The 227,650-nt window shown below is 63.8% G+C and carries 214 protein-coding genes, 2 tRNA genes, 2 other RNA genes and 1 pseudogene (2 of these 219 running past the window's edge); 128 read left to right on the top strand and 91 right to left on the bottom strand.

Annotated elements, in window-relative coordinates; all coding sequences use genetic code 11:
- The 8 genes from JXQ94_RS09500 to JXQ94_RS09465 all read left to right on the top strand — a co-directional run.
- Positions 1–311, top strand: the 3' portion of a protein-coding gene (locus JXQ94_RS09500) for a cell wall hydrolase (protein ID WP_421923532.1). 457 nt of this gene lie to the left of the window's left edge; only the last 311 of its 768 coding nucleotides appear in the window; its start codon lies off the left edge, out of view; its stop codon occupies positions 309–311.
- A 200-nt stretch (positions 312–511) separates the two neighbouring features.
- Positions 512–1,360, top strand: a complete 849-nt coding sequence (locus JXQ94_RS09495; protein ID WP_421923531.1) for a hypothetical protein — start codon at positions 512–514, stop codon at positions 1,358–1,360.
- 108 nt (positions 1,361–1,468) lie between these two features.
- A complete protein-coding gene (locus tag JXQ94_RS09490) occupies positions 1,469–2,137 on the top strand; it encodes a hypothetical protein (protein WP_421923530.1) in 669 nt (222 codons plus the stop codon).
- A gap of 215 nt (positions 2,138–2,352) precedes the next feature.
- On the top strand, positions 2,353–2,865 hold the full coding sequence (locus JXQ94_RS09485; RefSeq protein WP_421923529.1) for a curlin-associated protein: 513 nt from the start codon (positions 2,353–2,355) through the stop codon (positions 2,863–2,865).
- A 70-nt stretch (positions 2,866–2,935) separates the two neighbouring features.
- Positions 2,936–3,325, top strand: a complete 390-nt coding sequence (gene csgH / locus JXQ94_RS09480; protein ID WP_295696146.1) for a curli-like amyloid fiber formation chaperone CsgH — start codon at positions 2,936–2,938, stop codon at positions 3,323–3,325.
- Positions 3,326–3,507: 182 nt separating this feature from the next.
- Positions 3,508–4,020 carry a DUF1993 domain-containing protein gene (locus JXQ94_RS09475; protein WP_421923528.1) on the top strand — a complete coding sequence of 171 codons (513 nt, stop codon included), beginning with the start codon at positions 3,508–3,510 and terminating at the stop codon, positions 4,018–4,020.
- Positions 4,021–4,072: 52 nt separating this feature from the next.
- Positions 4,073–4,648 (top strand): SRPBCC domain-containing protein, encoded by a 576-nt coding sequence (locus JXQ94_RS09470; protein ID WP_421923527.1) that lies wholly within the window; start codon positions 4,073–4,075, stop codon positions 4,646–4,648.
- Positions 4,649–4,685: 37 nt separating this feature from the next.
- Positions 4,686–5,321: an LON peptidase substrate-binding domain-containing protein gene (locus JXQ94_RS09465; RefSeq protein ID WP_421923526.1), complete on the top strand. Its 636-nt coding sequence runs from the start codon at positions 4,686–4,688 to the stop codon at positions 5,319–5,321.
- Positions 5,322–5,324: 3 nt separating this feature from the next.
- Here JXQ94_RS09465 and JXQ94_RS09460 read toward each other — a convergent pair whose 3' ends face one another.
- From JXQ94_RS09460 to JXQ94_RS09445, 4 genes and pseudogenes are all read right to left on the bottom strand, one after another.
- Entirely contained in the window at positions 5,325–5,708 is a 384-nt protein-coding gene (locus JXQ94_RS09460; RefSeq protein ID WP_421923525.1) for a hypothetical protein, read from the bottom strand.
- 38 nt (positions 5,709–5,746) lie between these two features.
- The gene (locus JXQ94_RS09455) at positions 5,747–6,190 is read right to left on the bottom strand and encodes a hypothetical protein (protein ID WP_421923524.1); all 444 of its coding nucleotides are present in this window, start codon (positions 6,188–6,190) and stop codon (positions 5,747–5,749) included.
- Between the two features lie 59 nt (positions 6,191–6,249).
- Complete coding sequence (locus JXQ94_RS09450) at positions 6,250–6,798, bottom strand: hypothetical protein (protein ID WP_421923523.1); 549 nt, start codon at positions 6,796–6,798, stop codon at positions 6,250–6,252.
- 335 nt (positions 6,799–7,133) lie between these two features.
- Positions 7,134–7,757 (bottom strand): annotated as a pseudogene (locus JXQ94_RS09445) (AAA family ATPase); the annotation flags it as partial.
- A 162-nt stretch (positions 7,758–7,919) separates the two neighbouring features.
- Here JXQ94_RS09445 and JXQ94_RS09440 point away from each other — a divergent pair.
- Both JXQ94_RS09440 and JXQ94_RS09435 read left to right on the top strand, forming a co-directional pair.
- Positions 7,920–8,102: a YqaE/Pmp3 family membrane protein gene (locus JXQ94_RS09440; protein WP_421923522.1), complete on the top strand. Its 183-nt coding sequence runs from the start codon at positions 7,920–7,922 to the stop codon at positions 8,100–8,102.
- 114 nt (positions 8,103–8,216) lie between these two features.
- Complete coding sequence (locus JXQ94_RS09435) at positions 8,217–9,200, top strand: hypothetical protein (RefSeq protein WP_421923521.1); 984 nt, start codon at positions 8,217–8,219, stop codon at positions 9,198–9,200.
- On the opposite strand, the gene JXQ94_RS09430 is transcribed toward JXQ94_RS09435, so the two are convergent.
- Positions 9,197–9,625: a DUF6691 family protein gene (locus JXQ94_RS09430; protein WP_421923520.1), complete on the bottom strand. Its 429-nt coding sequence runs from the start codon at positions 9,623–9,625 to the stop codon at positions 9,197–9,199. The two genes, JXQ94_RS09435 and JXQ94_RS09430, sit on opposite strands and share 4 nt — an antisense overlap.
- On the bottom strand, positions 9,622–10,077 hold the full coding sequence (locus JXQ94_RS09425) for a YeeE/YedE family protein (RefSeq protein ID WP_421923519.1): 456 nt from the start codon (positions 10,075–10,077) through the stop codon (positions 9,622–9,624). The genes JXQ94_RS09430 and JXQ94_RS09425 overlap by 4 nt, the downstream gene beginning before the upstream one ends.
- A gap of 270 nt (positions 10,078–10,347) precedes the next feature.
- Here JXQ94_RS09425 and JXQ94_RS09420 point away from each other — a divergent pair, with 270 nt between their 5' ends.
- A complete protein-coding gene (locus tag JXQ94_RS09420) occupies positions 10,348–10,908 on the top strand; it encodes a hypothetical protein (RefSeq protein WP_421923518.1) in 561 nt (186 codons plus the stop codon).
- Between the two features lie 722 nt (positions 10,909–11,630).
- Here the strand turns inward: JXQ94_RS09420 and uvrB are convergent.
- Positions 11,631–13,796, bottom strand: a complete 2,166-nt coding sequence (gene uvrB, locus JXQ94_RS09415) for an excinuclease ABC subunit UvrB (protein WP_421923517.1) — start codon at positions 13,794–13,796, stop codon at positions 11,631–11,633.
- Between the two features lie 149 nt (positions 13,797–13,945).
- On the opposite strand from uvrB, the gene JXQ94_RS09410 reads away from it, so the two are divergent.
- Positions 13,946–14,386, top strand: a complete 441-nt coding sequence (locus JXQ94_RS09410; RefSeq protein WP_421923516.1) for a response regulator — start codon at positions 13,946–13,948, stop codon at positions 14,384–14,386.
- 20 nt (positions 14,387–14,406) lie between these two features.
- Positions 14,407–14,856 (top strand): response regulator, encoded by a 450-nt coding sequence (locus JXQ94_RS09405; protein WP_421923515.1) that lies wholly within the window; start codon positions 14,407–14,409, stop codon positions 14,854–14,856.
- Here the strand turns inward: JXQ94_RS09405 and JXQ94_RS09400 are convergent, their stop codons facing one another.
- Positions 14,857–15,444, bottom strand: a complete 588-nt coding sequence (locus tag JXQ94_RS09400; RefSeq protein WP_421923514.1) for a lipocalin family protein — start codon at positions 15,442–15,444, stop codon at positions 14,857–14,859.
- Positions 15,445–15,581: 137 nt separating this feature from the next.
- Between JXQ94_RS09400 and JXQ94_RS09395 the strand changes: the two genes are divergently transcribed.
- Both JXQ94_RS09395 and JXQ94_RS09390 read left to right on the top strand, forming a co-directional pair.
- Complete coding sequence (locus JXQ94_RS09395; protein WP_421923513.1) at positions 15,582–15,896, top strand: hypothetical protein; 315 nt, start codon at positions 15,582–15,584, stop codon at positions 15,894–15,896.
- 29 nt (positions 15,897–15,925) lie between these two features.
- Positions 15,926–16,606 (top strand): hypothetical protein, encoded by a 681-nt coding sequence (locus tag JXQ94_RS09390; RefSeq protein WP_421923512.1) that lies wholly within the window; start codon positions 15,926–15,928, stop codon positions 16,604–16,606.
- A 62-nt stretch (positions 16,607–16,668) separates the two neighbouring features.
- Here JXQ94_RS09390 and JXQ94_RS09385 read toward each other — a convergent pair whose 3' ends face one another.
- Positions 16,669–17,061 carry a DUF3775 domain-containing protein gene (locus tag JXQ94_RS09385; RefSeq protein WP_421923511.1) on the bottom strand — a complete coding sequence of 131 codons (393 nt, stop codon included), beginning with the start codon at positions 17,059–17,061 and terminating at the stop codon, positions 16,669–16,671.
- Between the two features lie 205 nt (positions 17,062–17,266).
- Between JXQ94_RS09385 and JXQ94_RS09380 the strand changes: the two genes are divergently transcribed.
- Entirely contained in the window at positions 17,267–17,776 is a 510-nt protein-coding gene (locus JXQ94_RS09380) for a response regulator (protein WP_291844917.1), read from the top strand.
- 21 nt (positions 17,777–17,797) lie between these two features.
- On the opposite strand, the gene JXQ94_RS09375 is transcribed toward JXQ94_RS09380, so the two are convergent.
- The 6 genes from JXQ94_RS09375 to JXQ94_RS09350 all read right to left on the bottom strand — a co-directional run bounded on the left by JXQ94_RS09375 (position 17,798) and on the right by JXQ94_RS09350 (position 23,576).
- Entirely contained in the window at positions 17,798–18,274 is a 477-nt protein-coding gene (locus tag JXQ94_RS09375) for a hypothetical protein (RefSeq protein ID WP_421923510.1), read from the bottom strand.
- A gap of 90 nt (positions 18,275–18,364) precedes the next feature.
- Entirely contained in the window at positions 18,365–18,709 is a 345-nt protein-coding gene (locus JXQ94_RS09370; protein ID WP_421923509.1) for a hypothetical protein, read from the bottom strand.
- Positions 18,710–18,782: 73 nt separating this feature from the next.
- A complete protein-coding gene (locus JXQ94_RS09365) occupies positions 18,783–19,799 on the bottom strand; it encodes a threonine aldolase family protein (RefSeq protein ID WP_421923508.1) in 1,017 nt (338 codons plus the stop codon).
- A gap of 31 nt (positions 19,800–19,830) precedes the next feature.
- Positions 19,831–20,652, bottom strand: coding sequence for a hypothetical protein (locus tag JXQ94_RS09360; RefSeq protein ID WP_421923507.1), 822 nt, complete (start codon positions 20,650–20,652; stop codon positions 19,831–19,833).
- Between the two features lie 99 nt (positions 20,653–20,751).
- Entirely contained in the window at positions 20,752–21,357 is a 606-nt protein-coding gene (locus JXQ94_RS09355) for a class GN sortase (protein ID WP_421923506.1), read from the bottom strand.
- Complete coding sequence (locus JXQ94_RS09350; protein ID WP_421923505.1) at positions 21,354–23,576, bottom strand: marine proteobacterial sortase target protein; 2,223 nt, start codon at positions 23,574–23,576, stop codon at positions 21,354–21,356. Before JXQ94_RS09350 ends, JXQ94_RS09355 begins: the two co-directional genes overlap by 4 nt.
- 293 nt (positions 23,577–23,869) lie before the next feature.
- On the opposite strand from JXQ94_RS09350, the gene JXQ94_RS09345 reads away from it, so the two are divergent.
- The 3 genes from JXQ94_RS09345 to JXQ94_RS09335 all read left to right on the top strand — a co-directional run bounded on the left by JXQ94_RS09345 (position 23,870) and on the right by JXQ94_RS09335 (position 27,533).
- Positions 23,870–25,075 carry a pyridoxal phosphate-dependent aminotransferase gene (locus tag JXQ94_RS09345; protein ID WP_421923504.1) on the top strand — a complete coding sequence of 402 codons (1,206 nt, stop codon included), beginning with the start codon at positions 23,870–23,872 and terminating at the stop codon, positions 25,073–25,075.
- Positions 25,076–25,191: 116 nt separating this feature from the next.
- Positions 25,192–25,662 (top strand): Dps family protein, encoded by a 471-nt coding sequence (locus JXQ94_RS09340; protein ID WP_421923734.1) that lies wholly within the window; start codon positions 25,192–25,194, stop codon positions 25,660–25,662.
- Between the two features lie 470 nt (positions 25,663–26,132).
- Positions 26,133–27,533, top strand: a complete 1,401-nt coding sequence (locus JXQ94_RS09335) for a methyl-accepting chemotaxis protein (protein WP_421923503.1) — start codon at positions 26,133–26,135, stop codon at positions 27,531–27,533.
- Between the two features lie 4 nt (positions 27,534–27,537).
- Here JXQ94_RS09335 and JXQ94_RS09330 read toward each other — a convergent pair whose 3' ends face one another.
- The 5 genes from JXQ94_RS09330 to JXQ94_RS09310 all read right to left on the bottom strand — a co-directional run bounded on the left by JXQ94_RS09330 (position 27,538) and on the right by JXQ94_RS09310 (position 32,506).
- Positions 27,538–28,431, bottom strand: coding sequence for a LysR family transcriptional regulator (locus JXQ94_RS09330; protein ID WP_421923502.1), 894 nt, complete (start codon positions 28,429–28,431; stop codon positions 27,538–27,540).
- A 69-nt stretch (positions 28,432–28,500) separates the two neighbouring features.
- Positions 28,501–29,697 (bottom strand): DUF547 domain-containing protein, encoded by a 1,197-nt coding sequence (locus tag JXQ94_RS09325; RefSeq protein ID WP_421923501.1) that lies wholly within the window; start codon positions 29,695–29,697, stop codon positions 28,501–28,503.
- Between the two features lie 322 nt (positions 29,698–30,019).
- Complete coding sequence (gene trxB / locus JXQ94_RS09320) at positions 30,020–30,964, bottom strand: thioredoxin-disulfide reductase (protein ID WP_421923500.1); 945 nt, start codon at positions 30,962–30,964, stop codon at positions 30,020–30,022.
- 109 nt (positions 30,965–31,073) lie between these two features.
- Positions 31,074–31,553 (bottom strand): beta-lactamase hydrolase domain-containing protein, encoded by a 480-nt coding sequence (locus tag JXQ94_RS09315; protein ID WP_421923499.1) that lies wholly within the window; start codon positions 31,551–31,553, stop codon positions 31,074–31,076.
- A complete protein-coding gene (locus JXQ94_RS09310) occupies positions 31,550–32,506 on the bottom strand; it encodes a mitochondrial fission ELM1 family protein (RefSeq protein WP_421923498.1) in 957 nt (318 codons plus the stop codon). Before JXQ94_RS09310 ends, JXQ94_RS09315 begins: the two co-directional genes overlap by 4 nt.
- A 149-nt stretch (positions 32,507–32,655) precedes the next feature.
- On the opposite strand from JXQ94_RS09310, the gene JXQ94_RS09305 reads away from it, so the two are divergent.
- From JXQ94_RS09305 to JXQ94_RS09295, 3 genes are all read left to right on the top strand, one after another.
- Positions 32,656–33,048, top strand: coding sequence for a BlaI/MecI/CopY family transcriptional regulator (locus JXQ94_RS09305; RefSeq protein WP_421923497.1), 393 nt, complete (start codon positions 32,656–32,658; stop codon positions 33,046–33,048).
- The gene (locus JXQ94_RS09300) at positions 33,045–35,006 is read left to right on the top strand and encodes a peptidoglycan DD-metalloendopeptidase family protein (RefSeq protein WP_421923496.1); all 1,962 of its coding nucleotides are present in this window, start codon (positions 33,045–33,047) and stop codon (positions 35,004–35,006) included. The genes JXQ94_RS09305 and JXQ94_RS09300 overlap by 4 nt, the downstream gene beginning before the upstream one ends.
- A 155-nt stretch (positions 35,007–35,161) precedes the next feature.
- The gene (locus JXQ94_RS09295) at positions 35,162–36,331 is read left to right on the top strand and encodes a saccharopine dehydrogenase family protein (RefSeq protein WP_421923495.1); all 1,170 of its coding nucleotides are present in this window, start codon (positions 35,162–35,164) and stop codon (positions 36,329–36,331) included.
- Positions 36,332–36,396: 65 nt separating this feature from the next.
- Here the strand turns inward: JXQ94_RS09295 and greA are convergent, their stop codons facing one another.
- Together greA and carB are read right to left on the bottom strand one after the other, a co-directional pair.
- Entirely contained in the window at positions 36,397–36,870 is a 474-nt protein-coding gene (gene greA / locus JXQ94_RS09290; RefSeq protein ID WP_421923494.1) for a transcription elongation factor GreA, read from the bottom strand.
- A gap of 55 nt (positions 36,871–36,925) precedes the next feature.
- Positions 36,926–40,183 (bottom strand): carbamoyl-phosphate synthase large subunit, encoded by a 3,258-nt coding sequence (gene carB, locus JXQ94_RS09285; protein ID WP_421923492.1) that lies wholly within the window; start codon positions 40,181–40,183, stop codon positions 36,926–36,928.
- A 428-nt stretch (positions 40,184–40,611) separates the two neighbouring features.
- On the opposite strand from carB, the gene JXQ94_RS09280 reads away from it, so the two are divergent.
- Entirely contained in the window at positions 40,612–41,181 is a 570-nt protein-coding gene (locus tag JXQ94_RS09280; RefSeq protein ID WP_421923491.1) for a DUF2975 domain-containing protein, read from the top strand.
- Positions 41,178–41,426, top strand: coding sequence for a helix-turn-helix domain-containing protein (locus JXQ94_RS09275; RefSeq protein WP_421923490.1), 249 nt, complete (start codon positions 41,178–41,180; stop codon positions 41,424–41,426). Before JXQ94_RS09280 ends, JXQ94_RS09275 begins: the two co-directional genes overlap by 4 nt.
- On the opposite strand, the gene JXQ94_RS09270 is transcribed toward JXQ94_RS09275, so the two are convergent.
- From JXQ94_RS09270 to carA, 3 genes are all read right to left on the bottom strand, one after another.
- Positions 41,423–42,064: a hypothetical protein gene (locus JXQ94_RS09270; protein ID WP_421923489.1), complete on the bottom strand. Its 642-nt coding sequence runs from the start codon at positions 42,062–42,064 to the stop codon at positions 41,423–41,425. The genes JXQ94_RS09275 and JXQ94_RS09270 overlap by 4 nt on opposite strands.
- Positions 42,057–43,562 (bottom strand): peptide ABC transporter substrate-binding protein, encoded by a 1,506-nt coding sequence (locus tag JXQ94_RS09265; RefSeq protein ID WP_421923488.1) that lies wholly within the window; start codon positions 43,560–43,562, stop codon positions 42,057–42,059. The genes JXQ94_RS09270 and JXQ94_RS09265 overlap by 8 nt, the downstream gene beginning before the upstream one ends.
- Positions 43,563–43,747: 185 nt before the next feature.
- Positions 43,748–44,920, bottom strand: a complete 1,173-nt coding sequence (gene carA, locus JXQ94_RS09260; protein ID WP_421923487.1) for a glutamine-hydrolyzing carbamoyl-phosphate synthase small subunit — start codon at positions 44,918–44,920, stop codon at positions 43,748–43,750.
- Between the two features lie 220 nt (positions 44,921–45,140).
- On the opposite strand from carA, the gene JXQ94_RS09255 reads away from it, so the two are divergent.
- The 7 genes from JXQ94_RS09255 to JXQ94_RS09225 all read left to right on the top strand — a co-directional run bounded on the left by JXQ94_RS09255 (position 45,141) and on the right by JXQ94_RS09225 (position 54,976).
- Positions 45,141–47,330 carry a sulfotransferase gene (locus JXQ94_RS09255; protein ID WP_421923486.1) on the top strand — a complete coding sequence of 730 codons (2,190 nt, stop codon included), beginning with the start codon at positions 45,141–45,143 and terminating at the stop codon, positions 47,328–47,330.
- A gap of 257 nt (positions 47,331–47,587) precedes the next feature.
- Positions 47,588–48,052: a GatB/YqeY domain-containing protein gene (locus JXQ94_RS09250; RefSeq protein WP_295690679.1), complete on the top strand. Its 465-nt coding sequence runs from the start codon at positions 47,588–47,590 to the stop codon at positions 48,050–48,052.
- Positions 48,053–48,157: 105 nt separating this feature from the next.
- Positions 48,158–50,071 (top strand): beta-propeller domain-containing protein, encoded by a 1,914-nt coding sequence (locus JXQ94_RS09245; RefSeq protein WP_421923485.1) that lies wholly within the window; start codon positions 48,158–48,160, stop codon positions 50,069–50,071.
- A gap of 86 nt (positions 50,072–50,157) precedes the next feature.
- A complete protein-coding gene (dnaG, locus tag JXQ94_RS09240; RefSeq protein WP_421923484.1) occupies positions 50,158–51,999 on the top strand; it encodes a DNA primase in 1,842 nt (613 codons plus the stop codon).
- A 52-nt stretch (positions 52,000–52,051) separates the two neighbouring features.
- The gene (gene rpoD, locus JXQ94_RS09235; RefSeq protein WP_421923483.1) at positions 52,052–54,157 is read left to right on the top strand and encodes an RNA polymerase sigma factor RpoD; all 2,106 of its coding nucleotides are present in this window, start codon (positions 52,052–52,054) and stop codon (positions 54,155–54,157) included.
- A gap of 142 nt (positions 54,158–54,299) precedes the next feature.
- Complete coding sequence (locus JXQ94_RS09230) at positions 54,300–54,554, top strand: hypothetical protein (protein WP_421923482.1); 255 nt, start codon at positions 54,300–54,302, stop codon at positions 54,552–54,554.
- Positions 54,554–54,976, top strand: coding sequence for a secondary thiamine-phosphate synthase enzyme YjbQ (locus JXQ94_RS09225; RefSeq protein ID WP_421923481.1), 423 nt, complete (start codon positions 54,554–54,556; stop codon positions 54,974–54,976). Before JXQ94_RS09230 ends, JXQ94_RS09225 begins: the two co-directional genes overlap by 1 nt.
- Positions 54,977–55,017: 41 nt before the next feature.
- On the opposite strand, the gene JXQ94_RS09220 is transcribed toward JXQ94_RS09225, so the two are convergent.
- The 4 genes from JXQ94_RS09220 to JXQ94_RS09205 all read right to left on the bottom strand — a co-directional run bounded on the left by JXQ94_RS09220 (position 55,018) and on the right by JXQ94_RS09205 (position 60,235).
- Positions 55,018–57,462, bottom strand: a complete 2,445-nt coding sequence (locus tag JXQ94_RS09220; RefSeq protein ID WP_421923480.1) for an ATP-binding protein — start codon at positions 57,460–57,462, stop codon at positions 55,018–55,020.
- A 93-nt stretch (positions 57,463–57,555) separates the two neighbouring features.
- Positions 57,556–58,506: a DUF4349 domain-containing protein gene (locus JXQ94_RS09215; protein WP_421923479.1), complete on the bottom strand. Its 951-nt coding sequence runs from the start codon at positions 58,504–58,506 to the stop codon at positions 57,556–57,558.
- Between the two features lie 98 nt (positions 58,507–58,604).
- Positions 58,605–59,477 (bottom strand): M23 family metallopeptidase, encoded by an 873-nt coding sequence (locus JXQ94_RS09210; RefSeq protein ID WP_421923478.1) that lies wholly within the window; start codon positions 59,475–59,477, stop codon positions 58,605–58,607.
- Positions 59,477–60,235 (bottom strand): hypothetical protein, encoded by a 759-nt coding sequence (locus JXQ94_RS09205; RefSeq protein WP_421923477.1) that lies wholly within the window; start codon positions 60,233–60,235, stop codon positions 59,477–59,479. The genes JXQ94_RS09210 and JXQ94_RS09205 overlap by 1 nt, the downstream gene beginning before the upstream one ends.
- Before the next feature lie 228 nt (positions 60,236–60,463).
- Here JXQ94_RS09205 and panD point away from each other — a divergent pair, with 228 nt between their 5' ends.
- Positions 60,464–60,829: an aspartate 1-decarboxylase gene (gene panD, locus JXQ94_RS09200; protein ID WP_421923476.1), complete on the top strand. Its 366-nt coding sequence runs from the start codon at positions 60,464–60,466 to the stop codon at positions 60,827–60,829.
- Between the two features lie 12 nt (positions 60,830–60,841).
- Here the strand turns inward: panD and JXQ94_RS09195 are convergent, their stop codons facing one another.
- Positions 60,842–61,552 carry an SIMPL domain-containing protein gene (locus JXQ94_RS09195; RefSeq protein ID WP_421923474.1) on the bottom strand — a complete coding sequence of 237 codons (711 nt, stop codon included), beginning with the start codon at positions 61,550–61,552 and terminating at the stop codon, positions 60,842–60,844.
- 180 nt (positions 61,553–61,732) lie between these two features.
- On the opposite strand from JXQ94_RS09195, the gene JXQ94_RS09190 reads away from it, so the two are divergent.
- The 6 genes from JXQ94_RS09190 (at position 61,733) to JXQ94_RS09165 (ending at position 68,771) form a co-directional block, all read left to right on the top strand.
- A tRNA-Ile gene (locus JXQ94_RS09190) sits at positions 61,733–61,809 on the top strand.
- A 265-nt stretch (positions 61,810–62,074) separates the two neighbouring features.
- Positions 62,075–62,689, top strand: coding sequence for a hypothetical protein (locus JXQ94_RS09185; protein WP_421923473.1), 615 nt, complete (start codon positions 62,075–62,077; stop codon positions 62,687–62,689).
- A gap of 336 nt (positions 62,690–63,025) precedes the next feature.
- Positions 63,026–63,418, top strand: a complete 393-nt coding sequence (locus JXQ94_RS09180; RefSeq protein WP_421923472.1) for a hypothetical protein — start codon at positions 63,026–63,028, stop codon at positions 63,416–63,418.
- A gap of 95 nt (positions 63,419–63,513) precedes the next feature.
- Entirely contained in the window at positions 63,514–64,728 is a 1,215-nt protein-coding gene (locus JXQ94_RS09175; protein WP_421923471.1) for a cupin domain-containing protein, read from the top strand.
- Between the two features lie 351 nt (positions 64,729–65,079).
- Positions 65,080–66,630 carry a porin gene (locus JXQ94_RS09170; RefSeq protein WP_421923470.1) on the top strand — a complete coding sequence of 517 codons (1,551 nt, stop codon included), beginning with the start codon at positions 65,080–65,082 and terminating at the stop codon, positions 66,628–66,630.
- 317 nt (positions 66,631–66,947) lie between these two features.
- Positions 66,948–68,771, top strand: coding sequence for an ATP-binding protein (locus JXQ94_RS09165; protein ID WP_421923469.1), 1,824 nt, complete (start codon positions 66,948–66,950; stop codon positions 68,769–68,771).
- A gap of 3 nt (positions 68,772–68,774) precedes the next feature.
- Here the strand turns inward: JXQ94_RS09165 and JXQ94_RS09160 are convergent, their stop codons facing one another.
- From JXQ94_RS09160 to JXQ94_RS09140, 5 genes are read right to left on the bottom strand one after another with little or no spacing between them, the layout of a single operon-like run.
- Entirely contained in the window at positions 68,775–70,328 is a 1,554-nt protein-coding gene (locus JXQ94_RS09160) for an acetolactate synthase large subunit (protein WP_421923468.1), read from the bottom strand.
- Positions 70,329–70,369: 41 nt separating this feature from the next.
- The gene (locus JXQ94_RS09155) at positions 70,370–71,515 is read right to left on the bottom strand and encodes an alpha-hydroxy acid oxidase (RefSeq protein WP_421923467.1); all 1,146 of its coding nucleotides are present in this window, start codon (positions 71,513–71,515) and stop codon (positions 70,370–70,372) included.
- A 33-nt stretch (positions 71,516–71,548) separates the two neighbouring features.
- A complete protein-coding gene (locus tag JXQ94_RS09150) occupies positions 71,549–74,665 on the bottom strand; it encodes an efflux RND transporter permease subunit (protein WP_421923466.1) in 3,117 nt (1,038 codons plus the stop codon).
- Positions 74,662–75,738 carry an efflux RND transporter periplasmic adaptor subunit gene (locus tag JXQ94_RS09145; RefSeq protein ID WP_421923465.1) on the bottom strand — a complete coding sequence of 359 codons (1,077 nt, stop codon included), beginning with the start codon at positions 75,736–75,738 and terminating at the stop codon, positions 74,662–74,664. Before JXQ94_RS09145 ends, JXQ94_RS09150 begins: the two co-directional genes overlap by 4 nt.
- Positions 75,735–76,424, bottom strand: coding sequence for a TetR/AcrR family transcriptional regulator (locus JXQ94_RS09140; protein WP_421923464.1), 690 nt, complete (start codon positions 76,422–76,424; stop codon positions 75,735–75,737). The genes JXQ94_RS09145 and JXQ94_RS09140 overlap by 4 nt, the downstream gene beginning before the upstream one ends.
- A 132-nt stretch (positions 76,425–76,556) precedes the next feature.
- Between JXQ94_RS09140 and JXQ94_RS09135 the strand changes: the two genes are divergently transcribed.
- Complete coding sequence (locus tag JXQ94_RS09135; protein ID WP_421923463.1) at positions 76,557–77,459, top strand: S1/P1 nuclease; 903 nt, start codon at positions 76,557–76,559, stop codon at positions 77,457–77,459.
- A 2-nt stretch (positions 77,460–77,461) separates the two neighbouring features.
- On the opposite strand, the gene JXQ94_RS09130 is transcribed toward JXQ94_RS09135, so the two are convergent.
- Positions 77,462–78,394, bottom strand: coding sequence for an SIMPL domain-containing protein (locus JXQ94_RS09130; RefSeq protein ID WP_421923462.1), 933 nt, complete (start codon positions 78,392–78,394; stop codon positions 77,462–77,464).
- Positions 78,395–78,582: 188 nt separating this feature from the next.
- Between JXQ94_RS09130 and JXQ94_RS09125 the strand changes: the two genes are divergently transcribed.
- Positions 78,583–79,617 (top strand): SDH family Clp fold serine proteinase, encoded by a 1,035-nt coding sequence (locus JXQ94_RS09125; RefSeq protein ID WP_421923461.1) that lies wholly within the window; start codon positions 78,583–78,585, stop codon positions 79,615–79,617.
- A gap of 78 nt (positions 79,618–79,695) precedes the next feature.
- Positions 79,696–80,169 carry a GAF domain-containing protein gene (locus JXQ94_RS09120; protein ID WP_421923460.1) on the top strand — a complete coding sequence of 158 codons (474 nt, stop codon included), beginning with the start codon at positions 79,696–79,698 and terminating at the stop codon, positions 80,167–80,169.
- Positions 80,170–80,288: 119 nt separating this feature from the next.
- Here the strand turns inward: JXQ94_RS09120 and JXQ94_RS09115 are convergent, their stop codons facing one another.
- Together JXQ94_RS09115 and JXQ94_RS09110 are read right to left on the bottom strand one after the other, a co-directional pair.
- Complete coding sequence (locus JXQ94_RS09115; protein ID WP_421923459.1) at positions 80,289–81,203, bottom strand: OmpA family protein; 915 nt, start codon at positions 81,201–81,203, stop codon at positions 80,289–80,291.
- A 2-nt stretch (positions 81,204–81,205) separates the two neighbouring features.
- Entirely contained in the window at positions 81,206–82,348 is a 1,143-nt protein-coding gene (locus tag JXQ94_RS09110; protein WP_421923458.1) for a hypothetical protein, read from the bottom strand.
- A 99-nt stretch (positions 82,349–82,447) separates the two neighbouring features.
- Here JXQ94_RS09110 and JXQ94_RS09105 point away from each other — a divergent pair, with 99 nt between their 5' ends.
- Positions 82,448–83,053, top strand: coding sequence for a TetR/AcrR family transcriptional regulator (locus tag JXQ94_RS09105; protein WP_421923457.1), 606 nt, complete (start codon positions 82,448–82,450; stop codon positions 83,051–83,053).
- Positions 83,050–83,772, top strand: a complete 723-nt coding sequence (locus JXQ94_RS09100; protein WP_421923456.1) for a M48 family metallopeptidase — start codon at positions 83,050–83,052, stop codon at positions 83,770–83,772. The genes JXQ94_RS09105 and JXQ94_RS09100 overlap by 4 nt, the downstream gene beginning before the upstream one ends.
- Positions 83,773–83,777: 5 nt before the next feature.
- On the opposite strand, the gene JXQ94_RS09095 is transcribed toward JXQ94_RS09100, so the two are convergent.
- Both JXQ94_RS09095 and JXQ94_RS09090 read right to left on the bottom strand, forming a co-directional pair.
- A complete protein-coding gene (locus tag JXQ94_RS09095) occupies positions 83,778–86,033 on the bottom strand; it encodes a DPP IV N-terminal domain-containing protein (protein WP_421923455.1) in 2,256 nt (751 codons plus the stop codon).
- Positions 86,034–87,024: 991 nt separating this feature from the next.
- Positions 87,025–88,473, bottom strand: coding sequence for a M1 family aminopeptidase (locus JXQ94_RS09090; protein WP_421923454.1), 1,449 nt, complete (start codon positions 88,471–88,473; stop codon positions 87,025–87,027).
- A 218-nt stretch (positions 88,474–88,691) separates the two neighbouring features.
- On the opposite strand from JXQ94_RS09090, the gene ettA reads away from it, so the two are divergent.
- A complete protein-coding gene (ettA, locus tag JXQ94_RS09085; protein ID WP_421923452.1) occupies positions 88,692–90,359 on the top strand; it encodes an energy-dependent translational throttle protein EttA in 1,668 nt (555 codons plus the stop codon).
- A 57-nt stretch (positions 90,360–90,416) separates the two neighbouring features.
- Here ettA and JXQ94_RS09080 read toward each other — a convergent pair whose 3' ends face one another.
- Positions 90,417–91,751, bottom strand: a complete 1,335-nt coding sequence (locus JXQ94_RS09080) for a S41 family peptidase (RefSeq protein WP_421923451.1) — start codon at positions 91,749–91,751, stop codon at positions 90,417–90,419.
- 71 nt (positions 91,752–91,822) lie between these two features.
- Between JXQ94_RS09080 and JXQ94_RS09075 the strand changes: the two genes are divergently transcribed.
- On the top strand, positions 91,823–92,338 hold the full coding sequence (locus JXQ94_RS09075; RefSeq protein WP_421923450.1) for a MarR family transcriptional regulator: 516 nt from the start codon (positions 91,823–91,825) through the stop codon (positions 92,336–92,338).
- A gap of 56 nt (positions 92,339–92,394) precedes the next feature.
- Here JXQ94_RS09075 and JXQ94_RS09070 read toward each other — a convergent pair whose 3' ends face one another.
- The 3 genes from JXQ94_RS09070 to JXQ94_RS09060 all read right to left on the bottom strand — a co-directional run bounded on the left by JXQ94_RS09070 (position 92,395) and on the right by JXQ94_RS09060 (position 95,121).
- A complete protein-coding gene (locus JXQ94_RS09070; RefSeq protein WP_421923449.1) occupies positions 92,395–93,036 on the bottom strand; it encodes a hypothetical protein in 642 nt (213 codons plus the stop codon).
- Positions 93,033–93,734 (bottom strand): hypothetical protein, encoded by a 702-nt coding sequence (locus JXQ94_RS09065; RefSeq protein WP_421923448.1) that lies wholly within the window; start codon positions 93,732–93,734, stop codon positions 93,033–93,035. The genes JXQ94_RS09070 and JXQ94_RS09065 overlap by 4 nt, the downstream gene beginning before the upstream one ends.
- A gap of 118 nt (positions 93,735–93,852) precedes the next feature.
- Positions 93,853–95,121 (bottom strand): D-amino acid dehydrogenase, encoded by a 1,269-nt coding sequence (locus JXQ94_RS09060; protein WP_421923447.1) that lies wholly within the window; start codon positions 95,119–95,121, stop codon positions 93,853–93,855.
- A 99-nt stretch (positions 95,122–95,220) separates the two neighbouring features.
- Here JXQ94_RS09060 and JXQ94_RS09055 point away from each other — a divergent pair, with 99 nt between their 5' ends.
- The 5 genes from JXQ94_RS09055 to JXQ94_RS09035 all read left to right on the top strand — a co-directional run bounded on the left by JXQ94_RS09055 (position 95,221) and on the right by JXQ94_RS09035 (position 99,595).
- The gene (locus JXQ94_RS09055) at positions 95,221–96,174 is read left to right on the top strand and encodes an ArsR/SmtB family transcription factor (protein ID WP_421923446.1); all 954 of its coding nucleotides are present in this window, start codon (positions 95,221–95,223) and stop codon (positions 96,172–96,174) included.
- Between the two features lie 66 nt (positions 96,175–96,240).
- Positions 96,241–96,918: a hypothetical protein gene (locus tag JXQ94_RS09050; RefSeq protein WP_421923445.1), complete on the top strand. Its 678-nt coding sequence runs from the start codon at positions 96,241–96,243 to the stop codon at positions 96,916–96,918.
- A 204-nt stretch (positions 96,919–97,122) separates the two neighbouring features.
- The gene (locus JXQ94_RS09045; RefSeq protein ID WP_421923444.1) at positions 97,123–97,596 is read left to right on the top strand and encodes an ATP-dependent zinc protease; all 474 of its coding nucleotides are present in this window, start codon (positions 97,123–97,125) and stop codon (positions 97,594–97,596) included.
- Between the two features lie 59 nt (positions 97,597–97,655).
- Positions 97,656–98,561: a 30S ribosomal protein S6--L-glutamate ligase gene (gene rimK / locus JXQ94_RS09040; RefSeq protein WP_421923443.1), complete on the top strand. Its 906-nt coding sequence runs from the start codon at positions 97,656–97,658 to the stop codon at positions 98,559–98,561.
- Positions 98,558–99,595 (top strand): succinylglutamate desuccinylase/aspartoacylase family protein, encoded by a 1,038-nt coding sequence (locus JXQ94_RS09035; RefSeq protein ID WP_421923442.1) that lies wholly within the window; start codon positions 98,558–98,560, stop codon positions 99,593–99,595. Before rimK ends, JXQ94_RS09035 begins: the two co-directional genes overlap by 4 nt.
- Here the strand turns inward: JXQ94_RS09035 and JXQ94_RS09030 are convergent.
- Complete coding sequence (locus JXQ94_RS09030; RefSeq protein WP_421923441.1) at positions 99,592–100,368, bottom strand: helix-turn-helix domain-containing protein; 777 nt, start codon at positions 100,366–100,368, stop codon at positions 99,592–99,594. The two genes, JXQ94_RS09035 and JXQ94_RS09030, sit on opposite strands and share 4 nt — an antisense overlap.
- A 108-nt stretch (positions 100,369–100,476) precedes the next feature.
- Between JXQ94_RS09030 and JXQ94_RS09025 the strand changes: the two genes are divergently transcribed.
- Positions 100,477–100,860: an excinuclease ABC subunit A gene (locus JXQ94_RS09025; protein ID WP_421923440.1), complete on the top strand. Its 384-nt coding sequence runs from the start codon at positions 100,477–100,479 to the stop codon at positions 100,858–100,860.
- A 114-nt stretch (positions 100,861–100,974) separates the two neighbouring features.
- On the opposite strand, the gene JXQ94_RS09020 is transcribed toward JXQ94_RS09025, so the two are convergent.
- A complete protein-coding gene (locus JXQ94_RS09020; RefSeq protein ID WP_421923439.1) occupies positions 100,975–101,511 on the bottom strand; it encodes a fasciclin domain-containing protein in 537 nt (178 codons plus the stop codon).
- 176 nt (positions 101,512–101,687) lie between these two features.
- On the bottom strand, positions 101,688–102,602 hold the full coding sequence (locus tag JXQ94_RS09015; protein ID WP_421923438.1) for a LysR substrate-binding domain-containing protein: 915 nt from the start codon (positions 102,600–102,602) through the stop codon (positions 101,688–101,690).
- A 116-nt stretch (positions 102,603–102,718) separates the two neighbouring features.
- On the opposite strand from JXQ94_RS09015, the gene JXQ94_RS09010 reads away from it, so the two are divergent.
- The 3 genes from JXQ94_RS09010 (at position 102,719) to JXQ94_RS09000 (ending at position 104,465) form a co-directional block, all read left to right on the top strand.
- Complete coding sequence (locus JXQ94_RS09010; protein WP_421923437.1) at positions 102,719–103,585, top strand: pirin family protein; 867 nt, start codon at positions 102,719–102,721, stop codon at positions 103,583–103,585.
- 93 nt (positions 103,586–103,678) lie between these two features.
- Positions 103,679–104,218 carry an NADPH-dependent FMN reductase gene (locus tag JXQ94_RS09005; protein ID WP_421923436.1) on the top strand — a complete coding sequence of 180 codons (540 nt, stop codon included), beginning with the start codon at positions 103,679–103,681 and terminating at the stop codon, positions 104,216–104,218.
- Between the two features lies 1 nt (position 104,219).
- The gene (locus JXQ94_RS09000) at positions 104,220–104,465 is read left to right on the top strand and encodes a DUF2798 domain-containing protein (RefSeq protein WP_421923435.1); all 246 of its coding nucleotides are present in this window, start codon (positions 104,220–104,222) and stop codon (positions 104,463–104,465) included.
- Positions 104,466–104,488: 23 nt separating this feature from the next.
- Here JXQ94_RS09000 and JXQ94_RS08995 read toward each other — a convergent pair whose 3' ends face one another.
- Positions 104,489–108,061, bottom strand: coding sequence for a hydantoinase B/oxoprolinase family protein (locus tag JXQ94_RS08995; protein ID WP_421923434.1), 3,573 nt, complete (start codon positions 108,059–108,061; stop codon positions 104,489–104,491).
- A gap of 152 nt (positions 108,062–108,213) precedes the next feature.
- Here JXQ94_RS08995 and JXQ94_RS08990 point away from each other — a divergent pair, with 152 nt between their 5' ends.
- From JXQ94_RS08990 to ligA, 27 genes are all read left to right on the top strand, one after another.
- Entirely contained in the window at positions 108,214–108,915 is a 702-nt protein-coding gene (locus tag JXQ94_RS08990) for a TerB family tellurite resistance protein (RefSeq protein WP_421923433.1), read from the top strand.
- A gap of 58 nt (positions 108,916–108,973) precedes the next feature.
- The gene (locus JXQ94_RS08985) at positions 108,974–109,297 is read left to right on the top strand and encodes a hypothetical protein (protein WP_421923432.1); all 324 of its coding nucleotides are present in this window, start codon (positions 108,974–108,976) and stop codon (positions 109,295–109,297) included.
- 93 nt (positions 109,298–109,390) lie between these two features.
- Positions 109,391–110,626, top strand: a complete 1,236-nt coding sequence (locus JXQ94_RS08980) for a hypothetical protein (protein ID WP_421923431.1) — start codon at positions 109,391–109,393, stop codon at positions 110,624–110,626.
- Between the two features lie 39 nt (positions 110,627–110,665).
- Complete coding sequence (locus JXQ94_RS08975) at positions 110,666–111,580, top strand: DMT family transporter (protein WP_421923430.1); 915 nt, start codon at positions 110,666–110,668, stop codon at positions 111,578–111,580.
- Positions 111,577–112,269 carry an N-acetylmuramoyl-L-alanine amidase gene (locus JXQ94_RS08970; RefSeq protein ID WP_421923429.1) on the top strand — a complete coding sequence of 231 codons (693 nt, stop codon included), beginning with the start codon at positions 111,577–111,579 and terminating at the stop codon, positions 112,267–112,269. The genes JXQ94_RS08975 and JXQ94_RS08970 overlap by 4 nt, the downstream gene beginning before the upstream one ends.
- 33 nt (positions 112,270–112,302) lie before the next feature.
- An RNA gene (gene rnpB / locus JXQ94_RS08965) (RNase P RNA component class A) lies at positions 112,303–112,691 on the top strand.
- Between the two features lie 432 nt (positions 112,692–113,123).
- The gene (locus JXQ94_RS08960) at positions 113,124–113,582 is read left to right on the top strand and encodes a division/cell wall cluster transcriptional repressor MraZ (RefSeq protein WP_295690517.1); all 459 of its coding nucleotides are present in this window, start codon (positions 113,124–113,126) and stop codon (positions 113,580–113,582) included.
- On the top strand, positions 113,582–114,586 hold the full coding sequence (rsmH, locus tag JXQ94_RS08955) for a 16S rRNA (cytosine(1402)-N(4))-methyltransferase RsmH (RefSeq protein WP_421923428.1): 1,005 nt from the start codon (positions 113,582–113,584) through the stop codon (positions 114,584–114,586). Before JXQ94_RS08960 ends, rsmH begins: the two co-directional genes overlap by 1 nt.
- Positions 114,583–114,966, top strand: coding sequence for a cell division protein FtsL (ftsL, locus tag JXQ94_RS08950; protein WP_421923427.1), 384 nt, complete (start codon positions 114,583–114,585; stop codon positions 114,964–114,966). Before rsmH ends, ftsL begins: the two co-directional genes overlap by 4 nt.
- Positions 114,966–116,723 carry a peptidoglycan D,D-transpeptidase FtsI family protein gene (locus JXQ94_RS08945; RefSeq protein WP_421923426.1) on the top strand — a complete coding sequence of 586 codons (1,758 nt, stop codon included), beginning with the start codon at positions 114,966–114,968 and terminating at the stop codon, positions 116,721–116,723. Before ftsL ends, JXQ94_RS08945 begins: the two co-directional genes overlap by 1 nt.
- Positions 116,720–118,171 (top strand): UDP-N-acetylmuramoyl-L-alanyl-D-glutamate--2,6-diaminopimelate ligase, encoded by a 1,452-nt coding sequence (locus JXQ94_RS08940; RefSeq protein ID WP_421923425.1) that lies wholly within the window; start codon positions 116,720–116,722, stop codon positions 118,169–118,171. Before JXQ94_RS08945 ends, JXQ94_RS08940 begins: the two co-directional genes overlap by 4 nt.
- A complete protein-coding gene (locus JXQ94_RS08935; RefSeq protein ID WP_421923424.1) occupies positions 118,164–119,588 on the top strand; it encodes a UDP-N-acetylmuramoyl-tripeptide--D-alanyl-D-alanine ligase in 1,425 nt (474 codons plus the stop codon). Before JXQ94_RS08940 ends, JXQ94_RS08935 begins: the two co-directional genes overlap by 8 nt.
- A gap of 7 nt (positions 119,589–119,595) precedes the next feature.
- Complete coding sequence (gene mraY, locus JXQ94_RS08930) at positions 119,596–120,699, top strand: phospho-N-acetylmuramoyl-pentapeptide-transferase (RefSeq protein ID WP_421923423.1); 1,104 nt, start codon at positions 119,596–119,598, stop codon at positions 120,697–120,699.
- An 11-nt stretch (positions 120,700–120,710) separates the two neighbouring features.
- The gene (murD, locus tag JXQ94_RS08925; protein WP_421923422.1) at positions 120,711–122,135 is read left to right on the top strand and encodes a UDP-N-acetylmuramoyl-L-alanine--D-glutamate ligase; all 1,425 of its coding nucleotides are present in this window, start codon (positions 120,711–120,713) and stop codon (positions 122,133–122,135) included.
- Complete coding sequence (gene ftsW / locus JXQ94_RS08920) at positions 122,132–123,259, top strand: putative lipid II flippase FtsW (RefSeq protein ID WP_421923421.1); 1,128 nt, start codon at positions 122,132–122,134, stop codon at positions 123,257–123,259. Before murD ends, ftsW begins: the two co-directional genes overlap by 4 nt.
- A complete protein-coding gene (gene murG / locus JXQ94_RS08915) occupies positions 123,256–124,362 on the top strand; it encodes an undecaprenyldiphospho-muramoylpentapeptide beta-N-acetylglucosaminyltransferase (protein ID WP_421923420.1) in 1,107 nt (368 codons plus the stop codon). The genes ftsW and murG overlap by 4 nt, the downstream gene beginning before the upstream one ends.
- Complete coding sequence (gene murC, locus JXQ94_RS08910; protein WP_421923419.1) at positions 124,359–125,765, top strand: UDP-N-acetylmuramate--L-alanine ligase; 1,407 nt, start codon at positions 124,359–124,361, stop codon at positions 125,763–125,765. The genes murG and murC overlap by 4 nt, the downstream gene beginning before the upstream one ends.
- A complete protein-coding gene (gene murB, locus JXQ94_RS08905) occupies positions 125,762–126,685 on the top strand; it encodes a UDP-N-acetylmuramate dehydrogenase (RefSeq protein ID WP_421923418.1) in 924 nt (307 codons plus the stop codon). Before murC ends, murB begins: the two co-directional genes overlap by 4 nt.
- Positions 126,686–126,705: 20 nt before the next feature.
- Positions 126,706–127,305 carry a hypothetical protein gene (locus JXQ94_RS08900; protein WP_421923417.1) on the top strand — a complete coding sequence of 200 codons (600 nt, stop codon included), beginning with the start codon at positions 126,706–126,708 and terminating at the stop codon, positions 127,303–127,305.
- Positions 127,306–127,354: 49 nt separating this feature from the next.
- Positions 127,355–128,269 carry a D-alanine--D-alanine ligase gene (locus JXQ94_RS08895; RefSeq protein ID WP_421923416.1) on the top strand — a complete coding sequence of 305 codons (915 nt, stop codon included), beginning with the start codon at positions 127,355–127,357 and terminating at the stop codon, positions 128,267–128,269.
- Positions 128,257–129,165: a cell division protein FtsQ/DivIB gene (locus tag JXQ94_RS08890; protein WP_421923415.1), complete on the top strand. Its 909-nt coding sequence runs from the start codon at positions 128,257–128,259 to the stop codon at positions 129,163–129,165. The genes JXQ94_RS08895 and JXQ94_RS08890 overlap by 13 nt, the downstream gene beginning before the upstream one ends.
- Positions 129,162–130,493, top strand: coding sequence for a cell division protein FtsA (gene ftsA, locus JXQ94_RS08885; RefSeq protein ID WP_421923414.1), 1,332 nt, complete (start codon positions 129,162–129,164; stop codon positions 130,491–130,493). The genes JXQ94_RS08890 and ftsA overlap by 4 nt, the downstream gene beginning before the upstream one ends.
- A gap of 310 nt (positions 130,494–130,803) precedes the next feature.
- Positions 130,804–132,444 (top strand): cell division protein FtsZ, encoded by a 1,641-nt coding sequence (gene ftsZ, locus JXQ94_RS08880; RefSeq protein ID WP_421923413.1) that lies wholly within the window; start codon positions 130,804–130,806, stop codon positions 132,442–132,444.
- A 193-nt stretch (positions 132,445–132,637) separates the two neighbouring features.
- The gene (gene lpxC, locus JXQ94_RS08875; RefSeq protein ID WP_421923412.1) at positions 132,638–133,534 is read left to right on the top strand and encodes a UDP-3-O-acyl-N-acetylglucosamine deacetylase; all 897 of its coding nucleotides are present in this window, start codon (positions 132,638–132,640) and stop codon (positions 133,532–133,534) included.
- A gap of 235 nt (positions 133,535–133,769) precedes the next feature.
- Positions 133,770–134,600 carry an outer membrane protein assembly factor BamD gene (locus JXQ94_RS08870; RefSeq protein ID WP_421923411.1) on the top strand — a complete coding sequence of 277 codons (831 nt, stop codon included), beginning with the start codon at positions 133,770–133,772 and terminating at the stop codon, positions 134,598–134,600.
- Positions 134,601–134,627: 27 nt separating this feature from the next.
- On the top strand, positions 134,628–136,325 hold the full coding sequence (gene recN, locus JXQ94_RS08865; protein WP_421923410.1) for a DNA repair protein RecN: 1,698 nt from the start codon (positions 134,628–134,630) through the stop codon (positions 136,323–136,325).
- A 36-nt stretch (positions 136,326–136,361) separates the two neighbouring features.
- On the top strand, positions 136,362–138,467 hold the full coding sequence (gene ligA, locus JXQ94_RS08860) for an NAD-dependent DNA ligase LigA (RefSeq protein ID WP_421923409.1): 2,106 nt from the start codon (positions 136,362–136,364) through the stop codon (positions 138,465–138,467).
- 14 nt (positions 138,468–138,481) lie between these two features.
- Here ligA and JXQ94_RS08855 read toward each other — a convergent pair whose 3' ends face one another.
- From JXQ94_RS08855 to JXQ94_RS08845, 3 genes are read right to left on the bottom strand one after another with little or no spacing between them, the layout of a single operon-like run.
- Positions 138,482–140,287: an ATP-binding protein gene (locus tag JXQ94_RS08855; protein WP_421923408.1), complete on the bottom strand. Its 1,806-nt coding sequence runs from the start codon at positions 140,285–140,287 to the stop codon at positions 138,482–138,484.
- A gap of 47 nt (positions 140,288–140,334) precedes the next feature.
- A complete protein-coding gene (locus tag JXQ94_RS08850; protein ID WP_421923407.1) occupies positions 140,335–140,841 on the bottom strand; it encodes a hypothetical protein in 507 nt (168 codons plus the stop codon).
- A gap of 23 nt (positions 140,842–140,864) precedes the next feature.
- Positions 140,865–142,703 carry an aminopeptidase P family protein gene (locus tag JXQ94_RS08845; protein WP_421923406.1) on the bottom strand — a complete coding sequence of 613 codons (1,839 nt, stop codon included), beginning with the start codon at positions 142,701–142,703 and terminating at the stop codon, positions 140,865–140,867.
- Positions 142,704–142,894: 191 nt separating this feature from the next.
- On the opposite strand from JXQ94_RS08845, the gene JXQ94_RS08840 reads away from it, so the two are divergent.
- The gene (locus JXQ94_RS08840) at positions 142,895–143,056 is read left to right on the top strand and encodes a hypothetical protein (RefSeq protein WP_295690458.1); all 162 of its coding nucleotides are present in this window, start codon (positions 142,895–142,897) and stop codon (positions 143,054–143,056) included.
- On the opposite strand, the gene JXQ94_RS08835 is transcribed toward JXQ94_RS08840, so the two are convergent.
- Positions 143,057–144,406 carry a LytTR family DNA-binding domain-containing protein gene (locus tag JXQ94_RS08835; protein WP_421923405.1) on the bottom strand — a complete coding sequence of 450 codons (1,350 nt, stop codon included), beginning with the start codon at positions 144,404–144,406 and terminating at the stop codon, positions 143,057–143,059.
- Positions 144,407–144,617: 211 nt separating this feature from the next.
- On the opposite strand from JXQ94_RS08835, the gene JXQ94_RS08830 reads away from it, so the two are divergent.
- Positions 144,618–145,658: a serine hydrolase domain-containing protein gene (locus JXQ94_RS08830; protein ID WP_421923404.1), complete on the top strand. Its 1,041-nt coding sequence runs from the start codon at positions 144,618–144,620 to the stop codon at positions 145,656–145,658.
- 4 nt (positions 145,659–145,662) lie between these two features.
- On the opposite strand, the gene JXQ94_RS08825 is transcribed toward JXQ94_RS08830, so the two are convergent.
- From JXQ94_RS08825 to JXQ94_RS08800, 6 genes are all read right to left on the bottom strand, one after another.
- Entirely contained in the window at positions 145,663–146,523 is an 861-nt protein-coding gene (locus tag JXQ94_RS08825) for a 50S ribosomal protein L11 methyltransferase (RefSeq protein WP_421923403.1), read from the bottom strand.
- Between the two features lie 146 nt (positions 146,524–146,669).
- Entirely contained in the window at positions 146,670–147,596 is a 927-nt protein-coding gene (locus JXQ94_RS08820) for an alpha/beta hydrolase family protein (RefSeq protein ID WP_421923402.1), read from the bottom strand.
- Between the two features lie 334 nt (positions 147,597–147,930).
- Entirely contained in the window at positions 147,931–150,222 is a 2,292-nt protein-coding gene (locus tag JXQ94_RS08815) for an ATP-dependent helicase (RefSeq protein ID WP_421923401.1), read from the bottom strand.
- Positions 150,223–151,072: 850 nt separating this feature from the next.
- Complete coding sequence (locus JXQ94_RS08810; RefSeq protein ID WP_421923400.1) at positions 151,073–151,414, bottom strand: GIY-YIG nuclease family protein; 342 nt, start codon at positions 151,412–151,414, stop codon at positions 151,073–151,075.
- 250 nt (positions 151,415–151,664) lie between these two features.
- The gene (locus JXQ94_RS08805; RefSeq protein ID WP_421923399.1) at positions 151,665–152,195 is read right to left on the bottom strand and encodes a hypothetical protein; all 531 of its coding nucleotides are present in this window, start codon (positions 152,193–152,195) and stop codon (positions 151,665–151,667) included.
- Between the two features lie 63 nt (positions 152,196–152,258).
- Positions 152,259–153,866, bottom strand: coding sequence for a chloride channel protein (locus JXQ94_RS08800; RefSeq protein ID WP_421923398.1), 1,608 nt, complete (start codon positions 153,864–153,866; stop codon positions 152,259–152,261).
- Between the two features lie 146 nt (positions 153,867–154,012).
- Between JXQ94_RS08800 and JXQ94_RS08795 the strand changes: the two genes are divergently transcribed.
- Entirely contained in the window at positions 154,013–154,330 is a 318-nt protein-coding gene (locus tag JXQ94_RS08795; protein WP_421923397.1) for an ArsR/SmtB family transcription factor, read from the top strand.
- On the top strand, positions 154,323–154,760 hold the full coding sequence (locus tag JXQ94_RS08790) for an SRPBCC family protein (RefSeq protein WP_421923396.1): 438 nt from the start codon (positions 154,323–154,325) through the stop codon (positions 154,758–154,760). The genes JXQ94_RS08795 and JXQ94_RS08790 overlap by 8 nt, the downstream gene beginning before the upstream one ends.
- Positions 154,761–154,819: 59 nt before the next feature.
- Here the strand turns inward: JXQ94_RS08790 and JXQ94_RS08785 are convergent, their stop codons facing one another.
- Entirely contained in the window at positions 154,820–155,032 is a 213-nt protein-coding gene (locus JXQ94_RS08785) for a ribbon-helix-helix domain-containing protein (protein WP_421923395.1), read from the bottom strand.
- A gap of 58 nt (positions 155,033–155,090) precedes the next feature.
- Entirely contained in the window at positions 155,091–155,882 is a 792-nt protein-coding gene (locus JXQ94_RS08780; protein WP_421923394.1) for a glycoside hydrolase family 19 protein, read from the bottom strand.
- A 127-nt stretch (positions 155,883–156,009) separates the two neighbouring features.
- Here JXQ94_RS08780 and JXQ94_RS08775 point away from each other — a divergent pair, with 127 nt between their 5' ends.
- Together JXQ94_RS08775 and JXQ94_RS08770 are read left to right on the top strand one after the other, a co-directional pair.
- On the top strand, positions 156,010–156,678 hold the full coding sequence (locus JXQ94_RS08775; protein WP_421923393.1) for a DNA-3-methyladenine glycosylase I: 669 nt from the start codon (positions 156,010–156,012) through the stop codon (positions 156,676–156,678).
- A 90-nt stretch (positions 156,679–156,768) separates the two neighbouring features.
- Positions 156,769–157,074, top strand: a complete 306-nt coding sequence (locus tag JXQ94_RS08770) for a hypothetical protein (RefSeq protein WP_421923392.1) — start codon at positions 156,769–156,771, stop codon at positions 157,072–157,074.
- Between the two features lie 47 nt (positions 157,075–157,121).
- Here the strand turns inward: JXQ94_RS08770 and JXQ94_RS08765 are convergent, their stop codons facing one another.
- A complete protein-coding gene (locus tag JXQ94_RS08765; RefSeq protein ID WP_421923391.1) occupies positions 157,122–157,295 on the bottom strand; it encodes a DUF4169 family protein in 174 nt (57 codons plus the stop codon).
- A 95-nt stretch (positions 157,296–157,390) separates the two neighbouring features.
- On the opposite strand from JXQ94_RS08765, the gene JXQ94_RS08760 reads away from it, so the two are divergent.
- On the top strand, positions 157,391–158,827 hold the full coding sequence (locus JXQ94_RS08760) for a hypothetical protein (RefSeq protein ID WP_421923389.1): 1,437 nt from the start codon (positions 157,391–157,393) through the stop codon (positions 158,825–158,827).
- Positions 158,820–160,214 (top strand): serine hydrolase domain-containing protein, encoded by a 1,395-nt coding sequence (locus tag JXQ94_RS08755; RefSeq protein ID WP_421923387.1) that lies wholly within the window; start codon positions 158,820–158,822, stop codon positions 160,212–160,214. The genes JXQ94_RS08760 and JXQ94_RS08755 overlap by 8 nt, the downstream gene beginning before the upstream one ends.
- Before the next feature lie 72 nt (positions 160,215–160,286).
- On the opposite strand, the gene fumC is transcribed toward JXQ94_RS08755, so the two are convergent.
- A complete protein-coding gene (gene fumC, locus JXQ94_RS08750) occupies positions 160,287–161,681 on the bottom strand; it encodes a class II fumarate hydratase (protein WP_421923386.1) in 1,395 nt (464 codons plus the stop codon).
- 172 nt (positions 161,682–161,853) lie between these two features.
- Here fumC and JXQ94_RS08745 point away from each other — a divergent pair, with 172 nt between their 5' ends.
- Both JXQ94_RS08745 and JXQ94_RS08740 read left to right on the top strand, forming a co-directional pair.
- A complete protein-coding gene (locus tag JXQ94_RS08745) occupies positions 161,854–162,192 on the top strand; it encodes a RusA family crossover junction endodeoxyribonuclease (RefSeq protein ID WP_421923385.1) in 339 nt (112 codons plus the stop codon).
- A gap of 51 nt (positions 162,193–162,243) precedes the next feature.
- Positions 162,244–162,933 carry a hypothetical protein gene (locus JXQ94_RS08740; RefSeq protein WP_421923384.1) on the top strand — a complete coding sequence of 230 codons (690 nt, stop codon included), beginning with the start codon at positions 162,244–162,246 and terminating at the stop codon, positions 162,931–162,933.
- On the opposite strand, the gene JXQ94_RS08735 is transcribed toward JXQ94_RS08740, so the two are convergent.
- The 4 genes from JXQ94_RS08735 to ssrA form a co-directional block, all read right to left on the bottom strand.
- Positions 162,934–164,151 carry an MFS transporter gene (locus tag JXQ94_RS08735; protein ID WP_421923383.1) on the bottom strand — a complete coding sequence of 406 codons (1,218 nt, stop codon included), beginning with the start codon at positions 164,149–164,151 and terminating at the stop codon, positions 162,934–162,936.
- Complete coding sequence (locus JXQ94_RS08730; protein WP_421923382.1) at positions 164,148–164,645, bottom strand: PaaI family thioesterase; 498 nt, start codon at positions 164,643–164,645, stop codon at positions 164,148–164,150. The genes JXQ94_RS08735 and JXQ94_RS08730 overlap by 4 nt, the downstream gene beginning before the upstream one ends.
- Positions 164,642–165,133, bottom strand: coding sequence for an SspB family protein (locus JXQ94_RS08725; protein ID WP_295693771.1), 492 nt, complete (start codon positions 165,131–165,133; stop codon positions 164,642–164,644). Before JXQ94_RS08725 ends, JXQ94_RS08730 begins: the two co-directional genes overlap by 4 nt.
- A gap of 334 nt (positions 165,134–165,467) precedes the next feature.
- Positions 165,468–165,825: a transfer-messenger RNA gene (gene ssrA, locus JXQ94_RS08720) on the bottom strand.
- A gap of 279 nt (positions 165,826–166,104) precedes the next feature.
- Between ssrA and JXQ94_RS08715 the strand changes: the two genes are divergently transcribed.
- On the top strand, positions 166,105–167,592 hold the full coding sequence (locus tag JXQ94_RS08715; protein WP_421923381.1) for a methyl-accepting chemotaxis protein: 1,488 nt from the start codon (positions 166,105–166,107) through the stop codon (positions 167,590–167,592).
- Between the two features lie 4 nt (positions 167,593–167,596).
- Here JXQ94_RS08715 and JXQ94_RS08710 read toward each other — a convergent pair whose 3' ends face one another.
- Positions 167,597–168,655 carry a DUF3667 domain-containing protein gene (locus JXQ94_RS08710; RefSeq protein WP_421923380.1) on the bottom strand — a complete coding sequence of 353 codons (1,059 nt, stop codon included), beginning with the start codon at positions 168,653–168,655 and terminating at the stop codon, positions 167,597–167,599.
- Between the two features lie 131 nt (positions 168,656–168,786).
- On the opposite strand from JXQ94_RS08710, the gene JXQ94_RS08705 reads away from it, so the two are divergent.
- A complete protein-coding gene (locus JXQ94_RS08705) occupies positions 168,787–169,371 on the top strand; it encodes a thymidine kinase (protein ID WP_421923379.1) in 585 nt (194 codons plus the stop codon).
- 381 nt (positions 169,372–169,752) lie between these two features.
- Positions 169,753–170,067: a helix-turn-helix domain-containing protein gene (locus JXQ94_RS08700; RefSeq protein WP_421923378.1), complete on the top strand. Its 315-nt coding sequence runs from the start codon at positions 169,753–169,755 to the stop codon at positions 170,065–170,067.
- Positions 170,068–170,342: 275 nt separating this feature from the next.
- Here the strand turns inward: JXQ94_RS08700 and JXQ94_RS08695 are convergent, their stop codons facing one another.
- From JXQ94_RS08695 to JXQ94_RS08685, 3 genes are all read right to left on the bottom strand, one after another.
- The gene (locus tag JXQ94_RS08695) at positions 170,343–170,762 is read right to left on the bottom strand and encodes a hypothetical protein (RefSeq protein ID WP_421923377.1); all 420 of its coding nucleotides are present in this window, start codon (positions 170,760–170,762) and stop codon (positions 170,343–170,345) included.
- A 342-nt stretch (positions 170,763–171,104) separates the two neighbouring features.
- Complete coding sequence (locus JXQ94_RS08690) at positions 171,105–171,338, bottom strand: hypothetical protein (RefSeq protein WP_421923376.1); 234 nt, start codon at positions 171,336–171,338, stop codon at positions 171,105–171,107.
- A 443-nt stretch (positions 171,339–171,781) separates the two neighbouring features.
- Positions 171,782–172,153: a VOC family protein gene (locus tag JXQ94_RS08685; RefSeq protein ID WP_421923375.1), complete on the bottom strand. Its 372-nt coding sequence runs from the start codon at positions 172,151–172,153 to the stop codon at positions 171,782–171,784.
- 385 nt (positions 172,154–172,538) lie between these two features.
- On the opposite strand from JXQ94_RS08685, the gene JXQ94_RS08680 reads away from it, so the two are divergent.
- From JXQ94_RS08680 to JXQ94_RS08600, 17 genes are all read left to right on the top strand, one after another.
- Entirely contained in the window at positions 172,539–173,396 is an 858-nt protein-coding gene (locus tag JXQ94_RS08680) for a thymidylate synthase (protein WP_421923374.1), read from the top strand.
- A 10-nt stretch (positions 173,397–173,406) separates the two neighbouring features.
- Positions 173,407–173,781: a phosphoribosyl-ATP pyrophosphohydrolase gene (locus tag JXQ94_RS08675; protein ID WP_421923373.1), complete on the top strand. Its 375-nt coding sequence runs from the start codon at positions 173,407–173,409 to the stop codon at positions 173,779–173,781.
- Between the two features lie 3 nt (positions 173,782–173,784).
- Positions 173,785–174,306, top strand: a complete 522-nt coding sequence (locus JXQ94_RS08670) for a dihydrofolate reductase (RefSeq protein ID WP_421923371.1) — start codon at positions 173,785–173,787, stop codon at positions 174,304–174,306.
- 124 nt (positions 174,307–174,430) lie between these two features.
- Positions 174,431–175,579, top strand: a complete 1,149-nt coding sequence (gene hflK, locus JXQ94_RS08665) for an FtsH protease activity modulator HflK (protein ID WP_421923370.1) — start codon at positions 174,431–174,433, stop codon at positions 175,577–175,579.
- Positions 175,576–176,454 (top strand): protease modulator HflC, encoded by an 879-nt coding sequence (hflC, locus tag JXQ94_RS08660; protein WP_421923369.1) that lies wholly within the window; start codon positions 175,576–175,578, stop codon positions 176,452–176,454. The genes hflK and hflC overlap by 4 nt, the downstream gene beginning before the upstream one ends.
- Before the next feature lie 249 nt (positions 176,455–176,703).
- Positions 176,704–178,104, top strand: coding sequence for a Do family serine endopeptidase (locus tag JXQ94_RS08655; RefSeq protein ID WP_421923368.1), 1,401 nt, complete (start codon positions 176,704–176,706; stop codon positions 178,102–178,104).
- Positions 178,101–179,027 (top strand): tRNA (adenosine(37)-N6)-dimethylallyltransferase MiaA, encoded by a 927-nt coding sequence (miaA, locus tag JXQ94_RS08650; protein WP_421923367.1) that lies wholly within the window; start codon positions 178,101–178,103, stop codon positions 179,025–179,027. The genes JXQ94_RS08655 and miaA overlap by 4 nt, the downstream gene beginning before the upstream one ends.
- Positions 179,024–179,539, top strand: a complete 516-nt coding sequence (locus tag JXQ94_RS08645) for a hypothetical protein (RefSeq protein ID WP_421923366.1) — start codon at positions 179,024–179,026, stop codon at positions 179,537–179,539. The genes miaA and JXQ94_RS08645 overlap by 4 nt, the downstream gene beginning before the upstream one ends.
- Complete coding sequence (gene ilvC / locus JXQ94_RS08640; protein ID WP_421923365.1) at positions 179,520–180,524, top strand: ketol-acid reductoisomerase; 1,005 nt, start codon at positions 179,520–179,522, stop codon at positions 180,522–180,524. Before JXQ94_RS08645 ends, ilvC begins: the two co-directional genes overlap by 20 nt.
- 63 nt (positions 180,525–180,587) lie before the next feature.
- The gene (locus tag JXQ94_RS08635) at positions 180,588–181,112 is read left to right on the top strand and encodes a hypothetical protein (RefSeq protein ID WP_421923364.1); all 525 of its coding nucleotides are present in this window, start codon (positions 180,588–180,590) and stop codon (positions 181,110–181,112) included.
- Positions 181,113–181,175: 63 nt separating this feature from the next.
- A complete protein-coding gene (locus tag JXQ94_RS08630; RefSeq protein WP_421923363.1) occupies positions 181,176–181,913 on the top strand; it encodes a TVP38/TMEM64 family protein in 738 nt (245 codons plus the stop codon).
- Positions 181,914–182,085: 172 nt separating this feature from the next.
- Positions 182,086–183,126: a rod shape-determining protein gene (locus JXQ94_RS08625; protein ID WP_291889023.1), complete on the top strand. Its 1,041-nt coding sequence runs from the start codon at positions 182,086–182,088 to the stop codon at positions 183,124–183,126.
- Positions 183,127–183,160: 34 nt separating this feature from the next.
- Positions 183,161–184,198, top strand: a complete 1,038-nt coding sequence (locus JXQ94_RS08620) for a rod shape-determining protein MreC (protein ID WP_421923362.1) — start codon at positions 183,161–183,163, stop codon at positions 184,196–184,198.
- Positions 184,195–184,716: a rod shape-determining protein MreD gene (gene mreD, locus JXQ94_RS08615; RefSeq protein WP_295692182.1), complete on the top strand. Its 522-nt coding sequence runs from the start codon at positions 184,195–184,197 to the stop codon at positions 184,714–184,716. Before JXQ94_RS08620 ends, mreD begins: the two co-directional genes overlap by 4 nt.
- Before the next feature lie 12 nt (positions 184,717–184,728).
- Positions 184,729–186,603: a penicillin-binding protein 2 gene (gene mrdA / locus JXQ94_RS08610; RefSeq protein ID WP_421923361.1), complete on the top strand. Its 1,875-nt coding sequence runs from the start codon at positions 184,729–184,731 to the stop codon at positions 186,601–186,603.
- The gene (gene rodA, locus JXQ94_RS08605) at positions 186,603–187,760 is read left to right on the top strand and encodes a rod shape-determining protein RodA (RefSeq protein ID WP_421923360.1); all 1,158 of its coding nucleotides are present in this window, start codon (positions 186,603–186,605) and stop codon (positions 187,758–187,760) included. The genes mrdA and rodA overlap by 1 nt, the downstream gene beginning before the upstream one ends.
- A 119-nt stretch (positions 187,761–187,879) precedes the next feature.
- On the top strand, positions 187,880–189,232 hold the full coding sequence (locus tag JXQ94_RS08600; RefSeq protein ID WP_421923359.1) for a sodium-dependent transporter: 1,353 nt from the start codon (positions 187,880–187,882) through the stop codon (positions 189,230–189,232).
- Here JXQ94_RS08600 and pip read toward each other — a convergent pair.
- Positions 189,229–190,194, bottom strand: coding sequence for a prolyl aminopeptidase (pip, locus tag JXQ94_RS08595; protein ID WP_421923358.1), 966 nt, complete (start codon positions 190,192–190,194; stop codon positions 189,229–189,231). The genes JXQ94_RS08600 and pip overlap by 4 nt on opposite strands.
- 118 nt (positions 190,195–190,312) lie before the next feature.
- Between pip and JXQ94_RS08590 the strand changes: the two genes are divergently transcribed.
- Positions 190,313–190,969, top strand: a complete 657-nt coding sequence (locus JXQ94_RS08590; protein ID WP_421923357.1) for a hypothetical protein — start codon at positions 190,313–190,315, stop codon at positions 190,967–190,969.
- Positions 190,969–191,571, top strand: coding sequence for a class I SAM-dependent methyltransferase (locus tag JXQ94_RS08585; RefSeq protein ID WP_421923356.1), 603 nt, complete (start codon positions 190,969–190,971; stop codon positions 191,569–191,571). Before JXQ94_RS08590 ends, JXQ94_RS08585 begins: the two co-directional genes overlap by 1 nt.
- Here the strand turns inward: JXQ94_RS08585 and JXQ94_RS08580 are convergent.
- From JXQ94_RS08580 to JXQ94_RS08570, 3 genes are read right to left on the bottom strand one after another with little or no spacing between them, the layout of a single operon-like run.
- Entirely contained in the window at positions 191,531–192,628 is a 1,098-nt protein-coding gene (locus tag JXQ94_RS08580; protein ID WP_421923355.1) for a hypothetical protein, read from the bottom strand. The genes JXQ94_RS08585 and JXQ94_RS08580 overlap by 41 nt on opposite strands.
- Complete coding sequence (locus JXQ94_RS08575) at positions 192,628–193,347, bottom strand: class I SAM-dependent methyltransferase (RefSeq protein WP_421923354.1); 720 nt, start codon at positions 193,345–193,347, stop codon at positions 192,628–192,630. The genes JXQ94_RS08580 and JXQ94_RS08575 overlap by 1 nt, the downstream gene beginning before the upstream one ends.
- Positions 193,348–193,351: 4 nt before the next feature.
- Positions 193,352–194,617, bottom strand: a complete 1,266-nt coding sequence (locus tag JXQ94_RS08570; RefSeq protein ID WP_421923353.1) for a glycosyltransferase family 4 protein — start codon at positions 194,615–194,617, stop codon at positions 193,352–193,354.
- Between the two features lie 149 nt (positions 194,618–194,766).
- Between JXQ94_RS08570 and JXQ94_RS08565 the strand changes: the two genes are divergently transcribed.
- The 5 genes from JXQ94_RS08565 to JXQ94_RS08545 are packed head-to-tail and all read left to right on the top strand — an operon-like array spanning position 194,767 to position 199,454.
- Positions 194,767–195,939, top strand: coding sequence for an MFS transporter (locus tag JXQ94_RS08565; RefSeq protein ID WP_421923352.1), 1,173 nt, complete (start codon positions 194,767–194,769; stop codon positions 195,937–195,939).
- 19 nt (positions 195,940–195,958) lie between these two features.
- Positions 195,959–197,104, top strand: coding sequence for an MlaE family lipid ABC transporter permease subunit (locus JXQ94_RS08560; RefSeq protein ID WP_421923351.1), 1,146 nt, complete (start codon positions 195,959–195,961; stop codon positions 197,102–197,104).
- Positions 197,101–197,874: an ABC transporter ATP-binding protein gene (locus JXQ94_RS08555; RefSeq protein ID WP_421923350.1), complete on the top strand. Its 774-nt coding sequence runs from the start codon at positions 197,101–197,103 to the stop codon at positions 197,872–197,874. The genes JXQ94_RS08560 and JXQ94_RS08555 overlap by 4 nt, the downstream gene beginning before the upstream one ends.
- A gap of 3 nt (positions 197,875–197,877) precedes the next feature.
- Positions 197,878–198,828, top strand: coding sequence for an MlaD family protein (locus tag JXQ94_RS08550; protein WP_421923349.1), 951 nt, complete (start codon positions 197,878–197,880; stop codon positions 198,826–198,828).
- Positions 198,825–199,454, top strand: a complete 630-nt coding sequence (locus tag JXQ94_RS08545; RefSeq protein WP_421923348.1) for an ABC-type transport auxiliary lipoprotein family protein — start codon at positions 198,825–198,827, stop codon at positions 199,452–199,454. The genes JXQ94_RS08550 and JXQ94_RS08545 overlap by 4 nt, the downstream gene beginning before the upstream one ends.
- Positions 199,455–199,484: 30 nt before the next feature.
- Here the strand turns inward: JXQ94_RS08545 and JXQ94_RS08540 are convergent, their stop codons facing one another.
- Positions 199,485–201,530, bottom strand: a complete 2,046-nt coding sequence (locus JXQ94_RS08540; protein WP_421923347.1) for a hypothetical protein — start codon at positions 201,528–201,530, stop codon at positions 199,485–199,487.
- Between the two features lie 173 nt (positions 201,531–201,703).
- Complete coding sequence (locus JXQ94_RS08535; protein ID WP_421923346.1) at positions 201,704–201,970, bottom strand: hypothetical protein; 267 nt, start codon at positions 201,968–201,970, stop codon at positions 201,704–201,706.
- A 142-nt stretch (positions 201,971–202,112) separates the two neighbouring features.
- Between JXQ94_RS08535 and JXQ94_RS08530 the strand changes: the two genes are divergently transcribed.
- Positions 202,113–203,282 carry a DUF418 domain-containing protein gene (locus JXQ94_RS08530; protein ID WP_421923345.1) on the top strand — a complete coding sequence of 390 codons (1,170 nt, stop codon included), beginning with the start codon at positions 202,113–202,115 and terminating at the stop codon, positions 203,280–203,282.
- A gap of 100 nt (positions 203,283–203,382) precedes the next feature.
- Positions 203,383–204,207 carry a hypothetical protein gene (locus tag JXQ94_RS08525; RefSeq protein ID WP_421923344.1) on the top strand — a complete coding sequence of 275 codons (825 nt, stop codon included), beginning with the start codon at positions 203,383–203,385 and terminating at the stop codon, positions 204,205–204,207.
- Here the strand turns inward: JXQ94_RS08525 and maiA are convergent.
- Together maiA and JXQ94_RS08515 are read right to left on the bottom strand one after the other, a co-directional pair.
- Positions 204,204–204,851: a maleylacetoacetate isomerase gene (gene maiA, locus JXQ94_RS08520; protein ID WP_421923343.1), complete on the bottom strand. Its 648-nt coding sequence runs from the start codon at positions 204,849–204,851 to the stop codon at positions 204,204–204,206. The two genes, JXQ94_RS08525 and maiA, sit on opposite strands and share 4 nt — an antisense overlap.
- A gap of 3 nt (positions 204,852–204,854) precedes the next feature.
- A complete protein-coding gene (locus JXQ94_RS08515; protein WP_421923341.1) occupies positions 204,855–205,499 on the bottom strand; it encodes a fumarylacetoacetate hydrolase family protein in 645 nt (214 codons plus the stop codon).
- A gap of 84 nt (positions 205,500–205,583) precedes the next feature.
- On the opposite strand from JXQ94_RS08515, the gene JXQ94_RS08510 reads away from it, so the two are divergent.
- Complete coding sequence (locus tag JXQ94_RS08510; protein WP_421923339.1) at positions 205,584–206,057, top strand: MarR family winged helix-turn-helix transcriptional regulator; 474 nt, start codon at positions 205,584–205,586, stop codon at positions 206,055–206,057.
- Positions 206,058–206,060: 3 nt separating this feature from the next.
- Here JXQ94_RS08510 and JXQ94_RS08505 read toward each other — a convergent pair whose 3' ends face one another.
- The gene (locus JXQ94_RS08505) at positions 206,061–206,555 is read right to left on the bottom strand and encodes a paraquat-inducible protein A (RefSeq protein WP_421923338.1); all 495 of its coding nucleotides are present in this window, start codon (positions 206,553–206,555) and stop codon (positions 206,061–206,063) included.
- 287 nt (positions 206,556–206,842) lie between these two features.
- On the opposite strand from JXQ94_RS08505, the gene JXQ94_RS08500 reads away from it, so the two are divergent.
- From JXQ94_RS08500 to JXQ94_RS08490, 3 genes are all read left to right on the top strand, one after another.
- On the top strand, positions 206,843–207,352 hold the full coding sequence (locus JXQ94_RS08500) for a hypothetical protein (RefSeq protein ID WP_295695100.1): 510 nt from the start codon (positions 206,843–206,845) through the stop codon (positions 207,350–207,352).
- A 30-nt stretch (positions 207,353–207,382) separates the two neighbouring features.
- Positions 207,383–209,392, top strand: coding sequence for a TonB-dependent receptor plug domain-containing protein (locus JXQ94_RS08495; RefSeq protein WP_421923337.1), 2,010 nt, complete (start codon positions 207,383–207,385; stop codon positions 209,390–209,392).
- A gap of 121 nt (positions 209,393–209,513) precedes the next feature.
- The gene (locus JXQ94_RS08490) at positions 209,514–211,217 is read left to right on the top strand and encodes a methyl-accepting chemotaxis protein (protein ID WP_421923336.1); all 1,704 of its coding nucleotides are present in this window, start codon (positions 209,514–209,516) and stop codon (positions 211,215–211,217) included.
- A 90-nt stretch (positions 211,218–211,307) separates the two neighbouring features.
- Here JXQ94_RS08490 and JXQ94_RS08485 read toward each other — a convergent pair whose 3' ends face one another.
- The 4 genes from JXQ94_RS08485 to JXQ94_RS08470 form a co-directional block, all read right to left on the bottom strand.
- Positions 211,308–212,432: an alpha/beta hydrolase gene (locus JXQ94_RS08485; protein WP_421923335.1), complete on the bottom strand. Its 1,125-nt coding sequence runs from the start codon at positions 212,430–212,432 to the stop codon at positions 211,308–211,310.
- A 778-nt stretch (positions 212,433–213,210) separates the two neighbouring features.
- A tRNA-Lys gene (locus JXQ94_RS08480) sits at positions 213,211–213,286 on the bottom strand.
- 115 nt (positions 213,287–213,401) lie between these two features.
- A complete protein-coding gene (locus tag JXQ94_RS08475) occupies positions 213,402–214,502 on the bottom strand; it encodes a virginiamycin B lyase family protein (protein WP_421923334.1) in 1,101 nt (366 codons plus the stop codon).
- Between the two features lie 67 nt (positions 214,503–214,569).
- Positions 214,570–214,968: a hypothetical protein gene (locus JXQ94_RS08470; protein WP_421923333.1), complete on the bottom strand. Its 399-nt coding sequence runs from the start codon at positions 214,966–214,968 to the stop codon at positions 214,570–214,572.
- Between the two features lie 155 nt (positions 214,969–215,123).
- On the opposite strand from JXQ94_RS08470, the gene JXQ94_RS08465 reads away from it, so the two are divergent.
- Positions 215,124–215,450 (top strand): Hpt domain-containing protein, encoded by a 327-nt coding sequence (locus JXQ94_RS08465; RefSeq protein WP_421923332.1) that lies wholly within the window; start codon positions 215,124–215,126, stop codon positions 215,448–215,450.
- A gap of 6 nt (positions 215,451–215,456) precedes the next feature.
- Here JXQ94_RS08465 and JXQ94_RS08460 read toward each other — a convergent pair whose 3' ends face one another.
- Positions 215,457–215,783: a chorismate mutase gene (locus JXQ94_RS08460; RefSeq protein WP_421923331.1), complete on the bottom strand. Its 327-nt coding sequence runs from the start codon at positions 215,781–215,783 to the stop codon at positions 215,457–215,459.
- Between the two features lie 170 nt (positions 215,784–215,953).
- On the opposite strand from JXQ94_RS08460, the gene JXQ94_RS08455 reads away from it, so the two are divergent.
- Positions 215,954–216,577, top strand: a complete 624-nt coding sequence (locus JXQ94_RS08455) for a glutathione S-transferase family protein (protein WP_421923330.1) — start codon at positions 215,954–215,956, stop codon at positions 216,575–216,577.
- On the opposite strand, the gene JXQ94_RS08450 is transcribed toward JXQ94_RS08455, so the two are convergent.
- Both JXQ94_RS08450 and JXQ94_RS08445 read right to left on the bottom strand, forming a co-directional pair.
- Entirely contained in the window at positions 216,574–217,749 is a 1,176-nt protein-coding gene (locus JXQ94_RS08450; protein ID WP_421923329.1) for a vWA domain-containing protein, read from the bottom strand. The genes JXQ94_RS08455 and JXQ94_RS08450 overlap by 4 nt on opposite strands.
- A 119-nt stretch (positions 217,750–217,868) precedes the next feature.
- The gene (locus tag JXQ94_RS08445) at positions 217,869–220,298 is read right to left on the bottom strand and encodes a TonB-dependent receptor (protein WP_421923328.1); all 2,430 of its coding nucleotides are present in this window, start codon (positions 220,296–220,298) and stop codon (positions 217,869–217,871) included.
- Positions 220,299–220,537: 239 nt separating this feature from the next.
- Between JXQ94_RS08445 and JXQ94_RS08440 the strand changes: the two genes are divergently transcribed.
- Positions 220,538–221,179 carry a TetR/AcrR family transcriptional regulator gene (locus tag JXQ94_RS08440; protein ID WP_421923327.1) on the top strand — a complete coding sequence of 214 codons (642 nt, stop codon included), beginning with the start codon at positions 220,538–220,540 and terminating at the stop codon, positions 221,177–221,179.
- On the opposite strand, the gene JXQ94_RS08435 is transcribed toward JXQ94_RS08440, so the two are convergent.
- The 5 genes from JXQ94_RS08435 to JXQ94_RS08415 all read right to left on the bottom strand — a co-directional run bounded on the left by JXQ94_RS08435 (position 221,180) and on the right by JXQ94_RS08415 (position 226,945).
- The gene (locus JXQ94_RS08435; protein WP_421923326.1) at positions 221,180–222,298 is read right to left on the bottom strand and encodes an SO2930 family diheme c-type cytochrome; all 1,119 of its coding nucleotides are present in this window, start codon (positions 222,296–222,298) and stop codon (positions 221,180–221,182) included.
- Between the two features lie 14 nt (positions 222,299–222,312).
- Positions 222,313–223,551, bottom strand: coding sequence for a parallel beta-helix domain-containing protein (locus JXQ94_RS08430; protein WP_421923325.1), 1,239 nt, complete (start codon positions 223,549–223,551; stop codon positions 222,313–222,315).
- Positions 223,552–223,752: 201 nt separating this feature from the next.
- Complete coding sequence (locus JXQ94_RS08425) at positions 223,753–224,355, bottom strand: CatB-related O-acetyltransferase (protein WP_421923733.1); 603 nt, start codon at positions 224,353–224,355, stop codon at positions 223,753–223,755.
- A 194-nt stretch (positions 224,356–224,549) separates the two neighbouring features.
- Positions 224,550–225,980, bottom strand: a complete 1,431-nt coding sequence (locus tag JXQ94_RS08420; protein WP_421923324.1) for a tetratricopeptide repeat protein — start codon at positions 225,978–225,980, stop codon at positions 224,550–224,552.
- An 86-nt stretch (positions 225,981–226,066) separates the two neighbouring features.
- The gene (locus JXQ94_RS08415; RefSeq protein WP_421923323.1) at positions 226,067–226,945 is read right to left on the bottom strand and encodes an AAA family ATPase; all 879 of its coding nucleotides are present in this window, start codon (positions 226,943–226,945) and stop codon (positions 226,067–226,069) included.
- 144 nt (positions 226,946–227,089) lie between these two features.
- Here JXQ94_RS08415 and JXQ94_RS08410 point away from each other — a divergent pair, with 144 nt between their 5' ends.
- Positions 227,090–227,650, top strand: partial view of a cupin domain-containing protein gene (locus JXQ94_RS08410; protein WP_421923322.1) — the 5' portion only. 153 nt of this gene lie beyond the right edge of the window; the window shows 561 of its 714 coding nt (coding positions 1–561); the start codon lies at positions 227,090–227,092; the stop codon falls past the right edge of the window.

The raw sequence follows: 227,650 nt of genomic DNA, 5'->3' as shown, positions 1-227,650 counted from the left end.
CGATCTGTGGCGTGGTCTATCAGGGGTCTGAACGCCGGACGGGGTGCCAGTTCACCTTTACCTGTGACGGGTCCATGGTCCGTGAGCCGCGCGGTCGCTCCTGGCGCCGGTCGCAGCTGGTCTCCCAGCATGCCTTCATGGGTTTTGGCCGGGATGTGACCCGCCGCGCGACGCATTACCATACGGTGGCCGTTGACCCGTATTGGAATGATGGCCTCGTGCGCACGCGCCGGATCGGGACACATATCTTCTACCGTTTCCCGACCCGTCGCGAACGCGTCGCGGGTATTGTGCGCGAGCGCGACGCCTAGTCGGGCCCGGATTTTCCTCGGTCTTGCCCTGTTCTGTCCTGTCGCAAACATGATGCGATGAAACGCGCTTGGCGGCGTCAAATTCATTGTTAATGTGTTGTTTCTAGTGTGCGTGTTCCGACCCAGTCCTGCTTCAGTTCCCTGGAGACCGCATGGCAATCGCCCAAACCGGCAAGACCCCTGACAGGCTTTGGCTCTGCATGAGCGACAGCAACCGCACACGCGTGTTGTCGCGAGCGCTGGCCAAGGGCTTGGGCATGACCGTCTATCTGGGTCCGACCATGGACCAGGAGGGGCCGGTTGCGCTTGTCGTGGCAGATGACGCCCATGCCGCGCGAATCGCCGACGCTCGCAAGAATGCCGCGCCGAAACAGTGCTCCTTGCTGGTCACCGGCAATGCCCGGCGCAGCGGCGCCGATATCTTTCTCGATCATGATGCGGATGCGGGCACCCTCGCCAATGCGATTGACGGGCTGCGCGCCTACCGAGCCCAGGAACTTGCCATTCCGGCCGATTCCGAGATCGGACTCGGGGCGACCCAGTCGCTCGCGGCGGGCGAATTCTCGATCCAGACCCGTGAACAGGCCAGCGATGTCGCCATCCTGCTGGGCCGCGCCACGCCACGCCCCTGCGCGACGGCAGTGGGTCTTTACGTCCTGCTCGCCAATGCGATCGAACACGGCAATCTGGGCTTCGATCCCGCTGAAAAGGCCAAGGGCCTGGCGGAAGGCAATTGGGAGCGCAAACTGTCCAAGCGCATGGCCGAAAGCCTGTATGAGGACCGCCGTGTGAAGCTGCGCTTCCAGCGCGGCGGGCGCATCCTCTCCTTCATCATCCAGGATGATGGGGAAGGGATTGACGCCGAGACCGCCGAGATGGCGGACCCGTCACGGGCGGGCTATCGCGGCAAGGGTATCAAACTGGCCAAGTCGATGGGCTTTGGTCAGGTCAATTATCTCGGCGTTGGCAATACCGTTGAGGCTGCGGTGCTCCTGCCGCAGTCTGTCGAGACGACCGGCTCGGCACCCCGCGCGGCCATCGCGCGCTGACGCTCATTCTTACATGAACGCCGTCTGAACCGGGCGCTCAGCCAAGCCTCATATCGATATCGCTAGTGTCAGCTCAAGCACGGAGATTCATCCGCAAGGGAGCTGCACATGTCTCGTCTCAAAGCCTTCACCAGCGCCATCGCCCTGGGGGCGACCCTGTTCGCCGCTGTCCCGTCGGCCGCGCAAGCGCAGACCCGAAATGGCATTGACCTGCATCCGAGCCGCGATTGCGGCATTCAGGTCTATCTGTCGAATTCGAGCGGTGTCGCTGTTCCGAAGGCAGATGTGCGCCTGAGCGGGTCCTATGTCTTTCGTCTCTATCAGGCGATCCCGACCAGCGATCTCAACCTGCGTCTCGACGGTCGCTTCGCCAGCAATGGCTCGCGTGACACCGCCCTGGCTCGCAGCCATTTCACGCTCGGCTATGTCGTGCCGGGTGGCTATCGCGGGATGGACGAGCTTCGCGATGCCGAGCTGGGTCAGGACGCAATGTTGCGCGGTTCCCTGGCTGTCTATGACCAGGCTGGTCGGCTGACCTGTTCCACGCAGCAGGTCGACATCATGCCGATGGGCTTGCTGAATGGCGTCCGACCGGCGCCGCGCGCACGCACCACGTCCATCCCGGTGACCGGCCCAACGCGTGCCGAGCAGGCCCGGGCCCGCATTGCCGCCACCAATGCGGCACGCCCGTCCTCCGCGACCAGTCAGCAACGGCTGACGCCTGCCCAATGCGCCCGGCTTCGTGCCGCGCGGCCAGCCCAGTGCCGCTACGACTGAATCTGATTGTCTCCGACCCCAAACTGGCCCGCCCTGACCTCAGGCGCGGGCCTTTTTCTTATCTGGATCAACAAGATGAACAAGTTTCGCCGGTCTGTTCATCTACCTGTTGTGACTATGAATGGAGCTCTCAGCATTCGCTCATCATGGCCTCCTTAAAACGGGTGACAGGCTTCGATGCATCGGGCGTCGGCCAGCAAAACGGAGTAGTCAAAATGAAAACCCGCTTTCTCATCGCCAGCGCCCTCGCGGCAGTTTCCATCCTCGGCACGGTCGGTGCGGCTGAAGCCCAATCGCGCAACCGCGTCTCGATCGCCCAGGAAGGCTATCGGAATGACATCGCCGGTCGCCAGCAGGGCCACCGCCAGAGCATGGTGATCAACCAGCGCGGCGAGCGTCAGTACGTCACGGTTATCCAGGACGGCGCCCGCAACGGTACCACGGTTGGTCAGCGCGGCCGCTATAACGAGGCGCATGTCGACCAGTACGGCCGCAACAATGACGCCGTGGTCGGTCAGCAGGGCTACAACAACTACGCCCGCAGCGTTCAGACCGGCAATCGCAACATCTCCGGTGTCGCCCAGATTGGCCGCAACAACACCGCCGTGACCAATCAGTATGGCTACAACAACGCCGCCGGTGTCATTCAGGTTGGAAATGGCCAGTCGGCCAATGTCCGCCAGTCGGGCTCTGGCAATGTGACCCTGGTTATCCAGGGCGACCACTAAGACGACCCCGCCGGGCGCAGCGGCATGATGCCGCTGCGCCGACCGGGCCGCCCCAGCCAAGGAGGCTGACATGGGTATTAAACTGATTTCCTTGAGTTCGCTGGCGGCTATGGCCAGCATCTGGTTCGCCGTTGAAGTTGATGAGGCGCCGGCTGAAGCGCGCCTCGCCATGCTGGAGAATGGTCCGGCCTGCGGCATTGATCTGACAGAAACCGTCGATGGCCTCGTCGTGACAGCGTGGAGTGCGCCGGATGCCGGGTCCAGCTGGGACATGATCATTACCCAGCGCACCGGTGGAGGGTCCTTCGATCTCTACCAGGGCGGCGATATCGAGCCCTATGGTGAAGGTGCGGTGATCCTGTCCGACATCACACTGGATATGGAAACCGATTTCAGCGCCCGGCTCTCAACCTGGAGTCCGCAGGGGGACCTGCTCTGCCGCTGGGGTGACGCCGTCTGAGGCGGGGGCGGGATTTCCCCGCCGCCGGCAATCGACCGACATGCCTGACCGGGATGCCTGACGGGATCCCGGTCTGCCTGTGTCTGGGCCTCTCGCTGGCAAAGCCAACCACATGAACACGCCTTGTCGATCCTGGTTCGGCCCCCCATCTGAGGTTTTCACCAAACGGGGAGAACGCCGAAATGAGTATCACCTTGTCGTCCGTCGCACGGACTCAACTCGATCAGGTCTATCGCGCGGTCGACATCATCCTGGCCAAGGGCGAAGCCCATGCGAAGGAAAAGGGGGTCGAGGACAGTGTCTGGCTCAATTGGCGGCTTTCGCCGGACATGTTCGCCTTCACCCGTCAGGTTCAGCTGGTCTCCGATTTCACCGTACGCGGCATGTCGCGCCTTGCCGGTGTGGAACCGGCTTCCCTGCCGGACACCGAAACCAGTTTCGCCGAGCTTCGCGCCCGTGTCGCCAAGGCCCGCGAAGCGGTCTGGGCGCTCGATACCGACGCGATCGATGCCAATCCGCAGGCCGATATCACTTTCCCGGCCGGGCGCGATCGGGAGATGACGCTGCCGCGCCAGATGTATCTGCAGAGCTTTGTCATCACCAATGCCATCTTCCATGCCGCCACGGCTTACAACATCCTGCGCCAGCTTGGCGTCCCGCTTGGCAAGGCCGACATGATGGGCATGAGTGGCTAGCTGGATTTCCATGGCAGGGCTAGTCTGGTGTTCCACACTCCGGAGCCTTGCCATGATCAGTCTTGCAGCCCTGTTACTGGTGGCCGCCCAGCCGGCCACCGGCTCTGCCGCCGAAACCGCCATTCAGGCCTTCGAGCCGCAGGGGTTTACAACCCGCTTCACCATCGAGATCGAGGCGCCCGTCACCGAGGTGTTCGAGGCCGCAACAGGCGATGTGACAGGTTGGTGGGACCATAGTTTCTGGCCCGACCCGGCCGAGATGGTGATCGAGCCCCGCTTTGACGGGCGCTTCTATGAGCGTTTCGAGGCGGGCTCGGATAATGGGACGCTGCACGCGCGGGTCATCTTTGTTCGCGCGCCTTATGAGCTGCGCCTGCATGGACCGCTTGGCCTGTCAGGCCGGGCCTTCGACATGGTCACCAGCTGGTCGCTCGAGGACGCCGGAGAGGGCGACAGGACGGCCTTCACGGTCGAGCTCCACATGGCCGGGGAAATAGACGCGGAGATGGCCGCAATCGTCCGATCGGTCTGGGTGCATTTCATCGATGCGCGCCTTCGCCCCTGGGTCGAAGCCGATTGCCATCTCGCGCCTGACGAAGCCTGTTCTGCCTTTGTCACTCAGCCCTGACCTTGGCAGGCCCCGAGCTCAGCCCTATCTCAACCGAATGACGGATTTCGAAGACCTTCCCGAACACCTGCCGCTCTTTCCATTGGGGGGCGCCATCCTCCTGCCCGGAGAGATATTGCCGCTGAATGTCTTTGAGCCGCGCTATCTCAACATGCTGGACGATGTCCGGCATGGCGACGGACATGTCGGCATCATTCAGTGCCGCTCCGGCAGAAATCCGGAAAAGCCGGAGCTCGCACCGATCGGAGGCGCCGGTCGGTTGAAGCAATGGCAGGAAACCGATGATGGCCGTTATCTGATCACGCTTGTCGGCGTGAGCCGCTTCCGCTTGTGCCAGGAAATCGAGGTCGGCAAGCCTTATCGTGTTGGCGCGGCTGATTATTCCGGTTTTGCCGATGACCTTTTGCCGCGGCAAGTGCCGAGCGTGGATCGTGACCGGCTTCTTGGATTGCTGCAGGCGTGGTTTGAAGCGGAACAGCTCGCTGCCGACTGGCGGACGCTTCGGGACGCGCCCTTGCCGGTCCTGGTCGATCAACTGGCCATGTCGGCACCCTTCGCGTCGGCTGACCGCCAGGCCTTGCTGGAAGCGCAGGACACGACCGCGCGACTGGATCTGATGCAGGACCTTCTGGCGGCGCGGATTGCCGGAAATGCCGGCGGCTCGATGCAGTAAGCGTCAGCGGATCAGCCAGTCCCTGGCGACGCCTTTCGACGTGAAAGCCCGGGCCTTGTCGCCATTTCGAGCATGTGCCTTGCACGCGCGGCTTGCGGCCGTTTTCTGGTCGGCGCGGATGATGTAGGCCGTGCGATATCCGCTGAACAGGCGGGCGACAAAGCGCAACCGCTCATCCCATTCCAGCTCGGACAAGCGATAATTCGCGTCGCGCACGTCGTAGAGGATCAGTTGGGAGTCGAGCTTTGCCGCGATCGAGGTGAAGGCGGCGGCGGGAGCTCGCTCATCGCCAGCCAGTCTCTCACCCTGGGCGCGGAGCTCGATAACGCCGTTCCTGAGCTGCAGGTCGAAGCCTTGCATGGAAAAGCTGGAACGCAACCGGTTCACCCCTCTGACGTCAATTGACGCTCACGCCTTGTCCAAGGCTAGCGCGAGCCGGGGTGGTCGGTCACCCCACCCAGCCATAATCGGGCGGCTTGGCGCGAACGGCAGGACAGGCCCCGACCCCCGCGGGATTCCAGATGGTGCAAGACCCGGGCGACCTGGGTGTCCTGGTCCTGGCGGTTGACGAAGGCGGTCGGATGGCCCTGGCAAACGCGGGCGATCAGCCGCGCCCGTTCCTCCCACTCGATCTCGTCCAGCTCATAGACCGCACCGCGGACATCGAACAGGATCCCGGTGACATGGGTGTTGGCCAGAAAGGATTCGAAGGAGCGTCCGGGATCGCGACCCATGGCAGCCGTGCGTGTGCCGTCGGTCCGCATTTCCAGCACCTGGCCGTCAATACGAATCTCGAAGCCCTGCATGGAATAGGCCTGGACCACACGCTTTCCCTTTCGTCGCGAAGGGGCGGTTATGGCGTCAATCATGCCGAGAATGTGACGCTTTGGCCAATCAGGGCGGGCAACGGCCATGCGTTTGCGGGTAGCTAGCCGGGCTTTCGCGCCTGCAGACAGGCGCAATTGCTCATCTCGTTCGCGCACAATCGATCCAGCCAATCGTCCAGGGCAATTGCGAGAATGCGTTGTTGCGACCAGTTCATCTGAACTGACACCGTGCCCAGTCGACGCTTCTGCTCGGCGGTCAGGCGCACGGTGGCACGATGCGCCAGCGGGCCGTCAGGTCCGGGCAGCGGTGGCGGACTGGGGGTCGCGCCCTCGCTGCAACATCCGCCCTGCGGCGAGGCGGAAGCGGATGTTTTCGGGCGCCGCCTCAAGGACGGGCCGGAACCGGAGTCAGACGCCGGGTGTGCGACCGGCGCAGGCTTGCCCGCTGGAGACGCCGTCTTGCGGGCAATCAGGGATTGGCTGGTTTCGCGAGTCTGGGAGGTCAGGTTTTCCGGCCGCGCCGGCTCGATGTCGCGGCGTTGCGGCAGGTCGGTATAGGAGACCTGGCCGAGCGGTGAGGGGATGGCGGGCGAGGCTTCGCCCTTGCGGGCCAGGAGACCGGCATGAAGGCTGGCATATTTGGCGCTCATCGGGATGTCCTTCCTGTCGGGGCTCAGGCCGTGAAACGACGGCCGAAGGGTTGATGGGCCGCGCGGCGACGGTCCGGCTTGCCGGGGGGCGGACCGCTATCGGCCTTGCGGCGGTCTATGCCGTCCCAGTTGGAATTGGCGGAGGGTGCCGGATCGGGCGGCGGTGCGGCCGTGCCGGCGAGGGCATAACCCGGCTGGTTTTCCAGCGCGTCCTCGTCCTCATCCACCTCCTGGCCTGACATGCCGGCGGTGGCCGGCGACAGGATGTCGGCCTCGAAGGTGGAGCGTGGTGGCCGATCCAGCATGTCGCGCGGATCGCTGGCCCGCATGCGCATGAGCCGGTCATCGAGATAGGCCCAGAGATTGGCAACCTCACTGGCCGAGCGGCTGGTTTCGGAGACCTCTCCGACGGTGCGGCCATCAATCATGGAGGCCGCGAAGTCGACGCGGTGATGCAGTGTGACCGGCGCGACCGTCCCGTGCTGGGAGAGGGCGACGGCCGTCTCGCCGGTGATCCTGGCCCGGGCGGTCGCCGAGTTGATCACGAAGACCAGCGGCTTGTCCTGCATCTGCACGATATCGACCGTCGGACCCACGGCGCGCAGATCGTGCGGGCTGGGCCGGGTTGGCAGCACGACCAGGTCGGCATGGGTGATCACCTCGGCAATGGTCGAGGTTACGGCTGGCGGCGTGTCGATGATGATCAGGCGATAGCCGGCATCCTCCAGCAGCTTGATGTCACGCCCCAGATCCGGCACCGATATGCGGGCGAAGGCGGGCGCGGCGCTGGCTCGCGCATTCCACCATTTTGCCATCGAGCCTTGCGGATCGGTATCGATCAGCGCGACCGGCCCGGCGCCGGACAATTCCGCCTGCACCGCCATGTGCGCCGACACGGTGGTCTTGCCGGATCCGCCTTTCTGCGACGCGAAGACCACGACTTGAGCCTTGCCTGTCATTTCAGCACCTCTCCCGTCCGACCGTGTGCAAACGGCCTCATGGAGGGCCATGAGAACAGGCATGTCTTGCGCGAGGTCTAAGCCGGGTGCCGGGATTTAAGTCGAAATTTCGCCGTATTGTCTGAGTCTGTTCGCAGGTCCGAGCAGCGAGGAGCCCGACCCATGGCCGAGAAGACCGTCACATCCGGCGATATCATCCGCATCATCGCCGCGGTCCTGTTACCGCCGCTCGGCGTCTTCCTGCAGGTCGGGATCGGTATCCAGTTCTGGATCAATATCGTCCTGACCATCCTTGGCTATGTCCCGGGTATTGTGCACGCGGTCTGGATCATCGCCCGGCGCTGACCGCGCCCGTCCAAGCGGGACGCGCAAGGGGGCAGGGGACGCGCTCACAGCCAGTCCCGCCCGGCGCTGACCCCACCTCATGCTAGGCTGAACGCCAGCTGAGGAGAATCTGCCATGCCGGAAACGACCGGAACCGAGACCGCCCTGAACCGCTATATCGCGTTTCATGAGGCGCTGGGCCGTGCGCGCCCCAGGCCGGATGGTGATGCCCGTCCCTTTGCCGCCTCGGCCCTGGTCCGGTCGCCACGCGGCGAGGCTGCCCGGGATAGCCGCTCGCTTGTCCAGCGGACCCGCGAGAATTTCCGGACCTTGAAGGAAGAATCCGGTGGCTGGCGTGCGCCCAGCGGCGCGGTGCGCTGGATCTATGCCGCGATGATGGCGGCCCAGTCGATCGACATGAACCGCTATTTCGCCCTGCGCGACGCCCTCAAGGCCGGCCGCAAGGTGTCCGGGACCGGTACGCTCTATGCCGGTGGGTCGCGCGCCGCCCTGGTCCTGTCCCTGTCGGATGAGGCCATCGACACGCTGGTCCCGCGCTTCTTCGCCATCAAGGCTGCGATCAAGCCGCCCTGGTGGCGCCGTGACATGTCGATCACCGACATGTTCTCCGCCGCTCATGCCGCCGAGGGCGCGAGCCCGGCCGATGTCGCCGCGCGTCGCGAACAGGCCGAGGCGATCTTTGCCGCCGACCGTGTCCTGCGGGGTCACAAGCGGGAAGGCGCGCGCCTGTGCGCCCTGATGGGCACCAGTCCGCACCAGGTGATCGCCGGTTTTGCCGATTTGCGTGACGCTGTGCGGGCCGATCGCAAGCTGCGCTCGGATCATGACAAATCGATGCTGGTGTCCTGGGCCTGTGAGGGCCTCACCGCTGCGGACATTCCGGCCCTGTCCGAGGTCCGCGAAGGCCTGCCGCGTCAGTGCCGCGGCGCCGGCCATGCCCGTACCCGCCTGGCGCACCAGGTCCTGGTGGCCGATCGACCTGCGCCTCCGGGCAGCAGTATTTCGGCGCTCACCGCGGTGATCGCCGCCCAGGCAGCGATGATGGCCGGCGTGATTGCCGCCAGTTCGGCCGCGACCACGACAGCCGCGACCAGCTAGGCCGGTTTCGCACCGATGACGGGCAGGAAGCGGAAGGCGACCATGCCCGCCAGCATGGCGGCACCGAAGACCCAGACCGGCGGACCGCCGATGGTCAGCACGGTCAGGGCCGGGCCCGGGCACAGTCCGACCAGTCCCCAGCCCGCGCCGAACATCACCGCCCCGGCGGCCAGCCGGACATCGATCTGGCTGGCGGAGGGCAGGGCGAACTCGCCGCCCAGCACCGGTTCACTGCGGCGCCAGGCAAGGCGATAGCCGATCGCGGTGACGGCCAGGGCGCTGCCCATGACCAGCGCCAGAGACGGGTCCCACGCGCCGAAAATGTCGAGAAAGGCGAGCACTTTGGCAGGATTGGTCATCTGCGCGATGACGAGGCCCAGGCCGAAGATGAGACCGGCCAGGCCGGCGGCGAGATTGCGCATCATGATGCCCCTCCCGCGAACAGGCCGGCGAGGCTGCCGCGCATCAGCGTCACCGTGACCATGCCGACCGCCATGAAGACCAGGACCGAGATCAGGGATCGGGCCGACAGGCGCGACAGGCCGCATACGCCATGCCCGCTGGTGCAACCCGATCCCAGACGCGTGCCGAAGCCGACCAGAAGTCCGCCGATCACCAGCAGTGGCCAGCTCTGCGTGATGTCGACCGCCAGCGAGGGACGCACCCCGCCGGGCAGCAGCATCATGACCAGCGGCGCGACTACCATCCCGCCGAGAAAGAAGAGCCGCCAGGCGCGGTCGCCCGGGGCGCCGAACAGGGCCGTGCCCAACAGGCCGCTAATCCCGGCAATGCGCCCGTTCAAGGCCATCAACAGGACGGCGGACAATCCGATCAGGGTGCCGCCGATCAGTGCCGACACCGGTGTGAAGTTTTCCATGCGAGCCTCCCATGCTGCCCCAATTACACGCCGGGTTGCGCCCAATTGGAAGGGGCAAGCGGACAGGGCTGTGGCGCCGCACGCGCGAGGCGCCGGAGGGATGGGAGGAAAACCGGAGCGGCCTGCTGGCTGACAAGCGATGTATGGCCCAAATCGCGCGGCGCGCACGCTTGTGCGACGGCGCCGGCGCAGCGACGGCGCGTCACCCATTCGGCTCATTGTGCAGTCATCTTCGCCTCGCTAGCCTGACCCGACAGTCAGGGGACCCACATGATATCGACACCGCGCACGCTTCTCGCCAGCCTCATCGCTCTTGCCGCCATCGCCGCGCCGGCCGCCGCGCTCCAGAAAGGCCCCTCACCGGCGGCCCCGCCCAGCGCGTCTGCCGATTGCGACCTCGTCGCGGCGGCACCCTGGGGCGACGACGCGGACAGCGGTCTGGTCGCCGAAGCGGTCACGATCTGCGGCGAGGATGGCCGGATCCGGGCCACGCTCAGCCTGGTTGATGACAAGGGCGAGACCCGCTTCCAGCGCGTTTTCCCGACCGACGAGGTCATGCTCCTGGCCTGGGCCGAACCGGGCCAGATGGACGCAGCCCTTACCGACTGGCTCGGCGCCTTCACCCATCTCGACACCACCGCCAACATCCCCGGCCCCGACGCCGAATTCCCCTTCTACGCCGCCGAAGGCGTCACCGACGCCGAGATCGACACCCTTCGCGAAGAGGCCCGCGAGATGGCCTGCATCGTCCAGGGCCTGGAAAGCGCGCTCTGCCTGGTGCGCGAAGGCGAGGGCGTGCGCGAAGTCGGGGTGTGGCTGTTCCCGGGTTGACCCGCCTCTCCCCTGCCCGGGAGAGGTCCCGGAGCGCGTCAGCGCGCAGGGGGGCGAGCGTAGCGAGGAGGGGGCCAGGTCCTTCCCCTTGATGGGGAAGGTGCCCCGGATTTAATCCGGGCCGGAAGGGGTGAACCGCCCCAGCGTACTGTCACCGAGCGCTGATCACCCACTCCGTCTGGCCGCTGACGCGCCCAGCCACCTCGCCCATCAAGGGCGAGGACCTCGGTGCTTCCTGCCCCTGCAATGCGGAATCTCCCACAACCCCCACCGTCATCCCCCGGTTGCGGCAAAGCCGCGATCCGGGGGACCTCAGCTCCCCCGTCAGCCGGTTGGCCAAGGTCCCCCGGATGCCCGCTGCGCGGTCACCGTGGGATGACGGGGGTAATGATGTCGGAGCGATTTTCTGCCCTCGCAAGGCGGGGGACGTGGCCCGGTGCGGAGCACCGGGACGAAGGGGGCCAAGCGTAGCGAGGAGGGGGCGGGACCCAGGTCCTTCCCCAGACAAGGGAAGGTGCCCCGGATTTAATCCGGGGCGGAAGGGGTGAAACGCGCCAGCGTTCTGGCCCCGACCGCCCATCACCCACTCCGTCTGGCCGCTGCGCTTCCAGCCATCTTGTCTATCAAGGGCGAGGACTGGCGGCGTATTTCTAGGGAAGCGCCCTCTGGTTCCGGCAATTGGTGTGCGCCCCCATTTTGCTCAAAGTGAGTCCGGGGAGACTCTATTCCCCCCGCAACTTCAGCACCTCATCCCGCAACCTCGCCGCCTCCTCAAACTCCAGATCCGCCGCAGCTTCCCGCATCCGCTTCTCCAGATCCGCAATCACCGCCACCACATTATCCCCGGCCACAAACGCAGCCTGATCGGCCTCGCGCATCCCCTTCGGTTTCCCATCACCCTTCTTGCGGCCCTTCGCGGCGACGCCGCGCCCTTTCGCCTGGGACTCCATCACCTCTTCCAGGATGTCGCTGATGCCTCTGGTGATCGTTGTCGGGGTGATACCGTGTTCTTCGTTGTGGGCGATCTGTTTGGTGCGGCGGCGGTTGGTTTCGTCCATGGCGCGTTGCATCGAGCCGGTGATGCGGTCGGCATAGAGGATGACTTTCGAGTCGGCATTTCTGGCGGCGCGGCCGATGGTCTGGACCAAGCTGGTCTCTGATCTGAGGAAGCCTTCCTTGTCGGCGTCGAGGATGGCGACGAGGCCGCATTCGGGAATGTCCAGACCTTCCCGCAAGAGGTTGATGCCGATCAGCACGTCATAGACGCCCAGGCGCAGATCGCGGATCAGCTCGATGCGTTCGACCGTGTCGACATCGGAATGCATGTAGCGGACCTTCAGGCCCTGCTCGTGCATGTATTCCGACAGGTCCTCGGCCATGCGCTTGGTCAGGGTGGTGACCAGGGTGCGAAAACCCTTCTCCGTGGTGGCGCGGGCCTCGTCGATGACATCGTCGACCTGGGAGGCGCCATCGGCGGCGACCGGGCGGACTTCGACCGGCGGGTCGATCAGGCCGGTCGGGCGGATCACCTGTTCGGTGAAGACGCCGCCGGTCTGGTTCAGCTCCCACTGGCCCGGCGTCGCCGAGACCGAAATGGTCTGCGGCCGCATGGCATCCCATTCCTCGAATTTGAGCGGGCGGTTGTCGAGGCAGGAGGGCAGGCGGAAGCCGTGATCGGCGAGCGTCTTCTTGCGGGAATAGTCGCCCTTGTACATGGCGCCCAGCTGCGGGATGGAGACATGGCTCTCATCGGCAAAGACAAGGGCGTCCTCCGGAATGTATTCGAACAGGGTGGGCGGCGGCTCGCCCGGCTTGCGGCCGGTGAGATAGCGGGAATAATTCTCGATCCCGGCGCAGGAGCCGGTGGCGCCGAGCATTTCCAGGTCGAACTCGGTGCGCTGCTGCAGGCGCTGGGCCTCGAGCAGCTGGCCATTGGCCTCCATCCAGGCGAGGCGTTCCTTGAGCTCGGCCTTGATCTTGACCACGGCCTGGTTGAGCGTCGGGCGCGGCGTGACGTAGTGGGAATTGGCGTAGAACTTGACCGATTTCAGCTCGGTCATGGTCTTGCCGGTGAGCGGATCGAACTCGGTGATCTGCTCGACCTCGTCGCCGAAAAAGCCGATCCGCCAGGCGCGGTCGTCATAATGGGCCGGGAAGACCTCCAGATTGTCGCCGCGAATGCGGAAGGTGCCGCGGATGAAGGCGGCGTCATTGCGGGTGTATTGCAGGTCGACCAGCTGGCGCGTGATGGCGCGGGGATCGGCGATATCGCCGGGCTTCAGCTCGAACGTCATCGCGGTATAGGTCTCGACCGAGCCGATGCCGTAAATGCACGAGACCGAGGCAACGATGATCACGTCATCGCGTTCCAGGATGGAGCGCGTGGCGGCGTGGCGCATCCTGTCAATCGCCTCATTGATCGAAGATTCCTTCTCGATATACGTGTCGGTACGCGGCACATAGGATTCCGGCATGTAGTAGTCGTAGTAGGAGACGAAATACTCGACCGCATTGTCCGGGAAAAAGCTCTTGAACTCGCCATAGAGCTGGGCGGCAAGCGTCTTGTTCGGGGCCAGGATCAGGGCCGGGCGCTGCACCGCCTCGATGATCTTGGCCATGGTGAAAGTCTTGCCGGTGCCGGTGGCGCCGAGCAGGACCTGGTCGCGCTCCTCGCCCGTCAGTCCGGCGACCAGCTCCTCGATCGCCTGCGGCTGGTCACCCTTGGGCGAGTATTCCGAGACACAGCGGAAGCGCTGCCCGCCCTCGGACTTGTCCGGCCGGTCGGGCCGGTGCGGCGTCCATTCGCCCGCCGTCGTCACGCTGGTCAGCGTGTCGAGCACGAAGTCTTCCGGGGCGGTTAGGGTGTCGTCGAGGGTCAGCTTGGCCATGGAGGGACTATGTGACGCCGCGCGGGCGAGGGCCAGTGCCTGGCTGCGACCTCCCTGCCACCGTGCTGTCAGGAGCACGCATAGCGTATGAGCCGCCGTTAGGGCCGTGTTCAGCGCAGCAGGGTTAATGTGCGGACAGGAGATCAAGCATGCCTGCCGCCGACCTGCCCGTGCCAAACCGTCTCAGCGTGCTGCTGGTCGATGACAGCCGCCCGGTTCGCGCCGTTGTCCGGACCCTGCTCACCGGTATCGGTTTTGCCCGTGTATTCGAGGCGGCCGACAGCGATGAGGCGCTGGTTCTCGCCCGCACCTGTGGTCCCGATTTCGCGCTGATCGACTATGATCTCGGGATGAGTTCCGGGCTCGACCTGGCCCGCCGCTTCCGCGATCCGGTCCAAGCCCTGCGCCCGGACCTGCCGCTTATCCTGCTCGCGGCTGACGGCTTTGCCCATCTTGTCCGTGGCGCCGCCTCGGCCGGCATCGCCGCGGTCCTGCCAAAACCGGTCAATCCGGTGCGCCTGCGGGAGACACTATTGGGCGTCGCTCAAGCCGAAAGCATTGCCGAAACGGCCGCCCGTGCTAGATTCTGATCCTCTAACGGAGGTGATTCATGCCGAACGAGCCACTGGCCGGATTGCGCATTCTGGTGGTCGAAGACACCGCGTCCATCCGCACCCTGGTAATCAAGCTGCTGGAGCGGCTCGGCTGTGCGGATGTGTTCGAGGCAGCCGACAGCGAGACGGCCTGGCACCATCTCAGGCGCCAGACGCTGGACGCGGTCCTGCTCGACTATGAGCTGCAATCCGATGATGGCGTGTCGATCGCCTGGCAGGTGCGCGGTGACGAGACCCTGGCGAACAAGGATGTGGCGATCATCCTGCTGACCTCGCATGACGAAGTTCGCATTGTCGACGCGGCCCGCAAGGCCGATATCGATGCCTATCTGGTCAAGCCGGTCATGCCGGACCGGCTCGGCAAGCGAATTCTTGATGCCGTCAATCACCGCAAGGGCATCACCCACAAGCCACCGCGCAGCACCGAAGTGTCCTGGACGGACTGATCAGTCCGCGGGCGGAACGGCCGCGATGCCCGGCCATTGTTCGGGGTAGATGAGGCCCTCCGTGTCAAAGCCGCGTGCGCGCAGATCGGTGAGGCGGGCGTCCACGAAGTCCGCGCCCGGCTGCGGATTGCGGGCCAGGATCCACAGATAGCGGCCCTCGGCCTCGGAAATCACGGCCCAGCTGTAATCCTCGGCCAGATCGATGATCCAGTAATCACCGAAGAAGGGGCCGAAAAAGCTCACTTCAAGGCGGGCATTGCTGTCCGGATCCGCAATGCGGGCGCGGCCCTCGGCCGTGTTGCCGGCGCCATCCAGTCCATCCTTCCAGCATCGATTGAGGACGGCGATCATGCCGTCCTCGCGTCGCGCATACTCCGCAATTACGCCGTCACAGCCACGCTCGAAGCCGTGATCGGCGCGAGCGATCTCGAACCAGCGGCCGAGATAGCGATCCAGATCAACCGAGGCGACGGTCCGCGGCGGTGTGTCGCCGGCCAGGCGGTCCCGCGGCGGTGAGCTGCAGGCGGCCAGCGGCAGCAGGAGCAGAACAAGTGGCAGGGCGAGGGCGTGTCGTAACTGGCGTGGCATCGTCCATATCTCCGGTCTGAACCCGAGGAGATAGCGGCAAGCCGGCTCGAGTCCAGCCGCAAGGCCCCGATTGGTCCGAAACTGGACGGAACCATGAATTGTATATATAAGTATCGCCCGTTCAGGTGGGGGTCAAAATGACAGAAGGCGGGACCGACACGGATACTCCCGGACTTGCCCGGGAGGACGAGGCGGCGATCGGAGAGAGGCTCGAACGGGCAGTCCCCTCCAGTCTGTCAGCGCAAGTCTTGCTGCGCGAATTGCTCGCGGAAATCCGCTCCATGGAGCGTTTCGCCCGGTCGCGCGGGATCGCGCTTCCGGACTCTGTCCAGGCCAACCTGCCGGTCTTGTTCGAGCGCCTCGGTGCCGTGCCGAGCGATGAGTTGTCGATTTATGCCGACGATGTCGAGCCGCCCGACGAGGACATGCGGCGGACCGTGACGCTGTCATGAATAGGGATACGGAGACCCTTCGCCTGGCAATGAGAATTCACCAGGATCTGTCCGTGGCGATCGCGCCGGCCACGCCAGGAACGATCAGGGCCAGTGAGCTGCGCCATAACCGGGTCTTGCTGTCCATTGGCGCGATCGGGCTGACCGCGCTCCTTCTCCTGGTCGTCATGACTGCCATCCCCGGTTTCTGGGCGCCCGGAGGAGATACCGCGCCCATCGGTGACGGGCTTTCAGGTGAGCAGATAAGCCAGAAGCTGACGCGACTTTGTGGCGCCGTGCTCGGCGCAACGCTCTTCGCCTTCTGGACGGCACGGAACTATCTCCGCGATGGCACATTCCGTCCGCAATACTATCAGCTCTACCTGTTGCGTTTCGTCCTCGGGATTTTCACCGGCTTCATACTGGGTGAGATCGCAGGCGGCAATTCCAGCCTGAATGGCATCGCGGACGAGTACGGCCCGCTGGCGATCGCGGTTGTCGGTGGTTTCTCGGCCGAGGCTGTTGTCCAGATATTGCAGCGAATTGCCGACATCCTCGTCGCGGCTGTGCGCGGGAATGAGCGGGAGCAGGCTCAATCGGAAGCCCAGGCCGAAACGCGCCGTCGGCTGAGCGAGGCCTCGGCTCGAATGCAGGATGCGCTCGCCGAAAGCGATCCGGATGTGCGCGCCGCAGCCTTGCGTGAGGTGGCCGCGCAGTTACGCGAACGCTGAAGGCCTGGTCTGGCCTCCAACCCGGTCCCGGTCTTTCTTCCCTCAGCGGCGCAGGGCGTCGCTCAGGCGTCGTCATAGACCTCGGCTTCGATGACGGCGTCCAGGCCCAGTTCGAGATAGTCGCCGAGCATGGGGGCGCCGAGCAGATAGTCCTCGGTCGGTCCGCTGCGACGGCTACGGGCTTCCCGGAGGGCCCGACGAAAGTCGCGACCCTCGAAATCGCCGCGTCCTATCCAGTAGAGCGCGACCAGGTCGGCCTGGGCTTCCTCGTCAAGTGAACCCAGCCAGTCTTCGATTTCCCTGCGGATCGGATCGATATCGCCGGTCAGCAGGCTCTCGACCGCATCGGTCTCGCCACTGTCCGGGTCTTTCTCGTAATCGTCGATCTGTTCCTTGCTGTCATAGGCGCGAGCCCGATCGATCAGGGAGCGCACCATTTTTTCTGCGATGTTCATGACCTTGCCTTTCCAAGCCTGCCAAACTGAACGCAACGCAACGGGGGCAGACTAGCACAGGACGGGGCTCTTGTGGCGGGCAATCCGTTCTGCCAGCGGGTTTCGGGTGGCGGCTCGGGCGCGCCAGCCCGGTCAAGACTTGGTTAAGGCCGCGGGTGCACACTCTGGGCGATTATTGATTCCCTTTTCGCCATTGCGAGAGTCCATGTCCGGCAGTTTCGACCGCATCCGTGTCCTGATCGTTGAGGATAACGCGCACATGTCGACCATCCTGCGAACCATCCTGCAGGGGTTTGGCGTGCGCACGATCGTGGAAGTGCGCGACGCCGCGGACGCTTTCGAGACGATGCGCGATGTGAATCCGGACTTCGCCCTTGTCGACTATATGCTGGGCGATCTGAACGGGCTGGAATTCACCCGTCTTGTGCGCACCGCGTCGGACAGTGCGAACAAGTATCTGCCCATCGTCATGGTCACCGGTCACACCGACCGGTCCAAGGTGATCGAGGCGATCAATGCCGGGGTAAACGAGTATCTTGCCAAGCCGGTGCGCCCGGTCGACCTCTTCCATCGGATCAGCGCGCTGATCGAGCGGCCACGCCGCTTCATCAAGGCGCCGACCTATTTCGGTCCTGACCGACGTCGGCGCCAGGACCCGCGCTATGCCGGTCCGTGGCGTCGCGAGGGTGATGACGAGAACTCAGCCGCCAGCTGACGGCCGGCGAGATGCCGGCGGCTAATCGGCCCGACGATCGGTGATGGTCACGGCACAAGTCGGTTCATCGCTCAGCGTGTTGATCAGCTCGACATTCACGGCCACCGTCTCGAGGTTCGCTGGTTCCGCCGTACATGCGACCGAACCGCCAACGGCCCAGCCAAACTCGATTGCGAACGTGGCCCCGGTTGGCAGCGAGAGTGAGATCATGCCGCCCAACGCGTCGTATGCACTGACGACCCCGTTGACATAGGTGATCGAGTCGCCCGGCTCGAGGGTCGAACCTGGCGTGGGTATCCGGTCCCATTCGCCGCCCGTCAGGGAGCCGTAGGTCAAAACCAGCGGGTTCGCCGAGGCGGCCTGGATTTCGATCGTGAGGCTGTGCGAAAATTCATTCTGCATGGCCTTGCCCAAGGCAGGTTTGGGCGCGGACTCGCCAACAGCCACACCGAGCGGAGCCGTGGAGAGAGCGGAGGCAAGTGCAATCATGGATAACATGAGCGTCTCTACAGTTGATCGCGGAAAGGCTTGCACGGCTGGCGCTAAGACTTCCTGAACCGGGGCCGGCTTCCCGCCCGTCGCCGGCGGTCAGGACGCTTCAAGCGCCGACAGTGTGACCTCGGCCCGGCGATAGACCGAAAACACGATCACGGCCTCGTCTGCCCCGACCGCCTTGCGCTTTCGGATGATGGTCGAGAACTCGGCATTATTGACCAGCAGGTCCGGCCCCAGGCTGGTCAATTCCTCGCGCAGGATCAGGGCGGTGTCGCAGCTGAGCGGGGCCCCGCAACCGGAGCGGCAGGCGATGGCATCGGCCTGGTTCAACAAGCCCTGCAGGCGCTGCGCGGCAGCAGCATCCCTGATCAAGGCCCGTCCGTAGGCGTCAAAGCGAATATCATCGAGATGAAAGAGAATTCCCCACTCGCTCTGCATGTGGCTCTCCGTGCGACACGCATTAGATGTACACGTTTTGTTCCGCATCTTCAAGCTGTGGGTCGCGACCCTGTCAGAGCGCGTCGAGGGCGTCGCTGATCTCGGTCTCGGTCGTGCACCAGCTCGTCACGAAGCGCGCCGATCCGTCCGGCCATTGGTAGAACTGGGCGCCAGCCTCGCGGAGCTGCGCGGCACGCGGCTCTGACAGCCGGACGAAGATCTCATTGCCATCGACCGGGTGCAGGACATCCGCGCCCTCCTTGCTCGCCAAGCCATCCGCCAGGGCCCGGGCGCGCGCATTCGCCGTTCGGGCAAGGTCAAGCCAGAGATCATTCTTCAGCCAGGCTTCGAACTGGGCTGCCATGAAGCGCATTTTCGGCGCCATGTGGCCGGCCCGCTTCTGACGGGCCTGGAGTTCCTCGAACCGGCCCATCACCGAGGGAAAAAGGATAACGGCTTCGGCACCCAGGGCGCCATTCTTGGTGGCGCCGAAACAGAGCGCGTCGACGCCGGCCTTCCAGGTCAGCTCGGCCGGGCTGCAGCCGAGCGTGACGAGGGCATTGGCGAAGCGGGCGCCATCCATGTGCACAAAGGCCGGGCGCGCCTTTACCCGGCGGGCGCGCTCGTTAACGTCGGACGGTGTGTAGGCGGTCCCGCTCTCACTCAGATTGGACAGGGAGAGAACCCGAACCGGGCTGGTATGGACAAAGCCTTCGGGGATTTCTCCGAGCGCCTGGTCAAGCGCGCCCAGGCTGATCCTGGCATGATCGCCCGTGAGCGGGATCAGCTTTCCGCCACCGGTGAAGAATTCGGGCGCGCCGCGCTCGTCACGATGAATATGCGCCTCGTCATGGCAGAGGATCGCGCCATGAGGCGGGCACAGCACGGACAGAGCCAGTGCGTTCGAAGCCGTGCCCGAAACCGCAAACAGGACTTTCAGATCGGTTTCGAAAATCGCCTTCAACCGCGCCTCAACCCGGGCCGAAATCGGATCGGCTCCATAGGACGGGGCAAAGTCCCGGTTCGCTGCCGCGAGGGCGTCGATCAGATCCGGATGGGCGGGGGCAGTGGTGTCGGAAAGGAAATTCATGACTGCAATGGACAGATCAAGGCGGGCCGCGTCAATCGCCGAAGGCGGGGTCGGGGACAAGCGGGGGCAGGGTATCGCGCATCTGGTCGGCCGAAGAGGTCGGTCGCGAAGACGGATCGGCCAGCGTCGACTGGCCGCCCAGGTCGCGCCCGGGAAAGCCGTTTCGGGCAAAAAGGGCCTGGATCTGGTCCGCCGTCATCTGCGCCATGGCAGCCTGGCCGCGGGCGATATTCTCCTCACTCGCGAACTGCAGCATGGGCAGACCCTCACTGCCGTCGGACAGGGGGCAGGCGAGCGCTTCGCGATTGGCATTGGAGGTCGAAAGGCAAAAGATCGAGCGCACTGCGTATTCGGTGCTGCCATTGCCGCCGGGGAAGGGCAGGGCCGTCCGCGTGTCGTTGAACGGATTGGTATCGCTGAGGATGTTCGGCGCTTCAACGCCGCCGGCAGGAATTGGCCTGTCACCGGCGGGCGGGTCTGCGTCGGGTGGCGGTGTCGCTGACGGCGCCGCCGCAATCTGTGTTGCAGGGTCTGGCGCATCTTCGATCGCCGCTTCCGGTTCCGGGGGCGGGGCAGGCTCAGCCTCGGGGATCAGCTCAGGCTCCGGCTCAGCGACTGGCTCCGGCTCAGCTTCAGGTTCAGTTTCAGGTTCAGGGATGGGCTCAGGAAGGGGATCCGGCTCGATGGACATTTCCGAGACGAAGATCACGTCGAGTATGTCGGGATCGGGATGCACCGTGTCGGGCCGCGGCATGAAGAGGAGGCCGCTGACGATCAGTGCGTTGATGGCAACCGCCGTCGCGCCGGCGGTCAGACGGCGACGCAAGGCTTCGGAAAGGGGCGTCAAAAACACCACGCCCGATCGTTCCTCTCACTCGGCCCCCGCCGTCACCCGACCTGCTTAGACCAGTGCGCGATGCGTGACCAGACGGTGGTGTGAGAAAGCGTCCGCTCAGAGCCGCGCGGCCGGCTCGGCCCAGACGACATAGCGATCAGGGCCGGGCACCAGACTGTCGAATGGCCAGCAGGTTACCAGGGCGAGCCGGGTCGGGCCGATGCCCGGTTCGATCCCGGACCGTTCGGCGTCCACCACATCCATTCCGGTGACGCGATAGCGCAGGGGCGCTTCACCGGCCTGTTCCAGGACAATCAGGTCGCCGGGTCGAACCGCTTCGAGAAAGGCAAAATGCGTGTCCCGATGCGCGGCGATGACACTGACCCCCGGCTCGCCCGGTCGCGCAGAGGCGTCGAGCAGGGCCGGTCCGAAAGCCAGCGCTTCGCCGCCGCCGTCGGAGAGGATGATGGCGTGTTCGCCAAGAGACGGGACGGAGAGCCGCGCCACGGGCCGAAAATCGGCCCAGGGCCATGGTGTGGACGCGGACTCCCCGTCGATTGCGCGGGTCCAGGACTGTGCGAGGAGGACCTGCGCAATATCGGCCTTCACCCCCAGCCAGGCGCCCTGCGCAAACAGGACGAGGCCGGTGGCCATGAGGCCCAGCGCGACAAGGCGCGGGCCCGGAAGGCGAAAGCGGGAAAACTGGCGGGGCAAGGCGATCACCACAGGCGTTCCTCACGCCGGGTCATCAGCCAGATCAGGGCGAAGAGCATGAGCAACCCGCCCAGCCCCATCAGAAGTTCACGAGGCGTCGCGGTTGCCGGCAGGGCCAGGCCATTGCTGGCCGCGGCCTGCCCGCCGGAGGCCGGGGCTGAGCGGAAGGCCAGGTGGTTGGCTGCGATGTCGGCCCGCTGAACCGGCGCGGCTTCGCTTTCGCGAACGCGGCCGAAGTCCCATCCGTCCGGAGGCATGGCCGGGACATCGCGCGAGGCGAGCGGGGTTCCGTCCGGACGGGCCGGTGTGACGTCGACCGCGACCAGGCTGGTCAGGCGCGAGACCAGGTCGAAATCGAGCGCGGTTTCCAGAATGGCGGCGTCGATATCAACCTGGCGGGCACCTTGAAAGCGGGCTTCCTCGAGGGCGCGAATCCGGTTGCGGGCAAACAGGGCGGCAATGCCGCGACCCGGCCGGGCCTCGGTGAGCGACAAGGTCTCGCGCCAGGCCTCGTCGGCCATCTCGCCCTCGATGATCATGACGCCGTCCCTGCCGGAGAGGCGCGCGGTCAGGGTGACCGGTTCGCCGTGATAGAGGTCGGGCAGGGGCGCCGGCCAGATCTCGCTGAGCGCGCCCTCCGGGAAGAGGGCATCAAGATTGGTCATGACCGGGCGTTCGAGCGCGGTGAAGAGCGCGTCCATCCGTTCCTCGACTTCGCTGACCTGGCCAATCCCGGTAAAGGTGCCGCGTCCCAGGCGGGCCGCGCGGTTCATGAAATACGTGTTGGGGGCGGACCCTATTCCGACCGGAAAGAGGCGCGAGCGGCCCAGATTGCGCTCGATGGCCGCGAAGAGCTCGGCCTCATTGCCGATCGCGCCATCGGTCAGGAAAACCACCTGGCGAACGCGCGCCGCGTCTTGCGGATTGGTATCGCGCAGCGCGGCGTTGAGCGCGGGCAGCATGACCGTGCCGCCATCCGCATCCAGCCGGCGGGTGAAGGCGAGGGCGCGCGCGACGGCTTGCGGTGTCGCGTCAACAGCGGTGGGGAAGACCTGTTCCATCGTGTTGTCGAAGCGGATGACATTGAAGCGGTCTTCCGGCTCCAGGCGCTGCAGGGCCGTGATCAGCGCGGCGCGGGCCTGGCGCATCGACGCGCCGGCCATCGAGCCGGAATTATCGATCACGAAAATCGTCTCCCGAGCCCGGCGCGGTGTGTCTGCGCCCATCTCGGCCGGTGGCAGGACCTGGGCCAGGAGATAGGTCTCGCCTTCCCATTCCTCGACAAAGAGGGCCGCGCTGGGCGTGTCGGGGTCAACCGGCCGCCAGGTCAGCACGAAGTCCCGATTGGCCGGAACAGGGCCGTCCGCGAGCGTGATATGCGCTGTGCCATCGGCCCGGCGCTCGACCAGGGTGGCGTGATAGAGGCTGGCGATCTCGCCCAGGGCGAAACCGGCATCCAGGCGAGCCGTGATGGCGACTGGCAGGCGTAGCTGGTCGGTCGGCTCGGCGGAGGGGTGGAGCAGGGGCGGGGTGATGCGGTGTGCGTCCGGCACGGGGTGACCGCTGCGCGCGCCGGTGGCGGCCAGTTGATCGTCGCTTCCCTGCGGGACATAGCGTGGTGTCAGGCCAAGGGGCTGGCGGAATTGGAAGCGGCCATCGGCGAAGCGCGCCACGTCCTGGTATTCAATCTGGATGATGATGGTCTCGCCGGGGCCGATATTGGCGACCGAGGTGGTGAACATGTTGGGGCGTTCCTGCTCGACCAGGCTGGCACGCTGGCCATTGCGGCGCGCGGTTTCATAGGTGCGCCGGGCTTGCTGGCGCTCCTGGATCTCGCCTTCGATGAAACGATCCCCGACCTGCATGCGCAGCCGGTCGACGCCACTGTCCTCGGGCATGGGGAAGACGTAGGTGGCCTCGACCCAGGCGTCAGTCGGGTTTTCGAAACGCTGGGTGACCGTCGCGCGGATGACCGGGCCGTTGATCGTGAAATCCAGCTCGGTTGCGACCATTGGCGCCGGCAGGTACTGGCCGGGTTCGACCGTCCGGATCAGCAGAGCGCCCTCATTGATCTCGGAGAGGCGGACGAGTTCGAGGCCGTCATGGGGGGCGTCGTCGGCGGCGGCCTCGGACCACAACAGCAGGGCGGCGGCGAGCGCCGCGAGAGCAAGGGTTAGTCCGAACCAGGCCTGTGACCCGACTGTTGCGTGTGTGCGTGCGGCCGCCATGCGAACCTCCCCGATATGTGCCGGCCGCTCCGTTCTGCGAGGGCGTTTGCGGAGCGACCGGCTTCCCTGTCCGAGGTCACGCTGATCCCGGATCACGAAGGTGACAGGGCGGTAATGCGGCGATTGCGGGGAAAATTGCGGCCATGTCTGGGCGGGTCGGACCGGTCGGACCCGGCCCGTGTCATGCAGAATTGCCTGCGCGGCAGGGCGATCTTGCATAGCTGGGGGATTGGCGCGCGCGCCGAGCGGGACTAGGCTTTTTGCTTCCAGCCGAGCTCTACCGGGACATCATCATGACCTTTACACCGTCCTCCGCGCTTCAGCGCGTGAAACCTTCCGCCACGCTTGCCGTCACCCAGAAGGCGCGAGAGCTCAAGGCGAAGGGCATTGATGTCATTTCGCTCGGCGCCGGCGAGCCGGATTTCGACACACCTGATCACATCAAGGATGCGGCGATCGCCGCGATCCGTCGCGGTGAGACGAAATACACCAATGTGGATGGTATTCCGGAACTCAAGGATGCGATCATCAAGAAGTTCCGGCGTGACAATAATCTCGAATACCAGGCCAACCAGATCCATGTCTCCACCGGCGGCAAGCCGGTCATCTACAATGCCTTGCTGGCAAGCCTGAATGAGGGTGATGAAGTCATTATTCCGGCGCCCTACTGGGTGAGCTATCCGGAGATGGTCAATCTGGTCGGCGGAACGCCGGTGACCGTGAAGGCCGGGATCGAGAACCGGTTCAAGATCAGCCCCGATCAATTGGCGGCCGCGATCACACCAAAAACGCGCTGGCTCATCCTCAACTCACCGTCCAATCCGACAGGTATGGGCTATACCCGGGACGAGCTGCGGGCCCTGGCCGATGTGCTGCTGGCGCATCCGCATGTCTGGGTGATGACCGACGATATGTATGAGCACATCGTCTATGAAGGCTTTGAGTTCGCGACCATCGCCGAGGTCGAACCGAAACTCTATGACCGCACGCTGACCATGAATGGTGTGTCCAAGGCCTATGCCATGACCGGGTGGCGGATCGGCTATGCCGGCGGGCCGGCCGCCTTGATCAAGGAGATGGGCAAGGTCGCCTCTCAGACCACGTCCAATCCCTGTTCGATCTCGCAATGGGCGTCGGTCGAGGCGCTCAATGGCAATCATGATTTCCTGGCCGCGCGCAATGCGGCTTTCCTGCGTCGCCGGGACCTGGTGCTGGCCGATATCAATGCTGCAGAGGGGCTCGTCGCGCCGACACCGGAAGGGGCTTTCTATGTCTTCGCGGACTGTTCCGGCACGATCGGCAAGACGGCACCGGACGGCCGCGTGATCGAGACCGACACGGATTTCTGTGCGGCCCTGCTGGAGGCCGAGGCTGTTGCGGCCGTGCCGGGCGTAGCCTTCGGGCTCGAGCCGGGCTTTCGCATCTCCTACGCCACCTCGGATGAAGCCCTGACGGAAGCGGGAATGCGGATTCGCCGTTTCTGTGCAGCGTTGCGCTAGCCATAGACATCATCGATACCAAAGCCAATTAATCCTGATTTGAATTATGGGATTGGGGTGTCTATCTCTTGCAGGACGCCGCGGCGATGCCGCAAGCCAATGCCAATAAGGAGACTGTGATGAGCATCAATATGGGTCTGTCCGACACGCAACGTGAAGCCATGGCCAGCGCTGTGACCGCCGTCCTGGCAGACACGTATGCGCTCTACTTCAAGACGCACGTCTATCACTGGAATGTCACGGGGCCGCGCTTCCACGACCTGCACGCCCTGTTCGAGACGCAGTATAACGAGCTCTGGATGGCAACCGACATGATTGCCGAGCGAATCCGCGCCCTCGATGTCCTCGCCCCGCGCTCCTATGACGAAATGTCTGGTGCGGCCGCCATCAAGTCCGGTGGTGAAGCCAAGGACGCCAATGACATGTTGCGGGACCTGCTGAAGGGACATGAGACAGTTGTCGCCACAATCCGCAAGGCCCTCGAGCTGGCCGCCGAGCACGGTGATGAGGCGACGGCGGATGTGTTGACGCCGCGCCTGACCGAGCACGAGAAATCTGCCTGGATGTTGCGGTCCACTATCGGCTGATCTGCATGATCGGTTCGTTGACGAGAGCCCCGGTGCCTGGCACCGGGGCTTTTGTTTGCGGCACAGGCAAAAAAATGCCCCGGCTCTGGGGAGAGCCGGGGCAGGTATTGTGAAGCGGGCTTGGGGAAGCCCGAAAGAGATGGCGCCGGGTCCTATAGGGGAGGAGAGGGACCCGGCGCGATGTTGCGCGCCCGAATGGGGAGGAGGGGCGCACAAAACTCAGATGGGGAGATCTGAGGAGCGGCTTGGTCGCCGCGTCGGGTGTGTGTATCGGCGATTATGCCGCTTGGCAGAAGAGCCATGGCGGCATGTCAGATATGCATAATTGCGACGGCATACCGGTTTTCGCCATGCATTGCTGCATTGTCGCCACAATTGCTCTGCGGCTCTCTGGTCTCTTCGGTGGGCGGAAGTCTCTTGTTAACCAAGCATTCGGAAACTCGCCGCCGAAATTTACCTCGGAGAGCCGAATGCTAGCTGCCTTTGCCCGCGAAAAAACCAAGGCAGGTCACCGCCATGGCGTGCCCCACGCCCAGGCCGACAAGGGCGGCGCGGACCCTGTGAGTGCAATTGTGGCGGCGATTGAGCAGGTTGCCGATGGTGGCGATATTCCGGACCACCTCCCCGACCCGGTCAGACGGGCCTTGGCGCGCCTGGCGGATCAGGCGGAGCATCGTGACCGGGCGGAGCTGGCGCGGGCGACCGGGTTTTCCATGCAGGCGAGTGACGCAATGGCGGCAGTTTCGCGCGCGACCGGTGAAATCCGCGAAGTGGATGACCGCAGCCAGGCGATGGCGGCGGCGATCGAACAGCTGGACGCCTCCATTCAGCAGATTACGCTCCATGCGGACGGCGCGAACGCAAAACTGTCGGAATGTGTGCGCGCGACGGATGAAGGCCTCTCGGAAGTCGATCGCACGGCGGCCGAGATGAAATCGATCGATGACAGCTATAGCGGTATCGAGACCCGGGTTGGCGCACTCGAAGCGGCCTCAGGCCAGATCACGGAGATCGTTGATACGATCGCGGCGATCGCCGGACAGACAAATCTTCTCGCACTCAACGCCACGATTGAAGCCGCCCGGGCCGGCGAGGCAGGTCGTGGATTTTCGGTCGTTGCCCAGGAGGTGAAAGCGCTTTCCGAGCAGACCGAGAAAGCGACCGGCGACATCCGGCGCCGGATCGAGAATTTGCAGGGCGAGGTGCTTGGCATCACCGAGGCTGTGGAAACTGCGGCGGCGGCGATTTCTTCGGGCATGACCGCGTCGCGCAGTGCCCATTCCCGGGTTCGCAGCGGCGTGTCCTTCGTGAATGAGGGCGAGCAGCTGGTCGCCGAGATCGCGCGCCTGATGAAGGAACAGCAAGCCGCCACGAGCGAGTTGTCGGGTGGCGTCGCCGGGGTTGCCGGCAATGCCCGACGCGCGCGGGACCGGGCCGAGCAGGTCATTGATTCCGTCGCCCGGTCAGAAGCGCTGGTGGAGGAATCCTTTGTCGACCTCGACCAACGCGACATCCGGAATTACGTGCTCTACCGCGCCAAATCCGACCACTTCCTGTGGAAGAAACATTTGTCCGAAATGCTGGTGGGGCGCCGGGATGTGTCGGAAGACACGCTGGTTGATCACCACCTTTGCCGCCTTGGAAAATGGTATGATCAGGTCGAGGATCCGGAGATGCGCAACCGGGCCTCGTTCAAGGCGCTCGAACCGCCCCATGCCCGTGTTCACGAGGCAGGGCGCGAAGCTGCTCGCTGTTTCGCGCTCGGTGACAAGGCCGGCGCGGAAGCGGCCGTTGACCGCCTCGAATCCGAGTCGGTGCAGGTTGTGAAACTGCTCGATCAGTTGATCGCGGAGCTCAATAGCCAAGGCTGATGCGTCAGCTCTGCCAGCGGCGGGCCTGTTCGATGAGGAAGTCGCGGAAGGCGACGATCCGGCGCGATCCGCGCAGCTCGCTCGGATAGACGAAATAGACCTCGAAATCCGGGCCATCCACCTCTGGCAGAACGCGGCTGAGCTTCTGGTTTTCGCGGGCGACATAGTCGGGCAGGGCAGCAATCCCCATGCCGGCTTCCACCGCTTTCATCACCCCGTAGATCGTATTGACCTCGATCACGGCCGGGCGTGGCGCTGCACCGTCCTCACGACCGGCCTTCGCCGCCCAATCGAGCCCGGGGATCGGTGCCAATTGTGGTGGCCCGTAGTAGATGATGGCGTGATCATCGAGCGCCTCCACGGAGGCCGGGGAGCCCTTGCGCTCAATGTAGTCGTGACTGGCATAGAGGTGCTGGCGCACAGAGAGCAGTTTGCGTTGCACCAGATCATTCTGGGTCGAAGGCCAGGGCCGGATCCCGACCTCGGCTTCCAGCCCGGCGAGGTCAAGCTCGTGATCGTCCAGCATCAGGCGGATGCGGATATTGGGGTATTCATCGTTGAACTCGGCGAGGCGCGGGGCGAGCCAGATCGCTCCGAGCGCCGTGGGCGCCGTGACTTTCAGCTCGCCTGACGGTTCATCGCGGGCATCATGAACATGCGCCTCCGCGATCGCGACCTTGGACGCGATCTCATGAGCGGCTCCGTAGAGGAGATTGCCCGGCTCGGTGGGAATCAGCCCGCGGGCGTGGCGATGAAAGAGGGTGACGCCGAGATCATCTTCAAGTGCGGCAATCTGCCGGCTCACGGCGGATTGCGACAATCCCAGCATCTCCGCGGCCTTGGTCAAGGACCCCGCCTGCGCCGCGGCGTGAAAGGTTTTCAGCTTGTCCCAGTCCATGCCCGCTCATCTCCCCGTACGGATTCGATTTGGGGCAGTCTAACGGGAACGGGACGAATCGCGACCCTGCTACTCCGTCCCGCTGTCGTCGTCCGTCTCGGGTGCCGCATCCGCAGCTGGCTCGGTGGTGTCGATGGTCGGCAGGTCGACCGTGTAGACCTCGCCATAGCGACCCTCGCGGAAGAGTTCGATGCGGCGGTTCTGGACAGCGGTCATCAGGATGGCGGCATTGGTCGGCATTGTCGCGCAATTGGCGACCACGCCTGTTTGCTGCGTCTGTTCGGCATTGCCGAAGGCAAATGATGTCATCGTCGACGGGCCGGCCACACCGGTGCAGCGGCGCGAGCCATTGATCATGTCGGCGACCTGCCAGTCGGAAACACGGGCTGAGACGGGGCGATCCGCATGCAGCTGTTCCGCCGTCTCTTCATTGGCATAGCGAGCGAGGTGGGCGCGCAGGTCCGTCTCGAAATCCGGGAACAGGACACGGGCCTCATCATAAGCCACGGAGACGCGGAGTTCGCGCTCATTGACTTCCACGCCCCGCAGCGCGTTGACGAATTCGACGGCGGTCCGGTCAAGCTGACCCCAGACACCGGCGCCTGTATAGGCCGAGCGGCGCAGTTCCGGGCTGCCGACAGATCCGTTGAAGAAACCGTACATGACGCGCGGATCGTCCCAGTTCGCATAGACGATGTTGTGGCGGATATCATTCAGGCTCAGGCGCTGGCCTTCGACTTCCAGAATCTTGGCGTCGAAGACATTCTCGTCCGAACCATGCGCTTCCATATTATTGATCCAGCGCACCGGATAATTGAGCATGGTCTGCTCGATGATCGTGACGTTGTAGAGGTTGAACCAATAGGCCAGCTGCTCGTTGCTGCTCAGGCGCGACAGGCCGCCAATCTGGTCCGGAAGTGCTTCAAGATCTTCGCGCTGGAAGGTAATGGCTTCCCGGTATTCATCATTCAGCACGTGATAGACGACCCGGTTGCCCTCATGGCGATAGCGCGTCGTATTCGCCGTATTGATACGGGTTCCGGTCTGGATCGGGCGGGTCCGCTCGGGTTCGCGGTCCATCGGAGGCACATTGAGCACTATGCCCCGCAGGATGACAGACCAACCCTCGTGATCGATCACCATGTTGGAGTTGTCATTGGCTTCGGCGAAGACCGAGAAATCGGCCATGGGCTGTGACTGGGCGTGGCTCGCCGGGATCGACGCAATGGCAATCAGGGCGATGCCGGCAAGGAAGTAACGACGCATGGGAAAGCTCCACTCACAGCCTGCGCCCTTTGGCGCGTGATCGGACGCGAAACTAGCGGGGGCGAGCGTCAAGGCAAGGGGGACTGGCGTTAAATAAATTCCACGTCTTCACGATGCCCGGACCCGGTCAGCAAGCCCCGCATGACGCCAGCCGGACCGGACCGGTCAATATTCGAGACACCGGGCCAGGGCAGGTCCGGGAGGGGCAAGGCGATCGAGCCGCCGGGCGTCCGGGCCGGTCTTGGCTCCGAACCCCTTCCGGATAGCCGGCTCGAGCCGACGGCAGGTTCCTGCCCGGCGCTCAGCCTTGCGGGCGGGAAGTCTAGTCCTGGGCGGCCAGGAAACGTTCCGCGTCCAGCGCGGCCATACAGCCCATGCCGGCCGCCGTCACGGCCTGCCGATAGACATCATCGGTGACGTCGCCGGCGGCGAAGACGCCGGGGATTGAGGTCTTGGGTGTGCCCGGCTCGACGACCAGATATCCGCCGTCCTTGGTTTCGAGCTGGTCGATGAAGAGCTCGGTCGCCGGGGCGTGGCCGATGGCCACAAAGAAGCCATGGGCCGGAATGTCCGTGGTGACGCCCGTCTTCACATTCTTGATTCGCACAGCGGTCACGCCAGCCGGGTCGCTGTCACCCAGCACTTCTTCGACTTCGCTGTCCCAGACGATCTCGATCTTCTCATGTTTGAACAGGCGGTCCTGCATGACCTTCTCGGCCCGCAGCGTATCGCGACGGTGAACCAGAGTGACCTTGGAGGCAAAATTGGTCAGGAACAGCGCTTCCTCGACGGCGGTATTGCCGCCGCCGACAACCACGACTTCCTTGCCGCGGTAGAAGAAGCCGTCGCAGGTTGCGCAGGCGGAAACGCCGAAGCCCTGGAATTTCTGTTCGCTCTCGAGGCCCAGCCATTTGGCCTGGGCGCCAGTGGCGATGATCACGCTGTCGGCGGTATAGACCGTGCCGCTATCGCCCTTGAGGACGAAGGGGCGTGAGGTCAGGTCCGCTTCGACGATGATGTCGGACACCATGTCCGTCCCCACCTTCTCGGCCTGCTCGCGCATCTGGTCCATCAGCCAGGGGCCCTGAATGACATCCGCGAAGCCGGGATAATTCTCGACATCGGTGGTGATGGTCAGCTGACCGCCCGGCTGGAGCCCGGCAATCAGGGTCGGCTCAAGCATGGCGCGAGCGGCGTAGATGGCGGCGGTATAACCGGCAGCGCCGGAACCAATAATGATCAGGCGCGAGTGACGCGTCTCGGACATGGTCGAACCTCAAAGTCTGGCAGGGGCAGGGCCCCGAGTCGGGATTGGCCTTCTATATAGGCGCTCGGGCGGCAATTGCCTGCCCACCAATGCAGCGCGCCTGATCTGCCTATTGGGGCGTGAGCGCGCGCACCATTCCCCGGTCCCGGCCGCCGGGCCAGTTCATGGTGTCAAACGGGTCGTCTCCTGCCTGATCGGTGGCGATCAGATGGGCTGCATACAGATGGGCCGAGCGCGTCCCGGAGCGACAATGCATCACAACCGGGCCGTCGCTTTCCGCCAACAGGGCCGCGAGTTGCGTGGTCAGCGCCGGATCTGCGCCATGTGCGCCGCCAATCGGCATTTCGACATAACGCATGCCACGCGCTTCTACCGCTGCGGACAGGTCAAAGGGCAGGCTGGCCGTTTCCTCCGGTGTTCGCGAATTGATCACCATCCGGGCACCCGACGCCGCCCAGGCATCAAGGTCGGCTTCGCTTGGCTGGCTGGCCAGCCAGACCGTGTCATGGCGCGCTACGATGGCGCCATCATCCTGAAGGGTCATGGTCACTCCCAAGAGACTGAGAAAGGCGACGAGCAAGGTCATCATGCGGCCTTGCCAGTCGAAAAGGATTGCTCGCGACGGTAACGCGCGAGGAGCTGTTCCGCGACGCGCTGCGTTTCCTGCAGCGGCTCATAGTGCCAGCGGTCGCACGCGCCGAGATAGGGGCGTACCGCGCCATGAGCTTCAAGATCGGCATGAAGCCGCGCAAACTTGCCCGGCGTGCCGCTCAACGGCAGGACATAGACCGGTGCACCCGTGGCGCAGGCTTCGACCAGCATGTTGGTGGATTCCTCGGTCACGAATATCCAGTCGGCGGCGGCCAGGAAGGCGAAATAGGGATTGGGGCCCTCACCGTCAAAATACCAGATCCGGTCCCGATTTGCGAAATGCCGCCGGAAACGGTCACGGACAGGTTCGGGCGTGCGGCGGGACACCGTGATCATCAAGGAAAGGTCCTGAGCGTGCAGGGCGTCCAGGCGGGCTTCCAGATAGTCTGCGGCAGGCGTATCGAGCTTGAAGCGCTTTGAATCGCCTCCGATCAGGACCGTGGCGCGCGGCGAGGGGAGCGCCTCGATCTGCCGGGTGAAACCGGCTTGCCCGTGGCTCAGTGTGGCGCCTGTCACCCGGTTGGGCGAGCCGATCATGGGAATGACATTGGCGCCCGCCAGCCGGTCATGGCGGGGTGCGACGATGAGGTCGAAATCGCTGTGACGGGACCGCGGATCCTGCACATAGACGAAGAAACAGTCCGGGAAAATGCGCCGCTGACGACCGGCCAGCGGAATGGCGGCCCGGCCACAGCCGATCCAGATGTCCGGCGTCGAATTGGCAGGCAGGGTGACGAAGCCATCCTTGCGCACGACGACCCGCTCGATTTGCACCGGGCCATCGAGACGGGGCTCAAGCGCCTCTGCCAGGCCAAGCGCCTGGTTCTCGATGCCGCGGCGACCGTCGGAGACGACCCAGATGGTCGTGCCTGTATTTGCGTCAACACTCATTCCCCCACTTAGAATGCGCCCCTCTTCCAGCGTCAAGCGTGCACGCGCTTGACACTCGGTGTTACGCGTGTCACATCATGTGACAAGTGTAGCGCACAAGTCGGCGAGGCTTGGCGCCAGAGCAGGAAGACAGAGCAGGAAGACAGAGCATGACCGCCACCGCTCCATCCCAGGCTGAACTGGCCATTCTCAAGCATTTGTGGACTGCAGGTCCGCAATCCGCGCGGGAGGTCCAGGACCGTATCGCCGGGCCAACCGGCTGGTCCTATTCAACGACGCGCACCTTGCTGGCGCGGATGACGGAGAAGGGTCTGGTCGAGCGCCAGGACGTGCATGGCCTGTCCGTCTTCAACGCCCGGGTCGAGAAGGTCACCCTGATGGGGCGCCTGATCCGGGACTTCGCCGCCAATGTCCTCGATATGGAGGGTCCGTTGCCGGCCACGACCTTCGCCAATAGCCGCCTGTTTTCCGACGAGGAGGCCGAGGCCCTGACCCGCTTGCTGGAAACCAGCGGTGACGGTGAGGCAGGAGATCGCTCATGACCGGATTGATGGAAGCGCTTTTCGTCGGCGCCGGCCTGTCGCTGTTGTCGGGGCTCCTGGCACTGGGTTTCGCGTCATGGCAGACGGCCCGGGGCCGGACAGGAACCGGCCTGTGGCGTGCGGCCCGCTGGGCAGCCCTGGCCCCGCTGGCCCTGGCACCGATCATTTATTGCATTCCGGAAACCACCATTGTGGCCATGCATGCGCCTTTGCCTGATGGCCCGGCGCTGGTCGGGCCGGCCCTGCCGGCAGCCGAGACCGGCTTTGATTGGTTGGAAGCCCTGATGGGCATTGACTGGGCGTTGGCGCTCATCGCGCTCTATGGTTTCGGCCTGGCGCTCGCGATCGGCGGTGCCGCCTTGCGTCATCTGCGACGCACGGCCCTCCTTGCCGGCAGCCGGCCAGCGCCGGACATGGCCCAGGATTATCTGTCCATTCTCGCGTCGAGAGTCGGGGTCGAGACGCCGGATTTTCGCCTGCGTGACGGATTGGCATCGCCCATCCTGACGGGGTGGTCGCCGGTCATACTCGCCGATCCCGCCCTGCTTGATGATACGGCAGCCAGCCGCTACGCGCTGACCCATGAACTGGTTCACCATCGCCGCGGCGATGAGCAGGACCGGCTGCTCGGGGCGGCCCTGATGGTGGCGCTCTGGTTCCACTGGCCGTTGCGCCGGATCGAGCGTGAATTGCATGAAGCCCGCGAGATTGATTGTGACGCGGAAAGTCTGGAAGCGCTGGGGGGCGCAGAGCGGAAGCCCTATGCGGCGACGCTGATCACCATGATGCGGAGCCCGGCCCAGCTGGTGTCGGCCTTCGGTCCCGATGACAGGAGACATCGAGAAATGCGTATCAAAGCCATCCTTTCAGGCCGTTCGGCCCGTCCGTCCCCCCGCCTTCTGGCCGTGATGCTGGCCGGCGTGTCAGTCCTGCCCGTCGCCTGCGCCCAGGCGGCCCTGACAGATCGCACCCAGCTGGCGGTCGACCTCAACAGTCCGGGCGACAACCAGGTTGTCCGCTTCCACGCCGCACCGAATGGCGACGCCAATGCCGACGGCGACCACGCGCTGCATGAGCTTGATGATGTGGAGGCCCGGATGGTCTTCCGGACCGAGGATGGTCGCACGATTATCTTCGATGAGGTCGAGCCGGGTGAGGACGGCAATCTGGAACTGGCATTCGGCGGCGATGATCAGAATGTGATGATCATCCCCGAGGGCACCGAAGGCGAATTCACCTTCTTCGCTGAGGGGGAGTTTGAAGCGCGCGAAATCGCTTTTACCGACGACGCCGGCAACACGGTTCGCTTGTCCGTTGACGTGGAGACGGAGTGGCGCGCCGAGGATGGCAATTTTCTCGTGCTTGAGCTTTCTGAGACCCCGGCCGCCCCGGAGATGGTTGAGCCGACCGCGGAGCCGGCGCCGCGCGCCGATGTCAGCCCGCCGGCACCCACGGCATCACCGGCACCGGCAGTCGAACCCGTTGCGGGTAGCGAGCCCAAGCCAGCGGACGCGCCGCGCGCGCTGCGCCGGGTCGAGCCGCCGGCATCGCCTGCCTTCAGCCATCCTGTCACCGCGGGTCGCGTGACGTCGCACTTCGGCAATCGACCCTCCCGCCCGGCAGGCGCTCCGGTCTTCCACGGCGGCACCGACATCGCGGCTGCAAGCGGGACGCCGGTCTGGGCGCCCCGGGACGGCGCGGTAATCCACGCCGAGATGGGCTTCAACGGTTCGGCGCGCTGGGGCAATACGGTCGTGATCCAGCATGCTGATGGCTGGCAGAGCGTTTATGCCCATCTTGACCAGATCGATGTCGAGGTCGGCGACACGCTTGTCGCCGGAAGCCAGCTCGGAACGGTTGGAACGACGGGCGCCTCGACCGGTTCGCATGTCCATGTTGAACTCCGGCACAATGGCCAGCGTGTGGATCCGGCGACGCGGCTGACCGGGCTCCGCTAGGCGCATCCTGCCTGCAGCTTTCCAGAGGGGTGGCCAGTTGGTCGCCCCTTTTTTGCGTCAGCGACTGGCGCTTCGACTTGCGGGTATGGCCCTGATCATCCAATTATCCTCGCCATCAAGAACACAAGTCAGAATTTCAATGGTCGGGGATGACAATGGCAGAACGTGAATTCGATATCGTGGTGTATGGCGCGACGGGCTTTACCGGGCGTCTGGTGGCCGAGTATCTCGCTGCAGAGCATGCGGCGATCCGTTGGGCCATGGCCGGCCGGTCCGAGGCCAAGCTGGCTGAGGTGCGCGACCTGATTGGCGCGCCGTCCGATACGCCGCTCCTTGTTGCGGACAGCTCCGACCCGGCCTCACTGGACGCGCTGGCGTCAAAAACCCGCGCCGTGATCACCACGGTTGGCCCCTATCAGCTTTTTGGCGAACCGCTCGTTGCTGCCTGTGTGAAAGCGGGCACGGATTATGTCGATCTGTGCGGTGAGCCGGCCTGGATGCACGACATCATTGCGGACTATGACAAGCCGGCGCGTGAGAGCGGGGCCCGGATTGTCCTTTCCTGCGGCTTTGATTCCATTCCTTTCGATCTCGGCGTCTATCACCTGCAACAGGCCGCCATCGCCAGGACCGGCGCGCCGATCAGCCGTGTGAAGGGCCGCGTCCGCAAAATGAAGGGCACCTTCTCGGGCGGTACGGCAGCGAGCTTCGCCGAGACCATGAAGCGCGCAGCCAAGCAGCCGGAAATCATCGACTGGCTGAAAGACCCCTTCTCACTCGTCCCGGGCTTTGATGGCCCGGAGCAGCCCTCAGGCGCCAGGGTCGTTTTCGAGGAAGACCTCAATTCCTGGTCGGCACCTTTCATCATGGCGACCATCAATACCAAGAATATCCATCGCTCCAACGCTTTGCTCGACCATCGTTACGGCAAGGATTTCACCTATGACGAGATGTTCCTGACCGGGCCGGGCGAGCAGGGCGAGGGCTTCGCCAAGATGATCGCCAATGACAAGTCGATGTCCGAGAATCCCCCCAAGCCGGGTGAGGGGCCATCAAAGGAAGAGCGCGAAACCGGTTTTTACGACGTCATGTTCACTGGTCTCAACACGGATGGTGAACGGATGACGTCAAGTGTCTCCGGCCAGCGTGATCCCGGCTATGGTTCGACCTCCCGCATGATCGCCGAAGCCGGTCTGTGTCTGGCGTTCGATATTGACCGGGATGCCACGCCGGGTGGTGTCTACACCACCGCCCCCGCGCTCGGCGACGCCCTGATTGCCCGCCTGCAAAAGCATGCGGGCCTGACATTCGCGATCGAGGGGTAAGGTCCAAAACAAAACGGCCGGAGCGTGGGCCCCGGCCGTTTTGTGTCTGGCATGAGCTGGAAAGCCTACTGCCAGGTCACCGACATGATCTCATAGCTCTTGAGGCCGCCCGGTGCGTTGACCTCGGCGACATCGCCGACTTCCTTGTTGATCAGGGAGCGTGCAATCGGTGAGGAGATGGAAATCTTGCCGGACTTCACATCGGACTCGTCATCGCCGACGATCTGATAGGTGGATTCCTGCTCGGTATCCTCGTCCAGAACCGTCACCGTCGCGCCGAATTTGACGGTATCACCGGACATTTTCGAGATGTCGATGACCTGGGCGCGAGCCAGCTTGTCCTCAAGGTCCTGTACCCGGCCTTCAATCCAGCCCTGACGCTCCTTGGCAGCATGGTATTCGGCGTTCTCGGAAAGATCGCCATGCTCACGCGCCTCCGAAATCGCCGCGATCACTGCCGGGCGTTCGATGGTTTTCAGACGTTTCAGCTCTTCGTCGAGGGCAATCTGCCCGGCGACGGTCATCGGGATCTTGTTCATGCGACCACTTATCTTCGGGAAAGAGGAGACAGGCTAGCCTCCGCTTTATTGGCCATCAAGAGTAGGTCTGCAGCGCCTGCGGTTCAAGCGCCCCCTCATCAATACGGCGCAGTGAGGCAATGGCGGCCCGCGCGGCCGAAGCCGTGGTGTAGCAGGGGATGCGCGATTCAAGCGCAGATCGGCGGATGGAATAGCTGTCCAGATGGGACTGACGGCCTTCCGTTGTATTGAAGATCAACTGCACTTCGCCATTCTTCATCGCGTCAACAATATGCGGGCGCCCCTCGAAAACCTTGTTCACGCGGGTCACCGGAATGCCGGCATCCTCGAATGTCCTGGCGGTCCCGCCGGTGGCAAGGATGGTGAAGCCGAGCATTTTGAGGACGCGGACGGGCTCGATCATTGCCGCCTTGTCGCCTTCCTTCAGCGAGATGAAAACACCGCCCTTGCGGGGCAGGGCAATGCCGGCCCCAAGTTCGGCCTTGGCGAAAGCGGCTTCGAAACTCGTATCAATGCCCATGACTTCGCCGGTCGAGCGCATTTCCGGTCCGAGAACCGGATCGACGCCCGGGAAGCGCGCCCAGGGCATGACAGCCTCCTTGACCGAGATATGCTTGGGCGCCGGGTCCTTGAGGCCGAAATCCTTCAACTTGGCACCCGCCATCACCTTCGCAGCGATCTTGGCGACGGGCTGACCGATGGCCTTGGCCACGAAGGGGACGGTCCGCGAGGCGCGCGGATTGACTTCCAGCACGTAGATCTCGCCATCCTTGACGGCGAACTGGACATTCATCAGGCCGCGAACGCCAATCGCCTTGGCCATGGCAACTGCCTCGGCCTTCAGCTCGGCAATCATCTCGTCGGAGAGATTGTAGGGCGGCAGTGAACAGGCACTGTCGCCGGAGTGCACGCCGGCTTCCTCGATATGCTGCATGACACCGGCCACCCAGACGTCCTCACCATCGCAGATCGCATCAACATCGATCTCGTCGGCATCGGTCAGATAGCGGTCGAGCAGCAGGGGGGACTTGCCGGACACGTGGACGGCTTCGCGGATATAGCGCTCGAAACTGTCCATCTCGCGAATGATTTCCATCGCCCGGCCGCCCAGCACATAGGAGGGGCGAAGAACCAGCGGGAAACCCAGCTTCTCCGCCTCGGCGCGGGCTTCGGTGTCCGAAGAGGCGATGGCATTGGGCGGCTGCTTCAGGCCGAGATTGTCGAGCAGGTCCTTGAAGCGGCGGCGGTCTTCGGCCAGGTCGATCGCGTCCGGCGCGGTCCCGAGGATGGGCACGCCTTCCGCTTCCAGCTCACCGGCCAGCTTGAGCGGGGTCTGGCCGCCATACTGGACGACGACACCCAGCAGTGTGCCCTTTTCCCGTTCGGTCTCGATCAGCTCGAGCGTGTCCTCAATGGTCAGGGGCTCGAAATAGAGACGGTCGGCGGTGTCGTAATCCGTGGAGACCGTCTCCGGATTGCAGTTCACCATGATCGACTCGATGCCCATATCGCCAAAGGCGAAGGCGGCATGACAGCAGCAATAATCGAATTCGATTCCCTGGCCGATACGGTTCGGGCCGCCACCCAGAATGATCGCTTTCTTCGCATCCGAAGGATCGCTCTCGCATTCCGCCCCGACACCGAAGGCCGGCAATTCATAGGTGGAATACATATAGGGCGTGGCGGCAAAGAATTCGGCGGCGCAGGTGTCGACCCGCTTGAAGACGGGACGCACGCCCAGGGCGCGGCGGGCCTTGCGGATCTCGACTTCCTCAACCTTCACCAGTTGGGCGAGACGGGCATCCGAGAAGCCCATCGCCTTGAGGTCGCGGAAGGCCTCGGCGGTATCCGGCAGGCCGAGCGTGGCGATATCCTCTTCCGTCGTGACGATCTCCTCGATCTGGCGCAGGAACCAGGGTTCGTAGAGCGAGGCACGCTCGACTTCGCCTACATCCAGCCCTTCACGGAAAGCCTGCGCGATTACGCGCAGACGGTCCGGCGTTGCCAGGGCGAGAGCGGCGCGGACGGCCTGTTTGCGGGCGTCCAGGTCGATGGCTTCGTCAACGCCCGGGATCTCGACTTCGTCAAAGCCGGACAGGCCGGTTTCCATCGAGCGCAACGCCTTTTGCATGCTCTCCTGGAAACTGCGACCGATGGCCATGACTTCGCCGACCGATTTCATCGAGGTCGACAGTTTGGCTTCCGCACCTGGATACTTCTCGAAGGCAAAGCGCGGAATCTTGGTGACGACATAGTCGATGGTCGGCTCGAAGGAGGCCGGTGTCGCGCCATCGGTGATGTCATTGGCAATCTCGTCGAGCGTATAACCGACGGCCAGTTTGGCAGCGACCTTGGCGATCGGGAATCCGGTTGCCTTCGAGGCCAGCGCCGAAGAGCGCGACACGCGGGGATTCATCTCGATCACGACCATGCGGCCATCGGCTGGATTGACCGCGAACTGCACGTTCGAGCCGCCAGTCTCGACGCCGATCTCGCGCAGCACGGCCAGCGAGGCCGAGCGCATGATCTGGTATTCCTTGTCAGTCAGGGTGAGGGCCGGGGCGACGGTGATCGAGTCACCCGTATGCACGCCCATCGGGTCCACATTCTCGATCGAGCAGATGATGATGCAATTGTCCGCCCGGTCGCGGACAACCTCCATCTCGAACTCTTTCCAGCCGACAATCGATTCCTCGACCAGGATTTCATCAACCGGGGAGGCGTCGAGGCCGGTCCCGCAAATCTCGCGATATTCCTCGACATTATAGGCAATGCCGCCGCCGGTGCCGCCGAGGGTGAAGGAGGGGCGAATAATGGCAGGAAGGCCGATCTCGCTCATCACCGCGTCGGCTTCGCTCAGGGAATGCACGGTGCGTGAGCGCGGGCTTTCCAGGCCGATCTTGTCCATGGCGTCGCGGAAGCGTTCGCGATTCTCGGCCTTGTCGATGACGTCTGCCTTGGCGCCGATCATCTCCACGCCGAAGAGATCAAGCACACCGCGCTTGTCGAGCTCCAGGGCGCAGTTCAGCGCCGTCTGGCCTCCCATGGTCGGCAGAAGCGCGTCCGGGCGTTCCTTCTCGATGACCTTGGCCACCATCTCCGGCGTGATCGGCTCGATATAGGTCGCGTCAGCCAGCTCCGGATCGGTCATGATCGTTGCCGGATTGGAGTTCACCAGGATGACCCGGTAGCCCTCGGCCTTCAGCGCCTTGACCGCCTGCACTCCCGAATAGTCGAACTCGCAGGCCTGTCCGATGACAATGGGGCCGGCGCCGATGATCAGGATGGACTGGATGTCTGTGCGTTTGGGCATGGCGTGGCCTTCTTTTCCCTGTCGCGTGTCAAGCGCGCGCGCTCATCGCGACCCTCCGGGGACGGAGTGCCGTTCGAGCGATCAGTTTTGGTGCTGAAGCGGGTACCTATCGCGGAATCGGCGCCATGGCGAGGGGTAAACTGTGTGAATCGGTGAATTCTCGCCAAGTCACTGAAGTTGCTAGCCTTCAATGGCTCATATTTCATCGCCACCGTGAAGGGGCCGGGCCTGGTCGGGTGTCGGCAATCGGGATTGTGCGCTTTCGCCCGTTCCGGCGTGAGGGTGGGACGGGCATGAGCGCCAAACGTCAGTTTCCGCGACGGCTGGGGGTTGGGTTGATCACGGTGACGCATCCGATTGCCGACATCCGACGATTCAACTAATATCAGAAAAAATTCAAGTTAAACTTTAATTCAGGAACGGAAATAGTGTCCGAAACCAGCCCCGACCTCACCCGATCCGACCGTCACATCCGACGCTTGAGCCTGTCCATGATGTGGGCGGTGACCGTATTGACCGGTCTCCTGCCCATATTGGTTTGGGGCATGTGGCTCCTGCCCGAGACGTCGGGAATCGCTGATCAAAGATCACCGGGTGGCGGTTTCGGTGGGGGTGATCTGGGCTGGTATGTCTGGCCAGTCCGGCTGGGCGCTGCCGGGTTGGCGACGATCGGCTTGGCCATCTCGGTCTATGGCCTGATCAATCTGCGCACCCTGTTCCAGGAGACCGCACGCGGGGCCTACTTCTCGGCCGATGCCGTTGTCAGTTTCCGCCAGTTCGCCCTGGCCAGCCTGGTCGGCGCCCTGTGGCAGCCGGTCGAGCATACGCTGCTGGGCGTCTATCTAACCGTCAGCAATCCGCATGCCCCCAACGCGCTGGAGATCTCGCTCGGTTCGGGCAATCTGGAAGCGATCGGCGCGGCACTCCTGTTCTTCGTGATCGCCTTCATCCTCGCCGAGGGCCGCAAGCGGCATGAGGAGCTGGAGCTGATCCTGTGAGCACTGACCCCGACCTTCCCCCCGGGCTTCCTGGAGACATCATCGTCCATCTCGACGTGCTGCTGGCGAAGCGCAAGGTGCGTTCGAAAGCGCTGGCGGACCGGATCGGCGTGTCCGAACAGGCCCTGTCGATGATCAAGACCGGCAAGATCAAGGGTATCCGCTTTTCCACCCTGATCGCGATCTGCGACGCGCTGGACTGCCAGCCGGGCGAGCTGTTCGAGTTTCGGCGGTTGCCGGGTTAGGGCTTGCCGCCCAGTGCCAGGAATTCACGCCGCATATTGGCGCGGGCTTTCTCGCCGAGTTCTGTTTCGAACTGATCGGTCAGGAAGGTCCGCTCCGCCGCCTGCGCGTCCTTCAGGAAGGCACGACGGCCCTGGCGGTAGAGCAGACCGGGAGCCCAGCCATATTCGTCCCGAACGCCCTTGGCATAGCGGTCATAGACATCGTCCGGGGCACCGAGAATGGAGTAATCGACATCGAGAAACAGCGCGTCGTCCCTGTCCTGCCCACCATCCTGATGGCTGGCAGTGGCCCGGATCAACGCATCCACCCGCCTGACCAGGTCAGGGTCGGCTCCAAGGCCGGGCAGTTCGGCATTCGCGCGGTCGGCGCTCTTCGCCTCATTGTCCTTGCGATGCGTGTCGTACAGGATGTCGTGATACCAGGCAGCCATCCATACCCGCGCCGGCTCGGTCAGCCAGTCGTGCAGCCTGTCGAGCCGGTCGAAGATAGAGATGAGATGCGACAGGCCGTGATAGCGCCGATGGGGTTCGCTGTAGGCGGACAGGATGCCGGCGATTTCCGTATCGCCCGGCGCCCAGCCGAGTTCCTTCATTTGCGCGTGCCAGCGCGCCTTGAGCGCGTGTGACAGGTCAGGCATCGATCAACTCCAGATCCCGCCACAGCACCGGTTGGACTTCCGCCCGTGTGCCCGCAACCCGGTCCCCGACCAGCCAGTGGGCGCGTTCGTGCAGCAGGGGGATGACGGCCATCTGGTCGTGGATGCGCTCCATCGCTGCCAGGTAGAGCTGACGACGCGCCGTGGCGGCATTCTGCCGCCTTGCGGCTGCGACAAGCTCGGCGAAGGTCTCGTCCTGCCAATTGAAATTGGCAGCAAATCCGCCGGGCGCGAATGGGTCGAGCATGAAAAACGGATCGGATTTCAGGCCGCGATTGAAGCTGGCAATGGCGATGTCGAAATCGCCCGCATCAACGGCCTGATAGAGATCAGTGGGATAGCTGACCAGCAACGTGGTCTCGACACCGAGGCGACCCCAGTCATCGGCGATGGCTACAGCCAGACGTTCACCCTCACCGGTCGTGGTACGAATTTGCAATGGCCGCGCAACGCCGCCGGCCTGGGGGGCCATCTCGGAATCGGTGAGCAGACTGCCCGGAATGACGAGGTCTGTCGGCGAGGCCGTCCCGGCATAAAACTCCCGGGCCAGGAAGTCCCGGTCAATCGCCCGAGAAAGCAGACGCCGGACGCGGGCATCGTCAAGCGGCGCGCGCGCATGATTGACTTTCAGATAGCGCAGGATTGGCGCGTCGAAGCTCCGGAACTGCTCGCCCAGCCGTTCACGCCAATAGGCGATCTGGTTGGCGGGTGGCCGGTCGGCGAGGTCGTAATCGCCGGCGCGGAAGAGGCGCATGCGGGTTGCATCCTCGCGCACGCCATCGATGCGGATGGCCGGGATCGAAACCGTATTGGCGGCGTAGTAGGTCGGATTTTTCTCCAGCTCCAGGCTCATCTGGCTCTCGGCCGTCACCGTGTAGGCGCCCGCTGTGACAATGTATTCCGGTCGCACCCAGTCCAGTCCGACCCGCTCGATGACATGGCGCGGGAAAGGGTAGAATTCGCGCATCAGGGTCGGTAGCAGGCCCAGCGGCGTGTCGAGGCGGAATTCCACCGTTCGATCATCGCGCGCGGTCACGCCCAGCTGGACCGGTGCCATTTCGCCGGCATGGATCGCCCGCGCATTCGTGACCGCATAAAAATCGCCCAGCACGGCAAAGCTCTGGGCCGGATCGACAATGCGCCGGGCCGACCAGGCCACGTCTTCAGCCGTCAGCGGGTGGCCGTCCGACCAGGTGAGGCCTTCGCGCAGCCGGAAGGTCCAGACCAGCCCGCTCTCGTCGACCGACCAGCTTTCTGCCAGGCCCGGACCGACCGATCCGTCCGGCGCATACTCGGTCAGACCGGCATGGATCTGCTTGTAGACCAGCGCCGCAGCCGCAAACTCCCCGCGCGCGGGATCGAGGCTGTCCGGCAGGCCGCTGGTGGCGACACGCAGAAGGTCCGGCGGCGGGCCGGAGCGACCGCAGGCGGCGAGCGTTGTGGCGGCCGATGCGGCGAGCAGGGTGCGTCGGTTCAGCATCCCGCCATGATGGCGTGATTTGTGGCGGATGTGTCCAGTGAAATCGCCCTGAGCGGCACGCCGTAGCCTTGCGCGGCCTGCCGCAGACCGAGCCATAGACCACTTGTCAGCCAGCGCGCCGTATCGGCAGCTCAGCGCGGTGCGCGCACCTCTCACTGATCCAGAGGGAGCGGTGAGTTCGGCCCCTAAGCGCCGACCTTACCCTTCAACGCGCCCACAAACCGGTCGAACACGCCGAAACTGTCCTGCGGGCCGGGGCTGGCTTCCGGGTGGTGCTGGACAGCCCAGACGGGCTTGTCGGTCAGCTTGAAGCCGGAATTGGAGCCGTCGAAGAGCGAGACATGGGTTTCTTCGGCATTGGCGGGCAGGGTGGCGCCGTCGACGGCGAAACCGTGATTCATCGAGACGATCTCGACCTGGCCAGTCTCGTGATTCTTGACCGGATGATTGGCGCCGTGATGGCCCTGGGGCATTTTTGTGGTCTTGGCACCGATGGCGCGCGCCAGCATCTGATGGCCGAGGCAGATGCCCAGCGTCGGGATATTGGCGTCGAGGACGGCCTTGATGGTCGGCAGGGCGTATTTGCCGGTCTCGGCCGGATCGCCCGGACCGTTGGAAACCACGACACCATCGGGGTTGAGGGCCTTGATCTCGTCGATCGAGGCCTTGCCCGGCAGAACCGCGACGCGGGCGCCGGCACCGGTCAGGAGGCGCAGGATATTGGCCTTCACGCCGTAGTCGAGCACGACCACGCGGGGACCGTCTTCCGGGCCGACTGCATAGCCTTCGCCAAGCGTCCAATTGCCTTCATTCCACTCATCGGTCGTCGTGCGGGCGACATCGGCGGCCAGCTCGCGACCTTCCATGGTCGGGGCGCCGGCGGCGGCGGCCTTGAGCGCGTCAATGTCGATATTGCCGGCCGGATCATGGGCGATGGCGCACATCTGCATGCCGCCCTCACGGATCTTGCGGGTCAGGGCACGCGTATCGACGCGGGTCAGGGCGACAATGCCCCGTGCACACAGCCATTCCTCGAAGGTCTGCTCGGCGCGCCAGCTCGCCGGCGGCGTGATCTTCGCGCGGCTGATCATGCCGACCGCGGCCTTGCGCGCGGTTTCGGACGCGGCTTCCTCGTCTTCGGCATTGGCGCCGACATTGCCGACATGCGGGAAGGTGAAGCAGACGACCTGTCCGGCATAGGACGGATCGGCCAGGATTTCCTGGTGCCCCGTCATCGCCGTGTTGAAGCAGACCTCGCCCAGCGCGGTGCCGGTTGCGCCCGTGCCATGGCCAAGGAAAACGGAACCGTCGGCAAGCGCCAGCGCGCCGGTTGGAGTTTGGGTCGGCGTGGACGTCATGACTATGTCTCCAAGGGTCTCGCGGGGCGCCGTCACCGCCACCAGAATCGGCCAGCGGCAAGGGGCGGGTAAACGGGCGCTCTGCTAGACCCTGCGGCGGGCCGGGTCAATAGCCAAGCGATGACTGAACCGGGCACCGGACGGCCTCTGCGCGCCCGACTTGCCGGCTGACCGACCCGCTCGCGATACTGGCGCGCAGTACAGGGGATGAGCCGTCATCATGAGCGAAGCCGTCAAAGCCTTCATCGCAGAGGGAAATACCTGTCTGAAGACGGGGGATCGTAACGGCGCGGCGCTCGCCTGGTGCCGGGCGCTCGATCTCGATCCGCATCTGGCCAGCGCCCACAATAATCTCGGTGCCGTCAGCCTGATGGCGGGCCAGCCCTGGCTGGCATTGCCGTGTTGTCTCACCTCAACACGCTTGCGGCCGGACCAGGCCGACTTCTGGATTGGTCTGGTGCGAACGCTGGTGGACCTCGGTGAGACGGCCCGGGCGGCCGCCTGTCTCGATCAGGCTTGCCGACGCCTGCCCGATGATGCGTCCCTGAAGGCCGCCGCCGCGCACTATCCCGCCGATGACGCCATCAGGGCCCGTTTCGATGGCATGGCGGACCGTTCCGGGCAGACCGCCGCGGCAGACCAATTGGCGTCGCTCGCAGCGTCTGCGGCTGGGGGGGATCCGGCACAGGCTCTTGAGACCGCCCAGGCACTGGTCTGGGTTCTGCCCGAGCGTCCCGGCCTCTGGGTCACGCTTTCGCGCCTGGCCATGGCCTGTGGCCATTGGCAGCAGGCGGAATTCAATGCCCGACGCGCGATAGCGCTGGCGCCGGATGAGACGGATGGCTGGCATGCGCTGGCGACCGTCCTCAGCGAGGCCGAAACCCGTCGCGATGATGTGGAACGCGTTCTGCTTCGCGCTCTGGACCTTTGCGGGCCGCGCCTGCGTCTCGCCGACGCCTATTGCAATCACTGTCTCGCCCACGGGCGGCCGGATGACGCAAGAGCGCTCCTCGAGCGCATTCCGGGCGCCCGGATCGGGGACGCGGCGCACTGGCATCTGCTCGAAGCGCGGGTCCTGGACGCGTGCGGGGACGGCGAGGCCGCCGCTGAAATCTTCCGCTCGGCACTCGCGCGAGGGGAAGCGCCCGCCCCGCTGCTGATCGCCGCCGCGATCTATCATGAGCGTGATCTCGATCCGGAGGCCTGGCTGAGCCTCCATGCAGGCGCGGTCCGGCTTGGCGCTGATCTGGACCAGGCCGACCTCCATCACGCCCATGCCCGCGCCCTGCTGCGGTCCGGTGCGATCGAACAGGCTGATCAAGCCATCAAGGCGGCGCTGGCGGGCGGGCTTGCCGATGAGGCCCGGCGCGGCGCGCGCTTCACAGCGGGCCGGATTGCGGACCGGCTCGGTCGCCATGACGAGGCCTGGCGTCATTTCGAGGCCGGCAATCGACTGTTGGAGACCGGCTGGGAGATCGCCGGGCCTTGCGACCACACCCGCCCGCTGGCGCGCCTGGCGAGCCTGTCGCGGCGTCTGGATGCCGAGATTGCGTCGGGGGTGAGGGCAGCGGTTACACCGCAAGACGCGCCGAGTATGGAGGCGGGTCACGACCTGGCCTTCCTGATAGGCTTTCCACGCTCGGGCACGACGCTGCTGGACAGCGTGCTGCGATCCCACAGCGCGATCCGCGTGGTCGAGGAATGCCCGGTCCTGATCGAGGCCTTGAGGGCCGTGGTGCCCGGCATGGCTGGCGACGAGACCGAATTCAGCGAGGACTGGCTCGACGGCGTTGACGCCGCCGATGTGGGTGAGTTGCGCGCGGCCTACCGGCGCCGTCTGGCCTGTCACGCCGGCACGCTGGCACCGGGCGTCAGCGTCGTCGACAAGCTGCCGCTCAATCTGAACTGGGTCGCCGTGATCCATCGCATCTTTCCGGCTGCCGGTTTCATTCTCGCGCGGCGTCATCCGCTGGACGTTGCGGTCAGCAATTTTGCCCAGGATTTCGCGCCCAATAATGCGATGATGGTGATGACTCGGCTGGAGCGGATCGCGGCCCTCCATGCGGGTAGTTTCGATCTGTGGGACCGGTTTGTGGATTGGCGTCGGCCGCGCTGGGCCGATGTGGTCTATGAGCGGCTGATCGATGATCCGGAAGCCGCCATCGCGCCGGTCATGGCGATGCTTGGGCGGGACTGGGAATCGCAGCAGGCGCGCTTCTTCGAAACCGCGCGGGCCCGGCGTCGCATCTCGACCCCGAGCGCCCATCAAGTCACCCAGCCGCTGTACACCGGCTCCCGGGGCCGCTGGCGCGATTATGCCGAATTCCTCGACGTGCCGGCCTGCGCGCCCTTGAGGGAGCGGGCGCAAGTCTGGGAATTTGCAACGGAAACTGACGGCGCGCTTGACTGAGCGCGGGAGGGTCACGGCGAATTCGCAGACCGGACATTCGATCACATTTTACGTTCGGGCTTGATTCTTCGCCGTCCACGGAATAACTCCCGGCCTCTCGTTTCGAAGACACGGGCCTCAGGCTTGTGTTGCCAGGAAAAAGGCCCCGGAGTATTCGAAACAATCGGCACCGGATTGCGTGCCCAGGAAAGTTCTTCACACCGGAGATCTCGTCAGGACGCGCCACGCAAGGCGCCCGGATAGGTTTGGTTGCTAAAATGTCGCTTCGTGAACGCATCACCACGGATATGAAAACGGCCATGAAGGCCCAGGACAAGGCGCGTCTGTCGACGCTTCGCCTGATCTCGGCTGCCATCAAGGACCGCGATATCGCGGCGCGCGCGGAAGACCGCTGCTCTGGCTGCGGGGACACCGAAATCCTGACCCTGCTGACCAAGCTCGTGAAGCAACGCGAGGAAAGCGCCGAGACCTATGAAAAGGCCGGTCGTCTCGATCTTGCCGAAGCGGAGCGCTCGGAAGCCGAGATCGTTCGCGAATTCCTGCCCAAGCCGATGGATGATGGCGAGATCGCCGACGCCGCCGAGTCGGTCGTCAGCGAACTCGATGCCAGCGGTCTGAAGGATATGGGCCGGTGCATGGGCGAGCTGAAGTCGCGCTATGCCGGACGCATGGACTTCGCCAAGGCCGGCGCCAAGGTCAAGGACCTGCTCGCCTCGGCCTGAGGACGACCGCAGTCGATCCGACACGCTGAAAACTGATCCGCGCCATGATCTTCGATTGCGGTGGGGTCATCCCTCTGCTTTGCTCCCTGAAACAGGGGAGTGGGCATGATCATCACCAGGTTGACTGCAGCCATCCGGCACGCGTTTGGCATTTTGCTCTTTTGCCCCTTGGTCGCGTGGGGCGGACCGGCGGCGGCCCAGACCCTGCCCAGTTTCGAAGATGATGAGGAGCTGCGCGCCTTTCTTGCGGAGGTCGACGCGGCCGGTGAGGTCGAGGATTGGCTGGTCTCCAACGCTTTCCCGCCGCCGCCACCGCCGCCCCCACCACCGTCGCCGCCATCGCCCGGCAGTGCCAGCGCACCGGTCGTGCAGGCGGCAGCCGTCAGCGACACATTCTCGGCAAGCCAGGTCGACAATCCGGACATTACGAATGCGCAGGTGGCCGGGGTTGATGAGGGTGGAATCGTCAAGGTCGCCGGGGATTACCTGATCGTTCTGCGGCGCGGGCGATTGTTCACGATCTCGACCGCGAATGACGATCTGGTCGCGATCGACCGGATTGATGCCTTTCCGCCGGGTGTCGACGGCTCGAACAGCTGGTATGACGAGATGATCGTTTCCGGCGATCTGATCGTGATCATCGGCTACAGCTACCTCTATGAATCGACAGAGATAAGTCGCTTCCGGATTGCGCTCGACGGGCAATTGTCGCATGTCGACACCCATCATTTGCGCTCGGACGACTATTACAGTTCCCGCAATTATGCCTCGCGCCTGATCGGCGACCAGCTGATCACTTATGCGCCGCTGGCCTTTGATGTTTATTGGGGCGAAGACCCGCTGGACAGCCTGCCCGGACTCAGTCGCTGGATCCCGGGCCAGGAGGCGCCCGATTATCGGCGGCTGGCGCAGGCCAGTGATGTCTATATCCCGGCTCCGATGAGGGCGCGTGGAGCGGGTGCCGTCTCCAGCATGCATGTTGTCACCCGGTGTGACCTCACCTCGGACGACCTCGCTTGCGAGGTCAGTGTGGTGCTCGGGCCAGCGGGGCGAAGCTTCTTTGTGTCCCGCAATGCGACCTATGTCTGGGTCACCCCGGGTTGGTATGACCGCGAAGGTGAAAGCTATCTTTATCGCATTCCCCTCAATGGCAACGCGCCGAGCGTTGCCCGGGTCGAGGGCGCACCGCTTGATCAATTCTCCTTTCACGCCAATGAGGCGGCGACCCGGCTCGATATCCTCGTCCTGCCGGACGGCGCCGGTGACGGCATGTGGGCAGCCGAGGGCGCGGTGGGGCGACCGGCATTGTTGCGGCTGCCGACCTCGCGCTTCGGGGATGGCAGCCAGCCGCCCTTGCTTTCGGACTATCAATTCCTGCCTGTCGCGGAGCAGTCGCGTGTCGACCGCAACCGGTATGTCGGGGACACGCTTCTGGTTGGCCTTGTCGAACGCGATACCGATGAGGTTCGCAATCTGGCGCTGACGGTTGCGCTGGAGGGCGGTGATGTCACGCAGCTGGCGCTCGAGGCCCCGGTTTCGCGCATCGAGGCGATTGGACGCGATGCGCTGGTCGTGACCCAGGGGGGCGGCACGCGCTTCGTCACGGTTTCGCTGACGGGTGAGGCGCCGGAGATCGCGGATCGTTTCCTGCTGGCGAACAGTGCTGAGTCGGAAAGCCGCAGTCACGCCTTCTTCTTTCGGCCCGACGGTGTGGATGGTGATGGGCTGGCAGCCCTGCCACTCCTGGCTGGCGACGGTCGCGATGCCAACATGGTCTATCTTCGGCGCGAGGCTGGCCGCTTTTCCTGGTTCGGACGGCTCGATGCCCAGGCCCGGCCCGGACTTGATGATGCATGCCAGGCTTCCTGCGCCGACTGGTATGGCAATGCCCGACCAATCTTCCTGCGCGACCGGATACTCACCTTGCTGGGCTATGAAATCATCGAGGGCCAGCCTGGTGAGAAACGCATCGAGGAAATCGGCCGGCTCGACTTCTCACCCGGCCCGCGAAAGGACTGAACCGCGCCTGATCGAATAAATCGACCGACCCGGAAATAAGGTGCATCATGCTCTATTGGGCTTTTCCGACGGGGTGATGCGTTTCCATGCGTCTCAATGAGGACTTTATCGACGAGATCAAGGCGCGTGTGCGCCCGTCGGACCTCATTGGCCGTTCGGTGCCGCTGAAACGCCAGGGCCGCGAATTCGTCGGTCTGTCGCCTTTCAAGAAGGAGCGGACGCCTTCCTTTTTCGTCAATGATGACAAGCGTTTCTACCATTGCTTCGCCTCCGGCAAGCATGGCGATGTCTTCACCTGGCTGGAGGAGATGGAAGGTCTCTCCTTCATGGAAGCGGCCGAACGCCTGGCCGGTGAGGCGGGTCTGCGCCTGCCGGAGCCCGACCCGGAGAGCCAGCAGAAGACCCAGCATCGCAAATCCCTCGTCGAATGGATGGAGAGCGCCCAGGCCTTCTTCCTGCGCGCCTTGCGGACACCTGCGGCGGAAGATGCCCGACGCTATCTCAAATCACGGGGGCTGACGGGCGAGGACTGCGTGCGCTACGGGATCGGTTTTGCGCCGAACAGCCGCACCGCCCTGAAGGACGAGCTGGTCACCGCCGGTGCGCCGATTGCCGATCTGGTCGAGTGCGGTCTCCTGATCGAGCCCGACAGCGGCTCGCCCTATGACCGGTTCCGAGACCGCATCACCTTTCCCATTCACGATCCGCGCAATCGCCTGGTCGGTTTCGGTGGTCGCGCGCTGTCAAAGGACGCGCGGGCGAAGTATCTCAACTCGCCCGAGACGCCGATCTTCCACAAGGGCTCGCTTCTCTATCGCTATCCTGAAGCGCGCAAGGCGGCGTCTGATCCCAAACTGGATATTCGCGGGCTGATCGTCGCCGAGGGTTATCTCGACGTGATCGCCCTGTCCCGGGCCGGTCTGGAGCATGGCGTTGCCCCGCTGGGGACAGCCGTCACCGAGGAGCAGATACAGCTCCTGTGGCGCGCCGGCGGGGAGCCGGTCATGTGCCTGGACGGCGATAGTGCCGGCCGTGCGGCTGCCTTCAAGGCTGCCGACCGCGCCCTGCCGCTCCTGCAGCCGGGCAAGACGCTGCGTTTTGCCTTCATGCCGGATGGCAAGGATCCCGATGATCTCCTGCGCGAAGAGGGGGCCAATGCCCTGCGCGCCATTTTCCGCGAGACCCGCTCGCTGGCGGATCTGATCTGGGAGCGTGAAGTCCTGGTCGAACCGCTCGATGACCCGGATCGCCGGGCCGGTTTCCGGCGTCGGATCCGGTCTCTGGTCGCCCAGATCGCCGACACAGATATCCGTGAGGAATACAAGCGTGAGTTTGACCAGCGCATGGATGCGGTTTTTGGCACGCGTTCGCAGTCCGGGCCGCGCAGCGGCCGCGGCGCTTGGCGACCGGGCAAAGGTGTGCCGCTGGGAGCCAGTGCTGAACTGCGGAACAAGCAGTCCAGGCAGGGTGATCCGACGGCCCGGCTCGGGCAGCTTTTGCTGGTGGCCGCGATCGAATACCCGGAAATCGCCGCTTCGCAGGTCGAAACGCTGGCGCTTTTGCGGTTGGGATCGCTTGACAGGCTGCGCGACGCCGTTCTAGACGCCTGCTCTTCTGGGCAGTTTGTGCAGACCGACACGCTAAGGGCCGAATTGGCCGATGCCGGATACGCGGCAGAGATGAAGCGGCTGGACGGTGAGCGCAGACCCATGCGGGCGGAACTGGGCGGTATGGAGGCGTCTCCAGAGGTGAGGGCAGAGGCTTGGAAGCGGCTGGCTCACGCCTATATGGAACGAAGCGAAGCACAGACACGTCGTGATGAGGCGCGTGCCCGTCTGGACGAAGAACTCAAGCAGGCGGATTCAGAACGCTTTCGGCAGGTGGTCGACGCCTACCGGTACGAAAGCTCTCGTTCGGAATCCAACTGATGCGTATAATTCCAATTGCGCGCTCGAGGGCGGCGCGACAAGGGACGAATAAATGAGCAAATCGGCCGAAGCCAATGATGCATCGGAAAATCCGGATGGTCCGCTGCTGGACCTGACGGATCAGTCAGTCAAGAACATGGTGAAAACCGCCAAGAAGCGCGGTTACGTCACCCATGACGAACTGAATGCGGTCCTGCCGAGCGAGGAATTTTCCTCGGAGCAGATCGAGGACGTGCTCGCCCAATTGTCAGAGATGGGCATCAATGTCGTGGATAATGATCCCGACGTGGACGATGACTCGGCCGAGGCCCCGGCGAAGCCGGCCAAGGCTGCAGCGAGCGCCGACGACACCGATGACGATGATGAAGAGGAAGAGGAGAGCGACAGCCGTGCAGTGGCCGGCGCCTCCAAAACCGCCGTCACCGGTCAGAACACCCCGACATCCGCAGACCGCACCGATGATCCGGTGCGCATGTATCTGCGCGAAATGGGCTCGGTCGAGCTGCTCTCCCGCGAGGGCGAGATTGCCATCGCCAAGCGTATCGAGGCTGGCCGCAATGCGATGATCCGCGGTCTCTGCGAGAGCCCGCTGACTTTTGAGGCCATCATGGTCTGGCGCGACGAGCTGACCGAAGGTCAGGTCCTGCTGCGCGACATCATCGACCTGGATGCCACCTATGGCGGCCAGCAGGCGGAAGCCGCCGAGGATGGTGATGAGGACGAGACGGGCGAAGGCGAGACGCCGACCCCGGCCGGCGACACCACCGCCAAGCCGGACTCCGACGATGATGATGATGACGAGGAGAAGTCCTCCAAGTCAGATGATGATGAAGACGGTGAAGAGAGCGAGTCCTCGTCTGACGATGATGACGATGATGATGATGACGGCGCGTCGCTCTCCCTGTCCGCCATGGAAGCGGAATTGCGCGATGGCGTGATGGAGACCCTGGACTCCATCGCCACCGATTTTGCGGCCTTCCGCAAGCTGCAGGACAAGCTGGTCGCTGCCCGCATCGAGGGCAAGGACCTCACCAAGCAAAGCCGCGAGAAGTACGAAGGCCTGCAAAACGCCATCGTGACCAATCTCAACACGATGCACCTCAACAATGCACGTATCGAGGCACTGGTTGAGCAGCTCTATGCGATCAACAAGGAACGCATGGCGCTGGAAGGCAAGCTGCTGCGCATGGCCGACGCCCACGGGGTGCCGCGCGCGCAATTCATGGACAGCTATTTCGGCAATGAGCTCAATCCGGAATGGCCGGGTTCAATGGCGTCCACGTCCAAGGCCTGGGCCCGCTTCATCGACCGTGAAGCCACGGATGCCGGCAAGATCCGTGACGACCTGGCCGATTTGACCCAGCGCGCCGGCGTGCCGATCGAAGACCTGCGTCGTATCGTCCGTACCGTCCAGAAGGGCGAGCGCGAAGCGCGTGTGGCCAAGAAGGAAATGGTCGAGGCCAACCTGCGTCTCGTCATCTCCATCGCCAAGAAATACACCAATCGCGGCCTGCAATTCCTGGATCTGATCCAGGAGGGCAATATCGGCCTGATGAAGGCCGTTGATAAGTTCGAGTATCGTCGCGGCTACAAATTCTCGACCTATGCCACCTGGTGGATCCGCCAGGCGATCACCCGCTCGATCGCCGACCAGGCCCGCACAATCCGTATTCCTGTGCACATGATCGAGACGATCAACAAGATCGTCCGGACCAGCCGCCAGATGCTGCACGAGATCGGTCGCGAACCGACCCCGGAAGAGCTGGCTGAAAAGCTCGCCATGCCGCTGGAAAAAGTGCGCAAGGTCATGAAGATCGCCAAGGAGCCGATCTCCCTCGAAACGCCGATCGGCGACGAGGAAGACAGCCATCTGGGCGATTTCATCGAGGACAAGAATGCCGTCCTGCCGATTGATGCCGCCATCCAGGCCAATCTGCGCGAGACCACGACCCGGGTTCTTGCCAGCCTCACCCCGCGTGAGGAACGCGTGCTGCGCATGCGGTTCGGCATCGGCATGAATACCGACCACACGCTGGAAGAAGTCGGCCAGCAATTCTCGGTCACCCGCGAACGTATCCGCCAGATCGAAGCGAAAGCCCTGCGCAAGCTCAAACACCCGAGCCGGTCTCGCAAGCTGCGCAGCTTCCTGGATAACTGATCCGCGCCATCGCGTGGGTCATCCCGGGCGCCGCGACGCGGCGATCCGGGATCCGGAAGTGACCGGTTCAGACAGTAAGGAAGCCGGCCTTCGGGTCGGCTTTTTTGTGGCTGGCCCGTGTTTCAGCGTCTAGCCTCACCGAATGCTTCGTTTGACCCGTTGGCTCTGCTTTCCGATCGCCCGCCGCCTCGGCTGGTGGCCGGTCGCCGTCTATTGCGCGCTGACCACTCTGCTGGATATGAGCCGTCGCCGGATCTGGCCCCCGTCGCCGGACGTCACCGGGCAAATGCCGGCCTGGGACTATCCGGCTTTTTACGGGAGCGTCTTGGTTGGCCTGCCGGCCATTCTCTGGTCGAGAAACCGGGACTGGTATCGACCTCAGCAGCGGGAGGCATAATGCCCCTTCACCACTTCCATCTCCAAACCACCGGGCCAGGCCTCTACGAGATCAGCGCCGCCGCTCAACATTTCGTAAGCGAAGCAAATGCTCCGGACGGACTGCTCACGGCCTATGTCCGGCACACATCCTGCTCGCTGGTGATCCAGGAGAATGCCGATCCGGACGTTCAGCGGGACCTCAATGCGTTCTTCCGGCGACTGGTTCCGGCGGCGGATGATCCATCGATGACCTGGCTTGTGCACACGACAGAGGGCCCGGATGACATGCCGGCGCATATCAAGGCGGCGCTGACCCAGACTTCGATCGGCATTCCCGTCGCGCATGGAGCGTTATTGCTGGGGACCTGGCAGGGACTTTACCTGTTCGAGCACCGTGACCGTCCGCATCGGCGCGAAGTGGTCTTTCATCTGACGGTCTAGGTTCGGGGGCCTTGGCAGTCCGTATCGACGGCTCCGCAGCCCTATGAGGCCGCAGAGGCGGGGCGGGCGGAACGGCGGATTTGCGTGCCCAGCAGAAGGCGCCGCATGGTGCGCTCGAGCCCTTCCGGGCTCAGCGGCTTTTCGGTGTGCGCGTCAAAACCGAGCATGGCATAGCGGTTGACCTGATCGGTCATGACATTGGCCGTCAGGGCCACGACCGGTGTGGGCAGTCGGTGTTCGGCCCGTTCAAACGCCCGTATTTCCTGAATGGCGTCCTCGCCGTTCTTGACCGGCATCTGAATGTCCATCAGGACCAGATCGAACGTGTCGCGCTTGAATGCTGTGACGGCCTCCTCGCCATTCTCCACCATGTGAAGCTCGACGCCGAGCTTGCCGAGATAGGCTTTCAGGACAAGACGATTGGTCAGATTGTCCTCGGCTGAAAGGATGCGGGCCGGGCGACCATCAACTGTCAGGGCGCCGCCCAGCGTGATCAGATCGGGCGCGTGTTCGGTCGGATCGGTTCGCTCAACGACTTTCAGGGGCAGGCGAACCGTGAAACATGTTCCCTCGCCGGGCGTGCTGCCCACCGCGATCGTGCCGCCCATCTGCTCAACCAGTCCCTTGCAGATCGCCAGGCCAAGCCCGGTGCCGCCAAAGCGTCGCGTGGTGGAACTGTCCGCCTGGACAAATTTCTCGAAGATCGCCCCACACTGGGCTTCGGTCATGCCGATCCCGGTATCGCTGACGACGAGTTCGATCTCATCGGGGTTGCCGGCGACGTCTGCCGGGCCGAGTGACAGGCTGACCTGGCCCTCGGCAGTAAACTTGACCGCATTAGCGACGAGATTGTTGGCGATCTGCGACAGGCGAAGCGGGTCCCCAAAGCGGAACTGATCCGGCGCATCATGGACGTCGACTGCGAGCGTCAGCCCTTTCTTGGCAGCGGCGTCTGCGTACAGCGCGGAAACACGATTGCCGATTATGGCCAGGTCGAAGGGGGCCTGGTCGAGTTCGATCTGGCCGGCTTCGATCTTGGACAGGTCGAGGATGTCGTCGAGCAGATGCATCAAGGTGTCGCCCGAACGTACGATAATATCCAGCTTGGACTGGACGTCCTCCGCGAGGTTCTTGTTGGCCAGCACACGTGCCATGCCAAGAATTCCATTCATCGGCGTGCGGATTTCGTGGCTCATATTGGCCAGGAAGTCGGACTTGGCGCGATTGGCGGCGTCGGCGCGGTCCCGGGCCTCGACCAGATCGGTGATGTCGGTGATCGAGCCGGCCATCCGCACGGCCCGCCCGTCATTGCGCTGGGCGACGCCACGGGTGCGGAACCAGCGATAGCCGCCATCGGCGCAGACAAACCGCAGCGGCATGTCATAATCGGTGCCGTGCTTGATGTGATTGCGCATGGCTAGGATGGCCTTGTCCCGGTCTTCCGGGTGGACATCGTCCGGGTACTCGTCCTCGGTGAGGGTGGCGGCCTCGTCGGCATGGCCCAAAAGGCTGCGCAGCCGGGGTGAGTGGTAGATCGTCTTCGTTGTGAGATCCCAGTCCCAGAAGCCGTCAGCTGATCCGCGAACCGCCAACGCCATGCGCTCGCGATTCCGTTCGAGTTCGTCGAAGGCGGCTTCACGTTCCCGGGTCAGCTCATTCTGGCGGACCCGGCCGCTGAGGACGAGATGGGTGCCTATGCCGATGCCGATGGAAACCAGAACGCCCAGAAACAGGATGATGATCGGTGTGGAGCTGAACTCTTCCATGTAGAGCGGCGCGGCGGGGAGGATCTCCACAGTCCAGACCGAGCCGGGCAAAGCGACCGTCCGGCGCGCATTGAGGCGCTCGCTGACCGGTATGCCGGATTCATGGATCAGGTTGCCGCCCTCGGTCACGCGAATGGCGACATAGTCGGCAGAGTCCTGCGGGAGGCCGCTTCGGATCATGCCGGCGACATCAAAGACACCGACGATCAAACCGTCAAAGCGCTCGCCGGTAAAAAGCGGGAAATAGCCGAGAAAACCCGACCCGCCCTGCACGAGATCGATGGCGGCGCTGTTATTGGGCTGGCGTGTATTGACTGCCCGCATGACGGCGCGAGCGCGGTAGTCCTCAAACAGGATATCCAGTCCGACAGCCGCCTCATTGCCGACCGCGGGCTCGACCCATTCCAGCCTGAAGTCTGGATTGGCCCACTGGACCGCGCGCAATTCACTCGTGTCACCGACAAAGGAGCGTGCGTCGGCGCGCCATTCGCTCTCCGCGGTGCCGCCTTCGCGGACCCAGCGGCCCGCCATGCGCTCGAGCCCGTCCAGATTGAACTGGACCCGTTCCGCGAGATTGTATTGCAGATTGGCCGCGATTTCCCGCAGGTGAACACGCACCGCGTAATGCTCCTGCGACCGGATGTGCAGGGAGACGGCGGTGAAGATCACCAAACAGAACAGGGCAGCCGAAAGCGGCAAGAACAGGCGGTAGCGTGGCATGGGGGACCTCGTCGGGTCCCATCACACACCAAACGGGGTTAATTTCCGCTTTATCCCCTATGGCCGCGCCACCGCCCTGTGCCCTTGCTCCGGTCAGGCCTTGCGCTGTTCCTGGCGTCGCTGGAGCAGGCGCGATCCCCAACGCGTTCCCAGCCAGCCAACGGGCAGGATCACGATCAACCAGGGCAGGAAGCCGGCAATAAAGCCCAGCACATCCGCGAGGCCGCGCGCGAAGTCGCCGGACAGATTGCGCAGGGCGCGCCCCAACGGATCGAAAGCGCTGCGGGATACGGGCTCAATCCGCGAGGCATAATTGAGGGTCATGGCCGACATGGAGACGCGGCCGCGGAGCGCGCGAATACGGGCCTGAGACCCTTCAATATCCCCCTGCAGGCGGGCCAGTTCACGCTCGACCCGGACCAATTCCTCAACGCTGGCGCCGGGACGCTCGAGGAGCGCGGTCAGGCGGGTACGCAAGATTTCCTTCGCCGTCAGGCGGGCTTCCAGGTCGACGATGGTTGCGGTCAGGTCTTCGGCGGCCTGGGTCTGGTTGCGAATCCGGCCATTGGCGGTGTCGAGCTGGCTGGAGAGACCCGCGCGGAATTCGTCGATCCAGGCCGGCACGGCGCGCAGGGAGAGCGTGGCCGAGGCGCCGCGATCGCCTTGCTGACGGATATTGGCATTGACGACCTGGCAGGTCTCAGGTCCGGCCGAGACGCAGGCGTCACGGTGGGTCTCGACCAGGGTCGAAGTCGCCGCGGCGGGTGTTTCGAGCTGATAGCCATAGCTGTAAGCAACCAGACGTTCGCTGCCCTCGTCGCTGGCAGTGCCGACTCCAGTATCGCGATCGCGAGCCGCGGTGTCCTGGATGGGTTGTGGTGCCGGGGCCGGGGCGGGGGCGTAGCTGGCGTCTTCACGAGACGCGTCGGTGATGGCGAACAGGCCGAAGCTTTCCTCGGGCCGGTCGGCGTCAAATACGGTCGCCTGCTCGCACGCGGCGAGCAGGCTGAGTGAGGCCAGGCCCACCAGAAATACAGGTTTCATCCATCCATCCCTTCGCCCGCCGCAGACGGCGGGGGGTCGCATCCATCCCCAGTGCGATCCATCCTCACGGGAAAGGCGACCAAAGGAAGGCGGGCGTCCTAGCTGTCCTCTTCCCCGGTCAGCAGGCGCTCATAACTGTCCACCAGGGCGAGATAGGGAGGCACTGGCGTGTTTTGAATGCCCGAGCCGGTATCGATCGCCATCTTGATCTCGAAATGCAGATGAATGGTCGTCGCCGTGTCACCGAACTCGTTGGAGACATAGCCGATCCGTTCGCCACGGCTGACCGTGTCACCCGGCTCGACTTCGAGCGTGTCCTTGTCGAGGTGGAGATAGGTGTAGCGCACGCCGTCATCGGTCATCAGCCGGACGGAATAGGTGCCGATGGACGTGATCGTGCCGTCAGCGACGGCGACGGCCCAGTGGATATCGTCCTGACAACTGGCCGGGCGGATATCCTGGCCCTGATGTCCGACACCGGCGGGGCACATGGGCGTGCCATAGCCGCGCGTCTCGCAGAAATTGTCGCGCCAGGCATAGTCGTAATTGCCGGCATTGCACTGGCCACCCCCCGGTCCCAGATAACCGCCATAGCCATAGACCTGGCTGTTGGCATAGGCCTGCCCGGCTTCCATGGGGAAGCGCATGTCGGGCGCATAATTGATCTGGGTTGTCTGGCCGGTGCCCGAATCTTCGACCAGATCGCCGGCGGGCATCCAGGTGAAAATATCGCCGGCTTCATCGACCGGGTCCGGATCGGGTACGGGGTCCGGCTCCGGTTCGGGCTCCGGTTCAGATTCAGGTTCCGGTTCAGGTTCGGGTTCCGGCTCCGGCTCCGGCTCGACCGCCTCGACCGGTGCCGGGTCTTCCTCTGCCGGCAAAGGCGTCTCTTCCATCGGCCACCAGATCATGGCGGCGATACCGGCAGCGGCGACTGCGGCGGCGAGGGTGAGTTCGGCTTCGCGGGACATTACTGACCTCCTGACGCCGGATTGCCGGCGGCGATGATCAGCGAGTCGGCGAGGCCGCGCACATAGGCGTCGTTCCGGCAGCGGGCATCGGTTTCAGGGCGATCGCATTCCACGGTGATGGAATAGGCGGCGCCATAGCGATTGAAGCTCAGCTCGCGGCCATATTCGGTGGCGCCGATGCGATAGCCATTGCCGTCACCGGCACTGAGGCGTCGCGTGCTCAGCGGGTCGGGTGCGCGGGCATGGGCGAGCCGTGTACCGAAGACCTCGATCAGAAGGCCCGGCGCGGTGATGGAGAGATTATAGAAATTCTCGCGTGGGAAGAGCAGAACCCGTGCATTGCTGTCGAGGCCCAGCGCATCGGTGCCGGGGATGAGGACCGGCAGGCCGGTATTGGAGACGCCGGCGGCCTCGGGATTGGTCGGTCGCGCGAAAGGCAGATTGCCCTGGCTGACCGCCGCCACCGTCGAGGTGCGCTGGTATTGGCGGGCCTGCAGCTGGATGTCTTCGGCGGCCTGGCCCCAATTGATCGCCATCGCCACCGGTGCGTCCGGCTGCGGGGTCCGTTGTGGCTGCAGATTGGTCGTCAGCTGCCCGAGTCGGGCTGCGTTGATCTGGGCCGGATCAATTTGGGCCGGGCTGACCTGGGTGGGTACCGGTTGGCGTGTCGGCGTGCCGGCCTGCTGTTGCGCAGGCGACGCGGTGCTGACCAGCAGCATGGCCGCAAGCGGTGCGAGTATTTTCGATCGGTTCTTCATCAGTCTCTCCCCAGCCAAGAGTATAGCGTTTTTTTGCACGCCCTGCATGAACCTTCGATGAGAGCACCGATTGGCCCGCGTTCAGACAAGCGCCGCCGCGTTCACGCAGTGGCAAGGGTTTCAGGCGAGACCTACATGCCTGTGAGCCGCGCATGCGAGCGACAGGCGTTGAATTTTGCCGCGCTTGCCCGTATGTGCACCGCAATATGTTGTTGCTGGAGGAGCGCGATGCGCCTCACCATGATGAAATGCAAACTGCACAGGGCCGTCGTGACCCAGGCCGACCTTCACTATGAGGGGTCGATCTCGATCGATCGCGATTACCTCGATGCGGCCGGCATCCTGCCCTATGAGCAGGTCGATGTGCTCAACATCAACAATGGCGAGCGTTTCACCACCTATGCCATCGAAGCCCCACGCGGCAGCCGGACCTTTGGCATCAATGGCGCCGCAGCGCGTCTGGCCCAGGTCGGTGACCGTATCATCGTCGTTGCCTATGCCGGGATGGAGGCCGCCGAGGCCGAGCAGTTTGACCCGGTTGTGGTCCTGTTGGACGAGCACAACAAGGTCATGGCCAAGCCCCGGGCGGCCTGATCGCTTTCCCGACTACTGGTTGATGCAGAAATCGGCACTGACGGTGGCGGTGAGCGTGAGTGTGCCGGCGGCGACAGGCGTGGCCATCATGTCATCCGCCATGCTCATCATACGTGTTTCATAGACGGGCTGTCGGCCCATACCGCTTTCGCCCATACTCCGGATTCCGCACAGCTCGAATCCGGCCGCATCAGCGAAGAGTTCAGCCTTGGCCAGAAGCTCGGCAATCGCCGCGCGGCGGGCTTCATTCATGGCCTCATCCGTGTCTTCGGCACCGAAGGTGACGCCGTTGATATTGTTGGCCCCGGCGGACACCATGGCATCTATGACCTGGCCGACGCGGTCGGTGTCACGCACCTTGGCACTGACCTGGTTGCGGGCTTCATAACCGATAATCGTGCGTTCGATCTGGTTGGGCTGGCGCCGATCGGCATAGACCGGCGAAACCGAGAGCTGGGCCGTCTGCATGTCGTCGCTGTCGACCCCGGCCCGGCGCAGGGCGTCAAACACCTCGCTCATCGCCTGGGCATTGGCCCGCACGGCGCCTTGGGCGGTTTCGGCGCGACTCACAACACCGGACGAGACCGTTGCGAAATCGGGCGCCATTTGTACGGTCGCGCTCTCCGACAGGGACAGGGTGGGGTCGTTGTCCTGCAACTGGGCAAAGGCCGGCAGGCAGAGTGTGGCTGCCAGCGCGGTGGAGGTGATGAGGGTGCGGATCATGGTGTCAGTCCCTTTTCGTGGATGGTGATCGCGCACACTCTAACCCAAGCGGCGCTGACCGCACGCTGAACGCGCGCGATTCATTTTCGCCATCATGATGTCAGACCTGTAACAATGCCTGCCAACCTGTCTTGGCGACAGCGCCAAGAGCCAGTAACCATGGGCCACGCTTTAACAGCGGGGCCTGTAGCTCAATTGGTTAGAGCCGGCGGCTCATAACCGCTTGGTTGGGGGTTCGAGTCCCTCCGGGCCCACCATTTTCCATAAGCTTCCGCTCCGACCGGCGCGGCGCTTCTGTGACACGATTGCGCTGGCGCCGGTGCTCGCATGTCGCGCGCTCGAGGCTGTGCAGTGCGCGTTTTGCCCCCCCTTTGCCCTCGGCAGCCCCACCATTTTCGCGCGCGCGGCAGTCCGCCTTGCCGATATCTCGAATGGGGCCGCCTTGGTTGATGTTCCCGCCGCAAGCTATTGTAGTTACCAACTTTATGGTTAGTCTCCGCAAGGGTGCCAAAGGAGGCGATCATGTCGCATGTTTCGGGAAAGCCAGGCGTTACTTTTTATGCGGTGATGTTCGTCGTGTTGTTTCTGACAACGGTCCTGCACGAACTCACGCATCTGTTGACGGGCCTGGCCCTCGGCGTCGACACATTCGCCTTTGGTCTGGGCCGAGTCAGTCTTCGCTCTCCAGCCGATTTCGAGTGGCAGGTCACGCTCATCTCGATCAGCGGTCCGCTCTTTACCCTGACCATGGGCCTGTTTGGTGCCTGGCTGGCCATTGGCCGCAGGCTTGCCTTTGGATACGATCTCGTCTTCGTCGCCTTTTACCAGCGCCTGCTGGCCATGACGATGAGCGTTGTGACCGGCAATCACAATGACGAGGCGCGTGTCAGCCTGGATCTCGGTCTTCCCTGGTGGGCAGTGCCATCTGTCTTCATTGCGGTCCTGGGCACGGCGCTTTTTTTCTCGAGCGTTCGTTTGCGGTTTGGTTTCCTGGTCCTGTTCCTGAGTTATGTGACGGCCAGTCTGGGATACACATTGCTCATTTATCTCGACGGCCAGCTTCCGGGGCAGGGTCTGTGCGACAGCATAATGGCGCCTTTCTACGACCCCGCATTCGGATGCGCGGGCGACGCGTGACCCGATTTCATTGAGGCGAGGGTGGGCGCACGGCTTCTGACTGCCAGCCCGGATGCGCTGACACGGTCTCGATAGCGACCTGATTTGCGGAGACTGACAAAGCCCGCGCCCTGCTGCTCGCCCGGTCAGCCCGAATGCCGTGTGCCCGTGTCCGTGCCCGTCCCCGTGCCTTGGTCGGCGTGTTTTTGCGCGCGCTCACGCCCGGGCAATCAGGCCGCTGACAGGGCGCGCCAGCCTTCCGCAATTCCCACTCAACAGTTGCCATAGAATTTTTATGGCGTATCTTCTGCGAGAACTTCGACAACGTAGTCGAAGAATTTGAATGGGGAATTCCGAATGGCAAAACGAGCCAAGCCAGTATCTCGTCGAACATTCGTCGGGCTGATCACAGGCGCCGCGACCGCAACAGTTGTGGGTGCCCCGGCAGTTGCTCAGCAGGCACGGACCGGTCGAACGGACAGCGATCCGAATGATCGTGCCGGCTATGGTCGTTCGGGCGTGACCGACAGTGACGCCAATGACCGCGCCGGCTATGGCCGCGGCTCTTCAGGCGTGACGGATTCGGATTCGGGGTCGAACTCTGACTGTGGCGGTCGTGGGCGCGGCAGCACGAATGGCGCCTCGGACAGCGATCCGAATGATCGTGCCGGAAATGGCCGCACGGGCGTGACCGACAGTGACGACAGCGATGGTGCCGGTCGTGGCCGGGGTCGCGGTTCCTGCGCGTAAGCGACAGCGACGAATTCATGAACTGACATCGTGTTGCGGGGGCTGGCATTGCTGGCCCCCGAACCATGTGTGGCATCAGAATCCAGGACGACACCATGAGTCTCGAACAGCCGGCGCAAGACGCCCTCGCCCTCCTGCTCGGCCCGCTCACACCGGAGCAATTCTTCGCCGAGTTTTACGAGCGCAAATTCTATCGCAATGCGAGCAAAAGCGACCAGGCGGCTGCCCTGCTGAGCCTGGACCGGGTCGACGAGATCCTGTCCGACAGCGAATTGCCGGCATCCTCGATCAGCATGGCCAAATCGGGCAGTTCCATTCCTGAAACCGAATTCACCTTTCCCAATGGTGTGGTCGATCGTGGCTCGGTGCTCGACAATTTCCGCGACGGATGCACGTTGATCCTGCCGCAAATGCATCTGGCCGATGGCACGCTCTATAATTTCTGCCTGGCGCTGGAGCGACAATTCGGGGCCCGGACCCAGACCAATGTCTATCTGACCCCGCCGGGCGAGACGGGTTTTGGGGTTCATTATGATGATCACGATGTCTTCGTGATCCAGATTTCCGGTGCGAAAGAGTGGGAGATTTACGGCGATCGTGACGGCCTGCCCTTCAAGGGGGAGAGCTTCCGCAAGGACCATGACGACACCGGTGAGCTGAAGGAAACCTTCGTCCTCAACCCGGGTGAGTGCCTTTATGTCCCACGCGGTACCGCCCACCGCGCGCCCAATCATGGTGACGAGCCCAGCCTGCATATCACGGTCGGGATCCTGGTGCAGACCTGGGCCGAATTCATGCTGGAAGCCGTGGCTGAGGCCAGTCTTCGAGTTCCCGAAATGCGCCACTCCCTCCCGCGTGACATGTTCTTCGAGGGCGGCGAAGTCAGGGCACGCCATGCCCAGACATTCCGTGATCTTGTCGATGAGCTCGCCGCCAAGGCCAGCTTCGATGCCACGCTCGCGGCGTTTTCGGGCAATTTCGTCAGCGGGCAGGGGCCGCGCCTGCGCGGCGCGTTGCTGTCGCTGGCGCAGGGCGTCGGGCCGGACGACCGGCTTATCGTTCGTGATCATATCCTGTTCAACTTCGAACCTGTGTCCGCGGGGGATGGTGATGTGGAACAGGAAATCGTGCTCTCGGGCGGCCGCATTCCGATGAGTGGCGCGCTGGCCGAGCAGCTGCGGACAAAGATCGCCGCGGGCTCGATGTGCAAGAGCGAATTCAGCATCAGCGACGCTGACGAACTCAATGATGTGATCGATTCGCTGGTCGCCTACGGCCTGCTGCTGCGCGCCGACGCGCCTGTCAGATGAGATCCGGGGTCAACGTCTGGGCCGGCATGCGGGCGGGATAAAGACGGCCGGGCCGCGTCAATATTGGCGGTGAGACCGAGCCCCAGGTCGTCGTTCGACGAGCGTATTCCGACGGCCCGTCACGAAGTTTGCGTGTTCAGAGGCGGACCGTCTGGCCGGAGGACGGCACTGTCTTCGCTCGAACCGCGTATAATTTCATTCGTGACGGAATGGTCGACTCGCGGCACTCCCATCCTGTTTTTGGCAGCTTCCCATGCGACTTGCCGTTGAGGTCGGATATCGGTAGCTGGAACTCGTTAGCTTGCGGCGTCACACGGGACAGGTGCGCCGGACACACTCACAGGGGACATCATGTACCGTCATTTTCTCGCACTCAGCGCGAGCGTCATTGCGCTGTCATCGACCGGGACCGTCGCTCTCGCTGACGATCACGATCGTATCGAGGCACTTGAAGCGCGCATCGAGCAATTGGAAGAAACCAATCGCCGCCTGCTCGAATACCTTGAATCCCAGGGCGCGATGGACGACGCCGCGACTCCCCACAGCGCGCCACATCCTGCGCCTCATGCCGGACACCACACCGCGCCGCATGCGGCCCCCGACCAGCCGGTGCAGGTCGCTCATGCCGACCAGCATCGCGCGCACCAGGACAGCTACCGCCAGAATTTCGTCGGCCTGAGCACGCAGTACAGCTTCGACGTGCTGGACCATGCCGAGGGCATCAATCAACGTCAGCTGATCCAGCTCCAGGCCATGCAGAATGGCCAGCTGGATAATCGCGTGACGCTGAGCGGCGGTGTGACGGTGCTGGCCAATTACCAGCGCTCGAATTCGGACACCAAGTTCGGCTGGCTGATGCGTCATCCGACCTCGGCCAACCAGATTGGCGAGGAAGTCTCGGAGATGGTTGTTCACTCCGCCCAGCTCGCCGCAACGGCACGGGTCGCGGACAATGTCACCGCCTATGTCGAACTGCTCTACAATCCGGAGCAGAGCTTCGGGTCGGGCACCATTACCGACCTCAACCGCAATCAGGTCCAGGTCCGCAAGGCCTGGGTGATGTACGGCAATCTCGACACGTCGCCGATCTATGCCGCGATCGGCAAGATGGACACGCCGTTCGGTCTCAATGATACGGTCAGCCCGTTCACCAATTCGACGACCTGGCACTCCTTCGCCGGTCTCGCCTATGGCGGCATGGTTGGCTATTATAATGACGGCCTGCACGTCCGTGCGATGGGCATCCAGGGCGGCGCCCAATTCCGTGCGGCCAATTCACCGGTCCAGGGTACGAATGTTCCGTCTCGGGTGAATAATTTCGCCATCGATGCCAATTACACCACGCCGATCGGAGCCGATGGCACGATCATGGTCGGCGCCAGCTATGAGCATGCCAGCCCGTACTGCCAGGCCTATCCGGTCTTCCACTTCAATCCCTGCGCCGACAACAACCCGGCCTATGCGGTCTACAGCCGCCTCACGCTGGGTGATTTCGAATTCCTTGGCGAGTTCCAGGAAACCACGGATATCTGGCCGGGTTCTGCGGTTCCGGATCCCACCAATCCGCTGAGCGTCTTCGAAGCGCGGGAGACCACTTCGTGGGCCCTGGGCGGTCGCTACGCAATGGATATCGGTGCGGAAAGCCCGCTTGATGTCTCGCTTGAATTCAGCCGCTTCCGGGCCGGCGATGACGGCGCGCCCTGGGAGCGTCAGGACCAGTATGTGGCTGGCCTGTCCTACTTCCTGGCGCCGGGCGTGAACGTGTTTGGCGAGTACATCCATACTGATGGCTGGGTTCCGCTCAACTTCCTCAGCGGCGGCAACTTCCCGGACGGCTCGACCTGGTCCGAGCGGGATGCCACGACCGACATCCTGACCTTTGGTATCCAGGCCGCTTTCTAGCCGGTCCGATACAGGTGAACTGAAAGAGCGCCGTCCCTCCGGGGGCGGCGCTTTTTTGTGTCCGGGGCGCCATGCGGACGAGAACAAGGCCTTTGCTCCGCCGGGAATCAAGGACCGATCCGGGGCGGGCTGTCGGCCTGCGGGCCTCGGTGAAACCGGCCGCCTCTGATCGCGTTCAGCGCGGACGCCATTTCGCACGTGCCGGATTTACGCCCGGACCGGAGATCGCAATCAAAGGTGGGAGGCCGTCCGGCAGACACGGATTTGTTAACCCCGCTGGGCTATATTCGGGTCTACTTGAGGAGGGATGTCGCGACATGCTGTGGAGACAGATCGACCGTTTGACCGGGGCGGACCCGCTCGTCGATTTCGATTACGCGATCAAATCGCGTATCGCCGTGGCCTATACCGCGATCTTCACGCTCATGGGTCTGGTCAATGCGGCCGTGCTTGCCTTTGTCCTCGACGGGCGCCCCGGAATGGTGGAACTCGGTCTGGCCTCGGGCCTGCTGGCCGGGTCGGTGGGTGTCACCGGTCTGAAGTTGCGCCGGCCCAATGCCACGATCGCGGCGATGATCCTTCTCGCCTCGCTTGTCCTGTTCGCGGCGGCCTGGGCCAATCGCGGATCTTTCCCGCCGGCAACGCTCTATCTGCCCGGCATTCTTCTGGGCGCCTATATCGCTTGGGGAGCGAGGGCCGCGCTGTTCGCGATCCTGCCGCTGGCCGCCTATTTCGGTCTGATCATCAGCACAGCCCATGTCACCGAGGGCGGACGTCTCGGCTTCAATCCCTCCGAACTGCTGGACATGCTGGTCGCGGCCGGGGCTCTGTCCTGCGTCTGGATAGTGCTTTTCGGTTCCAGTTTCCGGTCGGCGACGACCGATGCCCAGAGCGCGCTTGCCGCGTCCAACCAGCGACTGGAGACCGCCCTGATTGCGGCCCAGCAGGCCAATCGCGCCAAGTCCGACTTCATCGCCAATATGAGCCATGAGGTCAGGACGCCGCTCAATGGTGTCCTGGGTATGACCAACGTCCTGCAAGCTGACACCAGCTTGAGTGACGATCACCGCCGCAGCCTCGAGCTGATCGATGATAGTGGCAAGGCCCTGCTCGAATTGCTCAATGATATTCTTGACCTGTCCAAGATCGAAGCGGATGCGCTCGAGTTGGACAATCGCGAATTCGATCTGGCCGACCTGATCCGCAATACGACCGATCACTGGCGGCCGCAGGCGGAGACAAAGGGCGTGGCCCTGACCGTCAACAACCAGCTCGGCGACCCGGCTTTTGTGCGTGGCGACCCGCTCCGTCTGCGCCAGATCATCAATAACCTGCTGGCCAATGCGGTGAAATTCACCCATTCGGGCCGGATCAGCGTCACCTTGACGACGGTCGGCGAAGTGCGCGAAGGCAAGACCCGCGTCCGGCTGTCGGTTCGCGATACCGGAATCGGTATTCCCGGCAACAAGCAGGATTCGATTTTCGACCCCTTCAACCAGGTCGATGCCTCGATGACGCGGCGCTATGGCGGAACCGGGCTGGGTCTCGCCATTTGTCGACGCCTCGTGAACAAGATGAACGGCAAGATCACGCTCTCCAGCAAGATGGGCCGTGGCTCCACCTTCACCGTTGACGTGCCGCTGGAGCGAATTGCGACATCCGAGCAGCCGGTCGTCACGCGCGACCCGGCGTCCACCAAGCCGGTCGAGGCCGCAGGGCGTGTCCTGGTGGTTGATGATGTCGTCACCAATCAGCTTGTCCTCAAGGCGATGGTCCAGCAGATCGTCAGGGCGGACGAGCTCGTCGTGGATTGCGCCTCGGGTGGCCGGGAAGCGGTCAATAAGGCGACGTCATTCGCCTATGACGTGGTGCTGATGGATATTCAGATGCCGGAGATGGACGGGGTCAGCGCGATGCAATGCATCCGCGAGACTCGAAAGTCCGCCGACGCCCGTATCATAGCGGTCACCGCTCTGGCATCGGATGATCACCGCCGTGAATTCCTCGCCGCCGGCTTTACAGACTACCTGCCCAAGCCGGTCGAGATCGCAGAATTGCGGCGCGTGCTCGAAATTGCCCTGGTCACCGACCGGCGCTCTGACGCGCCGACCGATGAAGAGAGCCGGGTCTCCAGCGGCTGACCGTCAGATTTCCGCGACGATCAATTGCGGTCCACCCGCGGCGATCGCCGCCTTCAGGGCGTCGTCGAATTCGCCGGCCGTGCGTGCGCGGCGACCCGGGACTCCAAAGCCTTCTGCCAGCTTGACCCAGTCCATTTTGGGGTTGTCCAGAGACAGCATCTGCTGTGCTGCCGGTCCCGGATTGCCGGCGCCGACCCGGGACAATTCGATATTCAGGACCAGGTAGGAGTGATTGGCGAAAACCACATTGATCACATTCTGCCGCTCGCGCGCCTGGGTCCACAAGGCCTGTAGCGTATAGGCCGCGGCCCCGTCGCCACACAGCGCGAAGACCTGCTTGTCCGGACAGGCGAGGGCGGCTCCGACTGCCTGCGGCATACCAGAACCGATCGCCCCACCGGTCAGGCACAGCCAGTCATGGCGAGGGCCATGCTCGATCCAGGGAAAGACCCCCAATCCGGACGTTGTGGCATCATCGCAGATGATGGAATCGTCCGGCATGTGACGCAGGAGGGATATGCCCACATAGCCGGGATTGAGGGCTTCATCCGGGAAGAGTTTCGGTGCTTGTGATTGTTCCGGCAGGTTGAGCTCGACCTCTGCCGCTCCCAGCCCGTCGGCCAGGGATTGAAGCGCGCCAATCACGTCATCGGCCGGACCGGCCAGATGCGCGGTGCGTGTCCCCGGAGGGGTCAGCTCGCTGGGTTGGTCGGGATAGGCGAAAAAGGCAACCGGCGGTTTGGAACCGGCGATCACGATCAGGTCGGCGCCGTCCAGTTCCTCGAGCGCCTGTTCCCCGAAATAACCCAGCCGCTTGGGGGAGACCCGGCCATGGCCGCGGGCAATGCGGGGCACAAAAGTGTCCATGAACAGTGCCGCGCCGGTCGCCTCGGCAATCCGGCCGGCGGCCGCGAGACCATCCTCCCGGCACGCATCATTGCCGAGGAATAGAACCGGATTCTCCGCCGCCTTGAGGGCCGCGGCAACCGCCGCGATCGTGTCGGTCGGGACCGGCTCGGGCCCGGGCAGATCGACGGCGTCAATCACTGCCGGTTCGGCATCGGACCAGGCGCAATCGGCGGGCAGGACAAGCGTGGCGACACCCCGCTCCGGCCCGTAGGACTGGCGAACCGCCTCAACCGCCATGGCTGAGACGTCAGAGGGCGCGCCAACCCGTCCGACCCAGCGTGACATGGGGCGACAGACCCCGTCTGCGTCCGAGGTCAGCGGCGCGTCGAATTGGAGGTGATCGCGGGCATGGTCACCGACGATATTGACCACCGGCGCGTAGGCGCGGCGGGCATTGTGCAGATTGGCGAGACCATTGCCGGCCCCCGGTCCCAGGTGGAGCAGGGTACAGGCCGGCTTCTCGGCCATGCGGGCATAGCCGTCGGCCGCACCGGTCGCGACGCCTTCGAAGAGGCAAAGGACGGATTGCATCCCCTCGATCCGGTCGAGAGCGGCGACCATATGCATTTCGGATGTGCCCGGATTGGTGAAACAGACTTCGACGCCCTGATTGATGAGCGTGCGGACCAGGCTTTCAGCTGCGAACATGGATCGACCCCGTGATGACTTCTTGTTGCTTGATATCTTGTCTAGTGCGGCATGCGGACGAAGTCGGGCGTGAGGTCTGACAGGCGCGATGCGCCAACCAGGGCCATGTCGCGCTCCAGTGCCGAATGCAGAATGTCCAGGGCGCGGGTGACGCCGGCTTCACCGGCCGCGCCCAGCCCGAAAAGATAGGGCCGACCGACCGCCACGGCATCGGCACCGAGCGCCAGCGCCTTGATGATGTCCGTGCCGCGCCGGATCCCGCCATCCAGAATGATATCGGCCTGACCGCGCACGGCGGCGACGATGTCGGGCAGGGTGTCAATCGTGGCCGGGGCGGTGTCCAGCTGCCGGCCGCCATGATTGGAGATCCATACTGCGTCCGCGCCGGCATCAAGGCAGCGTCTGGCATCGTCCGGGCGGGCAATCCCCTTGATCGCAAAGGGCCCGCCCCAGGCCTCCTTGATCCATTTCGCATCGTCCCAGGTCACTGTGCGGTCGAACTGGGAATTGAGGAATTCGATAATCCCCATCCCGCCCGTGTCCATGTCAGCCCAATTGGCGGCCAGGATTTCCGGCGTGGTCGCCATGTCCCAGAGATAGCCCGGCCGGGCCAGGATCTGGCTCACCGTCTTGGCATTGATCTTGGGCGGGATGGTGAAGGCATTGAGATGGTCGCGTTCGCGATTGCCGGCGACCGGGACATCCACGGTCAGGATGAGGCCGGTAAAACCGGCATTGCGGGCGCGCTCCAGCGCCGCCTCGACGATCGCGCGGTCTTTCCAGACATAGACCTGGAACCATTTCGGCCCGTCAGTGTGGTTGGCGATGTCCTCGATCGTGGTGGAGGCGAGGGTGGAAAGACAATAGACGAGTCCGGCCTTGCGGGCGGCCCGGGCAACCGCGGCTTCGCCGGCGCGCGGATTGAACAGGCGCTGGGCCGCTGTCGGGGTGACGATGATGGGCGCCTTGCTGGGTGAGCCCATGATGGTCGTGTCCAACTCGATCATCGAAATGTCGACGAGGGATTTGAAGTTCAGCTCGTAATCGCCATAGCGAGTGTCATTGCGGGCGAGCGTGATCTCGTCGTCGGAGCCGCCGTCGATATAGTCGAACACCATGCGGGGCAGGCGTTTGCGGGCCAGTGCCCGCAAGGCCTCGATATTGTGAACCTGGTCAATCGCTGTCATGGCAGCGAGCGTTGTCCGCTTCCCGACACAGCGTCAAGTCTCGACCGGATCTTCGGTCGCCGGACGCGGTCGAATCCCGAAGAAGAGGGCATAGAGCACCGGAACGGCGATCATGGTCAGGACCGTTGCGAAGGTCAGCCCGCCAATAATGGTGACCGCCATGCCCTGGAAGAAGGCGTCGGCCAGCAGCGGCGTCATGCCGAGGATCGTGGTGGCAGCCGCCAGCAGAACCGGCCGCAGGCGACTGATTGAACCATCGCGGACGGCGTCGGCCCGGTCTGCGCCGTCACGAATGCGCATGTCGATTTCATCGACCAGCACGATCGCGTTCTTGATCAGCATGCCGGACAGGGAGAGCAGGCCGAGCAGGGCGGTGAAGGAGAAGGCGACATTGGTCAGCAGCAGGCCGATCACCACCCCGTTCACCGACATCGGTACCACCGCCCAGATGATCAGCGGCTGGCGCACCTTGGCGAAGAGCAAAAAGGAGATGGTGAGCATGGCGATGAAGGTCAGCGGCAATTGTCCGCCCAGCGAGGCATTGGCCTCGGCCGAGGCTTCATACTCACCGCCCCATTCCATTGAATAGCCAGGCGGCAGGTCGATGGCTTCGATGATCGGCGCAAAGCGGGCAAAGCCCTCCGAGGCGGTTTCCCAGGGATGCGGATTGGCGCGTACCGAGAGGGTCCGGGTGCGATCGCGTCGCTGGATCAGAACATCCTCGAACTCCAGGGCGAAGGACGAGACGACCTGGTTGATCGGGACATAGGCTGCCTGTTGCGGACTCCAGACCAGGCGGTCATCGAGATAGTCCGGATCGGAGCGTTCAGCCTCCGGTGCTCGGGCCAGGATCGGAATCAGGGTCTCGCCTTCGCGATAGACACCGACCTGGCTGCCATCGGTGGCGAAACGCAGCGCGTTGGCGATGTTCTGGCGAGTCACGCCGATCGTCTGGGCGCGTTCCTCGATGATGAGAGGTCGCAGGATTGGCGTCCGGTTGCGCCAGTCGGTGCGGATATCGATGACATCGCCATCGCGGCTCAGCGTGCTGGTTGCGGCCTCTGCCAGCGCGCGCAGCACATCGGCATCCGGTCCCGAGAAACGGGCTTCGAGCTTGGCGCCGGAGGGCGGGCCGAAAATGATCCGGTCCGCCCGGACATCAACATCGGGCAGGGTCTCGCGGACATGGGCGAGAATGCGGTCGGCGAGCGCGGGAATGGCGTCTATTTCATGCGTGCGCACAATTACCTGGCCGTAGGCGGCGTTGGGCTGTTCGGCCGAATAGGTGAGCATGAAGCGGGTCGCGCCGGCCCCGACAAAGGTGTCGATGATCTCGGTCTCGGGCTGATCCGCGATGAAGCGGCCGATCTCGCGCAGGGTGGCATCCGTGGTCAGGATGTCGGTGCCTTCGGGAAGCTCCACATTGACGTAGAACATCGGCGTGTTGGTGGCCGGGAAGAAGGAATTGCGCACCGATCCGAAGCCGACATAGCAGACCAGCGTGACCGCGATCAGTCCGGCGAGCACGGTCCAGCGGCGCGCCAGGGCGAGGCCCAGGAGGCCGCGATAACCATTGAACAGACGCCCGGAATAGAGGCTGTCGGAATCCAGGTCCGCCTTGCCGGCGGCCAGGGCTTCGGCGCGCTGGGCGGCGAAGAGATGGTAGCCAATCATCGGAACGACCGTCACGGCGATGACCCAGCTGAGGAGAAGGGCAATCGCGATCACCGCAAACAGCGAGAACAGGAATTCCCCGGTCGCGTCCGGTGACAGGCCGATCCCGGCGAAGGCAAGAATGCCGATCACGGTCGCGCCCAGCAATGGCCATTGCGTGGAGGCAACCGCGTCTTCGGCGGCCTGCATCCGTGGTTTGCCGCGCATCACGCCGGTCAGCATGCCCTCGGTGACGACGATGGCGTTGTCGACCAGCATGCCCATGGAGATGATCAGCGCACCCAGTGAGATGCGTTCCATCTCCAGCGCGAAGATGTCCATGAAGAAGACGGTGCCGGACACTGTCAGGAAGAGGACGGTGCCAACGGTCAGGCCGGCCCGCCAGCCCATGAAGAGGCACAATACCCCGATCACGATGGCGATCGACAGGGTCAGGCTGACGAGGAAATTGTTGATCGCATCATCGACGACCAGGTGCTGCTGGTAGATGGGATGGAGTTCGACGCCCAGTGGCAGGCCGGCCTCGAGCTCGGCGAGGCGGGCTTCCACAGCATGGCCGACGTCCACGATATTGGCAGTCGGCAGGCCGGCCACCCCGATCGTGAAGGCGCGGGCATTGTTGTGATAGATGAATTGGGAGGGGCGTTCGACCGGTTGCCGGCGTACTTCGGCAATGTCCGACAGCCGGATGGCCTGATCGCTGTTGCGCGGGGTAATCAGCAGGTTCGAGATGGCATCGATACCGCCCAGGGTCTGCGGAATCTCGACCCGGACCAGGCGGTCATCCATCGGCGCCGAGCCGGCGGTCACGACGGCATTCTCACGCTCCAGATCTTCCAGCAAATCCGAATAGGACAGGCCGAGGCGGGCGAGGTTTTCCTGCGGGATCTCGATATAGATGCGTTCGTCCGGCTCGCCTTCCACAGCGACCTTGGCGACATTCTCGACAGTCAGGAGTTCGCGTCGGAGCGTTCGGGCGATGTCGCGGATGCGGGCATCGGAATAGCCGTCAGCGGTGACCGCATAGAAAATGCCGTAAGTGTCGCCGAAATCATCGTAGACGACCGGCGCGCCGGCCCCGGGCGGCAGGGCGGCAACGGAGTCGCGGATCCGGGCCCGAAGGCGCGTCCAAACCGCCGGCATGTCAGCGCTGTCGATCGTGTCGTCCACGGTGACATGGATTTCCGACACGCCCGGCGCGGATTCCGAGCGGATTTCGTTGACTTCACCCATCTGCTGGATCGCGATTTCCAGGGTCTCGGTGACTTCCTGTTCGACCTCCTCCGCCGTCGCTCCGGGATAGGGGGTGAAGATGATGGCTTCCTTGATGGTGAAGGCCGGGTCTTCAAGTCGCCCGACATTGAGGAAGCCGGCCAGTCCGCCGAGCAGGCAGAACAGGATGACCATCCAGGTCAGGACGGGCTTTTCAATGGAGAGGCGCGCGAGGGCGCTGGACGGGGTCGCCGCGGCGCTCATTGCGACATTCCGGAGCGCACCGCATCAGACAGTGGACGCACTTCCATCCCCTCATGCAGCGCGGAGATGCCGGCGGTGACGACGCGGTCGCCGGCGCGAAGACCGTCGGTAACAATCACGGTCTCGCCTTCGAATCCGCCCGTGGTGATGGACCGGGGTGAAACCGTTCCGGCGCCTTCGTCAAAGACCCAGACCCGTTGTGTGCCGTCCGGGGCAGCACCGACGGCGGCCAGCGGAATGCGAAGTCCGTTGAGAGCGCTTGCATCATTGGCAAATTGCGCAAACACCGTGGCCGTCATGCCGGGCAGGATATTGGCGGGAATATTGTCCGGCAGGGCGGCGATGGCGCGATAGGTGCGTGAGGCCGCATCAGGCTCGGAGACCAGTTCGCGCGGGACCAGGGAGAAGGTCTGGCCGGGCAGGAAAGCGAAGGCGGCCTCCAAGGAGACCAGATCATCGGCGTCAAAGGTTGCGACCATGCCCTCGGAGATCGGTATGGAGACACGCAACTCTGACACGTCCATCAGGCGCACGACCGGCTGGCCGGGCGAAACAATGGTGAAATTGTCCACCAGGCGACGGCTGACCAGCGCGTCAAAGGGCGCGGTCAAGGTCGCATAGCCCAGATTGCGCCGTGCGGTCTGCAGGGCGACTTCGCGCAAATCATAATTGGTCTGGGCACTGTCGAGCGCGGCCTGGGAGGCAATGCCGCGTTCGTGCAGGGTGCGCTGGCGCTCCAGCTCGGTATTGGCCTGTTGCAGCTGGACCCGTGCTTCGCGGGCCGCGCGCTCGAAATCTTCGGCGTCGAGGGCTGCGACCAGTGTGCCTTCTTCGATCAGCACGCCTTCATTGAGCGGAAGCTCCGCCAATTGTCCGCCGACCTGAAAGGCCATGTCGACGCTGAGACGGGCTTCGATCCGGCCGACGAATTCATGGCGCGTCTCGCCATTCTCCGCGGTAGCTTCGGCCAGTTGAACCAGACGTGGCTGAGCGACAGGGGCCGGCGCATCTTGTGAGCAGGAAGCCAGAATGAAGGCTGCTGTCAGGGCTGGAAGCCAGGAAAATCGGGTCATGTGTAAAGCTCGCGGGCCATGCTCAACAGGCGATCGCGGATCGGCTGGAACTGATGATCGGGTATATGGTTGAAGCCCAGCAGGACGGAGAGTTTCAGCCCGTCCATGGCCAGCATCAAGACGTGTGCGGCGACAGGGTCGGGTGTTTCCTCGGCGAGACGCTGGAAAGTGGTCGAGAGAATTTCCCGGGCCGGGTCAAGCAGTTCGGGGTGCTCGGCGGAGGCTGCCAGGAGCGCGGTCGACAGACCGTCCTGGGACTCCGAGCGATCGAACATGCTGGCGAAGACTTCCGCCAGCGGCGGCTTGCCGGCCTCGCGTGCCCGGCTCTCCGCGCATGCGAGTTCGTCGCCGATCTCGGTCACCATCCGTTCGACCATCCCCTGCAGCAAGGCGATCTTGTTGGGGAAGTGATAAAGCACGCCGCCTTTGGAGACGCTCGCCTCCGCCGCGACGGCGTCGATGGTGAGGCGGCGCGATCCGTCGCGGGCCACCACGGTTTCGGCGGCGTCGAGGATCGTGCCGCGGGTTGATGGCTTGCTGGCTGGCATTGCGTAAATCCACTTTATTGTGCACTGCACATAAACCGTCCAGACGGTACAGTCAATACCGTCCAGACGGTATAGTTCCGGTGGTTTTTCCAGACTCGCGGACTGGCCTGCCCGGTCCTTCTCGAGTGGCGATAACATTAAAAATCCCCGTTTTGCGACCGGGGGTTGCGTCAGTTGAAAGATGCGCGCCCTGACTAGTGGAGGGGCGAGGGCGGCTCTTCTAGAGACCGGGGCGGGCACCGGGCGGGTGCCATCCGACCGGAGAGCTTCATGACCCTTTTCCTGCGTGCCCTGGCTGTCGCCGGTTTTCTGTCCCTGTTTGCCATGCCCGGGTCGGCAGAGGCCTATGGCCGCGATGGTCACCGCATCGTGTGCGACCTTGCCTATCGCTATCTCTCCGACGAGACCCGCACCGAGATCGACCGCCTGGTCGCGCTTGACCCGCAATTCGACACTTTCCGCGACATTTGTTCCTGGGCCGACGAGGTTCGCGGTTCGACCCATCGGCACACGGCGCCCTGGCACTATATCAACCAGGAGCGCAATGACCCGCAGGTCGATGCCGAGGACTGCGCCGAGAATGGGTGCATCACCTCCGCGATTGACCTGCATGCGGGCATTTTCGCTGACCGCTCGCGCTCGGATGAGGATCGGCTTGAGGCCTTGAAATTCCTCGCTCACTGGATGGGCGATATCCACCAGCCACTGCATGTCTCCATCGAGGGGGATCGCGGTGGCAATGATATTGACGTGCTGTGGCGTGGCGAACGCCGGACCAATCTGCACCGGGTCTGGGACAGCGAAATCCTGCTCGATTACATGGCCGAGACCTGGCCCTATCTGGAGGAGGCTGACCGCTGGGCGCAGCTGGCCGAGGCGCTGGCTGCCGAGATCCCGCTCAATGGGGTCGATGTTTATACGCCACTGGCGCCAATCAGTTGGGCCCAGGAAAGCCATGACATCGTCCGCTCGCGCGGCTTTGCCTATTACTGGGCGCGTGCCGAAGAGCCGATCGAGCCGGGTGACGCCTATTATGCCCGCAACCTCCCGGTCTCGCTGCAACGTTTGAAACAGGGCGGTGTGCGTCTGGCCGGCCTTCTCAACCAGCTGGTCGAGGCGCGCCAGGTGTCCGGACGCAGCGGTTCCAGCACGGGCTCCGGCGCGCTGAACTAGGCCTATTCGACAGCGAAGACGGCGCAGACCCGGGTCTCGAACCGCATCGGTTCAAAGTCGGCGGCGAGGGCGAAATTGCCGGATGCCGCCACAAGGACACCTGGGTCGATCACGCCAGCTATGGCCCCTTGCTCGGCGTCGACCACTTGCAGCGGCGCCGGTGAGTTGAATGCATCCCGTTGTATCCGGCTGCCGGTTACGACAACGCGGTCGCCGGCATTATTGCGGCCGATCTGGCCGTAATCGCCATTATCCAGCCCGGCCGCGGTGGCCGGCGGGCGCAGGCAGGGTTGCTGACCTTCCAGCAGGACCTGGACTGGCCCGAGGCGTCCGCCGGCAGACTCGGCGACGATGCGGGCGCGCTCGGTCGCGTCGTCCACCGCGGCGGCAAACGCCTCGCGATAGAGTTCCGCGCTGGGCTGCATGGAAAAGCGGATATCCTGCGAGCGCGCCGGTCCGGCTGCCATCGCCGCGCCGCGGACATCGGCAAGATGCTCAAGGTCAAACGCGATCACGGTGATCGTCACCGAAGCCGTATAGCCCAGCAGGGCATCGGGATGGCGATTTTCCTCGAGGCGCTCGCGGAATAGCCCGTCCTGTTGGCTGACCTGCTCATAATAGGGCGAGACCGACAGGTCGGAGGTTATTCGAATATTGTTGCCATCGATCTCGCGCATGGCCTGCGTGACCGAATTGGCGCGGGCCACGGCTTCGGCCACCGCGTCTTCGCTAAGCTCATTGCGGGCTTCATAGGTGACCGAGAATTGTCCGCGATTGGGCAGGACTTCGATATAGGCGCGACCGATTGCTTCGACCGACGCTGTGCGCGCCCAGACCGGCGCTCTCGAGTCGACAGGCTCGCCATTGCTGCCAAAGCCGCATCCGGCCAGGGCCAGGGCCGGCAGACTTGCAGCCAACAAGAATGATTTCTTCATCTGACATCCCCTCATCTGATCAAAACTGGCGCCCGATTCCCCGGACATGCCAACCGCAATTGGTGCCGCTCTGCCACGCAAGTGGAGATAATGCCGTGATCCTGCCCGCCCTTCACGCTTTTGCTTGTTGCGCGCGTTAGCGTTTGGTTAATATCCGGACCGGGCGTTGTGTGTGTCGGGGGTTGGGCGTGATTGAAGGTGTGGACAATACGGTGCTCTACGGCGTGGCCGGGGCCGGTCTGTTTGTCCTTATCCTCGCGATCAGCGCCATCTCCATGCATCTCAATCGGCAGCGCGCCGTGTCTGATGAGCGTCAGGTCTACAAGCTGCGCCGCAAGCGGGCGGCGCGTTATGAGGACGCCAAGAAGGACTACGAGAAATACCGCAAGAAGATCGAGAGCGGGAATACGGTTCTGGTCGATCTCATCCATGATCTCGGCGACGACTTCGTTGGCCGCGACAGTGCCCAGCAACAGATCGCCTTTGACGAGGCCTTTGAGGCGGTCGCCTCGATCCGCCAGGCCAATCCGCGCGCACGGATCGTGATCGTGCTGCATACGCTGGGCGGCTATGCCCGGCCGGCCCACATGATCGCCTTGGCCATCAAGCAGCACTTGTCCAAGGGCAAGGGGCATTACAATCCCAGGCGCGAACCGCGTGTGGTGGCCTATGTGCCTTATGTCGCCATGTCCGGTGGCACGATGATCGCCCTCGCGGCGGACAAGATCGTCATGGATCCGACCGCCTCACTGGGCCCGATCGATACGATCTATGGCGGCTTCCCTACCGAGGCCTACAAGGAGCTTCTCGCCCAGAAGGGGCCGCTGGCGACCCAGGATGTCCTGGTCATGCTGGCCCATGAGGCCGAGAAATATGATCGTTATGCCGGGCAGGTCGCGCGCGACATTGTCAATGAAATCCACAAGGCCGAGGGCAAGCCGGACCACCATATCGCCGACACGCTGTCAGCCGGCACGCTGTCGCACAGCCAGGCCATCACGCCCAAGGATGCCAAGGATTTCGGCATGAATGTCTCGACCAAGATTCCCGATCTGATCTATGGCCTGGTCGATGCCCGTATCCGCATGATCCACACGCGCCTCGAATACGAAGCCCGCCGCCTCGACAGCGAGGAGGCCGGCGAGGAGGGCGGGACCGACAATGCCGAGCAGGCGATCGAGCGGGCGATCCGCCAGTCCCTGTGTGGCAATGTGCGTCTCTGACAGGGTCGCGCTGCCAAGCCCCCTTGAACCGGCCCCGCCGCACACCGATCTTCCCGGCGACCAGCAAGGGATGATGTCATGACCAGCAAAGCCGAGCTTTATGAGGATGTGCGCAAGCAGATCGCCGCGGTGATCGCGGGCGAGACCAGCCGTACGGCGCGCTTTGCCACGGCCAGCTGCCTGCTGCGCGAGATGTTCGGTGAGCGCTTCTTCTGGACCGGTTTTTACGAGGTCGACCCTGCCAAACCGACCGAACTCGTTGTCGGCCCCTATCAGGGCACGATGGGCTGCCTGCGTATCCCGTTCGGCAAGGGTGTGTGTGGGGCTGCCGCGGCCACGGGCGAGACCCAGCTCGTGGAAGACGTGCACGCCTTTCCCGGCCACATCGCCTGCGACAGCCGCTCAAACTCGGAAATCGTCGTGCCGGTGCGTGATGCCGACGGCCAGCTGGTCGCCGTGCTGGACATCGACTCCACCGAATTCGGTGCCTTCGACACGGATGACCAGGCCGGCCTGGAAGCGATCTGTGGCGAGCTGCTGACGATTGCCTGATCACTGAACTGAGACGCGCGGGGGCAGTGCCGGTCTTGGGTTCGGGCTGACACTGCCCCCTGTCCCGCCCGTTTGGGGTCCGCCATCAAGGCGGCGTGCGGGATGTCTGGAAAGCGCGTCTAGCGCGCCACGATCTCGACCCGGCGATTGTGCCGGCGCCCCGTATCGTCGGCATTGCTGGCCTCCGGCGCCAGCGGTCCGACCCCGGCGGCGATGAGGCGTTCGGCGTCAATCCCGTCGAGCGCCGTCAGGGCGTCAACCACGGCGGCCGCCCGGCGGTTTGACAGATTCATATTGTAGCTGAGCGTGCCGGACATGTCGGTGTGTCCGACGACGTAGAGCGACAGCGATGGTCGCGCGATCAGCAGATCCCGCAAGGCGGTCAGGGCCGTCTCCGACTCTGGCAGCAGGACGTCACTGTCATGGGCGAAGAGCAGGCCATCGACCCGGACATGTCCCTCGGCATCGAGGCCGGCGGCGAGGGCTTCGGCCGAAACGGTGACCATGTCCCGGTCCATCTCATCGGTTTCGACAATCACGATCGAGGTGGTGTGGCGGCCGACACCAAGGGCGATATAGGCCAGTCGCCCGTCATGGTTCAGCGTGCCGGCGGTATAGTGCGAGTTTGGTCCGTTGATCGCCCGCATGCCATTGGCCTGGTAGAAGGCGTTGCGGCTGGATCCGGTCGTACAGGACCCGTCCCGGGCGCAGGACCAGATCGGCTGATACCCTGCCGCGTCGAGCGCTTCGCGGTAATTGGTGAAGATTTCCAGCTCTGACCGGTCGTCGGGATTGTCGTAATCCAGCTTCGTGACCCGCCCCTGCACCGGAATCGTCACCGCGGCACGGGCGTCGAAATCGAAACCGGTGATCAAGGCGTATTCGTCAAACCGCCAATACTCTCCGCCACCTTCGGATCCTTCATAAGGCGAGATCAGCGGGTGGCCCTCGACCGGTTCCTGGGCGAGGACGGCAGCGGCGATGCCGGCGAGGATGAGTACGAGGGTAAGCAGGGCGGCAAGGGCGCGGATCATGATCAGTCTCCTTGGCAGGCGGCCATATCGGCAAAGCTGTTGGACGGGGCGTGATAGCAATGGACGATCCGGTTATCGCCCTCGGCGGTTTCGCGGACCCGGTTGGTCGCATCGAGCGTCACCTCGATCAGCACATACGCGTAGTCCTGGCTCCAGGCGCCGACGAAGTCATCGCCGGCTCCAAGCAGGTTGGCGGTGTCATCAAGCGCCACCACCGCATTGACCGCCAGGTCGGGAATGCGCGTGGTAAAGGGCAGCGACCAGCCATCGCCGCTGCGCTGTCCCGGACCCTCATTGAGGCGGACATGGAGCTCGACCGGGCAATGGTGGAGGGCGTGGAAGTCACGCTGCCCGGCATTCTCGACGTGCACATGATAGGTCAGCCGGTTCAACGTCATCGCGCCACCCCCGTTGGGACGGGTCGAGATGCGCAGGGCGTTGTCGGCCGAGAGCGGTCCGGGTTGTGCCGGCATCTGGCCGAAGCGGAATTCGACACCCGCGACGATCGGCAGACGGTACACATGGCAGGGGTCGGCATCCAGGATTGCACCGGTGCGGTCGGGCTGAGACGGGGCGTCGGCTGCTTGCGGATCAGCGGGCTCGACAGCCGGCACATCCTGCGGCTCATCGCCAGACGTCTCCCAGTCGGCCGGCGGGTCGCCGATACTCTCGATGACGATGACACCATCGCCGCGATAGGGGCCGTCCAGGACGAGATTTCCAACCGTGACGGCATGAATCGGCGCCGGATCGAACAGGCCGACATGATCGCCATGCCCCGGCAGGGATTGCTGATGGACGGTGCGCCAACTCATCCCGGTGTGGAAGTTTCTCACCTGGACCCTGATGGCGCGGGCGGTCTGGCAATCCGGATCGGCAAAGGCTATCGCCGAGACTAAGGTGGCGAAACCGTCGCCATCGCTCGTCACCGCCGGCCAGTTGGGCGTATTCCAGAACCCGCCCGGCGTGCGGGCCTGGACACGGACATTGATATTGGCAAGCGGCCAGGTCTGGCTGGAAATCGAGCCGACGCCAGGCTGGTGCCCGAGAAGCCGGGTGGAGACCTGCCAGTGGCAATTGGCCTCGACAGCGCCGGTCAGCGCCGGGAGCATCAGCAAGCTTGCCATGAGTACCAGAATCCGCATCGCGTCCTCCCGTCCGACAGTCGGGACAGAATACATTTGCTGAATGAATGTTCAATGAATATATTTTCAACGAACTGATTTGCGCGTGTGGAGTCGGGATTGGCCAAGCGGCGGAGTGAGCAGAAGGACGAGACGCGGGCGAGGCTGGTCACGGCCGGCGCCTCCGTGTTCGCCGCCAAGGGAGTCGAGGGCACCCGAATTGGCGATATTGCCCGTGAGGCCGGTGTCGCCATGGGCACGCTCTATACCCACTTCCCGGACAAGGAGGCGCTCTTTGTCGAGGTCATGCGCGCCGGCAAGGAGGCGGTGCTCGCCGGCCTGGCCATGGCCCAGCAGACGCCGGGTTCGCGAGAGATCAAGGACCGGGCAGCGATGGAGGGCGTGGTCACCTTTGCCGGCATCTATGGGGATCTCTTCCGCCTGTTGTTGAGCCGCGGGGCCGGCGCGGATCCGCTTCAGCGCGAAGTCGTCGATGCCATCGCCGCGCTGAGGGTCGCTGAGCTGGTCGAGGGGCAACGTGATGGCTGGGCCCGCAAGGATCTCGATCCGCACGCCGCGGCCCGCTGTGAAGTGGGTGCGGTCTTTCATTTGCTCGACTGGTGGCTGGACGACCGCTCCCGGATGACGGATGAGGCTGTCATTGAACAGCTTTGCCTGATCCGCCGCTTCGGCGTGGAGGGCCTGATCCCGGATTCTGCGGCATGAGTGAGTATTCGATCGAGCTGGACGGGCGGTCTGTTGCCTTCACCTTGCGACGCTCGGCGCGCCGGACGATCGGTTTCACCATCTCGCGTGACGGTCTGGCCGTTGCCGCGCCGCGCCGGGCCAGCGAGCGGGAGATCCGGCGCGCCCTGGTCACCAAATCCGGCTGGATCCTGTCCAAGCTCGACGACTGGGCGGCCCGCCCTGCCGCACCGGAACTGGTCCTGGAAAGCGGGGCCAGCCTGCCCTGGCTCGGCGGTAAGCTGACCCTCGATCTGCGCGGCGAGGGCGTGCGGACGACCGTGCGGCGTGAGGGCGACCGGCTCATCCTCAAGCATGATGCCCATCTTGACGGTGAGCTGCGCACCCGGACCCTCACCAAGGCCCTGCAGCGCTTCTACAAGCGTGAGGGCGAGGCGTTGATGGCGCCCAAGGTCGAGGCTTATGCCGCCCGGCTCGGACGACCGGTGCGCAAGGTCATCGTGCGCGACCAGAAGCGTCGCTGGGGGTCGTGTGCCTCGGACGCCACCATCCGTCTCAACTGGCGCCTGATGGGCTTTCCCGAAGCGCTGATCGACTATGTCTGCGCCCACGAGGCCGCCCATCTGGTCGAGCCCAATCACTCACCCGCCTATTGGCGTGTGGTGGAAAGCCTGATGCCGGACTGGAAACCGCGTCGCCAGCAAATGCGCGACGAGGCCGATCGCTGGGTGGTGTTCTAGGGGGCCTATTCCCCGTCCTTCAGCTTGCGATCGAAATAGTCCACGATCATCGTCCACAGATGCACCGAGCGGTCTTCGCCGCGCACGCCGTGGCGTTGGCCCGGATAGGTCATCATTTCGAAATCGGCGCGTTGCTGCTGCAGCTCGGAATAGAGCCGGACGGAATTGGCGAAGATGACATTGTCGTCGGCCATGCCGTGGATCAGCAGGAGCGGGGTCTCGTAATTGTCGAGATGGGCAAAGACGGAGGACTGCTCATAGCCGCCGAAATTGGCGTCCGGGTGACCCATATAGCGCTCGGTATAGGCGGTGTCGTAGAGCGTCCAGTCGGTAACCGGTGCTCCGGCAACGCCCGCTGCCCAGGCGTCCGGTGCCTGCAAGGTCGCCATCAGCGTCATGTAGCCGCCATAGGACCAGCCCCAGATCCCGACGCGATCCGCATCGACGAAGTCGAGGCTCTTGAGATAGTCCAGCCCAACCAGCTGGTCCTCGACCTCGACCGAGCCCATGCGGTGGCGGATATGGCCTTCAAACTCGCGGCCGCGATTGGCGGCGCCGCGATTGTCGAGGGTGAAATAGACATAGCCGCGCTGGGCAAACATCTGCGCGCGCATTGACTGCCAGCCGCGATGGACCTGCTGGCTGTGCGGGCCGCCATAGAGATACTGGATCGCCGGGTATTGCCGGTCCGGATCGAAATCGGCGGGCAGGAAGATCTGGTAGTGAAGCTCGCTCCCGTCGGCGGCCGTCAGCGTGCCGTACTCCGGCGTGATATGGTCATCCAGATAGGGGAAATAGGGATGCCCCTCGACGAGGGCATTTTCCTCGATCCAGCGGATAGGGGTGCCATCCACCGAATACAGGGCCGTCCGGGCCGGGGTTTGCGGATCGGAATAAGTCCCGATGAAGGTCGCGGCATCCCGCCCGAAGCGTGCCGACCAGCGCCCGTGTCCCGATGTAATCCGCGTCGGTGCGGCCGAGCCGTCCAGCGGCACCGAATAGACATGCCGTTCCAGCGGCGTCTCGATCCAGCCGGTGAAATAGACAAGCCCGTCCTCCAGATCGACAGCATTGATGCTGCCTACGACCCAGTCGCCCGATGTCACCTGGCTGATCAGGCTGCCATCGGCGGCGCGGTGCTGGATGTGACGGAAACCGCCCGGCATGTCCTCACTGGTCCAAAGCACCGTACCATCAGCGAGGGCGCGGAAATCATTGGTCAGATTGATCCAGATATCAGTCGTCTCGACGAGCCAGGGCGATGCTGCGCCGGTTGCGGGATCGGCGGCCAGAATGGTGATCTGGTCCTGCATCCGGTTGAGCACCTGCACATAGGCGGTGGTGCTGTCCGAGGCCCAGTTGACCCGGGCCAGATAGATGTCGTCAGTCGCGGCCAGCTCGACCGGTCGACGCGCGCCGGTTTCGCGTTCGGCGATGAAGAGCTCGACTGTCGCATTGTCGGTGCCGGCGCGCGGATAGCGCTGGTCGACAACGCGGGCAGACCCGTCGGCGGCGATCTCCATGCGCTGGATGTTTTCGACCGGGCTTTCATCGACGCGGGCGAGGGCAATGTATTGCTCGTCCGGTGACCACCAATAGCCGGTGCGGCGGCTCAGCTCTTCCTGGGCGACGAACTCCGCCATGCCCCAGGAGACAAGATCTCCGCCTTCGGTCGTGATGGCGGTTTCGGCGCCACTCTCCAGATCAATGACGTAGAGATTTTGTTCGCGGATGAAGGAGACGAAATTGCCCCGCGGGGAGATGCGGGCATCGGTCTCGTATTCCGGCGTCTCCATCAGCCGGCGGGCTTCACCGCTTTCGACATTGACGTAGAAGACGTCGCCGTCCAGCGGCACGAGGATGGCCTCGCCCTGCGTGTCCCAATCATAGCGCACGATACCGGTCGAGGAGATACGGGCCCGCTCGCGCAATTGCCGCTCGGCCTCGGTCAGGGCGCGTTCGTCCGGCGCGAGCACCTGGCTGTCGACCAGCAAGTAGGGCTCGCCGCCATCGATATCCATCGCCCACAGGTCAAGCACGGACGCGTCATCGGCCTTGGCACGCAGGAAGGTCACGCGGGACCCGTCCGGCGAGAAGGTGAGGGAACGGGGCGTCGCGCCAGACAGGGAGGGGCTGGCATAGATCCGCTCAATGGTGAGAGCGGGCTCGCTGGCGGCGATTTCGGTGGCAGGTTCGGAGGCGGGCTGGCAGGCGCCCGCAAGGGCGGCAACAGCCGCAAGGCCGGCATAACGAAAGGACATGATCTCTCCCCAGAGTGTGTAGGCCCTGTTTTAAAAGGCCCGGCGCGCGCTGGCCAGACGGGTTTCAGCAACCTCCCCGCCCGGCCGGAGGCGCGAAAGCGCCAGACAGGATTTCCGGTGGAAGGGGCAGGGAGGCGAGCTGACATGGCCTACCTCGCATCTGTTGATGGATGGGGGACAAGCCTCTCCGCGCCATGGCGGGATCGCCTGGCGGTTCGGGCCGTAGAGGGGTGCGAGGTGCCTTGCCGGTGCCTTGCTATGGAAGTTTTGTGGGTGGCGCCGGGGGCACCTTGCACACGGAGATTTACTCAGGGCCGTTGCCGGCCCCGTCTCGAAACCGATGGGATAAAGCGGTCGAGCTTTGTGCCGCCGTCCCATCGATGGCCACGCCGGGTTGGTCTGGCGGTGTTTCCAGGCAACCGGACGAGCTCCGTCCTCCCCGCGCCCCCGGATCACCAATCCGGGCCTCGAGCAGCGCGGGAACGGGGAGGAGTATGCGGCAGGACAGAAGGGGGGCGGACAAGTTTTGTGCCCGGGCGCATTTTCCCCCTCCCCCGGGAGAGGGCGGTCGAAGGTTGGGTGAGGGGTAAGGCCCGGTATTCCCGGCGCAATTCTTCTTCAGCCGCCCCTCCGGTACACCGTCTCCCAAGGGAGAAGGACGGGTGCGAAGCGGGGATAAGGGGGGCTCATCAGGTCCTTTCCCAGACAAGGGGAGGTGGCCCGAAGGGCCGGATGGGGTGAAATGCGCCAGCGTGTCGTCATCGACCTCCGATCACCCACGCCGTCTCGCCGCTGCGCGGTTTCACCCTTGAGCTTGAAAACCGGATACGGCCCGCTGGCTGACAAGTCGCTTTGGTGACGGGATCGCGCCGAGGCGCCCCCCTCGCTCACGCGACCTCAAAAATCCTGTCATCCCTGTCACCCGCGAAAGCGGGATGGAGAGCGGGGACCCAGATGTTCGACCCGTTAGGCCTCTGATCTCCGCCCAGGCTCAGCGTGACAGAAGGGGAGCCCCCTCAACCAGATCGATAGCAACCCCGGCGGCAGTCAGGCCTTCGACCAGGAAAACGGCCGGGTCCTGGAAATCACCGGCCTCCATGTGTCTGATCCAGGTGGTGACACTCTCTGTCCCGCCGAGCTCGGCAAAGGTCTGCAGGAAGAGGTCGCTGTCATACCGGCCCTCGCGCAGGGACTGGCTGTTATCGATCATTGCGGACCAGAGGGCATGCAGGCCTGCGGGTCGGTCGGTCGGCGAGAGCGCGGTGGAAAGGGCCAGCATGATGGTCGCGCCGCAGGCGTAATGCGCCCGCCTCTGACCGCGTTCAACGGCGCTTGCCAGCCCACCGGCGTCCAGGAAGGCGGTACACTCATCGAGGGCGGACTGGTAATTGTTCATCGAATAGGCCTCGTCCATCGAGAAAACCGTTGTGAGTGCCTCCCAGCTCAGGGCTTCGGCACTGCCTTCGTGGATCCATGCGGCATTCGGATCGGTATTCTGAACCAGTCCGCCATTCCAGAGATGGGCCAGCTCGTGGACGACCAATGTCGTGATGCGGCTGCGGTTATTGCGGACAAAATCCGGGTCATCCAGCGCTCCACCTGCCAGTTCCATCACGACGTCGCTGGTCATGGCGCCACCCCGGAAATGGATGCCTGAGCGGTCGCTCGGTCGGCGGGTCAAAATCAGGCTTGGCGGCTGTGCCAGCTCCGCTTCAAGGGCTATTTCCAAGGCAGTGAGGGCTTGCGGCACGGTGCTCAGGATCTGGGTGGCGATCCGCTCCGGGATTTCCGGCGAGATGAGACTGTTGAAATTCGATCCGGCCAGTCGCGGCGGTGCCCCGAAAACCGCATAGGCGCCAAGCCCGTCGTCCAGGGGGACCCGATCATCGGCCGGCACCGGATTGCCGGCAAAGATCACATCGCCGCCGGCATGATCGATGAAACTGAAACGGTGAGCCGGTGCGATCAGCGCGTCCGCCTCGATACCGCCCTGCAGTGCCAGGATGTCGGTCGGGGCAAGCTGAAAATAGTGCGAATAAACCGCCATCGTGACAGCGGGCGCTGACGTGTCGGACGACGCCGACCCGGCAATCGGGACGAAGGGCGTGTAGTCGTCGCCGCGCGTGATCGTGGACGGGGCCATGTGGATCCGGATTTCACGCACCGGATGCGATGCCACAAGCGCATCGACATCGCCGAACCGGTTGAGTGCAACGCCATCAGTCAGGACTTGAAGCTGGCCGATCCGATTATTGTCACCGCTGCGGGTGAAGGCGAGTGCGGTGACGGGCCCGGATGTCGAGAGTGTCGCGGTCCAGTCGTCCGGGCCAATTCGTTCGATTGTCACATCAATGACGGTCGGGGCGGGGCTGCCGGGCCCGGCAGGTGCCGCTGCGGCGAGGAGAATTCCGATCAGGGAGAATAAAACTGAGACACGCATTGTGACCGATCCGGGCTGGTTTGATGGTCGCCATACTGGCGCGGGCAAGGCTTGGGTCGCCATCGCCCTACAGTCACAATCATGTGAGAGGGGAACGGCTTTTCGTCCCGGCAATGCCCGCGAGAGAACCGCACACGCCAAGCGCATTGCCCTTGCAGCGTGTCTCCGCTACACGGTGCGGCTCAAGATTCCCTGCCAGACAAGAGAGCCTCTCCCCCATGGCCGCTTACAAATTCGTCTATCACATGGACAAGCTGTCGAAGACCTATCCGGGCGCTGCCAAGCCCGTGTTCGACGGAATTTCCCTGCACTTCCTGCCCGATGCCAAGATCGGTGTTGTCGGCGTCAATGGTGCCGGTAAATCGACCCTGCTGAAGATCATGGCGGGCATGGACACCGAGTTCACCGGTGAAGCCTGGGCCGAAAAGGGCGTGAAGGTCGGTTATCTCGCCCAGGAGCCGCAGCTCGACGAGAGCAAGACGGTCTGGGAAAACGTGATCGAGGGCTCGGCCCCGAAGCAGTTGCTGGAAGAATTCAACGCCATCTCGATGAAGCTCGCCGAGGATTATACCGACGAGCTGATGGAAGAGATGACGGCGCTGCAGGAGAAGATCGACAACGAGAATGCCTGGGACATCGACTCGAAGATCGAGATGGCGATGACGGCCCTGCGCTGCCCGCCCGCCGACTGGCCGGTCACCGACCTGTCCGGTGGTGAGCGCCGCCGCGTCGCCCTGTGCCGCTTGCTCCTCTCCGACCCGCACATGTTGCTGCTCGATGAGCCGACCAACCATCTCGACGCCGAGAGTGTGCAGTGGCTGCAGAACTATCTGGAAGACTTCAAGGGCGCCGTCCTGGTCGTCACTCACGACCGTTACTTCCTCGACTCGATCACCACCTGGACGCTCGAACTCGATCGCGGCCGTGGTGTTCCCTATGAGGGGGGCTATTCGGCCTGGCTGGAACAGAAGTCCAAGCGCCTGGCCCAGGAAGACCGTGAAAAGAGCGCCAAGGACCGTGCCCTGATGCGCGAACTGGAGTGGATCCGCTCCTCGCCGAAAGCCCGTCAGGCCAAATCCAAGGCCCGTATCAAATCCTATGAGGATCTGCGTGACGCGGCCGAACGCGCCGAGATCACCACGGCCCAGATCACCATTCCGCCGGGCCCGCGCCTGGGTGGTGTCGTGGTCGAGGTGGAAAATCTCAAAAAGGGTTTCGAGGACAAGCTTCTCATCGACGGCCTGTCCTTCAAACTGCCACCGGGCGGCGTGGTTGGCGTGATCGGTCCGAACGGTGCGGGTAAATCCACCCTGTTCAAGATGATCACCGGCCAGGAAACCCCGGATGAAGGCACGGTCCGCCTCGGCGAGACCGTGAAGCTGGGCTATGTCGACCAGTCGCGCGACACGCTCGATGCGAGCAAGACTGTCTGGCAGGAAATCTCCGGTGGCAATGACATGATCGAGCTGGGCGGCAAGGAAGTTCCCTCGCGCGCCTATGTCGGGACGTTCAACTTCAAGGGCGGCGACCAGCAGAAGAAGGTCGGTCTCCTCTCGGGCGGTGAGCGCAATCGCGTCCATCTCGCCAAGATGCTGCAGACCGGCGGCAATCTCCTCCTGCTCGATGAGCCGACCAATGATCTCGACGTCGAGACCCTGGCGGCGCTGGAACAGGCGCTGGAAGCCTATCCGGGCTGTGCCGTGGTCATCTCGCACGACCGCTTCTTCCTCGACCGTCTGGCCACCCACATCCTCGCCTTTGAAGGCGACAGCCATGTCGAATGGTTCGAAGGCAATTTCGAGGACTATATCGAGGACAAGAAGCGCCGGCTGGGCCCGGACGCCGACATGCCCAAGAAGATCAAGTTCCAGAAATTCGGCCGGTAGGGTTTGCGTTGAAGTTCTGAGGAAAGGGCCCGGCGGTTTCGCCGGGCCTTTTTCGTATCAGTCTCCGGTTTGAAGAAGCGCGATCAGCGCCGTGATCTGGTGCTCGCGGGAACCGTTCAGTGGAATGTCCGGCACGATGGCGGCGCTGGACGTGTCGCCGGAGGCGCGGGTGAAGACATAGATCGGGGCGGCCACTTCCAGGTCGGTGTTGGCGAGGCGGTGCAGCTGGACCTGGCCGGTCGAATTGGCCCGGCCCTCGGTGCCCGGACCGGCGACCGGCGCGATGTCGAAATCCTGTACCGTGGCGGCCAGAACGATGGCCTGGGAATAGGTGCCGGCTCCGACGAGGAAGGCGAAGCGCCCGTCGAAGCGATTCGCCAGTTCGGCCGGCGGTTCGACCCATTGGGCGAAAGGCATCGAGATCACCTGGCCCAGCGCCGATCCCGGAATGCGCGCCTGGTTCTCCGGCGTGATGCGCGCAGTGACGGCAGAGAGCGGCGTGTGACGCTGATCGGTGAGATAGGCCAGCAAATGGTCCGACAGCATGTGGGCGCCGCCACCATTTTGACTGATATCGATGACCAGGACGTCGCTGCCGCGCGCGGCGATGTCGGCGAAGCTGGCGTCGATGAAGGCGTTGAACTCGTTCTGCAGGTTCGGTGCGAAGGTGTTGAGGGTGAGAATGGCAGCCTCGTCCTGGACGTCCAGTGACCAGTGCTCCGCGTCGCGGCCGGCCTGTTCGCGTTCCGGGTCGAGCGTGAGGGTGCGAATTGCGCCCTGGTCATCACGCAAGGTGACCTGCCAATCCATGGCTCCGCCTGTCAGCGCCCAGAGATAGCGGGCAAAGCGTGTCTCCACGACATGGCGGCGCAATCCGGGCGTATCCCCATTGGTTCGCGCCAGGGCCGCCTCGATCAGCGGGCCGACCGCCTGATCATTGATGGCGGTGATGATCTCGCCAGCGCGCGCGCGGCTGCTTTCGGCGACCGTTTCGGCGACGCGCAGTTGGTGGCCTTCGAGGCGGACCGGAAGGGTGAAGGCCGCGCCGCCATCGGCAAGCCAGGCCTCATAGTCCTCGACCGGCAGGCGCACGGTGACATGCCCGTCGGCGAAATACGGGTTGAGCAGGGCAAGGGAGAGCCAGGCTTCACGGCGCGTATAGTCCTCGTTGAGCCCGTCACGGAGCCCGTCACGGAGCGCGCCGAAGCGCGCCCGGACCCTTTCCACATCCATGCTGAACTCGGGTTGCGGATGGGTGGCGAACAGCCAGTCCTCCCACTCCGTCACATCAGCTGCGACGGCATCGGCATCAAAACGCGCCGGCTGTGCCTCCGCGCAGGCCGGCAGGAGAAAAAGGGTGAGCGCGGCGATGCAGGCATGGACTTTTGGCATGAACAGGCTCATTTCTTCATATGCGTTACCAGTAACGTTACTAGTAACGCATATGAAGTGAGGAGGCAATCATGGTCGACGCGTCTCAGGCAGAGCTGGACGGGCTCATACACGGCGAGATGGCACCGGGCTTCCTCGGCCTTCTGCTGGGGCGGCTGGTTGATCGGCTGGTTGAGGATGGCGGTGGTCCGGCCGAAGCGGCGGGCATTCGTGCGCCGGTCCGGACCTTTTCGATGATGCTGCTGCTGGACCGCGCCGATCAGAGCGTGACGGAGCTGGCGCGCCGGCTTGGGGTGACCCATGCCGCCGTCATCAAGACCTCGCGGGCGCTGGGCGAGCTGGGCTTTCTAGCGCGCGGTGACGATACCGCCGATGCCCGTCGCAAGCCGCTTCGGTTGACGCCGGCCGGGCGGGCGGAGGCGGCGCGAATCGCGGACTATATGGCGCGTGCGGGCCAGGTCTATGCGGGCTTGTTCGAGGAGATCGGAGGCGATTTGTTTGCCGTCGCCCAGGCCTTCGACGTCGCCTTGGACCGGGATGGGTTCGCGTCCCGAATGAAGGCGTTGTCACCGCATGTGGCCGAGTAAGGAACAGGCGCCGCGACCGAGCCGCGGCGCCTGTCTGTTCTGCGTGACCCTGCCGACTATTCGACGTTGAGCAAACGAAAGACCACGCGCCCCTCGAACGAGTAGCTGCGCTCGGTCTGCAGGTCGTGGCCGTGATACATCGTGGCGGTGCCATAGCCGGTATAAACTTGGCTGGTGGTGATCCCCATCTCGATGCTCTCATGGGTCAGGCCCACGAGTTCCGGATCCACGGAAACCGCGACCATTGCCTCTTCCGCGCGCGGCGTCAGCTGCAAGGAGTAGCCATCGCCGAGGGTCACGAAGCGATCACGCTCGAAATGGCGGACAACCTGCCCGTCGGCATCCAGGGTGCGAACGTCGGTTGCCAGCGTGCGCAGACGGTCGAGCGGCGCGATCACGGTCAGCAGGAGCTGGGTCTCGCTCTGCGGCAACCGGGCAATGACATAGGGCGTATTGATCCCAGTCTCGGGATTGGCCCAGCACGCGGTTTCAGCCGTGATGTCTGACACCATGACCGAGGCCCGGTTGGAGTCCGGTACTTCCAGCGGCAGGGGCGCCTCGATGCCCATACGCTCATCGCACGGGCCAGCCGGCGGCGTCATCACCGCCACCGGTGGTGGTGGCGGCGTGGCGCAGGCCGAGGCGAAACTCGCCAGGGCCAGGACGGCGAGCCCCGGTTTCACGATGGCGCGGCTCATGGTGCGAGCAACCGGGCGACGGTCACCGCGGTCTCCGAGATGGCAGCGCGCACGGCGACCACGAGGCGATCCGGATCTTCCAGCAACTCCTCGCGATTATTGTAGACATGGCGCGGGTCCGGCGACAGCACGATCTGGCCCTGCGGCTGACCGATCGAGGCATAGATCACGGCGTTGCGCATCAAGACGGCGTCAGTGTCCGGATTGAACAATTGCGCCTCGACAGAGGCGTGCGGGCGGAACGGGGTGCCGGCGCCGGCAGAGACGAAGCCGTAGGATCGCAGCACGGTGTCCAGATAGGCCTGAACCTCGTCGCCATCATCAGGATAGGTTTCCATCAGATCGGACCGATTGCGACCATCGACTTGGGCGATCTCGACGGCATAGCCGAGCGCTTCCAGCTCTTCGGTCAGGCGTGTGCGAAAGAAGGCCTGGGCGTCGAAGCCGGCATTCTCGAGCACCTCTTCAACGCGGGCGCGGCGACTGCTCTGCACGCCGGCATCGACGATCGCGCCGACAAGCCCGAAATTGCCGCCGGCGGAGGCAAATTCATAGGCCATCACGTCTGCGCTGCCGACGTCTTCGATCAGCGTGATGGTGGCAACCGGATTCTGGTCCGCCTCGTACGGAATCGCGACGTACGGCGTGGCGCACGCCGATGTGGCAAGCAGTGCAAGCACCGCAAGAAACTTACGCATTGAACATCCCCAATATTTGAACGCGCATTTCTGTTGGCACAACCGTAGCGCGCGGTCAATCCGAATATGCGTTACAAATCAGTGAATTGAATTCACGCGCGAGGATGGTCCGCCACGCTTAGAAGCGCATTGCCGAGAAGGGTTCGGCCGGAACGGGCGGTGTTTCGCCGTCCAGCAGGGCGGCCAGAAGGCCCGCCGAACCCATGGCCTGGGTCCATCCGAGATGGCCGTGGCCGGTATTGATCCACAAGCCGTCCGCCCGGGTTTCGCCGATAAAGGGGCGTCCATCTGCCGACATCGGCCGGAATCCGCACCAGGGTTTCTGCTCGCCGGTGAGGAGACGCGAGGCCAGGTCCGGATAGAGGCGGGTCAGCAATTGCCGGAGATTGTCGACCCGCTCGCCGCGCAGGGTCCGGTCTTCGCCCGCAAACTCGGCCGTTCCGGCGATGCGCAGCGTGTCGCCCAGCGGGCTGACGATTGCGTGCAGCGCCTCGTCGACCACGGGCAGGGACGGGCGCTGATCGAGCGCGGACATGTCGAGGCTGAGCGAATACCCCTTAACCGGTCGCACCGGGACATGCAGTCCGAGCGGGGTGAGCAGGCGATGCGAGGCATGACCGGTGGCGAGGACGATCTGGTCGGCCTCGATCTCCTCGGTTTCGGTACGCACGCCGGTGATGCGGCCGGCCCGGTCGATCAGGCTGGAGACCGGGGAGTCATACTCGAAGCGCACGCCGGCGGTGCGCGCCACTTCTGCCAGTCCCACCGTGAAGCGATGGGCGTCGCCGCTCTCATCATCGGGGTAATAGATTGCGCCGGCGAGGTCCTCGGCGACGTCCGCCAGCAGCGGTTCGCGCGCAATCGTGGCGGCGCGGTCAAGAATCTCGAAGCGCAGGCCGGCATCGGCGAGCGCCTGGCTCGCCTGGCGTGCCGGTTCCAGGGCCTGGGCATCCCGGCAGACCTTCATTGTCCCGCGGGCGAGATTGGCGAAGTCCAGCTGGTGCGTGTCGCGCGCCGCCCGGGTGCAGTCCAGCGAATAGCGCGACAGGGCAAAATTGGCGAGCGAGGCCGATTCATACCGCTTGCGCGTTGAATTAGCGAGGAATTTGAGCCCCCACGGGACCAGGCCGGGCAGGGATGCCAGGCGCAGTTTCATGGCTGAATGCGGATCGGGCAGGGAGGCGAGTAACTGCCAATGCACGCCGGGTGCATTCCAGGGTTCCGGTTCGGACGGTGTCAGCGCGCCGGCATTGGCGAAGCTGGTTTCCCGTGCCGGGCCCGCATGTGCGTCGAGGACGAGAACATCATGTCCGCGCTCGCGCAGGGCGTAGGCGGTGCAGACACCGGCCAGACCGGCTCCGATAATGATCACTTCCTGCTTGGCCACGAAATACTCCCGAGTCGACCGCCCTGAGCGGCTCGGTTTGAACTTCGTGGGGATACAGATAAAAGCAAGGCATATTCTGCAGGTCTTGCCCGGGATTCCATGGACGCTCTCGTCACTCAGCTCAAAGCGCTTGCCGAACCGACGCGGCTGCGCATCGTCACCCTGCTGTCGCGGGGTGAGCTGACCGTGTCCGAACTGGTGTCGATTCTCGGCCAGAGCCAGCCGCGCGTTTCACGCCATCTCAAACTTCTCACCGACGCCGGACTGGCCGAGCGTCTGCCCGAAGGCGCCTATGTATTCTACCGCCTCACCGATGCCGGCGGCGGCCGCAAGCTGGCCCAGATGGCCAATGAGCTGGTGCCCGAAGACGACGCGGTCCTGACCCGTGACGTGTCGCGCCTGGAGGCGATCAAGAAGGCGCGTGCCCAGGCCGCCCAGGCCTATTTCGAGAGCGTGGCGGAGGACTGGGATACGATCCGCTCCCTCCATCTCGCCGATCACAAGGTCGAAGCCGCCATGCGCGAGCTGGCCGGGCCGGGCCCCTTTGGCCTGATGATCGATGTCGGTGTCGGCACGGGCCGCGTGCTCGAACTGTTTTCGGACCGGGTCGAGCGCGGCATCGGTGTCGATATCAATCACTCCATGCTCAATGTTGCCCGCCTCAATCTCGAGGGCGCCGGCCTGAGACATTGCTCGGTTCGTCATGCCGATGTCGGGGCTCTGCCCTTCGATTCGGCGGTCGCCGACCTCGTGACCGTGCATCAGGTCCTGCATTATCTGGAGGATCCGGCGCTGGCCGTGGATGAATGCGCCCGCGTGCTCAAGCCGGGGGGTAATCTCCTGATTGTCGATTTTGCTCCGCATCAGCTGGAGAATCTGCGCGAGGACCATTTCCATCGCCGCCTCGGTTTTGCCGATGAGGAGATGTCCGACCTGATCGGACATGCCGGTCTGGAACTGGCGCATCAAAGCGCGCTGCACCCGGAAGAACCGACCGGCCAGCTGACCATGAAAATCTGGGTCGCCCGTCGCAAGGCCGCCACTCCCTCCTGACGCGAATGCGCTTCCCGCTATCTCCGTGGCGGTGTAGCGTCTGCGGTGTCTTGCAGGGGGGCAGACATGAAAACCACATTGAATATCATCAGTCTTGTTGTGCTTGGCGGGCTCGGGGCGAGCCTGTATTTCGGCGTCGGCGATGACATTGCGGGCAGTCCGGCACCGGCCGGCGCGGATGCCGCTCTCGCGCCGGATCCCGCTCCGGTTGTCGATAGTGTGCCCGCTGATCCGCTGGGCAACTCACCGAGCACCGGACCCGTTGAAGATGCGGGCGACGACGCCAGCGAGGGCGATGCCGTCTACGAACCCGTGCCCGGCGATATCGTTTACACGGTCGCCGGCACGCAGTCGGGCTATTTCATCGCCAATGAGGCAATCCGCTTCGGTGACATGGTGCTGGAAAATGTCGAGCTGTGGCCGGCCATGCCGGAATGCGACGAGCCGGCCTATGTGCGCCTCGCCATGGAAGACACCAGCGACCAGCTCGGTGAGAATGAGTACGGCCCGTATTTCCGCCTCTACGCCATGACCATCGACAGCGCCGCCATTACCGATGAGGGCGTCGTGATCACCGCCTCGGACCCGGATGTCGGGACCTTGGTCATCGAGGCCGACTACGCCCCGGGCGCATTGGCCGAGTGGCAGGCAGGCGCCGACTCGATCGCCGAATTGCTGGTCGGTACTGCGACGCTGAATGGCGATACGCAGCCGGCGAGTTTCGCCTTCTGGATCGGGGATTGAGGGGCGTGGCGCCCCAAGGCTTCGGCGATATCAGGACACGGTGTGGCTGGGCTCCCCCGGATGACCGCGCTGCGGTCACCACGGGATGACCGAGGCCGCCGACTGGCGGAAGGGGAAGGGCATAAGCCTCATCCCTTCCTGCTTGCCTTTTTCCGCGCGCCGGTGCTTGCATATCCGCGACTGACTGACGGGTGTGCCAGAGCCATGGTTCGCAAGACAAAATCAAAATCCGGCGCGGCATCACGCGCCCCGGCAATCGTCGTCGGTTGGCGCGAATGGGTGGAGCTGCCAGAGCTGGGCGGTGCCCGGGTGAAAGCCAAGATCGATACCGGCGCGCGGACCTCGGCCATCCATGCCTGGGACATCCAGCCCTTCGAGCGCGAGGGCGAGGCCTGGGTGCGGTTCGAGCTTCACCCCAACCAGGACGACAACAAGACCCGCATCGCCTGTGAGGCCAGGGTCATTGACAGCCGCACTATCAAAAGCTCGAACGGTCAGCAGCAGAAGCGCTATGTGATCCGCACGCCGCTGCGCATCGGCGATCATGTCTGGCCTGTCGAGTTGACGTTGACCCGGCGAGATGAAATGGGCTTCCGAATGCTGGTCGGACGGACGGCCTTGAAGCCGCGCGCCCTGGTCAATCCGTCAAAATCCTATCTGTGCCCGACATCGGCTTAGGCCGCGCCGGTATTCGTGCTACCCAAGACCGACACACCGCCACCCCGGAGATTGTCCTGATGAATTTGCTCATGCTGGCCCGTAATCCCAACCTCTATTCCCACAAGAGGCTGGTTGCGGCGGCCGAGGCGCGCGGTCACGAGATCGATATCTACGACACGCTGCGCATGTATATGAATATCACCTCGCACCGTCCTGAAGTGCGTTATCAGGGCCGCGTCCTGTCCGGCTATGACGCCATCATCCCGCGCATCGGTGCCTCCATAACCGGCTATGGCATGGCGGTGGTGCGCCAGTTCGAGATGATGGGGGTGTGGTCCGCCAATGAATCGGTCGCCATCGGCCGCTCGCGCGACAAGTTGCGCTCGCTGCAACTCCTTGCGCGTGCCGGGCTTGGACTGCCGGTCTCGGCTTTTGCCCATGACACCTCCATGACCGATGACGTGCTGGACATTGTCGGCGGTGAGCCGGTGGTGATCAAACTGCTCGAAGGCACGCAGGGGGTGGGCGTCGTGCTGGCGGAAACGCGGCGCTCGGCCAAATCCGTGATCGAGGCCTTCCGGGGGGCGAAAGTTGATATTCTCGTCCAGGAATTCATCAAGGAGGCGGGCGGTGCCGACATCCGGACCATCGTCGTGGGCGACAAGGTCGTCGCGGCCATGAAACGCCAGGGCGCCGAGGGCGATTTCCGCTCCAACCTGCATCGCGGCGGCTCCGCCTCGAAAATCAAATTGACGCCGGAAGAGCGGTCCACGGCGGTCCGTGCGGCCAAGGTGATGGGGTTGAATGTGGCCGGGGTCGACATGCTGCGCGGCAATCACGGGCCGCTCATCATGGAGGTGAATTCCTCTCCCGGTCTGGAAGGCATTGAGGGCGCCACCGGCGTCGATGTGGCCGACAAGATCATCGACTTCATCGAGAAGAAAGCCGTGGCCGGCAAGACAAAGACCCGCGGAAAAGGATGACGCGCGCGCCCTTCGAGATCGCCGGTGAGAGCGTCGCGCCGGGAACGACCAGGATTGTCCAGATTCCGGTGTCGGTGCTCTCCGACCATACCCCGATGTCACTCTCGGTGCAGGTCCTGCACGGCAAGCGTCCCGGGCCGGTCATCTTTGTCTCGGCTGCCATTCATGGCGACGAGATCATTGGCGTGGAGATAATCCGCCGCCTGATCCGGACACCGCAAATGCGCTCGATCGCGGGTACGCTGATCTGTGTCCCGGTGGTCAATACCTACGGCTTCATCACCCATTCGCGCTATCTGCCCGACCGGCGCGATCTCAATCGCTCCTTCCCGGGTGCACCGACCGGCTCGCTGGCCGCGCGACTGGCGGATATCTTCATGACCGAAGTGGTCGAGCGCTGTGAGGCCGGCATCGATCTCCACTCGGCTGCCGTCAACCGCACCAATCTCCCGCAAATTCGCGTTGATACCAAAGTGCCCAAAGCGCTGGAGCTGGCCCAGGAATTTGCCGCTCCCGTCATCGTCCACTCGTCCTTGCGCGACGGCTCGCTGCGTGAAGCGGCACAAAAGCGCGACATCCCGGTAATCGTCTATGAAAGTGGCGAGGCCTTGCGCTTTGACGAGACCGCGCTGCGCATGGGCGTGAAAGGCATTCTGCGTGTGCTGGGCAAACTCGGCATGCTGCGCTCGGACAAGCGCATCAAGGCGACCCTGCGCTCGGAGCTCGGTAACAAGTCCAGCTGGGCGCGCGCCTCGATGGGCGGCGTTTTGCGCATGCACCGCGATTGTGGCGAGCATGTCGAGCAAGGCACGCTGATCGCCACATTGGGTGATCCGCTCGGGACCACCGAAGTCGAGATCACCGCGCCCTGTGATGGCCTGATCATCGGCCGCACCGTTCTGCCCATCGTCAATGAGGGCGACGCCGTCGTGCACATTGCCGAGATCATCAAGCGTCGCAATGAAGAACCGATGGTCCAACTCGGTGAGGCGCTGAGCAATGACCCCCTGTTTGACGAGGACGAGATCATCTAGCCGACGAGTTGGTCCAGAATGGCCCGGCTGTCCTCGTCGGCGGGAAGGAAGATCTCGAGGCGCAGATCGCGCAGGGTCAGGTCCTGGGCCGAGGACAGCTCGGCCACCAGGGTGAACAGGGTCAGCTCACCCAGTGGTGTGGCATAGCGCAGGGTCAGGATGGGCTGATCCGGGTCCACGTCGGCGGGGTTTGCCGCGAAGGGTTCAAGGCGTGCCGCGAGGGCGTCGAGACCGGTATCACCGCCGGCCTGGCGGCTTTCTGCCCTTAGCCGGGTTGCCATCACCGCCGCCACTTCCGGCCAGTTCAGTATCGGCGCGCGCAGGTCCGGCTGGTTGACCAGCCGGTCGATCAGGCAATTGTCGGTCTGCCAGTCAGCGCCGAGGAGCAGGGCACCGGTCAGGTTGGCATCCAGGACAGTCCACCTTGAATCGAGAATCAGGGCCGGGGCCGGCGTGTGGGCATGCATCATCCGGGTCAGCGCCTGCCGGATCGGTTCAAGCTGGCCGGCTTCCAGCGGGGTGCGCGCATAGACCGGCATGAAGCCGGCAGCGGCCAGCAATGTGTTGCGCGCCTCGAAGGGGATATCCAGGCATTCCGCCAGGGTCTGGACCATGGCGCGGCTGGGTCTGGCCCGTCCGCCCTCCAGAAAGCTGATATGGCGCGCCGACACATTGGCTTCCAGCGACAGGGCCAGCTGGCTGTACCGGCGGCGCTGACGCCAGTCGCGCAGACAAGGACCAAATTGCGGGCGGGAGGGAGCGGAAGGTGTCATTGCGCGAAATTCGCACAATCCCGGCGGAGGAGCCATGACCTCCCAGGTAATTGCCAAGCTTACCTGCCAGGCGGCAAATCCGGCAGGAAACCTGTTGAGGAGATTGCCATGTTTCGTTTCAAACTGCTCGCCTGGGTCCTGATCGCCTTCGGCCTCGTCGTCGCGCTGGCCTCATCGCCGATGCTGGATGCACCGCTGGAGTTGATGGCCGATCTGGTCTTCTGGCCAGTGGATGGCGGTCCACATGTGACCACGCCGGCCGAACGCCTGCTCGCCGGGATTAGCGGCGGGCTGATGCTGGGGTGGGGCGTCACCGTGATGGTCCTGGCAGGTGGTGGCGCCATGCCGACGGCAATGCTGCGCGGGGGTGTGGCATGGTTCGTCGTGGATTCAATCGGATCAGCTGTCGCCGGGGCGCCCCTGAATATCGCGCTGAATACCGGCTTCCTCGCGCTCTTTCTCTATGCCGGCTGGCCGCGAAGGGCAGCCTGAAAAGAAAACGCGCGCGGCAGGGGGCCGGCGCGCGTTGTGCCTGTCAGGGCAGGCAGGGGCGATCAGGTCGGCGCGGGCAGGCCTGAGGGCCCGCCCGGTCCGCAGGGAGAGCGATCAACCGTTCGGGATGATGACCCGGTCCACGATGTGGATCACGCCGTTGGACGTTGCGATGTCGGCCTGGACGACCTGGGCATTGCCAACGCGGACGCCGTCGGTGGCATCGATGACGACCGTCGACCCCTCAACGGTCTCGACTGTCAGGATCTGGCCGGTCAACTGGTCTGACGTGATGGCGCCGGAAATGACGTGATAGGTGAGCAGATCTGTCAGCTCATGGCGGTTTTCCGGCAGCAGAAGCCGATCGACTTCACCGTGCGGCAGCGCGGCAAAAGCGGAGTCGACCGGGGCGAAGACCGTGAAGGGACCATCGCTTTTCAGCGTGTCCACGAGGCCAGCGGCCTGGACGGCGGCGACCAGCGTGGTGAACTGGCCAGCAGCGACGGCGGTATCGACAATGTCGGCCTGGGTCATGGCATGGCCGCCGCCATGATGGTCCATCTTTGTCTTGACGACGGAATGCGGGTCCGACGCGAGGGCCGGGGCGGAAATCAGGGCGGTCGACAGGGCGACCAGAGAGACGAGACGCATGTGTGCGCTCCCTTGTTGGCTGGATGGGGTCCGGCGGTGGCCGCCGCCGGTTCACTGGAGGGTCGTCTCATGCATGTGACAGCCAGAGGTACGGCCTGCGCCCGGATTCGGATCAAACCTGTCCGAAGCTTAATCTGGGCGGTCTTGCGAACCCGCCCCGAAATGGCGGCGCCGTCCTACACGCCCCCCACTCCATTCATGACATCGGGCAATTCGCGCCGCAGAAAGGCGGCCAGCGCGTCAACCTGAGGCGGGTTGCCCCGTCGCTCGTGCATCAGAAGGCTGATCTCCGGACGCCCGGCGGTCCAGTCAGGCAGGAGGCGGCTCAGACGTCCGTCCGCGACATCCTCGCTGCAGACATAAGCCGGCAGGGCCACGACGCCGAGCCCGGCGGCGGCGGCCTGTTTCAAGGTGACCATGTCGTCACAGCGCAGGCGGGTCGCGAACGGGACGGATGCCGTTCTCTCGCCGGGCCCCTGCAGGGACCAAGAGGAGCCGCCGGGGCGCCAGCCCAGGACAAGCCCGGCCTGGCCATCAAGATCGGTTGGCGATGCGGCGATACCGATGTCCCGCTCGAGGCTCCGGGCGCCGAACAAGTGCCAGGGCGCCACCGCGATCCGCCGCTGGATCAGCCCGGAATCGGGGAGCAGCCTGGCATGTCCGCGAATGGCGAGGTCGATGCCGTCACTGATCAGGTCGGCATAATCGTTGGAGGCCTGCAGCCGCAGGCTGACCCGGGGGTTTTCGGCCAGGAAGCGCGGCAGGATCCGGCTGAGCGCGAACTGCGCAACCCCGACCGAGCAGGACAGGGTCACGCTCCCCTCCAGCGCGTCCTTGTCCCGAAGGACCGCCGCTTCCGCAGCCACCATGCATTCCAGCGCCATCTTGGCATGACGGTAGTAGGCCTCGCCCGCTTCCGTCAGCGACATGTGCCTTGAATCCCGGTTCAGGAGCCGTGTTCCCAATGTCTCTTCCAGGTTTTTCACCTGGCGGCTGATCCGCGACTTGGGAATGCCGAGAGTCCGAGCCGCTGCCGAGAAGCCCTGCTTCTCAACGACATGAACCAGGTAATAGGCTTGATTGAGATCCATGCTTCGGCCACTCCATTGTGCATATCGTTCCAAATATAGAACGATGAGTTCCGATATGAACGTATTTTCTGCATTCTGTTCCGCACATAGGTTCGTGCTCAGCACAGGAGGCGATAATGACCGCTCAAGAGATATCTCGAACCCATGAACCCCGCGCCGCGACGATTGCAGTCCAGCCCGGCGAGCCCCTAACGCAGGGCTCGGGCTTTGAAGCGCTGAGCTTTGTCCACCGCCAGCTTGACGGGCTGATGGACCCGCTGATCATGGTCGACCATTTCACCATGACCCGGCCGACCTTCGGACCCCATGCCCATGCCGGGATTTCGGCGGTGAGCGTGCTCTTCGAGGACAGCACTGGCAGCTTCCGCAACCGGGACTCGCTGGGCAATGACATCGAGCTGGCGCCGGGGGACCTCTACTGGCTGAAGGCCGCCCGCGGTGCCGTGCATGACGAGGCGCCTACTCCCGGTTCCCGAACCCACGCCCTGCAGGTCTTCGTCAATCTGCCGGCCGACCGGAAACTGGATGCGCCCGACTCCCTCCATGTCGACGCGACGCAGATGCCGGTGATCGAGGGGGACGGTCATCGGGTGCGGGTGATGACAGGCAAGAGCAATGGCGTCGTCGGCGCCGCTCCGCCCGCCTTGCCGCTCACCATTCTCGACATTGCCTTGCAAGCGGGCGGTCGGTTCAACCATCAAGCCGATCCGGGAGATGCCAGCTGGTTGCTCGCGATCCGCGGTGATGTCGAGGTTGATCTCGACGGATCCCGCTACCGGCTGGGCCCTGATGCGGCACTGGCCGCCCATGGCGTCGAGAACATCCGCCTGGCGAGCGGTGATGGCGCTCAGGTCGCGCTCCTGAGCGGCAAGCCCTTGCGCGAATCCTTCGTGCAACAGGGTCCGTTCGCAATGCGTGACGCCCACCAATTGGAGGCCGTCATCACCGCCCATGCGGCCGGCGAACTGGGCTCGCTCGACTGAGCCCAGCCCCACCCAAACAGGACATGTCGGGAGGTGTCGCTCGGTGATGGAGCCATCCATCTGCGCCCTCTTACTCAGATCGGAGACTTTACCATGAAAATCCTCACTTTCGGCGCAAGCACCAGCAAGCGCTCCATCAACAAGACCCTGGCGCAGTTCACTGCCACGCTGGTTCCGGGGGCCGAGGTCGAGGCCCTGGACCTGAATGACTTCGAGTTGCCAATCTTCAGCGAGGATCTCGAAAAGGAGATCGGCCACCCGCAGGCTGCAAGGGCCTTCTTCGAGGCTATCGGCAAGGCTGACGGCGTGATCGTCTCCTTCGCGGAACACAATGGGTCCTATACGGCCGCCTACAAGAACCTCTTCGACTGGGCGAGCCGTATCGATCAGAAAGTCTTCCAAGACAAGCCGGCCATTTTCCTCTCGACATCGCCGGGTCCCGGAGGGGCTGCGAGCGTTCTGGCTGCGGCGAAGGGCTCGGCAGGCTTCTTTGGCGTGGATCTGAAGGCGGCCGTTTCCGTGGCCCGTTTTTATGAGGTTTTCGATGCCGATACCGGGCGCATAGCCGAGCCAGGCGTGTTGGCAGAGCTGACCAGCGCAGCCATGGCTTTGGTCCAGCGAGAGGTGGCCTGACATGATGTACCGCAAGCACCTTCAGCGGCTCTCGGGCTCGCTGGTCATGTCATCCTTCATGTCCGTGGCTCTGACCGGCGTCTTCAGTTTTCTGGAACTCGGATTTTCATGGATGTGGCTGCAAGTCTGGGGGCAGGGCGTTCTCATCGCCTTCCCCACGGCGTTCACGCTGGACATGGTTTTCGGCAGCCGGCTCCGACTCTTGTCCGGCAAACTGGCTGACAGGGCCGCCAGCGCCTGGTCCTGACAATGCGAGCGCGTGAAACCACCTCACCCTGCGCCACCACCGCCCGGCGTCTTGATCTCCACGGCATCTCCCGCCTCGACATCGATGCGGAACAGGCCGGGCAGGTCCTCGGTGTCTCCGCTGGCGCGGATCACCCGTTGCGCACCACTTTGGGCCTCGCTCCCGCCGTCCAGTCCGAAGGGGCGCTCGATGCGGCGCGACGAGAGCAGGGCGACTTCCATGGGTTCCAGGAAGGTCAGCCGGCGTACCGAGCCATCGCCGCCACGCGCCACACCGTCCCCACCCGATCCAGGGCGGATGCGGTGATGCTCGACGCGGACCGGGAAGCGGCGCTCGAGCACTTCCGGGTCGGTCATGCGTGAATTGGTCATGTGGGTGTGAATGGCATCCGTACCGGCAAAGGGCTTGCCCTCGGCGTCGAGACCGGCGCCCGAACCACCGCAGATCGTCTCGTAATACTGGTGGCGGTCATTGCCGAAGGTCAGATTGTTCATGGTGCCCTGGCTGGCCGCGAGTCGCCCGGTCGCCCCGAACAGGGCGTCGACCACGAGCTGGCTGGTCTCGACATTGCCGGCGACCACGGCGGCCGGTGGTTTCGGATTGAGCAGGCAGGCCTCGGGCAGGATCAGCTCGATCGGCTTGAGACAGCCCTCATTGAGCGGGATGGCATCGCCGACCAGGCATCGGAAGACATAGAGAACCGCGGCGCGGGCAACCGAGGCCGGGGCATTGAAATTGCTGGGGCGCTGGGGTGAGGTCCCTGTAAAGTCGACGACCGCCGAGCGGGCCTCGCGGTCGACACGGATCGCGACCTTGATCTGGGCACCATCATCCAGCTTCACCGTGTGCGACCCGTCCGACAGGGCGTCGATCACCCGGCGCACGGCGCGTTCGGCATTGTCCTGGACATGGCCCATATAGGCTTTCACCACGGCCAGGCCGTTATCGCTGACCAGGCGGTGCAGCTCCTCGGCGCCCTTGGCGCAGGCGGCCAGCTGGGCCTTCATGTCGGCGATATTCTGCGACGGGCGGCGAGCCGGATGCGGGCCGGAGGCGAGCACGCCCTTGACCACATCATCCAGGAAGCGGCCTTTCTCCATCACCTTCACATTGCGAAATTGCACGCCTTCTTCCTCGATCGAGGTCGAGAAGGGGGGCATCGAGCCCGGTGCGATGCCGCCGACATCGGCATGATGACCGCGCGCCGCGACATAGAAGATGCGCTCGCCGGTCTCGGGATCATGAACCGGGGTGACCAGGGTGATGTCGGGCAGATGGGTGCCGCCGTCATAGGGAGCATTGACCGCGACCGCGTCCCCGGGCCCGAGATCGGGATGCGCGTCGGCGGCGGCGCGGACCGAGGCTGACATGGACCCCAGATGGACCGGCATGTGCGGGGCGTTGGCAACGAGGCCGCCCTCGGCGTCAAAGACGGCGCAGGAGAAGTCGAGCCGCTCCTTGATATTGACCGAGAGGGCGGTGCGCTCGAGCGCCACGCCCATCTGTTCGGCGACCGACATGAAGCGCTTGTTGAACAATTCCAGCCGGATCGGATCAAGCCCGGTATCGCCGCCGGCCTGATTGGCTGCCGCGTCGCGTTCCAGGGCCAGCGTGCCGTCGGCGAGCCGGTTGGCCCGCCAGCCGGCATCGACAACGATGGTCGCATTGGGATCCATCACCAGGGCGGGGCCGGTCGCTTCACTGCCCGGACTGAACTGGTCAAGCGTGAAGACGGGGATGTCCTGCCACTGACCGCCATCAAAGAGGCGGACTTGCCCGGTCGGGTGCGGCGCCGCGCCGGCGGCGGCCGGCATGTCGATCGACCAGTCGGTTGAACCGGGTGGCGAGCACTGGGCTTCGGCGCTGACCGATTCGATGATGAGCGTGCCGTCCGGCACGAACCCGAACAGGCGCTGATGGGCGGCGCGGAACGCGGCTTCCATGGCGGTGGACGTGTCGGCGCTGACCGGAATGGCGGTGTCGGAGCCGGCGACTTTCAGGCGCCATTCCCGGCTCACTGACATCGCCGCCAGAGGCAGGTCCCGGGCGGCAAGGGCATTGCGGGCTTCGTCCGAGAGGCGTTCTGCCAGGAGGCAGGCGCTGTCATAGCCGTCCGCAAAATCCTGTTCCACGGCCGCAAGGCGCGTCGCGCGAATATCGGCCAGCCCGATCCCCAGGGCGGACAGCAGGCCGCCATAGGGATGGATGAGCACGGTCGTCATGCCCAGGGCATCCGCGACGCGGCAGGCATGCTGCGCTCCGGCGCCGCCAAAGGCCGAGAGCGCGTAGCTGGACGGGTTTACTCCCTGGCCGATGGAGATTTGCTTGATCGCCTGGGCCATGCTTTCCACGGCGACGGCAAGAAAACCCTCTGCCGCGGCCTCGGCTGTGTCCAGGCCCATGGACTCGGCCAGTTCGCCCAGCGCCGTCCGCGACGCTTCCACATCGAGTGGCTGGTCGGAGGTTTCGCCGAAGACATGCGGGAACCAGTCCGGCTGGATGCGCCCGAGCACGATATTGGCGTCGGTCACGGCGGCCGGTCCGCTGCGGCCATAGCCGGCCGGTCCGGGTATCGCGCCGGCACTGTCCGGGCCGACCCGGGCCCGCTCGCCGTCAAAGGTCAGCACGGAGCCACCGCCGGCGGCGACCGTGTGCACGGCCATCATCGGTGCCCGCAGGCGGTGTCCGGCAACCAGCGTGTCCTGGACCCGATCATACTGGTCGCCATCAAAGCGCGAGACATCGGTCGATGTGCCGCCCATGTCGAAACCGATGACCTTGCCGTAACCGGCCTGACGGGCCGTCTTGGCCATGCCGACAACACCGCCAGCCGGACCGGACAAAACCGCGTCGCGGGCGTGGAAGGCGCCGGCTGGTGCGAGACCGCCGGAGGATTGCATGAAGTAGAGGGGCGTGCCGGCCAGCCCGCGGTCGACCCGCTCGACATAGTCACGAAGAACCGGCGTGAGATAGGCATCAAGAACGGTGGTCGAGGCGCGCGGTCCGATTTTCACCAGCGGCGAGGCAATGGAGGAGCGGATGACCGTCTGGAAACCCGTCTCGCGGGCGAGCACTTCCAGGCGCGCCTCATGGGCATTATTGCCATAGGCATGCATCAGCGCGATGGCGACGGTTTCCAGCCCGTCCGTCTTTGCCGCTTCGAGCGCGCGCCGGGCTGCGTCCTCGTCCAGGGCAGCGCAGACTTTGCTGTCAGCGTCGAGGCGTTCATCGATCTCGACCACCCGGTCATAGAGCGGGTCAGGGCGTTTGAGGTCGAGCGCGAAAATATCCGGTCGGGTCTGGTCGCCAATGACCAGCAAGTCGGCAAAGCCGCGCGTGACCAGGAAGAGCGTGGGCGCGCCCTTGCGCTCCAGCAGCGCATTGGTGGCAACGGTCGTGCCCATTTTCACCGCACTCACAGCGGCACCAGCGGACAGACGGCGGACACCCTCCGTGGCCGCATCGGGATAGTCCGGGCTTTCCGACAGGAGTTTGAGGGCGTGCAGGCGTCCATCCGGCGAGCGGCCGATCACGTCGGTGAAGGTGCCGCCCCGGTCGATCCAGAATTCCCACGCCTTGCGTCCGCGCTCGCTCATCTCAGTGGCCTCTTGCCTGCTTGTCGCGGAGGTTAAGCATGGCATGGCAGGGTGCAACCGGCTTAAGCTGGTAAAGAACTGCTCAAGGCCGGCCCCGCCCACTCGCGCGACAGGTGTGCGCTTCCTACATGGGCGACCGGAGGGTGATGCGTATGGGATTCTGGCGAAATCTGGCTGACCGGATCAGCGGTCGTGATTGCTTCCTGGAATGCGAGGGGTGTGATGACCGGGCCGCTGCGCACCAGGTCAATGACGCCGATTTTGCCATGGCGCTGATCGGGCTGGGTGCCAAGATGGCCAAGGCGGACGGTCTGGTCTCCCGCAGCGAAATCCGCGCCTTCTATGAAGTCTTCAGGCCGCCGCCTGAGGGCCGGGATGCGCTGGACCGGGCGTTTGAATTGGCCATGCAGACCACGCTCGGCTTTGACGGTTATGCCCGGCGGCTGGCGCGGCGCTTTCGCTGTTACCCAGCCATTCTGGAGGATGTGCTGGATGGGTTGTTTCATGTCGCCAAGGCCGACGGCTCCATCACGCCAGACGAGTTGGACTATCTCCAGCGCGTCGCCGATATCTTCGGTTTTTCGGAAAGCGAATTCCGCCGCATCCTCGCTGGCCATGTCGAGCCCGACGACAAGGACCCGTATGTCATCCTGGGCATAGAGGCGGGAATCTCCGACCTGGATTTGCGCAAGGCGTATCGCCGCATTGCCTCACAGAATCACCCTGACCGCCTGATCGCGCGCGGGGCGCCGCTTGAAATCCAGCGCCTGGCCGATGAGAAAATGGCAGCGATCAACGCAGCTTACGGGGAAATTCTGGCGCAACGTGGATTGGTCGCACCCCTCGCCAATTGACCTTTGGCCCATTGATGCCAACATGTAGGCAAGCGGGGGCGAAAACGGAATGGGGTTCATGACGGACGCTCGACAGACATTCTCATCAGCTTTCTCCGGACGAGCCAGCCGGGTGGTGCGCGATATCCTCGCCGCCGTCATCGCGCTCGGGATTGTCGGACTGGTGATTTTCCTCGCTGCCATGCTCACCGCAGCTTTCCTTGTCGTGGCCGGTATTGCCGTTCTTGCGGCGGGCGGTTTCTGGGTTTGGCGCAAGCTGCGCGGCGGCCGGGCTTCGACCCGGGCCGACAAGGGTCAATCCGCTGGTCCGGAAATCCTCGTCGCAACGCGCGGGCCTGAAGGCTGGACGGTGGACGGCGTGGGTCCGTCCTCCTCGCGCTGATCTCTCCGCAGTCTCGCACAAGATTGTGATTGGGCGGACCGGCGGCTGCGTCTAGGCTGACCGGATGCTCAATCCACTGGCTGACTGGCTTTCATGATCCGTGCCTCACTGTTTCTCATCGGCATCACCCTGCCGATGATGCTCGTCGGCTGCGTGTCGATGGTCCTGCCGCGCGTGTCGACGGAGAATTCCGGACCGCCTGCGGTCCCCGCTATCGCGACGGACGGCCTGACCCGCGCGAGCTGGGAAGGGGGGCGGGCCGATTTGCTTGCCCGTTTTGAGGCCGAGATTTATGGCGCCTGGCCCGGCGACGCGCCGGCCCGCGTCACCGCGCGGCGCATCATCGACCCGTCTGCCTTTGAGGGTCGCGGGCGACTGGAAGAATGGGATGTCGATCTCGGCCCGATGGATACCCATCTGGTTGTGTTGATGCCGGCTGGTGCGACGGAACCCCTGCCGGTAATCGTGATGCAGACCTTCTGCGGCACACGGACCGCCTTTGGCGGTGCGTTTGACCTGTCCCCGCCGGTCAATCCATCGGCGCGCGAATGCGGCACATCCGGTGGCTGGCAAAGCGCGCTGATGACGTCAATCTTCGGTCGCCATATCGCCGAACCCCCGATGGAGCAGATCCTCGATCGCGGCTATGCGCTCGCCTTTCTGCATCCCGGCGATATCGTGCCGGACAATCCGACCGGCGCCCCGCCGGCCCTCGATCTGTTGATGGACGGCCGGGAGAGCGGCGCCATCATCGCCTGGGCCTGGGGCTATGCCCGTGTCATCGACGCGCTGGAGAGTGATCCCCGGTTTGATGATCAGCGGATGGCGGTCTGGGGACATTCCCGCAATGCCAAATCCGCCCTCGTGGCCGCGGCCTTTGATCCACGCATCGATCTGGTCTTGTCCCACCAGGCCGGTACGGGGGGCACCACGCTGACCCGCAGTGATGTGGGCGAGAGTGTCGCACAGATCACCGAGACCTATCCCTACTGGTTCAACGGGACCTATGCCGGCTATGGCGACACTGAAGCAGCCATCCCGATCGACCAGCATCAGCTGATCGCCCTGATGGCCCCGCGTCCCTTGCTGATCGGTGGGGGCTGGCGCGATGCCTGGTCCGATCCGCAGGGCAGTTATCGCGCCGGTGTCGGCGCCAATCCCGTCTACGCGCTGTACGGTTCTGACGGTTTGCGTCAGGAGCGGTTGGATGCTTTCGATCCGACCGCAGATATTGCGGTTTTCATGCGCCGTGGCCTGCATGGTGTGCAGCCGTCGGACTGGGATGCGTTCCTGGCTTTCCTCGACGCGCATTTCAGCCATTCGCAATAAGGTCTTGCCGCATCCGTCCGGCGCGTTCCAGACTGCGGTATGCGTCTCAAGGATTTTCTTCTTCTCGTCGCGGTCTGCGTGGTCTGGGGCTTCAACTTCGTGGTTGCGAAGTTCGCGGTTACCGGTGCGCCCGGCTGGATACCCGGCTTTGACGGCGTACCACCGATCTTCTTCGCCTTCCTGCGCTTCGCCCTCCTTTATGCCTTCCTCGCGCCGTGGCTGAGGCCGCGTCCCACCGACATCAAGACGATGATAGGCGTGGCGCTGTGCATGGGGGCGCTGCAATACGCTTTGATGTTCCTTGGCATGCGCTGGGCGACCCCGTCGGGGATGGCCATTGCGGTCCAGATGGGCGTGCCGTTCGCCACCATATTGTCCGTCATCTTCCTCAAGGAATCGGTCGGTCTGCCACGGATAGCCGGCATGACACTGGCCCTCGCCGGGGTCTTGCTGGTGATCTTCAATCCCGGTGAGACCGATATGTCGATCGGCATGCTGCTGGGCGTTGGCGCCGCCTTCGTGGCGTCGGTGGGCATGATCCTGGTCAAACGCCTGCCCATGGACTCGATCCGCATGCAGGCCTGGATCGGGCTGATTTCCTGGCCGCCCCTCCTGCTGTTGTCGCTGACCTTCGAGAGCAATCAGATGGCGGGCGTGGTCTCGGGTGGCTGGGCTTTCGGTCTCGCCCTCCTCATCACCGTCGTGCTGGTGAATATTTTCGGACACGGCGTGTTCTACAATCTGCTCAAGCGCTATGATGCGACCCTCATCGCGCCCATTACGTTGCTGGCGCCGCTGGTCGGTGTCGTCTCGGGCATTCTCCTGACCGGCGATCCGATGGGCTGGCGCCTCTTCGTCGGGGGCGGGCTGACCCTGGTTGGCGTCGGCATCATCGCCCTGCGGCAGAACCGTAAACTGCCGGCTGCCGCCCTGGCGCGGGAGAAGACATTGTGATCCTGGATGTGACTGCGCAGACAGGCCTCGACGTGATCGCGGCCCCGTCGCCGAATTTCAATGACCGCAAGACGCCGGTCAGCCTTATCCTCCTTCACTATACCGGCATGGAGAGTGGCGCGGCGGCGATCGACCGCCTGCGCGATCGCGAAGCCCAGGTCAGTGCGCACTATGTTGTCCGGGAGGATGGCCGGATCCTTCAGCTCGTCGGTGAAGACAAGCGGGCCTGGCATGCCGGCGTGGGCAGCTGGCGAGGCGAAACCGATGTGAACTCGGCCTCGATCGGCATCGAGATCGTCAATGGCGGGCATGATTTCGCGCTACCGGCCTATCCGGCCGTCCAGATCGATCGACTGATCGCGCTCGTGGCCGATGTGATGACGCGGCACGGTCTGGGCGCCGAGTGTGTGATCGGCCATTCCGACGTGGCACCTGGCCGCAAGCAGGACCCGGGCGAGCATTTCCCCTGGGGGCGACTTGCCGCCGCGGGCTGTGCACGGGCAACCCCGCCGGCAGGTGAGCCGGTGGCGGATGTCGGATCCGGTCTCGAGGCGATCGGCTATGCGCTTGATCCCGGCCTCGACGCCGTGATCGAAGCCTTCCAGCGACGCTGGCGACCGGCGTGTGTCGACGGGATTGCCGACCGGGAGACGGGGTCGCTCATCGCCGCGCTGGCCGATCGCACTTGACGCCTGGTCCGGTCTGACCGATCTAGGCGGCGATCAGGCGGCTGGGCGGTCGCGGCAACTGGGCCGGAAACGGTGTTGTCGAGGAAAGTCCGGGCTCCACGGAGGCAAGGTGCCGGATAGCGTCCGGCGGGGGTGACCCCAGGGAAAGCGCAGCAGAGAACAGACCGCCGGGCCTTCGGGCCAGGCAAGGGTGAAACGGTGCGGTAAGAGCGCACCGCCTCGACCGCAAGGAAGAGGGCTAGGCAAGCCCCACCTGGAGCAAGACCGAATAGGGACAGACCGCAGCTTTCGGGTTGCACGTGCGCCTCCGCATGCTGTCCGGGTAGGTCGCAACAGGTCGTGTGCAAACACGATCGCAGATGAATGACCGTCGCCCCGGCTCGTCCGGGGGACAGGACCCGGCTTACAGGCCGCCTGATCATTTTTTCCGGCATCCGGTCACCGGACCTCCGACAGCGAAATTCCCGGTGACGGTCCGGCCCGGCGCGGTGATGCGATCGCGCCTGCGATCTTCGCGCGCGGGCGTCCTTTCCATTTCGGCACCAATCGCGTTGAAAGCGGGATCAGCCCCCGTGGCGGACCGGATCTGGTCTCGCGAAGCGACCGCTTTTGCCAATCCGGAAACAATCCCCAATTTTCGTGCATTTCGCGAGATTCCGAGGCTCAGCCGATCCGGGGCCTGTGGATATTAACTTAATGTTCTCTTCCTGTTCTTGTTTTTCTCATAATCGAATACTTCTAGAGGCGCGCTATTCCATGAAAAACGGGCCTTTCGTCATTGTTTCCCATCTGATCCCATGTTATCCCATCGTTAACCATGAGGGACGGGTCTCATGGCTCTGGGGGTTTCTCGCGTGTTTCTGTCGACGACGATCAATGGGGTGGACGCAAAGGGACGGGTTTCCGTGCCTGCCGGCTTCCGCGCAGTCGTCAAGAATGACCCCGAAGAGAAGATTTTCGTCTGGCCGTCCTTCGAGGGTGGCTATCTGGAAGGGGGCGGGCAGGCTCTGCTCGACCGTTACCTCGCGCTCATGGAGGAAATGGATCCCTATGACGACGCGCGCGCCGCCTTCGAGCAGACCATTTTCGGTGACACACGCGGTCTGGCCTTTGACGGCACCGGTCGGGTCAGCCTTCCCAGGGATCTGATCGAACATGCCGGGCTGGGCGGCAAGGCTGCCTTTGTCGGTCTGGGGGCGCGCTTCGAGATCTGGGATCCGGAGCGTCTCGCCGAGCGCAAGGCGAATGCCCGCAATTTTGCCCGTGACAACAAGAAATCGCTCAAGCTCCCGCCCCGGACCGGAGGCGCGTGATGAGTCAGTCTCCGCATATCCCGGTCATGCTGGCTGAGGTCCTGCACGCGCTCGAGCCGCGCAGCGGGGCTCTGTATATCGACGGCACCTTTGGGGCTGGCGGTTATTCGCGCGGCATTCTCTCCGCAGCGGACTGCAAGCTGATCGGTATCGATCGCGATCCGGCGGTCCAGCCGGCGGCAACCCAGCTGGTCCAGGCCTCTGGCGGGCGTTTCTCCTTTGCCGAGGCGCCTTTTTCCGCCATGGGCGAGGTGCTGGCGTCGCGCGGGATCGACAGTGTCGATGGCATTGTGCTGGATATCGGCGTTTCCTCGATGCAGATCGACCAGGCTGAGCGCGGCTTCTCCTTCATGCGCAAAGGTCCGCTGGACATGCGCATGGCGGCCGACGGCCCGAGTGCGGCCGACGCGGTGAACCGGCTCAAGGAGTCCGAGCTCGCCGACATATTTTATGTATACGGCGAAGAGCGGCGCTCGCGCCGGATTGCGAAATTCATCTGTACGGCGCGCGCCGAGGCGAAAATCGAGACGACGGATCGGCTCGCCGAAATTGTCACCCGCGCAACAGGCGGAAAACACTCAAAGATTCACCCGGCCACAAAAGTGTTCCAGGCGCTGCGGATTTTCGTCAATGACGAGCTCGGCGAGCTGGCCCGTGCGCTGGAGGCAGCCGAGCAGCTTTTGACCCCGCTGGGTCGGCTTGTCGTGGTTACCTTCCATTCACTGGAAGACCGCATGGTCAAGACCTTCCTGCGAGGCCGTGCCGGCCTGGCCGGAGGCGGTGGTTCGCGCCACGAGCCGGTGGTTGAAGCCGGACCCGCGCCGAGCTTCTCCTTGCTGACCCGCCGCGCCGTGGCGGCCAGTGATGAAGAGGCAGCGGACAATCCGCGGGCTCGCTCTGCCAAGCTTCGTGCGGCCATCCGAACGGAAGCGCCTGCCTGGGCTGACGGGCCGTCGCTTCACACGAGTATTGTTCCGCTCGCCCGACTGGAGGCCGCGCTATGATCCGCACGCTCAATGCGATTGCGTTCGTCGTTGCCGCAGCTCTGGCGGTCGCGCTCTATATCGCCAAGGCCGAGGCGAAGAGCTCGCAGGAACGTCTTGAGGATATCCAGGCCCAGCTCGTCGAGGAGCGTCGTCAGATCAATGTGCTCAATGTCGAGATCGCCCATCTGGAAGACCCGGAGCGCCTGCGCGCCCTGGCTCGGCGCTATCTCGGCTTTGAACCGCTGGACCCGTCCCGGGAGGTCGATTTGAGCGATCTGCCATTGCTTGCCGATGCCCGCCCCGAAAATGAGGGCGTGCGCCGCGACCAGGCGCTGGTTCGCCAGGAGGAGGGTGCTCTGGCGATGGCTGAGCCGACGCGGGTGGGAGGTCCGGACTGATGCGTCTGTGGCCGTTCCGCAAACAGGTATCGGCCGAGGCGCGGACCCTCGCCCCGCCGCCCTTGGCGGAGGCGGCGCCGGCGGACATGTCGCGCTTGCTCCGGATTGAGAGTGATGAAACCCGCGCGATGGAATCCTCGCGCGGACGTTTGCGAGTCATGGGGCTCTCAATGGCCCTCGGCTTCGCCATTCTCGGTGGCCGGGCGGTGGAGATCGCGGTAACCGGGTCAGCTGATGCGGCTTCGCCAAATCGCCAGGCAGTGGCCGCGCAAGCGCGAGGCGATCTGTTTGACCGGACCGGTCAGGTCCTGGCTACGACGCTCGACACCCATTCCCTCTATGCCGACCCCGCCCTGGTCTGGGATGCCGCGGAAACCGCGGAAATGCTGGCCACCGTCCTGCCCGATATCGATGTCGCCGGCCTGGCGGAAGAGCTCGACTCGCGGCGCCGCTTCGTCTGGGTCCGCCGCAATCTCACGCCGCGTCAGCGCCAGGCGGTCTTCGCGCTCGGCCTGCCGGGTCTGGAATTCCGCTCGGAGCCGCGACGTGTCTATCCGCGCGGCCGTCTGGCCTCGCATGTGGTTGGCTATACCAATCGCGACATGGACGGGCTCGCCGGCGCGGAGCGCGCCTTCGACAGTGCGCTGATGTCCGGCGATGGCCGTCCGGTCGCGCTGTCGATCGACATGGCAGTCCAATTCCATCTCGATGAGGTCCTGCGCGCCAGCATGGCCGAATACCGGGCGCTGGCGGCGACCGGCATTGTCATGAATGTCCGCACGGGTGAAATCCTCGGCATGGTTTCCCTGCCGGACTTTGATCCCAATCGGCCAGCCGATGCCAGCAATGGCGAACGGCTCAACCGCGCGGCCCAGTCGGTCTATGAAATGGGCTCGACTTTCAAGGCGTTCACCGTCGCGGTCGCGCTTGAGGAAGGCACGGCGACCATGGAGAGCCGCTATGATGCGCGGGCACCGCTTTCGGTCGGCGGCTATGAGATTTCCGACTATCACGGCGAGGAGCGCTGGCTGACCGTGCCGGAGATCTTCACCCATTCGTCCAATATAGGCTCCGGCCACATGGCGCTGGAAGTGGGCGCCGATGCGCAGCGGGGTTTCCTCGGCGATTTGCGCCTGCTCGAGCGCGCGCCGATCGAACTGGCGGAAAGCGCCGATCCGCTTCTGCCACGCAATTGGGGGCCGACGGAAACTGTCACGATCTCCTATGGCCACGGTATTGCGGTGAGCCCGATTGCGACGATCGCCGCCTTCGCCGCCATCGCCAATGACGGTGTCTATGTCCCGCCAACGCTTCTGCCCGTCGCAGCCGACGAAACCATTCTTGGTGAGCGTGTCATGCGGTCCGAGGTGGCGCGCGATGTCCTTGCCCTGATGCGCGAGAATGTGGTGGGCGGAACCGGCGGCAATGCCGAAGCGGTCGGCTATCTGGTGGCCGGCAAGACGGGCACGGCCGACAAGCCCACCCGCGGCGGCTATGATACGAGCCGACTTCTCTCCTCATTTTCGGCCGTTTTTCCGGCCAATGATCCGCAATATGCGATCCTTGTGTTGCTCGACGAACCGCAAATGCCCGAACCGACCTATCTTCGCCCGACCGGTGGCCGGGTCGCGGCGCCGGCAGTGGGTGAAATCGTGGCGCGGATTGCCCCCATTCTCGGTGTTGACCGGTCGAATGAAGACCCGGTCGGTCGCGCCGCTCTTGTTCGCGCAGCCCTGATGCCGGAGATGATCCCGTGACCCTGGATGAGTTGCTCGCCGGAGAAGGCCTGTCTGTCACTGGCGGGCACGAGGACATCCGCGGGCTGACCCTGGACAGCCGCAAGGTCGAGCCGGGCTTTGTCTTTGCGGCGCTGCCCGGAGTGAAAGTCCATGGCCGTGACTTCATTCCCAAGGCGCTGGCAGCCGGCGCCGGCGTGATCCTGACGGACAAGCCGGTCGATGCACCGGTTCCGGTGATCGCTGTGGATCAACCGGCGGCGCTTCTGGCGCGCATGGCGGCGCGTTTCTATCCGCGCCAGCCCGCGCATATCGTTGCCATTACCGGGACAAATGGCAAAAGCTCGACTGTTGAATTCCTGCGCCAGATCTGGGCCGGTGCGGGTCTCGATGCCGCTTGTCTGGGTACGCTCGGCGTGACCCGCGGCGATACCGTGGAAGTGACCGGCTATACCACGCCGGACGCCGTCGCCTTGCAGGCCGCGCTCGATCGCCTAGCCGGCGAGGGTGTGACCCATCTGGGCATGGAAGCATCAAGCCATGGGCTCAAACAGCATCGTATGGACGGGGTCCGACTGGCGGTCGGTGCGTTTACCAATCTGACCCAGGATCATCTGGACTATCATCCGGATTTCGCCGATTACTTCGCATCCAAACTAAAACTCTTCACAGAGCGCCTGCCGGCCGATGGGCGGGCCGTGATCAATGTCGATAGCGAGTGGGGTGGCAAGATGGCCGCCGCGGCGCGCGAGCGCGGCCTGGACGTCCTGACCATGGGCTGGCGCGGCCGCGATCTGGCCATTCGCGAGATCACGCCGCGCCCGGCCAGCCAGAGCGTCGTCTTCGCCTGGCAGGGGCGCGAGTATTCGCTCGATATCCCGCTGGTGGGTGAGTTCCAGATTCTCAACGCGCTCGGTGCCGCCGCCATCGCTCTTGCGGACGGTGTCGGGGAGGGCGATGTGCTGGCGACCCTCAAGACACTGACCGGCGTTCCGGGCCGGCTCGAGAAAGTCGGAGAGACGGCGGAGGCCGCTCCGGTGCTTGTTGACTATGCCCATACGCCCGACGGGCTGGACAAATTGCTCCGCGCCGCGCGTCCGCACACACGCGGCCGGGTGATTGTCATATTCGGGTGTGGTGGCGATCGCGATGCGTCCAAGCGCGCGAAGATGGGGGTGATCGCGGCCAACCAGGCCGATCATGTGATTGTCACTGACGATAATCCGCGCTCCGAGGATCCTGCCAGCATCCGCAAGGCCGTGCTCAAGGGCTGTCCGGATGCCGAGGAAATCGCCGACCGGGCCGAGGCCATCCGCCATGGCGTGGACATGCTGCGTGCGGGCGATTGCCTGCTGATCGCCGGCAAGGGGCATGAGACGGGCCAGACCATCGGCGATGTCGTCCACCCCTTTGATGATCGTGACCAGGGCCGGGCGGCGCTGGCGCAAAGGGAGGCTGCCCGTGTCTGACGGCAAGACTGCACCACTCTGGACATCCAGACAGGCCATGGCCGCCACCGGTGGCATGCTGTTGGGTGACACTGACTGGACCGCGACCGGCATCTCGATCGACACCCGCACACTGGAGCCCGGTGATCTCTTCGTCGCCCTCAAGGATGTTCGGGACGGGCATGAATTTGTCAGCGCCGCGATGGAGAAGGGGGCGTCAGCCTGCCTGGTCGAGCGCGGGGATGCCGGTGTCGAGCCGGCCCTTCAGGTGAAGGATGTGCTGGATGGCTTGCGGATGCTTGGCATGGCCGCGCGTGATCGCTCCGATGCCATCCGCGTCGCCGTGACCGGAAGTGTTGGCAAGACCAGCGTGAAAGAGGCGATCGCCGCCGTCTTCCGGGCCGCCGGCCCGGCGCACTGGAGCGTTCAATCCTACAATAATCATTGGGGTGTGCCGCTGACCCTCGCGCGCATGCCCAAGCAGACCGAACGCGCCGTCTTCGAAATGGGTATGAACCATGCAGGCGAGATCCGCGATCTGTCGGCGCTGGTGCGTCCGCATGTGGCACTGATCACCCGGATCGCACCGGCCCATCTGGAGAATTTGGGGACAATCGAGGCCATTGCCGACGCCAAATCCGAAATTTTCGAGGGGCTGGAACAGGACGGGGTGGCGATCTACCCGTCTGACGACCCGCTGGCCGAGCGCCTGGCGCGGCACGCCCGTCATTCCTGTGCGGCCTTCATGCTCGATTTCGGAACGGGCGCGGCGGCCGCGATCCGTATCGAGGATTTCGAGACCGGGCTGGACGGCTCCCGCGGTGTCGCCAATGTCCTGGGCGTTCGCGCCCCATTCCGCCTCGCCGCAACCGGCGCACACTGGGCCTGGAATGCCGGCGCGATCTTCGCGGCGGCTGCCGGTGCCGGACTGGATGCGCGCGATGTTGCCGAAGCGCTTTCGGGCGTTGGTGCCGAGGCTGGTCGCGGGCGTGCCATCACCATCAACCTGCCCGGCGGGGGCGCTTTCACCCTGCTCGATGACGCCTATAACGCCAATCCGGTGTCCATGGCCGCGGCGATCGCCGCTCTGGGAGCGGCCCAGCCGGCCGCGGGCGGGCGCCGTATCGCCATTCTCGGTGACATGCTGGAACTGGGCCCTGACGAAAACCGCCTTCACGCGGCACTGGCCGACGAGCTGGTCGCCGCCGGAGCCGATGCTGTGATCGCCTGCGGTCGTCGCATGAAGCATCTGCATGACGCCTTGCCGAACACGGTTCACACCGGCTATGCGCAGGATGCTGGCGAGGGGCTGGGACAAGTCAAATCCATCGTGAAGGCGGGAGATGTGGTGCTCATCAAGGGCTCCAACGGTTCCGGCCTCCACAAGATTGCCTCGGTTCTCGTCGATGGTACCGCATTCGGACTGACGGAGGCCTGATCCGCCCATGCTCTACTTGCTCTTCGCGCCCCTGGCGGATGACCTGCAATTGGCGAATCTGTTTCGCTACATCACCTTCCGGACCGGCGGTGCGCTGATGACGGCGATGTTGATCGCCTTCGTCTTCGGCAAGCCCATGATCGGCTGGTTGCGCCGCAAACAGGGCAAGGGGCAGCCCATTCGCGCCGAAGGCATTGAGCGTCATGTGGTCGAGAAGGCCGGCACGCCCACCATGGGCGGCTTCCTCATCCTGCTCGGCGTGATGGTCGGAACGTTGCTATGGGCCGACCTGTCCAATTCCTACGTCTGGATTGTCATCTTCGTCACCGCCGGCTTCGGCCTGATCGGATTTGTCGATGACTATCTCAAGGTGACCAAGCAGACCACGGCCGGTTTCGGCGGCAAATTCAAACTGGTCGGCGAGTTTGCGATTGCTCTCGTGGCGGTGGTTTGGGCGACGCACACCGCGCGCGCGCTCGGCGTCGAGCCCGGTATCGAAACCTCGATTGCCTTTCCTTTCTTCAAGGACTTGATGCTCAATATCGGGCCGCTCTTCTTCGTCTTCGGCTGTATCGTCATCGTCGGTTCGGGCAATGCGGTGAACATGACAGACGGGTTGGACGGTCTGGCCATCGTGCCGGTCATGATCGCTGCGGCGACCTTTGGCGTGATCGCCTATGTCGTCGGCCGGGTCGATTTCGCCGAGTATCTGCAGGTTCACTACACCGCCGGGGCGGGCGAGATCCTGATCTTCTGCGGCGCCTTGATCGGTGCCGGGATCGGCTTTCTGTGGTGGAATGCGCCACCGGCGATGGTCTTCATGGGCGATACGGGCTCGCTGTCGCTGGGCGGCGCGCTTGGCACGATTGCGGTCGCCATCAAGCATGAGCTTGTGCTGGCCATTGTCGGCGGTCTCTTCGTGCTCGAACTGGTTTCGGTCATGGTCCAGGTCGCGAGTTTCAAACTCTTCGGCAAGCGGGTCTTTCGCATGGCGCCGATCCACCACCATTTCGAGAAGAAGGGATGGGCCGAGCCGACCATTGTCATTCGCTTCTGGATTATTGCGGTCATTCTCGCATTAATCGGACTCGCCACGCTGAAATTGAGATAGGCTAGGTCTTCATGATCCCGATCCATGCATATGAAGGCCGCCGCGTGGCTGTGTTCGGATTGGGGCGCACAGGCATAGCCACGGCAAAAGCCCTTGAGGCAGGCGGCGCAGCGGTATCGTGCTGGGACGATTCCGAGCCCTCGCGGCTGCGCGCCGAGGCGGACGGCCTGACCCTGGATGACCTCAACCGGCGCGACTGGGGCGATATTGCAGCCCTGATATTGTCGCCGGGCATCCCCTTGACCCATCCCAAACCCCATCATGTGGTCGAGCTGGCCCGGGCCGTTGATGCGCCGGTGATCGGCGATGTCGAGCTCTTCGCGATGGCGATTGCCGATCTGCCGGAGAAGCGTCGACCCAAAATCATCGGCATCACCGGCACCAACGGAAAGTCGACGACGACGGCCCTCATCGGTCACATCCTGCGCGAGACCGGGCGCAATGTCGTGGTCGGCGGCAATATTGGCGACGCCATTCTCGCTCAGGCCGCGCCGCGGCCGGGCAGTTACTATGTCCTCGAACTGTCGTCTTACCAGCTTGACCTGACCCATACGCTGGCCTGTGATGTCGCGCTCCTGCTGAACATCTCGCCGGATCATATCGACCGGCATGGTGATTTTGACGGATATTTCCGCGCCAAGCAGCGCTTGTTCGACATGCAGCGGCCGGGCGATGTGGCGGTTATCGGGATCGATGACAATGTGACCTCGGCCTATTTCTCCACCCTGCGCCGCAATCGCCGCGAGGAGGAGATCATTCCGATCTCGGCCGGGCGGGTCTTCGCGCGTGGCGTCTATGCCCTGGGCGATCGGGTCTATGACGCGCTGGACTGTGCCTCGCATCCGGTCGTCGATCTGGCGGATGCGCCGGCCCTGCCGGGGCGCCACAATGCCCAGAACGCGGCCGCCGCGCTGGCCGCCGTCCGGGCGCTGGGTGTCTCGGGGCGCGCCGCCGCCGATGCGATCGCGACCTTCCCGGGTCTGGCGCATCGTCAGGAGCGGGTCGCGACGATCAATGGCGTCACCTATATCAATGACTCCAAGGCCACCAATGCAGAGGCCGCCACGCAGGCCCTCGGGTGCTACGACCAGGTCCGGTGGATCGTCGGTGGCCGCGCCAAGGATGGCGGACTGGTCGCTGCGCGGCCGCATTTCAATCGTGTCGCCAAAGCCTATCTGATCGGTGAGGCTGCGACCGGCTTCGCCACCGAGCTCGACGGCGATGTCCCGCACGAAGCGTGCGGTGATCTGGCCGCGGCGCTTGAGGCGGCCACGCGCGATGCCATCGCGGCAGGCGTGTCCGGCCAGGTGGTGCTCCTGTCACCGGCAGCGGCCTCTTTCGATCAATTCACGAGTTATGAAGCGCGCGGCGACGCCTTCCGCGAGCTGGTGCGCGCCCTCGAGCCGGTCGATGCCGTGGCGGAGGGTGTTGCGTGATCCAGAGTTTCCCGCGGGCGCTGGCGAGCTGGTGGCGCGGCATTGACCGTACCTTGCTCTTCGTCATCCTGGCGCTGATCATCACCGGGCTCGTCCTGTCCATGGCGGCCAGCCCGGCGGCCTCGGAACGCCTTGGCCTGGATGACCCCTTCTACTTCCTCTACCGGCAGGGCGTCTTCGCGGTGCTCAGCCTGGTCGGCCTGTTGGGAATATCCGCGCTGTCCCCCAAGGGCGCGCGGCGGCTGGCCGGTCTGGCTCTGGTCGGTGCTTTCGTCCTGATGGGGGCTGTCCTGCTCGTCGGGTATGAGGTCAAGGGCGCGACCCGCTGGCTGCGCCTCGGCGCCTTCTCGCTGCAACCCTCGGAATTTCTCAAACCAGCCTTGCTGGTCACGGCGGCCTGGCTGTTCTCCGAGGAGAAGCGCGGTGCCCCCGTGCCCGGGCGGATTATCGCCTTCGGCCTGTTCGCGGTGGCGATCGGCTTGTTGATGCTGCAACCGGATTTTGGCCAGTCCGTGCTTTTGACCCTGTGTTTTGGCGGCATTTTCTTCGCCTCCGGACTGTCCTGGATCTGGGTGGCGGTGCTGGGCGGACTGGCGGCGTCGGGATCGACCCTGGCCTATTTCACCTTTCCGCACATTGCGTCCCGCGTGGACCGTTTCCTCAATCCGGAAAGCGGCGACACCTACCAGATTGACCGGGCGACCGAGGCGATCTCGCGGGGCGGTATTGCGGGTGTCGGCCCCGGTGAGGGCGAGGTGAAGCATTTGCTCCCGGATGCGCATACGGATTTCATCTTCTCGGTCGCTGCCGAGGAGTTCGGCCTGATCGCCTCGCTGTCGATCATCGGCCTCTTCGCCATTCTGGTGACGCGGGCCTGGATGCAGGTCATGCGATTGCAGGATGGTTTCGCGCAGTTGGCCGTTGCTGGACTTGCGCTGCAATTCGGACTGCAAAGCCTGGTCAATATCGCCGTAAACTTGAACCTTATTCCACCCAAGGGCATGACCTTGCCCTTCGTGTCCTATGGAGGTTCATCCATGCTCGCCCTCGCTTTCGGCGCCGGCCTCCTGCTCGCCTTCACGCGTCGCCGTCCTGGCGCCTACACACCGCGTTACGCCGCATGACCCCCAGACGCTGCCTGATTGCCGCCGGCGGAACCGGTGGGCACATGTTTCCCGCGCGCGCCGCGGCCGAAGCGCTGATCGCGCGCGGCTGGCAGGTACGTCTGGTCACCGATACTCGCGGTCTGCGCCATGCCAGGGATTTCCCGGCCGTTGCGGTCGACGAAATCCACGCCGCCAGCCCGTCGACGAAAAACCCGGTCAAACTGGCCAGGGCGGCGCTGGAACTGACCCAGGGCTTCGCCCAGGCGCGCGCCATTGCAGGCAAGTGGAAGCCGGATGTTGTCGCCGGTTTCGGTGGCTATCCGGCTTTCCCCGCCCTTGCGGTTGCCCGATCCATGGGCACACCCTTTGCCATTCACGAGCAAAATGCCGTGCTCGGCCGGGTCAATCGGGTTTTTGCGGGCAAGGCCGGCTTCATCGCGTCCGGTTTCGAGCGTCTCGACCGTTTGCCGGCGAAAGCGAAAAAGCGCCATATCCTGACGGGCAATCCCCTGCGCGAACCGATCATCGAGGCGCGCGCCGCCGGATATCCGGCGATCACCGCGGACGGGCGGCTCAACATTCTGGTGCTGGGCGGCTCGCTGGGCGCGCGTATCCTGTCGGAGACGGTGCCGAAGGCGCTGGCGATGATCCCGGAAAAGCTCCGGTCTCGCCTTGATGTGGTCCAACAGACGCGGGAGGAATCCCTCCCCATGGCCCGTGAGATCTATCAAGCCGCCGGCATTGCCGCCCGATGCGATCCTTTCTTCGAGAATGTTGGCGCGCTCTATGCCGCCAGCCATCTCGTGATCGGTCGGGCCGGAGCGTCCACTGTGTCCGAAGTCGCGGGCGTCGGGCGTCCGGCCATCTTCTGCCCGCTGGCGATCGCCGCCGACGATCACCAGGCCGCCAATGTCGATGGGCTGGTGCAGGCGGTGGCCTGTGATGTCGTCCATGAGGGCGAGTTCACGGCCGAGAAGATCGCTGCCCTCGTCGAAACCCGTTTGTCCAACCCTGACGATCTCGCCAGCCGCGCCCAGTCGGCGCGCGCGCTTGGCCGTCCCGATGCCGCCGATACGCTGGCGCGGGCGGTCGACGGCCTGGTCACCGGAGCTGTCGTATGAAGTTCACCGCCCTGCCATTTGAAGTCGGCCCCGTCCATTTTGTCGGTATCGGCGGGATCGGCATGTCCGGCATCGCCGAAGTCATGCTCAATCTGGGCTACAAGGTGCAGGGGTCCGACATCAAGGCGAACCCCAATGTCGAACGCCTGACCGGTCTCGGTGCCACGATCGCGATCGGGCACAAGGCCGAGAATGTCGACGGCGCCGGTGCCATTGTCGTCTCCTCGGCCATCAAGCCGGACAATCCCGAGCTCGTTGCGGCCCGGGCTGCCAAGATCCCGGTCGTACGCCGGGCGGAAATGCTGGCCGAACTGATGCGCCTGAAATTCGCCGTCGCGGTCGGTGGCACCCACGGCAAGACCACGACCACCTCGCTGGTTTCGGTGCTGATGGATGCGGCTGGCGTCGATCCGACGGTGATCAATGGCGGCATCATTTCCGCCTATGGTTCCAACGCCAAGATGGGCCTGGGCGACTGGATGGCCGTCGAGGCCGATGAGAGCGACGGCTCCTTCCTCAAGCTGCGTTCGACGGTCGCCATCGTCACCAATATCGACCCCGAGCACATGGAGCATTACGGCGATTTCGACACGCTGCGGCAGGCCTTCTTCCAGTTCGTCGAGAACCTCCCCTTCTATGGGTTTGCCGTGCTCTGCACCGACCATCCCGAAGTCCAGTCCCTGGCCAGCCGGGTCGAGGATCGCCGGGTTATCACCTATGGCCAGAACCCGCAGGCCGATGCCCGCCTCGAAAACCTCAAAATGGACCCCTCCGGCGCGAGTTTCGATGTCCGCTTCCGCTTGCGCGGCCAGGATGAAACGGTCTGGCAGGGTCTCTTTCTGCCGATGATGGGCGAGCACAATGTCCTCAATGCGGTGGCCGCCCTGGCGACCGCACGCGAACTGGGCCTGACCGAAGAGGGTGCCAAGACGGCGCTGGGTCAGTTTGGCGGGGTGAAGCGCCGCTTTACCCGCACGGGCGAGTGGAAAGGCGCGGCCATCATTGATGATTATGGCCATCACCCGGTCGAGATTCTCGCCGCGCTGAAGGCCGCCCGCCAGGCCTCGACCGGCAAGGTGATCGCGGTCATTCAGCCGCATCGCTATAGCCGTCTGCACGATTTGTTCGACGATTTTTCCACTTGTTTCAATGATGCCGACAGCGTGCTGGTCACCCCGGTCTATACCGCCGGCGAGGACCCGATCGAAGGCGCTGACCAGCCACATCTGGTGGAAAGCCTGGGCGCCCATGGCCACCGCGATGCCGTCGCGACAGTGCGGGAAACCGTCGCCGCCGATGTCGCCAAACGGGCCGGCGAGGGCGATGTCGTCATCTGCCTCGGCGCCGGCGACATCACCCAATGGGCCTATGCTCTGCCGGGCGAGCTGGAGGCGATGGGGTGACCCTCCTGTCCAAACTCCCGCCCGTTCGTGGCAAATATATCGAGCAGGCGCCGCTCAAGGACCTGACCTGGCTTCGGGTGGGTGGTCCGGCGGATGTGCTGTATCTGCCGGCCGACGAGGCCGATCTCTGCCGCTTTCTCGCTGAAACGCCGGACGAGATACCGGTGACCGTTCTGGGTGCCGGATCGAACACGCTGGTGCGTGATGGCGGGGTGGCGGGTGTCGTGATCCGGCTGGCCGGGGCCTTCGCCAAAACCGAGGCGCTGGACGGGCATCGCCTGCGCGCGGGCGCCGGGGCGCTGGACAAGATGGTCGCCAAGGCGGCGGCCAAGGCCGGGATTGCCGGTCTGGAATATCTCGTCGGTGTGCCCGGCACGATCGGCGGCGCGCTGCGCATGAATGCCGGCTGCTATGACCAGGAGACCGCAGACGCGCTGGTCGAGGTCATCGCGCTGGACCGGATGGGCCGGCGCATCATCGCGACGCCTGACGAGCTGGCCTACAGCTACCGCCATTGCTCGGCACCCCAGGACTGGATCTTCACCGAGGCGGTCTTCCAGGGGCAGGCTGATGATCCGGACGCCATCACCGCGCGCATGAATGCGATCACGGCGCGGCGCGAGACCACACAGCCGATCCGCGAGAAGACGTCCGGCTCGACTTTCGCCAATCCCGATCCGCCCGGCACGCCTGATCAGCGCAAGTCCTGGGAGTTGATCGACAGTGTCGGCGGTCGCGGCTACCGCGTTGGCGGGGCGCATTTTTCCGAGCAACATTGTAACTTCCTGATCAATGACGGCACGGCCAGTGCGGCTGATCTGGAACAGGTCGGTGAAGATGTGCGGGCGCGGGTTCGCAAGCAACACGATATCGATCTGCGCTGGGAAGTCCGGCGCATTGGCCGGGCGACCGGCAACTGACACAAAGAGGGGCAACCCGGATGACACATCCTCTGGCGTCGGCGATTGAGCCGATCCGCGAAAAATTCGTCTACGCCTACACGCAATGGCTGCCGGAAATGGCCAAGCCGTTTCCCCAGGGTGTCAGCGAGCACCCGTTTGCCATCAAGTCGGACAAGGCCCTGCTGCGTAGCCTTTACCGGATCGATTTCGCCACACAGCTCGAGCCGAAACCGGAATTCCGCGAGTTCCGGATGCAGGAGATGATCGCCTTCAAGTCCTGGGACGGGCCGATGGATGGCGTGCACCTGCATCTCCATCCCTTCCGCTGGGATGCGGCGGTCATTCAGCTGCGCGATGCGACCTGGGATGAGGCCGCATTGCTAGACTGGTTCGATCGCTATTTCGGCCTGATGAAGGGCGTGCCCGTGACCATGCCGGGCGTGCAGACGGGCGGCTTCCTTCACGCGGCGTCGCTGCAGGACGAGCTCCTGCATTGTGATTTCGGCACGGCGCCGCTGGAGGCGCTGATCGAGCTGATCGGGATCGGCGCGCGCTCGGGGGCCAGCGCGGTGGCGATCAGCGATCCGACCGTGAAACCGATGACGCCGAACGCACCGGCCGGCGACGTATTGAACTAGCCCGACCCGCACCGCACGGCGGTCGCCCGGGTCCAGTCAGGACGAGCTCATGAGCAAGCGTGTTGCAGTTCTTCTCGGTGGTCTGTCGCCGGAACGGGATGTCTCCCTGGTCTCGGGCGCGGCCTGTGCCGAGGGGCTGCGTGAGGCCGGTTATGCGGTGGTCGAGATTGATGCCGGCCGGCAGCTCTCGCAGCAGCTCGCCGAGGCCGATCCGGATATTGTCTTCAATGCGCTGCACGGCGAATGGGGCGAGGACGGGCTGGTTCAGGGTGTGCTCGAGCATTTCGGCAAGCCCTACACGCATTCCGGCGTGCTCGCCTCGGCCCTGGCCATGGACAAGCAAAAAGCCAAGGACGTGCTGCGCGCCGCCGGTATTCCCTGTCCGGAAGGCCTGATCACCAATCGCTTCGAGGCTGCCAAGTCGCATGCGATGAAGCCGCCCTATGTGGCCAAACCGAATGCCCAGGGGTCGTCAGTCGGTGTGCACATCGTGCTGGAAGGCGCCAACCGCCCGCCAGCCGAACTGGGCTCGACCGCCTGGGCGCTCGGCGATGAGATCCTGATCGAGCGCTATATTCCTGGACGGGAGCTGACGGTGGCGGTCATGGAAGACCGCGCCCTGTGCGTGACCGAGATCAAGCCGAACACGACTTTCTATGATTACGAAGCGAAGTATTCCGCCGGCGGATCGGATCATATTTTACCGGCGCCCGTGTCCAACGAGATCGCCGATCTGGCCAAATCTCTCGCCCTGAAAGCGCATCATGCCTTGGGATGTCGCGGGATGACCCGGTCAGATTTCCGCTACGACACTGATTCGGATACACCGCTATGGTTACTCGAAATTAACACCCAGCCGGGCATGACACCTACATCACTAGCGCCAGAACAGGCGCAGTATTGCGGGATCGCGTTTTCTGATCTCGTTGCATGGATGGCGGAGAATGCGTCGTGTCGAAGGTGAGGCGTGCCGGTTCGCGTAATGCGGGCCGTCGCAAGACCAAACCCCAGTCCGCCGCGGTGTCCGCACCGCGGCGTTTGCGTAACTGGGCCGAGGCCCAGATCCGGGGTGTCAGATACCGTATGGCGAATGCAGCCCGTTTCGGCGGGCTCGCCGTGGCCGGCCTGTCGGCTGTCACGCTGGGCGGACTTGCGCTTTTCGGACAGCTGGATGACGTGACCGCCTGGGCCGGTGACCGCGTCGAAGGTCAGCTGGCAGATGCCGGTTTTGCCGTGCGTGCCGTCGATGTGACCGGTGCCCGTGGCGAGATGGCGCACGAGATCGTCCTGGCGTCCCAGATCACGGATGGCCAGTCCATCTTTTCCGTCGATCCCGAGATCATTCGCTCCCGCGTTGAAGCCATGCCGGTTATCCGCCGGGCCCGGGTCGCGCGCCTGCTGCCGAACCGGATCGCCATCGTCGTGGAAACCCGCGAGGCCTTTGCCCTCTGGCAGGTTGAGGGCGGACTGCATGTGATTGATCGCGACGGCATCGTGCTCGCCGACGCCGATGTGATGAATCCGCCGGACCTGCCGCTCGTCGTTGCCGAGGGTGCCAACCAGGCCGCACCGGAAATCGTCGATGCGCTGAGCCATTACCCCGATGTCGCCGGCCGTGTCGTCGGTGCGGTCCGGGTCGGCGAGCGCCGCTGGAATCTGCGGCTCGACAGCGGGGCTGATGTGAAATTGCCGGAGGGGGATGTGGTGGCCTCGATTGCCATTCTCGCCCGCCTCCAGGCCGAGCGCGGTGTCCTGCGCCTGGCCGCCGAGAGTTTTGACCTACGCGGCGAGGGCGATCTGATCGTCCGGGCCCTGCCGGATCGGGCAGCGGCGGCCGGTATGCGGGAGCGTGAAGCGTGAGTGTGTTCGATCTGTTCCGGTCGCGTCAGCCCAGTGCTGTCAGCGGTTCCAAATCCCAGGGCGTGTGCGCCGCGCTTGATGTCGGGTCGTCCAAGATCGCCTGCTTCATTGCCCGTACGGATCAGACCATTGCCGGGCCGCGCCCGCGCGTGATCGGCGTCGGCCACCAGTCCTCACGCGGGATGCGTGCCGGTGCGGTTGTCGACATGGACGCAGCAGCCGAAGCCATCCGGACTGCCGTCGAGCAGGCCGAGCGCATGGCGGGTATCGCGGTCAATGCGGTCACCGTTACCCTCTCGGCCGGACAGCCGGCCTCGACGCGCCTGGCCGCCGAGATCGATCTGCCGCAACGTGAAATCACCGAGCGCGAGCCGCGCCGCCTGCTTGATGGCGCGCTGGCCGAATTCGCAATCGAGGACCGCGTTGTCCTGCACGCCATCCCGTTGTCCTGGTCGGTTGATGATCATCGCGGGATCAAGGATCCGCGCGGCATGTTCGGCAAGACGCTGGGGGTTGAGGTTCATGTCATCACCGCTGCCATCGGCCCGCTGCGCAATCTGTCGACCTGTATTGAGCGCTGTCATCTCGATCTCAAGGGCGTGGTGGCCACGCCCTATGCCTCCGGACTGTCGGCACTTGCCGATGACGAGGTCAAGCTGGGCGCGACCCTCATTGACATGGGTGCCGGAGCGACGACCGCGGCTGTCTTCGCGGAAGGCGCGCTCCTGCATATCGACGCGGTGCCGGTCGGCGGGTCGCATGTGACGTCCGATGTGGCGCGCGGCCTGTCGACTCCATTGGCCGCTGCCGAGCGCCTTAAAACCCTCTATGGATCCGCGCTGGACAGCCCGGAAGATGATCAACAGATGATCGAGGTCCCTTCGGTCTCCGGCGAGAATGGGGCGATGTATGACAGCGCGCCGCGCTCACTGCTGAATTCGATCATCCGGCCGCGCCTGGAAGAAACATTCGAGCTGATCCGCGATCGTCTTGATGCAGCCGGCGTCGGCAAGACGTCGGGACGGCGTCTGGTCCTGACCGGTGGCGGCGCCCAATTGCCCGGTGCGGCCGAACTGGCGGCCCGGGTCTTTGGCAAACAGGTCCGGATTGCCGGGCCTTGCGGTGTCAGCGGACTGGGTGATGCGGTGTCCGGACCGGCCTTCAGTGCCGCGGCGGGCGTGGTCCGTCGCGAGACCCGCGGCGCAGCCGAAGCAATCGCCGGTCCGCCGCGCATGAGCGGTTTGCCGGTGGTTCCGCGGCGCGTGCGCGGCGAGGCCGGGCAGGGGGGTGCTGCTTCCATGTGGCGCTGGTTTGCCGAGAGTTTCTGAGCTGCCGTCAACCGCTCCCCTCCTCTCAGGATCGAATTCACACTGGTTATCGGCGGGTCGCCTGGCGGCGCCGCGCGACTGATCGCGACGCTCTGCCGGCCGGTCGGCAGACGCGTATCGCCCATGGCCGGGCCGGCTGACGGCGCGCGGTAGCGGGTCACCGGAATGTGGGCCGATACGCCTCAGGCCGGGTGCGAATCTCAAGGCAAATCCTGCGGCAATCGGCCAGTCTTTAACGCCTGCTTAAGCGTCTCGGGGCGACACTTCATGGTGAATCGTTGTTAACTCCAGTACCGAGCACGAGGCTCCCATGACGCTGAACCTCTCCATTCCTGAAACGACCGAATTGCGGCCGCGCATTGTCGTCTTTGGTGTCGGGGGCGCCGGGGGCAATGCCGTCAACAACATGATCGAGGCCAAGCTCGAGGGTGTCGACTTCGTCGTTGCCAATACCGATGCGCAGGCCCTGCAGCGTTCGCAGGCTGAAAAGCGTGTGCAGATGGGCGCGGCCATCACCGAAGGCCTGGGCGCGGGTGCGCGACCGGAAGTCGGAGAGCAGTCGGCCGAGGATTCCCTTGAGGAAATCCGCGAGCATCTGGGCGGTGCCCACATGGTCTTCATCACCGCCGGCATGGGCGGTGGTACCGGCACCGGCGCGGCGCCCGTCGTGGCCCGCGCGGCCCGCGAAATGGGTATCCTGACCGTTGGTGTCGTTACCAAGCCGTTCCATTTCGAAGGCTCGCGCCGCATGAAGCTGGCCGAGAGCGGGATTGAGCAACTCCAGGATCATGTCGATACGCTGATCGTGATCCCGAACCAGAACCTGTTCCGTATCGCAACGGAAAAAACCACCTTCGCCGAGGCCTTCTCCATGGCGGACCAGGTGCTGCATTCCGGCGTGCGTGGCATTACCGACCTGATGGTCATGCCGGGCCTGATCAATCTCGACTTTGCCGACGTGCGGGCGGTGATGAATGAGATGGGCAAGGCAATGATGGGCACGGGCGAAGCCGGCGGCGAGAAGCGCGCCGTCGAAGCTGCCCAGGCTGCAATCTCCAATCCGCTGCTGGATGATGTGTCGATGAAGGGCGCGACCGGTGTTCTGATCAACATCACCGGCGGCTATGACATGACCCTCTATGAAGTCGATGAGGCGGCGAACGAGATCCGCGCCGAAGTCGATCCGGAGGCCAATATCATTGTTGGCTCGACGTTCGACGAGACGATGGACGGCTCCATGCGTGTCTCCGTCGTGGCGACGGGCATCGACGCGGAAATCATGGTCCAGGCCGACCCGCGGACGCGCCAGCGTGCGTCAGCGCAAGCCCAGTCCAGCCCGAATGACGCGATCCTTCCCTGGAAGCGGAGCAATTCGGATCGCCCCGGTCGTGCGATGACCGAGCGCACTGTCGAAACGCGTGTCCAGGAGGCACGGGCGCCGGAAGCGCGCCGCGAGGCACCGGCCGCGCACGCCACGCCGGAGCCGCGGATCACGGCGGATGCGGACAATGAATTCCAGGTCGAGCCGATGAAACGGGCTGTGGGTGCAGAGGACTTGTCCGACGCGATCGCCACCAATTCCGTCAATGTCGAGCGTGATCCTTACGTGTCTGAAGTGCGTACGTCGCAGGCCGAGATGAGGACTGACGCACCGCAGGTCGTCCATGACCAGGCCCGACTGGCCCAGGAGGCCGAACGCCTCAATGCGCGCTATGAAGAACGTCGCTCCGAAACGGCGATGCCGCCGGCCGAGGCCAAGGAAGAGAAGCGCGGTTTCTCGCTTTTTGGTCGTCGCAAGAAGCCGGCCGAGCCGGCACCGAAGGCCGCGCCGGTCACCAAGACGGCTCCGGTCCAGTCGACTCAGCGCCCGGCATCCGGCGACCTGTTTGGCGACAGTCTGGAAGAAGGCGACCTTGAAATCCCGGCCTTCCTGCGCAGGCAAGCCAACTGATTTCATAACCATATGATTTCAAACACAAAACGGGGCGCCCCATCGGGCGCCCCGTTTTGCTGCGAATGCGTAACAAACCGCAACAATGCTTTAATTGAATACAGACCCCGCCTGTCGTTCACTGCAAACGAGGACGGCTGGTCTGCCGTCATTTGTTGTTGAGCGTAAACCCAAAGCAAGATGGCGCGTAATCGTGATTAACCGGCACACATTGGCGGCTCCTGTTGTTTTTGCAGGCATCGGTCTTCATTCCGGAGAGCGGGTCCGCATGGTTCTGCAACCGGCCAGTGCCGGCGCAGGCATCATCTTTGTCCGCTCCGACATCACCGATCGCAATAATCGCATCGCGGCGCTCGCCCACAACGTCAATGAAGTGCGCCTCGGCACGACGATTTCGAATGAAGATGGCGTGTCGGTCGCCACGATCGAGCATTTGATGGCCGCTCTGGCCGGTCTTGGTGTCGATGATGCCGTGATCGAGGTCGAGGGTTCTGAAATCCCGGTCATGGACGGTTCGTCCGAACCCTTCGTCAAACTGATCCGCCAGGTCGGACTGAAAGCGCACGCCATGCCGCGTCGCGCCATCCAGGTCTTGCGTCCGGTGATGATCGAGGATGACGAGCGCAGCGCGGGTTTCATGCCGGCGCTCAAGCCGTCAATCGAGATCGAGATCAGCTTCGAGCATGCGGCCGTCGGTCGCCAGTCCTGTGGCTTTGACATTGCTCCGGACATCTTCAGCGACGACATTGCCGCGGCGCGGACTTTCGGTTTCCGCAAGGATTACGAGGCCCTGCTCGCGGCGGGCCTGGCGCGCGGTGGCTCAATGGATAATGCGGTCGTGCTGGATGATGACGGGATCGCCAATCCGGAAGGTCTGCGGTTCAAGGATGAGTTCGTGCGCCACAAGGCCCTTGATGCGCTGGGCGATATCGCACTCGCCGGCGCGCCGATCGTGGGCTGCTACCGGGCGAGCCGTCCGGGACATGCGATCAATAATGCGGCTGTGCGTGCCCTGCTGGATGACCCGTCCAGCTGGAAATGGGTGAGCCTGCGCGATGTCGAGGCCGGTGCCCTCGCCATGGCTCGCTGAACTGACGCCCCACTTTTTCCGCACGCCAATGGGCGAGGCCTGACCGGTTTCAGGCCCGGCCTTGGGTCTGTTTCATGGGGCTTTCAGCCGTGATCGCTTTGACTGTCCGACTGCCATATTGCCCCTTGAACCGCCCTCGACCTGACAGCGGCCTTTTGTGCGAGCCAATCATCCGCTACAAACCTATTCGAACGGGTGGCCCTTCCGGCTGCCAGAGCTGTTGAGCCGTGCCTTCATGACCTTTAAGTCGCGTTTAGTTGTCCCGCTTCTCCTGTCTGCCATTCTGGCGTCCTGCGCCAGTGGGCCGGATACGTCCGTCGCTTATGTCGAGCGTCCGGCGGAGACGATTTACGCCACCGCGTTCGAATCGCTTGATCGGGGCCAGTTCCCGCTGGCTGCAGCGCAGTTCGATGAAGTCGAGCGCCAGCACCCCTATTCGGAGTGGGCGCGACGCTCGATGCTGATGGCCGCCTATGCCAATTACGAATCGACGAATTACGAAGAGGCGATCTCGGATGCGCAGCGCTTCATTTCGCTGCACCCGGGCAATCGCAATGCGGCCTATGCCTATTACCTGATCGCGATCTGCCATTTCGAACAGATCATGGATGTCGGCCGGGACCAGGCCGCGACCCAGCAGGCGATGGCGGCTCTTGAACAGGTCGTGCGCCGCTTCCCGGAAAGCCGGTACGCAACCGACGCCCGTCTGAAGATCGACATGACGCGCGACCACCTCGCCGGCAAGGAAATGAGCGTTGGTCGCTGGTATCTGCGTCGCGGCTATCACCTTGCGGCGATCAACCGGTTCCAGAATGTGCTGCGCGAGTACGGCAATACCAGCCATGTGCCTGAAGCCCTGCACCGTCTGGTCGAGTCCTATGTTTCACTGGGTGTCGACGAGGAAGCCCGCCAGGTGGCGTCCGTTCTCGGCTATAACTTCCCGGGCAGCGAATGGTATGAGAACAGCTATGATCTCCTCACACGTGAGGGGATCTCGATTGATGAAGCGATCGACCAGGCTGATCCAACCTTCCTTGAACGGGCCATGCGACGCCTGTTCGGCTAATCCGGTCCGGGGGTGCCTACGCGCTGAATGCTGCTCTCCCTCTCTATTCGCAATGTCGTCCTGATCGATGCGCTTGATGCGGCGTTCGACGGTGGATTGTGCGCGCTGACCGGCGAGACCGGCGCGGGCAAATCAATCCTGCTCGGTGCATTGGGACTGGCTGCCGGTGAGCGGGCTGACCGCGCGCAGGTCCGCAGCGGAGCCGATGAGGCCCAGGCGATCGCCGAATTCGACCTGCCGACCGGGCATCCCGCCTGGCAGGTGATCGAGGAGGCCGGCCTGACCGTCGAGCCGGGCGAGCCGCTTATCCTGCGCCGCCGCTTGGGCGAAGACGGACGCTCGCGCGCTCACGTCAACGACCAGCCGGCCAGTATCGGCCTCTTGCGGGGGCTCGGTGATGTGCTGGTGGAAGTCCACGGCCAGCATGACGGGCGGGGTCTGATGGATCCGCGTACCCACCGGACCTATCTCGACAGCTTCGCCGGTCATGACAGCCAGCTCGCCAATTGCCGCAAGGCCTGGCGCGGCCTCAGTGATGCGCAGCGCAAGCTGGACGATCTGGTCGCTGCCAACCAGGCCTCGGACAGCGAGCAGGATTTCCTGCGCCATGCCATCGAGGAGCTGGACCGTCTGGATCCGCGTCCGGGTGAAGAAGCCGAGCTCTCCGAAGAGCGCCAGTTCTTGCAGGGAGCCGAGCGGGCGCTGGGCGATCTTCAGGAGGCCCAGCAGGCTTTGGCTGGCGAGGGCGGGGGGCTGGAATCCCGCCTCAATGCCGCGCTGCGGGGCCTGGAGCGCGTTCGTGATCATATTGGGGCCAGTGGCGGGAATGCCGGCGCCGCCCTGGAGCGAGCCTCCACGGCGATTGACCGCGCCCTGATTGAGTTTGCGGAAGCCGAGGGAGCGCTCGCCGATGCCGCCCAGGCCTTCGATGTCGAGCCGGGGCGGTTGAACGAGGTCGAGGAACGTCTCTTCGCCCTGCGTGGCGTCGCTCGCAAACATCATGTCGCACCCGACGATCTCGCCGCGCTGCATGGCCAGCTCACTGGCCAGCTCGACGGGATCGAGAATGCGTCCGACCGTATTGCCGAGGCCGAGTCGGCGGTGAAGGCAGCGCGCGCGCGTTATGATGATGCTGCGCATGCGCTGAGCCGCAGCCGCGAGACCGCGGGCAAGACCCTGTCCGCGGCGGTCGCAAATGAATTGCCGCCGCTGAAAATGGACAGAGCCCGCTTTCGGGTCGCGGTCAATTCCGATGATGCCAAGGCCGGACCGGACGGTCGGGATCATGTTGTCTTTGAAGTGGCCACAAATCCGGGCTCGCCCTTCGGTGCGCTCGACAAGATCGCCTCGGGCGGCGAGCTGTCGCGTTTCGGCCTGGCCCTGAAAGTGGCCCTGGCCGGCGAGGATGACGGGCTGGTCCTTGTCTTCGACGAGGTCGACCAGGGCGTCGGTGGCGCGGTGGCTGATGCGGTTGGGCGGCGTCTGAAACGCCTGGCCGCGAGCGGTCAGACGCTGGTTGTCACTCACTCGCCCCAAGTGGCCGCCCTGGCCGATCATCACTGGCAGATCGTCAAGACCGATGATGGCAGGGGCGGTGTTCGGACCACGCTGGTCAAGCTGGACGGCGAGGCCCGGCGCGAGGAAATTGCCCGCATGCTTTCGGGCGCTGACATTACTGACGCCGCACGGGCCCAGGCCGATGCCCTCATGGCCGTCGAGGCGTAAACTGCACGTCCCGACTGATTCCGCAGGGCAGGACTGATGAGCGCACTCAAGGATGTCGACCAGTTGACCGAGAAGGAGGCGCGCACGGAACATGCGCGCCTTGCACGCGAGATCGCCGGTCACGACAAGGCCTATTACCAGAATGATGCGCCGAAGATCTCGGATGCCGCCTATGACGCCCTGCGTCAGAAAGTGGAGGCGATCGAGGCGCGTTTTCCGGCCCTGGTTGATTTGCTCAGCCCGACCCAGAAAGTCGGCGCGGCCCCGTCGGGCAAATTCGGCGAGATCCGGCACGCCGTGCCCATGCTCTCCCTGGGCAATGCCTTCAAGGATGAGGATGTTGCCGATTTCGTCGGTCGTATCCGGCGCTTTCTCGGATTGTCTGCAGACGCGATGGTCGCCATCACGGCGGAGCCGAAGATCGACGGCCTGTCGGCCAGCCTGCGTTATGAAAAGGGTAAGCTGATCCATGGCGCCACCCGCGGTGACGGCCAGACCGGTGAGGATGTGACGCCGAATCTGCGCACGCTCGACGACATCCCCGAGACCCTGCCGCCAGGCGACTGGCCGGACGTGGTCGAAGTGCGCGGCGAGGTCTACATGTCCCATGCCGATTTCGCGGCCCTGAATGAACGTCAGGCCGAGGCCGGCAAGGACGCCTACAAGAATCCCCGCAATGCGGCGGCCGGATCCTTGCGCCAGATTGATCCGAACATGACCGCGCAGCGCCCGCTGAAATTCTTCGCCTATGCCTGGGGCGAGGTTTCGGAGCCGCTGTCAGACACCCAGATGGGCGCTGTCGAGCGTCTCGCGGCGATGGGCTTTCCCATCAATGCGTTGATGCAGCGCTGTGACAGCGTCGAAACGCTGATCGCGGTCTATCGCGAGATCGAGGCCCGTCGGGCCGGGCTGGGCTATGACATCGATGGCGTGGTTTACAAGGTCGACCGGCTCGACTGGCAGGCGCGGCTGGGTTTTGTCGCCCGGGCACCGCGCTGGGCGATCGCCCACAAATTCCCCGCCGAACAGGCGACAACCGTGCTCGAGGCGATCGATATCCAGGTCGGCCGGACCGGCGCCCTCACTCCTGTCGCCCGCCTGACTCCGGTCACGGTGGGGGGTGTCGTGGTCACCAATGCCACCTTGCACAATCAGGACGAGATCGAGCGCAAGGACATCCGGGTCGGCGATACGGTTGTCATCCAGCGCGCAGGCGATGTCATTCCCCAGGTCGTGCGCGTGGTTGATGGGGATCGCGATGGTCGCTCCGAGCCGTTCGATTTCCCGACCGACTGTCCGGTCTGTGGCAGCCAGGCCGTGCGGGAACACGACGAGAAATCCGGCAAGCTGGATGCGGTCCGTCGCTGTACCGGTGGCCTGATTTGCGGCGCCCAGCTGAAGGAACGCCTCAAGCATTTCGTCTCGCGCAAGGCCTTCGATATTGAGGGACTCGGAACCAAGCAGATCGAGGCTTTCCACGAGGAGGGGCTGATCTCCGAACCGGCGGCCATCTTTACGCTCAAGGCCCGCAATGAGGCCGGTGAGATTGTCCCGCCGCTGCAGGAGCGTGAGGGATTCGGCGCGACCTCCATCAGCAATCTCTTCGCCTCCATCGAGGAGCGCCGGCCCATCGCGCTGGCGCGCTTTCTCAACGCGCTCGGCATTCGCCATGTCGGGGAGAATACATCGGCCCTGTTTGCCCGCACCTATGGCAGCTGGGAGGCGTTCCGGGCGGCAGCTGAAAACCTCGCCGACGCGACCGTGCGCGCCGAGATGCTCGGGATTGACGGGATCGGCAATGCGGCGGTCGAGGCACTCGATCAATATTTCGCCGAAGCCCATAACCGCGAACTGTTGGACCGTCTTGTCGCGCAGCTGACCATCGAGGACGCGGAGGCGGTCGCCAATGACAGTCCGGTCGCCGGCAAGACGGTCGTCTTTACGGGCGCGCTGGAGCGCATGACCCGTGACGAAGCCAAGGCGAAGGCACAATCGCTCGGCGCCAAGGTGGCCGGCTCGGTCTCGGGCAAGACGGATTATCTGGTGGCTGGTCCGGGCGCAGGGTCAAAGGCCAAGAAGGCGGCTGATCTGGGTGTGACCACATTGACCGAAGATGAGTGGTTTGAGCTGATTGGCGCCTGACGAGGACATGGCGACTAGGCTGTCGCGCGTGCCGCGTCACCCGCCGTCCCGGTTCTCTGCCACGCCAACACCACCGCTTGCAGGGCCTCGATCGATGTCGGTTTGGGAAGGATGTGGTCGAACAGGCCGGCCGGCAGGATGCGGGCACTCTGATCGGCTTCCAGCGCGGATACCGCGATGATGGCAATGTCCCGGTCCGGATGGGCGTCGCGGATGCGACGTGCGGCGGTCGCCCCATCCATCTCCGGCATCTGGATGTCCATGAAGATGAGATCGTGACAGTGCTCGCTGGTCAGGTCGATCGCGGCCTGGCCAGAGTTTGCGATATCAATGGTCAGATCAGCGCTGGAGAACACCTGCTCCAGCAGGGCGCGCAATACGATGTGATTGGTCGCAACATCATCGACAGACAGGATGCGGACGGCGCCGGCGAGGTCGACCCGCTCCGTCCGGTCAACTGCCGTCACTTGTCCCTGCGGACCGGCGGAGGCCTGCCCCGGCGCCAGCGGCAGGGTCAGGCTGAAGCAGCTCCCGCCGCCCGGATTGCCGCGAAGGCGGAGCTCGCCACCCATCAGGCGGGCCAGCTGCCGACTGATCGACAGCCCAAGCCCTGTGCCGCCATAGCGTCGCGTGATGGAAGCGTCGGCCTGGTGAAACGCCTCGAAAATCGTGTCCCGCTTCGCCTCCGGCACGCCCGTGCCGGTATCGATGACCTCAAGCGTCGTGAGCCAGTCAGCCCCGTCAGGCGCCTGGCTGAGCTGAATCATGACATGGCCGGACTCCGTGAATTTGAGTGCGTTGGAGACCAGATTGTTGAGGATCTGGCGCAGCCGCAACGGATCACCTTTGACGTCGGCGAGCTGTATGCCATCGAGGTCAACGTGAAGGTCCAGCCCGCGGCTTTCGGCCTCGGGGCGCCAGCTCGCTGCGGTCTTCTCGATGACCTGGAGAAGATTGAAGTCGACCTTTTCGGCGACGACCTGCCCAGTCTCTATCTTGGACTGGTCGAGAATTTCATTGAGCAGTTCCAGCAGGGTCTGGCCGCTATCGCGGATCAGGTCGAGACGCTCTGCCTGGTCCGGTGCCAGGCCGCCGACCCGGTGCATCACATCGGCCATGCCGAGAACGCCATTGAGCGGCGTGCGGACCTCATGGCCGACATTGGCCAGGAATTCGCTCTTGGCGCGCTGGGCCGACTGGCTTTCGGCGAGGGCAGTGGCTAGATCGTCATTGGCCCGGCGCAGCTGTCGGGCCGCGACGTCCTGAACCGAATTGAAGACCGCGGCGAGACTGAGCAGCCAGATGCAACTGAGGCCGAGGGCGAGTGTCAGCGCGCCAAACGGGTAGGGATCGGGATTGTCAAATCCCGCCGAGAGCGCCAGCACGGCCCCGAAAGCGAGACTGAAGGCCGGGACTGTGACGATGAGGCTGCGCGGCCCCCAGAATTGGTAAAAGCCGAGCAGGACGCACGGCGTATAGGCAAAGGCCGGCGGCACGTCGCCGCGATTTCCGTAGATCGCGCCAGCGTAGAGGGCTGCCGTCAGCACACCCAGCATGATCATTGTGATCGATGGTCGTCGCAGCCAAGCTCCCAATAACCCGCACGCGGCGAACCCGGCCGCACCGACGAGGCCAAGCTCGACCATTCCGGCACGGCCGTTCTCGGTCAGCGAGAGCACTGTCACATTGACGATCGCGATCAGCCCCATCATGCCGGAGAAGGCAACAGCCAGTCGCGCGCGCAAGGTCTGTTGCAGATCGGTCGATCCGTCGCAGCCGAGAAAGCGATCGATGGGGGTCCACAGGCTCAGTGTCTTCACTCCGGAAATCGCCTCGATTGTCGACTTTTGGAGTTAATAAAACCTGCCTAGTCAATCCGCCGATAGACACCGTCGATCGGCATGTTCTCGCCCATCGCATCGACATAGCTCAGCATGACGCCAACCAGCCGGTCCCAGTCATCGACCCGGCAATAGCCGCGTTCTTCCTCATGCTCGGTAACGTCATAACGCTCGAGCACGACGGCCTCGACATTGCGGCATTCCGGCGCGTGATAGGTGGCGACCCCGCCCGGGAAAACACGCATCAGGCCATAGCTCCAATTCTCCTCATCGCGCCTTTGGGCGATGTAGAGACCATCTGCGATCTCCTTCAGCCGGACCCCGTGATGCGGGAAGCTGTCATCGTCGGAGACATAGCGGGCCCAGCTGCGCTCGATTTCGCCGGTCCAGGCCGGGCGATCGAAGGGCGTGACGCCGTCGGTCAGATAGGGCGTATGGCTGTAAGTCCCTTGCTCGAGCGGGAAGTCGGCCTGCCCACGCGAAATCAGGGCATCGTCGGAGTAAAAGCAGCCGCCCAGAAAGGCGGCTGCCATGAGGATGAGGGCAGGTACCCGCACTAGGGCGTGGCTCCCGCAATCGGCTCGGTCGCCTTGATCAGCCAGTCCGCGCACTCGCCATCGACCAGGGACAGGACGCGGTCGCGCACAAGGGCGTGATAGGTGTCCAGCCAGGTGATTTCGTCGGCGGTGAGCAGATGTGTGTCGATCAGGCCCTTGTGTATCGGGGCCATGGTCACGGTCTCAAAACCCAGCATTGCGCGCTCGCCGCCGGGAATCATCGCGGCGTCGGTCACGACTTGCAGATTCTCGATCCGGATGCCGAACCCGTCTTCCTTGTAGTAGCCCGGCTCGTTGGACAGGATCATGCCCGGCTCCAGCGCGACGGCATTGGGCGCCTTGGAAATCCGCTGCGGGCCTTCGTGCACGCCGAGGAAGCTGCCGACGCCATGGCCGGTGCCGTGGTCATAGTCGAAGCCGGCCTGCCAGAGCGGGAAACGGGCGAGAATGTCGAGCTGGGTGCCGGTCGTGCCGACGGGGAAGCGGACCATGGACAGGGCGATATGGCCCTTGAGGACGCGGGTATATTGCGCCTTCATCTCCGCTGTCGGATCGCCAATCGGCACAGTCCGGGTGATGTCCGTTGTTCCGTCCGGATACTGTCCGCCACTATCGACCAGGAAGAGAGAGCCCGGTGCGAGCTTGAGGTTGGAGGCTTCCGATACACGGTAGTGGGCGAAAGCCGCATTGCCCTGGGCGCCCGAGATCGTGTCGAAGGACAAATCCCGCAGCTCCGGCAATTCCTTGCGCAGGGCTTCCAGTTTCTGCGCGGCCTGGATCTCGTCGACCTCACCGGACTGGGCTTCGGTGTCGAGCCAGTGCAGGAAACGGGTGATGGCACCACCGTCGCGGATATGGGCCTGGCGCGAGCCTTCCACTTCGGCCGGGTTCTTGGCGGCCTTGGGACGCATCACCGGGTCTTCCAGCGACTGAACCTCGGCACCGCCGGATTTCAGCGTCTCGAAGACCCAGGCTGAAGCCGTGGTCGGGTCGACGCGGACCGTTTTCCCTTCAAGCTCGGACAGGCCAGCCCCGAATTCGCTCTCCGGGCGTACCGCGATCTCATTGCCCAAATGGGAGCGGGTTTCGTCAGTCAGCTTATCCGGGTCGACGAAGAAGGTTGCGCTGCCATCCTTGTGGATCAGGGCGGCGGACAGCGGCAGGGGCGAGCGGGAGACATCGCCGCCACGGACATTGAAGAGCCAGGCGATTGACGGCGGTGCCGTGATCACGGCGACGTCGGCGCCGCCGCGTTCGATCGCAATACCGATGCGCTGGCGCTTGGAGGCATGGTCCTCGCCGGAGAACTCGATCGGGTGGGGAATAATGTCGGCCTTCGGCGCGGCGGGACGATCGGTCCACGCGGCGTCGATCGGATTGGTGTCGACCGAGACCAGCTCGACGCCAGCGCGCATGGCGGCAGTTTTCAGCAGATCCAGCGCGGCCGGGCTGTGCAGGCGCGCGTCATAGCCGATCTTCTCACCCGTGCGGCCATGCTCCTCGATCCAGCCGTAAAGGCCCTGGCCAACCAGATCACACTGGTCGAACAGGCTGGTGTCGGTCTGCTGGCGACCCTGCGCCGTGTAACGGCCGTCGACCAGGAGTGCGGCACGGTCGAGCATGACGATCGCGGCACCGGCAGAGCCGGAGAAACCGGTTGCCCACAGCAGCCGCTCATTGCAGTCCGGCAGGTATTCATTGTCATACTCATCCTCATGCGGAATGAGGAAACCGTCCAGGCCAAGCGTGGTCAGCGCGGCGCGCAGCTTGGGCAGGTTTTCGCGGCCAAAATGCGGGCCGCCCTTAACGTCGAAAGTCTGGGAAATCATCTGGGTCATGGCGGGCAAGGTAGGCGCGTCGCGGGGGCGGTTCAATGCTTGTCAGCGGAGGGGTGACCGGGGTCCGCACCTGGCCTTGCGCATGGCTTGTTTGCGATGCCATGCATTTGCGCAGCCCAGGCTTGCGGAAGCGGTGCTTCGCAGCGGCGAAAATCCATGGCTAAAGCGCGGGGAATTCAAAGGAGTTTCCCATGCTGTACGGGATTGATGACTGGCGCGCCATGAACGCCAACGACATGCTCAATCGCTCGATGGAGCGCAATCGTTCGCGCAGTGGAATCCGCGCTTTGCCGCGCACCAATGACGTCAATGCTTTCCTTGCCAGTTTCGGCCTCAAGGGCAAGCGCGCCTGATCACGCCTTTCGGCCGGCCAGGCGTTCCCGCAGACCGGCCACCTCGCGGCGACTGACCGGGATCGATGCGCCATTCCTGAGTTCGAGCTGGTAGCGACTGCCGACCTCGCTGGTCAGCGCCTCGACCTGTTGCAGATTGACCGCGTGTGAGCGGTGCACGCGGATGAAGTCGGCCGGCAACAGGTCGAGCAGTGCGCTCAGATTGCGATTGTCCAGATGAGTCGCGCCGCCGTGCATATGCACTTCGGTGTAATTCCCGGCTGCCGCGAGATGGACAATGTTCGGACAGGACAGGCGTGTCAGGCGTCCGGTGGATTGCAGTGCGAGAATGGCGGGCCCCGTCGCCGGTGCGGGTTGGAGAAAGTCCGGCCAGCGAATGGCGGGCAAGGCCAGCAATCCCAGTACCAGGGCGTAAATGCCGCGATCGATCAGGTCCGACGGCAGCAAAAGCGCATAGGCGGGAATGATCGCCAGCCCGATCGCGAGAGTCCGGGCCGCGCCATCGCCGCGCCAGGCCATCCAGAGGGCGGTCGAGCCCGTCAGACACGCAGTGACGGTGGCAGACTTGGCGTCATAGCCGGTCATCGCAAAAACGCCGATCAGCGCGGCCAGCCCCGTCATTCCCATCCAGATGGCTGCCGACCGCCCCGGCGCCGTCCAGCGTTGCTGGGCAAAACGCAACAGGGCAAGTCCGAATAGGGCGAGGCCGATGAGACTGGCCGCCTGGCGCGGCTGATGCCAGTCATAGGGATAATTGATCATCGACCGGGAAATTTCCGCCAGACCGGCGATTGTCAGCCCGGTCAGGGCAAGCGCCAGCCAGAGACCGCGACCGTCGCCAATTCTGCGGGACCGCAGGGCGAAAGCGAGGCCAAGCGCGACCAGCCCGGCACCGAGAATGGCCAGTGGAAGATAATAGCGAACGGGTCGTCTGGTCTCGGCGCTGTAAGGCATGACGAAGAGGGACTGGACCAGGCTGTAGGGCGTGTAGCCGGCCCGGTGACTGGACAGGCGCATGACGAGCTGGTTGCCATCAGGCTGGATCAAGCGGGCCGGAACCGCGAAGAGACTGTCGATCGGGCCGGCTGTCTCGCCCGCCGCATCGACGCCGGGCTGCCCCTTTTCACCGATCAACTCACCATTGAACCAGAGCGTCGCTGAAAACGGGCCGGATGTGCTGATGGCGGGCGGCGGTCCATCCTGTGAGATCGGCACGTCATCCCAGACCAGCCAGCCGGCCGTGCCCGGGCGCTCAATGCTGCGATAGGCGAGCCTCTCACCGTCCGCCGGGCTTTCGAGAAGGCGCTCCAGTCCGACATCGACAGCGATATAGCGGACCGTCGCCGGCATGCGCGCGTCGATCGTTGGCTGTGGCGCGGTCAAAAGGAAAAGGAGCGCCAGCAACACAAGGCCGACACTTTCGAGGCCGGGGCGCCGATCTGAGATTATCTTGAGCCATCCAGCCATGAGGTGAGCCATTCATCCTTTTCCGGTGGGCGAGGCCCTGATTGCCCGGCATGAGCGCCTCTTGCCGGGGGGCAAGTCAACAACAGGAATGCAGATGCTGACGATTGGAAGTTTTTTCACCGCAAGTGCCGGAGCCGCAAGTCTCTGGCTGAGTGTAACCGGCCAGCTTGCGACCCCGACTGTCGCCGACCAGGCCCAAGCCGCCTTCGAACCGCTCGCCGCCACCTATCCGGCGCTCAACGCCACGGTGATGGTCGCCGGCGAGATTGTCTGGGAAGCGGAGGCGGGCTGGGAGCGCGACGATGCCGACGGCGTCGACCACGACTACAATTTCTACTCAGTCGCAAAAATGCTGACCGCGCTGGCCTATGCGCGGCTTGAGCAGACCCGGGGGCTCGACCTCGAAACACCGGTTCGCCAGATCGATCCGGACTTGCCTGCGCATTATGGCGCCGTCACGCTCCGAGACCTGCTCGAGCATCGCGCCGGCGTGCGTCACTATTCCTCGCGGGAGGATTGGATCAGCTTTTCGGACCGGCGCTGTGACACGCCAGCCGATGCGCTGGGTCACTTCATCGACGCCCCGCTCTCCCCGCTCGCGGACGGAGAGATGACCTATTCCACATATGGCTATGTTCTGCTCAGTCATCTGCTTGTCCGGTTGACCGAAACTGACAGTTTTGACGCGGCGATGCTGGCGGCTCTCGGCGGAAACTACCGGGCACGGCGGGATTCAGAGGAGGCCGAAAAGGCGACCAACTGGGTCGATCTGGGCGAGGGGCCGCAAATGATTGAGGGCCTGTCCGCCGAGTGCAAATTCGGGGCGGGCGGCCTCCTGGCCAGTTCACGTGATCTTGCCGCGATGGGCGATGCCCTGGCAGCAGGCGAGCTCGTTGACCTGGACACCTGGAGCGATCTGCCTGGTCCCTGGGCAGGCCATTCCGAGCGAGTTGACCTGCACTATGCCGCCCATTCGGGAGGCTCGCCGGGCGGACGCGCCTTCCTGATCGTCTATGTCGAACCGCAAGTCTCGGTCGCGCTGACCGGCAATGCCGACAGCGAAAACCTGCAGGCGCTCTCGATTGAACTGGCCGATTTGTTTGCCGGTCTCGACAACGCGGCGACAGAGGAATAGGCGGCTAGGCCTTGCTGGCGATCAGCGTCTCCCAGCCTTCCAGAGGCGACTGGCGGTGGACGCTGAGGCCGGCGGCCTCGTATGCGGCTCGGACCCATGTTTCCTGTTCGGTCAGCAGGCCGGACAGGATGACCTTGCCGCCCGGTGCCAGGATGTCTGCGACGCCGGGAGCCAGTTCGACCAGCGGGCCGGCGAGGATATTGGCGAAGATCAGCTCGAACTGGCGACCGGCAAGCTTGGGGTGGTCGAGGCCTTCCGCGACAAAGCAGTCAATGCCGGGTGTGGTGTTCTTCGTGCAGTTCTCCGCGCTTTCCTCGACGGCTTCCGGGTCGATATCGGATGCGCAGACCTCCGCTCCCGGAAGAGCCTTGGCCGCCGCGATCGCCAGGACGGCAGTGCCACAGCCCAGATCGAAGACGGTCTTGGGTTCGGAGCCGGCGTCGAGCATCTCGGAGAAGGCGATCAGGCAGCCGCGCGTGGTGCCGTGATGGCCGGTGCCAAACGCCGGTCCGGCTTCAATTTCGATCCCGATCTGGCCGGTGGCCACCGCGTCGCGATCATGGGCGCCGAAGAGGGTGAAACGGCCGGCATCAACCGGTTTGAGACCCTGCAGGGACAGCCGCACCCAGTCTTCTTCCGGCAGGGGTCCGAACTCGACCGGGATGTCGTCACTGATGCCCGAGGCGGCGCGGAAGCCGGCTTCATCGGGCATGGACTGGAAGAGCACGTCCAGGCGGGCTGTCGGGCCTTCCTCGAAGATCGCCCAGCTCAGCGCGACCGGCGGATAGGTCTCGTCGAGGCGTTCGACGACATCCGCCAGGGTGGCAAAATCGGACAGGGCAGTCAGGCGCCAAAGCGTGGTCATGGGCGGTCTCCGGATCAGGCCGCGGGTGTGGACGCTGGCGCGGCGGAAATCAAGCAGGGAGGGGTGTGGGGGGAGTTTGTGGGTCCGGATACGAGCGCTTCCCGGCAGGACAAACAAGGATGATGGGGCCCGTTTGTGCCGTAGCCTTACTCCGCTGCCAGCGCCTCGATCAGCTCGGCGCGGATCTCCTGCCAGGCCGGCGCGGTCGGATCGATCAGCTCGACATGCCCGGCTTCCGGCAGCCCGATATGGCGCACCGTGTCGCCGCGCGCATGGGCGAGGATGGTGTAGCGCTCTCCGAGGACCGGCGGCACGATCAGGTCGAGCTCGCCGGAGATGATCACCTGGTCGACCGCGATCCCGGCCATCGAGCCTGGTGAGACCTGGGCCATCAGGGCGCGCGTCTGCCCGTCGACCGGGCCGATCAGGCTGTCGACCGTGTCCGGTTCGCCGCAGCGTCCCGGACCGTGGGCGCGGTAATCGGCAAGGTCATTGATCCCGGCCAGGGTGACCACGGCATCGGGCAGCAAAGGATCGGCGCGCCAGGCGGGGCTGTCTTCGGGCAGGCCGCCGCGCGCGGCTGCCCACAGGGCGAGATGCCCACCGGCGGAATGACCGGTCACAACCAGGCGGTCGAGATCGAGCGGATAATCCTCCGCGACGGCGCGCAGATGATCCATCCCGTCGGCAATGTCGGTGAACGTCCCCGGCCAGCCGCCTGTCTCATGCCCGATCCGGGCATATTCAAGATTCCACACAGCAATCCCGTGATCGCGCAGGTCGGCCGCGACATAATCCTGCAGGATCGTTCCGGGTATCTGCGACAGCCAGCAGCCGCCATGGACCATGGCCACGACCGGAAACGGTCCGTCACCCTCGGGCAGCCACAACTCGCCGAATTCCAGCTCGCCCTCGCCAAAGGCGATCCGCACCCTCGCCGCCTCGCGGGGTCGGTCGAGAAGCTGGTCCCATGTGATGGGACGGGCCTCGGCATGCGGGTCGACATGCGGCATCGCCGGTTCGGGCTGGCAGGCGGCGAGGAGGATAGCGGCGAGAATGAGGGGGCGGATCATAGGGGCTCTTGGGTTGGGTTCGAGCATCCAACCTTCCCCGAAACACAGGATTTGTCATCCCGGACGGACGCCCTGGCCTGATCAGGGCGCCTGTCCGGGTCCCACTCGCTCCAGCCTGCGCCCGTGAAGGCGGGTGGCCGGGATGACAGACGGGAATTGATACAGTGCGGAACGAGGTCCTTCCCCTTGATGGGGAAGGTGGGCCGGCGCGAAGCGCCGGGTCGGATCGGGTGAAACGCGCAGCGTTCCTGCACCGCCCGTCCATCACCCACTCCGTCTGGCCGCTGACGCGTCCAGCCACCTCGCCCATCAAGGGCGAGGACCTGCTGTGCCTCTAAGGCAGTTCCCGCAAAAAATTCTCCACCACTTTCTTCTCGCCGGCCTTGTCGAACTTCACGGTGTATTTCGAGCCATCCGCCTTCTTCACCGTGCCGTAGCCGAACTTGTCGTGGAAGACGCGGTCGCCGGCGCGCCAGGTGCCTTGTGTGTCCGAGCCGCCGCTTTCGATGAGCGTCGCCTTGGCGTTGATGGTGGGCGGTGAGGAACGGCGGCCGGATTGCTGGTTGGCCTGGTAGCGTTTCCAGCCGGGGCTGGAATAGCTCGAGGCCATGGCGTCGGGTTTTTCGCTGACGCTTTCAAAGCCTGGGCCGCTGTCATAATAGCCGGTTTCCGACCGCGCCTCGACATGGTCGACCGGCATTTCATCAATGAAGCGTGACGGGATGACCGTCTGCCAGCGGCCATAGATCATGCGATTGGCGGTGAAGGTGATGATGGCGCGTTCGCGGGCCCGGGTGATGCCGACATAGGCGAGGCGACGTTCTTCTTCCAAAGACCGCGTGCCACCCTCGTCCAGCGAGCGCTGGGACGGGAAAACGGTCTCCTCCCAGCCGGGGAGGAAAACGAGCGGGAATTCCAGGCCCTTGGCGCCGTGCAGCGTCATCAGGGAAATCTCGTCCTCGTCCGGCTTGCGATCGGCATCGGTCAGAAGCGCGACGTGTTCGAGATAGGCTTCCAGCGTGTCGTACTCGCCCATCGAGCGGACGAGTTCTTTCAGGTTTTCCAGCTTGCCGGCGGCCTGGGGCGTCTTGTCCTCGCGCCACATGGCGGTATAGCCGCTCTCGTCGAGGATTATCTCGGCCAGCTCGTCCAGCCGGCTTTGTTCGGACTGTTCCCGCCAGCGTTCGACATCGCGCAGAAACACACCCAGCGCCGTGCGGGCCTTGCCCCGGATCTCGTCGGTGCCGAGCATGACCCGGGTCGCTTCGGTCATTGGAACGCCCATGGCGCGGGCGGTCATGGCGATTTTCTGGACCGTGGTGTCGCCAATGCCGCGCTTGGGCGTGTTGACGATGCGCTCGAAGGCGAGATCGTCTTCCGGTGAGCGGACCAGGCGCAGATAGGCGTGGGCGTCGCGGACCTCGGCGCGCTCGAAGAAGCGCGGCCCGCCGATCACCTTGTAGGGCAGACCCAGCATGATGAAGCGGTCTTCAAAGGCACGCATCTGCCAGGCGGCCCGGACCAGCACCGCGCTGTCGGAATAGGCACGCTGCCCGGAGACCCAGTTCTCGATCTCCTCGGCGACAAAGCGCGCTTCCGCCTCGCCATCCCAGATGCCGCGGACCTGGACCTTCTCGCCCTCGGCATCATCGGTCCACAGCGTCTTGCCGAGGCGTGAGCGGTTGGCGGCGATCAGACCCGAGGCCGCGCCCAGTATGTGGGCGGTGGAGCGGTAATTGCGCTCCAGCCGGATCACGGTGGCGCCGGAAAAATCCTTTTCAAAGCGCAGGATGTTGTCGACCTCGGCGCCGCGCCAGCCATAGATAGACTGGTCGTCATCACCCACGCAGCAGATATTCCCAGTGCCCTGGGCCAGAAGGCGCAGCCACAGATACTGGGCGACATTGGTGTCCTGATACTCGTCGACAAGGAGATAGCGGAACTTGTCGTGATAGACTTTCAGGACGTCCGGATTGTCCTTGAAGATGTGCAGGGTGTGCAGCAGAAGATCGCCGAAATCACAGGCGTTCAGCGTCTTCAGGCGGGACTGGTAGATGCGGTAGAGATCCTGGCCGCGGCCCTCGGCGAAGGCCCATTTGTCGTCCTCACCCAGCTGGTCCGGCATCAGGCCCCGGTTCTTCCAGCCATCGATCAGACTGGCCAGATGGCGCGGCGTCCAGCGCTTCTCGTCGATGTTTTCCGCCTGGATGATTTGCTTCATCAGCCGCAGCTGGTCGTCGGTGTCGAGAATGGTGAAGGAGGATTTCAGATCGACCAGCTCGGCATGGCGGCGCAGGATCTGGGCCGAGACGGAGTGGAAGGTTCCCAGCCAGGGCACGCCTTCAACCGCCTCGCCGATGATCTTGCCGACCCGCTCCTTCATCTCGCGCGCCGCCTTGTTGGTGAAGGTGACGGCGAGGATTTCCCACGGCCGGGCCCGACCGGTGGCCAGGATATGGGCCAGGCGGGTGGTCAGCACACGCGTCTTGCCGGTCCCCGCGCCGGCCAGCACCAGGACCGGACCGTCCATGGCTTCCACGGCCGCGCGCTGCTCGGCATTCAACCCGTCAAGATAGGGCGTCGGCGGCGCGGGCCGCGCCATGTCGGAGATGGAAAGACCGGACATTGCAATCCAATGCTTTGGCAAACTGATTCAGGTGCGCATACTGGACCGATTGGCGCCTGATCCCAAGGGAGGCATGTGTGATTGTTCGGTTTTTGTTCACTGCGTTGATGCTGTCTTTTCCGGCGGCGTGCGCAACAGTGCCAACGCGTGCTGTCTCAGAGACGCTGCCAAGTGTTCCGGAGCTTGGCTTGCCGATGCTGGCTCCGATGACGACCCTGGTTGCTGACCTCCAATTAGGAAACGGGGAAACAGGGTCAATCAGCGCGGTCAGGGGGCGGGGTGGACCCATTTTGTTTTTGCAATTGCCCACCCATAGAGTTGCGAACGGCTCCACTTTCCAGGAACTGTCGTTCGACTCGTTTAGATTGCCGACGCGAATCTACCGATTTGACCTTGAGGGAGACGGTCGATTTGAACTCGCCTTGGACCAAATCGGCGTCGGTAGGAATTCCTGGCAAATTCTAACGTCTCATGATGTCAGCCCCGGTGGGAGCGCCGCATTCTGGCGGATCTGGCATGTTCCAGCAGAGTTGTTCGATCCGGCGGAGCATGGGGCTGAGCTCGTTTTGGATCTGACCGGTGTTGAATAGGGGCTCTGAGCGCACGTTCTGCCCCCTTGAAATCACCGAGAATATCGAACCAGAGGCCATTCTGGCGGCAGGACGGTTGATCTGCCTGGCCCGATAGGGCGACTGATCCGCTCGTCGGCCCCGGATCTGCGCCCGGCTTTTGCCGGGCTTCGTCCGGGGGAAATGAGCTGGGCTGATTGAAGTCCCCCACACACCCATTTTTCCCGGACGCGCGAAGCGCGATCCGGGACCGATATTGAGCTCATCAATTCAGAAGATGCTCAATCTTCGAGACGGGTGACGATCGGCACGCCTTCGTCGAAATCGCCTCGGATATCGAACCAGAGGTCTTTCCAGCCGGGGTTCATCTTTTCGATCAGGGCTATCTTCCAGGCGCGGCGCCAGCGCTTGAGGAGATATTCTCGGTGGGCGGCCGACTCGAAGCCGTCATGCCATTCGAACCAGCCGAGTTGCTTGATGCCATGGCGCTTGGTGTGACCGGGAATAGCGCTGGTTCGGTGCTGCCAGGTTCGCCAGACCAGATCCTTGGTGCGGCCGACATAGAGCGCGCCGCGCGGGCGGCTGAAGAGGATGTAGACGGCTTCGGGTGCCAACATGGTCATGCTATTTATAATTGCATTATGTGCGCGATATCTCAATGAGAGAGTTTGTCTGCGCATCACGTCGGCCCCGGATCTGCGCCCGGCTTTTGCCGGGCTTCGTCCGGGGGAAATGAGCGGGGCTGATTGAAGTCCCCCACACACCCATTTTTCCCGGACGCGCGAAGCGCGATCCGGGACCGATATTGGGCTTATCAATTCAGAAGATGTTCAATCTTCGAGGCAAGTGACGATCGGCACCGGTCCGCCGGAATTAACCGAAGAGCGCGTCCACATTGGCCTGGGCGGCTTCGTCGTCCAGTTCGTCCTCGCCATCGGGGCTGCCGTGGATGGCACCGGAGGCGGCCGCGATCAGCGGCTTGATCTCGTCTGTCGCGAGCTGGGCGATGTGCGCACAGGCGTCCGGGCTGGTCGTTTCGCGCAGGACGGATTGGGCCCTCAGGACCTCACCATCAATCTGAAGGATGAGTGTTTCCAGATGCGCCCGCACCGCATGCGGCGCGGCGCGATAGGCGAGGATGGCCAGCTCCTTGTCCTTGAAGGCGGAATTGGCAAAGTGGCTCGGATAATCCGTCGGGGCCCAGTCGAGCACATCCTCGGCGCAGTCGGGCATGTCGGGGAGCATTTCCATCAACATGACGACTTCATTGAAATGATTGAGATAGTCGGTTGCCAGCCCGGTCACGGGATTGATGTTGGCCGCACGCAGGGCCTCGGCCGCCAGCGGGCCGTCCCCGAGCAGAGCGCCCGTCGTGTCCAGATTTTCAGCCCCGGTCAGTCTCATATCGCGACCTTATCCGAGACATTCTTTCCAGAGGTATAACCGCACTGAAGCGAAGGCATTGGGTCAGCGATGTTCTTCTTCGCTGATATCGGCCAGTCTCCGGGCATAGGCGGCCTGGGCGTCGGATTTCGAGATAATGCCAATCACGGCTTGGGCATCCGACCGCTCGCGGACGATGACGCTGTCGATCTGTTCCGCGTCCAGCACCGCGAAGGCGCGTCCCAGCGTGTCGTCCTCATAAAGGCAGGTGCCGTCGGGCACCGATTCCTCGCCCCAGCTCCCCAGGGGTTCCATCACATCGCGCACACGAACGATCTGCAAGACCAGCCGACTGGCCCCGCCGGCTATGTCGTATCCACGGCGCCGCATTTGCAGCTGGAACAGGGATCCGCCCAGCGTTGACTGGGACAGGATGGTGGCCAGTGACACGGCAACCAGGACCGCGACCGAGGCTTCGTAGCTGGTGGTCAGCTCGAACACGATCAAGGTGGTTGAGAGTGGCGCGCCGAGCACGGCGCCGGCGACCGCTCCCATGCCGATCACCGCGAAGAAGCCAGGCCCGGCGGTCTGGTCGCCGGTCAGGATCGTCAGGGCGATCCCGAAGGCCGAGCCCAGCATGGCCCCCAGATAGAGCGAGGGCGAGAACACGCCGCCCGCAAAGCGGCAGGCCAGGGAGATGATCGTGGCCAGTGTCTTCAGCACGATCAGCAGAATGAGCAGGCCGAATGTGTATTCCGTGGCCAGCGCGTTCGAGGTTGCTTCATAGCCGACACCAAGAATTTCCGGCGCGATCAGGGCCAGAAGCCCGATCGCCAGACCGCCGGGAATGGGCAGCAGCCAGCTGGGGATGTGAAAGCGTTCGGTCCAGCCGGCGAAAAGTGGCGGCAGATGGATGACGCCGCGATTGAACAGGATGGCCAGGCCCGCTGCCGCGACACCGAGGACCGCGGCCGCCGGGAAGTCCCACAGACTGGCGGCAGCCATCTCCGGGACACCGAAGACGGGGGCCTGTCCGAAATGGTGGCGCACGATCAGGGCGCCGACGACACTGGATGTGGCGACCGGTGCGATCGAGCGCAGTGCGTAATGGCCGAGCACCACTTCAAAGGCGAACAGCGCGCCGGCAATCGGCGCGTTGAAGCTCGCCGAGACGGCGGCGGCGGCACCGCAGGCGAGCAGGATCCGCGATCCGCGCGGGGCCATGCCGAGCCCGCTGCCCAGCGCCGAGGCGAGGGTGGCACCAAGATGGACGGCAGGACCTTCGCGGCCGGCACTGGCACCGCCGCCCAGGGAGACCGCGGACAGGATGGCGGAGTAGAGGCCGGAGCGGACATCGATCCGGCCCGCTTTCACGGCCCGCGCTTCGAGCACATCGGCGACACCCAGGCCGCGCGAGTCCGGCGACAGGCCGAAACGGCGCCCGAGGCCGAGCATGGCGGCGATGATGCAGCCCGTGATGACGGGGATCAGGACGAGACGCCAGGCAGGCAGGCTGGCGGCTGTCGAGGCGAGGCGTTCTTCGGTCACGCCGAACGCGGCCTGTTCGACCCAGCCAATACCCAGTCGCAAGCCCAGCGTCGCATAGCCGGCAATGATGCCGACGATGATAGCCAGCCCCAGAAGGGCCGGGCCGCGACCGTCGCGGAAAGCCTGTCCGATCCGGGTGATCACACTGTCCCGCCTCGAAAAATCTGTCCTGTCTCTGGTTTGGGCGCGTTGCCTGTCAGGGTCAAGCGAGCCTCGCGCCGGGACGGCCTGCTTGACATGAAACCATTCGGTATCGCATAAAGGAAACCAGAAGGTTTCATGAGGTGGTTATGACAATCCAGGATCACGTGTTCCGGGCGCTCGCCGATCCGACCCGACGCTCCATTCTCCTGATGTTGGCAGAGAGGGACCGGACGGTCGGTGAAGTCGCGAGCCGGTTCGACATGACCCGCCCGGCCGTGGCCAAGCATCTCAAAGTGCTGGGCGATGGCGGTCTGGTCACGGTCGAGGCCCGCGGCCGGGAACGCATCAATCGCCTCAATCCGGAGCCGCTGGCGCAGGTGGCCCAATGGGTGGCCCGGTTCGAGGTGTTCTGGGACGAGCGCCTTGCAACGCTCAAACAGGCAGTGGAGACGACAGATGACTGAAGCGCGGATTGAAAAATCAGTATTCCTGAAAGCCAGCCCGGACCGGGTCTGGGACTTCCTCACCCGGCCGGAATTGCTGGCTCGATGGTTCCATCCGGCCGACACCGAGCTGGTGCCGAACGCCGCCTTTGCCCTGCTCAGCAATAGCGGGGACGGGACGAAAGTGTGCTGGGGCGAGGTGCTTGAGGCCGAACCACCGACGCGACTGGTCTACAGCTTCACCCACCAATGGCTGGAAGGTCATCAGACCCGTGTGGAATGGACCTTGTCGCCGGTTGCCAGCGGGACGCTGCTCCAACTGGTGCATGACGGATTTGAGGGGGCACCGGTCGACGTCTTCGACAGCCTGTGCGGACATGATGCCGGCTGGGACGAGCATTTCGCAAAGCTGCGCGAGCGCATTGTGGAGGCGCAGACCGCCCCGGCCTGACGGGAGGGGAAATCGGGCTGACGGGATGGGCCTGGCTGGTCGCCCTCCTGCGCGAGGCGTCAGTCGCCGTCGCGCAGGGCTTGCAGGACCCAGACCCGGACCGAGGAGGCGAGCGGTTCTTCCTCGCGCGCGGCATCAATCGCCCCCACCAGGCTGGCCACCGACTGGCCCTCCTGACGGGCAATCCGATCAACTTCCGCCCAGAAATCCGGCTCCAGCGAGATACTGGTGCGATGGCCGGCAAGGGACAGGGAGCGTTTGATCAGGGGCATGGGGACTCATTTCGAACTGGGGTGGAAATCGGGCGCCGGTTGGTTGCCGACCATCCGGTCAGTCATGATCCGCGAGTTTGATGTCCAGCCTTGACCAGCTGGCCGGGCCGACAATGCCATCGGCCTCGAGGCCGGCACCGGTCTGGAAGGCGATGACCGCAGCCTTGGTGCCCGGACCGAAATCACCATCAATGCCGGTCGCAATCCCGGCGTCGCGCAGGGCGAATTGCAGACGGGCCACGACCGGTCCGCGCGCGCCCTCGCGCAGTATCGGGAAGGCGGTGGGCGCGCCGAACAGGGCGTTGGACAATTCCGCTTTTGCCTTGATCAAATAGCGGATCCGGTCGTCCAGGCCATTCAGCCCGCCATTGACGGACCAGGTGGCGGCAATGATGTCATCGCGGTCTGCATGGTCATTGATCTGGCGCTTCTTCCAGTACTCGCAGGCAATCACCAGCGACAGCGCGGGATCGGCCGCGCGCTCGGGGTCAGCCACCAGATCCGTGCCGATGGTGGCGCCGAGTGACTTGTAATTGGCACGTCCGGTGAGCTGGATCAGCCCGCGACCCTTGAAGCGCTTGCCATCGCCCGGCTCGGTATTGCCCAGATCGCTCCGGCCCTCATAGGCCTCGCCGGACGCGAACTCCTCTGTGGTCTGGAAGCCAGCACTTTCATGGGCGGTCTGGGCCAGGAAGTGGGCGATGCGCAGCGGCGTGTTGATCGCGTAGCGATCCAGTGTTTCCGCCAGAGCCGCGCCGGCGACGCTCAGTATCTCGCCCTGCCGCTCGGCGCGGGATCCGGAAAACCGCGGCGCGATGGCCCGCATGGTGTCGGCATTGACTGGCAACATGGCGCTACTCCGATCATGATCTGCAACCTTAGCCCTGCTCTCGCGGAATCTCAATCTCCACGCGATTGGCGGTGGCTCTTGCGAAACCCGGGCGGCGCTCCACTTATGACACAAGGGAGTCAGTCCTATGAAGACGTTTGCGGATATTCGCGCGCTGGCCGCGCAACACCACCCTGATCTCGACGCGCGCCTTGCCGCCCATGCCGGTCCGAAGACGGCGGCGGACCTGCGCGCCATACCCGATGATCGCTGGCTGTCGCAGATGACACGCTGCGTGTTTCAGGCCGGATTCGTCTGGAAGGTGATCGAGGCCAAGTGGGACGGGTTCGAAGCGGCCTTTGAGGGCTTTGACCCCAACCGGATCAGTTTTTTCTCCGATGATGATATCGCCCGTCTGGTGTCGGATGAACGGATTGTCCGCAATGGCCAGAAAATCACGGCCACGGTGGAGAATGCCCGCATGGTCGCCGATCTCTCTGCCGAGCACGGCGGGTTCGGGCAGTTCCTGGCGGACTGGCCCGCGCATGACCAGGCCGGTTTGCTGGCCGTGCTGAAAGCACGCGGGTCGCGCCTGTCGGGCATGACGGCCCAGTATTTCCTGCGTTTTTCCGGCTGGGATGCCTGGATATTGTCGGGCGATGTCGGTGCCGCCCTGGTCCGTGAAGGTGTGGTCGACAAAGCCCCGACCTCCAAGGCCGCAATCACGAAATCGGCTGCGGCGATCGCAGACTGGGCAAGGGAGTCGGGTCGCAGCCAGTCGGAAGTCAGCCGCGTTCTCGCGCTCAGTGTCGGATAGTCGTTAACAATGCGCTGACCATTGCCGCCGGAAATTGATGAAAATTTGAATCAATTGGCTAGCGTGTTGGCTGCAGAAGATGTTGGTTCAATGTTGCGCTGGTACAAACCCGTTCCGTTCTCGAAGCTGCATGTGAATGACGTGCCGGACTTGCCGGGCGTGTATGTCCTGCTGCGTGATCCGGATGATATTTCGAGCGTGCTCAAGATCGGTCCGGCGCGGTCGCTGCGGTCCATGTATGAGCGTGAACTTGCCATTCCCGACAAGGGGCGGGGCCTGCATCCGCAAGCCATGATGTTCTGCGAGACCTGGGCCGATGCCGAAGAGGCGCAGCGCCTGATTGTGGCCTATCGGCGCAAGCATGGCCGGTCCCCGGTCATGAACTCCCAGTGGTAGAAAGTCCGCGGTAGGCAAGCCTTGTCGGTGAGGCCTTGGGGCGGGCGCTAGTCGCGCTTCTTGCCGTCGAGCTCGGCCTGGCGCCGGGCAGCTTCGGCGTCGGCCGCGTCACGCAAGGCCTTGGGTGTGCCGTGCAAGACGCGATTGGTCGCGGCCGTCTCGGCCTTGTCCCGGCGAGCTTTCTGTTTGCGGTATTGGCGCAAGTTTACGGGTTTGGTCATCCAAGCCTCGCGGGAAGTTTGCACAGTTTGTGTGCATCTAAATGCAAGTGTGGAGCATCTTATCAACGGCTCGTACGTTCGATAAGGAATTTTCCATGCTGGCTCAAACCCTCCGTCTTCTGACAGCACCCTTCCGTCTCATCCCCTGGTATGTCTGGCTGGCCGCTGCGGCGGTGCTGGCCTGGCTGGGGCGGAATATCCTCCTGATCATTGCCACGATCATCGCCTTCCACCCGATCCCGATCCCCCCGATCTTCCAGGGTGAACCGGAAAGCATCGCCGAAGCGCGGGCCCAGGATCTGCGCCATTTCCATCATGTACGTCGCAATGAACGGTCGATGGACGACGCCATGAAGGCGCGCTTTGACGCTGCCGTTGATGCGTTGGAGCGCGAGGCGGCTGATCTCACCGATGCCGAGTTCCAGCTCGCCCTGGCGGGCATCCAGGCCATTATCGACAACGGGCATTCCAATGCCTCGGCAACACGCATGGTCCAATCCTTCGCCCGCCTGCCGATCCGGACGCATTGGATGGATGGCGAGTTGCGGGTTCTGCGCGCGCTGCCGGGCCATGAAGCGCTCCTGGGCGCCGAACTGACGCATATCGGGGATGTGCCGGTCGAAGAGGCGATGGCCCGGTTCCGGCCGTCCTTCGGCGGCGTCGATGCCTGGTTCCACAGTTTCGTGCCGCTGCTTCTCGAGACGCCGGCCTATCTCGCCGCCGTCGGGATTGACGATACGACCCTGCGTTTGCGCTTCGATGATGGTCGGGTGGACACGATCGCGCTGTCCGCGGTCGACCCGGTGGAGGGCGCGCGCCGCTTCTTTTCCGCAGACTTTGTGATGCCGACCTCGGTCGAGACCGAGGACTGGCTGAGTGTGCAGCCGGCCGGTGACCCGCTCTATCTGAGCAATCCGGATCATGGCTATTGGTTCGAAGCACTGCCGGATCTGGACGCGGTCTACGTCAATATCTCACAGAATCTGACCGATGAGAGCGGCGAGTCTCTGCCTGATTTCGTCGGGCGTGCGGGTGACGAAATCGCGGCAATCGCGCCGTCAGTCATCATTGTCGACCAGCGTCTCAATGGCGGTGGCGACCTCACCATCACCCGGCCGCTCATGGTGCGCCTGGGTGATATCGTCGGCCCGGAGGGGCGGGTGTATTTATTGACCAGCGGCGGCACCTTCTCGGCCGGTATCGTCAATCTGGCGATGGCCAAGGAAGCCGCGCCGGAACAGACCCGCCTCGTCGGCGAACCGATTGGGGACCGCCTGCAATTCTGGGCCGAAGGCTGGTGGTATTCACTGCCCAATTCCGGTTTCCGGGCGCGCTACTCGACTGGCTATTATGACCTTCAGAATGGGTGCGAAGGCGCCTTCATCTGCCCCTGGGGCAGCCTGCACATCTTCCCGGTCATTGTGGATGACCTCGATATCGACATTCCGGCTCCGATGAGCTGGGAGGCTTATGTCGCGGGCCGGGACCCGGCGATGGAGGCGATCCGGGCCATCGAGCAGGGCGATGAGTAGGGTGCGCGGTCAGGGCTATCCTTTTCTGCGACTGGCCCTGGGCTTCGTGGTTGCCGCCTCTCTGGCCATTGTTCTGATCATGCGGCTGCCCTGGGAGCCGCCGGATCTTGACCGCCCGGCGGCAGGTTTTGAACCTGCCATCGCCGCGCAGTTCCTTGATGACAATCACAATGATGTCGGCGTGCACGCCCTCTCGATGGCTTTTCGGCAGGGCTATGGCGGCGCCCCTCAACTCGCTGTCGCGGGAGAGGGCATCGACACGGCGACCGTCTTCGAGGCGGCCTCCTTGTCCAAGCCGGTTACCGCGTGGGCCGTGTTGCGCCTGGCCCAACAGGGCCGGATCGATCTCGATGCGTTGATCGAGGAGAATGGTTACACATTCACCCTGCGCGACATTCTCCATCATGCGGGCGGGTTCGATAATGCGCTTGGCCTTGATCCGGAGCCGGTCAGCCAGCCAGGCGCGTTTCGCTATGCCGGCCAAGGCTTCATCTATCTGGCCGATGTCATCGAGACGGTCACCGGGACTGATTTTGCCACTCATATGAACACGGTTGTCCTGCCTGAGCTTGGCATGACCGATAGCCGGTTCGGCGCCGCCCCCGAGTCTGATCTCGCCTTGCCCGCTGTTGATGCAGGCATGGTGCTGGCTTTCGTGCTTTTGGGTATGGCGATGGTCTTTGTCCCCTCGGCTTTGGTCCTGGGCGGCATCAGCGCTGGGTTGCGGCTTGAGCGCGGCCTCGTCATGACGGCATGTCTCGCCCTCATAACCACGCTTGCCGCGGGCGCTGGCGTACTCGCGGCACTCGCTCTGCCCGGCCTGCGCAATCTGTGGACCGTCGGGCTTCCGGCCGGGCTCTTTGCCTTGCTGGTCCTCACCGGGTTTGCGCTCATCGCCAGCAGGGCGCGCCCGGCGCGGTGGCTCGCGGCTCTCCCGCTGGGACTCTTGCTGGTGGTTGGCGTCGCAAGGGCGCCATTGGACATGGTTGAACGACCCGCCATTTTCCTGGCGCCCGCCGGGCTGCGCACCACGGCTGGCGACTACCTTACCTTCCTTGACACCGTCACGCAGACGAATGACCCGGTACTCGTGCAAATGCTTGGTGACCTGGTGCCTGTCCAGGGCGAGACCGCTTGGGGCTTGGGTATCGCCGTGGAGACCGGAGATATTCCTGCGCTCTGGCACTGGGGCATCAACTATCCCGGTTATCAGGCCTTCGCGATCGCCTGGCCCGAGAGCGGAGATATTGCTGTGATCTTGATGGCCGGCGGCGAGATGAGCTTTTCGCCGGATGGGATGCGCTATTCCGGCCTTGAACTGGCGATCGAGGCGCTGGCTGACGCGGGCGCGCCGCTCAAGGGGCGATACTGGCAAGGCATCCAATAGCCTTCATGACACAAAAAAGGGGGCGGCTCGGTGGAGCCGCCCCTTTTTCGTGTGTTGGTGGTGTGATGTGGATCAGGCCTTCGGGCCGATCATCTTTTCCGGACGCACGATTTCGTCGAACTGTTCTCCGGTGACGAAGCCGAGCTTCACCGCTTCTTCCCGCAAGGTCGTGCCGTTCTTGTGGGCGGTTTTGGCGACGATGGTGGCGTTGTCATAGCCGATCGTCGAATTGAGCGCGGTCACCAGCATCAAGGAGCGTTCCATCAGCGCCGTGATGTTGTCCTCACGCGCGGTGATGCCGACCACGCACTTGTCGGTGAAGGTGTTCGCGGCATCGGCCAGCAGGCGGATCGACTGCAGCACGTTGAAGATGATCACCGGCTTGAAGACATTGAGTTCGAAATGGCCCTGGCTGCCGGCGAAGCTCACCGTGGTGTTATTCCCCATCACCTGGGCGCAGACCATGGTCATCGCCTCGCACTGGGTCGGATTGACCTTGCCAGGCATGATCGACGAACCCGGCTCGTTTTCCGGCAGCGCAAGCTCCCCCAGACCCGAGCGCGGACCGGAGCCCAGAAGGCGGATATCATTGGCGATCTTGAACAGGGAGACGGCGGCCGAGTTCAGCGTGCCGTGGGCCTCCACCAGGGCGTCCTTGGTCGCCAGCGCCTCGAACTTGTTCGGGGCGGTGACGAATTTCAGCTTGGTCAGTGCCGCGACTTCGTCCGCGAAGGTTTCCGCGAAGCCCGGCAGGGTGTTGAGACCCGTGCCGACCGCCGTGCCGCCTTGCGCCAGTTCGAGGAGGGCCGGAAGGGCCGCCTCGATGCGACGGATCGCATTGCCGACCATGGCGACATAGCCGGAGAATTCCTGGCCCAGGGTCAGCGGGGTCGCATCCTGCAAATGGGTGCGGCCGATCTTGATGATGTCCTTGAAGGCATTCGCCTTGTCGTTGAGTGCATTATGCAGCTTCTGCAAGGCCGGCAGGAGGGCGTGGCTGATCTCTTCGGCGGCGGCGATATGCATCGCGGTCGGGAAGGTGTCGTTCGAGGACTGGGACCGGTTCACATGGTCATTCGGGTGGATCGGATCCTTCGAGCCGACCACGCCGCCAAGCATCTGGATGGCGCGGTTGGAGACCACTTCATTGGTGTTCATGTTGGACTGGGTGCCCGAGCCGGTTTGCCAGACAGACAAGGGGAAATGCTCATTCCACTTGCCCTCGGCGACCTCGAGCGCCGCGGCGGCAATCGCGTCCGCCTCGCGCGCGTCCATATTGCCCAGCTGCTTGTTGGCGAGCGCGGCGGAACGCTTGACCACGCCAAGGGCCCGGATCAGCGGAACCGGCATCGTCTCCGTGCCGATCGGGAAGTTGATCAGCGAGCGGGCGGTCTGCGCGCCAAAGAGTTTTTCGGAGGGGACTTCAAGCGGGCCAAAGCTGTCGGTTTCGGTGCGCATCTCGCTCATCAGGGGAGGCTCCTTGCAGCGCCATGGGCGCGGGTCGATGATGGTGACGGTTGATTCGAACGTGTATCACTCGCACATGAACGATCAAGACGATGATGCGCATCGCCGGGGGGCAAGGCGCAAAACCGGGTAGGATGCGGGCCGCTCGCCCGAGAGGAAGGTTCAGGCGCACATGTCTGGCGATGAACTCAATTTGCGTGTCGATGCCGTTACGACACAGACCCGGCGCTTCAAATCGCTGATCGGGGAGTTTTTCCGACTCGAATTCAAGCGGGCGCGACCGAAATGGGGCCCTTACGAAGTCTGTATCGAGATCGAGCGGGCGTCGGCCACTTCGTCGCATGATGTCGACAATGTTGCCAAGGCGGTGCTCGACGCGCTGACCGGCGTGGTTTTCCATGATGACAGCCAGGTCGAGCGCCTTCTGGTCACCAAGATCGAGGGAGAGCGTCCGCGTATATCCGTGACGGCGCGCCCGATGAAAGAAGTTCGAATTCTCGAAGATGCGTGACACCACATGAGTCTTGCTGTGTGGTTATGATTGAATGTTGGGGGATGTGACATGAAACAGATGTTTGTATCGGCGCTGGTCGTCGCGGCTGCGGGCGTGGCCGGACTTTATGTGATGTCGGGCAATGGCCCTGCCGAGGGCCCTGCGGACAATCCGGATGAGACGGTCGGCGTCACACCGGCGGCGGCACCGGAAACAACGCTCTCCTATACGGATGAGCGGGGCGAGTGCACCGGTCAGGAGCTCGTCTCCGAAGATGAGCAGGTATCCTATGTCGAGGCCTGCGAGGGTGTGGCGGGCTGGCGCTGGTTTGCCGAAGCGAGCGAGCATGGCCAGACCAGCCGGTTCAGTGATCGCAATGACCCGGATGTGCGCGGCCAGTATGGCGGCTATCTCGGCAATTTCGGCCAGTTTCACACGGTGATCGAGTGGCGCCTCGCTGACGGTGCGCCCTACGCCACCATTCACCGCTATATCTCGGCCACCTTCGAGACCGGCGATGCGGTGCGGCAGGAGACCCTGATCGTGACCGCGCTGCGTTCGGGCGGGTCGCCGACTTCCTGCCATGTCGGATTTGTCGATGCGACCGCCGTGTCGGGCGCCAATGAGATTGCCCGCGAGATGGCAGACCGCCTGGCTGCGGACCATGATTGCGGTGGCGGGACGGTCTGGGTTGTTGACGCAGCCTCGCCATCGCTCGATCAGGCCATGGCCAACGGATCGACCTGGCCCGCCAACTGATCACCGATTGCCGCCCGCCAGCCGTGCCGCCTCCGGCCGCGCGCGCAGGCGGGCCATGGCCCACACGCCGATCCCCGGGCCGATGGCCAAGGGGGCGAAAGCCCAGGTCCAGCCAACCCAGCTGATCCAGAGACCGAGCGCCTGGACCATGATCACGGTGAGGGCAAACCCCATCGCGGTCTGCAGGGTCAGGAGTGTGCCGGTGCGTTCCGGCGGGGCAAGTTCGGTCATGGCGGCTGAAAACTGGGCGCTGTCGGCAATCACAGCCATGCCCCAGATGATCAGGACCGGGATCATCAGCCAGGGCGAGCTACCAAAAAGCGGTCCTGCCAGAAGCGCGCAACTGCCAGAGATCGCCAAGGCAATCATGGTGATGCGCGTCCGCCCAAGGCGATCGGCAAGGCGGCCCGCCGCCAGGCAGGCCAGGGCGCCGCTGGCGACGACGGCGAAGGCCGTGAGATCCCCCAGCCGCGCGGCACCGTCGAGGCGTTGCCAGTAGGCATGGGCAAAGGGGCCGATCCAGGCCCACATCGCATAGAGCTCCCACATGTGCCCGAGATAGCCCAGATTGGTCAGGCGCAGGGCCGGGTCACGAAATGCCATCGAGACAGCGCCCGGATCGAAATGCGCTGCCGGGCGCAGGCCCGGCCCTCCGCGCGCAAACAGGATCAGCCCGGCAGCCAGAAGGGCGGCGACCGCCGAGGCGGCGAAAGGCAGGGTCCAGTCGCTGACCTGTCCGGCCAGGTTGAAGGCAAAGGGCAGGGCCGAGCCAAGGGTCAGCGCCCCGACCAGAAGGCCGACGAGAAATCCGGCATCGCCCCGTGCCCAGCTCGCCGCCAGCTTCATCCCGACCGGATAGACCAGGGCAAGGGCGCCGCCGGCCAGGGCGCGGCTGGCGATCATGGCGAGTCCGCCCGGTTCCAGCTGCAGCGCCAGCAGATTGGCCAGCGCAGCCATCACCGCGCCGAACGCGAAGAGGCGTTGCGGCGTGAAGCGGTCGGCAAGACCGGTCAGTGCGCTGGTCAGGGCTCCGATGACGAAGCCGAGCTGGACACTGCTGGTCAGGGCTGCCTGGCGAACCGGGCCGACATCTCCGGATGCGACCAGGGCGGGCAGGGCTGCGGCACCGGCAAACCAGATCGACAGGGCCAGCACTTGTGAGGCCGCGATCAGGATGAGGGCGGTGGTCTTGCCGGTCAGGGCCCGGGCAGCGGTCACGGCTTGGTGGCTGGCTTGACCCGACGAACCTGGCAGGTGGCGCTGGTGCGCGCCGCGATCGAGCCGGATGGCGTCCAGATCGTGCCTTCCATGAAGGCCACCCGTCCGCCGATCCGTGTTGCCTGACCGCGCGCGCGGCAGGGTTCGACCGGCAGTGGATCGAAATAGCTGGTCTTGATCTCCAGTGTCGGGACGCCGCAGGTGAAACGCTCGGCAACCAGCACGGACAGTGACATGACCTCGTCCATCATCGCGGTGATAATGCCGCCCTGCACACTGCCGCGGAGATTGGCCAGTTGTGGTGTGGGGTTGAAGCGCGCATCGATCCAGCGCTCCTCGACCGAAAAATCGATCAGTTCGAACCCGAGCAGGGTCGAGACGGTCGGTCGTGAGCCGCGCAGGTCAAGCCGGTCGCGTATCTCGTCGTCGCTCAGCGGCTCCGGCGGCGGTCCACCAGCCAGATCAGGTGCCAGCAGATGCGCGCGCCCACTCACTTCTTGCGGAAACTGTCGAGGCTGACCACCTGGGCGGTATCACCCTTGTCGGCGCTGCCATTATCGGTCCCGGTCTTGCCCTTGCTCGGCTTGGGATCATCATCCGGGAAGCTGGCCTCGTCCTCACTGCCTTCATGCTCGAACTGGAGATGAAAGCCGACGCTGGGGTCGTGGAAGCGCGAAATCGCGGAATAGGGCATTTTGAGATATTTCGGCACGCCGGAGAATTTCAGCGTGACCTCGAAACCGGTCTCGGTGACGCTGAGGTCCCAGAATTGGTGCTCCAGCACGATCGTCATCTCTTCCGGGTATTTTTCCAGCAGGGTCGGGTCGATATCGACGCCCGGCGCCGTGGTGCGGAAAGTGATGTAGAAATGGTGGGGACCGGGCAGGCCTTCGGGCGCCTGCGCCTTGAGCAGGGCCTGGCGCACAACACCGCGAAGCGCGTCCTGCGCCATAAGGTCATAGCGCATCAGATCTTTGGCCATGTCATACTCCCCCCGAAATCCCGGCAAAGGGTACTCCAAGGCTCAAGCAGGTCAACGAGGAAGGACTGCCCCATTGCACATGGCGACAGGGCTGTCGGTGCGAGCCCGGCCTGCTGGCCGCAGGGCAATGGGTCGGACGGGCGTCTGCGCAGGCGGGACCCTGCGCCCGCTCGACCGTCGGCACCGGGACGGATGCAGGCCCGGCGACAGGCGAACCGCACCGGCCCGGCGCGGTCGAAAGCTCACGAAGCCTGCTGGCGCCAGATCCGTGAACCCGACGTGCCGGGAAAATGAGCGCGCCCTTTTCCCCAGTGAATCCGTCAGCTTGGGTGAAAGTGGAGGCTTCTGTTGCCAGGCGCCTCCGGGCCCCGCCTATACCGGCTAAAGGGTATAGGAGTTTAGTGCGAGATTACCCGCGCTGACTACGCAGCGAGAGCGACCTCTTCAGCAAAGTTGTCGTTGGCAACTCTGAAAATGAGCCTGTAAGGGGCCTCACCCCGGCGAAAGCCATCTTCTTTACCCGTCCGTCGATCCTGTTTCGGCCCCAGGCATGTCCGCCAACGCAGAACAGTTATGGTGGAGCCGCCGGGTACTGCCCCCGGGTCCGGTCCGGTTATTACAAGCGCGTTTATCGCCATAGTCGGCAAGCCGACATCATCAATATAGGTGACGATTGTGGCGGATTGAAGGGGCAAGCCCAGCGGATCGTCGGCCTGCCTGTCCGGGCATGCGGGCGAGGTTGTCGGGGACTGTATTGCTTGTGCAGTCACCAATGGAGTTTCGAAGATTTTTCTCGCGGAAGAGTCTGTTATTGAAAATTTTGATATTCAAGCCCTGTATGCGAATAAAATGTGCGCGATGTAAGAATAAAGCGAATGTTAATTCCGCGTTTTACATTTGGGTGCAGCGTTTGGTTAACGGGCGCGGCCTTGTTCGGCAACGCGTCGGCTTACTGAACAAGGAAGATTACCATGCAGCTTTTCAGTTCTCTGGGTCGCTCCACGCTGGACGCGCTCCAGAAATCCTACGCGATCATCAGCTTCAAGCCCGATGGAACGATCATCGAGGCGAACGCGAATTTTTGTGACATCCTGGGCTATCAGCCCGACGAGCTTGTCGGGCGAAAGCACCGGATTTTCGTCGCGGATGAAGACGCAGGCAGCGCCGCATACACCCAGTTCTGGAGCGAGCTGCGCGGCGGCAAGTTCCACTCCGAGGAGTTTCGGCGGACTCGCAAGGATGGCGAGACGGTCTGGATCCAGGCGACCTACAATCCGGTTCTCGATGGTTCGGGAAAGGTGTCACGCATCATCAAGCTGGCCTCGGACATCACGGAGCGCCGGGTCAGCCGGTTCAAGTATCAAAGCGCCATGGAGGCCATCGAGCGGTCGCAGGCGATGATCCGCTTTGACATGCAGGGCAATGTGCTCGCCGCGAACCCGATCTTCGGCGAAGCCATGGGGTATGACCCGCGTGAGGTTGAGGGCCGTCACCACTCGGCATTTTGTAGTCCCGATTATGTAAAATCGCCCGACTATCGCGCTTTCTGGGAGAAGCTCCGGGGCGGGCATTTCCATAGCGGCGAGTATCAGCGTTTTCGCAAGGACGGTTCCGAGATCTGGCTGCAAGCCACGTATAACCCGGTCTTCGATCTCGCCGGCAATCCGGTCAGCGTCATCAAGCTGGCCATCGACGTCACCGCGGCGGTGAAGGCGCGCCAGCACCGCGACCAGGTGCGTCAACAGGTCGGGCGTGGCCTTGATACGGTCTCCCGGAACATCGCGACCGCCGGCCAGAAAACCAGCGAGGCCTCGAACGCCTCCGGCAAGGCGGCTCAGATGGTGCAGAGCGTGGCCGCGGCCGCCGAGGAATTGTCGGCCTCCTTCCAGGAAGTCGGTCATCAGGTCACCGGTGCCGTCGACGTTGCCAAGCAGGCGGTCAATGAGACGCGGGAAACCGCGGCGGTGATCGACACCCTGTCGACCGCGGCCCAGTCGATCGGCCAGGTGGTCGAGCTGATCAATTCGATCGCCGAACAGACCAATCTGCTCGCCCTCAATGCCACCATCGAAGCCGCACGCGCGGGCGAAGCGGGCAAGGGGTTTGCCGTCGTGGCCTCGGAGGTCAAGAACCTCGCCGGCCAGACCGCCAACGCCATCGAGAACATCACCAAGCAGATCACGGCCGTGCAGGACAATACGGTCGGGGCGGTCGAGGCGATCGGCCGGATCGGTGGCGTCATCGGCCAGATCGAGGAAATCGCGGCCGGCATTTCGGCGGCCGTCGAGGAGCAGGTCGCGGTCACGCAGGACATCAGCCGCAATATGGGCGAGGCGTCAGCGGATGTGTCGCGGGTCTCCGAAGCGGTCACCGACATCGCCCGCGGCAATGAAGAGCTTCAGGTCTCGGCGGACGAGATCGCTGTCGCGGCCCAGTCGCTCAGCGACAAGGCAGCCTGAGCCGTCAGAGCAGTGGGAGAAACATCAGCGCGAAGATCGCGGCGGTGATCGCGGCGGAATATCCGGCCAGCTGGATCGGCAGGCGCAGCAAGGCGCCATACCAGCTCGATCCGTAGAATTGCCGGTCCGATATCCAGATCAGCCCAGCCACGGCGATGATGGCCGCCACGGCCAGGGGAAGGCCAATCGCCGCCGATATCCCGGCCGCCAGATAGCCGAGCAGCAGCACGCCGGCATAGCCGGGCAAGAGCAGGGCATGGAAATACAGCGACAGGATCACATGCTCGATCAGGGTTCGCCGCGGGTGGAGCAGGAGGTTGAGCAGGGCCAGGGCCACAACCATCAGGACCAGGGCCTGGGCCGCTGCCGCTGACGCGCGGGCCTCGAACCCGGCCGGGTCGCGGAGGGCTGTGATCACAAGGTCTGCGAAGGCGCTGGACAGGCCGAGTGCCTGGATGTCCCCTTCCAGGCAGGCCTGCGTCGCGTCATCGATGACACGGGCCTCGGGCGCTTGCCCCCATCGCATGGGTGTGATCGCTATGTCCGTGTCCCGCGCGAAGACGAGGCGCCCGTCTGCGGTGATCTCGTCGGACCCGGGCAGGACGCCGCAGCTCATGGGCGCGCTGTCAGGCGCATACGTTGCGGCGTAGGCCGCAATGCTTGCCTGTCGGGCCGCGATGTCCCCGGCGCTCTGGCTGCGGATCGTGTCAGCATCGGGTGACAGGTCCACGGCAATCGGCCGCACTCCGGCCAGGCTCATGGCGGCGAAGAAGGCCAGGCTGACCAGCAGGTAGAGCCGGATCGGCGGCGTCCAGCGCGCCCGCTGGCCATCGGCATAGGACCGGGCGAGCCGGCCGGGGCCGCGCAGTAGCGCGCGCAGGGTCGACAGGAAGCGGCCATCCCAGACAAACACGTCGCCGGTGAAGTCGGTGATCAGCGCCCACGCCGGGCGCCGGATCTCCTCGATTGACTGACCGCACTGGCCACAAAACGGCCCCTCCAGCGCTGCGCCGCAATTGGCACAGCGCGGCGCGTGGCCCGATATGTCGTCCTGCGATCCCATGTCCGTCTCCCTTGGTGCCATTTGACCCTGTCCTGGCCGCCGCGGCAATCGGGCGGGACTTCAGGCGGGAAGTCAGGCGGGGCCCTGCAAGCCTGTCTGTGAGGGGCGCGGAATCGCGCTAGGGATCGGCGATGTCCAAGCTCTACTTCAACTATTCCGCGATGAATGCCGGCAAGTCGGCCATCCTCCTGCAGGCGGCGCATAATTACGGCGAGCGTGGCATGGAGGTGATGCTGTGGACCTCGGTCCTGCATGCCACCACGCCCGGCGAGGCGATGGGCCAGATCGAGTCGCGCATCGGGCTGCGCGCTCCGGCGCATATCTATGCCGACGGCACCGACCTGTTTGCCGCCATCGAGGCCCGCCAGCAGGCCGGACCGCTCGGGGCGGTCTTTCTCGACGAGGCGCAATTCCTCTCCGCCGGCCAGGTCCGCGACCTCGCCCGCGTGGTCGATGATCTCGGCCTGCCGGTCCTGTGCTACGGCCTGCGCACGGACTTCCGTGGCGCGCTCTTCCCCGGCTCGGCTGAACTCCTGGCCCTCGCCGATCATTTGCGCGAGGTCCGCACCGTGTGCCATTGCGGCCGCAAGGCGACCATGAATCTGCGCCGCCAGCCGGACGGAAGTGCCGTCGCCGAGGGCGAACAGGTCGCCGTTGAAAAATCCGACTATGTCTCACTTTGCCGCAAGCATTTCTTCGAAGCGCTGGCGGGGTAGGGGCAAGGGGAGGCTAATTCTACCTGTCCCCTTTGGCGCATCTCGCGCCGGGGACGCAGGAGATGAGGGGCCCTGATGATAAACGGTATGTGTCCCCGTTTGTTCAACGGGCTCCCTGTCGGCCGCTGGAACAGTGGCGCCCCCGTGCGGGGCTTATCAGAAATCGCTTGTCAGCCAGCTGGCCGTATCCGCTTCTTCAGCTCAAGGGTGAAACCGCGAGGCGGCCCTGCGGGCCCTTGACCTGAAGAAGCGGATGCGGCGATTTCTCGGCAAGCGGTTTTTGGATGGGTTTGCGCCTGGGCGCGGGGATTAAGGGGGAGTAATTGTGTCTGTCCCGGTTTCTTCGATGAGGCCGCCAGACGGCTCGGCGTTTGTGTCGATGTGGTGGGGCAGTGGGAGCGCGGCGCGCACGCACCGCGCATCCAATATCATCCCGCGATCATCGAGTTTCTTGGCCATGATGGCTGGCTGGTCGATCGAACCTTGGCGGACCGTATCTACAAGTGGCGCGCGAGGAAGGGGTGGTCCCAAGCCCGCCTTGGCCAGCAGATCGGTGTCTCGGAGAGGACCATAGGGCGCTGGGAAAGAGGGATTGAGCCGACAGCGCCCATGCGTGATCGGGTCGAGCGGATGCTGGCAGGCCTGAGTGAGGCTCATGCACTGGTCGCCAAAGCAGGGCGCAGCGCACGTCGTTAAGTCGGCCCCTGGCTGGGACGGCGCGTCTTGGACAATCAGATTGAGCGGGAGGCCGGCCCGTTCAATGGGCAGTCTCGGGTCGCTGGTTGATCGGCTAAGACGCGGGCGCACTCCCGGCAAGCGGTTTATGGCGGTGTTAGCGCCGCGGCGCGCTGGAAGTGGGGCACTAGTTAAAGCCGGTACGTGTCCCCGGTTCTTCCCGGTTCTTCCCGGGCGAACTAATTGTGTCTGCCTTGGTCATTTGGCCGCTTTGCATGGAAGCCTTAGAAAGGTTATCAATCTAGGTCAAAATATTCTCTTGTCTCATAGCAGTATTGAGGTGCGCCACCCTCATCATTCAAATTATTTGCTAGGTAAACATGCTCGAGTGTTGCGTGAACGTTAATGTCGTTTCTAGAATCAGGAACGACGATTTGATCGGAAACTCTCACGATCCGGCAAAACGAAATAGACATATGGGGTTCCAATTCAGTTGTTTGCTCGGCAACCTCCAATAGGCGAACAAACTTCCAGCTCAAATAGTTGCTGAATTGCAAATTCTGAAGCTCTGATAAAGAGGGCTCTGCTGAGGTGTGAAATCCATAAAGCAGATTAAACTCTCCAACTAAGTCAGACAAAGTGGGAGAAGAATCGGAATCTTGCCCGCCTCTATTGTGGGCCGAGATCAATAATATTGAAATAATAATAGCCTTCACAATGTACCTCCATTCAGCACATGATTAACAACAGCGTTCCGTGCATATCGCAATGCACTCTGTCGCCGAAATATTGGGGTACCAATGACATCAAGTGGCGCCCCTCAATAGCGCGCTCCACAGTATTTACATTTGATGTAACCTGAATGAGATTGAGTATACTTATAACAGCGCCTGCGCGATTAGATACCATTCCAAGCGCGGTCAATGGATCTGCGCCAGTAACTTGGCCGGATAGTTCTCCAGCCGCCTGTCTAAAGCCGTTCACCGCAATCGTTTGTCCCTCATTCATGGCAAACTCGAAATATCCGCCCAACCAGAAAAAACAGGGGCACACACCATTTAATCCGTGTCCAGTCTTGGGCGCCCGCGTGGCCTGGGGCGCAAGTTTCGGCTCGACTTGGTTTCCATTGCCGACAGCCAGTCCGGTGCGCCCATCGGGAAGCCCGTTTCGGTGAAGTATCCTAACCTTGCCTCTTCTTCCCGGCTCAGATCATCGGCCAGATAGCGCGCCCAATCTGGTAGGCTTGCGAGATAATCGATCGTCGCCGTGAGCCCGTCCGGCGTCTCGTTCATATGACAAGGCAGGATAAACCGGGACAGACACAGTTTGCAGGATCACGCGCTGTCATCCTTGGCCGGTCGGCTCGGCGGTTTTGGTCTGAGTGCTCGGCCGGACTAATTGTGCCTGTCCCGGTTATTTCTTCGATAATAAACGGGGACACGTACCGTTTTTCGTGAGTGCCTTCTCACCCCGCGCCTGGCGCAAACCCCACCATAAACCGCTTGCCGAGAGACCGCCGTATCCGGCCTGCTGGCTGACAGGCGGTCCATGAACGGCGCTGCGCGGGGTGCGCGCGCCTGCCAGCCGTCGAGCACGGGTCAGTGGCCGGCCTGTCAGTGGCCGACCTGTCAGTGCTGCCGGGCAGAGGGAGGCAGGTGCCTCCCACTTCAGCGCTCGCAGCACCGGACCGTCCCCCGCGAGGCGGGAGACGGTCCGTTTCCATCTGCCGACAGGCTCAGCCCATCGTGAACACATTCAGCTTGTTGCCGTCCGGATCGCGGAAATAGCCGGCGTAGAAGCCTTCGCCGCGGGGGCCGGCGGGGCCTTCGCATTGGGCGCCGAGTTCCTCGACGGCCATCTTGTAGACCTTGTCGACCTGTTCCTTGCTGTCGGCCTGGAAGGCGGCCATGACGCCATTGCCGACGCTGGCCGGTTCGCCATTGAAGGGTTTGGTCAGGCCGATCCCGGCGCCGCCATCGGGCTTGCCCCAGGCGATGAAATTGTCGTCGCCCATCATCCGGCCGACGCCGAATTCGGCGCACAGCTTGTCGTAGAAGGCGGCGGCCTTCTCCAGGTCATTGGTTCCCAGTGTCACATATCCAAGCATTGTGGTGTTCCCTCTATGTTCCGAGGCGGTCACCCTACACCAAAACCGGGACCGGGCGAGTCCCGTTTTGGCCTCTCCTGACAGGACGGGGGGCGTAGCCGGGTGGCTGATTGCAGGTCGCTGATTGCAGGCAGTGCGGCCGCTCCCCCTCGTTCCGCTTGGCCCCATCGGCCGGGGGGGCGGGCCCCGGCCCCCGGCCCTGGCCCACTTCGCCACGGTGAGGCGAAGAAAAGCGCCTCACCAAGTCCCCGCTCTTGAATACCCAATTTTCCCGCTTGCCTGCCAACTACTTGCCGTGCCTTTCCCCGGCTGATCTGGACCGGCTGGTTCAATCGTCCGGGCTTCCCTGCCATGCTGTGAGGCTGAGAATCACCGGGAGTGCGACATGGCCGTCATCGACAGCGAAACCTTTGCACAGGCGCAGGCCGGGGCTGGCGGGTCGGATGTCGAGCGCGCCTATCTCGACCTCCTGCGCGATATTCTCGAGACCGGGGCCGAGCAGGCCGACCGGACCGGCGTCGGGACGATGTCGGTCTTCGGGCGCCAGCTGCGCTGTGACCTCTCCAAGGGTTTCCCGCTGCTGACCACCAAAAAGGTGCATTTCAAGTCGATCGCGATCGAGCTTTTGTGGTTCCTGCGTGGCGAGACGAATGTGCGCTGGCTGCAGGAGCGCGGGGTCAAGATCTGGGATGAGTGGGCCGATGAAAACGGCGATCTCGGCCCGGTCTATGGCAAGCAGTGGCGGCGCTGGGAAGGTCCGGACGGCACCGAGATCGACCAGCTGTCCAATATCCTCGAACAGATCAAGAGCAATCCGGCCTCCCGCCGGCTGATCGTGTCGGGCTGGAACCCGGCCGATGTGCCCAATATGGCGCTGCCGCCCTGCCATACGCTCTATCAGTTCAACGTCGCGAACGGAAAACTGAGCTGCCAGCTCTACCAGCGCTCGGCCGACATGTTCCTGGGCGTGCCGTTCAATATTGCCTCCTATGCGCTGCTGACGGCGATGGTGGCGCAGGTGTGCGGGCTCGAGCCGGGCGAATACATCCACACCTTTGGCGACGCCCATATCTATTCCAACCATATGGACCAGGTCCGCGAGCAGCTCTCTCGCGCGCCGCGCGCCCTGCCGCAGCTGAAGCTCAATCCGGACGCGCAGGATCTCTTCGCTTTCGAATATGAGGATATCGCGCTGGAGGGGTATGACCCGCATCCGCGCATCACCGCCCCGGTTGCCGTCTGAGGGGCGGGGCATGTCCGGACCGCTCGACGCACTGGCCGACAGGATTGTCCGGGTCTCCGATATTTATGCCGCGCATTACGACATTGACCGCGCCGGCGACTGGCCGCTCCTGAAACTGCAGGAAGAAATCGGCGAGCTGACCCAGGCCTATCTCACCACCACCGGCCGCACCCGCCGTCCCGCCGACGCGGCGGCGCGTGAACAGCTGGCCCTGGAAATGGCCGATGCGCTGGGCATGCTGTTGATCATGGCGAAAGCGGAAGGCATCGACCTGGACGCCGCCATGCAACGCAAATGGCTGCACTGGCTTGATCGTGACAGCGCGGTTCTGGAGCCGGGCGAGGCGGGCGCGACCCGTCCGGCCGGCGAGACCGGGGAGGGCTGAACCATGACCACCATTGTCCCCAAAATCGCGATTGTCGTGGCGCGTGGCGCCAATGGGGTGATCGGCGCCGACGGGGATCTGCCCTGGCGCCTGTCCTCGGACCTTCTGCGTTTCAAGGCGATCACCACCGGCAAGCCGATCATCATGGGGCGCAAGACCTGGGAGAGTCTGCCAAGGCGACCTCTGCCGGGCCGACTCAATATCGTGGTGACGCGTCAGGACGGCTATGTCGCGGAGGGGGCTCGCGTGGTCGGCGATCTCGGCGATGCCATGGATGCGGCCTTCATGCAGGCCAATCAGGACGGTGTCGACGAGGTCTGCGTGATCGGCGGGGCGCAGATCTATTCTGCAACCCTGGCCCTGGCGGACCGTCTCTATCTCACCGAGGTCGAGGCCAGCCCGTCCGGCGATGCCCGCCTGCCCGGGATCGTCGAGTCCGAGTGGCGCGAAGTCGCGCGCGAGGCCCATCCGGCCGGTGAGCGCGATGACCACGCCTTTGTCCTTCGCACACTCGAACGCGCCTGACACAGCGCGTTCGCGCGTCAAAGGGGGGATGCTCTGCTGCGGCGTCCCACCCGATTACCCTTGAACCGCAACGCGCATGCGTTCATTTAAGGCACAACGGAAATTGAGAGGATCGATCCAGCACATGCCGTGGAACGACAATCAGGGTGGAGGCGGCGGAGGCCCATGGGGCTCCGGCGGAAACAATAATAACGGCCAGAACCCGTGGGGACAGCGTCCCCAGGGTGGTGGCGGACCGGAAGGTCCTGATCTCGACGAGGTCGTCCGCGACATGCAGCGCAAGATGCGCGGCATGTTCGGTGGGGGCGGCTCCGGCAAGGATGGCGGTTCTGGCGGCGGCAAGGGAGCCGGCGCCTTCGGCTTCGGCCTGATCGTGCTGATCCTGGTCGGCGTCTGGTTCATCATGCCGGGTTCCGGCTGGTACCAGGTCGGGGCGAACCAGGCCGGTGTCGTGCTGCGCTTCGGCGAATACAGCCGGACCACCACGCCGGGCTTCCACTTCAAACTGCCCAGCCCGATCGAAACCGTCATTCTGCCAGAAGTGACGACGACCAATTCGATCACGATCGGTCAGGGCCCGGCCGGCCAGATGCTGACCCGTGACGAGAATATCGTCGATATCGACTTCGCCGTGCAGTGGCGTGTCGATCTGGGTTATCAGGAAGGCGTGCGCGACTATCTCTTCAATGTCCGCAACCCGGAAGGCACCGTCGCTGCCGTGGCCGAAAGTGCCATGCGTGAAGTCGTCGGCACATCCGACCTGCAATTCATCATCACCGAAGGCCGGTCCGAAGTGTCGCGCCGGACGCGTGAAATCCTGCAGGAAACGCTGAATGAATACGAAGCCGGTATCGAGATCCTGCAGGTCAACCTGCGCAATGCCGAGCCGCCGGAACGGGTCATCGACGCCTTCCGCGGCGTGGATATTGCCCAGCAGGAAGCCGAGCGGGCCCAGCTGGATGCTACAGCCCACGCCAACCGGGTGATCCCGGAAGCGCGCGGTGTTGCCGCCCAGCTGACCCAGGAAGCCGAAGCCTATCGGGACAATGTCATTGCGGAAGCCCAGGGTAATGCCGACCGCTTCATCGCGATCTATGACGAATATGTGCAGGCGCCTGACGTCACCCGTCGCCGCATGTATCTGGAAACCATGGAGCGCGTGCTTGGCAATTCCGAGCTGATCATTCTCGATGGCGAAGCCGGGGCGCTGCCCTATCTGCCGCTTGACCAACTCGGTCAGAACCGCACCCGCAATCAAGGAGGCAACCAATGATCCGCACACTGGGAATCATCATTCTCGTCGTCGCTGTCTTCATCGGCCTCCAGAGTGTCTATACCGTCTCGGAAACCGAACAGGCGCTGATCCTGCGTCTGGGTGAGCCGGTTGATGCGGTCAATGAAGTGTCCGAGCCCGATCCCGGCCTGCACTTCAAGACGCCTTTCATCATGGACGTGCTGCTCTTCGACAAGCGCAATCTGGAACTTGATCTGGATGCCGAGGAAATCCTCGCTTCGGACCAGGAGCGCCTGATCGTCGACGCCTTCCTGCGCTACCGGATCACCGATCCGCTGCGCTTCTACCAGACCTTCCGTGACGAGCGCGGTGCGCGCGTGCGCCTCGAGCAGATCATGGATGACAGCCTGCGCGGCGTGATCGCCTCGATCCCGTCTTCCGATGTCATTTCCGGCCAGCGTGCCGAGCTGATGACCCGGGTTCAGGCCGCGGTGGAAGCCCAGGTCGAGACCGGCCGTTTCGGTATCGAGGTCATTGACGTGCGGATCCTTGCCGCCGACCTGCCGCCGCAGATCGCCGACAATGTCTTCGAACGGATGCGCTCCGAGCGTGAGCAGGAAGCGGCGCAGTATCGCGCCGAGGGCGAACAGCGTGCCACGGAGATCCGGGCCGATGCCGATCGCCAGGCCTCGATCATCCGGGCCCAGGCCCGCGCCGATGCCCAGCGTCTGCGGGGTGAAGGTGATGCGCGTCAGAACCAGATCTACGCCCAGGCCTATAATCAGGATATGGAATTCTTCGCCTTCTACCGCTCCATGCTCGCCTATGAGCAGGCGGTCCAGGAAGGGACACCGATCGTGATTCCGCCGGACTCGGAATTCTTCCGTTATTTCCGCAGCGAGACCGGCGAATAGTCGCTCGCTGACGGATAACCGACCAGGGCAGGGCCCGGTCCCGCACAGGCGGGCCGGGCCCTGTTCGTTCCCGGTCGCCGGCAGCGCCCGGGCGCGCGCGTGACGAAAGCGTCATGCGCATGACGATTGCGATACTGCGGTTGCGGGAAGCCCTCGCGAAGCGGTATTCACCTTGTCAGAACACAGCTTGCCCGGAATTTGCTTGGGCGAGTGTCAGCGACACGATCTCGCGATCCAGCACGGCGGACCATGATGCAGCGTTTCCTCGTCCTCACGACTTTCCTGGCAGCCCTTCTTTCGGTGGCTGTCACGCCCGCCCTGCAGGCGCATCCGGCGCCGGACGGCTTCGCCGATCTCGCCGAACGCCTGTCACCGGCGGTCGTGAACATCTCCGCGGCCCAGCGGCTGGACAGTGAGGACGGCCTGCCAGAATTCCCCGAAGGCTCGCCGCTGGAGCGCTTCAACGATATTTTCGGCAATGCCCCGCGCATCGCCAATTCGCTGGGGTCGGGCTTCATCATTGATCCGTCCGGCCTGGTCGTGACCAATAACCACGTGATTGACGGCGCCGACGAGGTCGAGGTCTCACTGCCGGATGGCCGCGCCTTCCGCGCCGAAGTGGTCGGGATTGACAGCGTCACCGATCTGGCCGTGCTGCGCATGGATGTCGATGAGCCGATGCCCTTTGTGGCGTTTGCCGACAGTGACAGTGCGCGGGTCGGCGATTGGGTGATCGCGATCGGCAATCCCTTCGGCCTCGGCGGGACGCTGACCGCGGGTGTCGTCTCCGCGCGGGGCCGGGAGGCCGGCGGGCGGTATGACGACTATATCCAGACCGATGTCGCCATCAATACAGGCAATTCCGGTGGTCCCCTGTTCAACATGGATGGTGAAGTGGTTGGCGTGAACACGCTCATCCTGTCGCCCACCGGTGCCAGCGTCGGCATCTCGCTGTCCATTCCAGCCAATCTGGCGGAAGTCGTGGTCAACCAGCTCGTCGAGTTCGGTGAGACGCGCCGCGGCTGGCTCGGTGTCTCGGTCCTGCGTGTGACCCCCGAGATGGCGGAAAGCTTTGACCTTGCCACGCCCTATGGCGCGATTGTCTCTCGCATCGAGGAGGATGGCCCGGCCGCCGCCAGCGGTCTGCGCAATGGCGACCTGGTCCTGCAGTTTGACGGGCGCCGCGTGCGTGACAGCCGGTCCTTCCAGCGCATGGCCGCCGAGACCGAGATCGGCCGGGAAATCGAGCTCGACATCATTCGCCGCGACCGGCCGATGACCATCTCTTTGACGGTCGGTGCGCTTTCCGAAGGTGGTGATGAGGATGCCACGGCGAATGCCGCAGTCATTGCCCCGACCCCGACCAATGGCAATGAGGTGATGGGCATGACTTTTGGCACGCTGGACACGGCCTCGCGCCGGCGTTTCCGCGTCCATCCCGATGCCGAGGGCGTTCTGGTGACCGAGGTCGATCCGACCAGCGATGCGGCCGGCAAGGTCCGTCCCGGTGATGTGATCGAGGAAGTGGAATTCGCGCGCGTCGACAGCGTTGCCGCGATCCGCGAGATCGTGGATGGCCATGGCGGCGGCCCGGTCCGGTTCCAGATCAATCGCGGTGGCCAGTACGTGCTGCAGTCGATCCGGCCGTGACGCCCTGCCTGCTGATTGCGGGCCCCACGGCGGCGGGCAAGACCGCGCTTTCGCTTGCGGCTGCGGACATCCTCGGCGGCGAGATCATCAATGCCGACTCCATGCAGGTCTATGACGGCCTGCCGCTGATCACGGCCCAGCCCGATGCCGCCGAACGGGCGCGGGCGCCGCATCACCTCTTCGGGACGATCGACCCGGCCATACGCTATTCCGTCGGCGAGTGGACCCGCGATGTGCTGGCCCTGATCGATGACTGCCGGGGACGACAGCGGGTACCGGTTCTGGTCGGCGGGACCGGTCTTTATTTCAACGCCCTGGTTCGTGGCCTCGCTGTCGTGCCGGAGATTGGCGCGGTCACGCGCCGCCGCGTCGCCGACATGCTGGAGGCGGCGGGCCTGTCCGGCTTGCGGGCCGAGGCCTTGCGCCTCGACCCAGCCGCCGCGAAGCGGGTCGAGGCCGCGGACCGCCAGCGCCTGATGCGGATCGTTGAGGTCGCGCTGGAGACCGGGCGCCCGCTCAGCGAATACCAGGCTGACACTGTCGCTCCGCTTGCCGCCGGCACCTGGCGCGGTGTCGTCATCGAGCCGGACCGCGAGGCGCTCTATGCGCGGATTGATGCCCGGTTTGACCGCATGATGGAGGCCGGCGCGCTGGACGAAGTGGCGGCTTTCGCCGCGCGCGGTCTTGATCCGGACCTGCCCGCCAGCAAGGCGCTCGGTGTGCCGCAATTGATGGCCCATCTGCGCGGCGCGCTATCGCTGGATGAAGCCGTCATCCTCGCCAAGCGTGACAGTCGTCGTTACGCCAAGCGGCAGGGGACATGGTTTCGCAATCAAGCGGCCAGCTGGGACCGGATAGTCTCGCTCGATCCGGCCGGTGCCCGCGAGGCGCTGGCTGTCCTGCTCGAGGGGGAAGCGAGATGAAGAGATGGATCACGCGTGCGAGTCTGGGTCTGGCCCTGAACCTCGCCGGACCGGCCCTGGCCCAGAGCCCGGAGGACACGGTCGCCGCCATCCTGCAGGCCGACCGGGACTTTGCCGCCATGGCCGCGGAGGAGGGTGCCGCCGCGGCTTTCGGGCAGTGGATGGATGAGACCGAGGGCCGTCTGGTCCGCGGCACGTCCGAGCCGATCATCGGTACTGAGCGCATCACGCCGCTTTACGCCGCTTTCACCGGTGACACCCTGCTGCACTGGGAGCCGCGCGAAGGCTTTGCCGGCTCTGGCGATGATCTTGGTGTCACCTGGGGCACATGGAGCATCCACACAGACGGGGACAACGCGTCCACCCCCGTTTCCCGCGGCACCTATGTCACCGTCTGGCACCGCAATGGCGACGGCGAGTGGCGGGGCCTTCTGGACATGGGCACGGAAGACCCGTCCTATCGGCCCGAGCCAGCCGGGAGTGAGTCGTCCGATGACGGTGGAGACGAGTGAGCCGCTATATACGGCCGATATTGACCTTGAACCGGTAAAGCGGTGCCGCCTGGCCATTGTCGGCTATGGCAATCACGGGCGATCGCACGCGCTCTGCCTGCGCGACAGCGGCGTCCGCGACATCCGTATTGCCCTGCGTGAGGGCTCGCCCTCGCGCGCCAAGGCCGAGGCGGACGGGTTTGCGGTCGTATCCCTGCCGGAGGCCGCCGCCTGGGCGGACGCGATCTCCCTGCTCGCCGCCGATGAGGCGCATCGCCAGATCTGGACCGAAGCGATCGCGCCTCACCGCAAGCCGGGTCAGGCGCTGATCCTGTGTCACGGCTTTTCCATCCATTACGGGCTGATCGAACCGCCGGCGGATGCCGATATCATCCTGGCCGCGGCCAAGGGGCCGGGCGGGGCTGTGCGTCAGGAGTATGAGGCCGGCAAGGGGCTGATCGGCTTCTGGGCCGTCCACCAGGATGCGTCCGGGACGGCGCGTGGGCTGGCGCTGGCCTATCTGGCGGCGATCGGGTCGGGCGAGGTCGGCATTTTCCCGACCAGTTTTCGCGAGGAAACCGTGTCCGACCTGTTTGGCGAGCAGGTCGTCCTGGTCGGTGGGCTCGTGGCCCTGGCCAAGGCGAGCTATGAGCGCCTCGTCGCCGCCGGGGTCAGCGAGCGCATGGCCTATATCGACTGTGTCCATGAAATCAAATACCTCGCCGACCTGATCCAGGCGCGCGGGATCGCCGGCATGTATGAGGCGATCTCGGATACGGCAGAATTCGGTGCGCGCCAGATCGAGGACAGGATCGCCGGGCCGGAGCTGAAAGCCGTTTTCGATCAGGCGATGGCGGATATCGAAAGTGATCGCTTTGCGCGCAAATGGGTCGCGGCCTATGAAGCCGGCGATGCCATGAAGGCGGACCGGGCGGCTGACCGGGCCTTGCCGATCGAGGCGGCGGGCGCAGAATTGCGTCGCCGGATTTACGGTGCCACGAAATAGCCAATAAGCCGCGCCACCTGTAATAGAGTTGTTCGGAACCAGAATCGCGCGCGGGGGCGAGACATGTCATTCAATCCAGTGAAAGTTCGACGCTATGGCGAACCCAAGGAAGTCGTCGCGCGGGTTTTCGAGGAGGTCGGCGGTATTCCGACCGTCATGGAATTGCTCGATCTGAGCCGGACTCGCGTTTATGCGCTGGCTGATCCGGACTCCACAAACGAGATTTCCTACGCGCGCATTGCCAAACTGACCGAGTCCGGCGCTTCCGCGGCGGCCCAGCATCTGGCGGCGCTGGCCGGCGGGATTTTCCTGCCGATCGAGAAGGCCGATGATGCCAATTGGCTGGCCCTGGCCGGTGAAGCCAGTCGCCGCAATGCGCGAAATATCTCCGCAATCATGGAAAGCCTCAGCGAAACCGAACGTTCTCCCGGGCGGATCGACCAGGAAGAAGCCCGCGATATTCTCAAGGTCCTGGATGAGCAATTGGGCGTGCTGGCCATCCAGCGGGCCAAGCTTGCGGCGATCGCCTCTGGCGAAACTGTCGACATGTCGGGTGAAGCTGTGCGTCAGGAAAACGGCGCTGATTGATTGCCCGACGCGCAAAGCGTGCTTAGGTAAGCGCGTCTTCGTTTGGTCCGGAATTCTGTCGTGATGAACCGACTCACCGATTTTTTCCTGCGCATGGATGCGCGTGCCGCGCGCGCCATTGGCGTGTCGGTGGTGCTGTTTCTCGTTGTGGCACTGGTTTTCGTGATCGGGCGCTTCGTGCTCGATATCGAACCCGGGGCTGCGGGCAGCTGGTTTCGCGCCTCGGCCAGTGAATGGTACGCCCTGCCGCTGACCATCCTGGTCTTCACCGCCCTGTCATTCCTGGGCGCGCCGCAATTCGGTTTGATCGCCGCCTCCCTGGTCGCTTTCGGACCGACGACCGGTGCGATCTATGCGTTTGTCGCGACCCAGTTTTCCGCTGCTGTGAATTATATCATCGGGCGCTTCTTCGGTGCCGACATCCTCAAGCGCTATGGCGGTGACTGGGCCAATCGGATCTCCGACTTTATCGGGCGCAATGGTCTGCTGGCCTCGATGGTTGTGCGCTGGGTACCGTCCGGTCCGTTCATCATGGTCAATATGGGGTTCGGCGTCGCTCGTACGCCCTATTGGGCCTTTGCCCTGGGGACGATGCTCGGGTCTGCCCCGAAGATCTTCATTGTTGCCCTGATGGGTGAGAGCATCCGCACGATGCTGACCGAGGGCAAGGTCCTGCTGGGCATCGCGTTCGCGGCGGCGGCCCTAGCCTGGATCGGCATCATGCTGGTCGCGCGCGGATGGCTGCGGCGTAATCGCGGGCCGGCTGCGGTACAGCCGGATGATGCCGCCAAAGAGCCGTAATCCGGGGCGAGAACAGCCCAAACCCGGCCGCCCGGTCCTAAAGACTGGTTAAGACCTGCCCACTATGACCGGGAATACCGGTGCGCCCCTTGCAATCTTGCTCGGAGCATCGCACAAGAAAAACAGTTGCATCGCGGCTTTGCCGCCACACTTTTCGAGATTCAGCACCCCCATGCTCAACAGCCTCTTCGGTTTGCTCTCTGCGGATATCGCCATCGACCTGGGAACGGCGAACACGCTCGTCTACGTCAAGGGACGCGGCGTCGTGCTCAATGAGCCGTCAGTCGTCGCCTACAAGGTCGAAAAGGGCCGCAAACACGTGCAGGCGGTGGGGGCCGAAGCCAAGCTCATGCTCGGCAAGACGCCCGGCAATGTCGAGGCGATCCGGCCGATGCGCGACGGTGTGATCGCCGATTTCGACGTCGCCGAGGAAATGATCAAGCATTTCATCCAGAAAGTGCATAACCGCCGGGCGATGGTCAGCCCGCAAGTGGTGATCTGCGTGCCCTCCGGTGCCACCGCCGTCGAGCGCCGCGCCATCCATGAGAGCGCGCTGGGTGCGGGGGCCCGCAAGGTTTATCTGATCGACGAGCCGATGGCGGCTGCCGTCGGTGCCGGCCTGCCGATCGACGAACCGACCGGTTCGATGATTGTAGATATCGGTGGCGGCACCACCGAGGTGGCCGTGATGTCGCTCTCGGGCATTGTCTATTCGCGTTCGGTCCGCGTGGGTGGCGACAAGATGGACGAAGCCATCATCAATTATATCCGCCGCTCGGCGAATCTTCTGATTGGCGAGACGTCGGCCGAGCGCATCAAGAAGGAAATCGGGTCGGCGATGCCGCCGGTGAAAGGCGAAGGCCTGTCGCTGGACATCAAGGGGCGTGACCTGATGAATGGTGTCCCGCGTGAAATCGCCGTGACCGAAGCCATGATCGCCGACAGCCTGTCCGAGCCGGTCGAGCAGATCGTCGAGGCGGTCAAGCAGGCGCTTGAGGCCACGCCGCCGGAGCTGGCGGCCGATATTGTCGACAAGGGTATCGTCCTGACCGGTGGCGGGGCGCTGCTGCGCAATCTCGACACCGAGCTGCGTGAACGCACCGGGCTGCCGGTGAGCTTGGCTGATGAGGCCCTGTCCTGCGTGGTGCTGGGCTGTGGCAAAGCCGTGGAAGACCTTCGGATCTGGCGTCCCATCCTCTCCGAAGCTGTGTAATCTCCACCTCGAAACGGGGGAGAAGGAGTGAGGCGTGGCGTCGCGACGCTCGACACGACATGACGGTGAGCAGGGCATCCGTTTTTCGCGGACGCTGTTCATTGCCCTTCTCGTCGTTTCCGGCGCGTTGATTGCCTTTGATCGCCCGGCGTCCCGCTCAGCTCCGTTTGCCAGTTTCCGCGCCGGTTTTACCGATGTTTCGGCGCCACTCCTGGACCTCGCCGCCAAGCCTCTCCGGGCGGTCAAGAATATCGGGCCCTATTGGCGTCGCCAGGGTGAGCTCGTTGCGGAGAATGACCGCCTCCGCCAGCAGCTGACCGAAGCCCGCTATTGGGAAGACCTGGCCTATCGCCAGCGTGATCGCATCGAGGTCTATGAAGCCGCGCTCGACGTGGAAAGCGCCGCGATCGAGGATCGTATCGGTGCCTGGACCGTGGCCGATCCGCGTGGCCCCTTCGTGCGCGCCCGCCTGATCGGTCGCGGCAGCGATGCCGGCATTCGCGACGGCTACCCGGTGATCAATCTCTATGGCCTGGTAGGCCGGGTCTATGAGACAGGTCGCCGCTCGGCGCGTGTCCTCCTGCTCACCGACCTCAATTCTCGCGTGCCCGTGATGGCCGATCGCTCCAATGCCAGAGCCATTCTTGTTGGCGACAACTCGGAGTTTCCCCGGCTCGATTATGTCGGCCGGGCACCGGATATCCAGCCGGGTGATCGCATTGTTTCGTCCGGTGATGACGGCATCCTGCCGCGCGGACTTCCGGTCGGGGAGGCCGTCGCAACCCGTGACGGCGGCTGGCGTGTCCGGCTTTATTCCGATCAGGCACCGGTTGATTTCGTCTGGGTCTGGCCCTTTCAGCGCGTGACCGCGCCGGCTCCGGAAGCCGAGCCGGAAACGCCGCCGACAGAGGGGCCGCTGGGCGCGGAATTGCCGGCGGCTCAACCGTCAGGCGATGGGCCGGCCGGTCGCGAAGACGCCACCCAGGACCAAGGCGCTGCCGCCGTCGAAGCCTCTGACACTGATACGGATGCAACACCGCCCGACGGGACTGCGACGGAGGACAACCGGTGAGGAAGCCGACTGATCGCAATTCGCCCTGGCTGGCCGCGACCGGCTGTATCGCTTCGGTCCTGATCGCCCTGATCATCCAGGCGTCGCCGACCCGTCTTGTCGATGGCCTCACCATCATGCCGACCTGGACGCTGATGGCGATTTTCCTGTGGGCGAATGTCCGGCCGCAATTCATGCCGCCGATCGCGGTCTTTGCCATCGGCCTGACCCAGGATTTGCTCACCGGCGCGCCGATGGGGGTCTGGGCACTGGCTTATCTGGTTTCAATCTCGGTCTTCCGCTTCCGGGGCGAAGATGGCATGCCGCGCGACTTGCCGCCGGTCCTGCTGCGCTTCGGCGCGACGCTATTGCTGGCCCATGGCATCGCCTTTGCGGCCGGCAGTTTCGCGCTTGAACAGATGGCGGATTTGCAGCCCCTGGTGATCGAGATCGTGGCCTCCATCCTGATGTTTCCGCTGCCGGCCTATCTTGTCCTGCGTCGTCGCCGGTCGCGCGGGTCGGGCTTTATCGGGGGGTGATGACAGTTATTCATGCGCGCTGACCGACAGGAACAGGATCTCAAATTCACCCGGCGTGCCCTGCTGATGGCGGGCGCCGGCGGGTTGGCCTTCCTGGGGCTGGGCGCACGGCTGTATTCGCTTCAGGTCCTGGAGACCGAACGCTACCGGCTGATGTCGGAAGACAATCAGTTCAATTTCAATCTCCTGCCGCCGTCGCGCGGCCGCATCCTCGATCGTTTCGGCGTCGCCGTCGCCGATAATCGCGACAGTTATCGCGTCCTCCTTGTCCCCGAACAGTCCGGCGATGTGGCGTCGGCGCTCGACCGGCTTCAGCCCTTCCTGCCGCTCGGGAATTATGAGCGGGAGCGCATCCTGCGGACCGCCCGCAGCCAGCGCAGTTTTCACGCCATTACCGTCGCTGATGATCTCGACTGGAACACGTTTGCGTCGATCAATCTCAGCGCGCCCGACCTGGCCGGTGTGACGCCGGATGTCGGCGAGGTGCGTTCCTATCCCTATGGGCCGGCCTTTGCACATGTGCTGGGTTATGTGCAGCCGCCGAATGATGAGGATATTGCCAATAATCCGCGGGATGCCGAACGCCTGCTGCGCCATCCGGGTTTCCGGATCGGCAAGACCGGCGTTGAGATCGCCCGCGAGAGCGATCTGCGCGGAGAGTCCGGCGCACTCAAGACCGAGGTCAATGCACGTGGCCGTGTGATCCGCGAATTGCCGGAGCAATCCACCGAGCCGGTCGCCGGGCGTGACGTGGTGCTGACCCTTGATGCCGACATCCAGCGCTACGCGCATGAACGCCTGGGCCAGGACAGTGGTTCGGCCGTGGTGATGGACGTCAATACCGGCGAGCTGATTGCCCTGGTCTCATCGCCCAGTTTTGATCCCAATCTCTTCGTTGGCGGTATTTCCTCGGCGGACTATGCAGCCCTGCGGGAAAATGACCGCAATCCGCTGTTCCAGAAATCGATCCAGGGGACCTATCCGCCGGGTTCGACCTTCAAGGCCGTGGTCGCCGCGGCGGCGCTGGAACATGGCGTGGTCCCGCCGGGTGAGACGGTGCGCTGCACCGGTTCGGTGCGTCTGGGCGATCGCGAATTCCACTGCTGGCGTCGCCGGGGCCATGGCTTGGTCAATCTGCGCGAAGCGGTGAAGACATCCTGTGACATCTATTTCTACGAAATCGCCGAACGCCTTGGCATTGATCGCCTGCATGAAATGGCGACCCGGTTCGGGATCGGTGAGCAATTCGATATCGGCATCGCCGGTGTCCGCCGGGGCAATATGCCCAACCCGGCCTGGAAACGGTCGCGCTATGATCAGGGCTGGTCGACGGGTGATACCTACAATACCGGTATCGGGCAGGGATTTGTGACGGCGTCGCCATTGCAGCTGGCGGTTATGACAGCGCGGGTGGCATCGGGTCGTGCCGTGTCGCCGACGCTCTACCGGAACGCCATGATGCCGCCTGCGCAGCATATCGGCGTCAATGATGACGCCCTGGCTCAAGTGCGTGATGGATTGCGCGCCGTGGTCGAGGAAGCCGGTGGCACGTCCTACTCGCTTGGCGGGCTCGGCATTGATGATATCGAGATGGCGGGCAAGACCGGGACCGCGCAGGTCTATTCCATTACCGCTGCCGAGCGTGAAGCCGGTGTGCGCGAGCAGGAAGACCTGCCCTGGCGCCTGCGCGACCATGGCCTTTTCATGTGCTACGCGCCGGCCGACGATCCAAAATATGCCTGCGTTGTTGTAATCGAGCATGGCGGTGGGTCGTCCGCGGCCACACGTCCGGCCCGGGATATCCTGCGCCGTGTTGTCGCCCGTGACCCCTCCAGCCGGGCCGGTGTCTTCGCCGATCTTGGCAATGGCCGGCCGGGAGGCGCCTGATGGCCGTTTTCCGCGAGAGCGTGCCGCGCGACATCCCTGGCAAGATGATGGAGCTCAACTGGACGCTGGTCCTGCTGCTCGCCCTCCTCGGCGCGGCCGGCGTCGGCATGCTCTATTCTGTTGGCGGCGGCAGTTGGGAGCCCTGGGCGATCAATCACGCCGTCCGTTTTGCGCTCGGCTTTGTCGGCATGATCGTGATCGCGATGTTTCCGCCGCGATTCTGGATGGGCCTGGCCTATCCGGTCTATGTCGGTGCCCTGATCCTGCTTGTCCTGGTCGAGGTTGCGGGTGTGACCATCAATGGCGCCCAGCGCTGGGTTGATCTCGGGCCGATCCGTATCCAGCCGGCGGAGATCATGAAGCTGGCCCTTGTGCTGGCTCTGGCGCGTTTCTATCACGACCTCGAGGACACCAAGGTCACGACGATTTCCGGGCTGCTGCCGCCCCTGCTGATCATCGGCATCCCGGCCATCCTCATTGTCAGCCAGCCAGATCTGGGTACGACCCTGCTTCTGGCCGCGACCGGAGTCATGGTCATCTTCATGGCGGGCCTCAGCTGGTGGTTCATCATGGCGGTTGCCGGGGTCGGGCTAGCCGGCATTGTCGGGATCGGCGTTTTCGGGCTCGAGAATATTCTCGCCGACTATCAGATGGACCGCGTCCACGCCTTCCTCAATCCGGATTTCGATCCGCTGGGTATCAATTATCATCCCAACCAGGCCGTGATCACGCTCGGCTCGGGAGGCATGACCGGCAAGGGCTTCCTCGAGGGGACCCAGTCGAAGCTCGGCTACCTGCCGGAAATGCAGACCGACTATATCTTCACGGCCTTGGGGGAAGAGTTCGGCTTTGTTGGCGGCATAGCCGTGCTGGCGGTTTATGCGCTGATCATGGCCCAGGGCGTGATCATCGCGATCAGCTGCAAATCGCCTTTCCTGCGCTTGATGACAATCGGCGTGATCACGACCTTTGCCTCCTATGTCTTCATCAATATCGGCATGGTGTCGCGCCTTTTGCCCGTGGTTGGCGTACCCTTGCCGTTGATCTCCTATGGCGGGACGGTTGTGCTGGCCGTGATGGCCGGCTTCGGCCTCATTCTGGGCGCGCATATTCACCGCAATGCGGAACCGCCGCGCGGAGCCGGGCTGTTCGGCTGATATTGCGCCGCACTGCAACAACGTCGCGTGCTTGACCGGCTGGGCCGGTTGGGGAAGTGTGCGCGGCAATTCTGTAAGGGGTGGACGCGCCTTCGCGTCCTGTTTCAGGGGAGAGTCTCATGGCGGCAACACCAGCCGGTCAGCACGCGCATTGGTCGTCGCGTTTCGCATTCATTCTTGCCGCGGTCGGATCCGCGGTCGGTCTTGGCAATCTCTGGCGTTTCCCGTTCCAGACGGGCGAGAATGGCGGATCGGCTTTCGTGCTGATCTATATCGGCTGTGTGGCCCTGTTCGCCCTGCCGGTCTTGATGGCCGAGATCGCCATCGGCCGCCATGCGCAGCAATCAGCCATCTCCTCGACCCGCAAAATGGCGCAGGAAGCCGGACGATCCGCAAAATGGGCGGTCGTCGGCTGGGTCTGTACGGCGGGCGGTTTCCTGATCCTGACGACGTATTCGGTGATCGCCGGACAGGTCATGGCCTATTCGGCTGCCGGTTTTGCCGGTGGTTTCGGTCAGCCTGACGGTGCCAACCTGTTCTACCAGGGCGCCTTTACCCAGCTCGCCTGGCATGCCGTCTTTATGATCATCACCGTGCTCATCGTGGCGCGGGGTCTGAAGGGCGGGATCGAACAGGTCGCGACCTTCCTGATGCCACTTTTCTTCGTGATGCTGATCGGACTGACCATCTACTCACTGGCCACCGGTGCAGCCTCGGAGGCGATTGCCTACCTGTTCACGCCGGACTTCTCGGCCGTGACCGGTCAGACCTTTGTCGCCGCGCTCGGCCAGGCCTTCTTCTCGGTCTCCGTCGCCTCGGCCATCATGATTACCTATGGCTCCTACCTGTCGAAGGACACCAATATTGGCTCGTCCTCGATCATGATCGCCTCGGCCGATACACTGGTCGCGCTGATCGCCGGTCTGATGATCTTCCCGATCGTCTTCATGGTGGGTATCGATCCGGCCGCCGGTCTGGGTCTGATCTTCACGGCACTCCCGGCTGTTTTCGCTGACATGCCGGCGGGCAATATCATCGGTGGTGCCTTCTTCGCGCTGGCCTTCATCGCGGCAATCACCTCCTCGATTTCGCTGCTCGAAGGGACTGTGGCCTTCGTCCAGGAGCATTCCGACTTCTCGCGTCCGACCGCGGCCTGGTTGCTCGGCTTCTTCGCCTTCATGATCGGTGCAGGCGCCGTCTGGTCGTCGGACTTCGGCGGTCTGTTCGTGGACTGGCTGTCCGGCAGCTTCCTGCTTCCGCTCGGTGGTCTGCTGGTTGCCGTCTTTGCCGGCTGGGTCATTCCCCGCCAGCTGATGCGCGACGAGTTGAGCCATGCCTCGAATGGCCTGTTCGCCTTCTTCCATTTCTGTGTGAAGTTCGTCGTGCCGCCGGCCATCGGCTTCATTCTCTTCCTCGGCCTGGACGCCAAGTTCAATGGCGGTGCCATCGGCACCCTGCTGGGCCTCGGCTAGCCGAACCTGTCGGCAAAGGCGTCGGTCGCGCGTACCAGCGCGTCGACCACGCCCGGCTCGCCGGCCGCATGGCCGGCATCGCCAATCATGTGGAGCCTTGCCCGCGGCCAAGCCCGGGCGAGGCTCCATGCCGTTTGGGGCGGGGTCACGACGTCATACCGGCCCTGGACGATGACGCCGGGCAATTGATTGTAGCGGCCTGCATCCTCGAGCAATTCGCCGTCGCGCTCGAAAAATCCGCGGTGGAAGAAGTAATGGCTTTCCATTCGGGCGAGGGCATCGGCGCGGACCGGGTCGGCCAGCGGTGCCGAGGGGTCGCCGGTCATCGAGATCAGCGCACTTTCCCAGCGTGACCAGGCCAGCGCGTCCGGACGACGTCTGATGATGTCCGGCTCGGCCAGGCGCTCATAATAGGCGCGGATGATATCGCCTCGCTCTTCCGGGCTCAAAGGGTCAACCAAACGCTCCCAGGCATCCGGGAACAGCATGTTGGCGCCGTCCTTGTAGAACCAGTCGAGCTCGCGCTGGGTACAGGTGAAGATGCCGCGCAGGATCAGACCGATACAGCGATCGGGATGGGCACGGGCATAGGCAAGGGCGAGGGTCGCGCCCCAGGAGCCGCCGAATACAACCCATTTGTCGACGCCCATGACCTCGCGAATGCGCTCCATGTCGTCGATCAGGTCCTGGGTGGTGTTATGGCTCAGCTCGCCATGCGGTGTGGAACGACCGCAGCCACGCTGGTCGAACAGGATGATCCGATACCGGCGCGGGTCAAAGAACCGGCGCAGGGCGGGCGAGACACCGCCTCCGGGGCCGCCATGCAGTGTTATGACGGGCAGCCCGTCCGGGCGGCCGCATTCCTCGATATAGAGGTCATGTCCATTGCCAACCGCCAGTCGTGAGGCCTGGAGGGGCCGGATTGGCGGATAGAGGAGGCGTCTGGAGTAGGAGGCATCCATGCCGTCCACTGTGCCGTTAGCCAGTCATAAACACAATAAACCATAGCCTAATTGGCCTGCGCTCTGTATCGTCTCAGGCGATTTGGGGCTGTAAATCGTTCTTGGGAACAACCGTGTGATGATCGCATTCCGGCGTGCTCTGCTAGCCATTTGTTTTTGCAGTCTTGCTTCAGCGTGCGCGAGTGCGCCGATCTCGGTCGCAGCCTCATCTTTCCCGGGTTCCCGAACCGCCTCGACGCCGGCTCAGCTCGAGCTGGAGCGTGCAACTGACGCTTTTACATCGGCGCTCGAGACGCGTGGCCTGATCCGTGAAGCCAGCTCGGTGGACACGGCGATGCGCTGGATGAACCAGCTTGCCGGCCAGGAGGCTGAAACCGATACCAGTGGCCTTGTGCTCTATGTCGAGACCGCCGAGCTCGACCTCGCGACCCTGCCGGCGATAAACCGGGTTGCCATCCATCTTGTCGAGACCTGGCAGGGTGCTGCGAGCGTTGATGCCGCGTCGCGCGTGCTCATGAATGAAGGCGCCGGTCTGTCGCGCTCTGACGTGACCGACGCACTGGGCGCCGTGGAAACGGCCATGGCCAATGCCCAGACGGCTCAGTCGGTCTTCGAGGCCGCCATGCTTGAATTGACCGCGCATCATGATGCCGAGGCGCTCTCCAGCTTGCGGATCGAGCGCGACCTGCTGGCCTTGCGGGTCAATGATCTGCGTGATCGCGCCGATGAACTGGCCGCCCTGCGCCGCCAGATGCGTAACCCTGCCATTTCCTGATGATCCATCCCGATGAAGTCAAAGGCTTCCTCGATCCCGAGGAGGGCACGGCGCTGGCAGCACTGGCTGGTGAGGCCGGGCGTCTCGGCCCGGTACTGGAAATCGGCTCCTATTGCGGCAAGTCCGCCCTCTATCTCGGGCCGGCGGCGCGGGAGGCGGGAACGGTGCTCTACACGCTGGATCACCACCGCGGCTCCGAAGAGCACCAGCCGGGTGAGGAATATCACGACCCCGATCTGTTCAATGCCAAGCTTGGCGCGGTCGAGACCCTGCCAGCCCTGCGCGAAACCCTGTTTCGCGGCGATCTGGAAGACTGCGTCATCCCGCTGGTCGGACGATCTGCCGTGATTGCCGCCAACTGGACCACGCCGCTGGGCATGGTCTTTATCGATGGCGGGCATTCCATGGCGGCGGCGCTGGCGGATTATCGCGGCTGGGCCGGTCGTGTCGTCGCGGGCGGCATCCTCGCCATTCACGACGTCTTCCCCAATCCCGAGGATGGCGGACGTCCGCCTTACGAGATCTGGAAGCTGGCTTGCGCGTCGGGTCTGTTCGAACCGGTCAGGCGTACAGGAACGCTGGAAGTTTTGCGGCGGCTCTAGTCGCCGGGTATTCCGGCAGGTGATTGGCCACCAACAGGGTATGGCCGGGGCTCAGCCCCTCAATCGCATCCGCGGCAAGGATCAGGGCACCGGACGTCCAGGACGGGCGCTCGCGTGGCCAGATGATCGATTCCTCGAACTGCCAGCCCATCCAATAGCCGCCATCGCGTGCGATCAGGGGCGCAAGATTGGCGATCAGGGCGCGTGCCTGCTCGTGCTTGCCGACCGTCTGACAGGCCAGGGCGAGCTCGGCGGTTTCCGCTGCGGTGACCCAGGGCTGGTCGGAGACACAGCGGCAGCCCAGGCCCGGCTCGACGAATTCGGTCCACCGGGCATAGAGCCTCGCGCGACCAATATCGGTCGACAGGACACCGGCGAGGGCGGGATAGTACCAGTCCATGGCAAAGCCGCGCCGGTCCGTGCCCTTGCGGTCAAAGCGGGCATCATTCTCACGGAGTGCGGCGCCGATCCGGCGCCGGGCCTCAAGCCAGGGCCCGACAGTCTTGCCGAGGCGGCGCCCCATCAGGCTCGCGCATTCCAGTGCCTTGTAGAGGCTGGCATTGCCGGCACGCAGGCTGTCGATTTCGGTCAATGTCTGTTCGTCGCCCCGGGCGCGCCAGACGATATCGCCATGTTCGGTCTGGTGGGCCAGGACGAAGTCCATCGCCGCCTCGACCATCGGCCAGTAGCGCGGCAGCCGGTCCATCGCCTTCAGGGCAAGCAGGCTACGCAGAACGGTGACCGCGACATAGCCGGAGAAATTGGTGTCCCGCGCGGTTTTCGGCTTGCCCGGCACCAGATGGCGATTGGCGTCATCGAGCGGGACCGAGGCCCCGAGATCGCCGGTCCAGCCGCCATCGGCCTCCTGGCGATCCATCAGCGCGGTGAGGGCGCGCAGGGTTTCGGCCTCGCGACCGGCAATGGCGAGCCCCATCGTCGCTTCGCCGTGATTCCAGGCATCCCAGACGCCGGCCTCTATCCAGGGGATGGTTCCGTCGCTGCGTTGCAGGGCCGCGATGTGGTCGGAACAGGCCTCGATGTCGACCAGATCGCTCATCAATTCGTCTTCCTGAAATACATCACCACCGACTTGCCCATGACCGGATCGAGCACCCATTCCATGGCTCGGGTGAGCCAGGGGCGCTTGATCAGATCCCATTCCAGGAAGCGTCGGTAGAGCGCGACCAGACCATTGCTTTCCTGGGTGTCCCAGACGGCACACCGCAGCCACCAATAAGGACTGTGCAAGGCGTGGGCCCAATGGTGGCGAAAGCGCCGGAAGCCATGCTTTTCGACATCATGTCGAAAGGCTTTCGGCTTGAAGATACGGACATGCCCGCCCGGCGTGTTCTGATAGCCAAAGGACAGCCACCAGCAGATCGCTTCCGGCCAATAGCGCGGCACCGAGGCGGCGAATATCCCGTCCGGCTTGAGGACGCGGCGAATCTCGGTGAGGAAAAGTTCGGGATCGGGCACATGCTCGAGCACTTCGGAACAGATGACACGATCGAATGTGTTGTCAGGAAAGGGAAGCGTCTCGCCGGTCCCGGCCGTGAGGACGGCATGGCGCAGTGGCGAAGCGGGTTCAGGAGGCGGGAGCTCGAAGAATTTGTCGAGCGCGATCACCACGTCTTCATGGCAAAGATCCAGCCCGACGGCGGTGACCGGTGTCTCGTCCCAGTACAGGCCGTGCAGGTGCCGCCCCTGGCCACAGCCCAGGTCGAGAACGCGCATGCCGGGTTCAAGCGCCAGGCTTTCTGTCTGAATGGTCTGCATCGGTTCAGGCCCTGACCTGTTCTGACAAGGCCTCGACATAGAGGTGCGAGGCGGCGAGCGCATGGCTCGACCAGTTGAATTCCCTGCGGGCCCGGCTGGCGGCGCGTGCGCCCAGTTCACGGGCGAGGGCCGGATCATCGAGCAGGCGGGCGAGATTGTCGGCCATCGGCCCCGCTTCCCCAGCCGGAGAGACAAGACCGGCATCGCCGACCACTTCCGGCAGTGCGCCGCCATCACTGGCGACCACGGCAGATCCGCAGGCCATGGCCTCGGCGGCGGGAAAGCCGAAGCCTTCAAAGCGGGCCGGACACGCAACGATATGGGCGCGGCGGTAGAGATCGGCGACCTCGGCCCGGGTCAGGTCGGAAGAGGTGGTCACGCGTTCGGACAGGCCGTGCGCGGCCAGCATGCGCTTGGTGGGCCCGTCGCGCAGAGTGCCAATGATATGAAGCCGGGCCGCAGGGCGCGCCGCCGCGACGCGGGCGAGGGCCGCGATCAGGACGTCCAGACCCTTGATCGGGACGTCGGCGCTGGCCGTGGTCACGATCAGTCCGGTCTCGCGCTCAACGGCGCTGTCGCGGCAGAACGTGTCATGGTCCAGCCCGTTGAAGGCGATCTTAACGCGATCCGGATCAACGCCATAGCGCTCGGCATGGGTCTGCCGGGCGGCGCCGGAAACAGCGAGATGGCGCGGCAGGGCGCGGGCGGTTCTGGCCTGCATGTCGACGAAGCGGTACCAGCGCCGGGTCAGCAGGCGCTCCCACCATTTGCGACCGGCCGCGACGGCATAATCGCGGTCGATGGCGATCGGGTGATGCAGGGTGGTGATGACCGGGATGCGCGCGTTGATCCGCAGCATGGGAGCCGACAGGGTTTGATTGTCATGGACCACGTCGAACTGGTCTTCATGCGCTTTGAGAAAACGGTCGAGGCGCCGGCCGAACGCGTAGAGCTCGCCGAAAGCGCCGGAATTGTGTGCCAGCCATTCCGACAGGTCGGACCAGGACTTCAGATGCCGGGCGCGCAGGGCGAGAAAGGCATTGTCCTCGGCGAACAGGTCGAGCGAGGGCAATTCGTGCAGGGTGATGCCCGGGTCAAGCTCGGGATAGGGAGGGCCCGAGGCCACGGACACGTCATGGCCGAGTGCGCGGAGGGCGCGGGTCAACTCGCGCAGATAGACGCCCTGTCCGCCGACATGGGGATGGGATCGGTATCCGGTGACAAGGACGCGCAACGGCCGCACCGGTGTGACCTCACTCTCCTTTTCCATCCCTGCGGAAACAAGGTTATGTCCATCCATGAGGCGTGATTCCGGCGGTGGCAATTGAAACGCGAACCTATAGAAGTGAACATTGTTCGCCAAGCCGCTCTAGCCGGGAAATGCGGCGCTGCAGCGAAGCACGCGATCAGGAAGTCATGATGGTCAAACCCACAGCCCTGCGCTTCGCCACCTATTATGGCGCCTTCTATCTCATGTTCGGGGCGTTCCTGCCCTATTTCCCGCGCTGGCTGGACGGGCGTGGCCTGTCGCCGGAATGGATTGGCTGGATCCTCGCTGCCGGGATGATCGGGCGGACCCTGGTCTCGCCAATCGGCGCGCGATGGGCCGACCGTGCGGTGCGTCACCGGGATCCCATTCTCGCCTTTGCCATCGGGAGCGTGGTCGTTTTCGCGCTGCATATCCCGGTCGACTCGCCCTGGCTCCTGGTCGTGCTTTCCTTCGCGGCCGGCGCGCTGGTCTTCGGCCAGATCCCGGTGACCGACGCGTTCGCAATCCGCGCTGCCCGCGATCATGCCTTCGAATTCGGCCCGGTGCGCGCCTTCGGCTCGGCTCTCTTTATCGTCGCCAATTTCACCGCTGGCGCGCTTATTGACCGCACCGGCACCGAGAGTGTGCTGGCGTGGGTGATCATTGCCGGCGGGCTGATGGCGCTGGCTGCGGCCTGGCTGCCGCCGGGGCACCGGCCGACCGCCCATATCCCGCGACCCGATGAGTGGAAGGAATTGCGCGGTCGCCTGGCCGGCCCGCTGGGCCTCGCCCTGGCCGCCTCGGCCCTGATCCAGTCGGGACATGCCTTCTACTATGTCGTCTCGGCCAATGCCTGGACCCAGCAGGGTATCAGCGGTGCCATGGTCGGCACGCTCTGGGCCTTCGCGGTGGCTTTCGAGATCGCCTTCCTCTGGCTGTCCGGGCGGGGCTGGCTCGGGCGTCTCAGCCCGGCTCATCTGATGATGTTGGGCGGGCTGGCCTCGCTGGTTCGTTGGGGGCTGACTGCGCTCTCCCCGCCTGTCTGGGCACTGTTTCCCCTGCAGGCCTTGCATGCGCTCACCTTCGCCGCCACCTATGTGGGCTTTCTGCGGTTTACCGCCCGGGACATGCCAGACGATCAGACGGCCCTGTCGCAAGGCCTCAATTCAGCCTTGTCCGGTGGCATCATACTGGCAGCGATGTCGACCCTGTCGGGCTATGCCTTTGCGTCATTCGGGGTAGGTGGTTTCGCTTTCATGTTGGCGCCTGGCTTGTTGGGCCTGGTGGCGGCGTTCGGATTGCATCGCGTTTCTTCACTCCCGCGCCGGGAAAATATCGACTAGGATTTGCATGATGAGGGGAATGCGGGACGAATCATCGCCGAGGGCGGAACTGGTTGTGCGCGAGGAGGGCGAGCGCACGATCCTGGAACCGCATGGCGATTGGGTCGTTGACACGATCGGTCGTCATGACAGCGCGATCCGTGCGGTCGAGAATGCGGCCGACCCCTGCAATATCATTGTGGATGTCAGACATCTTGGCCGGGTCGATACGTCGGGAGCCTATCTGCTGGGCCGGGCGACGCGGCGATGTCCGACCCCCGATGCGGATTTCCATTTTGTCGGCGAGCATCGCACGGTCCGGCGTCTGATCGAGGAAGTCCGCCAGCGCACCCAGATTTGCGGACCGGAAGAGGTGACGACCTTCGGCTTCATCAAGGCTCTGGCCCGGATCGGCGCGGGGCTGGAGGCCGCTTATCTCGAGGCGGTCGACACCTTTGCCTTTTTCGGAAAGACGCTGACCACCGGTGCGTCCTGTTTCCTTCAGCCTTGGCGTTTTCGCCTGACGCCTACCGTCTGGGCAATGGAAGAAGTGGGCGTCAACGCTTTGCCCATTGTTGCCACCCTGACTTTCTTCATCGGCGCTGTTGTCGCGTATATGGGGGCGACCCTGTTACAGAGCTTTGGCGCGTCGGTGTTTACGGTCGATCTGGTCGGCCTCTCCATCCTGCGCGAATTCGGGGTGCTGATCACCGCGATCATGCTGGCCGCCCGTTCGGACAGTGCCTTCACGGCCTCGATCGGCGCGATGAAAATGCAGCAGGAAGTCGATGCCATGCGTGTGCTGGGCCTCGACCCCTATGAAGCGCTCGTCCTGCCGCGGGTTGTAGCCTGTGTGCTCATGGCGCCGCTTCTGACATTCGGTGCGATGGTTGCCGGGATATTCGGCGGCATGCTGGTGACTTGGTCTGCGCAGGATATATCGCCCGCGCTGTTTTTCACGCGCCTGCATTCCGAAATCGATATCAGTCATTTCTGGGTTGGCATGTCGAAGGCGCCGGTATTCGGAATGGTGGTTGCCATTATCGGCTGTCGCCAGGGCATGCAGGTGCAGGGCGATGTGGAGTCGCTGGGACGGCGCGTGACGGCGTCGGTGGTCCAATCGATTTTCGCCATCATCGTGCTCGAGGCCCTCTTTGCGATGATGTATCTGGAGTTGGGGATTTGACCGACGATATCCTCATCTCGGTCCGAAATCTGCGCAGCGCTTTCGGGCGCCATGTCGTCCACGAGCATCTCGATCTGGACGTCCATCGCGGTGAGATTCTCGGCATTGTCGGCGGATCGGGTACCGGCAAGACGGTATTGCTGAACACCATTTTGGGGCTCAAACGGCCTGAGGGCGGCGAAATACGCCTGAACGGGCAACGCCTGGCTGACATGTCGGCACGCGAGCGACGCCGGATCGACAGCCGGCTTGGCGTGTTGTTCCAGAACGGGGCCCTGTTCACCTCGCTCTCCGTGCTGGAAAACGTGATGGCGCCGCTGCGTGAGCATATCGACATGCCAATCTCGCTCATGGAGGAGATCGCCGGCATGAAGATCGGCCTGGCCGGTCTTGATCCGGGCGCGGCGGATCGCTTTCCCTCCGAATTGTCCGGCGGCATGCGCAAGCGTGCGGCCCTGGCGCGGGCGCTGGCGCTGGATCCTGAAATCCTCTTTCTCGACGAACCGACCGCCGGCCTTGATCCGATCGGGGCGGCGGCGTTCGACAGTCTGATCCGGGAATTGTCCGATGCCCTGGGCCTGACTGTGGTCATGATCACACACGACCTCGACAGTCTTTACGCGATTTGTGACCGCGTCGCGGTTTTGGCCGACAAGCGGGTTGAAGCTGTCGCGCCAATCAGGGAGTTGTTGGGGAATCCCCATCCCTGGATCAAGGAATACTTCCACGGACCACGCGGGCGCGCCGCGTTGGCCGCCAAGGAGAACTAGACCATGGAAACCAAAGCCCATCACGCCCTGGTCGGCTTGTTCGCTGTCCTCCTGCTGGCGGCCGGTGGCTTCTTCGCCCTCTGGCTCGGCAAGGTCTCCTTTGACGAGGAGTATGCCTTCTATGACATCGTTTTCGACGGACCTGTCCGCGGCCTGCGCGAAAGCGGCGAAGTGCGCTTCAACGGCATCCAGGTGGGTGAAGTCACGGATCTGGAGCTCGATGATCAAAGCCGGGTGATCGCGCGTATCCGCGTGCTGGCGCAGACGCCGGTCCGGGTGAACAGTGAAGCCCAGCTGGAGCCGCAGGGACTGACCGGCCTGTCCTATGTCCTGATTACCGGCGGCACGCCGGAAGCCCAGCGCCTGGAAAGCCCGGCCAATCGCCCGCCGCCCCGCATCTTTGCCCGCCGGGCGCAGCTGGAAGGCCTGGTCGAGGGGTCCGAGGATGTGCTCGACGCCGCACAAACGGCGTTGTTCCGTCTGACAGCCCTCCTGTCGGAGCAGAATGTGGATGAGGTCTCGGCGACGCTGACCAATCTGCGCGAGATCACCGACCGGCTCTCCGAGGAGGAGGCGCTGATCACCGACATGCGCAATACGCTCGCCAGTATCGATACGGCGGCCCAGGGCATGAATGAGGCGGCGATCTCGCTGCAACGCTTCGGGGTGACGGCGGAAGCCTTCCTCAATAATGAAATGACGCTGGCGACCAATGAGACCACCCTCGCGGCCATGGCCGTGAACCAGGCCGCCGCCGATACCAACCAGATTGTTCTCACCCTGCAGCCGGCGCTGGAAAGCCTGGCCGATAGCGGCATCGAGGATCTCAACCGGACTCTCTCCGACCTGCGGCGCGTTGTTGCCTCGCTCGAGCGGATCACGTCCGAGGTTGAAAGCAATCCGGGGAGCTTCATCGCCGGAGCGCCCCGTGAAACCGTGGAGGTGCCGCAATGAGCGGATCGCATTACATCCGGGCGGCCCTTGTCGGGCTGAGCGCGCTGTCGGTCTCCGCCTGCGTTTCCTTGCTGCCGGAAGCGGAACCGGTCTCCGTCTATCGCCTGTCATCGCCGGAGCCGGCGGAGTTGGCCGGTGAGACCTGGACCATAATCGAGATCGATACACCGAACGCCCCGCGCGGGCTGTCCGGCGACCAGATCGCCATCATCCAGGACGGGGCGAGCCTCGCCTATATCCATGGAGCACGCTGGATTTCTCCGGCACCGCGCCTGCTTCAGAGCCTGGTGATCGACACCTTCAATGCGCGTCAGTCCGGACTGGCCCCGACACGCGCGGATGACGGGGTTCGGGCCGATTACGAGCTGCGCGTTGATATGCAGGAATTCGAGGCTGTCTATGATCGCGGCGAAGACGCTGCGCCGATCATTCGGGTTCGGCTTTCCGCTCGCCTGGTCGCGGAGCGTGGTCGCCGATTTGCCGGTGCCCGTGTGGTGACCGCGCAAGTGCGTGCCAGCGCCAACCGGACCACGGCCATTGTCGCTGCCTTCGACCAGGCTTCGCGCGAGGCCAGCAGCGAGATTGCTGACTGGACCGCCAGTCGCACGCAGGCCGCGGACAACTAGCCGTCCAACCCGGTGCGCAGCGCGGCGTTTCTAGCTGTCGTCCGAGTCGGGGTCCGTCTTGCCGCCCCGGTTTCCGCGCTTGGGTGCGGGGGCGTCTTCGTCATCGGGCATGGATGAGAGCAGATCCTTCCAGCGCCAGCCCGGCTCGCTGCCGGAACCGCCGGGACGCCGTCCGCCGCGCTCCGGGAAGCCAACGGCATTGTCTGCCCGCGGCTGGGTGGACGCTTCGGAGTGTCCGAGCGGTCGCGTCATATCGTCAGCCGCCCCTGTATCGCTTTCCGGCTCGGCCGCTGCCCCATCATCGCCTGACGTGGCCGTGCGCCGCGGCTTGCGGCCGGCCAGAGGGTCGGGCAGTTCATTGCTCGCCAGCTCCGGCGCGCGCCGACCGCCAGCAACCGAACCCATGCGCAGCATGAAGTCAGAGAGCAATTCGTAATTCTGGCGGATGCGGGCCTGGAAGGCGGCATCGATCTCCTGGGCCTCTTCGGCCGCTGCCATTGCCGCAGCATTCAGGCCCTCCAGACCACGGCGCAGGGTGTCGGCCGCTTCCTGGGCCCGGTCGCGCGCCATGCCGGGCATTTCCGACAGGCGTTCGGTCATGGCATCGAGATGACGCTCGACAGTCTGGGTTTCAGAGCGCGCCGCGGCAAGGACGCTTTCGAGCCGCTTGCGCACGGAATCAGCGGCCTCATCGGCAGCCACGGAGGCGCGCTTGGTCAGCTTGTCGGCTTCCGCCAGGCGCAGTTCGAAGGCTTCGTCGGAGCGGCGCGCCGCTTCATAGGCCGCCTCATTGGTCTGTTCGACCTTGCTGGCGACAATGTCGGCCTGGGCTTCAATCGCCTCAATCGCGGCTTCGGAGACGGACTTGGCTTCCTGGGCTGAGGCGACAAGGCGGGCGAGGGCGGATTCATGTTCCTGCGCCGCGCTCTCGGTCTCGGCGCGGACCCGGCCCGCCATCCCGTCAGCGCGCTCGATCGCGGTTTCCACGGCTTCGCGGAAAGCGACAGCGCCGTTTGATGCGGCCGAATTCAACGCGTCGGCACCATCCCGGGCTGTCGAGGCCATGACTTCCAGCTCAGCCTTGTGGAAGTCGAGTGCGGCGGCGATCTTCTCCTGCTCCTGACGCAAGGCTTCGCCGGCATCGGCCAGGCGCTGGCGATGCTTCACATAAGCGGCGTCGAGATTTTCGGAGCGCTCCTTGAGGCCATCCGACAATTCGCGCAAATGGCTGCTGCGTTCGGAGATGACGAGGGCCGCGGCGTCGCTGCGTTCGGTTACGGCGCTGCCGGCCTCCTTGAGATCATCGACACTGGCGCGTATCCGCTTCTCGCTGTCGGAGGCCTGGCTGGCAGCCAGTTCTGCGGCTGCCGCGACCATTTTGGACTGATCCGATATGGCGGCGGCGATCAGCGCGGCCTTGTCGTCCAGCGATTCCGAAACCTCGCCGAGGCGCAGGCGTTCCGAGCGCAAACCCTTGAGCAGGCTCTCGGTGCGGTCGCGGGCATCAGTGGCGGACTGTTCAAGGGACTCGGCGTGGTGACTGATCACCTCTTCCATCGCCGCCAGGCGGGCGAGTGCGCTTTCCAGCGCCGAATTGATCCGCTCGACCTCGCCGGACACGGCGGCGGACAATGTCTGGACTTCGTGCCGGGCATATTGCGCCGGCTCGGCCAGTTTGCGGATGGCCAGTTCGACCCGGCGCGTATTGGCAGAGCTCCGGACGATTTCGCGCGCCATCATGCCGGCGATGATGAAGATCAGGGCAGGCAGGAGCGCGAAGACCGACAGGCCCGTCAGCTGGCCAAAGCTGTAGCGGCCCAGAGCCTCGAAGGACTGGATGCCCAGATAGGCCCAGAGATAGGCACTGGCTCCACCAACCCAGCAAAGCGCGAAGCTGTTGCCCAGCCAGACCAGCCAGTTACCGCCCCGCGGCGGTGCGTCGGATCCATGTGTGTCCTGGCTGGCGGGCGCTGTCAGCGCATGGCCACCTGTCGGGGCTACCGGTGCCGGGTTGTCCTCGTCGGACACGGTCATCTCCGCGAGTTCGATCGTGTGGTCTTGTCTGGTCTCGGTCATTTCGGGCCTGGCTGGCTGTATTCCGTGTACGGCCCGTCCGCGCGCGCGGGCGTGCCGGTTGGGCTCAATATGGCAGAGAATAGGGGGAGATGCGCGCGAGGCACACAGATAATCTATGCAAATTCAATATTTGCAGCGGAAAGGTCGTGTGGGCGTCGGCCCGCGACCGGACGCTAGCTGGTATAGACCAGTGGCGGTGCCAGGAGTTCCGGCAGTTCCTGGCTGTCGCGGATCGGTGTCCATTGTGCGCACGGATCGAGGCTGATCTTGGTCCAGTGGCCGGGCTGGCTATCACCCAGGACCATTACCGCTTCGCGATACTCGGCGGGCTGAGGCGCCGGCGCCGAGCCGCATTCGGTCGAGCCAGACGTGTCCAGGCCGACCGATGACAGGGCCACCATCGCGAACCATTCGATGAGAGATATCAGAAACTGGACCATGTCTGGTGTGCGCCCGAACGTCCAAAGGATTGAATATGTGCGTGGGACCTGCATACGGTGAAGACAATTCACGCAAGATGAGAGTTTCATGAAGTCTTCGTAAGAAGACGGCGGAAATGGGGCAGGGCCCGCAGGAGCAGGCATGGACGCAGGTGAAGAAGGGGAAGAGGCTGGCATCCTGATCATGCTTGGCGTGACGGTGTTTGGCCTGCTCTTCGCAAACCTGCCGGGCTTTGCGCATGTCTGGGCGGCGGCCGATCTTTTGCCGCTGCAGACAGCAATGCCCGGCCCGTTGGACAGCCTTGCCTGGTGGGCCGGCCAGACCTTTGTCGCCTGGGTATTCAATATCCTCCTGATTGTCCTGTTCGGCTCGGCGCTCGCCCTGCGCGAGGGCAGTGGCGACAAGCCTGGCCTGGGATGGCTGTGCCTGCTGGGGCTCGGTCTGGCCTATCTCTTCTGGCATGGCGAGTTGCTGACTGTGATGGCGCTTGCCGCGATGATTGCCCTGCCGATGAGGGCGTTGCCGCCGGTCACGCGCTGGGTCTCGCTGGTGGCGCTGATTGGCGGCACGGTCCTGATCATTCTCGCGGGGATCGGTATTACCGCGCTCTTGCCCGACACGATGGGATTGCCCGATCTGCTGGGTCTGGATGATGGCCGCATCGCCGCGATCGAGGCGGCGCACCAGTCCGGCTTCTGGTCCCATCTGCCGCACAATATGGCGACGGCCCTGCAATTCCATCTGGTCGAGTTCTTCTTTCTGGGGGGCGGTGTGCTGGGTCTGGTCCTTTTGGGCATGGAACTTGTGGAGCGGGGATTCTGGGGCGGACGCTGGCCGGTCATGCCCCTGGTAATCAGTGCCGCCATCGCGCTCGGGATCGGGCTGCCGTTGAGCGGTTGGAGTGCGGTGCAGGCCATGAGTGTTGCCTTCGCGCCCTCGCAGGCCTGGGAAGGGTTGATGGCGCGCACCTTCGCGGCCTTGCTGCTTGCTTATGGCTATGCCGCTCTTGTCGTGCTTGCCATCCGCTTTCGTATTGCCGAGCCGGTCCAGCTCCTCTTCATCCGGGCCGGGCATCTCTGGCTGAGCGTCCATGTCGGCCAGATCATTGTTCTGACCCTTCTGTTTTCCGGATTGCCCGGTCTGGCCCTGTTCGGACGACTGGACCCTGCCGCGCTCTTTGCGGTTGGCGTGGTTCTGACCGGCGTCCAGGTGGGAGCGGTCTGGCTCACCGATCGGTATTTGCGGTCCGGGCCGGTGGAATGGTTGCTGGACGGTTTGGCCAATCGAGGTTTCGCGCGGCTGAGACGCTAGGCCTGGATCACAGTCAGTTGATTGAGATTGCCCCGAATAAACGTGCCTGCGGTCACGGGCATGGCACATGTGTGGTCGCACTCACACGGGGGACAGAACCATGATCCGAACACTTGCCACACTCGCAACGCTTACCTTGACTCCGCTGGGACTGACGTCGGTCAGCCTGGCGGACGATCCGGTTACCGAAGCCGCGCTCGAGCCATTGGCCGACCGTTTTGCCCGCGGCTTTTATGCCCGCGATGCCGAGCAGGTCCTGTCCACGGTGCATCCGGAGTTGTCGAAGCTCGGCCTGCGCCCCAACTTCCAGGGCCGGGGTCGCATGGTGATCGAGAACCTGACCCCGGGCGACCTGCAGGTCCTTGGCGAGTTGTATAATGCCGATGGACATTTGGACCCCATCACCTCGACCGTGGATGTCCGCTTCTTTGACAGCACCGCCGATACCGGTGTGTTCCAGCTGACCGCGGATACGGACTGGTATGACTTCTTCGTCGGCACCCGCATCAATGGCGAGTGGACCCTCGTGAATTGCGCCTATGGTGGTTTTGACTGGCTCGACAATCCCGGTCGCGCCGACGATATGCGCGCGATCGGTGACCTCGTCGAAACCTACGCCGCGGCGTGGGATGCCGGCGATGCCGAGGCTGTGACGGCCTCTGTCTATCCGGATTTCGACCGCCGTCATGTCGATCGCAGTGGCGACCGCGAATACCTGGCACCGGAAACCCTGGAGACCATTGCCATCCATCTCGACCGCGCGGGTGCCGCAGCAGCGGCGTCCGAAGTGACGGTGTTCGAGGCGACCCAGGCGACCGGCGCAGCGCGCATTGATGCGGCCGACCGGACCGAGTGGCTGTTCCTCCTGCGGGTGGCCGGAGAGTGGGAGATCGTGAACAGCTTCTGGGAAGTGCGCCGGGCCTAGCCGTCTGCGTCGGGCTGGTTTTCCGGGGCAGCGTCCCGGAAGGCCGGCTGGGCGCAGCAGGCAGCGTCCGCCGCTTCCAGGGCTGGCCAGTCTGCCATGTCGAGACCCCAACGCCGGGCATTATAGGCCTGTGGGACCAGATAGATGTCGGCCAGGCCGGGAGTCTGGCCGCCCAGATATTCACCGGTCCGCGGAGCGGCCTTCACCAGCGTCTCGAGCGCGTCGAGGCCGGACCTCATCCAGCGTTGCGCCCAGGCCTTCATTCCATCAGGCCCCTGACCAAGATCGCCGGCCACAGCCTTCAGCACGCGCAAGTTCTGAAGCGGGTGGATGTCACAGCCAATGACGGAGGCCCAGCCTCTCGCCTGACAGCGGGCCGTTGCGTCGCGCGGCAGGAAAGCCGGGTCAGGCCAGGTTTCGTCAATCCATTCCAGAATGGCCGGGGATTGCAGCAGGCGCACCCCGTCATGCTCGAGAACCGGGACCAGTCCCTGAGGCTGGATAGCGAGCCAGGCATCGCCGCGTTGTTCACCATCCTTGAGGTTGACCGGAACCTGCTCGTAGGCAACGCCCTTGAGATTGAGGGCGATCCGCAGCCGGTAGGCGGCGCTGGAACGCCAGTAACCATAGAGCTTGGTGGTCATGGGTCAGCCTCTTTCGGTCAGCGTGAAGTCAAGCGACGGCAAGCCGTCAATCTGCGCGGAGACCGCGTCGCCGGGCAGCAGGGCGCTGACACCGGCCGGGGTTCCGGTGAAAACCAGATCGCCCGGCTGTAGCGTAAAATAGCGCGCCAATTGGGCGAGCAAGGCCGCCGGCGGCAGGATCATCTGATCGAGATCGCCGGACTGGCGGATCTCGCCATTGACGCTCAGGGTTATCGCCCCGGCCGATGGCGGCGGGCCGAGCCTCAGCGCGGCCATGGGGGCTGACCGATCAAAGCCCTTCGCAATTTCCCAGGGCGCGCCCTTCGCCTTGAGGCGCGCCTGGAGGTCGCGCTTGGTCAGGTCGACGCCGGTTCCGCTGGCGACAATCGCTCCGCCCGCGCCAAGCGCCAGGACCAGTTCCACCTCGTGATGCAGATCCTCGGTCTCGTCGGGATAGGGCAGGGTGGGCGCAGTGGTGATGGCGCTGGCCGGTTTGGTGAAGAAGATCGCTTCTGCAGCTTCACCCATCTCCTTGGCGTGATCGGCGTAATTGCGCCCGATGCAGAAGACCCGGCCGACCGGGAAATGGCGGTTGTCGCCGTCAAGGACGAGGCGGGGCGGGGCGGGGCAGGTGATGAGATCGATCATGGGCTATCGATAGCCGAGGAAGGCTCACGCCGTCGAGCCAACAAACGTCTTGCAGCTGCTCCCCGCATCCGGCAGGTCTGGGTCATGACGGATCCGAACCCACCTGCGCTCAGCCTGCGCGACTATCTGCCTTATCGTCTGGCCGTGACCTCGAACCAGGTGTCGCGCCTCGTCGCCCGTGCCTATCAGGACCGGTTCGGACTGACGATCTGGGAATGGCGGGTGATTGCCCTTCTGGGCGAGGCCGCGCCGATGACCGCGCAATCCCTGTCTGACATCGCCGCCATGGACAAGGTGTCGGTGAGCCGGGCTGTCAAAGCGCTTGTCGAGCGCGGATTGGTCAACCGGTCCGAGCGCGTCACCGACAGGCGATCTCGGGATTTGCGTCTGACCGATACCGGGCTGCAGGTCTATCGCGAGATCACGCCCGTTGCACTCGAGGCGGAAGCCGCACTGCTCACCGGGCTCGACGATGCGGAAGCCGCAATGCTGGCGGACATGCTGGACAAGCTGAGGCGCCGCGCCGGGGAATTGCTGTCCGGCTCGACGTCCGACTGACGCTCAGATGGCCTGGCGCCGGTAATTCGTCGCAATCCGCCCGGCGGCGAGCATCGCGAGGATGGTCGAGATCGCAAAGCAATAGGCGCCGATCAGCGGGCGTGCCTGCAGAAGGAGACTGTCGCGCAGGCTGAATACGACGAGCGCGATCACCAATACGTCTGCCATGGACCATTTGCCCAGCTTCTGGAGCCAGCCTATCGCGTCCTCATGCCTCTTCAGTCCCGATGGCGGTGGCGCAAATTGCAGCCTCCACATCCAACTCAGCTTGGCGAGCGGCACGGCGATCGAGAAGGTCAGTACGACAAGGGCGAGAAACCATTCTTCGTCGACAAGCAGCGAACGGCCCAATGAGAGGATGGAGTGCTGGTCGTCCCACAGCCCAAGATGCCGCGTTTCCAGCGCCGGAAGTATCAGGCCGGGTATCAGCAGAACGCTGGCAAGCAACAGCAAGCCGGTTGCCACCGCATCATTCCTGATTGGTTCGCGCTGCTGCATGACACCATCCCAACCCATGAAGGCGGCAGAAAAGCGGCGGTGAGAGGCTTTTCGACAGCACCCGCTACCGCCCTTTGGGTCTTCGCTATACTTGGAGGTGGTGAAACCTTTTCTTTATTAAAATTGTCGATGCAACATAAAATTGAGTGACATCATCTGGTCATGCCGCATTGCAAGCATTGGTAATATCCAATTACTCACCCGAAAGTCGTGGTTAATAACCCTCCTGTACTTCGACCTCATACGCCGCCATGCGGTGACATATGGAACAGGACGGGGTGTCCCCAATGCGTAAATTCATTCTGCCGGCTCTGGCCGGTCTTCTCTTCACAACGCCGGCCATGGCCGAGACGACCCAGCGCGATCTCGAAGTGATCGGCCGCGCGCTGAGCTTCGTCGAAGGCGCCAGCGGCTCGGATCGCACGGTCGCGATCGTATACGACGCGGCAAGCGAAGCCGAAGCCCAGGCTCTGGCCTCGGCCATGGCGGGCGGTCTTTCCGCCGGTCGCGTCACGCTCAATGCCCGGCTTGTGCCGATGGCTGACAGCGGGTCACTCGGCGGTGCCGATGCTGCGGTTTTGCTCGGCGCTGCTGCCGGCGATGGCGGCGTTTTCTCCGCCGCCAGCTCGGCCGGCGTGATGACCGTTTCCACGGACATGAGCTGCGTTGAAAGCGCTCAGTGCGTGATGGGTGTGCAGAGCGCCCCGTCCGTGCGGATCGTCGTCAATCGCGGTGCAGCCGACAGCTCGTCGGTCTCCTTCGCCGCCGCCTTCGCCATGATGATCGAAGAAATCTAAGCGCAAACAGAGTTTGAGAGAGTACTAGCCATGAAGACCCAATTCCTCACAACGTCGATTTCGGTGCTTGCGCTGAGCGTCGCATTTTCTGCCACCTCCGCCGCGCAGACCCTTGACTACACCGCCATGAGCGATCTGTTTGGTGAGCCTGTCACCGCCGGCGCAACCGGCGCTCCGCAGCGCGCATCAGACGTCCCGGCCACGATGGTCATCATCACCCAGGACGATATCGAGCGCTTCCCGGAGTACGACATTCCGGGCGTCCTTCGTCACTTTGCAGGTGTCAATTTCAACCGTTATGCCTTCGGCGACGGTCAGGTCTCGATCCGCGGCGCCGCAACGCCTTACACGCCGCGCCTCCTGGTGCTGGTGAATGGCCGCGAAGTCTATCTCGACAGCTATGGTTATACCGCCTGGTCGAGCCTGCCGGTTGAAATGGCCGACATCCAGCAGATCGAAGTGGTCAAGGGCCCGCAATCTGCCCTTTACGGCTTCAACGCGGTCGCTGGTGTGGTCAATATCATCACCCGCAACCCGGCTCATGGTGACTATGCGACGGCCCGGGCCGATATCGGGACCGATGAGTATTCCAACGTGTCGCTGTCTGGCGGGCGTCAGTTCACCGAGAATTTCTCGGCACGTTTCAGCTACGGCGCGCAGGAGGGTAACGAGTTTGCCCCGTATGCCCCGAACGCTCAGGCGGTCGGTATCGCCGCAGCCGGCAACCAGTTCAGCCGTGAAAATGCCGCGATCGCAGCCACCTTCCGTTTCAACGACAAGGTCAGCATGAATGCGGAAGTCACGACGTCCGACGTGACGCTGGCAGAGACGGGCTCGATCTACCTTGCCGGTGGTACGGAATATGACCTGAACTCCTACCAGGCGGGTCTGGAAGCGGATACCGACTTCGGCTTCCTGACATTCTTCGCGTCCCGCAATGAATCCGAAATCGCCTACAACTTCGGCTCGATGGAGAGCTCGATCACGGTGTTCCGGGTCCAGGATCTCATCAATCTGTCACCCAGCGACACGATCCGTTTTTCTGTCGAGTATCGTGACGCCGAAGCCGGCTCCTTCCCGGACGCGACAGACGGCGATTTTGGCTACACGTCCAGCGCTCTCTCCGCCATGTGGAGCCACAAGTTCAGCAATGAGCTGGGGATGACGTTGGCGCTGCGCTACGACAGCGTCGAATGGAGCCGTGACGCGTCCCCGAACCCAGGCGGTTATCCGTTTGTGCAAGCAGACTATGACCGCTCCATCGAAGAGCTGAGCTACAATGCTGCCCTTGTTTGGCGCCCAGAGGCCGGTGGAACGGTTCGTTTCTCGGCGGCACGTGGCGTGCAGGCCCCGACGATGTTCGATGTGGGCTTCACGCTCTTCTTCGGAACGGCCTCGGTCAGTGGTGACCCGAGCATCGAGCCTTCGGTCGTTACCAATTACGAGATCGCTTACGACCGCGACCTGACGGCTGACATCACCCTTCGTGCCGCGGTATTCCATCAGGAAACCACGGACGTCAAAGGTGGTACGAGCGTCATTCCAGTGGTGTTCCCGCCGACCGCTCCGGTCCCGGTTTACCTGTTCGGCAATCACGGCGACACCCAAGTCTCCGGCGCGGAATTCGCACTGGCTGGCGACATGGAGCATGGCTGGAACTGGGATGTTTCCTACACCTACCAGTCGGTCGAGGATGACCTTTTGACCTTCGGCGTTTTCACGCCCCAGGACTATGAAGGGGCGACCCCGACGCATCTGGTCAACGCCCATCTGGGCTGGACCGGTGGTCGCTTCACGGTTGATGGCTACGTCAATTATGTCTCGTCGGTCGATATGCCGATGCAGCCGGCCTTCGGCGCTGTCACCAGCGAAGCAATCGACAGCCAGGTCGCTCTGTCCCTGCGGGGTCAGTATGACCTCACGGATTGGCTCTCGGTGGCCTTGAACGCCCAGAACGTGAACTTTGGCGACGGCGAGGTGACGAATACCAATCACCTCAATGAAAGCCGGGTCTGGGCCTCGCTGACCAGCAGCTTCTAATATGAAATGAACGCCCCGGCGCTGAATGGTGCCGGGGCGTTAACCCTGACTTTAGCGATTCGGGCGAATTGTCTGAGCATCGACAAAACCGCCAATCGGTGATGTCACCTGGGAGAGTTCAATGGGCAAGTTAACTTCACTATTCAAGCTGACGATCGCGCAATCCTTCGCGGTCGCACCGATTGCGGCGATCATCGCACTGATCGCGGTTGCCGGTCTCGGGGCCTGGTCCCTGCAGAACGGGTCTGACAGCCAGCAACGTGCGATGGGCGAAATGAACGCAGCCCTCGAACTCACCGATCTGAAGTCCGAATTGCAGACCATCAATAGTGACGTGCTTGCTGTGGTCACCGCCCAGGCTGCCGGCAATCCGATCGATGTGATGGCCGAGTTCGATGCCGTGGGGACACGCGTTGACGGCCTGTCTGCCCGCATCGCCGACCTCCAGGTGTCCGGTGCGGACATTGCCGCCGGCACGAACACGTTCGACAGCCTGGTCGAGCAGCTCGCCCTCTACAAGGACGCGCTCGATTTCGTCGGCCAGATGCTGGAGCTCGATTTCGCCAGCTCGGTCGCTTTCCTGCAGCCCTTCGATGCCGTCTTCGCCGAGATCAGCTCGGACCTCGATAACCTCGCCATGGAGGGTGCTTCCCTGGCCCGCATGGATGCCGCTGCCACGCAGGCCGGTGTCCGCAATTCCATCTTTCTCTTTATCGGTCTGACCATTGGTGTCGGCGTTGCCCTGATTGCCCTGGCAGTTATCTTCGGCCGTCAGATCTCGGCTTCGGTGCGCAAGATCGCCGCGGCCACGGAAACGCTGGCCGATGGCGATTACTCGCTCAACATCGCGGCGCTTGAGCGCTCCGACGAGCTGGGCGCTGTCGTCGAAAGCCTGAGCCGCTTCCGCGAGAAGGGCCTGCAGGCCGAGGAACTTGAAAAGGAACAGCGCGCCCAGGCTGAAGCCAATGAGCGCCGCGCGGCCAAGCTGAATGACCTGGCCCAGACTTTCGACGCCGAAGTCATGTCCATGCTGGGCGAAGTGAACGAGGCCTGCTCCTCGATGTCGGCGATTGCCGAACAGCTGTCGCAAGCCGCGACGGAGGGGTCCGAGCAGTCTGGCCAGATGGCCTCGTCGGCAGCTCAGGCATCGGCCAATGTCGAGTCGGTTGCGGCGGCCTCTGAAGAGCTGACGGCCTCCATCGCCGAAGTGACCCAGCAGATCCAGGGCTCCTCGGACATGGCCAGCCAGGCTGATGAGCGCGCCAAGTCGGTTCGAACCGTTGTCGACAATCTCGGCGCCGCGGCGCAGGAAATCGGCAATGTGGTCCAGCTGATCAACGATATTTCCGAGCAGACCAACCTGCTGGCGCTGAACGCCACGATCGAAGCGGCGCGAGCCGGTGAAGCCGGCAAGGGCTTCGCGGTCGTCGCCTCCGAGGTCAAGTCGCTTGCTGCCCAGACCGCCAAGGCCACGGACGATATCCGCGACCAGATCCAGGCGATCCAGGATGCCGCCGCGTCGTCTTCCTCCTCGATCGAGGATGTGACCCGTGCGGTTGGCGAAATCTCCCGCTCGGCATCGGCCATTGCCGCCGCCGCCGAAGAGCAGAGTGCGTCGACCCGTGAGATCTCGAGCTCGGTCTCCCATGCCGCGACGAGTGCGCGCGCGGTTTCTGACAATGTCGATGTGGTGTCCCGCTCGGCCCGCCAGACCGGTGATGCGTCCCAGGACGTGCTGCGCGCGGTCAGGACGGTTTCCGAGCGTGCCGAAAAACTGAACTCCACGGTGGAAACTTTCCTCACCGAGGTTCGCGAGGCTGGCTGACCTCTCCCCCCGATGTCGCCTTGCAACACAAGCGCCCGGACCTCTCCCCCCTCGGTCCGGGCGCTTTTCTGTCTGGATATCGGTGCTGTGCTAGCGTTCGCCCAGCGCGCGGGCCGGCAGGTAGATGATCCGCGCAGCGATGTCGGCCAGGGCACCCAGCCCGCTCTCCCGCGCCTGGCCCGGCTCGCCGTTCAGGGCCTCTGACAGCGCACCGCTCGCAGCCAATTGCATCAGGGTTTCAGATGTTGCGAAGTCGACATGACCCAGCAGCGTCCCGTCGCGCAATTCGCTCAGATCAATCACTGCAATACCCCGTTCAACCAGCGCGTCGCGCTGACGGCCGATTCCCAGGCAGGATTGGTGGCCACCGCGCAGCGAGTCGGACAGGGCCAGGACGCGATCGCGGTCCGAAACCAGGACGGCAAGATGCGCCGGCGGAGGATCGATCGCGTCGAGTTGGTTCAGAAAGACATCGAAATCAATGTCAGGCGAGGCCAGGATGACCGGGTCGAGCCGGGACAGGACATCTGCCCGGCCTTCCAGGCTGAGCTGGCGCAGTGCCTCCATCGTTACCATTGACCCCATTGAATGGGCGAGGAGGATGATCGAGGAGGCCGGACTGTCGGACACGCGCTCGAGGGTCTCGACCAGACCATCGCGGGCAAATTGCGCGCTGTCTCGGTCGTAGAGATAGGCCGGCCAATGGCCCGCCGAGGGCCAGGCGTAATGCACCGCCGCCGTCCGCACGCCGAAATCATTGAGGATCTGGGCGTTCAGATACAGCCCGTCCGAGAAGGGCGTGTTGAAGCCGTGGACAAAGACGAAGACCTGCCGTTCGGCCAGCGGCATGGATGACAAATGCTGGTCAAGCATGGCCGACCAGGCTTCCGGAGCGAGGTCGGCCTGATAGCCGGTGAGCGCAAATTCACGCGTCGGATCGGCCGGCAGCGAGGGATGGGTGATTTCGCCTGCGAGCCGGTTGGCAGGAACCCAGACATCGGCCCTGGCGAAGGACAGCTCACCGCGCCCCGGCGTCAGGCGAATATCGGGATCCTCACTCGATGCCCGCGTCGTCGCAATCAGGATCGGCTCGCTCACACCCGCCGCCACATGGGTCGGCACGATCGGCAAGTGAGCCGGCGCGGTGGTGCAGGCTGTGAGTGTGAACAGTGCCAGGGCGAGGGCAACGCATGATTTGACGGGGTGTAGATGCATCGCAGCGATGACTTTCGGCGGTTCTGGACAGTCGATCGCAAAGATCAACGCAGCCGCTCCCGCCCGTCAATGGCCGGGCAGGCATGCAAAGACCGCCGGCCAGAAATTCGGGGGCATGGGTTTGCTGCAAGGTCGGAGAATTGGTGCGCCCACAAGGATTCGAACCTTGGACCCGCTGATTAAGAGTTTTTAGAGGACTCAATGAAATCAGCGACTTAAAAGTCTCCGAGGTACAAAGTTGCATTAATTTCGTGTACCCTAGGCAGTCCCGGAACTGTGCGCGTAAAAGCCTATTTGGCACCAGTTTTCCACAATCGATGATAAAAAATGCGTTATATTTCAATAAATTAGCGTGCAATCAAGAAATGGTTGTGGACAATCGGTCTAATCCTGAAGTCTCATTTCTAAATCGCTGCTATACTCTGTGAGTTCGGTGAGTTCACTGAACATGCCGGGGGTGCGGCTGATTTGAACCTCACCGCACCCACTCGGCTGGCGCGAGTATCTCGTCGCTGACGAGTTACACCTGCAGACGGCTGGGGGCGAAAGCCCTCAGCCGTCACGTCGCTAAGGTATCACCATAGTTTGATGAGGGCCAGTAGGTCTCGAACCAGGAGCTCGGAATTTTCGGGCTTGCGATGAAGTGATTCGGGCATCGACCGCCGTTTTCAACCTCGTTTCGGCTTTGTTGCGGTGCAAGAAAGTCTCCGGAGACTTTCTTATGTCATATCTGTTCCAACTTCGTTCCGAATCGATTGCCGTATCTATTTGAAAAGGTTGGTGCGCCCACTAGGATTCGAACCTAGGACCCGCTGATTAAGAGTCAGCTGCTCTACCAACTGAGCTATAGGCGCGCCGGTTGGGAAGCGGCGGAAAATACGCGTGTGACGTGTAAAATCAAGCCATTCCTTTGCCCGAACACACATATCTCCCATGCGTGATTGGCTGGCGTCCAGGCGGTGTGAATGCCTACTCCACCTGGGCCCGGCCGATCGTGCCCATATCGCTGCCAAACCAGATCTCGCCGGTTGATGGCAGATATTGCATATGGCGAACCACGCCGCCGCCCGAGGGGATGGCGGTGATGGAGAAAAACGCCTCGCTCTCCGGGTCAAAACCGACGAACCAATTCGGGTCGACACCGGTCTCGACGAACCAGATCCGGTCCTGGCCATCCACGGCGAAGGCATAGGGGCGGGCATTGGCGCCGGAGGGCATCTCCCATTCGGTGACGGATTGGTCGGTTGGATCGAGGACGCCGAGATAGCCGTCAGCATAATCGCCATACCAGACCCGCCCATCGGAGGTCACGGCGATGCGGCGGGGGCGCGTTGTCTCGCGCGGCAGGTCATGCTCGGTCAGTTCCAGGGTTTCCGGATCGACAGAGGCCAGCTTGTTGGTCCCGAACAGGGCAACCCAGATTGTCCCGTCCGGGGCCTGTTTGATGCCATAGGCGCGCGCGCCCTCGGTCGGCACCATGACGGTGTCCAGATCGCGGGTTTCCATGTTCAGGCGGCTGACCGAATTGCTGCGCTGGCTGGTAAACCAGATATGGCCCTGACCATCGAAAATCTGGGTGTGCGGGTCCGCGGTCGTGTCGCGCGGGGTCTCGATATAGTCGAAGCTTTCCGTTTCCGGATCATAGATGCCGATATGCGCGTCGCGATTGCCGGCATACCAGACGCGGTGATCATCCTGGACGATGAGATTATGCGGTCCGGCGCCTTCGCGCAGGTCAATCCGGATCATCTCACCGGTCGCGACATCAAGGCGGGCAATGTAGGAATTGGCCTGGCCGGCAAACCAGACCGTTTGCCCATCCAGCGTGTAGGGATCGCGCGGGCGACCCTCCCACGGCACATCCCATTCCTGGATGTCGATGGCAGCGATCTCAGGGCTGTTCTCGGGCGGGGTCACACCATCGGCCGGACGCGTCTCCTCCGGTGCGGCCAGGGTCTCGCTGGCAGCAGGCGGGCCTTCCTCGTCGACTGGCGCCGGCTGCGAGCAGGCGGCCAGCAGGCTTGTGATGGATACCGAAACGGCAAGCAGGCGGGTCAGTCGGTCACGCATGGAAGTCTCCCTCGCAAAAAGAGGTATCGCGCCGCTGCCCCGTCTTCAAGCCAAGGGCGCCCGCCCGCTACCAGCGACGATAGGGTGAGCGAATGTAATGGATCAGCCGGGTCGAGCCACGCACGGTATAGGTCCGCCCGTGGCGGTCACGGCACAGGCGGACGGCAACAAGGGCAGGACGTCCGCGAAAATGTGCCTGCTGGCGTGACTCCCAGCATTGTGACGCATAGCGATAGCGTGATGGCTGGCCGCGCCGATAGCCGTGATCATGATGCGATCCGCGGCGCGGACGATAGTCATGGCGCGGGCGATGGTGGCGGCGTTGGAGACGCTTCTCGCCGGTTTCAGCGGCCAGGCGTGGTGCGGTCTCGGTTGTGCGGGTGACGCCACTGTCCGCCGCGGCAAGCCCGCCGGCCCCCAATGCGAGGGCCAGACAGACGGTGAGTGTCTTGACGGTTTTGATCATGGTGCCCCTCCGGATTCTTGCTGCCAGCCTCACATTTCGCGCCTGACGCGAAACTGAACGCTTCATTCACCAAGCTGAGCGATCGGTCCTGTGCGGGTGGGTATTTAAGGAGGCTGTTAAGGGCGCCGGGCTAGAGATGGGCTATGATAGCCGCCATGGAAAACCCAGCCGCACCGCTGTTTGATGCCGCTCATCTCGCCCGTTATACGGGTGGGGATGTGGCCTTGCGCGATGAGCTCCTGGGGTTGATGTGCGATCAGGCGCAACGCTGCCTGGCGATCATGGACTCCCCAGTCGACGCGTCTGCCTGGCGCGCGGCCTGCCATACGCTCAAGGGGGCCGCGCGCGGTGTCGGCGCCTTTGCGCTGGCTGATTTGTGCGATGCGGTCGAGCCGGCTGCGGAGCCGGCCTGGCCGGGTGCCCGGCTGGAAGTGGAGCACTGCGTCCGCGAAACCGAACTCGCCTTTGCGCAAGCCGGCTGACCGGCTTCAGTCCTCGCGCGTCTTGTCCCAGACACTGAATTCGTAAGCGATCGAGCGCTCGACCAGTTCGCGCCAGACCGGTTCGGCGATCTCGACAGCCAGCCCGCGCTTGTCGGCTTCGGCGGTGACCTTGGCGATCACATCATTGATCCGCCATTCATCGCGGACCACATCGCGGCTCGGCTTGATCCGGGCGGCGGCTTCCATATAGCGCGCCCGCTGGGCAATGAGGGCGACCAGTTCGCGGTCGAGCGCGTCCACGCCGGCACGTACTTCCTGCATGGTCTGGCAGGCTTCGGGGTCTGTGATGTCGGGGCGGGTAGACATGGTCATTCTGGCGGATACCTGTGCTCGTTTCGCCTCTTATAGGCGGGCTCGCGGCGAGGCCCAAGCGGCGGACTGTCACAGCCGGTGAAACCCGCCTTGCCGGCACGGACACGCATTCATCATATGACCGCGCGCGCGGTGGCGTTATGCTGCGGGACCAGACAAGGGAGTCGTCCATGAACCAGCCCGTTCGCATCTATGGTGACCAGCGCAGTGGCAATTGCCTGAAGGTCAAGTGGACGGCCGACCGGCTCGGCCTCAGCTATGACTGGCATGAGGTCGACGTCGCCAAGGGCGAGACCCGCACCGAGGACTTCCTGGCCATCAACCCGGCCGGACAAGTGCCGTGCCTGGAGCGCGAGGATGGCCGCATCCTGGCCCAGTCCAATGCCATCATCTTCCATCTGGCCGCGGGTTCGGACCTGATCCCGGCCGATGCTTTCGACCAGGCCAAGATGCTCGAATGGATGTTCTGGGAGCAATACAGCCACGAGCCCTATATCGCCGTGCGCCGCTTCCAGAAGGCTTTCCAGAACATGAGTGAGGACACGATCGACCCCCAGCTCATGGCCAAGGGGCGGCGGGCGCTGGGCGTGATGGAGATGCGCCTCCTGTCGCGCGACTTCATCGTCCGCGACACGCTCACCCTCGCCGATATCGCGCTTGTCGCCTACACGCGCGTCGCCGATGAGGGTGGGTTTGATCTCGACGAATTCCTCGGCGTGCGCAGCTGGATCGCCCGCGTCGAAAACGAGCTGGAGCTGGATTATGATGAGGGCCGGGTGACAGCGCTTGCCTAGCGCGCCAGTTCCTTCATCGCCGCATCGACGCCTTCCAGGGTCAGCGGGAACATGCGGTCGGCGCCGATAATGTCCTGGACGAGGCGGGTGGAGTAGGAGTGCTCCCACCATTTCTCAGGTGTCGGATTGATCCAGATCAGGTGTGGCCAGGTGTCTGCGATACGCTGCAGCCAGACCGCGCCGGCCTCTTCATTCCAGTGCTCGACCGAGCCGCCATCATGGGTGATCTCATAGGGCGCCATGGCGGCATCGCCGACCAGGATGACCTTCCAGTCGGCCGGGTATTTGTGCATCACATCCAGCGTCGGCACGGTCTCGGTGCGACGGCGCAGGTTTGACCGCCACACGCCTTCATAGGGGCAGTTGTGGAAGTAGAAATATTCGAGATTCTTGAAGGTCGTGCGGGCGGCCGAGAAAAGCTCCTCGCACAGCCGGATATGCGGGTCCATCGAACCGCCGACATCGAACAGGGCCAGCACCTTGATCGCATTGCGGCGTTCCGGCCGCATGATGACATCGAGCCAGCCCTGTTTGGCGGTGGCGTCGATCGTTTCGCCAAGGTCGAGTTCCTCGCGGGCGCCATCGCGGGCAAATTTTCGCAGACGCCGCAGGGCGACTTTCAGATTGCGCGTGCCGAGCTCGCGCTCCCCGTCGAGATCCTTGTAGCGCCGCTGCTCCCAGACTTTTGCCGCGCGCTTGTTCTGGCTTTCGCCACCAATGCGCACGCCGGACGGATTATAGCCGGAATGACCGAAGGGAGAGGTGCCGCCGGTGCCGATCCACTTGTTTCCGCCCTCATGCCGCTTTTCCTGCTCCTCAAGGCGTTTCTTGAGGGTTTCCATCAGCTCGTCGAAGGGCAGGGCCTTGAGTTCGGCCATTTCCTCTTCGGTCAGCATGCGCTTCATCATCGCCTGCAACCACTCGTCCGGGATGTCCTTGTCCTCGAACATTTGGGAGAGCATTTCGACGCCCTTGAAGACGTGGCTGAACACCATGTCGAACTTGTCGAAATCCTTCTCGTCCTTGACCAGGGCGGCGCGGCTGACCGAGTAGAAATGCTTGATCTCCGGCTCGATCACACCCTTGTCGAGCGCTTCCAGCAGGGTCAGGTATTCCCGCGTGGTGACGGGGATCTTGGCGGCGCGGAGTTCGGTGAAGAAATGATGCAGCATGCGCTCAATCTAGCGGGGTTCGCGTGGCAGGGAAGGGCGCGGGTGCGTGCGATCCGCCGCCCAAACGGAAAACGGCCCCGCCCGGAGGCGAGGCCGTTGCGCCGCAATGGAGCTCGTGACTAGAAGTCGTAGCCGAACTCCACGCCCCAAACGCGCGGCGTCGAGATGGAGGAGAACGCGGTACCCAACGTGCTCGCCGTGATGTTGTTGACGCCCTCGACATACTGGTTGTCGAAAACATTGTTGACGAAGGCGCTGACCGTGAGGTCGCCATTGGGAGCGGTCCAGCGGGCGCGCAGATCGGTGCGATTGCGGGACTCGCCCAGGGCGAAGGCGGCATAGCCGCCGCATGTGCCCTGGAGGGTCGACTGGCTGTTGCACCGGCCCTCTCCACGCCAGGCGTGATTGGCCTGCAGGGTCAGATCACTGCCATTGTCCAGATCCAACACATACGCTGCGCCAAAGGCGACATTCCAGAACGGCTCACCGGTCGGCTCGCCCGACAGATCGGTGCCATTGCTGTCCACCCGGCGCTTGTGCGTGGAATCGATCCACTGCGCATTGCCGTACAGGCGCAGCGCGTCGGAGGCCTGCCAGTCCAGCTCCATGTCGACACCGATGGCTTCGTCATCGGAGGTCTGGACCAGGTATTGCGGCACGCCGCCACCGGTCGGCACGACCAGGCGGATGGATTGCTTGCCCTCATAGACATAGGAGAAGGCCGACATGTTGAAGATCAAATCCGGGTCCAGGAAGTCCGATTTGAAGCCGACTTCCCAGCTTGTCACCGTTTCGTTCTCGAAGCGCGAGCCGACCTCGACCGAGTTGTAGCCACCGGCCTTGTAGCCTTCAGAGAAAGAGCCATAGACCATGACATTCTCAGTCAGCTGATAGTCGACAACGACGCGTGGGCTGAGATTGTTCCAGCTGTCTTCCATCACGCATGGCACGCCCTCGGCGACATTGACGCCATTATCGCAGGCCACGCCCGCCAGCGGCGACAGGTCGAAGACAAAGTCGAACAGGAAGTCATTCGGAGAAGCCCCGGCGAGTGCGAGAATGCCGGCGCCGTCAAGTGCAGCCAGGGTCTGGTCGAGACCGTTGGCGACCCGCGGCCCATTGAGCCATTGGAAGGACTTCTCATCCTCGGTATAGCGCAGGCCGAGTGAGATATTCAGGCGGTCCGTTGCGGACCAGATCATGTCGGCATAGACCGCGCGGGCGGTGAACTCGCCTTCATTATTCATGTTCTCGGACCAGGAATGTCCAAGCATGGAGAAGGGCAGGCCGAAGGGGACGAGCAGGCCGTATTCCAGATCGGTGAAAGGTGTGCCGGCGCCGATATTGCCCAATACCGTGTTCACCGTGTCGGTGAAGGTGAAGGTCTCGGAGGCCTGAATCGCGGTCTCGTCATAATAGCTGGCGCCGATCAGCCAATCGACCGGCCCGTTGGTCCCGGCCAGGCGGAACTCCTGGTAGAAAGCTTCATTGCTCTCGACATTCGAGGTGTCGAAATAGGTGTTGATCCGGTTGGTACCGTCCTCGTCCTCGCGATTCATCGTGTCGAACTCACGGAAAGAGGTCAGCGAGGTCAGCGTCATCTCGCCAATATCCTGGCGGATAGTCAGCGTGGTCTCGGCCAGGTCGCGGGCTTCGCGATTGAAAACGACATCATTGCGCAAGGGCGCATTGAAGGGGTTGAGATAGGCGTCGGTATCCACCGGAAGCGGCGGTGTGCCGGGCGCGGCTGGCAGGTCGACGATGCCGATCGCCGGGCGGGCGTCCTGGTCAATGCTGTCACGGCTGTGGCGCAGCAGGATCTGTGTCGACGGGGTCGCATCCCAACGCACGGTGATACGGTCGGCCGACGCGTCTTCGCGACGATAATCCTCACCGGTCACGGCATCGGTCAACCAGCCGTCGGCGCTGTTGTCGAGGAAGTTTGCGCGCACGGCGAGCGTGTCGGTGATCGGGATATTGATCATCGCCTCGGTGCGGACACGGTTATGGCTGCCCAGGCGGACGGCCACGCGACCTTCCAGTTCATCACCGGGTTCGCGCGTGATGATGGAGACGGCGCCGGCGGCCGAGTTGCGCCCGAAGAGCGTCCCTTGCGGCCCTTTCAGCACCTCGATCCGTTCGATATCATTGAAGGCGAGCAGTGAGGCGCCCGAGCGCGCCGCATAGATGCCATCGACATAGATGCCGACCGCCGGATCGGTGCCGACGCCAAAATCGCTCGTAGTGATGCCGCGGATGGAATAGCGCGGCTGGGTCGGGCTGCCATTGGAGACATCCAGGCCTGGAACAAAGGCTTCCAGGTCACCCATATCATCGGCGGCGACCGAGCTGATGAATTCGCTGTCCATGACCTGCAGCGAGATCGGGACATCCTGCGAGGACTGGGCGCGCTGCTGGGCGGTCACAACGATGACGTCCTCGTCCATGGCGTCGTCCTGCGCCAGGGCAGGCGCAACCGCGATGCAGGCAGCCGTCGTGGCGAGCAGTGCGCGCAGGCCGAGCCGGCGAGCCGATTGAATGCGTGTCATTTTCCCTCCGCTGGGCGCTTGGCCCAATTCCGGTCAGCCGGGCGTTTATCTCGCCGGACATGCCGATTCCCCTTGGATTTCCCATTCGAATATCCAAATAAATGAAACAGAATTTTTTTCTGTTATTCAAGCGAGGGACTGCCTGGACCAGCTGAAACCGGGCAGGAGGCGCAAAAGGGTCACACTTGCCTCGCCGGAATGTTGTGCCAGATTGCAAAATGAATTCAACGAGGCAGCTTGTGAACGAACGTGCACCGACAGATGGGGTCGACCTGGAAAGGCGCGCCGCCCCGCGGCAGAAACGATCGCAGGATCGAATCCTGAAAATCGTTGCTGCGACCAAGGCTCTGCTGGAGCGTGGTGAGGTGGACGCGATCACGACCTCGACCGTGGCCGCCGAAGCTGGCGTGCCGGTGAGTTCCGTCTATCGCTATTTCCCGAATATCTACTCGATCCACCGCACCATATTGGAAGAGTTCAAGGCCGAGACCGACCGGATCGTCACCACGATCATGGAGGATCCGGACGAGCAGGACTGGACGGTCAGCCTGTCAGGCATGATTTTCGGCCTGCGCCAATTGGTGGCCAGCAATCCGTCTTACGGGGCCGTCTTCCGTCTGACGCTCACCACACACGAACTGCGCGCGGTTCGCGAGGCTTGGAATCTGCGCCTGGCGGGCTTCCTCGCTGATCGCTGGCGCAAGGGACTGGACGGCTTTCACGGCGGCGATCCGGACGTGGTCGCGCGGATGACGGTGGAAATCTATTGTGCGGCGGAAGTGCTGATCTTCGAGACGCGCGACCGGCCGGCCGATGCCGAGATCTATTTTACCGAGACCCTGGCAGCGCTGCAGCGCTATCTCGCTCCGTATCTGGACTGATCAGTCACAATCGCCAGGCAAGCTTTCAATCCAGGCCCGGATCAGATCGACGCCTTCGGTGTGTATGGTCGAGCGCCCCACTTCCGGCATCATCTGGTCCGGCTCGATATTGTCGAGACGGAAGAGAAGAATGGACTCGTCCGGCTGGCCGGGAACGATGTCATGCTGGCGATCACCGGTACCCGCGCCGGCCGCGATAGGCAGTTTGCAGATTCCAAGAGCGGGCCCGTGGGCGATACCCGGTTCAAGATCGAGGCCTGATGTGTCGGCCGGACCGACCGGGCTGTGGCAATGTGAGCAATTGGCATCGAGATACGCGCGGGCGCGGTCTTCAAGCGTCGCGTTGAGATCTGTCCAATCGGCATTGCGTGGCGCGTCTGCCGGTGCCGGCGCGCCGGTCAGGAAGCCGACTTCGGTGAGATAGTCGAGCTGGTTCATCGGGCCGCCGGGATAGGCGAAGTCGCGGTTGAGATGCCGCGGTTTGGGGCCGATGGGTGAGATGATCCGGGTATTGGAATCCGGCGCATGGCAACTGGCGCACTGGTTCACATCCGGCATCACATAATTGAAATCCTGCGCCTCGCCGTCAGTCCCGACCAGGGTCAAGGGCACGATATCGCCATAGCGATGCAGCACGGCTTCGCTCTGGTCGTCATTCCAGCGATAGGGCAGGGCCGCCCAGCCGTCTTCGCGGTGAACGAGGATGCGTGTCTCGATCAGCTGGACCCGGGACAGGTCGAGATCGCCCTCGGCGTCGATCAGGGCATGACCGTCGCCGCGCAGGACGGCCCCCGCTTGTTCGGCCAGCGGGTAGTAGAAGGTCTTGGTGATGACCGTTCCGACAGGGAAATCGAGCGTTTCGTGTTCCCGATAACCGGCCTGCATACCCTCCGGCATCCAGATCGTGCGCAGTTTCAGCGCGTAGTCGGTGAAGAGCGGGGTGTTGAGGTCATAGGCCACAACACCCTCGCCCAGTCGCAGGGTTTCGCCGCTAATCCCGACCTGGCCCCATTCAGACAGGAGCCGGGGCGTGTCGACCGCATGGAATTGTGGCGCCGGTTCGCTGGGCGAGCAGGCGGCCATGCCCAGCACGAGCATGAGGGTCAGTCGGCGAAACATGTCGTTGGTCCTGATCAGTCAGCGAGGGCCAGCTCGACCGGCGCGAGGTCGTCCAGCGTGCAGCGGAAGGCCTCGGTCTCGATCCGCGGTGCGCCATAGCCATTGGGACCGTCGGCATTGAGAACGTCGACATCGTCGGCCACGCAGATACGCAGCGCGTCCGGCAGGACACCATCGACGAGTTTCGCGTCATCGACAAAGCCGTCGAACAAGACGTCGGGCAGGGCGCCGTTGAGGCCGAACATGGCGATTTTCAGCGCTGTCAGGTCAAGCCCGTCCGGCGAAGTGCCGCCACCGGAATATGTGTTGTCATGGATCCAGATCGTTTCGGGATAGGGATCGAAATCACTTTGCACCGAGTAATCGGAATAGCCGGTCGAGTGCAGGCTGGAGATGATGATATTGGCGGTGTCATTGTCCGAGATGCGATTGTTGAAAATCTCGACCTGGTCGTTGGAATTGATGACAATGCCCGAGCCGGCCGGGACGCTGGCGACCGGTGTGCCGGCATGGCCGAAATTCTCGGTATTGTTCTCGAAGATATCATTGTCATAGACGCGGGTGTGATAGCCCGGCTGCGGCAGGTTCGGCATGTTGAAGACCAGGATGCCGCCCGTATTGTTGGTCGCGGTATTGCCGTAGACATCGGCACCGATGCAATTCTCGATCTCGATACCGGCGACATTGTATTCGGCACGGCTGTTGCGGACGACCACATTGCGCGACTGGCCGACATAGATGCCGGCATCGGAGGCGCCGATCGCAACCGTATTCTCGACGAGGACATTGGTCGTCTGGACCGGATAGATGCCGTAGGCGCCATTCTCGGTTGAATAGCCATTCGTCCATTCGACGCGAACGCCGCGAATGATGATGTTCTCGCCGCCATTCACTTTCAGCCCGTCGCCGGACGTGTCCTCGATGGCGAGGTCTTCCAGGGTGAAGTCATTGGCGGTGACGATCAGGCCTTCCGCCCCGGCGATCTGGCCCTGGAAGTTGAGGATGGTCTGGTCCATGCCGGCGCCGCGAATGGTCACGCCATCGACATTGAGGCTCAGTGAGCGGTTGAAGCTGTAGACGCCGGCCGGGATCTCGATGACGTCACCGGGTTGGGCGTCGATCAACTGCTCCAGCAGAACTGACTGATAATCCCCGTCCGCTTCAGAGACATCGCGTCCGTCCTGGCCGCCATTACCGCAAGCGGTCAGAACCAGCGCAGCAGCGCCCACAATCAGATATCGCGTCATTTTCATTGCCTTCTCCCCGGCTTACGCCCGCGCTTGAGTCGTCAGACTGTGGCGCCCTGTCCCTCTGTTGTGCCACAAATTTCCATATCTGGAAGCGATAGACAATCAGAAACAGAAACAGTTTCCGGTTTTGTGCAGCCGCGGCACGCCGCGCGGGCCGCTGTGAACGGCGCGCCCGGGCAGAGACAAGGCTGTGCGTGGCGCGGATCAGTCGGGCGAAAACCGCTCCAACGCTTCCACATCCGCCGTCATCAGGGCCTTGGATGCCGCGCGGATCGTCTCGACAGGCCAGTCCCACCAGGCGAGCGTCAGCAGGCGCTCGATATCGGCCTCGGGCAGGCGTTTGCGAATAGGCGTGGCCGGATTGCCGCCGATGATCGTGTAGGGATCGACATCGCGTGTGACGACGGATTTGGCGGCGATGATGGCGCCATGGCCGATCGTCACACCGGGCATGATCACCGCATCCCAGCCGATCCAGACATCATGGCCGATCGTGATCGCCCCCTTGTTCGGCCACGGTCCTGGATCTGGTTCACCCCAGCCCCCGAAAATCGGGAAGGGATAGCTCGACAGCCGGTCGGCAAAATGATTGCCGCCATTGAGGACGAAGGTCGCGTCCGCCGCGATCGAGCAGAACTTGCCGATCACCAGACGATCCTCGATGAAGTCGAAGGCGTATTTGAGCTGGGTCTCGGCAAAGCGGGCCGGGTCATCGAAGGAATGGATATAGCTGTATTCGCCGGCCGTGACCTTGGGATGGCCGGCCACCAGCGGCTTGAGATAGGCCATGCTCGGCGCTGCCGGCATGGGCGACCGGTTCATGGGATCAAGAGCAGGGTGGTCGAAGGCGGAAGTTTCGTGTGAGGCCGTCATGAACAGACTCCGGGCATGAGGGGTTTCAAATGATCGAAACGCGCCCCCGGTCTCCCGGCCAGGCGCGGTCTAGCCGCGATTGTTCATTTGAGCGCTCTCCTGTGTCCGGCGCGTGGCGAGGGTCGATGCTAGTCGGGTTCGGAATTACTGTCACCCGCAGGGCCATCGCCCCCCAGTGTGATTTGCGCACCCCCGTCCGCATAGCGGACCCAATTGGTGACGGACCAGTTCTCACGCAGGAGCTGGTCTATCGTCTCCGCAAAGCGCTGCGGGCTGGGCCATTCCGTGAAGCTGCCGTAGGAACCGCGGCCATCGGCCGTCGACAGGGTTAGCGAGACGACGGCCCTGTCCTCGTCTTCGCCGCGGCTGATGGCCAGCAGGTTGGAGCTCTCTCCGGCCTCGATACGAATCATCGGATCACCGGTGGGAGAGGCGCGATAGGCGATCGGCGTTCCGTCCGGGCCGAGTATGGCGCTGAGCACGCCACCACGCGGTCGGAATTCGGCTGCTCCAAGATAGCAGGACAGCGAGTCTCGGGAGACCGGGTCCGTCTCCGGCGCGGCCAGTAGTGACATCATCAGCGCGTTCTCCAGCGAGGCACCCATGTCGGACGAGGCCTGCTGGAATTCAGCCGTGTCTGAGCCCTCGATGGCGCGACATGTTTCCAGGTGGGCCTGCATGGCGGATGCTCCGGAGAAGGTGAGCTCTGCCGCCGCATCGAAATCGGCACGGGTCAGCTCGCCATAATGGGTCATGCGCAACTTCAGGGTCCAGCCATTGATCCAACTGGTCCAGGTGCCACTCTGCGTGCCGTTCTGCTCGAGCAGTGTATAGCGAACCGGAACGCCGCCCAGTTCGGTGGTGCCGGCTTCAACGTCGCGAGCCGTGTTGAAGTTCCGGCGCATGCTTGTCATGGCCGCTTCGAAGCTCTGCTCCTGTGAGGACTCCGGCGTGTGGTACATATGAATGGTGATCGTCGGGTTTTGTTGATTGCGAACCGCATAACTGCAGGCGACGTCGGTGCCGCGCGCATCGAAGCTGATCATTTCGCGGCGAACGAAAGGCCCGGAGTCTGACGGGCAATAATAGCTGGTGAAACGGTGGGTAACCGCGTTTTCGTCCTCGAAACGCCATTGCCATTCGTCCTGGGCGCGATTGAGTTCCAGCAGGCGGTCGCCGATGGCTTGCCATTCTGCGCGCCGGCCTAGCTGGAGCGCGGCGTTGGCTTGGCGGGTCAGCGCGATATCGAGCGCTTCGAGATTTTCAGCGTCATTGGTCTCGACGATTTCGACTGCCCGGCTGAACAGCTCGTATGCGCCCTGCAGGTCGGTGACTGCAAGCCGCAGGTCGCCATAGAGAATGCTGGCATTGAACGCCTCGGCGGGAGACTGGGCCGCGGCCACAGCCGCTTCGGCCTGCCGCAACGCTTCGTCTGTATCGCCGTCGCGATAAGTTGCGATGGCGGCCTCGACATAGGCGTCACTCGTCTCGGTCTGGGCGTGTGCCAGTGGCGCGAGAACGGCCATCGCCGCGATGCCTGAAAGAAGATGATGCCGCATGCCGTCCCCCTTTGGGCAATTTTCGGTCCTGCGACCTTCAAATGCTTTTTGGGCGACGGCAAGGCTGCGTTGCGGCAATCGCGGGGCTAAGCCGCCCCCGGCCCGCGCGGGCCCTCGCCCGGGCCACCCGGGCGGCGCGCCATGAAGGCGAGCTTTTCGAACAGAATCACGTCCTGCTCGTTCTTCAGCAGGGCACCGTGCAGCGGCGGGATCAGCTTGCGCGGATCGCGTTCAGCCAGGACCGAAGCGTCGATATCCTCGACGAGGAGAAGTTTCAGCCAGTCCAGGAGTTCCGAGGTCGAGGGCTTCTTCTTGACGCCGGGCACATCGCGGATCTGGTAGAAAAGCGTCAGCGCTTCAGACAGGAGGCGTCCCTTCAGGCCCGGATAATGGACCTCGACGATCTTGCGCATGGTTGATTCGTCGGGGAAGGCGATGAAATGGAAGAAGCAGCGGCGCAGGAAGGCGTCCGGCAATTCCTTCTCATTGTTCGAGGTGATGATGATGACCGGGCGGTTCTTGGCGGTGATCGTCTCGCCGGTCTCGTAGACATGGAATTCCATCCGGTCGAGCTCCTGCAGGAGGTCGTTGGGGAATTCGATATCGGCCTTGTCGATCTCGTCGATCAGCAGGACGGACCGCTCGGGGGCGGCGAAGGCCTCCCACAGCTTGCCCTTGCGGATGTAGTTGTTGATGTCGTGCACCCGGTCATCGCCGAGCTGACTGTCGCGCAGGCGCGCCACGGCATCATACTCATACAGGCCCTGGCGGGCCTTTGTGGTCGACTTGATGTGCCATTCTATCAGCGGCATGCCCATCGCCTGGGCGACCTGCTTGGCCAATTCCGTCTTGCCCGTGCCCGGCTCGCCCTTGACGAGTAGCGGGCGCTCGAGAGCAACCGCGGCGTTGACCGCGGCACTCAGTTCACCATCAGCAACGTACTGATCTGTTCCTTCAAAGCGCATGCCAGCGATCTAGCGCGATTGGTCGCATGTCTCCAGAGGGCTGAACCCGTTAATTTTGTATTCGCCACCGACACGCGTCGATTAAGGGACTGTAAAGACGAATCCCGTCGAGTGTGGTTGCATGATGAAAAAGGTGCAGGATCCATGGCTGACGGGATGATGCGGACCCAGAATTTTTACGCCTTCGAATGGCTGACCGGGAAGGTTGCGGATTGTGATCCCAATTTCCCGACCACTCTGCATGCCTGGGATGGCGAAAGGCTTGAACTGGGCAATGTGAACACGGCCTATTTCGGCTTTGTCCAGGACGGCGAGGCAACGCTTGTCACCGCCTCGGGACAATTCACGCTCCGGGCGGGGATGTATTTCTCGGCCAATAACGCGCTCACCGTTTCCGGTGGCCGCGGGATCGTCATGGCCCGCGAGTTCCACCAGGCGTTTTTCACGATCGGCGGACCGGTCGAACCGCAGGGGCGCCTCAAATATATCGATGGCTGCACCGACAGCCTGCTGATCGCGCCGGTCAAGATGGGCGATCCCTGCCTCAACCTGCTCTATTTCCCGCCCGGCATTGACCAGACCTCTCACACCCACCCGTCCGACCGGATCGGTGTGGTCTATTCGGGGCGCGGTGAATGCGAGACGCCGGAGGGTATCATCCCGCTCGAGCCGGGCGTGATGTTCCGCATTCCCTATGAGGGGCAT

This window comes from Maricaulis maris (genome assembly GCF_049116555.1).
In the GTDB taxonomy this organism is placed as follows: Bacteria; Pseudomonadota; Alphaproteobacteria; order Caulobacterales; family Maricaulaceae; genus Maricaulis; species Maricaulis maris_C.
This window is presented reverse-complemented; position numbering and strand designations above follow the sequence as displayed.

Coding starts and splice junctions, on each gene's coding strand:
- JXQ94_RS09495 (WP_421923531.1), top strand. CDS start 512: ATGAGCGACAGCAACCGCACACGCGTGTTGTCGCGAGCGCTGGCCAAG.
- JXQ94_RS09490 (WP_421923530.1), top strand. CDS start 1,469: ATGTCTCGTCTCAAAGCCTTCACCAGCGCCATCGCCCTGGGGGCGACC.
- JXQ94_RS09485 (WP_421923529.1), top strand. CDS start 2,353: ATGAAAACCCGCTTTCTCATCGCCAGCGCCCTCGCGGCAGTTTCCATC.
- csgH (WP_295696146.1), top strand. CDS start 2,936: ATGGGTATTAAACTGATTTCCTTGAGTTCGCTGGCGGCTATGGCCAGC.
- JXQ94_RS09475 (WP_421923528.1), top strand. CDS start 3,508: ATGAGTATCACCTTGTCGTCCGTCGCACGGACTCAACTCGATCAGGTC.
- JXQ94_RS09470 (WP_421923527.1), top strand. CDS start 4,073: ATGATCAGTCTTGCAGCCCTGTTACTGGTGGCCGCCCAGCCGGCCACC.
- JXQ94_RS09465 (WP_421923526.1), top strand. CDS start 4,686: ATGACGGATTTCGAAGACCTTCCCGAACACCTGCCGCTCTTTCCATTG.
- JXQ94_RS09455 (WP_421923524.1), bottom strand. CDS start 6,190: ATGATTGACGCCATAACCGCCCCTTCGCGACGAAAGGGAAAGCGTGTG.
- JXQ94_RS09450 (WP_421923523.1), bottom strand. CDS start 6,798: ATGAGCGCCAAATATGCCAGCCTTCATGCCGGTCTCCTGGCCCGCAAG.
- JXQ94_RS09440 (WP_421923522.1), top strand. CDS start 7,920: ATGGCCGAGAAGACCGTCACATCCGGCGATATCATCCGCATCATCGCC.
- JXQ94_RS09435 (WP_421923521.1), top strand. CDS start 8,217: ATGCCGGAAACGACCGGAACCGAGACCGCCCTGAACCGCTATATCGCG.
- JXQ94_RS09430 (WP_421923520.1), bottom strand. CDS start 9,625: ATGATGCGCAATCTCGCCGCCGGCCTGGCCGGTCTCATCTTCGGCCTG.
- JXQ94_RS09425 (WP_421923519.1), bottom strand. CDS start 10,077: ATGGAAAACTTCACACCGGTGTCGGCACTGATCGGCGGCACCCTGATC.
- JXQ94_RS09420 (WP_421923518.1), top strand. CDS start 10,348: ATGATATCGACACCGCGCACGCTTCTCGCCAGCCTCATCGCTCTTGCC.
- uvrB (WP_421923517.1), bottom strand. CDS start 13,796: ATGGCCAAGCTGACCCTCGACGACACCCTAACCGCCCCGGAAGACTTC.
- JXQ94_RS09410 (WP_421923516.1), top strand. CDS start 13,946: ATGCCTGCCGCCGACCTGCCCGTGCCAAACCGTCTCAGCGTGCTGCTG.
- JXQ94_RS09405 (WP_421923515.1), top strand. CDS start 14,407: ATGCCGAACGAGCCACTGGCCGGATTGCGCATTCTGGTGGTCGAAGAC.
- JXQ94_RS09400 (WP_421923514.1), bottom strand. CDS start 15,444: ATGCCACGCCAGTTACGACACGCCCTCGCCCTGCCACTTGTTCTGCTC.
- JXQ94_RS09395 (WP_421923513.1), top strand. CDS start 15,582: ATGACAGAAGGCGGGACCGACACGGATACTCCCGGACTTGCCCGGGAG.
- JXQ94_RS09390 (WP_421923512.1), top strand. CDS start 15,926: ATGAGAATTCACCAGGATCTGTCCGTGGCGATCGCGCCGGCCACGCCA.
- JXQ94_RS09385 (WP_421923511.1), bottom strand. CDS start 17,061: ATGAACATCGCAGAAAAAATGGTGCGCTCCCTGATCGATCGGGCTCGC.
- JXQ94_RS09380 (WP_291844917.1), top strand. CDS start 17,267: ATGTCCGGCAGTTTCGACCGCATCCGTGTCCTGATCGTTGAGGATAAC.
- JXQ94_RS09375 (WP_421923510.1), bottom strand. CDS start 18,274: ATGTTATCCATGATTGCACTTGCCTCCGCTCTCTCCACGGCTCCGCTC.
- JXQ94_RS09370 (WP_421923509.1), bottom strand. CDS start 18,709: ATGCAGAGCGAGTGGGGAATTCTCTTTCATCTCGATGATATTCGCTTT.
- JXQ94_RS09365 (WP_421923508.1), bottom strand. CDS start 19,799: ATGAATTTCCTTTCCGACACCACTGCCCCCGCCCATCCGGATCTGATC.
- JXQ94_RS09350 (WP_421923505.1), bottom strand. CDS start 23,576: ATGGCGGCCGCACGCACACACGCAACAGTCGGGTCACAGGCCTGGTTC.
- JXQ94_RS09345 (WP_421923504.1), top strand. CDS start 23,870: ATGACCTTTACACCGTCCTCCGCGCTTCAGCGCGTGAAACCTTCCGCC.
- JXQ94_RS09335 (WP_421923503.1), top strand. CDS start 26,133: ATGCTAGCTGCCTTTGCCCGCGAAAAAACCAAGGCAGGTCACCGCCAT.
- JXQ94_RS09330 (WP_421923502.1), bottom strand. CDS start 28,431: ATGGACTGGGACAAGCTGAAAACCTTTCACGCCGCGGCGCAGGCGGGG.
- JXQ94_RS09325 (WP_421923501.1), bottom strand. CDS start 29,697: ATGCGTCGTTACTTCCTTGCCGGCATCGCCCTGATTGCCATTGCGTCG.
- trxB (WP_421923500.1), bottom strand. CDS start 30,964: ATGTCCGAGACGCGTCACTCGCGCCTGATCATTATTGGTTCCGGCGCT.
- JXQ94_RS09315 (WP_421923499.1), bottom strand. CDS start 31,553: ATGATGACCTTGCTCGTCGCCTTTCTCAGTCTCTTGGGAGTGACCATG.
- JXQ94_RS09310 (WP_421923498.1), bottom strand. CDS start 32,506: ATGAGTGTTGACGCAAATACAGGCACGACCATCTGGGTCGTCTCCGAC.
- JXQ94_RS09305 (WP_421923497.1), top strand. CDS start 32,656: ATGACCGCCACCGCTCCATCCCAGGCTGAACTGGCCATTCTCAAGCAT.
- JXQ94_RS09300 (WP_421923496.1), top strand. CDS start 33,045: ATGACCGGATTGATGGAAGCGCTTTTCGTCGGCGCCGGCCTGTCGCTG.
- JXQ94_RS09295 (WP_421923495.1), top strand. CDS start 35,162: ATGGCAGAACGTGAATTCGATATCGTGGTGTATGGCGCGACGGGCTTT.
- greA (WP_421923494.1), bottom strand. CDS start 36,870: ATGAACAAGATCCCGATGACCGTCGCCGGGCAGATTGCCCTCGACGAA.
- carB (WP_421923492.1), bottom strand. CDS start 40,183: ATGCCCAAACGCACAGACATCCAGTCCATCCTGATCATCGGCGCCGGC.
- JXQ94_RS09270 (WP_421923489.1), bottom strand. CDS start 42,064: ATGCCTGACCTGTCACACGCGCTCAAGGCGCGCTGGCACGCGCAAATG.
- JXQ94_RS09265 (WP_421923488.1), bottom strand. CDS start 43,562: ATGCTGAACCGACGCACCCTGCTCGCCGCATCGGCCGCCACAACGCTC.
- carA (WP_421923487.1), bottom strand. CDS start 44,920: ATGACGTCCACGCCGACCCAAACTCCAACCGGCGCGCTGGCGCTTGCC.
- JXQ94_RS09255 (WP_421923486.1), top strand. CDS start 45,141: ATGAGCGAAGCCGTCAAAGCCTTCATCGCAGAGGGAAATACCTGTCTG.
- JXQ94_RS09250 (WP_295690679.1), top strand. CDS start 47,588: ATGTCGCTTCGTGAACGCATCACCACGGATATGAAAACGGCCATGAAG.
- JXQ94_RS09245 (WP_421923485.1), top strand. CDS start 48,158: ATGATCATCACCAGGTTGACTGCAGCCATCCGGCACGCGTTTGGCATT.
- dnaG (WP_421923484.1), top strand. CDS start 50,158: ATGCGTCTCAATGAGGACTTTATCGACGAGATCAAGGCGCGTGTGCGC.
- rpoD (WP_421923483.1), top strand. CDS start 52,052: ATGAGCAAATCGGCCGAAGCCAATGATGCATCGGAAAATCCGGATGGT.
- JXQ94_RS09230 (WP_421923482.1), top strand. CDS start 54,300: ATGCTTCGTTTGACCCGTTGGCTCTGCTTTCCGATCGCCCGCCGCCTC.
- JXQ94_RS09225 (WP_421923481.1), top strand. CDS start 54,554: ATGCCCCTTCACCACTTCCATCTCCAAACCACCGGGCCAGGCCTCTAC.
- JXQ94_RS09220 (WP_421923480.1), bottom strand. CDS start 57,462: ATGCCACGCTACCGCCTGTTCTTGCCGCTTTCGGCTGCCCTGTTCTGT.
- JXQ94_RS09215 (WP_421923479.1), bottom strand. CDS start 58,506: ATGAAACCTGTATTTCTGGTGGGCCTGGCCTCACTCAGCCTGCTCGCC.
- JXQ94_RS09210 (WP_421923478.1), bottom strand. CDS start 59,477: ATGTCCCGCGAAGCCGAACTCACCCTCGCCGCCGCAGTCGCCGCTGCC.
- JXQ94_RS09205 (WP_421923477.1), bottom strand. CDS start 60,235: ATGAAGAACCGATCGAAAATACTCGCACCGCTTGCGGCCATGCTGCTG.
- panD (WP_421923476.1), top strand. CDS start 60,464: ATGCGCCTCACCATGATGAAATGCAAACTGCACAGGGCCGTCGTGACC.
- JXQ94_RS09195 (WP_421923474.1), bottom strand. CDS start 61,552: ATGATCCGCACCCTCATCACCTCCACCGCGCTGGCAGCCACACTCTGC.
- JXQ94_RS09185 (WP_421923473.1), top strand. CDS start 62,075: ATGTCGCATGTTTCGGGAAAGCCAGGCGTTACTTTTTATGCGGTGATG.
- JXQ94_RS09180 (WP_421923472.1), top strand. CDS start 63,026: ATGGCAAAACGAGCCAAGCCAGTATCTCGTCGAACATTCGTCGGGCTG.
- JXQ94_RS09175 (WP_421923471.1), top strand. CDS start 63,514: ATGAGTCTCGAACAGCCGGCGCAAGACGCCCTCGCCCTCCTGCTCGGC.
- JXQ94_RS09170 (WP_421923470.1), top strand. CDS start 65,080: ATGTACCGTCATTTTCTCGCACTCAGCGCGAGCGTCATTGCGCTGTCA.
- JXQ94_RS09165 (WP_421923469.1), top strand. CDS start 66,948: ATGCTGTGGAGACAGATCGACCGTTTGACCGGGGCGGACCCGCTCGTC.
- JXQ94_RS09160 (WP_421923468.1), bottom strand. CDS start 70,328: ATGTTCGCAGCTGAAAGCCTGGTCCGCACGCTCATCAATCAGGGCGTC.
- JXQ94_RS09155 (WP_421923467.1), bottom strand. CDS start 71,515: ATGACAGCGATTGACCAGGTTCACAATATCGAGGCCTTGCGGGCACTG.
- JXQ94_RS09150 (WP_421923466.1), bottom strand. CDS start 74,665: ATGAGCGCCGCGGCGACCCCGTCCAGCGCCCTCGCGCGCCTCTCCATT.
- JXQ94_RS09145 (WP_421923465.1), bottom strand. CDS start 75,738: ATGACCCGATTTTCCTGGCTTCCAGCCCTGACAGCAGCCTTCATTCTG.
- JXQ94_RS09140 (WP_421923464.1), bottom strand. CDS start 76,424: ATGTTATCGCCACTCGAGAAGGACCGGGCAGGCCAGTCCGCGAGTCTG.
- JXQ94_RS09135 (WP_421923463.1), top strand. CDS start 76,557: ATGACCCTTTTCCTGCGTGCCCTGGCTGTCGCCGGTTTTCTGTCCCTG.
- JXQ94_RS09130 (WP_421923462.1), bottom strand. CDS start 78,394: ATGAAGAAATCATTCTTGTTGGCTGCAAGTCTGCCGGCCCTGGCCCTG.
- JXQ94_RS09120 (WP_421923460.1), top strand. CDS start 79,696: ATGACCAGCAAAGCCGAGCTTTATGAGGATGTGCGCAAGCAGATCGCC.
- JXQ94_RS09115 (WP_421923459.1), bottom strand. CDS start 81,203: ATGATCCGCGCCCTTGCCGCCCTGCTTACCCTCGTACTCATCCTCGCC.
- JXQ94_RS09110 (WP_421923458.1), bottom strand. CDS start 82,348: ATGCGGATTCTGGTACTCATGGCAAGCTTGCTGATGCTCCCGGCGCTG.
- JXQ94_RS09100 (WP_421923456.1), top strand. CDS start 83,050: ATGAGTGAGTATTCGATCGAGCTGGACGGGCGGTCTGTTGCCTTCACC.
- JXQ94_RS09095 (WP_421923455.1), bottom strand. CDS start 86,033: ATGTCCTTTCGTTATGCCGGCCTTGCGGCTGTTGCCGCCCTTGCGGGC.
- JXQ94_RS09090 (WP_421923454.1), bottom strand. CDS start 88,473: ATGCGTGTCTCAGTTTTATTCTCCCTGATCGGAATTCTCCTCGCCGCA.
- ettA (WP_421923452.1), top strand. CDS start 88,692: ATGGCCGCTTACAAATTCGTCTATCACATGGACAAGCTGTCGAAGACC.
- JXQ94_RS09080 (WP_421923451.1), bottom strand. CDS start 91,751: ATGCCAAAAGTCCATGCCTGCATCGCCGCGCTCACCCTTTTTCTCCTG.
- JXQ94_RS09075 (WP_421923450.1), top strand. CDS start 91,823: ATGGTCGACGCGTCTCAGGCAGAGCTGGACGGGCTCATACACGGCGAG.
- JXQ94_RS09070 (WP_421923449.1), bottom strand. CDS start 93,036: ATGAGCCGCGCCATCGTGAAACCGGGGCTCGCCGTCCTGGCCCTGGCG.
- JXQ94_RS09065 (WP_421923448.1), bottom strand. CDS start 93,734: ATGCGTAAGTTTCTTGCGGTGCTTGCACTGCTTGCCACATCGGCGTGC.
- JXQ94_RS09055 (WP_421923446.1), top strand. CDS start 95,221: ATGGACGCTCTCGTCACTCAGCTCAAAGCGCTTGCCGAACCGACGCGG.
- JXQ94_RS09050 (WP_421923445.1), top strand. CDS start 96,241: ATGAAAACCACATTGAATATCATCAGTCTTGTTGTGCTTGGCGGGCTC.
- JXQ94_RS09045 (WP_421923444.1), top strand. CDS start 97,123: ATGGTTCGCAAGACAAAATCAAAATCCGGCGCGGCATCACGCGCCCCG.
- rimK (WP_421923443.1), top strand. CDS start 97,656: ATGAATTTGCTCATGCTGGCCCGTAATCCCAACCTCTATTCCCACAAG.
- JXQ94_RS09035 (WP_421923442.1), top strand. CDS start 98,558: ATGACGCGCGCGCCCTTCGAGATCGCCGGTGAGAGCGTCGCGCCGGGA.
- JXQ94_RS09030 (WP_421923441.1), bottom strand. CDS start 100,368: ATGACACCTTCCGCTCCCTCCCGCCCGCAATTTGGTCCTTGTCTGCGC.
- JXQ94_RS09025 (WP_421923440.1), top strand. CDS start 100,477: ATGTTTCGTTTCAAACTGCTCGCCTGGGTCCTGATCGCCTTCGGCCTC.
- JXQ94_RS09020 (WP_421923439.1), bottom strand. CDS start 101,511: ATGCGTCTCGTCTCTCTGGTCGCCCTGTCGACCGCCCTGATTTCCGCC.
- JXQ94_RS09015 (WP_421923438.1), bottom strand. CDS start 102,602: ATGGATCTCAATCAAGCCTATTACCTGGTTCATGTCGTTGAGAAGCAG.
- JXQ94_RS09010 (WP_421923437.1), top strand. CDS start 102,719: ATGACCGCTCAAGAGATATCTCGAACCCATGAACCCCGCGCCGCGACG.
- JXQ94_RS09005 (WP_421923436.1), top strand. CDS start 103,679: ATGAAAATCCTCACTTTCGGCGCAAGCACCAGCAAGCGCTCCATCAAC.
- JXQ94_RS09000 (WP_421923435.1), top strand. CDS start 104,220: ATGATGTACCGCAAGCACCTTCAGCGGCTCTCGGGCTCGCTGGTCATG.
- JXQ94_RS08995 (WP_421923434.1), bottom strand. CDS start 108,061: ATGAGCGAGCGCGGACGCAAGGCGTGGGAATTCTGGATCGACCGGGGC.
- JXQ94_RS08990 (WP_421923433.1), top strand. CDS start 108,214: ATGGGATTCTGGCGAAATCTGGCTGACCGGATCAGCGGTCGTGATTGC.
- JXQ94_RS08985 (WP_421923432.1), top strand. CDS start 108,974: ATGACGGACGCTCGACAGACATTCTCATCAGCTTTCTCCGGACGAGCC.
- JXQ94_RS08980 (WP_421923431.1), top strand. CDS start 109,391: ATGATCCGTGCCTCACTGTTTCTCATCGGCATCACCCTGCCGATGATG.
- JXQ94_RS08975 (WP_421923430.1), top strand. CDS start 110,666: ATGCGTCTCAAGGATTTTCTTCTTCTCGTCGCGGTCTGCGTGGTCTGG.
- rsmH (WP_421923428.1), top strand. CDS start 113,582: ATGAGTCAGTCTCCGCATATCCCGGTCATGCTGGCTGAGGTCCTGCAC.
- ftsL (WP_421923427.1), top strand. CDS start 114,583: ATGATCCGCACGCTCAATGCGATTGCGTTCGTCGTTGCCGCAGCTCTG.
- JXQ94_RS08945 (WP_421923426.1), top strand. CDS start 114,966: ATGCGTCTGTGGCCGTTCCGCAAACAGGTATCGGCCGAGGCGCGGACC.
- mraY (WP_421923423.1), top strand. CDS start 119,596: ATGCTCTACTTGCTCTTCGCGCCCCTGGCGGATGACCTGCAATTGGCG.
- murD (WP_421923422.1), top strand. CDS start 120,711: ATGATCCCGATCCATGCATATGAAGGCCGCCGCGTGGCTGTGTTCGGA.
- murG (WP_421923420.1), top strand. CDS start 123,256: ATGACCCCCAGACGCTGCCTGATTGCCGCCGGCGGAACCGGTGGGCAC.
- murC (WP_421923419.1), top strand. CDS start 124,359: ATGAAGTTCACCGCCCTGCCATTTGAAGTCGGCCCCGTCCATTTTGTC.
- JXQ94_RS08900 (WP_421923417.1), top strand. CDS start 126,706: ATGACACATCCTCTGGCGTCGGCGATTGAGCCGATCCGCGAAAAATTC.
- JXQ94_RS08895 (WP_421923416.1), top strand. CDS start 127,355: ATGAGCAAGCGTGTTGCAGTTCTTCTCGGTGGTCTGTCGCCGGAACGG.
- ftsZ (WP_421923413.1), top strand. CDS start 130,804: ATGACGCTGAACCTCTCCATTCCTGAAACGACCGAATTGCGGCCGCGC.
- JXQ94_RS08870 (WP_421923411.1), top strand. CDS start 133,770: ATGACCTTTAAGTCGCGTTTAGTTGTCCCGCTTCTCCTGTCTGCCATT.
- recN (WP_421923410.1), top strand. CDS start 134,628: ATGCTGCTCTCCCTCTCTATTCGCAATGTCGTCCTGATCGATGCGCTT.
- ligA (WP_421923409.1), top strand. CDS start 136,362: ATGAGCGCACTCAAGGATGTCGACCAGTTGACCGAGAAGGAGGCGCGC.
- JXQ94_RS08850 (WP_421923407.1), bottom strand. CDS start 140,841: ATGGCAGCCGCCTTTCTGGGCGGCTGCTTTTACTCCGACGATGCCCTG.
- JXQ94_RS08845 (WP_421923406.1), bottom strand. CDS start 142,703: ATGACCCAGATGATTTCCCAGACTTTCGACGTTAAGGGCGGCCCGCAT.
- JXQ94_RS08840 (WP_295690458.1), top strand. CDS start 142,895: ATGCTGTACGGGATTGATGACTGGCGCGCCATGAACGCCAACGACATG.
- JXQ94_RS08835 (WP_421923405.1), bottom strand. CDS start 144,406: ATGCCGGCGACGGTCCGCTATATCGCTGTCGATGTCGGACTGGAGCGC.
- JXQ94_RS08830 (WP_421923404.1), top strand. CDS start 144,618: ATGCTGACGATTGGAAGTTTTTTCACCGCAAGTGCCGGAGCCGCAAGT.
- JXQ94_RS08825 (WP_421923403.1), bottom strand. CDS start 146,523: ATGACCACGCTTTGGCGCCTGACTGCCCTGTCCGATTTTGCCACCCTG.
- JXQ94_RS08820 (WP_421923402.1), bottom strand. CDS start 147,596: ATGATCCGCCCCCTCATTCTCGCCGCTATCCTCCTCGCCGCCTGCCAG.
- JXQ94_RS08815 (WP_421923401.1), bottom strand. CDS start 150,222: ATGTCCGGTCTTTCCATCTCCGACATGGCGCGGCCCGCGCCGCCGACG.
- JXQ94_RS08810 (WP_421923400.1), bottom strand. CDS start 151,414: ATGACCATGTTGGCACCCGAAGCCGTCTACATCCTCTTCAGCCGCCCG.
- JXQ94_RS08805 (WP_421923399.1), bottom strand. CDS start 152,195: ATGAGACTGACCGGGGCTGAAAATCTGGACACGACGGGCGCTCTGCTC.
- JXQ94_RS08795 (WP_421923397.1), top strand. CDS start 154,013: ATGACAATCCAGGATCACGTGTTCCGGGCGCTCGCCGATCCGACCCGA.
- JXQ94_RS08790 (WP_421923396.1), top strand. CDS start 154,323: ATGACTGAAGCGCGGATTGAAAAATCAGTATTCCTGAAAGCCAGCCCG.
- JXQ94_RS08785 (WP_421923395.1), bottom strand. CDS start 155,032: ATGCCCCTGATCAAACGCTCCCTGTCCCTTGCCGGCCATCGCACCAGT.
- JXQ94_RS08780 (WP_421923394.1), bottom strand. CDS start 155,882: ATGTTGCCAGTCAATGCCGACACCATGCGGGCCATCGCGCCGCGGTTT.
- JXQ94_RS08775 (WP_421923393.1), top strand. CDS start 156,010: ATGAAGACGTTTGCGGATATTCGCGCGCTGGCCGCGCAACACCACCCT.
- JXQ94_RS08770 (WP_421923392.1), top strand. CDS start 156,769: ATGTTGCGCTGGTACAAACCCGTTCCGTTCTCGAAGCTGCATGTGAAT.
- JXQ94_RS08765 (WP_421923391.1), bottom strand. CDS start 157,295: ATGACCAAACCCGTAAACTTGCGCCAATACCGCAAACAGAAAGCTCGC.
- JXQ94_RS08760 (WP_421923389.1), top strand. CDS start 157,391: ATGCTGGCTCAAACCCTCCGTCTTCTGACAGCACCCTTCCGTCTCATC.
- JXQ94_RS08755 (WP_421923387.1), top strand. CDS start 158,820: ATGAGTAGGGTGCGCGGTCAGGGCTATCCTTTTCTGCGACTGGCCCTG.
- fumC (WP_421923386.1), bottom strand. CDS start 161,681: ATGAGCGAGATGCGCACCGAAACCGACAGCTTTGGCCCGCTTGAAGTC.
- JXQ94_RS08745 (WP_421923385.1), top strand. CDS start 161,854: ATGTCTGGCGATGAACTCAATTTGCGTGTCGATGCCGTTACGACACAG.
- JXQ94_RS08740 (WP_421923384.1), top strand. CDS start 162,244: ATGAAACAGATGTTTGTATCGGCGCTGGTCGTCGCGGCTGCGGGCGTG.
- JXQ94_RS08725 (WP_295693771.1), bottom strand. CDS start 165,133: ATGGCCAAAGATCTGATGCGCTATGACCTTATGGCGCAGGACGCGCTT.
- JXQ94_RS08715 (WP_421923381.1), top strand. CDS start 166,105: ATGCAGCTTTTCAGTTCTCTGGGTCGCTCCACGCTGGACGCGCTCCAG.
- JXQ94_RS08710 (WP_421923380.1), bottom strand. CDS start 168,655: ATGGGATCGCAGGACGACATATCGGGCCACGCGCCGCGCTGTGCCAAT.
- JXQ94_RS08705 (WP_421923379.1), top strand. CDS start 168,787: ATGTCCAAGCTCTACTTCAACTATTCCGCGATGAATGCCGGCAAGTCG.
- JXQ94_RS08690 (WP_421923376.1), bottom strand. CDS start 171,338: ATGAACGAGACGCCGGACGGGCTCACGGCGACGATCGATTATCTCGCA.
- JXQ94_RS08685 (WP_421923375.1), bottom strand. CDS start 172,153: ATGCTTGGATATGTGACACTGGGAACCAATGACCTGGAGAAGGCCGCC.
- JXQ94_RS08680 (WP_421923374.1), top strand. CDS start 172,539: ATGGCCGTCATCGACAGCGAAACCTTTGCACAGGCGCAGGCCGGGGCT.
- JXQ94_RS08675 (WP_421923373.1), top strand. CDS start 173,407: ATGTCCGGACCGCTCGACGCACTGGCCGACAGGATTGTCCGGGTCTCC.
- JXQ94_RS08670 (WP_421923371.1), top strand. CDS start 173,785: ATGACCACCATTGTCCCCAAAATCGCGATTGTCGTGGCGCGTGGCGCC.
- hflK (WP_421923370.1), top strand. CDS start 174,431: ATGCCGTGGAACGACAATCAGGGTGGAGGCGGCGGAGGCCCATGGGGC.
- hflC (WP_421923369.1), top strand. CDS start 175,576: ATGATCCGCACACTGGGAATCATCATTCTCGTCGTCGCTGTCTTCATC.
- JXQ94_RS08655 (WP_421923368.1), top strand. CDS start 176,704: ATGATGCAGCGTTTCCTCGTCCTCACGACTTTCCTGGCAGCCCTTCTT.
- JXQ94_RS08645 (WP_421923366.1), top strand. CDS start 179,024: ATGAAGAGATGGATCACGCGTGCGAGTCTGGGTCTGGCCCTGAACCTC.
- ilvC (WP_421923365.1), top strand. CDS start 179,520: ATGACGGTGGAGACGAGTGAGCCGCTATATACGGCCGATATTGACCTT.
- JXQ94_RS08635 (WP_421923364.1), top strand. CDS start 180,588: ATGTCATTCAATCCAGTGAAAGTTCGACGCTATGGCGAACCCAAGGAA.
- JXQ94_RS08630 (WP_421923363.1), top strand. CDS start 181,176: ATGAACCGACTCACCGATTTTTTCCTGCGCATGGATGCGCGTGCCGCG.
- JXQ94_RS08625 (WP_291889023.1), top strand. CDS start 182,086: ATGCTCAACAGCCTCTTCGGTTTGCTCTCTGCGGATATCGCCATCGAC.
- mrdA (WP_421923361.1), top strand. CDS start 184,729: ATGCGCGCTGACCGACAGGAACAGGATCTCAAATTCACCCGGCGTGCC.
- rodA (WP_421923360.1), top strand. CDS start 186,603: ATGGCCGTTTTCCGCGAGAGCGTGCCGCGCGACATCCCTGGCAAGATG.
- JXQ94_RS08600 (WP_421923359.1), top strand. CDS start 187,880: ATGGCGGCAACACCAGCCGGTCAGCACGCGCATTGGTCGTCGCGTTTC.
- pip (WP_421923358.1), bottom strand. CDS start 190,194: ATGGATGCCTCCTACTCCAGACGCCTCCTCTATCCGCCAATCCGGCCC.
- JXQ94_RS08590 (WP_421923357.1), top strand. CDS start 190,313: ATGATCGCATTCCGGCGTGCTCTGCTAGCCATTTGTTTTTGCAGTCTT.
- JXQ94_RS08585 (WP_421923356.1), top strand. CDS start 190,969: ATGATCCATCCCGATGAAGTCAAAGGCTTCCTCGATCCCGAGGAGGGC.
- JXQ94_RS08580 (WP_421923355.1), bottom strand. CDS start 192,628: ATGAGCGATCTGGTCGACATCGAGGCCTGTTCCGACCACATCGCGGCC.
- JXQ94_RS08575 (WP_421923354.1), bottom strand. CDS start 193,347: ATGCAGACCATTCAGACAGAAAGCCTGGCGCTTGAACCCGGCATGCGC.
- JXQ94_RS08570 (WP_421923353.1), bottom strand. CDS start 194,617: ATGGAAAAGGAGAGTGAGGTCACACCGGTGCGGCCGTTGCGCGTCCTT.
- JXQ94_RS08565 (WP_421923352.1), top strand. CDS start 194,767: ATGGTCAAACCCACAGCCCTGCGCTTCGCCACCTATTATGGCGCCTTC.
- JXQ94_RS08560 (WP_421923351.1), top strand. CDS start 195,959: ATGCGGGACGAATCATCGCCGAGGGCGGAACTGGTTGTGCGCGAGGAG.
- JXQ94_RS08550 (WP_421923349.1), top strand. CDS start 197,878: ATGGAAACCAAAGCCCATCACGCCCTGGTCGGCTTGTTCGCTGTCCTC.
- JXQ94_RS08545 (WP_421923348.1), top strand. CDS start 198,825: ATGAGCGGATCGCATTACATCCGGGCGGCCCTTGTCGGGCTGAGCGCG.
- JXQ94_RS08540 (WP_421923347.1), bottom strand. CDS start 201,530: ATGACCGAGACCAGACAAGACCACACGATCGAACTCGCGGAGATGACC.
- JXQ94_RS08535 (WP_421923346.1), bottom strand. CDS start 201,970: ATGGTCCAGTTTCTGATATCTCTCATCGAATGGTTCGCGATGGTGGCC.
- JXQ94_RS08530 (WP_421923345.1), top strand. CDS start 202,113: ATGGACGCAGGTGAAGAAGGGGAAGAGGCTGGCATCCTGATCATGCTT.
- JXQ94_RS08525 (WP_421923344.1), top strand. CDS start 203,383: ATGATCCGAACACTTGCCACACTCGCAACGCTTACCTTGACTCCGCTG.
- maiA (WP_421923343.1), bottom strand. CDS start 204,851: ATGACCACCAAGCTCTATGGTTACTGGCGTTCCAGCGCCGCCTACCGG.
- JXQ94_RS08515 (WP_421923341.1), bottom strand. CDS start 205,499: ATGATCGATCTCATCACCTGCCCCGCCCCGCCCCGCCTCGTCCTTGAC.
- JXQ94_RS08510 (WP_421923339.1), top strand. CDS start 205,584: ATGACGGATCCGAACCCACCTGCGCTCAGCCTGCGCGACTATCTGCCT.
- JXQ94_RS08505 (WP_421923338.1), bottom strand. CDS start 206,555: ATGCAGCAGCGCGAACCAATCAGGAATGATGCGGTGGCAACCGGCTTG.
- JXQ94_RS08500 (WP_295695100.1), top strand. CDS start 206,843: ATGCGTAAATTCATTCTGCCGGCTCTGGCCGGTCTTCTCTTCACAACG.
- JXQ94_RS08495 (WP_421923337.1), top strand. CDS start 207,383: ATGAAGACCCAATTCCTCACAACGTCGATTTCGGTGCTTGCGCTGAGC.
- JXQ94_RS08490 (WP_421923336.1), top strand. CDS start 209,514: ATGGGCAAGTTAACTTCACTATTCAAGCTGACGATCGCGCAATCCTTC.
- JXQ94_RS08485 (WP_421923335.1), bottom strand. CDS start 212,432: ATGCATCTACACCCCGTCAAATCATGCGTTGCCCTCGCCCTGGCACTG.
- JXQ94_RS08475 (WP_421923334.1), bottom strand. CDS start 214,502: ATGCGTGACCGACTGACCCGCCTGCTTGCCGTTTCGGTATCCATCACA.
- JXQ94_RS08470 (WP_421923333.1), bottom strand. CDS start 214,968: ATGATCAAAACCGTCAAGACACTCACCGTCTGTCTGGCCCTCGCATTG.
- JXQ94_RS08465 (WP_421923332.1), top strand. CDS start 215,124: ATGGAAAACCCAGCCGCACCGCTGTTTGATGCCGCTCATCTCGCCCGT.
- JXQ94_RS08460 (WP_421923331.1), bottom strand. CDS start 215,783: ATGACCATGTCTACCCGCCCCGACATCACAGACCCCGAAGCCTGCCAG.
- JXQ94_RS08455 (WP_421923330.1), top strand. CDS start 215,954: ATGAACCAGCCCGTTCGCATCTATGGTGACCAGCGCAGTGGCAATTGC.
- JXQ94_RS08450 (WP_421923329.1), bottom strand. CDS start 217,749: ATGCTGCATCATTTCTTCACCGAACTCCGCGCCGCCAAGATCCCCGTC.
- JXQ94_RS08445 (WP_421923328.1), bottom strand. CDS start 220,298: ATGACACGCATTCAATCGGCTCGCCGGCTCGGCCTGCGCGCACTGCTC.
- JXQ94_RS08435 (WP_421923326.1), bottom strand. CDS start 222,298: ATGTTTCGCCGACTGACCCTCATGCTCGTGCTGGGCATGGCCGCCTGC.
- JXQ94_RS08430 (WP_421923325.1), bottom strand. CDS start 223,551: ATGAAAATGACGCGATATCTGATTGTGGGCGCTGCTGCGCTGGTTCTG.
- JXQ94_RS08425 (WP_421923733.1), bottom strand. CDS start 224,355: ATGCCGGCAGCGCCGAGCATGGCCTATCTCAAGCCGCTGGTGGCCGGC.
- JXQ94_RS08420 (WP_421923324.1), bottom strand. CDS start 225,980: ATGCGGCATCATCTTCTTTCAGGCATCGCGGCGATGGCCGTTCTCGCG.
- JXQ94_RS08415 (WP_421923323.1), bottom strand. CDS start 226,945: ATGCGCTTTGAAGGAACAGATCAGTACGTTGCTGATGGTGAACTGAGT.